Origin of the sequence: Bacillus cereus group sp. MYBK14-1 (genome assembly GCF_051916885.1) — a bacterium.
GTDB classification, from domain to species: Bacteria; Bacillota; Bacilli; order Bacillales; family Bacillaceae_G; genus Bacillus_A; species Bacillus_A cereus.
On record NZ_JBQAHM010000001.1, the window covers coordinates 920,827 to 1,151,512 of the forward strand.

Below are 230,686 nucleotides of genomic sequence, written 5' to 3' on the forward strand. Positions count from 1 at the left end.
ATTCTTTCTATCATTCAATAGAAAGAATAGCGTATTTTTTATTTTAAGGAACTATCATTTTTTTATTAAAGCCTTCATTGTAAACCTCTTTATTTACAATACATTTACACTATCTTAACATTACTTACATTATTTATATGATATATTTATATAGAAGCTACTTAAGAAATTTCATATACATTTTATCTTTATGATCTCTAATCTAATCAATAAAAAGATCATGTTATATTTTTATAACAGGGGTGAATTACGATGACTGAAACTTTAAAAACACTTATAATGCTTGATGCTACTTACGTTGTTATTGCAATTATGACAGTACTAGTATTTGTATACTTGGAATTAAAATCTCAGTAATATATGCTGACGTAATCGACAGATTCAGCATTTAAATATAGTTAGAAGAAAGAAAGGAGAAAATTATTTCTCCTTTCTTTTGTATTTCTACAATTTCTTATTTTAATAAATCCAATGTATGTAAAAGTAATCCCTTGTCTCCTACTTTCCCGTGACCAGGTACTACCGAATTTATATTTCCATATCGCTTCAGCACATTCTCAATCGATGTAGACCATTCATTTACATACGCATCCGCAACATTTCCTAAATCTTTAGCTTCCGCAGATTTTACTAAACAGCCTCCAGCTAAAATTTGATATTGTGGCAACCAAACAACAATATTATCTTCTGTATGTCCTTTCCCTGGATAGAACGTTTCTACTTTTGTATTGCCAAACTTCAAACTCGTAATTGTTTGTAAATCTCCAAGCGGCTCTTCATATCCACTGTTCTTTGCTAGTTGTGCGGTTAATGCTGTACTATGCGCTTTAATGCCTCTTTCTTTCAACGCTGTTATTCCGCCAATTCGATCAGCGTGCGCATGTGTAATAATGACATCTGTTACGCGCTTCTGAAATTTCTTTTCTACCATTTCTATTAGTTCCTTCGTTAATTTGTTATCCCAAGAAGAATCAACAAGTACTAGCCCTTTAGAAGTATTAAGAACTAGACCGTTCGAAGGAACTGCTTCTCCATTAAAATAACCTAACTCCGTATGAACCCATACATTCTTGTTTAACTGAGATATTGAAATGGTTCCCGTCTCATTTTTGATTACTATTTGCTCTACCTTTTGTGATGCTTGTACAGAAGAAATCGTGCTAACAAATTGAATTGTTCCTAGTAAACCTACACATAATCCTACTTTTAACAACGTATTCTTTTTCATGTTATCAACCCTTTCTTTCAAGCTAAATAGTTATTACCTATATTAGACAATTTATCTCAAATGTTTGTTCCATCTTCATTTGCATACTTTTATGTAATTAACAAAAAAGCGTACAAAATTTTGTACGCTTTAAAACTTAATCTTTCATTCCATAATTCTCAAACTCTTCCTCATTCCCATAAAATACATTCAAATCAATATACTTTTCTTTTCCATTATAACCGCTTAATCTCCCGCGGTTCGTGTATTGCCAAAACGTCCATTTTCTCTCATCAGATAAACTCGGTTTTGTAAGAACACTACGAATCCATATATTACATTTTGGATACGCATCCTTTATATATAAATCATACGCCTCTTGCGTTGCATACAATATTACTTTCTTATCGTAATGTTTTTCTAGCATTTCAATCATGACCGCCAACTCTTTCGTAACATCTTCACGCTTAGGCGGATTATCTTTTTTGTTAGCGTAAAACTCAACATCAATCACGGGTGGCAGTGCTTGTTTATATTTTGGAACAGTTCGTATAAATTGCTCTGCTTGTGTTTCACCCTTACTATCGAAACTAAAAAAATGATACGCTCCGATGCGCATATCTGTCTTATTCGCATTCCTCCAATTTTTCGAAAAGTACTCATCCACAAACGAACTTCCTTCAGTCGCCTTTATAAACGCAAACTTCATATTTTGCTTTTCCAACTCTCTCCAATCTATATCCCCTTGATACGATGCGACATCTACACCTTTTATTTCATACTTATCAGCACTTATTTGATTCGGAATGAATATGCCTTGAAAAACTAAGTAAACGACAACACTTATTACACTAATTAAAGTAAAGATTCCTCCTATAAAAAGCTTCTTTTTCATTCATATCACCCATCTTTACAAATTAAAATTCTACTTACCATTCACGCTTTTTATTAATTTTCATTTTTTCTTTAAACGCCTTCTCTAAATCAATATTTAATTTATTTGCTAAATCACATACATTCCAAATTACATCAAACATTTCTAAACCGATTTCTCTTTTCGCATCTTGTATTGTATCACGCTTTAATATGACTTCCGCTAATTCACCTAATTCCGCCATCGTATATATCGTACGCTCTTCAATTGTTGTATCTTGAAATCCTTTTTCTTTACTGAAATTTGATACATACCTATGAAACTCCACAATATTCATACTTAATCTCCCCTCATTACCAATACTTCATTTTTCTATTACACTTAAAACCAAATTTATATTTTGTTAAATTATAACATTCGGACTATAATTTATTTATAGCCCATTAACGGAGGTGTTTGCAATGACTCTCTTCGCTTCACCAACATTATTTATAGTAGCAATCATTTCATTTGCACTAGCTTATTTCATCGGAGTAAAGCAGTACACTTGGCTCTTATCAGGATTCAACGAACGCCGCGTGCCTGATAAAGTGAAACTATCAAAAATAGTAGGTCTTTATAATTTAATTGCTGGTGTCATTGCGACAATCGGTAGTGTCTTCACTACTCCTAATGTCACAATCGTTATTCCTATCATTATAATTGGACACTTTATTATCGCCGCTTATGTAAATACACGCATGGTGCAGTGAAAAAAGATCACCCAAATGGATGATCTTTTTTATAATTTATTAACATATTGCTTCGCTTCTAGTAAGGAAAAACCAAAAGCTTCTCTTACTCTCTTAACTGCTGTAACTTTTTTGCCTTCTTCTACAAGCTGGCGTAGTTCTTTATTAATTTCAGGTTCTCTTTCTACAATTCCCATTTCTTTCGTAATTAATTGTAATCTATCTTCAATTCTCTTTAAATGCGCATCATTTTTCTTTTCAATTGTAGTTAATTTTTCAGCGATATAAATGAAACCAAAGGCTACTATCAGTATAACCATCCAGAATTCCATGAATGTTCCCCCCTTACTAACTTTCATTTGCTTTAATTCCACTAACTTATGTAAATTTTACCACAATACACATTTAATGTATAATATCACTATATCAAACTGTTAATAAAACCTATTATTTTAGGGGGACACTTTATGAAAAGATTTTTAAATACGTTACTTCAATTTGTAGTTCTTTCAATCGTGCTACATTTGTTATTTGATATAGTTGGTTGGCTTGTTTTCAATGCACCAATTAAAAACAAACAAATCATCATTTCTTTAATAACAATCTCATGGGTTATGTACATGTACCGAGACAATTTTTTTCAAAAGTTCACTTCAAACTAACTAAAAAAGAAAACACTTCATTGGTGAATGACGAAGTGTTTTCTTTTTTTTACTACTGTATAATAAAAATACTATTCTGTCTTTAAAGAAAGGAGTCACCATGAACTTAAAAAGTAGCAATATATACGAGAAAATGAACCAATATTCCGTTGCAGGTTTAAGCCTCGCTGTTATATGTAATGGCAAACTAGATGAAGCGACTGCCTTTGGAACACTTGAAGCTGGAACAACTAGAGCTGTTACTACAAATTCTCTCTTTAATTCTTGTTCTATCAGCAAATTCATCACTACAATGCTCGTACTAATGTTATCAGATCAAGAAATCTTGCATTTAGACGAAGACGTAAATGATAAACTCACATCTTGGAACATTCCTACTAATCTATTTACTTCACAAAAAAGCATCACTTTGAGAAACTTATTAAGCCATCAATCTGGACTCATTGATCCACCTAATAGTTTTGAACATTATACACCTGCAAAAGGCTTACCTAATATGTCTGAGCTCCTTTCCGGTAAAACACTATATTGCCCCGTACCTATAGAGGTAACTTATAAACCAGAAAGTGAATTTCACTACTCAGACGCAAACTTTTGTATAATCGAACTACTACTAGAAGATATTACAGGAAGATCATTTAGTCAGTTATTAGAAGAACACATCTTCCAGCCATTACAAATGAAAAATAGTACACTTTTTTCTCCAAAAGACATAGATAAAACCGATGTTTTTGCTTGCGGACATAATAAAGATAGAACTGTAACAAATGAGAAGTATCCATTTTATCCATTCGCAGCTGCTTCAGGTATTTGGACAACACCAACTGACTTATCAGCTTTAGTTATTGAAATCATTCATTCCTTACAAGGAAAGGGCAAACTAAAACTTTCTCAAAAATTAGTAATAGACATGATTTCTCCTCAAGGTTGCTCAAAATGGACTGGATTAGGTGTTTTTCTAGATGATTCTAATGAAGAATTACAGATTTATTCACTCGGATGGGGCGTTGGATTTCAATGTATGATGGTTTGTTATCCATACTGCGGGAATGGTGCTGTTATTATGACCAATTCCGATTTAGGTGTTCATCAAATGGAAGGGATCATTGGTGAGGTTGTAAAAACGTTATCCTTATAATGAAAATAAAGAAGCTGTTCCTTCCAGCTTCTTTATCTATATAACATTTTTCGCAACAATTTTTATATGTTCTGGTGCGATAATCTCCGTTATACTTTCTTGGAAATCTTCCCGCAACATTTCTTCCAAATGTTCTAACTGCACTTCAACATGAGTGCATTCTAAATTATGTATATTTAACAGTGCATAATGATCTTTTTTCTTAATTACTAAATATTGATTTTCCTCTGTCACAAGTACAGAACCTAATCGGACTCCTAGTAAGCGTTGATCATCAAACTTCATAATTACTTCTCCTTCCCTCATATAAACAAAATTACAATGAAAATAATTACATTTATGGAAAAACACACTTATTTAGACTATATCATAATTTACTAAAATAGAAATATCTTTTTCTGTTTTAATAAAAATCCCTATTTTTTCATATATTTCGATACAAAAAACTTTCTCAACATTAAATTTGAATTTTCAGTTTTTAATTCTATGAAATTCTATTATAATAAAGTTAATAAATGTTTGACCTCTCCTAATTCATGTACATATGGATGATCAGTAGTTATTGCTACTGATCTATTTTTTTGATTTCAGAAAGTACATACTCTGCATCCTTTCCTACACCACAAATAAGTGCGGAACCCCTTTGAGATTGCCATGGTAAACCGATATAATACAATCCTTTTACTGGACTGATTCCCTTTATATGATTAGGAAATCCTTTCTCATTCACTGCCTGTTCAATTTCAATCCAATTATAATTTTGAACAAAACCAGTTGACCATATAATGCTTTCTGCACTATAAGTATCACCATTCTGAAACATAATGTTATTTCCTGATGCACTTACTACTTTTTCTTGCAGTTTGATTGCTCCATTACGAATAAGTTTCTTACCTTCAAAACCGAAAATAGGGTCCTTTCTCTTCTGAAACCATCTTCCCCTTTTTGTATTTATTTCAGCGTACAATAAACCCACTTTTTCTAGCAGATTAAAAATACTTTTTCCCAAAAGTTGTAACGGTAAAAACGTTAAAGGATGACTAATAGACACCGTAACTTCATGAGTCTTTGCCAGTTCTACTGCAATTTGCATTCCTGAATTCCCACCACCTACTACTAGTACTTTTCCCTTAGGAATTTGTGATGGTGATTTATATTGTGATGAATGTATTTGAAAAATATGTGATGATAGATTTGCTGAAACTGAGGGAATAAACGGTTGCTGAAAAGCACCTGATGCGATAATAACTTTTTTCGTTTGTAAAATTTCTGTAGGAGTATGTAATTCAAATATTTCTTTTTCTTTCTTTATTTTTAGAACTTCCGTTTGTAATTGTACCGGTAATTGAAAATGTCTTGCATATTCTTCTAAATAAGTTGCAATTTCATCTTTATATGGAAATTCATTTTTTTCACCTATTAACGCCATACCCGGCAAGCTACTGTAAGACCTTGGGGTAAAAAGCTGCAAAGAATCATATCGATTTCTCCATGAATCACCAACTCGTTTTCCTGCCTCAAGTAATAAAAAATTATGCCCTTCTTGCTTCAAGTAATATCCCATTGTTAATCCAGCTTGACCCGCCCCAATAATAATTAGATCTTTCATTCTAATCCCTCCTCTTCTTAAACGTATGAATACTTGTTCATATATTCATGCGTTTCCATAATCATAACATTTTCTTTTTATATGATTCAATATCTACTCAAAATAAAAAAGAGCAGTTCACTGCTCTATGAACTACTCTTCATTCCATTTCTACAATTTTTCCTCGTATAGTGTAATTCTATTTGAAAACGGATCAATTACGGTTAATTCAATTGTACCCCAAGGTGTTTTTTCTATATTCGGCTTCGAATAAGCATATTCTTTACTTAATACTACAGAATGATAATCCTTTACATCATCTATTTTGATCCGAATCGCACCACCTGGTGAGGCATCACCATGATGTTCTGATAAATGTATCACAGCATCCTGTAACGAAATTTGCAAATATAATGGCATATTTTCCTCATACCGATGTTCCCAATCCAGTTCAAATCCTAAAAAACCTAAGTAAAATAGTTTTGCTTTTTCAATATCAAAAATTCTAAATATAGGTGTTATCATTTATACTCTCCTCCTATTTATAAACATCTGCTGCCAATTCTCTCAAAACTTCCACGTTTACTACTTCAAAACAACCATCATTCTTCTTTATTATCTCTTTATCACAAAAAACATTTAATGTGCGCAACAAATGCCGATAGCTCGTTCCTAACAATTCCGCTGTTTCCGTTAAATTCCCACTAAATACAATTCTATTTCCGTGCTGTACTGCCCGTTCTCCTGCTGCTAACATGTAACTCGCAAGTCTATTTTCAAGAGGATATAGTAAATTAATTGTACTATTTTTTGAAAGCCGATTTAACTTATGCGCTAACGATCCGCAAATACATCGTAAAAATTTCGCATCATTAAATAGTTGATTTCTCACTTTCCCTAAAGGCAAACCAACACAATATGAATCTGCCATCACTTGTACGTTTGAAGTTGTCTTTTGAGAATGAATTAACTCCACATCTCCTAACAGCTGCAAGCTATCATAAAAGCATAATAATACAGATTTCCCGTTACTTAATGTATTAAACGCTTTCGCTTTTCCTTCAACGAAGAAAAATAAATAATCTATCTCTTCATTTTCTCTACAAATAAACTCATTCTTTTTAAAAAATATAAGTTTCATATATGGCTTCATATCATGACTAAAAAATGAATCAATATTATTTTTCTTCATATACTCTGCTAATTTAATAGAATTACATACTTTCTTCATAGTTCCCCACCTTTACAACTCATCCCCATTGTAATCAAAATTTTCTTCTTCCACTATGACATATGTCATAACAATACACAATTTCAGCATGATACAGTCATTACAAATATGAAATACAAAGGGGATATTACATTGTATAACTTTCTTTCTGTCTTTATTGGTGTGCTCATCGCCGTTATGCTTCCATTGAATGGAATTTTATCTGAGTTAATTGGCAAGTACACAGCAAGCGTGGTCATTCACCTTGTCGGTTTAATTGCAGTTATCTTCATTTTAATCATAAACAAAAATAAAATTCGTTTCGATAAAAGTATTCCACTTTTTTTATATAGCGCTGGAGCGATTGGAGTATTCACTGTTCTTTTTAACAATATAAGTTTCTCCGTCCTTGGTGCTTCTATTACGATCGCATTAAGTTTACTCGGTCAATCTATTGCTTCCATCGTTATTGATCATTTCGGCTTATTAGGAATGAAAGTTGCAAAGTTTGAAAAGAAAAAACTAATTGGATTATGTTTCATCTCTTCTGGAATTATAATCATGACAATTTATTAATGGGGGCAAGAAAATGTTATATATTACGATCGCTATTTTAGCTGGTGTTTCTATCGTTGTTGCTAGAATTATTAACGCGAATTTAGCAAAGGAAATTGGAAACTGGGAAGGCACGTTTTTCAATTATATTACTGGATTATTTTTCTCTATGTTATTTTTAATTTTCAGTTCAGATTCATTGTATATCCCTATTCATAAGTTGCAATCTATTCCTATCGCCGTATACTTAGGCGGATTAGTAGGAGTTATCGTTATTTCATTATCCAACTATATTACTCCTAAAATATCAGCCTTTTATTTAACATTACTCATCTTTATCGGACAATTATTTGCGGGGACTATTATTGATTTCTTCCTGACAAATGAACTCTCAATTGGTAAAGTTATCGGTGGCATTTTCGTATTAATTGGGCTCACTTACAATTTACTCATAGATCGCCCGATAAAAACTGTGAAGCATAACCAAGTTCAACTATAATACTTTACGCTTACCTATCATATATTAATAGAAAAGCTCTTCACACGAAGTAATAGAGAGGAGAAAATCCTATTAAAAAAATTATTTTATTGCTAGGTAGCGTATTAATTATTTCTGGAATTGCATGGTTTATAAACTCGGGAAAATCTATTCAAGATCTCTATACTGCAAATAAGCCGAAAAAGAAAGCTACTATTATTTCAAGCTCGCGAGATCCAAATGAGCCCCCTGTTTTTTTAGGTAAACAGGAAATAAAAGATATACATGTCGAATCAATTAAAACAAAACAGGATATCTTTCTCACAAAAACAGATGAATTAAAAACGTTTATTAACAGTATGAATACCGCAAAAAAAGGTAAATTAACATTAGATGAAGAAGGATCAGACTTAATAGATTGTGATATGTGGATTACTTTCGAGGATGGAACTTATAAAAAATATTTCATATGGGTAGTTGATCATCACAGCAGCGAAGTGATGATTGCTCAGCAAGATACTCCTGATGATGTAAACCTTACGTACTATCAGTTAAACGAAGATAGTTCAAAAAAAGTTTATAATTTATTTAAAAAAATTATTTAAACGAAAAAGTCATGAGCACGCGAACTCATGACTTTTTGCACTATATATACTCAGGGAACACTCTACAACCCTTTTCCTGCTCTATATCATGACCAAAGAAAACAATTGGTTTCTCTTTCGCCACAACTCCTTTTAAACGTTTAATTGAAGATAAAGCTAATTCTGGATCAAATCCTGCGAACGGCACTTCATCTTCAAAATTCTCTTTCGTGTACGATGCATCAATTGTTAATAAAACTGAACCGGATTGCTCCGTCTCAATGAATAACGACTGATGGCCTGGAGAATGACCTGGCGTATACAATAATTGAACACCTGGTACCACTTCATAATCCCCTTCAATAATTTTGTAGTTCAAATGCGGTAATATACATTCTTTCATATATTCTTCTCTATGAAGTGCTGCCTCATATTCCGTTCGCTGCACAATAATCGGTGTATTTGTAAAAGCACCGTTTCCTCCTGCATGATCAAAATGTAAGTGAGAACTAATAATATATAAAAGGTCGTCCGGCTCATACCCTACACGCTTTAATATATTCACGATTCTATCTTCTTCAGTCATTTTCGGTAAAATCTGTCCTTCAACAAATGTACCGTTAAAAAGCCCTTCATTATTAACTGCACTTTCTGGCATACCTGTATCTACTAAAATAGGCCCCTCTTCTGTCTCCAAAAGATAACACCATACAGGTAAGTTCAATAAATTCCCCGGCGCGAGTGTACCATTAACAGAAGAATGATCTAACATACAACGACCTGCTGGGATGAAATAAAGCTTCTTTACTGTCATTATGTATCCACCTTTACATTTAGTTTGGGATAAAGTAATACAATAAAAAATTCTTCTTTTTAGAAATAAACTCCTTCTAGACTATCAGTACAGCTTACATAAAAATGAAACATTAACACCGATTAACGCTGAAAACTTAAAGAAAGCACATGCACTACTTGAAAGCGGGCACACCATTGGGAAAATCGTATTAGAGAGATTTTAATCATGATAGTGACAGATAATATGTGAAACTATATTAACGATTTTTCGAATATATCTATCATAACGTACAATATATCAACGATTTTTCAAATATATCTATCATAAATCAAATTATATCAACGATTCGTCAAGCTATATCGACTTATCGACAAATAGCAACAATAAGAAAAGGCTGTTCCAGATGAACAGCCTTTTCTTTATTTACTTGAAATCTCTTTATTATTTTGAACGTCTAACGGAGCTCGCTTTCCTATTCCGAAAGCATAGAAACTAATTGTAACGATAGCTAAGAAAATAATACCTACAACTAATGAAATACGAGTATCATCGTTAAACCACATTCCGATTAATACCATAATTAAAAAGGCAATCGTTAAATAGTTTGTTACAGGAGCAAATGGCATTTTGAATGGATGATCTTTCATCTCTGCTCCCTTTTCTTTTCTAAAATTAATTTGACTAATTAAAATGACAAACCATGGTACCATACCAGGAAGTACACTCGCACTATATACATATACGAATAAGTTTTTCGGTGCGATGTAACTTAAAACAACACCAACCGCCAGACCGATAATTACGCCAACTGTACCAAATAAAGGTACACCATTTCCAGAAAGTTTCGTAAAATATTTCGGTGCTTGTCCATTTACACCTAACGTATAAAGCATACGACCAGCACTATAAATACCACTATTACAACCAGACATTGCTGCTGTAATAACAACAAAGTTAATAAGTCCAGCTGCTGCCGTAATACCAACCTTCGCAAAAGTTGCTACGAACGGGCTACCAATTGTACTTAATTGATCCCACGGATACACAGTTACAATAACGAAAATAGCACCGATGTAGAAAATTAAAATACGCCAAATTGTACTTTGAATCGCTCTTGTAAGTGTCTTCTTTGGATCCTTCGCTTCACCAGCAGTAATACCGATTAATTCCACACCTTGGTATGCACCAACTACAAGTGATAATGCAAAGAAGAATCCTGAGAAACCACCTGTAAAGAAACCGCCATTTGACCAAAGATTAGATATGCCAATCGCTTCTCCGCCGTTACCAATTCCAAAGAAAATAAGGCCAAATCCTGCAATAATCATTAATAGAATCGTAACGATTTTAATCATTGCAAACCAAAATTCAAATTCACCAAATGACTTAACAGAAATTAAATTAGCTGCACCAAGAATAACCATTGCAATTATACCTGGTATCCAAGCTGGTAAATCTGGGAACCAATATTGCATATACGCTCCAACCGCGATAATTTCTGACATCCCAACGATAACCCACTGGAACCAGTTACTCCACGCTGTCATATAACCAGCTAGTGGATGAATATACTTATGACCGAATGTCGCAAATGAGCCTGTACTTGGCTCCATATACAACATTTCTCCCATGGCACGCATGATGAAGAAGATGAAAATACCTGCAATTGCATAAGCAAGCATTACTGACGGACCTGTCCATTTAATTGTACTGGCTGACCCCATAAACAAACCAACACCAATCGTTCCGCCTAAAGCAATCATTTGAATATGACGTGCTTCTAAACCTCTTTTCAATTCTTTGTTTGCCACTTCACTTCCCCCTCTTAGATGATTCATAGCCGCATTTTAACACAAGATGCTTTCCCCTAATTCCTTTCGGCCCTGAAAATGATGAAGCAAACGTCATTTTACACTAGCTTTAAAGCTATCCTAAAATCGTTTTGCGCTCCTAATAAAATTCTCAAAACCTTTCATCTTCCAATATTCTATAAATATTAAAATTACTTACCTTATATTAATTCATTAATCTGAAAAATTCAATTATTTTTTCAATAAATTATTATACATAAGTCTGATTAATTTTTAACTAAATTAACAATAAAATACATCTATTCAATATGATTCCGGCATGTATATTATTACAATATAAATAACCGAGGAGAGTATTTCTTCCTCGGTTTCATATGTCAAATACTTCAACCTTTATAGTTAATAACGTAATTCCCCACACATTCGATTTATATACCAATGAGAAATTTAATATATTAATAAACTACTAACTTCTTTACCCCAGCCAAAATATAAAAGAGTCTCATTAAAAAATGAGACTCTTTTACAATTTCATATTTAAATCGATTTCGAAGTTTGCTTACCAAAGATAAATACCCTAGTAAACACTACCATTATAACTACAATAACCAGAAAATAAAGTGGCATCACTAGTAACGAGCCTGTATGCAGCTGACTCATTCCCAAAATTGTCATCGTTACAATTACATAGTACCCTAAACTAAACAATGCACCTGCTGTACCAATGACATCTTGAAAATCTACTAACGCTAAACTTAAACAGTTAGGTAACGCTACTCCAATCCCTAATAACAATATAAACATTGCTATTAAAAATACAACCATATATATTACATTCGGATTTAATCCAATAAACGTAATAACAGATAAAAGGATAGCTCCCCCTGTCATTACGAGACAACCGATATATATAATTTTCTCTGGTTTATAAGTAGCAAGTAAACGTTTTGAAATTTTCGCTCCAACAATAGAAGCAGATGCAACAACAATTCCTAGAAATCCATACATACTAGGCGATAATTGAAAATATTCAATAAAGATAAACGGCGCTTCTGCATAATAGCTAAATAAAACACCATTTGCTCCTCCAATTAACAGCCCATATGTTACCACTTTCGGATTTGTAATTAACCTCTTCGAGACTGAAAACACATTTATTTTATTCGTTACTGAGTCCGTCTTTGTTTCAGGAAGAGAAAAAAACGTATACAGAAAAATACCGATACTCATAACTACTAAACTTAAAAATACTATTTTAAATCCAAACATTTGATCAAGAAAGCCACCAATTAACGGTCCTATCGCTGGTGTAAAAGCAATGACTGCCGAGATTTGAGCAAACATAACATGCCTCTTATGCCCTTCTACACTTTCACGAAGAATCGTTTGCGTCACAACTGATCCTGCACTTGCTCCAAACGCTTGAATAAAACGACTTACCAATAAAACTTCAATGGAATTTGCAATATAGCATAAGAAACTCCCAGCGCCATATACGACAATTCCAAGTAACATCGCCCGGCGACGACCAATTATATCTGATAACCACCCAATAAAAAATACACCTAACGCAAAACCAGCAAAATACACACTAAGTGTTAACTGCACCTCATTATTACTTACATGTAACGCCTTTGAAATATCAGGTAACGACGGTGTGTAAATCGTTTCACTAATTTGCGGAAATGCGACAAGAACAATCATTAACAAAAGTGATGGTACTGAGACTTTTTTCATTTTTCATACCCTCCTATAACTTTGAAAATCTCAGAAATAAAAAGACTTTCCTTAGCTACGGAACAGGAGGGGCCATTATAGAAATCCGTTCATAAAACAACAAAGAAAACACCTCAATTACGTATGTTAATACTTATAGGAGGGTAATATTAACATCGATTTTTAAATATACTTTTTCAATTATATTACATACTACGTTTCTTTTACTAGTGCTCGGCCTTGGAGGATTGTTAAAAAGATAACTTGATGCAGTCGCCTTTTTATGGAATAATTAGAAATAGTTTGAATTCGTAAGTTTAATTATTAAACGATAGACTAGCATATTTTAATGTCACAAGCTTACAAACTGGAGGCCTTTCGTAATGATTGAAATTTTAAGGACAGTAGTAAACTTTCTAATTTCTCTATTCTCAGGAGAATTACCATTTGTATATTATGTATGGATTATTACCCTATTCCTAATTCAAATAACCCAATCTACTCTAAACTATAAACTCTTTAACAAGAAAGGCAATTTCAGCACTTATATATCGGAAGGATTACTTGCTTTTATTATTTTATTGTTTGGAGGAATATTAGTATCTAAGTTACTTGCTTACATAATAGACGATCCTACTATTAGTATGACGAATTTAACACATTATTTTGTTTCTCTTATCATATTAACTATATTTGTCGTAATAACCTGTGTTAAAGACTTTATAGAGATATCTATAAAGAATAAAAATATATCTCTTTTGAGCTTTTTAGTAATTTCCTTCATAACAAGTATACTTTCATTCAAGTTTTTATCACCTTTAATTGAAGGTTCTTTTTCTCTTTCTAAATCTTTTATCACCACTTTAATCATTCTAGTAACTGTATCCATTCCTCTATTAATTTCCTTAGAGGATAAGTATGCAGATGAAAAGGAAACGGAAAATTTATAGCTTCTCATTTACATAAAAGAAAGAGGGAGCTCCCCTCTTTCTTTTAAATCATTCCTTTTAATATTAATCCTAAAACTGACATTATTATCGCACTAATAATAATTCGCAAAATCCAAGTTGTGTTTGTACTTATTTTTTCTAATTGCTTATTGATTGTTGCTATATCTTTCTCATTAATAGTAGTACGCGTTTCTAAAGCACGAATGTCTCTCATAATTTCTTTTTGCTCCGCCTTGAGACTGTCAATTTTAGCGTAAACATCTTCCATATATTCACACCCTCTGTTCATCTTAATAGAAAAATCTATATATATTATGAGACAACCCTCTTACCTGTGAATACATTGCGTACATCCGCGTACCAAATTATTTGTACAATCTAATTGAATTATTCATATGTTTCCTATCTTCTATATAAATCAGCGTTAAGATAAATTAAAAAAGGAATCCCTTGTTTATTTAACAACAAACAAGGTGCAATCCAACATTCGGGAGCACCTACGATAATTTCTATTGTTTTCATATTTACAACTCCATATAATCAGTATGATTTTCTGAAGAAGCCACTTTTTGAACTGCTTAAAGTATACTAATATGAATACGAAATAGCTGTATTGATAAACTCTCTAGAACAATAAATATACTGGCTGAAACCGATCTATATCCAATATTTTTTCCAGTAACATGAATGGTTATTTCTGATAAATACGTTTGTATATCATTGTTTTCAAAAATTTCATCCTCAACCTTTACAATATCTGCTTCACAATCTACTTCTTTAAAAGTTTTCAATAATTTTGTTTCCAATAAACTACAATCAAAATTCTCATCTTTTATTACGGCAAATTTAACCTTCATATCGATTTCCCCATTTTTAACAAACTAAAATCATTAAATCAATATAAATATATATTATTCTATTAAATAATTCAAAATATACGCTTCTCATATACATTATTTCCTTTCACTCATACTTTTATCATTGAGTTTTTATTCACAAATTCGTAACACATATATATGAGTTATTATGCTAAAATTAGTTTATTCACAAGAAGAAGTTATTCTTAATAAATCAATCATTTTTAATACCCTGTTTAAAGCCTTGCCCCCCTGCAAGGCTTTTTCCTATTTAACTAGAGTAGTAGTTTTCGTTATGCATCTCTCCCCTTTGTTCCTTACCCTACAAATAATACTGAATGTTTATTTTACTTTTTCAACATCCTTACTCGCTCTGTTCGAGAGCTCTTTACCAAATATTCAATCTAATGATAAAATTGACCAAATTAATATTTTCGTCCATAACTGTATCAAAAAGTACACTAAAGAAAAAATAGCACTCTCACGATTAAGTAAACGCGAGCTTTTTTCTTCTATCTACTTACTATTTAAGGTTAATAGTTTAGTAACAAGATTTAAAAATTCGACTTAAATTCATTAATGAATGGAGAGGTTTATATGAAATTAAAAGACAAAGTAGCAATCATAACTGGTGGTGCAAGTGGAATTGGCGAATCTACTGTTCGTCTTTTTATCGAAGAAGGTGCAAAAGTAGTTATTGCTGACTTTTCTGAACGTGGAAAAGAACTATCAGATGAATTGAATGCACATGGATATAATACGTTATTTATTAAAACCGATGTAACAAAAGAGGCAGATATTAAACAGCTAATTCATGAGACAGTAAGTACATACGGTAAATTAGATATTATGTATGCCAATGCCGGCGTTGCTGATGATGCACCGGCAAACGAATTATCCTATGAAAAGTGGAAAAGAACTATTGATATTAATTTGTCTGGGGTATTCCTTTCTGATAAATATTCGATTGAACAATTTCTTAAACAAGGTACAGGTGGTGTCATCGTTAACGCTGGTTCGATTCATAGTTTTGTTTCATTACCTACACCAACAGCATACTCCTCTGCAAAAGGTGGTGTGAAACTATTAACTCAAAATTTATGTACTGCCTACGCTAAATATGGAATACGTATTAACGCGGTGTGCCCTGGTTATATTGACACCCCTTTACTAGGTAGTGTTAATCCTCAACAGAAAGAATATTTAGCTTCACTTCATCCACAAGGCAGACTTGGAACACCAGAAGAAGTCGCTAAAGCTGTCTTATTTTTAGCAAGTGATGATGCTAGTTTTGTTAACGGCACAACACTTCTTGTTGATGGAGGCTACACTGCACGTTAATTTAAAAATTTTGAAGCACCCTAAAAAATATATAGTCTTCAACAAGAAAAAGCGCCATCACAAGTGACGGCGCTTTTTCTATGTAAGAGCAACTAGAAGATATCCTTCTAGCCTACTCCCATTTATAAGTCCAAAACTGTTCAAGTTGCAGCCATTTTAATGTTGCTGCATCTTTGTTTTTTATTTTTGCATGCGTGTCTTCAAGCATTGCTTCTGTTTGTGAACGGTGCGCACCTAATGCAGTTAATTTATGATCAAATACTTCACTAATGTTATTTACAACATCCGGTTCTCCTAATACTGCTTCACGATTTTTCGTAATCGCAACAGCATGAATAACTGGGCGCTCTTCTTTTGGCATACGTGATACAGCGCGAACGACAGCGCGGCCAAATGCATTATGATCTGGATGTACACCGTGCTCTGGATAAAATGTAATAATTCGAGATGGATTTACTTCTTGAATGATTGCTTGAATTTTGTCAGCAACGAAATCAACATCTTCAAATTCTAACGTTTTATCATGGAAGCCAAGCATTCTTAAATCTTTAATACCCATCGCTTCACAAGCATCTTTCAATTCTTTCTTACGGATATGTGGAATCGTTTCACGGTTAGCGAATACGTTCTTACCCATGTTACGTCCCATTTGTCCTAGAGTACCACATGCATATGTTACAGGTACTCCTTGATCTGTTAATAAGCGAATTGTCCCTCCCGCAGCATATGCTTCATCATCTGGATGCGGAAATACAACAAGTACATGTCTCTCCATAAGTTTCCCTCCTTCTTACTTAAATGGTGTTAAGCTTAACTCAAGTGCAACTGCTAGACGACCTAAATTATCATGTCCAGCTAATAATAAACGCTCTTGATCGTCTACTTCCCAGTGCGTAATACCTTCAGCATATACCCAACCGTGATCCATTTTCAGACCAACTCGGTATGGATTTGTTCCAGTTATCTTCCCGCGTTCAAAACGGATAATCGCATTTCGAATGAAAGCACCAACTGTCATCATCTTTTCATTTATGTGTGATGCATACGCTCCGTTTGTCGTTTCTAAATGAATATATACATCTTTATTTACAAAACGTTCAATTTCATTTTGAATAAGAGAACTATCTTTTACTATTTCCATCGGAATTCACCTCTTTAAACCATTTTACGCAAAAATAATGTAAATTGCTATCTCTATATTAGAGGACAACGCTCACTTTTCCTAATAATTTGCACTGTGTTTTTTATATTTTTTATATGATATGTAAAAAATACATTTTTTCCTTCACTTTGTTAAATAGTTTTCTTTCTTTTTTGAATTTGCTACAATATATTTTATCCCGTATTATTGCAGCGAGATACATTTCGACAATTGAATACATAATTTAAAGAAGGTGACATGATTGGAACAGTCAGCACATGAAGTAGCAAATTGGCAATATTATTTTGCAATTGCCGTATTTTTAATCACGTACGGATTTATTATTTCTGAGAAATTGAATCGTGCTGTAATCGCACTATTCGGTGCTGCTATTATGATTATTTTTGGAGTTGTAGATTTACATACTGCTTTCACATCACATATTCAATGGGAAACGATTACCCTTTTAATTGGGATGATGATTCTCGTACATATTACGAGTCAATCAGGCGTCTTTGAATTTGTGGCCATTAAAGCGGCAAAAGGAGCTGGCGGAAAACCGATTCGCATTTTATTATTACTATCCCTATTAACTGCTGTCGGATCAGCATTTTTGGACAATGTAACGACTGTTTTATTAATCGTTCCTGTTACATTATCCATTACACGTATTTTAAAAGTAAATCCTGTGCCTTATTTGATTTCAGAAGTGCTGTTTTCAAATATAGGCGGAACAGCAACATTAATCGGTGATCCACCTAATATTATGATTGGATCAGCAAACAAGCATTTAGACTTTAACGCCTTTTTACTTAACTTAGCTCCAATCGTAATTATTATTTCTATTGTGACACTTGGCATTATTTACTTCATGTACCGTAACAAACTAAAAACAACACCTGAACAAATCGAAAAACTAATGGCATTAAATGAAAAAGATTATATTAAGGATCAAAGCCTCCTTTTAAAATCTATTTCGATTTTAGGACTAACTATTTTAGGCTTCGTACTTCATTCGATTATTCATGTAGACGCTGCCGTTATAGCGATGACAGGCGCTACACTTCTTATGTTAATCGGCGTGAAAGAACATGATATTGAAGATGTATTTGCCCACGTTGAATGGGTAACCATTTTCTTCTTCGCCGGACTATTCGTTCTCGTTGGCGGGTTAATTGATATCGGACTTATCTCTTCACTTGCAAAAGAAGTAATCGACGTAACAAACGGTGACATCGGATTTGCAGCTATACTTATTTTATGGGTATCTGGCATCGCATCTGCAACAATCGACAACATCCCATTTGTCGCAACGATGATCCCTCTTATTCAAGACTTAGCTACAGGACTCGGACTATCTGTCGATTCTCCGCAAATCGAAGTACTATGGTGGGCGTTATCTCTTGGAGCTTGCTTAGGAGGAAACGGAACGCTAATCGGAGCATCTGCAAACGTAGTCGTTGCTGGTATTGCAAAACGTGAAGGACATGGCTTCTCTTATATGGACTTCTTAAAAATCGGTTTACCATTAACTATTGTTGCACTCTTGTTATCACATGCTTATATATATTTACGTTATTTAATGTAAAAGTTGTATTGCATGAAATTATATCGTCAAATACAAAAGGTTTGCAGCATCCGTGCTGCAAACCTTTTTTCATCACCAAAATATACCGATAATTGCTAAACCGCCTAAAATCATACCACCAATTTGTCCGACAATTGTTGGTGATAATTGAACACCTTTTCTCACTTCAACAACTGGTCTTTCGTGCCTTAGTTGCTGCACTTCACTTTGAAGTTGGTGCACACTTCCGTGTAACTCTTTAATAAGTTCTTTTAATTCGGCGACCTCTTCATTTACTGGTTTTGCCTTTTCTAAATTCATTTTGCATGACTCCTTATAAATTCAATCAACACACTGTGAATTTTCGCCAATTACCATTATATCTCCTGCATACTACATATATAATTTCGAATGTATTTTCTAACCTTGCCGCTCTATCCATTCATCCCGCAATATCCCCATAATCATACGGTCAAAACACTTCCCATCTCTTTGAACCGCTTCTCTCATACAGCCTTCCATTTCAAAACCCATCTTTTTATACAATGCAATGGCAGGTTTATTATACGAAATAACATCGAGACCGATGCGGTGTAAATTCAATTCATAGAAAGCATACTTTAGAATAAGATGTATTGCTTCTTTCCCATATCCTTTTCCTCTATCATTCGCATCTCCTATACCAATGGCTAATAAACCTGTTCTGTTATTCCACTCTATACCATGAATCGCCACAAAACCAATTAAGCGATCTTCTTGAACTGCCCTTACCATGAAAGAAACACTATTCGATCTTCGTCCTTTTAATAACCCATCACTTGCTATTTCATTTAAAGATTGCGGGAATGCTACATCTGTATCAACATTTCTTAAATACTCACTATCTTCTTGCCACATAGCCATTACTTCAGCATCTGTTTCTCTCATAGCTGATAATTTAATCGTTTTATTTCGAAAAAGATTCATTGTCATTTCAAACTCCCCCTTTTTTAATAACGGGGATACTTATTTTAGCCTATTTATCCCCTTGTTCCATAAACTGCTTTATAAACGGGATACTTACAATAAGCGCTGACATTGGCACATCTCCTCTACGTTAAATTAAATTCATTGTATAATTTTTCATTTATTCTAACAATAAAAAAAGACCCTCTAAATTTAGAGGATCTTCCTAACGACGAATCGATATTATTTCGTAAACATTTTCTCCGCTTCATCCATTGCCATTTTGTTTCCTAAAGCAGAATAGTCAAGCCATGGTTGGTCATTGATAATGTATACGTGCTTGCCTTTAACTGCTTTTAAGTCTTTCCAGATTGGTGTTTCTTGAAGTTGTTTAAATGCAGCTTTTGCTTTATCGTCTCTGTTTACAACAACGAAAATAGCATCTGCATCAAAGTCAGGTAATACTTCTTGTGAAATGACTTCGAAAGGACGGTTTCCATCGATTTTCTCTACACCATTTGCAGGTTGTAACCCTAGGTCTTGGAATAAAATTGGTCCCATCGGTCTTTTCGTACTAAATACACGCAATTCTTTTGCAGTAACGCGAATTGCCATTACTTTTTCGTTATTACCTAGCTCTTTATCTATTAAACCTTTTACTCGTTTTGATTGCTCTTCGTAATCTTGAATATATTTATCTGCTTCTTTCTCACGGTTTACAAGTTTACCAACTTGTTTTAAATGCTCTCTCCACGTACCTTCATCTAAATTGAAAGAATGTGTTTTTGCAATTTTTTCGTATTTCGCTACATCTTTACCAGCATATTTTTCATCAACATAAATGTCAGTTGGCTTTAATTGAAGTAACGCTTCCATATTCGGATCTGTTACAACACCAAGCTTCTTCGTATCTTTCAACTTCTCTTTAGCGTGCGGTAAGAAATCTTTTAAATCTCCACCAATAACAGAACCTACTGGTGTAATTCCTAATGCAAGTAAATCATTTGTTAAATGAATAGACATTGAAGCAATTTTTGGATTATTACTTTTTTCCGTTTTTTTCGTTGCCTCTTCATTAGCTTTCGTTTGACCACATGCTGCTAATACTAAAATACACATCACGCTAAATAAAATAGTAAGTTTCTTTTTCATATGTTCTCCTCTTTGAAGTATTTATTTTGTTTTTGTAAGTAAATAAAGAAAATACGGTGCTCCTAAAGCTGCCACTACTACACCAGCTGGAATAGAATTTGGCTCAAATATAGAACGACCTATCGTATCTGCTAGCACTAAAATAATCATTCCGATAATGCCAGCTAAAGGAAGAAAGTGTTGATATGTAGTACCTACTAACTTCCTTGCGATATGCGGAGCAACTAAACCGATAAAACCAATTCCTCCTGCCATCGATACACTTGTGCAAGATAATCCAACCGCTGTAGCTAAAAGTAATAACCGTTCTTTTTGAACAGAAACACCAAGTCCTGCTGCTACACTATCACCTAGTGACAATGCATTTAACGTTTTAGATTTTAGCCACGCATAAGGGGTTAGTATGAAAATCCAAGGTAATAATGAAAGGACATGAATCCAATCCCTTCCCCACACGTTACCAACTAGCCATCTAGAAGCGAATGTATACGTCTCATCATTTAACTTGAGAGAGAAAAATAGCGAAATTGCACTAAAGCCAGCTGAAACTGCAATACCGACGAGAATAAGTCTAATGGGAAGTAAACCTTTTGACCGATCACTCGCAAGTAAAATAATAAGAAATGCAGCTAATACTCCTCCGCCAAATGTAAATAACGGTATTAAAATGGATGCACTCTCATTAATAGAATGAAAGAGAGTAACAAATACGATAAGACCGAAAGATGCACCTGAATGCAACCCTAAAATACCAGGATCTGCAAGTGCATTACGTGATAACCCTTGCAAAATCGCACCGGAAATACCAAGACCGATACCGGCTAACATCGTGATTATTATTCTTGGCATACGATAATCATATAGCACGGTTGCACTCTCAAAATTACCATAACCCAAAAGTGTTTCAATTACTCTAAGTGGCGCTATACTCAGTGTCCCTGTATTTAAACTAATTAAAATTACAGCGATACTTATACATCCGAAGATTGTAGTTACAGTAATAGCTCTCTTTTTATCCGTGTTAAAAAGATCTTTCACTTATAACTCCCTCCCAACTTTACGTGCTATATAGAGGAAGAACGGAACTCCAACAAGAGCTACCATAATCCCTATCGCAAGTTCCTTAGGAGGATTTACTGTTCTTGCCCCTAAATCAGCTACAACTAATAACATAGCTCCTAATAATGCTGACATAGGAATAATGAGTCTATAATTCACACCAACTAATTTTCTAGCAATGTGCGGGATAACTAGTCCCACAAATCCAATAGAACCAACAGCTGAAACAGAAACACCTGCCAGAATAACTACTATAATCATCCCTAGTATTCTCGTTCGGTTCGTTTTCACTCCTAAATTTGTAGCAACATCATCCCCCATTGATATGAGTAAAATAGATTTCCCTAGCATTGTCGCGAAAATAATCGTTATAAGAATAATAGGAACTAAAAATTTCAAGTGTTCCCACTTAACCCCTGCAACACCACCAGCATACCAAAACGCTAAATCTTGGCTTAAATCATAATAAATCGCAACACCTGAACTTAATGAATGTAAAAGCGCTGCCATAACCGCTCCAGCAATCGTTAACCTCATTGGTGTTAACCCGCCTGATGTTGCTGATCCAATAACAAAAATAAGTACTGTGCTTAAGACTGCTCCAATAAAGGAAACAATCATTAAATAGGAATACGGCATATGCGGAAAAAAAGCAAAACTAAGTGCCACTACAAACATCGCACCTGCATTTATTCCGAGTACACCTGCATCAGCTAAAGGATTTCGTGTTATACCTTGCATAACAGCACCAGCAACCGCAAAAGCTGCCCCTACAACTGCTGCACCAATTACTCTCGGGAGCCTTAATTCATAAATAATTTGGTGCTGCGTTAATTTCGGATTGTAATTCAAAATCGCTGCCCACACCGTTTGTAAATGAATATCTTTTGCACCAAATGAAATGGCTAAAAATATAGATCCAATTAAACATAAAATTGTTAAGCTCATGAAACATATGAACTTAATATGTATCCAGCGGTTATTACCAGCATGTACAGTAGACTTATGTAACATGTTTCATTTCATCCTTTATATTCAGTTGTTTTTTATAATTATTTCTTATTTATAATTATTATTGATAATAATTATCATTTTCATTTAGATATTATATCCCCACTTTTTTTAAATAGCAAACTATTTTTTCACTTCGCTAAATATTAAAATACTCATTACAATTCCCTTCTAAAACTTACAAATACATGCAAAATAGACTACTGGATTATTTTTTAAATTGTAGTATACTTATTAATTATTTTGATTTTTCTAATAAAAATCCCGAAGGTGACACAATGTTCTATATAAAACAACTACTACACTTCACTTACGAGCAAGCATTATCTTGCTTATTCCCAGTCATTATTTTCTTAACACTAGCCCTTTCAAAAATCGTTTCTATTCCAGGGTTATATCGCTATGATTTCATACTCATCGCATGTCTTCTTATGCAGTGGATTATGTACAAGACTGGACTTGAGACGAAAGACGAATTAAAAGTAATTACTGTCTTTCACCTCATCGGCCTTTTACTAGAAATATATAAAGTTCATTTCGGTTCATGGAGTTATCCTGAAGAGGCGTATTCAAAGATTTTTGGAGTTCCGCTTTACAGCGGCTTTATGTACGCAAGTGTCGCAAGTTACATATGCCAAGCGTGGAGAAGGTTGCATTTACAAATGCATTATTGGCCGAAAGCTATTTTTACCGTGCCATTAGGAGCAATGATTTACTTCAATTTTTTCACGCATCATTTTCTATACGATTTTAGATGGTTCTTAACTTTACTTCTATTCATCGTTTTCTTTCGGACATTTGTGGAATTTTCATTACGAGGCGTTACATATAAAATACCACTCGTTCTCTCCTTTTTCCTTATCGGTTTCTTCATTTGGATTGCAGAGAACATCGCAACATTTTTCGGAGCATGGCAATATCCAAATCAACGGGAAGCATGGAATCTCGTTCACTTAAGCAAAATTAGTTCATGGTTTTTACTCGTTGTTATTAGCATTATGATTGTCACGCAGCTCAAACATTTGAAGGAATCAAAAAGATAATGCTGATTATGTAAAAACAGTTAGCCCATCACTCATTAGAGAGTGATGAGCTAACTGTTTTTAGTAATATTTTTTAAACCGTCCTTATCAAGGGAGTTATAATTTACAAGAGTATAAGCAATTACACATTATGAACTGCTACTAGCAGAAGATGTTGCTACAGATGAAGCGGCAATCGTTGCCATCATAGCTGCCTGTTGTGCTTGTATGAGGACTTCTATCATTGTTTGTAAACCTGTGTTAGTAGCTTTACTTTCCTCACCTTTCTGACTTACGAACAGTTGAATAGCAATAAGAATAGTTGTATCTGTATGCCAACGGAACAATTTATCCCCCTGCAATTTTTCAATAAATGCTCGAATAGAATGAATCTCTTTTTCTCCGTCCTCGAGTAACGCTAGTAGCCCGATAGCTGGGTAATGCATCTGTTTTACTTTTACCTTTTCTTGCTTTAACAAATTCCATATATTTGTACATTTTGCAACTAATAGTTCTTCCCTGACATCCTTCTTTAGTGAAAGAATATGACTCAAAAATTGAAGATCATTCCCTTTACGCAAACCAGCTGTCGCTAGTTTCTGATAAAGACGTTCCACTCGGTCCATAAGTGTTTCTACATGCTCTGATTGTCCTGCTAATAAAACTGCGAGCGGATAATCATTTGTACTTGTAAGAAAGAGGTGATCCTTTTTCATGCGTTTATATACTTGCATCGAACGCTGAATGTGCGCGCCATGCTGTTCATTTTCTTCTGTTAAAAGCACAGCTGCTGCGAGATAAGTAAATATACTCCGGCTAAAGCCACCAATGACCAATTGTTCATATAAATCTAAAAACTTCCGAAAAGCTTCCTTGTAATCTGTAAAGTGAATATCTAATGTTGCGGCCACTACAAAACGATGATAAGACTTTAAGTATGAAAACATCCCTACCTGATTCTTAATATAACTACTAATTTCTAAAAAACGTCCGAGATCAAACAATTTATCACTACCTGCATACATAGCAGCAATCATCATTCCTGTTCGAGAATCACTCGTTTTCCATTTTAGTTCTCCCTTTAACTGTACATATGTATGTTTATATTGCTCCAACTTTTGCTCTAATGTAATCATAGTATTCACCCCTATTTCTAGTTCTTCTCTATTATTATACGTATATTCCATATTTAGGAATACTATAATTAATAATCACAACATAAAAAATTATAAAATTCTCTAATCCTTCAAGAAGTTATACAAAAAAGGTAGATAATAATTTATCTACCTTTTTTGTATATATTATTTAACATTACAACTGTATTGCTTGTTATATGCAATTAAGACTAAAGAGCTTTAATAATACGTTCCATCGCCTTCATTTGCCCAATATGATCAGCTTCATGATAAAGCATCATACCGTAAAGCTCCCCTACTGTTTCCAATCCTAGGAATGGCTCTGGCAGTTTATTTTCAAATGCTTCTGCTGGAATTTCGTTAATACGTTTTGCTTGTTCTTTTAATTGAGCCGTTAACACTTCTAACGATGGTCCTTCTGTCGTCCATTTAGATGGTCTTGATCCATATCCAAACATACCTGGATATTCAGTTGGCAATTGTTTAAATTCTCTTCCGAACATGAAAGTCTCTGCTGCTGTTAACACGTGACCGATATGCCAACGAATTGTATTGTTAAAACCCTCTGGCTGCGTATCCACAGTTTTATCATCTAACGTTTCCATAAATTTAAGTAACGCCCCGCGCGTTATTTCAAATTGTTTTAAACCCACTAGTCTATTCATTTTATCGTTCCCCTTCTTGATGTACAATTTATTATGAACTAAGAATGTTCAACTTATTAAAGTTTCACCTTGTTTAATCTATCAGAAACAAATAAGAAATACATCTAATATGCTTATTAAAAATAATAAAAAGGTTCACTCCTCGTAAATATAGAATTACTTACTATGTTAATAAAAGAGGAGTGTACTTGCATGTTACATATTTTAAAACAACAATATAATCTTATTAGCTCTACAAGAGAAACTCTATTTTCGTTTTTGGAAGAAATCCCAGTAGAAAAATTACATAGCACAGTTCCTAATTTCGGAAGCGGTAGCATTATAAAGACTCATATTCATGTAGCCGATTGCTATCGATACTGGCTTGGATCATTCGCATTCAAGCAAAAAAGAGCAGATTTTTCATTTGCTAGCGATTACGAAATTGAGCATGCAGATGTGGAAAAAGTTCGCGCTAGATTTAAGTTAGTAGATGAGACTGTACAACGTTTTTTAGATGAATACAATGACCGTTGGCTCGAAAATATAGCAAATGAAGTGAAATGGCAAAAAGAACCTTGGAGCACAACTCCGCTATGGCTTTTAACTCATACGGAGACGCATGAATTTCACCATAAAGGACAAATTGTATCTATGGCTCGTCACCTTGGATATACTCCTCCTGATACAGACCTTAGTTAATACATTCGTGTTCATTTAAAAGCGGAATGAGCAGCAAGAATAATAGTATGATCAAAAAACTCGTTGATACATTTTGTTGTGTATAAAACATTTATTATTTGTTTTAGGTATACCATGCCATTATAAAATTCATGTAACATCGAATTAAGATTCATATTTTTTATGTAACTCATTGAAGAAAGTTAAGTATTTATACATTCAATTACTAACTAAAGGAGAAAATTATAATGAGATTAGAGAGCGAGAGAATTTATTTAAGGCCTCTTTGTCAGCTAGATGCTCCTATTATATTACAAAGTACAATGGATGATGAAATAAGATATATGACTGGAACTAAGTCCACTTTTTCATTGGAGCAAATTACGAAACATATAGATCATATAAATAATGATTCAAGTCGCTATGATTTCGCTATTTGTTTACAAAGTACTGACAAGATGATTGGAGAGTTGTCGATTTTAGATATCGATGAGGAGAACAAAAGAGCAGGATTCAGAATATCAATGCTTTCAATAGCATTAACAGGACAAGGCTATGGAACGGAAGCTATTAAAATAGTTTTAAGATTTGTTTTTGAACAACTATCATTAAATCGTTTACAGTTAGAAGTATTTAGCCATAATTTACGCGGAATTAAAGCTTATGAAAAAGTTGGTTTTGTAAAAGAAGGAACCTTACGTCAATCTTTATTTTATAACGATACATACTCAGATGAAATTATTATGGCCATACTTAAAAGCGATTATATAGAGAGACCTTTGTAAATGGATGCAGTTAATCTATTAAACAAATTTAAAGAACCTTACCACAATAAAATGCAGTAAGGCTCTTTCATTTTCATATCAAATAACAGCTCTTAAAACATGTATAATCGTATTAATACCAAATAGTCTCCGCATAATTATATGCATCACTATTCGGAATTGCATGTTTCCCTTGTGCTTGTGCCTTTCTTGGATCTAAATCATATACCATTGGTGTATAGCATGATGTTTGCCCTTTATTTACAACACCATTTCCTCCAGCACTTCCGCAAGTGTATGCCTTTCCATCTGTTTTTCTAACAATCCTTGCATCAGCTTCATTATTATAAACTGCCAGGCGAGTTACAGTAACTTTTGCCCACGCTGTTTTACACGTCGTGCTAAATTTTAATTCTACATAAGAATTTGAATCAATCCACTTCTTTTCTTTCGTTACTGCGGATTGATCACAGCTGTTATAGTAAGGACTTTTCCCATCATATGAATGATCTTCTGCGTATACTTTATCGCTATTAGTCGTGCTAAACATACTAGTTACAATGAGTAAAGATAGCAATAAACATGCACTCGTCTTTTTTAAAAGTTTCATATCATTTCACTCCTTTCTTAATAACGTGCTGTTTTTCCGTAACCGTTATTAAACGTAACTGCTTCAGCATCTGCTGTGTATCCGAAATCAGCAGTTAAATCAAATACCATTCCTGTATAAGTGCTCGTTTGACCTGTTTTTATTGTGCCGTTCCCCTGATTAGAAGTAACTGATTTTTGGAATACACCATTTTTGTATTTATTCACAACAGCGTACGCGTACACTCCTCCCGAAACAGCTGGTGCTGGTTGATCTAAAACAAACTTAGCCCATGCTGCATGACATTTATTACTGTAACGTAAATACACTGTCCCTACTTTTTTACTACCTTCATATACAGCTGTAGATTTTGCATTAAATCCATCTGCATCACACGTCGTACTTCCCCCGTATACTTTCGTTGTTGCTGGATTCTTCCCGTCATAATAACTACTTAAATCAGTAGCTGCAAATGTACTTCCTTGGAAACTAAATAATACCCCTACACTCGCTGCACTTAACACACATACTTTCATTAGCTTTTTAAACATTGTAAATCTCCTCCCTCAAAATAAGTACGTTTATCTATCCCCTATGTACGCCCCTCCTTTCATGCTGCCTAGAGGCATCTTACAGAAACGAATAAAAGTTGTAAATTCCCTTACGATTATTGGAATATACAAAGAAATTTACTTATCCTTTTAAGAAAAAAAGTTGAGAAATACACATTTGAAGAAATCCTTTATTTCAAACATAAAAGAACTGATACTTGTTACATGCAAGCATCAGTTCTTTATAAAAAATTGCCATTTTTTCTTTTTATAAAATAAATATTTCTCCACTTAATCCGTTGTAAAGAACTCCCTCGTTACATCAATAAATTGCTGCAGTGGCACTGTCATCCATTTGTCTTTATGCCAAGCGATTTGCGTATAAATCGGAGAGATTGTATTTTCTAAATGTAACTCTTTTATCGTCCCCTCTCGTATATCTTTTTCTACTACTATTGCTGGTAAAACGGCTATGCCTAAATCTGCAATAACACATTGTTTAATTGCTTCAACACTAACAAACTCAATTTTATTTGCTGGATATACATCTTCCCAGCGAAATAGCTCTTCAAATAAAGTCCGATACGAGCAGCCTAATTCTGTTAGTAACAGTGTTTCACTCTCTAAATCTTTTATAGAAGCAGTAGTCTGTTCAAGTAAACGATGTGTAGGAGCAGCTACTACTTTTAATTCTTCTTTCATAAGCGGTTCCACATGTAAAACATCTTCTGTTTTACACTCATCCAAAATAAATGCAAGATCTACTTTTCCCTCCATCAATTGTTCCTTCGCATCTTTATTGGAATGTGCTGGTTTAAATATAAGTTTTATTTTTGGGAATTGTATTTTAAACCTCTTTAATATAGAAGGCAGTCTGTATGTACATTGACTTTCTTGTGCACCAATTATTAACGTACCTGCTATTTCTTCATCATCTTTCACAGCCATTTTCGCTTCGTTACTGAGTGCAATCATCTTGTCGGCATATAGTTGAAACTTCCTACCTGCTTCAGTTAAGAAAAGACGTTTTCCTAATCTTTCAAATAAAGGTGTACCAAGCTCAGCTTCTAACGTTTTAATTTGCGCTGTCACGCTCGATTGAGCAAAGTTTAATTTCTTCGCAGTTTGTGTAAAGTTCAAAGTATGTGCCGCTACTTTAAATGTAATTAACTGTTTTATTTCCATTTATCATCCCTCTTTTCAATCGATATTTCCGATTGATTCCATCGAAATAATCCTCTTTGTCTATTGATAGTTGTATTGTATGATAAAGAACATCTATAAACAATATAAATGGAGGTATTCCATATGAAAGCACTTTGTTTCGAAACATTCGGAGACGCTAATGTTCTACACTATAAAGAAATACACGATCCAATCATAAGTCCAAATGAAATTCTTGTCCGCACGAAAGCAATCGGATTAAACTTCGCTGATATTTATAGACGCCGCGGCGATTATCATCTTGCTGGCAATCCGCCTTATGTATTAGGTTATGAAGGAGCTGGAATTGTTGAAAAAGTAGGAGCTGACGTTACTACTATCAACCTAGGAGACCGTATTGCATTTGCGGACGTCCCATTTGCAAATGCAGAACTAGTTGCCGTTCCATCTGAAAAAGTAATCCCACTACCAGATTCTATTTCTTTTGAAACAGCCGCTTCTGTCTTATTACAAGGATTAACTGCACATTATTTAACGCACGATAGCTATCAACTAAAACAAGGTGATATAGCTTTAGTACACGCTGCAGCTGGTGGCGTCGGTCAACTTCTTATTCAAATGATTAAACTACAGGGCGGAACAGTAATTGGTCTTACATCATCAAAAGAAAAAGCAAAGATAGCTACATTAGCTGGTGCCGATCACGTATTTTTATATACCGAAGCATGGCATATGAAAGTACTTGAAATGACTAATGGAACTGGAGTAAATGTTGTGTATGAATCAGTAGGTTCTACATTAGGGGAAAGTTTTAACGCTACTAAAATTGGCGGTACTGTCGTATTTTACGGAATGGCTGGTGGTAATCCTGCGCCAGTTGATCCGCGTATGCTTATGGATACTTCAAAAACTTTAACTGGTGGAGACCTTTGGAACGTGCTTACTACTTTTGAAGAACGTAAAAAACGATCTACTCAATTATTCGATTGGATCGCAACTGGAAAATTAAACATTTCAAATCCTACTACATTCTCTTTACAAGACGGTGCTCTTGCTCATGAATTATTAGAGAGCCGTAAAAGCACAGGGAAGATTTTATTAATCCCATAATTCACAAAATGAAAAGGAAGCTAGATTTCTCTACCTTCCTTTTCTTATTTCTATTTGAGATTTAATTATATTTCCACACTTTCTTTCCCTTTTGCAACATAACTCATATCTCCAACAGACTCGACTGTGTATGTTCCATCTTGATATACAATTTTCGTCACACTAGCATTTTCCACTCCAAGTTTTGTTTTGCTACTGTCTAACATTTCTATTAAGGTAGTAATCAAAAGCCCATGAACGACAACTAAAACGTTACCGCCACCATTTCCAGCAGCTTCTTCACTAATTTTATCTATCTCTGTTTTTATACGAGTAGAAAATAAGTCCCAATCTTCCGCCTGTTTTGTAGGATCTGCTACGCTAATAAGATTAATCACTTCTTGAATAGAAAACTTCATAAGTTCTTCTGGTGATGCAACGCCTGCAGCTTTTCCAACCACATCCCACATATTCTCAAGTTTTTCACCTTCAAAAATACCGAAATTTAATTCTCGCAAATTTTTTCTTTGCTCAAGTTTTAATTTTGATTGCTCACTATATTTTAATACTAAATTAGCAGTTTCAATTGCGCGGCCGCTATCACTACTATATGCATTCATAAAATGAATATCTTTTAATCCTGTCCCTAAATTTGTGGCAACTTCAACACCTTTTTCTACTAATGGAGAATCAGCCCAACCTTGCGCGCGATGATTCGTATTTAATATTGTTTTACCGTGTCTTGTAACATATAACGTAACTGCATTCTCATTGCTATCTGTTTCTCGCTTATTCATTTCATTCTCTCCCTTTACGTTTCTATATCAATTTTACCACCTCAATTATTCATTGAGCAAAATATACGTCAGTAGATCCGCTTAATAAAAAAAGCTATCTTTCTGTATATCCATACAAAAAGATAGCATCTTTTATGATTACATTTCTTAACCGTTACTCCTACTCAGCAAAAGCACTCGAATATTGTACAATTCCTTTTACACCTCGAAGAGCATTTTCTGTTAATTCCATTATCATAAATACCTCTTCAGGCACTTCAAACGGTGCTTTTATATTCCACTCACTTGCTTTCTTAAAACCAAATTTCGGATAGTACTCTGGATGTCCCAATACTACAACTGATCCGTATCCAAGTTCTTTCGCTTTTTCTAATGCAGCTACAATCAGTTTTCCACCAATTCCTTTTTTCTGATGACCCCTAGCAACTGAAACTGGTGCAAGCGCTAATGATTCTACAGAAGTTCCATCTTGTTCTATTGTAATTTTCGATAACATAATGTGACCAACTATATCTTCATCTACCGCAACAATTGATAACTCTGGAACAAACGCGTCACATTCTCTAATACGTTTTACAAGTTCATGTTCTGTTTTATCACTAAATTCTTCCTTTAAAAATGCTTCTTTTACGACTTCTTCTGTTTTTCTATAATCATTTTTTTGTTCTTGTCTAATCGTTACCATTTTAACTTATCCTCTATTCTTTCTTATTTCTTTTTGAATTTTACGCAGTGCTTTTTTCGATCCGCGCTCAATATCGTGTTGCATTTTTCTTTCTTTATAATCAACAAATAGTGTATTTAAATCGTATCCTTCTGGATATAACTCCTTCGCTGCTACTTCTAAAGTAATACGTTTTACATTTACTTCAACGAATTCACCGTTATAATATACAACAACGTTATAAAAATTATCTTTTTCCTTATAGATGATACCAAAATCATCATGATCCAATAAATTAACACGATCGCCGATTTTGTACTCATAATGAGATTCTCTTTTTTCTTGTACGAATTTCGGTTTTCTAATTTTACTTTCATTCACTTTTTCTAAAGCGTACTCTTTATTTCCCATGTACTCTTTCGCCCTTTTCAGTACATGTTCTTTTACGTTCATTTTATTCGCAATCCAAAGTGCATTACTTTCTCCTGATTTTCCGATAACTAATTTATAAAGCGGCTCTAACGTTTCACTATTAAACTGCATCGCTGCATTCATAAAGTCATCATGCATTTCTGAGAATCGTTTAATTTCTCCGTAATGCGTACTCGCAACGGTAATACATCCCGCAAAGTACAACTCTTCTAAAATAGAAATTGCAAGTGCTGCACCTTCATTTGGCTCTGTACCGCTCCCTATTTCATCAAATAAAAGTAACGTATTATTATTTGACATCCTCATAATCTCAGAAAGATTTTTCATATGAGATGAAAATGTACTTAGTGCGTTTTCGATACTTTGATTATCACCAATATCTACAAATACATTTTCAAAAATAGCGATTTCTGTCCCTTTATCTCCTGCAATATGAAGACCTGACATTGTAGCTAATGTTAACAATCCAATCGTTTTTAACACAATTGTCTTTCCGCCCGCATTCGGCCCTGTAATAATTAAACTACGATACTCTTGACCAATTTTAAAATTCAAGGGTACAACTTGCCCTGTTAAAAGCGGATGCTTACAATTCACTAAATGAATGTAGCCATGATCATTTAACTTCGGTTCTATTCCATCAATCGATTTACTAAACTTCGCTTTCGCAAATACCATATCATACTGACTAATTAGCTCCATGTTAATCTTTATACTATAAATATTTTCTAATACCATCCCTGATAAAGTCGCTAAAATTTGATATTCTTCAACCGCTTCTTCTGCTTTCAAACCTGCTAGTTCTGCATTCAATTTCGTAACCGTATGCGGTTCTATAAATACAGTAGAACCTTTTGCCGAGGCTTCAATAATACTTCCGGCAACTTGGTTTTTATAGGAAGATTTAATTGGAATCGTATAACGGTCATCCTTTTTACTAATAAAGAATTCCTGAATGAATTTCTTATTTGCACTACTATTTAAAAACTTCGTTAAACGTTCTTTTATTTTCCCATCTACAGAATCGATATTATTTCGAATTCGTTTTAACTCTTTACTTGCAGCTGCATCAATACTATTTCCTTTAATTGAAAAGTTAATTTCCTCTTCAATACTTTTATATTCAGTCATTGAATTTGCATAAGAAGCTAATACTGGTGCAAAAAATTCTTTATCTAACATAAACTTTTTAATCTTTCTACATCCACGTAAAAAGTCTGAAACACTCACTAATTCTTCTGGATCTAAAATCATACCTTTTTCTAATTTTTGAATTGTACTAGCAATATTAGAAATGCCGAAGAAAGGAACATGCCCTTCTGCATCTAATATAGCTCGTGCTTCTGTCGTTTCATTCAGCCGATTTCTCACTACTTTTATACTCGTACTCGGCTCTAATTTGTTTAATAATTCCTTACCTAATCCACTTACACAATAAGATTTCACTATATCCTTTAATTCGTTATATTGTAACTTTTCAAAAGTCATCGTATTCATTTTGTTTCTCCTCACTATGATTGATTTTTATCATAAATGAAGATACCTACTCATTAGATTCCAATGAGTCATATATAAAATTCCATAATTATACAATAAAAACATATACAAAAAAGCTGCGGGGATACCGCAGCTTTTACATTTACAAGGCATGTGTAATAACGTATGAGGAAATAAGCCATAAAAAATAGATGGCAGTCCCTTATTACACGCTTTATAAAGTATTGTAGGTATCTTCATAGGTTTTGAAATAAATGCATGACAAAATTAGGGGTATGATGTACATAAAAATCCCCTGGTCTTATCCGATTTATTTCATTAAATTTTTCCTATTTAATACCTACCGCACTCACAAAAAGCACCTCTCATTAATTTATATTATAGTCATTGAAATCTAATTTATTGAAATCATCATACTATATGTTACGTGAGAAGTAAAGGTGTCATACTTTAGTAGTACGTAACTATAAATTTCAATATTGCTTAAATTAGGTCTATATTCGCTGAAGAGAAATTATAAGAAGCGCCTCCGCTATTGCGAATGTCATTTACTTCCCCAAATACATTTAATAATTATGACAAGCAATGATAGGAGGTTTACTATATGAATGAAGAGTATAGTATTTTACACGGACCTGCTCTGGAACCAAATTTAATCGGTCCCACACTACCATCAATTCCACCATTTACATTCCCCACCGGACCTACTGGAATCACAGGACCTACCGGCGCGACAGGTTTTACCGGAATTGGAATAACTGGTCCTACCGGAATCGGAATAACTGGTCCTACTGGCGCAACCGGTTTAGGGATTCTTCCCATATTTGGAACAATAACTTCTGAAGTAGGAATCGGTTTTTCAGCAGTAGTTAATACAAATATTAATTTTACCATTCCAGGACCTGCTAGTGGAACTACCCTAAATCCATTAAATAATTCTATTACAATTGATACCACTGGCGTGTACTCTGTATCCTTTTCAATTGTATTTGTAATACAAGCTATATCGTCTAGTATATTAAATCTTACAATAAACGATTCCATTCAATTCGCAATTGAAACGCGAGTTGGTGGTGCTTCTGGGGTGAGAGCTACATCCGCCAGAACTGATTTACTACCTTTAAATCAAGGGGATGTTCTTCGAGTACGAATAAGAGAAGCCACGGGTGACATTATATATTCCAATGCCTCTCTTGTTGTTATAAAGGTCGACTAGCTCTTTTATTACAATAAAGATTTATGAAAAATAAAGTGAAACTTTAATAAGCCCTCACCAATCGGGCTTCCCACAAATAGCGGGATAAATATGCACAATATAAAAAGAAGAGGAAAACTTATATTTCAGTCTACCTCTTCTTTTTCATCACCAAATTATTGTTGAACATATATGGAAACTGATCCTCCACTTACTTGGAACTGCCCCCAACCATCCTTATTAATTGTTACAGTATTTGTTTGATTACCCGTAATATCGTACCATACTTCCCCTGCGTTATTCTTTCCAACATCCATCCACTTCGCCCCTCCTGGTCCATCAGAGATTAATGTTGCTAAACCAGAATTAGCATGTACACTATCACCTTCTCTTGTCCAGCCAATCACATCCGGATGATCAAAATAATCACGCTGCGTACCATATGCAAAGTTTTTTCGTGCCGTCAAAATCGGATCAATTTTGTCCTTTAACGCTGGAATTTCATAGTTACTATTTCCTTTTGTACCATAGTAATCACCATAGAAAACAGAAGGATACCCCTCTGCACGCGTTAAAATAAATGCATATGCCAGCGGTTTGAACCAAGGGCTCACTACAGATTCCAATGACTGACCAGGCTGTGAATCATGATTTTCAACTAGAGTAACCGCAAGTGTAGGATGATTCGCAACTACCGTTCCTTTTAAAATATTTCTCATATCATAATTTCCATTTCCTGTTGAAGCATAATGAAAATTATAATGAAGTGGTGCATCGAACACAGATTGATTATAATTAACCTTCGCTAAATAATTATTTAAAGTCTGGATATCATTTTGCCAATATTCAGCTACTGTAAACATTTCTTTCCCTGTTTGCTGTCTAACATGATTTACCCAATCGCGCAAATATTCATGATCAATATGTTTAACAGCATCTAAACGAAAACCATCTAAATTTAATTCATTCGCATACCACGTTCCCCATTTTTTCATTTCATTCGCAACATCTGGATGATCAAAATCAAGATCCGCATACATCAAATAATCATAATTCCCATTCTCGCTAGACACTTCCCAGTCCCATGCTTTACCTATGCCCCTAAATTTATAAATTCGGTTTAATTTCCTTCCTTCATCCCAATCCGTTCCGTCAAAATGATACCATTTCCATTTGAAATTAGAATAAGAATCTCCACGTCCTGGAAAGTTAAATCCCGTCCACGCACTAATTTCATAATCACCTGATACTTCAACATTTCGATTGCTCGGGTCTACCTCAACTGCTGTTACAGTTTCTGTATAATCAGCCCCACCTTTATGATTCATAACTACATCACCGTATACATCGATGTTTTTCTTATGTAAAGCGTCAATTGCAGATTTCAATTGTGCTTTCGTCCCATATTTCGTCCGCACTGTGCCCTTTTGATTGAATTCCCCCAGATCATATAAATCATATGCTCCATATCCTACGTCATTTTGCGTAGTTCCTTTATATGCAGGTGGTATCCAAACAGATGTAATTCCTTTTTCCGCTAAATTTTCAACATCAGTACGCAAACGATTCCAATGATTCCCATCATTCGGAGCATACCACTCAAAATACTGCATTAACGTTCCATTGTTAACTGTGTCTGCATATGCCTTACTCCCCTCATATATACTAGGTAAAAACATAACAACTGACAATCCGACTATTGTTATTCTTTTAAACATCTGTACACCATCCCCTTCCAAGAAAGCGTTTGCATAGTTTATCAGAATTATTATAATATTCGTCCCACCGTTAGTAAAGTAGCAATCTCTCACTCTCCCATATTATTTTTAATCTAATTTCAAATATTCAACGTAGTTTTAATTTCACATCCTATTCAAGGTTGTTTACAATTTACCTATAAAAGCATAACGGAGGGATTTCGATGACAGACTTTCAAAAACAATTTTTCGCACGATTACATATAGAAGAAAAAGACACAGTTTCATTTGAAGATTTATCTAACATTATGTACGCAATGGCACAAACTGTTCCTTTTGAAAACTTAAATATTCTCGAAAAGAATTTTAAAGAAATATCAAAAGAAAATTTGAAAGAGAAAATTTTAGTAAATAACCGTGGCGGTCTTTGTTATGAACTCAATCCTACTATGTATTACTTCCTGAAAGATTCTGGATTCGATGTTCATCTCGTTTCAGGAACAGTTTATAACGCTGCAAACTCCATATGGGCTGTTGATTCTGGCCATATCGCAACCGTTTTAACACATCATAATGAACTTTATTTAATTGAAGTAGGATTCGGATCATACTTACCTCTTGCCCCTGTCCCTTTCTCAGGTGAAGTCATTCACTCTGCTACAGGAGATTATCGTATTCGTAAAGAAATGACCGAAAAGGGAAACTACATTTTAGAGATGCGGAAAAACAATGAGTTCTTGGATCAATCTGCTGCTGATGATTGGACGTTAGGCTATGCATTTTATATAGAAGAAGTGGATGAAGAAAAAGCAAATACAGCACAAAAAATTATCGTTGAACATGAAGGATCACCCTTTAATAAAGTACCTCTTATTGTAAAACTAACTGAAGATGGGCATGCCTCTTTAACGAAAGATAGCCTTACAGTAGCGAAAAATGGTAAAAAAACGAAAGAAACCGTTACAGACATGCAATATACAAACCTTTTACATTCAAAATTCGGAATTACACTATAAGTATGTAAGCCTTGTTATTTTAGCAAGGCTTTTCAATTTTCAGCAGGGATTTTTTGCAATTTGTTGTATTTCATAGTTATATAGAAATATAACTACATGTTTAGAAAGGAAATGATTATGACAGAACTTAAAGATCGATTACAAGTAGCTGATATAGAAAAATGGGATTTAACAGACATTTACCATACAATTGAAGATTGGGAAAGTGATTTTCATAAAATTGAAGTATTAACGAAGGAATTACACGAGTTTAATGGCAATATTCACGATGGCAATAGTTTATTAGCTTATTTAACGAAGAGTGAAGAAATTTCTAGCATAATATCTTTAATGTTCGCTTATGCACGATTACAATCTGACCTTGATACACGCGATACTGACGCGCAATCTCTTGTCGATAAAGTATCACAATTACACGTAAAAGTAAGTGCGGCGAAATCTTTCTTTTCCCCCTTCTTACTTAGCATAGACGAAAGCACATTACATTCTTACATAGAAGAAACAGAAGGCTTACAATATTATAAAGAAGACTTGTTTGAATTATACCGTTATAAAAAACACGTATTGAATAAGGATCAAGAAGAAATTTTATCACAGATGGGTGAAGCTCTTTCTTCTCCACAGCACACATTTGGTATGTTAAACAATGCAGATATATTATTTGGTGAAGTGACGAATGACGATGGAGAAAAAGTGAACTTAACACGCGGAATGTATGCAAAATTAATAGAAGATACGAATCGTGAAAAGCGTAAAGAAGCTTATAAAGCATATTACAAACCATATGTTCAGTTAAAGAATTCCATCGCATCTACTTTATCCGCTGCTATTAAAAATAATGTTACTGTTTCGAAGCTAAGAAACTATCCATCAGCGCTAGAGAAATCATTATTTGGCGATATGGTTCCGAAAGAAGTATATGAAAACCTAATTGATACAACGAAAAAAAACATTCAAACATTACATACATACAATGAAATTCGAAAAGAAAAATTAAACGTAGATGAACTAAGACAATACGACTTAGGCGTCGATTTAGTAGAAGGTGCAAAACAAGACATCCCATATAGTGAAGCATTTGACATTATGATTGCATCACTAGCTCCTTTAGGAGAAGAATATATTGAGACATTAAAAAGTTTTAAAGATAAACGATATATAGACGTAAGAGAAACACCAGGAAAACGTTCTGGTGCTTATAACTTTGGTGTATATGGTGTTCACCCTTTCATTCTTTTAAATCATCACGATGATTTAAACAGCCTGTTCACTCTTACTCATGAATGCGGACACGGTATGCATACGCACTATTCACATGGATACCAACCAAGAATTTCTGCACATTATTCTATCTTTGTCGCAGAAGTCGCTTCAACAGTAAATGAAGTGTTATTAATTCACTATTTATTAAAAGAAGCAAAAGAAACGAACGTACGTAACCATTTAGTTAACCATTTTATTGAGAAATTTAAAGGTACTTTCTTTACACAAATTATGTTTGCAGAATTTGAAAAAATCACACATGAAATGGCTGAACAAGGTAAACCATTAAATGCACAAGTATTCAGTGAAATTTATGAAAAGCTATTTAAAGAATATAACGGTGATTCACTTGTATTTGATGAAGAAGTAAAATACGGATGGGCTAGAATCCCTCATTTCTATCGCCCGTTTTACGTATACAAATATGCAACTGGATTCGCATCTGCCATTCAAATCGCTGATAAACTATTAAGCGGTGATCCGAATGCTCAGAAAAATTATATTGAATTCCTTAAAGGTGGAAGTTCAGACTACCCATTAAACTTATTGAAAAAAGCTGGCGTCGATTTAACAACGCCAGAACCGATTGAAAGTGCATTGAAACAATTCACTCAACTTGTTGAGGAGTTTTCAACATTATAAAAAGCATGCAGAGTATATGCTCTGCATGCTTTTTATTTGAATTACTCTATTCTATATGCTGCTGCGTCACACAATGAATCATACCACCGTATGCATACAATTCGTTAACATATATACCGACAATTCTTCTCCCTGGAAATTGACCTTCAATGATTTGAAGCCCTAATTTATCATGTTCATCACCGTATATAGGTACCAATACAACTTCATTACCAATATAAAAATTCAAATATGAACCCTTACAGTCTGCTTCTTTTACCACTTTTCTTGTTACTGGTACTGGAATGAGCTGAAATGGCTTTCCATCTATATTTTTCGCTTGTCGCAATTCTTGATAATGCTTTTCGTACGCCTCCAAACGGTATGGCTCTCCTTCACCGAAAGGATCATATTCATACAGTATCGTATTTTCATTTACAAACCGTGCCGCGCCATCAATATGATAATCCGTATCTTCATCATAATTATCTTCTCCGCGTATACCAGTTATCCATATAAAATTCGTTACTCCTAAATATTTCGTTAATTCCATTTCAATTTCTTTCTGACTTAGTGTGGGATTTCGATTTTCATTTATAATAGACGTTTTCGCCGCCATTAAGGTCGCGTTTCCGTTTATCTCAATTCCCCCGCCCTCTAGACAGACACTAGATTCAACTTTTGGAATGCGATACATTTCACTTATTTTATTCGGAATATTAGCGTCTTTTTCGTACGGATATTTATTTCCCCAACCATTAAATATCCAGTGCGTTAGGCAGCGATTCCCTTCCTTATCCGTTACAAAGATTGGTCCGTTATCTCTTATCCAAATATCATCAGTTTCTTGAATTAAGAAATCAATTTTATCCATATTTACATTAGCTTCCATTAACTTCGATTGGACATGTATTTTCTCTTCTTCATCACATACAACAATATGGACATTTTCTCCATAGTGAAGCTCCTTTGCCATCGATATCCAAATATCATCTAACTTAGCTCTATAACCTTCACCTCTATGTGCTTTATCATGTGGCCATTGGAGCCATGTACCTTCATGTTTCTCCCATTCCGCAGGCATATAAAACAAACTATTTTCTATATTTCTCATACGTGTTCACCCCTTATATGAATGTACGTACAGTCTATACTTTGACATCGTGTTAAGGTCAACAGGAATATCTTCATTTACTTGTAGCAACTTTATAAGGTGACTCTTTATTTCGCCTTTTTATTATGATAAATTGCTTTCGTACGTAGAATAAGGATTGACATAATGTTAATGTCAATCCTTATTCTCATTCTATTTTCGTAACTAAAAAACAAATTTGTGTCACATACTCTTCTGCTAAACAATCACATTCAGGTCCCTTTATATAAACCTCATATGGCGAATTAACTATTACATACCCATTTTTTTCAACCCATTCTTCTAACGCTATATAAGCGTAACCTATATAGTCGTAACTTCCATAATGCATAGTAGTAACGATTTGATGTGGACTTAGTTTTTTCATTTCATATTCTTGTACTACATCTTCATCATTCCCCTGCATAACCGGGATTCTTAATTCAATATCACTGTTACTTGGAATATATTCTTCATCATAAAAGACTGCAGATGGCGAACCGACTATTTGAAAGTTATTTTTTTGTACCTCTTCATATAAGTCATAAAAATAATCATCTATATCATCTATATCTATTTTTACTCTTTGAGTAATTATCGTTACTTCGTTCCTCATTCCCATTAATATATCGTAACTTCTATGGCGAGCAATATTTAGACTACTATTCACCATTACCATTTCATTCATTTCTGAAATAACCTGTAAATTTTGCTTCACTTCATGAGACAACTCGATAATTTGTGATTGTATATGTTGAACAAACGAATCTTGATCCGATGACTGCAAAACAATTTTAATTTTTGGAAGAGGAAATTTATACTCCCTTAACTTTTTTATTTTCAATGCTACTTCCAGCTGCTCTTGTTCATAATACCTATACCCATTAACCGGATTCACATATGCCGGTTTTAATATCTCCTCTTTGTCATAATGTCTTAACATCCGCGTACTCATTTTACAAATCCGAGAAAACTCAGCGATGGTATACATATCAATACTCCTTGAATATATTTTCTTTTCATTACTTATTTATTAAAACCAATCAAAAATCTTCTTCATTGAAAAATCTTCATTCTGATTTTTCAATCTTCTCATTTTCGAAGGTAACAAATGGCTTGGACAATACCACGTTAAACAATTCATTGCACCTCCCATTGTTGATATTTCTCCTACATGAATTTGAATAACTTGCTTCTCCGTATACTGTTGAATATATCGTAAAACTTCCTCATCTTTGGCTAGTCCAAACTTAGGAACATAAAGAGCATCACATGATTCTAACATATTTATATACAACCCTTTTGCTGATGCTATCTCTTGATCATATTGTCCTTTCTCTGTATATGATGAAGGAACAACTATAAATTCAGCTTCTGGCATTTGTTCTTGAATAATCTCTTGAACACTATATCTAAATTCATGATCTCCTAAAAAATCACTAATAAACATTGTATGTTCATCAATAAATTTAACCATTCCGTCTGCGTGTGCTAGTACATCCCCTTCTTCAGCAGGAATAATAATAACTCGACTCACATCTAAATCCCATTCTAACTGCTCAATAATTTCCTCTTCTGTCCAATCATCGTTATCATCAAATATACGTTCTGTTAATATTACGGTATCTTTTTTATTCCAAATAAGATTACCACCATCTAATATTAATGGGGATTTCACATATTCAAAGTCATTCTTTTTCAACCATTTATTAAACTGTTGATCTAAATATCGCCCTTGATCATCTGGCAAATAATTTGGTCGATATTTAAATTTAACTAGATGATTTGTGACAACCGGTGCAACATCTCTTAGCCAAATATCATCATACTCAAAACAGCTCGTATGAAAGTCTTGTTCTTCAACAGATAAAGATATAAGTTGATCCGCAATTGATTTCTTTTCATTTAAACATTCATTAAAGTAAATCAAGTCTTCATAAAATGGTTGATAATATTCATTCGATTCGTCTGGTATTGCAGTAAAAATAATCCCATTATGTTTTTGTTCCATATTATTTACCTCGCTTTTTAATAGTAGTTACATAACTGATTTCACAAAGCCAACTATTCCTCAATTCATTTCTCTTTTCATTACAACTCATGAACCGCGTATATTTCATGAATGGATTATAGTATGGAGAAATATTATATATTTATATAAAAAATATAAAGCTGACGTTAAGCCTTAAATTGACTCTTGACAAGTTTTTTAAATAACCTATTTTAAAACAACAATAAATGATTAAATGATTTTTGTATCAAGATTCAAACCCATTACTTCTAATAGATCGTTTTGATTATATAAATTCACTAAATGCGCTTCTACTCCTATACAAATTCCTTCTAGCGGAAGATCATTTGGATCCTGACCAAAGGGATCTTCAATTTCAACCCCTATTGCTTCAATACCTATGAATGCAAAACTTATAAACGTAGTCGCAAGTACTGTAAACCATCCGAGACTATCAACAAGACCAATCGGTAAAGTCGCACAAAATATAATCAATAAAATTTTTATATGAGCAAAATATGCAAAAGGAATAGGTGTTGTTTTGATACGATCACATCCACCCACAGATGTAAGTAACGTATTCAAATCTATTTCCATACTAATTATCGCATTTGGATGAATTTGCCCCGTTTTCAAACCTTTTGATAGTATAGTTTTCAACATAAAAACTATACTAATCGGTAAATGATTGGACTCAACCAAAAGTGCTTTTTCCTTCTCAGAACAGACAGCGAGCAATGATTTCACTTCAGATAAATCTTTTTCCTCTCTCAAGTGTCCTTTCGCTAACTTTGGAAATGCAATTAATAGATGTAAAAATTTTATTTTTTCCTGCTCCATACTCTTCCCTTTAGAATCCCAATGACACAAAAAACTAATTGCTAAATTTCTAGTACAAGCACCAATCGCGCCAAACAGCTTTCTACCTTCCCAGTACCGATCATAGGCAGTATTCGTACGAAACACTAATAGTAATCCTAAAGCTCCTCCGACGATTACCCAAGGAGTCTGATTTATATTTATTTCTGTATAGTAATAATTAATCACAGCTACTATCGTTGAAATACACGTATATAATACGATTTGTGGGAAAATATCTCTTATAATTGTCCCTTTTAATGTAAATATTTGATGTAAACTATTTTGATTATTGTAATGAACCATATTTACAAAAACCTCTTTCTCTATTAACCTTTTATTCTTTTAAATCATGAAAGTATACAATTAAATAATAGAATCATAAACCCTATCATTATGAGGCTGGTTAAGATTATTTCTTTCAATACCGTTACTCCTTTTTTGCAAAAAGATAAAATATCTTATTTAATTCAACAACAAATGTTTACTATTCTAAATCCCGACGCATCATTTTAGAATTCGCAATGAACAATGCACTAATTAATACAAAGATTGCACAGGCATATAACAATAAATCTAACGGACTATCGTGATCTATAATGATGAGACGCACAATAGCTGTTATACCTATATATATAAAATATCGTAATGGAAAATGAAAATTCATTTGAAAATACTTTATAATCATTACGATGAATTCAAAGTACAAAAAGAATACGACGATACTATCAATTAAATGATAACTAGATTCATTACCATCCAATTTCAGTTCTTGTATAAACTGAATGACTTCTTTCATAAGAAACACACTTAGAACAACCCCTAAGCAAATTAAAGCTACATTTAAAATGTACTGTAAAACGATAGGGAAATACGAAAACACTATTTTAAAATTCTTTAACACAAACATTTTTCTCCTTTACCATATAAAACGAAAAGCGAATATACACTACAATTCATTCATCATTATATTTAAATTTATTTTTATAAATAATAAGGAATGACAAAATAGGTAATAAGATTCCACCTATTTTGTCTATATAGCAGCACAACGAAATTACAATTAATTACTTCAATGCAATTGGTTGTTGTTGTGTCACACAATGTATCATACCGCCGTTTTTATACAACTCCCTCACATCAATACCGACTACTTTACGATCTGGGTATAACTTCTGAATCGTATCGTTTGCGATTTTATCATTCGGATCATTATAATTAGGCACTAATACAACTGTATTCCCAATATAATAATTGATATACGATCCCTTATAATCGAGAGTTTTTCCATTCTCTAAAGCAACCTTTTCTTTACTAAGCGGCAAGTATTCATACTTATATTTCTGTCCTGAAGCATTTTTGGCATCTAACAATGTATCCATATCTTTATTAGATAAACCCCATTCAGCTAGGTCATCTTCTTTCATCGTTACAATGGTAGATTTATTATGGAATTTAGCAAATCCATCAATATGAAAGTCCGTAATATCTAAATTAGGTACTCCGTCTAACCAAATAAAGTTTGATACCCCAAGGTCACTTATATATTTTTCAATTTCCTTTTCTGATAAATCAGGATTTCTATTTTTATTCGTTACCGCACTTCGAGTTAATAAAGCAGTCCCATTGCTGTCTAATTCAATTGCGCCGCCTTCAAGGACAAATTTCCCCCAATCAATTCTTTCAATTCCTGATTGTTTACTAACATTCTTACGTATTTGAGCATCATTTTTATAAGGTGTCTTCTTCCCCCAACCATTAAATGCTGGATCTAATATTTTGAGATTTTTGTTGCTGTCATAAACAAAAATTGGTCCACTATCCCTTGCCCATACATCATCAGTAGGCGCGATAAAGAAATCAATCTTCTCCATATTTAACCCTTCATCTGTTAAAAGCTTATTGATTCTCTCCTTTTCTTCCTGGTCATATGCAACAATGTGAACTTTCTCACCCTCAGTTAAAGCACTTGCCATCTTAACCCAAATAGGTTCAACTTCCTGCTTATACTCTTCACCATATGTGTATTCATGTGGCCATTGCAGCCATGTACCTTCATGTTTATCTTTTTCATCTGGCATCGTATATTTCCCAGCATTTTTCTGTACCTCTACTTTTTCTCCTTCTTTCCCTTTAACATTTTCATTGTTACCCTCAAAAGAGCATCCACTAATAATCGTTGTAGATAATGTAGCTATTAAACAAAACTTTATTGCTTTTTTCATTTTTCCAACCTCCTGTTCTTGTCTCCAATACTGTAAAGCTTCACATAGTGTGAAGCTCAAGCTTTTTTATCAATGTAAAAATTACCAATTGTTCTTTGCATTACTTATCATTTAACTACCTATTTAGATTTATTCAAATGCCAATCACCTTTTTTATCTATTTATCCCGCCATTTGTGGGCAGTAAGACCCCCACCTCAAAATTCAGCGAAAGCAAAGAAGTTAGGTGGGGCCCTGCTGATTAAAGTTTCACTTTATTCAGTAAGTAAAACTTTACAAAATAAAAAAATCGGTATTGATAATTACATATCAATACCGATTTTTTTATAATTACTTTCCTTCTATTAAATCATTCGCCATTTTCCTAAATTCTTGATTAAATGCGTCATTCATACCATTTTGGACGTTAGAAAATAATATGACAAACGTTCGTTTATCCCAGTTAAAATTATTAAAAGTGTTCCAGCCAGCTAATACACCGTGGTTATGATAATAATCTGGGTAAATATAGAAACTAAATCCATATTTTCTTGCAGGTGATGCAGAAAACATATCTGATACACTTTGTTTAGAAAGTAGTTTACCATCCATAATAGCTTCATCTAATTTTTTCATATCTTCAACAGTCGTATACATTTCACCACAACCATACAGCCAGTTCATTTTTAAGCGCGGCGTGGCTATTAACTTATTATCTTTTTTCGTATACCCTTCTGCTAAGAAAATATCTTCTGGAAGTGTTGCGCCCATTCCAGATTCATTCATTTCAACGGGAGTCAAAATATTTTCTTTCACATATTCAGCAAGTGGTTTATTCGATATTTTTTCTACAATATATGCAAGCACCATATAATTATAATCTGTATATTTCCATCCTGTCCCTGCTGGAAATTGTAACGTTTGTGCCCCAATCCACGTTACTAATTTTAACCGTGATGCTGCGTCAACACTACCTTGTCCCTGTTCTGGTAATCCAGACGTATGTGTTAACAAGTTTCGTAACGTAATATTTTTATCTGCTGGAAACGATGGGATATATTTATTTACATTGTCTTCAATGTTCAACTTCCCTTTTTCTTTTAGTTGCATAATAGATATTGCAACAACTGTTTTCGTAATAGACCCAATGCGATATTTCGTTCTTGGCGTTGTTAATACTTGATCTTTCACATTCGCATAACCGTAGCCTTTTCGTAAAATGACATGATCTTTACTTGCTACAAGAACACTCCCATTAAATCCTTTATCTTTTAAGTACTGATCTAGTTTTCCAGCTGCAATTTCATAACGCTTTTTCTCATTCGCATCAACTTCCTGCTTAACATCTTTTTGCTTACTATTTACATTAGAAAATGCCTTTGTATCATATTTTTTTCCTTTATTTGCATGTATTAGTGTAACAACACTTCCACAAAAAACAGCAAAAATAAAGAAAACGATTAACCATTTCTTTAACATACTAGGAACCCTCTTTTATCTAGTTTCACTTAACGTACATCCATTCTATTTTATATCTTTTAATTATCAAGTATATTATAATATTATTTAATATTCACTCTGTTAAAACTAGATTCCTTTTTCTCATTTTCAATTTTGACTACTCTCTATTGTATTTCTTTCTTGCAAAATTTCCAACATACAATCGGATGCATTAAACTATAATTTCAAATTCTTTTGTAACATTTGTTACATACTAAAAAGAATGGAGATGTAATATGAAAAATACCGATAAACGCAATCGTTTAGATGATAAAATGTTTCATTATCGGATAATAAAAAACAACATGGTATTAATTGAATATTACGGAAAACAGATTATGGTATTAAAAGGAAATGATGCTGAAAAATTTTTAAATAAAATAAATCATGCAAATAACGATAAAGAAAAACAGCTAATTATGGCTAAAATTACAGGTAATTTCAAAAGAGGTAATGAACGAAATTGAAAACGAATCTCATTTACATTTTGATTATACAACAAATAAAAAAGAAATGTCGCTCATTCAACATTTCTTTAGACTTTCTTCATAAAAAATTTACATTGCTAACATTCCTTCATTTTCTATACTTCCTATATAAGCTAACCGCTGAAATAGTTAGTAATACAACTATGCATAACCACGCGTACGTATATCCCTTCTTATCTACAATATAACCAAATAAAGCAGGCGCAACAATAATAGCAATTTGATTTAATGTAAGTGCAAAACTCACTGTCATCCCTACCGATTCTTCACTTGCTGATTCCGCAACTTCAGTTATAAAAAGACTAAACCATCCAATTGAAAAGAACCCTAACAATGCACTTACGCCATACAATACATTCGTTATTGTATGTATGCTCATTACTAATATTAGAATGAAGAAAATAGAAATACAAACAGTTATAAATAAGGGGGTACGCCTATTCCCCTTATAAAATAAATCACTAGTAGCTGCTAATATAACCCTACCAACCATTCCAGAAAAGAACATAACGGAAAATACTTTTCCAGCTAAAATTGGCGTGATTGATTGTTCCAATACTAAAAATTTTATAAAGTGTGCAACTAACACCATTTGCAATGAAATCATACAAATGCCAGTTATATAAATTGCATACAACTCTTTTTTACACATCACTTCTTTTAACTGCATCCAAAAAGAAAGTTTACTACGTTCTTGTTTAACTTTCTCTTGAATATATGGTTCCTTATAAAATATAAAAAATAAAAACCCTCCAATTATACAAATGCATGCAATGCTATTTACCGCATAGGCCATATTATATTTTATTGTAAGAAACGGGATCAATACTCCCGCTAATGTACCACCAATCGGTATACCGGCTTGTCTAATCCCCATCGCTAACCCGCGATTTTCTTTTGAGAACCACTTCATTATCACCTTACTTCCTCCTGGCTGCGAAACACTATAAAACGTTCCTACTAATAAAAGTACAAAGAGTAACCCATTAAATCCATTGACCATATTAGTCAGTAAAAACGAACCTCCTAGTAAAAATGAACTTATCGAAATTAACAACTTTTCATTGTATTGATCAAGTAGCCGCCCGACAAAAAGCATACAAAATAGCGGTCCTATATTTACAACACTTACTAACAATCCAATCTCCGTATTCGTAAGTGCATATTCTTCTTTCCAAAATAAAGCAAACGCTCCAACACCATACGTTATAAGTGTCGCTGTTGTTTGAGCAACCGTCGCAAAAATTAACATAACCCACTTATAAGTACTATTCACCCTTTCTTCCATTAACACAATAATCCCTCCATCCCCTTCCATTGTATGAAAGTTCTGATATCATATAAAATAAAGATTTATCATGTAATTCATCAAAAAAAATGATACCTTTTCTGGAGGGATGATACTTGGATATAAAAGATTTAACTGTATTTTACGAAGTTGCGAAAGAAAAAAACATATCTCACGCAGCTAAAAATTTAAACTATGTACAGTCTGGCGTAACAATGCGTATGAAACAACTAGAAAACGAATTAGGTGTGCCTTTATTTTACCGAAACGGAAAAGGTGTAACTTTAACTTCTAACGGTGAGATTTTATTAACATACGCCAAACAAATTATCTACTTAATGGATCAATCTGTTAAAGCAGTTCAAAGTAATGGGATCGAACCAAGAGGCACTTTAAAAATTGGATGTACAGAATCTACAACCGCTGTAAGACTTCCATCTATATTAACGGCCTATTATGAGAAATACTCAAAAGTCGAATTGATTTTAGAATCAAATACGACGGAACAATTGATTAGGCTTGTACTAGAACGAAAACTGGACGGAGCGTTTATAGCTGGCTCTACTCAGCATGCTGAACTTCATACAAATATATTTCGTGAAGAAGAATTAGTTCTCATTAGCAAAAACCCTTTATCTTCCTTTAAAGACATAGGAGACATGAATTTACTTGCATTTAGTCATGGGTGCTATTATAGAAATTTATTACAAGATTGGCTTCAAGAAGAAGGAATTTCACCTAAGCGAGTATTAGAGTTTGGAACAATTGAAGCGATTCTCGCATGTGTAAAATCAGGTATGGGCATAGCAATTATGATGAAGTCTATTTTAAGTGGTCATAAACATGACATATCATTCAATCCTTTACCAAATAGCTTCAAAAAAGTTCCTACTACTTTTATTACTAGAAAAGATATATATCACTCTGCTGCATTACAAAAATTTATGGAGATGACTCACAATGCGTGAAAAGAAAATACGTGGTATGAACCGAAAAACAAACACTATGATAAAGCGAATTGAGGAACATACAAAAACGTTCCCTTCTACTTTCTATAACAATGAATATTGGAATATGCTATTGCCAGTTTCGCAAGCTTTTATTGACTCTCGTAAAACACCTAGAAAAGTAAAACGGTTATGTATTCAAACCTTATTAAATCAAGCAAATCATTTAATAAATATGAAACCGAGCGATACACATACATATCGAGTTGTTGTTTTGATTTCTATAAATAATTTGTGGGATTCGCAAATCATTATATTTAAAAATGAGGACTACTTTCATAATTTCTTTAATAGAGATAGTGAATTTCAAAAATGGATTCTTCTTTCAAATGAAATTGATTTTTGGGAGACATGGGAAATGTCAGTTTGTCATTCCTTCAAAACGCTTCACTTTCAAGAAATTATTTATGATGCAGATGAATGCTATGAAAAAGAGATTACGTTTATCGGGGAGTTAGATTAAAAAGGGTATACCTAAAACACTGGTATACCCTTTTTCACTTATTTTCCCTTCAATACACTATGTAATCGATCCGGATAATTTGTAAACATTCCTGTAGCACCCCATTTGATTAACAGTCTCATATCTGGTTTCTCATTAATTGTATAAGGGTGAATTAACAGTCCATTTTTCCTAGCCATTTTCATATAGGACTCATCAATAATTAGTTCCCCGTTATCATTACGTAAGTTTGGTCCAATACCAGCTGCATACTTTTTAATTTCTTGAAAATCATCATTTGTTACACTTTTCGGTTCCTGTGTAATGCCAGACCATTCAACAATTTCATTGTTTTCATTTGGATAATACCAAAGCAATTGAACTAATGGAATATTTTCATTCATACTATGAATCTTTTTCAAACTATCTTTACTAAATGATTGAATCATAACACGGCTAGAAGACATGTTTTGACCTACTAAATTATATTTTTGTAACAACGCCAACAATTTCTCTTCCATTCCTGGATACACATCTGGTGATTTTGTTTCAATATAATACTTCATACTTCTTCCATACTTTTGGAAGATTTCTTCAAGAGTTGGAACCTTTTGCCCAACATACTCTTGCTTAGCCTTTTCTGGATACGCTTTATTAAACCATGATCCAGCATCTAAACTCTTTATTTCACTTAACGTTTTATCGCGTACTTCGCCTGTTCCATTTGTAGTGCGATCAACTGCTGTATCATGCATTGCAATTAATTGGCCATCCTTTGTTAATTGAATGTCTAACTCTAAATAATCCGCTTTCATTTTTTTCACTAAATCATAAGAAGCAAAAGTATGCTCAGGTGCATGTCCACTTGCTCCGCGATGTGCAATATTTAAAAACTTATTCGTATTCCATTCATGCTTTCCTTCTGCTTTCGCATGAACAGCTCCCCCAGCAAAGATGCTCCCCGTCATAAAGAAAATAACTAAAACGCTAATAATCTTTCTCATCCTTCTAACCCTTCCTACGTTGCAAATTTCAACAAGCTAATGAGATTTACACGAAATAGAAGACACACTTTCAATATTTTTATAAACCTATATTAAAATTCCAATCTTACAAATATACTTTCTCTATATTATTAATATAGAAAACTAGTATTATCCTATTTAATTCCTATAGCCCTCCTTTTCACATGTAACTCCCTATTTTGTACGGTTCATTCAATAAAAAAAGCCATAAATTATTTAGGCTACACTCCTGTGTCCCTAAATAAATTTATGGCTTTTCTCAAATATCTCCGGCCTCTATTAACTTGTCGAATTTAATCATATCAAACCTATTGAAATTTGTGAATATTTTTTTCAGTAGAGTGAAGCACATAAAACAATATTTCTGTAGTTACTTAAAAATCACATAATAAATTTCTCATTACCTCTTCCAATACTATATCTGGATTTACTACCGTTTTTTCCGAACGCCATCCGATAAAGCCATCTGGTCTAATTAATACAGCACCTCCATTCTCTATACCATATAATTTGCTAAAAATATCTTCTGGAACAACAAAGTCTCCACTTAAGCCAACACGATACCCTTTTATATTTATTCCTAATTTAGCTGAAACAGCATGTGCTGCCTCAGCCCAAGAACTATTTTCTACTCCTGTAAGTAATACAAAACTGTTACCGAATAAGTCTAATGTAGAAACTTTCTTCCCTTCATACGTTCCCCATAAATGTGGCGCGCGCGTTCCAGGTCTTCCGTTCAACTCTATGCTATCCATTCTATGCGGAGTGACTGAATCATCTATAATTGCCTCTGAACAATACTGATATCCAACTGTAACAGCTAAACCATCCATATTATTCAAACTGCCTTCCTCTCTATTCGCAGCACGAAACAGTAAACTACTTGCATAAGCTGTCGTTAATTTTGCAACAGAGTGTCTCTCTTCATGATATGTTTCTAACAATTTTGGTTTTGCCTTCCCTTTTATAACAGCCGCTAATTTCCAAGCTAAGTTATGCGCATCTTGTATTCCTGTATTTGAACCAAATCCGCCTGTTGGCGGCATAATATGTGCTGAATCTCCAACTAGAAAGACTCGATTTCCTTGAAATTTCATTGCTGTACTTTCGGCCGCTTCCCACGGTAAAACACTTAATATTTCTGACTCAACATTTGTACTTCCAATTGCTATTTCAATAATTTGTTTACAACGTTCCATCGTGAAATCCTCTGGTCCCTCTCCTTTTAATGGATCGTAGGCTACATGGTAAATCCATTTTTTTACGTTATCTACTGGGATCAGTGCACCAAGAACCTCTGGATGAAGTACCATAGAAAAACCGAATGCGTCTCCTTGTATAAACTCACTTAAGTCTGCTTCAAAATAAATATTCATATAATAGCCACCAATGGTTCCACGCCCCTCAGTTTTAATCCCTAACTGCTCACGTATTTTACTTTTCGCTCCATCTGCTGCAATTACATAGTCACAATGTATGACACTTTCTTTTTCTGTTTCACGATTTCGAATCTTTGCTTTTACCCCGTTTTCATTTTGTTCAAATGAAACTAATTCATGATAAAAAGATAGTTGCCCGCCTAATGTTTTCGCTTCTTGTAACATCATCTCTTCTAAAATAATTTGATAACATGCAGTTTGTTTTGATGGACTAATCTTTTCTATTTTTTGAAGTAACTCTTCATCGTTTCTGTATTGCGTCGCTCTCATTTGTTCCAATTCTTCTTTATTCGCCTCAGCTATTGTATGAACCGCTATTCTTCCTCGGCAGTTCTCTAATGCTTTACCTGCCAATTTAATTCTTTTTTCCAAGCCTAATTCTCGAAATAACTCCATTGTACGTAAAGTAAGACCGCCTGCTTTCGGATGAATGGCAGTAGACGGATGCCTTTCAATAAGTAAGTACTCAATGTTATGTTTTGCAAGAAATAACGCAGACGCTAACCCAGATAATCCCCCTCCAACAATTAAAACTGGTACATAATTCGATTTCATATATTTCCCCTCCAAATCATTGTTCTGAGCTCAGTGACATAAATATAATCAAAAAAAACATTAAAATATAGACTTATATTTCATTTTGAATTATCATGTAGATAGATTACGCCCCAAAATTCCTTTTACCTTTTCATACATCTATAATCCACCTGAATTGTGTCTGTATGAAAGTGTAAAACAAAAGAACGTACTTTACGTTGAACCATGTTCTATCGTAAAATTCAAAAATAATACAAACATTATAAGCGGTCGTAACCTTATGGATTATACAAGGTTACGACCGCTTATTTTATTGTTACATCATTTTTTGTTTTTAAAACCTCATCTATTGTGTTATGTAGTCCTTCCAATCCCTTTTCTATCTCCCTATAATTTTCAACAATAAAAAATTCATTCGTCTCGATTTTCTTTCTCAATATTGCACCTCATACAACAATCATGTAGCATTACCGTATCGAAGTAATGGTTCATCATCTTAAACCTTTCGACTAATTACCTGGAGGCAAAGTGATTGAAATGAATAAACAAGAACAATTAAATATTATAAAGAAAGATTTTATTGATTCTCAAAAAGTATTATTGGCAATTGGTGATGAAACGCGTCAAGCTATTTTATTAGTGCTAATGGAAACGGAATGTCAAACAGGATTACGTGTAGGAGAAATCACGAAGCAAACACACCTTTCCCGTCCAGCAGTATCACATCACCTTAAGATTTTACGAGAAGCTGGCATTATTTTAATGAGAAAAGAAGGTACAAAGAATTTTTATTATATTGATATACGTACAAAATTAGGTTTATTAAAAAATCTTGTATTAGATATTGAGAAGCTATTGCAAAACTTTTATTAAAACTTGGAGGTATAAGAAATGAAAGCAATGATAATTGATAGATATGGAAAAGTCCCAATGCGTATGGCAGAGGTACCTACTCCTGAAATTAATGAGTATGAAGTGCTCGCAGAAATTCATGCAGCTAGTATTAACCCAATTGATTTTAAAATACGCGACGGAAAAGTAAAAATGTTACTGAAATATGAAATGCCTCTAATCCTTGGGAATGACTTTTCCGGTGTCATCACGAAGGTTGGATCAAAAGTGACTCGTTTTAAAGTCGGTGATGAAATATATGCTCGTCCAAGAAAAAATAAGATTGGTACTTTCGCGGAGTATATAGCCATTCATGAAGATGATATTGCTTTAAAACCAAAAAATCTAAGTTTTGAGGAAGCGGCTTCGATTCCACTCGTTGGCTTAACTTCCTATCAAGCTTTACATGACATCATGCAATTACAAAAAGGACAAAAGATTTTAATTCACGCTGGATCCGGTGGTGTTGGTACTTTCGCTATTCAGCTAGCAAAAATAATGGGTGCTACTGTTACAACGACTGCTAGTGAAGCTGGTGCAAATTTAGTAACGTCTCTTGGCGCAGATGAAATTATTAATTACAAAACAGAAAAATTTGAAGATATACTAAAAAATTATGATGCGGTATTTGATACAATCGGCGGTGCAACACTTGAAAAATCATTCAATATTATAAAAAGCGGAGGAAACATTGTTTCCGTTTCAGGTATGCCGAATGCTCGCTTCGGTAAAGAATTTGGTTCAGGATTCTTTAAAACTCTCTTATTTTCATTAGCCAGTAAAAAACTTACTGCACTTGAAAAAAAGCATAATGCTCAATATTCATTTTTATTTATGAAGCCAAGCGGGGATCAATTACGTACTATTGCAAACTATATTGAAGCCGGAAAAATTAAACCGGTAATCGATCGAGTTTTCCCTTTTGAAGATGCGCAAAAAGCAATGGAATATTCAGAGTCTGGAAGAGCAAAAGGAAAAATAATTGTAAAAATTAAATAATAATAAAACCTCCATTTTCTTAAAATGGAGGTTTTAAATTTGCTGTTAAATAGACATAGTGCAATGAAGTCCTTACAATAGATTGCAAGGGGAAATATTATATTATACTTTTAGTTAACTTTACAAAGAATACATACGTACAAATACATAACTTAAAATACAAAAAGGAGGAGATACAATGACTAAAAATAATGAAACAGGTTGGAATTTAGATAATAGTTATACGACTTTACCACAATCATTTTATACAGAAATCCCCCCTACTCCCGTAAGCTCACCGGAGTTAGTTAAACTAAACCATTCATTAGCGATATCTCTTGGCTTGACCCCTGAAGAACTGAAAAAGGAAGCTGAAATTGCTATTTTCGCTGGTAATGCACTCCCAGAAGGAGCTCATCCATTAGCTCAAGCATATGCTGGCCATCAATTCGGACATTTTAATATGTTAGGCGACGGTCGTGCTCTTTTAATTGGCGAACAAATTACTCCTTCAGGTGAGCGTTTCGATATTCAACTGAAAGGTTCTGGCCCTACTCCCTATTCACGCCGAGGAGATGGCCGTGCTGCACTCGGTCCGATGCTACGTGAATATATTATTAGCGAAGCAATGTATGCACTCGATATTCCAACTACCCGCAGTTTAGCAGTTGTCACAACCGGTGAACCAACCTATCGTGAAACAAAGTTACCTGGAGCAATTTTAACTAGAGTAGCTAGTAGCCATATTCGCGTCGGTACATTTCAATATGCTGCAGCTCGTGGTTCAATAGAGGACCTGAAATCACTAGCTGACTATACGATAAAAAGGCATTACCCAGAAATTGAATCTCATGAAAACCAATATACTGCATTACTACAAGAAGTCATTAAAAGACAAGCCAGTCTTATCGCAAAATGGCAACTTGTTGGATTTATTCACGGCGTAATGAACACTGACAATATAACGATCAGTGGCGAAACAATTGATTACGGTCCTTGTGCATTTATGGACAATTACGACCAAGGAACTGTATTTAGCTCTATTGACACACAAGGTCGTTATGCATATGGAAATCAACCATATATGGCCGCATGGGATCTCGCACGACTAGCTGAATCTTTAATACCAATTCTGCACGAAGATGAAGAAGAAGCATTAAAAATCGCTCAAGACGAAATTTCGAAATTTAGCGTACAGTATGAAAAACAGTGGTTCCTTGGAATGAAAAAGAAATTAGGACTATTTAGCAACGAAGAACAAGATCACTCACTTATTGAGCAACTTTTAAAAATGATGGAGAAATATAAAGCGGATTACACAAATACATTCCGTTCATTAACTCTTGATGCTATCGAAAATACAGCTCTATTTGAAAGTCCTGAATTTAAAGAATGGTACAAACTGTGGCAATCTCGATTAGACAGACAAGAACAATCGAAAGAAAACGCCTACGAGATGATGAAAAATAATAACCCATCAATCATCCCGAGGAACCACCGTGTAGAAGAAGCATTAGAAGCAGCTGTTACAAATGACGACTATAGCGTAATGGAGAAACTTCTTGAAGCTTTATCAAACCCTTATGCGTATTCTACAGATCAAGAAGAATACTGCATTCCACCTGCACCGACGAATCGCCCTTATCGTACTTTTTGTGGCACTTGATTAAAAATTTGTTTTTATTTTAACCCAAAAATTTATTAAGTTAACTATTAATCACAAACTTAAAAGTTGCTTTCAATATTGAAAGCAACACATTTAGTATCCAACCTTAAACAAGTCACAAATTATAATTTGTGACTTGTTTAATTACCCACGTTCAATAGAAGATTTGTTTTGCAGGCATCGTTGTATCTTCAGAGACAGCATATGGATTTTCATTAGGTTTTATAATTATAAACGTTCCACCATATCCACTTTGAGCTAATTTATTACAAAGACCTTCTACCATAAAACCCCATAACTCCAGCTGCTATTCCCATTATAGATAATCCAAGTTTTTTCTTTATTTCAATGCTTCTTTTTCAAATATTCTCTTTTTTATTTCATAACTCATAAAAAAATACTTTTCTGCTTTTTCTATATTACCTACTTTATGAAACTCTAATGCCAGACTTTCAGTATATTCGTGAATATACTCCGATAAATTCTTTCTTTCAAAGTAAGAAAAACCTTCGAGAATAATTTTTTCTATTTTTTCTACCTCTAAATGCTGACAAAATCCCTTTAGAATTAAAAAGTGATATCTATATTCATCATTTTTTAATTCCTCACAAACCTTCAATCCACTTTCAATTAATTCCTTCGCTTTTTCTATTTCACCTAATTTATAATATTCTCTTGCCTCTAAAAAGATTGCCTTATAATGAGTAGGCATTTTTTTAGAAACCTCAGATAAGTGTCTAATTGCTAAAACTGAAAGATTTTGACTCGCATACAATAAACCTAAATTATGTCTGATTCTTAATACTAACATTTCAGCATCATTTTTTTGTAAAATGTTTATTGCTGACGCAATATATTCCTCACCTTTATCATGCTGCTTTAATTCCGAAAAAGATAATCCTAATATATTTTCGCACAGCGCTATGTTCACTTCATACCCTGCTTGTTTAACAAAGATATCTCTTGCTTTTGAAGCGTATTCAATAGCTGAATATGCGTAATGCAAGTGGTATTTTAATATAGCAACTCTATAATTAAACTCTGCATATTCAATTTCATCTGAAATATGCTCTAATAACCCTTCAGCTTTTTCAAAATAGTTGCTAGCTTCACTATAATTAGTAAGAATTGTATAATGAATGGCTTTGAATAAATAATAATAATAATTAGAATATTCATCATTTGGTTTAGGCAATGCATCTATTTTATCAAAAGCTTTTTTCAAATTACCTAAACCATCTATTAACACTTTATATCGAAATTCTAACAGATAATAGTGAAATAAAACCTTTACATCTGATTCGATAATATAAAGCTTTTTATCGATCTCCCCTTTTAATTTTTTTGCTTCACTTATACGTTGAGCTCTAATATCTCGATACCAATCATTCAGCATCTTAGTAATTAATTCATTGCCAGTGATTTGTATATTCATCAAATCCACTCTCCTTCTTTTAACTATCATAAAAATAACATAATTCGATTATTTATATCTATCTATATATATATTTCTCAACAATTGAACGAAATTCATTCACTGAATTTCGTTCAATATTTTAATAAATCCGCTGTAAATATGAATACTTTTTCTTATAACCTCTGAATATGAGTATCCTTAAAATCCGTCTCATATTTCAATCCATATCCAAACATTCGATCCATTCCAATATGTGCTGTCCATATTAAGCCAATCATTATAACGGTATCTATCTTAAAATAGACACCTATTAGAACAATTAATATGGATATGATATATGTGTGACATACATTATATATTTTCGCACCAACGTGATTATTAATCCCATATGCTAACATTGATAGATCCGGCGCTAAAAGGAATACAAAAAATATAATCCAACTAAACTCATATATCGAATACATATAAATCGTGGCTAAAAATACAACCATTCCTTCAAAATGTACAATGCGTTTTTGCATTATTTATCATTCCTATTTTTCTATATTTATTGATACATTTTCATCGCTGAAAGTGTTCTTTGCATTTTTTGACCAGATGGTTGCTAATATTGGCCCTGCAATGTTATGCCATACTGCCGCTAATACACTTGGGAGTGCAGCAACCGGTCCAAAATGCAAAATACTTTCCAGCTACATTACTTATCGCTTCTAGTACTTTCATCCACTCAGCCCCTATCTTTTAATTGAAACACCTTATTCGGATTCAAAATATTTTGCGGATCAAGAGCTTTCTTTATTTTCTCCATTACAAATAATGCTGCCCCATGCTCTTCTTCTTGATACTTTCGTTTTCCGATTCCAACGCCATGTTCTCCTGTACACGTTCCTCCTCGTTTAAGAGCATACTGAACGATACTTTCATTTATTTCGTCTGCCTTCTTCACTTCCTCTTTATCATTTGTATCAATCATTAAAAGTACATGGAAATTCCCATCCCCAACATGACCGAGAATACCGCCAATAAGCCCTACTTTATCTAATACCTCTTTCGCATGTTGAATCGCTCCAGCTAATTCCGAAATTGGCACACATACGTCTGTACTCATTAGCTTTTTACCAGGATAACTATGCACGTAAGAGTACGCTAAGTTATGTCTTGCATCCCACAGTTTATTTCTCGCTGCTGTTTCCATCTCAAACGCAATTTCTATACATTTATGATCAAGAACGATTTCTTTCGTAAATTCAATATCTTGCTTTAACCCTGCTTCATTGCCGTGAAACTCTAAAAACAGTGTCGGTTCTTCTCTGTAACTTGTTTCATTGTAATGATTTACTTGTTTCATAGATAATTCATCAACGAGTTCAATTCTCGCGATTGGAATACCTGCCTGTAATATGTTAATTACAGCTTCTACTGCATCATTTATAGTTGGAAACGATGCCCTCGCAGCCATAACATGTTCTGGTATACCGTATACTTTTAAAGTTAACTCCGTGAAACATCCAAGTGTTCCTTCTGAGCCTACGAAAATACCATTTAAATGATAACCTGATGATGACTTTGCCGCTAAATTCCCGGTATGTATTACTACTCCATCAGCAAGAACGACTTCTAAATCTCGGACTTGATCACGCATTACCCCATACTTTACCGCTGTCGTTCCGCTCGCATTTGTAGCAGCCATTCCTCCTAACGTTGCATCAGCTCCTGGGTCTACACTAAAAAATAATCCATACTTTTTCAATTCTTTATTAAGTTGAGAGCGCGTCACCCCTGGCTGTACTCTCACAAGAAAATCCTTTTCTCTTATTTCAAGTATTTTGTTCATAAGAGAAAAGTCCATTGTAATTCCTTTTTCGTAAGGAATTACATGTCCCTCTAAACTGGACCCTACTCCAAATGGAACGACAGCTGTTCCGTGCTGACTCGCTATTTTCATTATCGCGCTAACTTCTTCGGTCGTTTTTGGAAAAACAACTACATCAGGTAAACTACTAACATGGTAAGATTCATCTTTACTATGTAACTCTCGTACTGTCATATTTATTACTACTCGATCTTCAGGAAGTATGCCTTTTAATTCATTTACTACATGTTCAATTGTTATTTCCATAATCAACTCTCCTTTTTAAATTTAAAACAAGTATACCATCTTTATACAAAATAATTAGAAAAATGAGTTTTTTAAACCTAAACATACAAAAAAGAACCTGCAGCACACGCTACAAGTTCTTTTTCACTACATTTTAAACGATTTCTTTACTAACAACATAAACCAAATTAAAGTAACTGCCATCAACGAATGAGAAAACCCTACAATATAAGTTAACCCTTTAAAGTCAGCTCCATTTAACTGAAGAAGCCCTCTCGCTGCTAGCGAACCTAACATTAATGTTAATGCAATGTTATGTAAAACAAACCACTTATTAAACCCTTTCACTTCATGAAACGCGAATACTTTTGCTAATCCTAAAGCAATTAAAAAGAAGAAAAAGCCAAGTACAAGTGTATGTGTATGCAAAAGATTTAACAAAGTAGATCCTAAAATCCCTTTATACTTACCATACTCCCTAGCGAAAATCCCTGATAATAAACCGATAATCAAATACGTAAACGATGCATTATATAATTTCTTCATTATGTACCTCCTTGAGTAGAATGTGTAGTGTGTCATATTTAGTAATAATGATAGTTATATAGTAAAAACTCCTAGTCACCTAGGAGTCATTGTATAAGTATCTCACTCTTTACAATCAATCCTAATTATAAAATATCTCTCTATACAAAACAAACGAACTTTATGTGAACAAACACCCCCATTAAAATATGTTGCACTTTTGTTTTACACAATCCATACTAATTGTTATAACTTTTTAAAGGTGGTGTAATAATTGATAGTTCTTGAAACCGAACGTCTAAATCTTCGTTGGTTTGATATAAAAGACGCTTCTTTTATTCTTGAGTTAGTAAACGATCCTGCATGGATTCAGTTTATCGGTGACAAAGGGGTTAGAAACTTAGAAGATGCAAAAAATTATATTGTAAACGGTCCCATCGATATGTATAACAAACTCGGATTTGGCCTTTACTTAGTAGAACGAAAAGAAGATCTCACTCCACTTGGTATGTGTGGCCTTATTAAAAGAGATTCATTAGAAGACGTTGATATCGGATTTGCCTTTTTAGAAACATTCCGTTCAAAAGGATATGGCTACGAGTCAGCTTCTGCGATAATCGAATACGGTGTACAAAAGCTCGGCATGAAACGAATTGTAGCAATTACTTCTATAGATAACATTGCCTCAGGAAAGCTTTTAGAAAAAGTAGGATTACGATTTGAGAAAATCATTTCAGATTCAGGAGAAGATTTAAAATTATTTGGGTATAACGCATAGTAAAGAAGGTCGCCTTGAATGGCGACCTTTTTTACTACTTTACTGATCTCGTAATAATACTTTTAGTTACATTATAGTTTTGCAGTAATTCTTGTGATTACCACTATTCCTTTCATATCACATTTTTGGAAATTAATAGAAATAAAACTTTCACTTCTAAATAAATTATATTAATATATTAAACAAAGGAAGTGAAAATAAATGGGACAACCGCTATTTTTATTAGTTCTTCAATTCATTGCATTTATATTAATTATTTGTATCGTATATGGAATCTTGTACAATACCGTATTGAAATTAAATATGCCCAAATGGACTGCACATATAGTAGCTACGGTATTTTCACTTGGTATCGCCTATCAAGCTTTTATAAATTTCATTTGAATAACCTTTTTAGCAATTACTTCTATTGTTGATGCAGTAAAGCTTTTAGAAGAGCAGGATTGCAATTTGAGAAGATTATTTCAAAATCAGGAAACGTAGCCATTTTTTATAAAGTCTGTCCTGCGCAAAATAGTGAAGACGTTATTTTCGCTGAAAATGTGTTTGCATAACAAGAAATGAATTTAATTGATCCTGCAAAAATTTTATTTTAAATCAAAGATATGTAAGAAAATAAGCACATCCTGTTAAAAAACAGATGTGCTTATTTTTTAATTTCTATGCATTTTTACGTTTCAAGAAAATAACTCCACCAACAATTAACAGTAATGCGCCTGTAACCATAGAGATCCAACTTGTAAGATTAGTACCTGTTTGCGGTAACCATCCAATTTTAGATTGAATTTCTTGCTTAGGTTGTGGTTGTTCTTTTACTTGCTCGTTAGGCTGCTCTGGTGTTGGAGTATTTTTATCTGAATTTTGCTGTTCTGGTTTAGGTTGTTCCGGCTTTACCTCTTTAAATTTCACTGTTTGTCCCTTATCTTCAATTTCAGCGTGAATAGCTACTAATATATTATCTTGATACAGTTCTTCAAACACGACTACTTCTTTACCTTGTAATGCAGAAGCATTAAATGTGAAATCTAGTGTGATAGAACCATTCTTCTCTTTAGCAGTAAACTTTGATTCTACTGTTACTTCTTTACCATCAACTAATAATGGCTTGTTTGTTGCTTTATCCATTAGTTTACCTTTTACAACATACTCTTTGCCCGCGATTAAGTCTTTGTATTCCACTTTATCTTGGATTGTTACAGATTTAGAAATATCTAACTCTTTAGAACCATCAGCTTTGTTTGTTGCTGTCGTTTTTACTGATGGCTTAACGAACTTAACTGTTTGACCTTTATCATTGATATCAGCATGTGTCGTAACAACTTTTCCGTCTTTCAATAACTCTTCGAATACTACTACTTCTTTTTCTTCTAAACCAGTTGCATCAAAAGTGAAATCTAGTGTAATAGAACCATTTGCTTCTTTTGGTGTAAACTTCGTTTCAGCAGTTACTTCTTTACCATTTACAACTAATGGTTTATTAGTCTCTTTATTCATTAATTTACCTTTTAAAGTATACTCTTTGCCTACTTGTAGGTCTTTGTATTCCACTTTATCTTGGATTGTTACAGACTTAGACGTGTGCATTTCTTTTGTACCATCTGTTTTATCAGTAGCTTTTGTTTCTATTGAAGGAATCTTTTCATCTTTGACAATGTGTTTAATGATTTGACCATTCTCTTTAATTTCAAAAGAGAACGTTTCTTCATTTAATACATAACCTTTTGGTGCAACAGTTTCTTTATATGTGTATTTTCCAAATGGTAACTTTTCAAATTTAGCGATTCCTTTATCGTCTGTTTTTCCTTTTACTACTTCTTTTCCTGCTTCGTTATAAATCGTAAATTCTGCATTTGGAAGCTTGTTATTTCCATCAGCTACATCTACCTTTGTAATTTCTAGATCACCTTTGATAAGATGATTAACTGCCAATAACTCAATAATCTTCCCATGTTCCTTTATTTCGAACATAATTGGTTCTTTAACAAGAACGTAACCATGTGGAGAAGCCTTTTCTACAAATGAATATTTACCATACGCTAAATCTTTGACGTTAATCTCGCCATTTTTATCTGTCTTATATTCCCCAACTACTTTTCCACTTTCATCTTTCAATTCAAATACTGCACCTTCTAATTTTTTGCTAATATCTTCATTATCTACTTTTAGTAATTTTACACTACCTTTCACTTCGGTATTTTCCACTGTAAAAGTAAGTGTTTTATTGTGCTCTTTAATTTCAAAAGGATACTTTGTTTTATTTCCAATATATCCATTAGGTGTTTTTGTCTCTAAGAAATAATATTTACCATACGTAAGACCTTCAACGTTTGCAATTCCATTTTCTTTTGTTACTACTTTTTTCACTTCTTTTCCATCTTCAGTGAAGACTGTGAATTCAACATTTGGTAAAATCTTTCCTGAATCACTAAGCTTTTTAATTTCGATGCTACCTTTTACTTTGTTATTTACTATTTGGACAGCTCCTGTTTCTCCTGTCTTAACTTCAATAGTTTGTGGTTTATCATCTGAAACATAGCCTGTTGGTGCTTTAATTTCTTTTAATGTGTAAGTACCAATTGGTAAGTTGTTTAATTCTGCCATACCATCAGCACCAGTCGTGATTTTTCCGACTGATTCATTATTTACATTAAAGACCTCAAATACTGCACCAGCTAAAACTTCTCCATTTTCTCCAACCTTTTTAATTTTTAAAGAACCAGCTGCTTCCCAATTTACTGCAAGATCACTACTAAGCTTTTCTTCATTTCTCTCTAATAGTACTGTAGCATTCTGAACAGTATCCGTACCACGGTAAGCAATTGCTTGAACTTTAGTTAAATTAGCAGCTACACTTAAATTAAATTCACCCGTTTTTGTATTCTTAGGAATTTGGATACGAAATTTTTCTCCAACTGAAAGCTGATCTTTCACTTCTCCATTTTCACTAACAATTCTAACTCCATTAGGTGCATTTTTCGCTACTACCTTATAAGAACCACTCTTAGCATTTGTTTGTACTGAATATAGATTTGTTTCGAAGAATTCACCCTTTAATTCTGCTTTTTGCTTTTCAGCAGGAATCACATTCATAAAAACATCTTGAGTCTCTTCACTATTATTAGCATTACTAATAATAGCCTTAGCTGCTTTTTCAACATTTTTATTCTCATGTTTTAATTCATTTACATCGAGTTGACCTAATGCATTCCAAACCGCAAGTTGCGTTGCATAATGCGCTTCATTTTTATTAGCTACTCCCAGCTGTTCAGCACTTTTTTGCGGGAAACCATTTAATAAGACTCTATATACTACATTATCTGTTTTCCCCATTTCAGGAAGATCTTCACCATTTGGTGATTTTAATCCAAGGGTTAAGCAATAAGCAATTTGACCACTTGAATTTTTAATCATTTCAGTGCGAATGTACTTACCTAGACTATTACTATAACTCCAGTCCATTGAATATTTCTCATGCGTCATAACCTCTGCACTAGCCCTAGGTAAAAATACATTAAGGAATAATGCCAGTACTGATAATAATGTAAAAACTCTTATAATGACTCTCTTACCCAATTTTGTAACCTCCCTAGAATAAATTAATCCGAGTATATATCGCAATATCTAAAACATTCACGATCGACCCATTTATCATTATAAAACAATAAATTACAAATATTAAATAATTTTAATAAAATAGTCAAAAAATTTACACATTTTATTATTTATCAAGTTTTTTAACGAATTTACTATATACAAATTCTAAAACACGCCTACAATTTAAAAGACAAATATGTATGTTAAATATATAAATAGCAATTCCTTTACTCCAGTTATTAAGCTTTTCCCTATTAAAAATATCCTCTTCATTTTCTTGTTAACCTGAGTAACTTATACACCTCTTCTAATCTATTACACTCCTCCATTTAAATATAAAGGTGACTTCTCGTTCAAAGAATAAAGTGAAACTTTAATCCTCCCGATTCCCATCTAACTTCTTTGCTTTCATTGAATTTTTGGGCGGGAGTCTTACTGCCCCAAAATAGCGGGATACATTATGCAATATTGCATTTGATAATCTTTTTCAATGTAACTATAATGATTACAGGATTACTATTAATCCAATATTCTACATGGAGGTTTTATTATGTTTAAAAAAATTATTGTATCTTCTATGGCGCTTACTATGTTCGGTGGAGCTGCAACTATGCTAGAGGCACCTACTGCTCAAGCAGCTTCTTATAACTCAACGTCATCCTCTTACTTTGATGTCACTCCTGAAGAGGCCGTGGCTTTCTATCAATCTCAAGACTATAAAAAATTAAAAGTATTTTTGGATGACTTTGAAGCAAGAAACCCTTATACTCCAGGTGGAGGCTACGCTCAAGGGAGTGTACGTATGCAAAAATTCAACGATGCTCTTAGAGATGCAAAATTAACAAATGTCTACCAAGAATTTATTAGAATCTCATACTACAATCATTATCCAGAACCAAAATAATAACAACGGATTAAATGTTTATTATTTCTATAACTTAGCCTAATTTTAAATGTATAACCTAAAAATAATTACTAAAACCACTCATATAAGGGTGGTTTTTCTATTTCCCCATATAATTTAGCGGAATGTTACATCATCTTTATTTTAATATGTTTTATAGTAGACATTCTCTAGTTGACACAATCTAGTAGGTTAGCAATGGGAATATCAAAATATATTTATAATTATTTTCTGTTTAATAGCAAAAAACGAACACCCTCTCACAATTAGATAAGGTGCTCGTTTTCATTTTTATCGGTAATTCTCAATTCACTTTAGCTTCTTTCCAATAAGTAAAGATTAAATTAACTTAAAAACAAAGCGTTTTACATTTAATTCATAGATCTTACTGAAACTTGGAATTGCCCCTTAGAACCATCATCATTTGAAACGTAAATTTTATATGTTCCATTCGGCAATGGAGATAAAGCATTCCGTACATTTGTAACATTAATTTGTTGTTCTCCAGGTTTTATATAACCACCAACAATTAGCTCTGTATTTGGACCTTTTACACTATATCCCATTGTATTTTGACCATTATTTTTCATAGAAAAGCTTAAGTCAGTACTCCCATCATATACGAAAGAAGTTACAGCCTCGCCACTATAATCCATTGTTTGGGTTAATAATAAGTCTGCAGAAACATGTTCAACTACATGAATTGGATCATTCGTTTTGTGTACTTCTTCAGCATAAGTATTATTCCCTAACACACCAAGTGTTAATGCTGAAACTACTCCACAACTAAGCACTAGTTTATTTAACTTCATTTTAAGTTCCCCCTTGATGTTTGTATTCTATTACCATCATACATCCTTTTTTAAGTGCGTTTTTATGTAATAATTCATATCTATAAACCTATATATTTTAACTTTCCGCCTTAATAGTTATTGAGAAAGCCACATAGATAAAGCTACAATATTACACTTCATAAAAAACTTATAAATTTTAAAATCTTTTTCTAACAAAGTTTTATACGAGGAAGTACCAAAATACTCAAATAAATAGCATTTCTATTTCAGATAAAATGTACTAATAAAATTTTTCTAAAATTTCACTTTGTAATTTGATATATTCCATGTTAATATAACGAAGGCTACAAAACAAGAGTCACCACACATATCATTTTCACAGAATATTCATACTTAAAGAACCTTATTTTATCAGTAACTCAATCCCAATTTTACCTATACAAAAGTTAGTTTATAATTTCATATGCACATGAATTTAAATAGATTTTTTATCTATTATTTTTTCTATTTTCCTTATCGATTTTAATACGAGTAATATAACAGCACTTTTCAAGTACCCTTCCTTTTTAAATAAAAAGTCTACTAATACTAAACATCTTTGTCCAACTCATACATAATTCTACTTACAAACTATCGGAGATGCAAAACTATGGGAATTTCTACTCTTTTATTAAATACCTTTATTATAATAATTTGTATCCTTAGCTATCACGTACTCTGGCTAGAGTTTAAAGAAAAAATAACATGTAATAATATGTTATTTTCTATCCTTTCCTCCATTGCTATTATTTTTTGTATGACTTTTCCTTTTCATTTACATGTGGGATTTATTTATGATTTACGTTTTATTCCTATTATATTAGTTTTTCTATATGGAAATACAAAAAACATTGTTTTTATAGGAATTTTATATCTTTCTTACCGGTTTTACTTAGGAGGAAATGGCGTTCTTCCATCATTTATTATCTTCACTATTATTTTGGGTATAACAATGCTCTTTCGTTACTTATTACCTATGTATTTTAAAGAAAAAAAGATATTATTAAGCTTACTTCTTATTTTAGTATGTACAGCTTCACTTTCTATTTGCGGTATTGTAACTCAAATAAATACAGGAGGTAAAATAGACTCTACTCTCATAGAATTTTTATTAAATTATATAGTCATTAATATTTTCACAGTATTATTATCAGTTTATTTTATAGAGGAAATGATTGAGAAATATAAAATGAAAGAAAAACTGCAACGGGCTGAAAAATTTTATATAGCTAGCGAACTAGCAGCGTCAATTGCACACGAAATCCACAACCCACTAACCACGGTACATGGATTCACTCAATTATTAAATGAAAAACATGCCTCTAAGCTATCTCAGGAGCAATACTTAGAAATCATGTTAATTGAAATGCAGCAAATACAATCTACTATTAATAACTATTTATCTTTAACCAAACCACAGAACACCCTAAAAGAGAAAATAGATATTAATCACATTTTAAATCAGGTGAAAGATACTATTTCACCACTCGCTCTGTCATACAAAGTTGAAATCAAACAAAATAGTACAGATTCCTTTTATATAAATGGGGACCCCGAAAAATTCAAACTCTGTCTAAACAACATCATCCAAAACGGAATTGAGGCTATGAAAAATGGTGGATTATTACAAATAAATATACAAAAAGTAAAAGAAAATATCATAATTGATATTATTGATTCAGGAATTGGGATGTCATCTCAACAAATAAAACGAATTGCTTTGCCATTCTATTCAACAACAGAAAAAGGAACTGGGCTTGGTACTATGATTGCTTATAGTATTATTAGAGAATTAAACGGAGATATAGAGATAGAGAGTGAATTAGGTAAAGGGACACGTTTTTCTATTAGTATCCCTTGCTAACGTGATAACAATTTTCTATTTAGTTAATTACATAAAAGGATCAGAGTATATCTATTGTTACAGATATATTCTGATCCTTTAGTTTAATTCAATTAAAAACACTTAATATTTATAACTTTTCTTACATCGTGATGAAATACTAGTTCATCGATTTTATCTCATTTACTGATTAGATTTGTTTAATGTAAATATAATATCTCGCGATACTTAATTTGTTATTATCATTAGGGACATTTCCTGCAGTTGTTTTTTCATTAAAGTACAGACCTTGTGCCATTCATTGAAAAAGACAACTCCCTTTTTACTACTTCACTTCCACCGTATAATTACCTGTTCCACCACCATACTGATACACATGTAAATAATACTTCCCTGGATACGTGTAGTAACTACCTACTAGTTTATTCCCTTGTTGCTGAGCATACGTAACATAATTATTTAAATCTGCTTCAGAATAAAGTACCCAGTTCATTCCGATATTATTTTCATTCGTTACGTTAATTTGAAGGTTTTTAGCATTCTCCACATTAATTTCAAAGAAGTCACTTGTATCGCCATTTCCTAAACTAGCACGTAAAACTTGATTTAACTGCAGTTTGTTTGCTGTTTGGAATGAGTTATTCGGTTCTTTTTCTACACTGTTATCTTCTTTCTTTTGAACAGTTACAGTCGCTGTAGCAGTATTAGTTGCTCCTTTATCGTCTGTTACTGTTAATTTAGCCGTATACGCTCCTTCTTTTGTATATACGTGAGTTGGATTTTGCTCATTACTTACTGCTCCATCACCAAACTCCCATTTATATGAAATAATTTTCCCATCTTCATCTTTTGATCCGTTGCTTGTAAATGAAATTGCTTCATTTACATTTCCACTATACGGACCGTTTATAACCGCAACTGGTGCTTTATTCTCTGCCCCTTCTTCCGTATCAATACCATGGAACACAACATCATATTCAAATTGTCCTGATGCATTCACGCGATAATTTACGAAGTATGCTGTTACTGTTTTATAGCCTGTCCATTCCTTTACACTTAAATGTTTTAACGTATCATTAACGTTTTGTGTAATTGTTTTCCAATCTTCATATTCTCCTTTTGCTGCAGTTCCTGTATATGTTCCTTGTAGTGTGAATGTATTAAAGAACTGTGATTTATTTTTCTTCACTGATACATTTTTCAATTTTGCTTCCGCTGTTATTTCTGCTGCAATATCTGAAACTGGCTTCGATGCATGATTCGCTAAATAATCGTCTGATACTAATGGCACATTATACTTCTCACGATTATCAACTAGCATTTGCATATAGTCTTGATATTCTTTATTTAAATTCGCATCTTTACTTAATGTAGAGCGATATGCATCATATGCTGTTACATCATTTTTCCTAATAAGATCATGTATTTTATCGAACATATCATATCTCTTATTGTACATATACGATTGTAAAGCAAAGGAATAATTATAGAAATCCCACGTTCCATACTTTGCATTTAACGTTCGCTCTGCCGTATAACGCTCTGCTGGATTTGAAGATAATCCTCCTATAATACTCTTTCTCGGTACAACATTATCCGTTCTCGTTGCCCCTGCAAAAAATTCAGCATTCCCTTCTTCAAACCAAGATAATCTTTCATTTTCATATATTTTCCCTTGTCCCCATAACCCTGGTACTTCATATCTACCTTGTAAATAATGCGTGAACTCGTGTCTGAATAATTCTTCTAAACTATAAATACTTTCTTCTGGCGTACGCTCATAAGTAAAGAACGTACCTGTTCCTTCTATATAAAGACCACCGTTATTCGTTTCATAACCGTACAATTGACGATTAAATTGATATTCTGCTGGGCTATTATAAATAACCATCGTTAGTACATCATCAGGATTTCCTTTTTCTAAAGGTTGATCACTTTCAACCGTACGATGGAATTGTGCCTTCACTTCTTTTGCCGCCCAATATAAACGTTTTACTTTTTCTTCTGTCACTTTATCTCCAGCTTTTAAAACAATTGCCCCATCATCAAACGTATACGTTTTTGGCAAATATTTTTTCTTTCCATCTTCTCTTATTTGATCTAAATTCACCACTTTACCATTTGCATCTTTTCCGCCATAATTCGTTGCGATTTGCTCAGCAGCTACGAAATATTGCTCCCCTAAATACGGATAAATTTTCATCGCATCTGTTACAACTTGTAACCCTTTCGTTCCTGTACTATGGAATGTACCGAGTCTACCTGTATAATAAATGCCATTATTAATAAGCCAACCGTTTTTTGCTGTAATCGTTCCCATTAATGCAAAACAACTTAGTTCATTAATATAACTATCTATTTTCTGATACCATACTGTATCTTTCGGTGCTTTCCTCGTATCGTACAAATACGATTGAATGTCGTAATCAACACCTTGCATAATATCGTAAATAGCATTTCCAGCTGAAAGATTATCTACTAATGTAGAAAAATTATCATTATATTGTTTAAAAATCTTTGCAGCTGATGTTATCGTTTCCACATCACTCGAAGCGTTTCCTATTAACTTTCCGTATGATGATACCACTCTATTTTGCTCTAATGTACCCAGCTTGAAATTTGAATTGTTAGCTATCGCTTTTAATGCAGGTAAGCATTTATCATGATAACTCCGTTCATTTAATTTACTAAGTTCCGAATTATAAAATCCTAAATAAAATCCTGAACGCAATACCTCCACTAATGTCTCAATCCCTTTTGAATCATCCTTCGTATAGGCTTGTCCTTGCTGCTTCAATTTATCAATAATCGCCTGCATCCTACTATCATTTTGATAGAATGCTAGACTGTCTGTATTAAACTGAAATAGCCCCGTAATTTGCTCCCAATCAATTGTTACAAGTAAATCTACTAACTGCTGATTGCTTAATTGATTTAATTCAGCAATTGTATAAGTTTTCGCTACAGCTAATTGCTTACTTTCTTTTTTCACCTCAGGTGGTCTTTGTGATAAATCGGCAAATTGTAGCCTTTTCTCAAAAGACTTGCTTTCGAGCACTTTCGATGAATGAGCTAATTCTTGTACTGGTAGTTGTACACCGACTGGCTCCATTTTGAGCACATTTCGATAAGAAACTTGCTCTCCCTTAGTATCTTCTGCCAAACTGACCCCTTGAAAACTCCCTAACATTAAACTAGCAAAACTTACCCCTACTAACATTTTCTTTGAATAGCTTTTCATGCTCTCCCCTACCTTACATTTTTAGTGTCCCGCTCCATTATTTTACTATTTTTACTTTTTGTCCTGTATTGAGAAAAAATAAGGTAACGTTCACACATATATTCATTTCATGTAAAATTAACGCTTGACTTTCCGTGCATTTTAGATCAAAAAAAGATAGATAATAGCAAAATTTCTGCTACATCTATCCTCGTTTTCAACACTATGATTTTAACTTTATAAACGTAACTTCCGGTAATGTTTGCATATGCTGAATAAACTCATTCTTTTCTTCTGACGATATATTTTTCAGCTGCATTCCTACCTTATAAACAGTTTCTGTACCTTGCTGTGAAGCTTCCACCTCATATGAGAGTATTGGGATGCCTTTCACTTGTAGTGTTTCTAATATTTGTTGTATCGCTTCATGTTTATTTACAAACATTTGCACTGTTATATTTTGTGGAAATAGAAATTGCACCTTAAAAATACGACTTACAATTTCTAAACCAATTAAAACGAGAATCGTCGCTCCAATGCCTACTACATACATTCCCGCTCCAATTGCTAATCCTATACCGGCAGTAGCCCATAAACCAGCCGCGGTCGTTAATCCTTTCACCGCCTGCTTTTGAATAATAATTGTGCCTGCACCTAAAAAACCAACTCCACTAACGACTTGTGCTGCAATCCGACTTGGGTCTAGAGACGTATGCTCTTCATACACAATATCTGAAAAGGCATATTTCGAAACAACCATTATTAACGCACTTCCTACCGCTACGAGGAAATGAGTCTTTAATCCAGCTTCTTTCGATCGAATTTCTCTTTCAATACCAATCATTGCTCCTAACAAGCCAGCAACACCGATTCGTATAATAAAATCAAAATCTACACTCACGGGCACTTCCCCCTTTCATTCATTATAGATAGATAAAACAAAAATTATCACAAACATCCATTTATCACCATGAAAGAATACCACTAAAATACACTTAATACTCCGACTATTTTATGTTAATATTTAAAATATTAACATAAAATAAATAACTCCTGATTTTAAACCTTCACTAATTTTCTAAAAAACCAAAGGTGGATTGCATGAAATTAGGTTGAGAAATTTTAGAAAACGCTTTCATTTTGTTTCATAATTTTTTATAAAAAATACATAAATAAAGGAGCTTACTAACAATGAACGTCTCGTTACTTACACCTACTACTGATTTACAAGAAGAATACTTAGATTTCTATAACGAATGGAAAGATAGCGGTGAAACAATGATCCCGTGGGTTATCTCAAAAAATCCTGCCAACTTCCCAGCTATGGTTCAAGAACTTCTCGATGCGCATAACGGAATAAATATCCCTGAAACTTGGGTACCAGACTCTACATATTGGCTTGTTACAGATGAAAATAAAATTGTGGGAGCTGTTAATATACGTCATAGTTTAACCGAACATTTATTTAACGCTGGCGGTCATATTGGTTATGGCATTCGCCCTTCTGAAAGAAGAAAAGGTTATGCTACGAAGTTACTAGCATTATCATTAGAAAAAACGAAGGAATTAGACATCACGAAAGTACTTGTCGTTTGCGACGCAGTGAATACCGCTTCTGAAAAAACGATTTTACATAACGGCGGGCTTCGTGATGATGATTTCACTGAGGAAGATGGGAATGTAGTAAGAAGATATTGGATTGAGCTATGAATGATCACAAATAAGCGAGAAAGTGATTATACACTTTCTCGCTTATTTTACACTGCTTCTATTTCAAACTGCACTGTAATACCACTTGGATCTACCACCACAAACCCATTTGTAGTTTCATTTATTTCATGTTGTTTTTCTATTAATCTTTCTTTCACTTCATCTAACGCTTCTTTATACGGTAGTACAATCGTATACACCTTTAGCCCAGTTGCATGTACTGGTGGGTGTGGATTGTTTACTCCGTTCCACGTATTTGCACCAATATGGTGATGATATCCCCCTGCTGAAATAAATAAGCAATCCTCTTCACGCTGTTGTACTTCAAAACCTACTGTTTCCACATAAAATTCATGTGATTTCTCTACATCAGCTATTCGTAAATGTACGTGCCCAACGACAGTATTAGCAGGCAAACCATCAAACTCATAATCAACGAATGTTGCCAATTCTTTTAAATCAAGTGGTGTACTTCCTCCTGGCCCTTCTCCCCATCAATCGCGCGGACGGTCTGCATAAATTTCAATACCATTCCCCTCTAAATCTTGCAAATAAAAAGCTTCGCTATATGTATGATCACTTGCACTATTAAACCTTGAAATTGGTAAAATTTCATTTGAATATGTATAACGCCCTTCTTGCTCAGCCGGGCTGTCAATTACATTCTTATTACGAAGAACCCCAAATAGCGCAGAAGCAAAAGCTTCACGAGTCGGAACTAAAAAGGCTACATGATATATACCAGTCGTACGCGGTTCTTGCAGTACCCCGTCCTCTAACTTTTCAAGAACAAGTAACGCATTCTTTCCACCTTTTCCAGATAAATATGCTTTATTCCCCTCTTGCTTAATTACCTCTAATCCTACAACATTCTCATAAAAAGCAATTTGACGCTCTAAATCTTTCACTTTAAATTCAACATGACCAATACGTGTTTTCGGATGAATTTTTACCATGAATAACTTCATCTCCTTATCCCTATATTTTCCCATTACATATAACCGTTACTATGAAGGATACAACTAAAATCATCCTATGTAAATAAGAAAAGTCAGAATTTACATACATTTTTATTTTCATAATAAAAAGCCACCTTTTCTAACTTTTAGAAAAGGTGGCTTTTTAACTCTTATCTCATTTTATGTACTTCAGCAACTAGCTTTCCACCCTGAATGCCCATATAAAGCTTCACAGGTGCATCATTCGTATTTTCAAATACTAAATCTAAGTATGGATATGCAATTGTAGCATCTCTTCCTTGTGGAACATAACCTACCGTTTTAGAATGTGTAGTTCTCTCCACCATTTTCAGACCAGCTTGATCTGCTGCATTGTATAAAGTTGAAGATGTTTGACAAACACCACCGCCATATCCATCTACTAATTTACCATCAACTATTTCTTTCCCTAATTGATATCCTTTATCTGGTGTTGTATCACCGATTAATGAATTAAAAGAGAAACGGTCTCCTTTTGCTAACACAACTCCATTTATGCTCGCTGCTGACAAACGAATATTCTCAATACGGCCACCTGTTGAACCACCTAAGTTCGTTTCATATCTACCAATTACCGTACCATTTCCTTGCGCATCACTTAATGTTGCGACTGGTTTTTTCTCCACGATCGGCAACTGATACGTAGCATCCCACATACCAACATTTAACAATTTATCTACTAATTCTTTTTCCATTAATTCATAAGAAGGTTTTCCTTCTTGCCAACTTCCATCAGGTGCTATACGTGAAGGAACCATTTTTTTGTCGACGCTTTTTCCAACCTCACCAACAACCTTTGTTACAGACTTTTTAAATTTCGCTTCATCTTCAAAATAGCCTAAACTAGATAAATCTAATTTTTTCACTTCAGTACCAGTTCGACCATCAACTAAACTAATAGTATCCTGCACTTCTGCTTTAGCCTCTACAGTATGCCCACCAATATCACTTACCAATGCAACATCACTTACTTTTGCACCACAGCCACTCATTATAGCTACACATAACACCCCAACCAATATACCCTTTACTTTACGGAACAATATACTCTCTCCCTTTCCCCAACATCACTATTATGTATTTATTTCATTTTCATGTATGTTTTGTTACAATCATTTTACAATATGTTTATAAAATGTTACAAGTTATTTTTCACTCTATATAAATTACTCTTTTCTTTTATAAATGTCTATACATATTTACATAAAAGTTTGAGTTTGATAGAATTGTAACTTTTATGTAAACTCTCTCTTTTATCCAGTATATACCATTAAGCAAAAGAAATACAAATCAAAAACCCTCAAGCTATTTTTTATAAAGTGAAACTGTAATCAGTGGGGGTTTTACGGGCATCCCGACCTTCTTTGTTTCTGCTGAATTTTGACATGGGGGTCTTATTGCCCAGCAAATAGCGGGATAAAGAGAAATCCCGTCAACATAAATAGGTATTTGCCGTGCCACCACTCCGCTTTTGCACATACATTATGGTGAATTCAACCTATTTTAAAGAAATGGAGGATGTTATTATGTATCCCTACAATCCATATGATCCATATAATCAATATGCGTACCAACAACCACAGTATGACTTACAAACACAATATCAATCTTATATAGATCAAGCAGAGCACACGAATCCATATGACCAAAATAGACAATTCCAACTTCCAATCTCTTTTCCTGGCACTGGAAATCGTCAATTAGAAAGACGCGTAAATGAGCTTGAACAAAGAGTTCGTCAACTAGAAAATACAGTTGAGCGCCATACACGTAGACTAAACCGCTTAAACCAACGTTTACGCACAGTAGAAAACAGACTAAACATTCCATTCGCAGCATTAGAAGACGGATTTTAATCGAGAAAATAAAGATTATATAAAGGAAGGGGCTTCCCCTTCCTTATATAAATTGACGAAAGTTTTTTCCATCTCTATACTGATAAGAGTTAATGAAATGAAGCAAGGTGATAAATATGGATTTTGAAATAAATTATCTTTCCTTTTATGTTGTACAAGTAGAAGGAAAAGGTGAAGCAGTTGATAAACGCTACAAACATTTTCAAACTTTAGACGCTGAAGAATATGAAGATAGTTCCTTAAAAGAATTTTTGAATGGTGAGTTATTAAAAATATCGAAGCGAAAAGTAGAACGTCATGCAAAAACAGAACAAGCCCCAACAAAAATTGGTCGCTTTATTGTAGAAGAAGGGCACGAACTTGATTCAAACCCTCATTACAACCTTTTTAATCGTATTCGCTTTGCAGAAACAAAAGAAAACTTTAAAGATATGAGCGAACCTCTCGTTTATACATATCTTGACACAAGCGCTGTACGTGGTGGTGTATTTTTAATTGCTCAGGCAAAACTACGCAAATACTTTGATGATCCATTCGTATTCGTAATGAAATGCGACTTTGAACCAAAGGTTGCTTCTATTTCTGATGAATCAACACTGATTCGTAACGTTGAAATGGCCATCACAACAAAGAATATGAAATCTATCCAATATCCGTACATGCCTGAAGAAGGTATGGTTGAAGTAGGCGAACTAAAAATACACCAAGCATCACATGCCCGCTACTTTGAAGACTTCTTAAAATTCGTCGAATACGAACGCTCTATGCCTGAAATTATGAAAACACAAGTAATGGACATGGTATACGACCAAATTGAAGATGTATTTGAAGAAGGTACGGAAGAACGCGAACAATTCGACCAAGCGATGGAAGTATGGGCTGCCAGTCCGAAACGCGAAATTATGGAACAATTTTCAACCGAAGAAGTAATGGAAGCAACCGCTCAAATCGTCGAGCATGCTCCTGAAGTCGAATTAAAACTAAAAGCAGATCATATCTCTGTGAAGGCCCTGCTTGCTGATTTCGGGGATCAAATACATATTGCGAAGGTAAATGATCGATATGTACTTATGATTGAAGCAGACACACTTACATTTGAAAAAGGCTTCTCTCCTATTGAGTTTCTGAAGCCAGATGAGCTGCAAGATGTGATTGAGCGGATTGAGAATAAGCAGCAGTATTCGTTTGATCCGAGCGGTATTGAATAAAGTGAAACTTTAATCAGTGGGGTTTTGTTCATCCCCACTAATTATTAACCCTCACCAATCGGGCTTTTACGGGATAAATACTTCCATATAACTGTTGTTACTGGGCGCTTATAATAAGCGCTCTTTTGTTTATATTAAAAACCGATTCTACTAAGAATCGATTTTTCTGCTTTATAATAAAACATGTTTATTTTCAAATTTTTTTGATGCAAGATGACATTTGTTGCAGAATCAAATACATCCCTTCCTTGTTATACAAGCTTATTTCCATTAGAAATATCTACTTCAATATTTCTATTTGACCAAGTCCTTCTATAAGTTGTTAAGATGCAAATTTCACTTTACTACCTCAAATTTATTGTACTCGTAAAAAGATAATTGAAAACGATATTCCGGATGTTCTCTCACCCAATCGTAGGCTCCTTCTAAAATTTCCATTTTGTTTTGCAAGTCATTAAGTTCACTACATTCGTCCCTTTTCTGTTTGCACAGAGGGCAGAATCCATTCACTATTTCCGCACTCGTCGCCCTAATAGTTTTACTTTCTAAATCAACTACTAGACGAAGAATAACAGAATGCTCTTCTTTTGTAGTCACCTTCATTTCAGCAATCCGATCCTCATTCCAAAAGACACCGTTTAATTCCATCTTTACTGTGACATCTTTAATATCCAAGTCTACCACTATCACACCTCCCTTGTACAAAGCTCAATCTTACTCTTCTATTTTAAACTTTAATACACCACAACTTAAAGAGATATTAAGTTTTTTCCAATTCTTCTTTACTATGAAAGAAAGTGTAGTTAATGCTAATTGTGTGGTAAATATTATCCCAAAAACTAAAACAGTTAAAATGTTAAAGATTGTTTCCATTAAACTACACTCTTTTCTTTATATATATATATATTATTAATACGGTTTAAAGCTCTTATTACGTCTTAACACTCCCAAAGCAATTATAATGCACAATCACAACAACAAGTTGATGCCTATTTAATATCAATACGCTGTTATTACATGTATGTAGTTAGAGGTGGAGGAGAAATTCATTTAACCTCTGTATTCTCCTCCATCTCAGCCAAATACCTAATCTGCCGTTCCGCTTTTCTCACTGCTGTACGAAAATGTTTTTTCAGGAGTTCTACTGTATTTTCACTTATATAATATCTTTCCGTTATACTTTCCCACGTGTCACTACTTTCAAATGTACTCCATTCAAAAGGGCGTTCTGTATTTTTCTTTAGTTCTTTAAATACCCATTTTCGCATCTTTTTTTTCGCTTTTTCTGTTAGTTTTCCGTTTTTTACAAGTTCAAGTTCACCATGTCTTTTGTATCGCTTATTAATATCTCTCTCGCTATATACTTTAAGAAGTATATTTGCTGTATTTTCAGCATCTGCTAAAGCACGGTGCTGTTTTCCTTCCCACGTTAAAGCGAGCTGTTCTACCGCAAAGTGTAAACTTGGCGTATGTTCAAACAATTCCTCATATGCTTGGAAAACAAATTTTTGCAAATCAATTCTATTTTCTTTTTCTATACTTGGGCATTCAACACCATATAATGTACAATCATGAGATAGAAAGCGATAATCTTCTTTTCCCCATGAAACAAATATAGAACCTTCGCCGATGAACTGAATAAATTTCTCTATAATTTGAGGGAATTTTTCTACACCCATTAAATCTTTTTTCGTAATACCGGTTAATTTTGTTGTATGACGAGTTAATCGTGCACTTGGTTTTACTAACTCCGAAAATTCTTCAATTATCTTCATTGTACCTATTTCTATTTTTACAGCTCCGATATCAACTATTTCTGATGGATCTTCTGATTTATACGGTCTGAAATTCCTTTCAATATCAAACACAATGAAATGTGTAGCGTTTTTCAATTTATTTACCTCTTTCTAAATTCCTTTTCACACAAACACTTTATTTTCAGTATTTATTTATTCATGTACTTTATACAAAAATACTCCGAATAAATAAATGAAAATTCAGTCTTGTTATGATATGTAAGTAGGAGGACATCTATAAAAATGCAAAAAAAAGAAGGGCGAGCCCTTCTTTTTTCAAAAATTACTTCTTGTTTACGTTAGTAGCTTGAGGTCCACGGTTACCTTGTTCTACTTCGAAAGTAACTTCTTGACCTTCTTCTAAAGTTTTGAAGCCTTCGCCTTGGATAGCTGAGAAATGAACGAATACGTCTTCTCCGCCTTCAACTTCGATGAAACCGAAACCTTTTTCTGAGTTAAACCATTTTACTTTACCGTTTTGCATGAAAAAAATCCTCCTACAATGTACCTATATGTACATATTCATTTTCAACCACCTTACAATAATAAGCCAGATATTAAAAAACTGCAACCCCTGAGGAGATTTAACATTGCTATCCTCCTCGGAAGTTACAGCTCATTTAAATCTCTATATTATTAAAAGTAAAATGGTTTAAATATACTATATCATATCAATATAATAAAAGTAAAGTTTTTTTCTTAAATTATTTTTTGTTCCCACTGCATTGCTTTTAATTCACCTGATCCGGCTACTACATAACCATCTTTTTGATTAACAATGCGCCATCCGTGCCCTTTAACTGAATCACATACTGTAACAATACCTTCTTCAAGAAGCACACGGCACACACTACTAATCCCCGCCTTATTTTGCGTTGAAGTTGTATATAAAACATGTTGATCTACACTTAAGTCTAAATAACTACTTGCTTTCTGCTCACTTTGACATGTATGCCAATATATTTTTTCACTTGCAATACTTTCATCTATTTTACAATAAGAAATATTTCCGCTAACTCCCTTGCACGATCCACTTGCCGCTACTAAATAAGAATTGTGTAAAGTCAACGCGGAGATCATTTGATTCATCGCAATTTTAATCCTCTTTAATTTACGTGTCTTCAAATCAAAGAGCCAAACACCACCATATTTAGCATGTATTTTCGTACCAATAAATAAGTAATGTTTATATAAAAATAATGATCGAATAGACGGTGCCGCACTGCCATACTCAAGAAACGGATGAATAGTTTCCCATGTCAAACCGAAATTATTAGAAAGATACAGCGTTTTTTCTCCATGAGCAACAACAGTTCCTTGTACATTGCTACATACATTCCAACTCGTTGCTTTTGTTGGAAAACGCTGAATTGTCCAGTTCTCTCCACCATTCATACTGCGAATAAAAATCCCTTCGTCACCTACACCATAAACTACATTATCTTCGCTATGTAAATCCCTAATTCGTTTTTGAAAACCATTTAAAATTCGTTTCCATTCTCCGTCTTGTTCAACAAATAAGCCATTATATGTAGTAGCTAACAACAGTTTTCCATCTCTTAACTTTGTAATAGCAGTTGCACTTAACATTGTCTCCACGTTGACACTCCCATTCTTAGAACTTCTCAGCAAATGCAATTGCAAAATTACTGCATTTTTCAACATCCTCTTCATCTTCTGGAGCTAATTCAATTTTCAGCCCTTCTTGTACAAGCTCTGCACCGCGTTCCACAAGACGTTCTTCAAATATCGTTACCGCTTCACAAAACAGTTCATACGCCGTATCACCCGATCCGAATACCGCTACCTTTTTCCCAGCTAAATCTATATTTTCTAAGTCATCATGAAAATCTTCCGCTTCAAATGGTAATTCACCATCGCCCCACGTATAAGATCCTAAAATGATTCCATCATAAGCTAATAATTCTTCAGCGTCCATGCCTTCCATTTCTTGCAATACTACTTCATGATCAAAAGCATCTAAACTAACTTTAATTAAATCAGCAATACTCTCTGTATTTCCTGACATACTTGCATAAGCTATTAAAATTTTTGCCACTTTGGCATCCCCCTCTAACAATAATTGATTCTCATTCTCATTATATTAATAATGAGAATCAATTTCAATTGATTTTTTCTACTTTTATTTACATTTCACATTACTTATTTCAAATAAGGTGAAACTTTAATCAGTGAGGGTATTCATCCCCCACCTAACTTCTTTGTTTCCGCTGAATTTTGAGGCGGGGGGGGCTTACTGCCCGGCAAATAGCGGGATAAAGTGAAAGTTTAATGAGTCCTCACCAATCAGGCTTTTTCAGACAACCCACAAAGAGCGGAATAAATAAAAAAGCACAGATGACTATACAATCATCTGTGCTTTTTTATTATTTTTTAAAAATACCAAAAGGGTTTCCTACTGGTAAAACAACTTTTCCGAAGTGTGTATTTAACACTGCTGCTGCTGAACCGTAGAAAGATAATAATGAAATAAGAAGTTCAGAATATGCTGCTAAATTATGCATTGCATGCGGCATAACACCTAAAGTACTTAATGAAAGACCGATAAATAAGAAATCAATAAGGACGAAAATCATAAATAATACTTTATGTGTTTCCATTGCACCAATTGTCATAAAGATTGTGAAAATCAAATATCCGATAAAGGCTACACCAAGCTGTTTTGAATCTGCAGCTTGTGCTAATTTTTCGCCAAATACTCCAAGTTGAATTAACCAAGTCATTCCAACACCTAGCCAAAATAGACCGTACGCACCGAATGCTGTTGTACCGAATGTATTGTTATGCTTTGCATCATGAATGCAAGCAAAGATTTGTGCAAATCCTCCTAAAAAGATTGCCCACGGTAATACAAGTGAAACGCCATCTGTTAAGCCTAACTTTTGAGATGATGCTACAAGTGTTACCATCGCTAATCCAAATAGACCAATTCCAGATGGATCCGCTGTTGTCATTTTCACATGATGTGTAGTAGTTTGATTGCTCATATAAACCTCCTGATTATAAACATACTCGAATACAATACTTAAATCAGAAGACTATGTCAATGGTTTTTTTTGTATGTTGTCAGACGTTATATTTTATAATGATTAAATATATTTCTGACCACTTCATAAGGTTTTATATTCACTTTTTCCAACTCGTTTATCGGTAGCCATAACGGAATATAATTTCCCCTACCTTCCAGCTGAAATTCCTCAGCTGTTCCGCTTCCGAACACTCCGCCTGTAATATAGGCAGCATAATAATATTCATTTCCTTTATATTTTACCTTTGCAATAAGGTGCTCCACTTGTATATGTACCCCTAATTCTTCGTATACCTCTCTTTTCGTTGCCTCTTCAGGCGTTTCACCTTCCTCAATCCCTCCGCCAGGAAAAACATAATATCTTTCCTCTTCTCGAATACGTTTTATAAGAGCGATTTTTCCTTCCTGTACAATGATAGCGGCTCCGCGATTTCTTATCATTTTATTACCTCAATACGAATCGCAACTGTTCCCCACTCTTTTTCTTGTTCTTTCGTATATATTTTGTATGTACTTTCTAACATTTCCTCTAAACTATCATTTTCACAATCCAATAATTTTTTATCGATTTGTTCATATATAGCTTTAAAGCTCTCGTATCGCTTTATTTCCGTTACTTTTACCGTCATCATTTCTGTTGTCTTAAGATTCGTAAATACGATTTCATCGTCTTTGTTTATTAGTTGACGTTTTTTATCGTATAGGCGTACTTCATATACTTTTTCCCCTGATTGAATTGACTGAAACGGTTTATTATATAAACCCATTTCGTATCGCATACATCCCACTCCCTTTTGTTCATTTCACCTATTAATACAGTTCACATTACTACATCTTGCATATAATATTCCATACGTATCACTTAATTGAGAAAGGAGGCTGAAGAAGCATGTTATATTTAAATCAAAAACCTGAATATAATAAATATGATATTGGTGATTATACTTATAGTAAAGTAGGGCCAACCATTTTTTCTTGGAACGATGAAACAAAATTGAAAATAGGTAAGTTTTGTTCATTAGCAGAAGAAGTCGTTTTCATACTTGGCGGTGAACATCGCGCAGACTGGATAACGACTTATCCATTTAATGCACTTTTTGATGAAGGAGCACATATTACTGGTCACCCTTCTTCAAAAGGTGATATCGTAGTTGGCAATGATGTATGGATTGGTTATCAATCCTGCATTTTATCTGGTGTTACAATTGGTAACGGTGCCATTATTGGTGCAAAAAGTGTTGTTACAAAAGACGTCCCTCCATATGCAATTGTGGCTGGTAATCCAGCAAAATTTATTCGATATCGTTTCCCGCAAGAAACAATTGACAAACTAGAGAATCTTGCATGGTGGGACTGGGACATTTCTGTTATAAAAGGAGCTATTCCATTACTACTTTCCGACAAAATCGACGAATTTTTCACCTCGCCCGAAAAAGAATCTACATGATTAATGAAGAAAGAGCATCCTTCTCTTACAGGATGCTCTTTCTTCATTTATTTTTTCTTTATTTGCAAATGATCACACGGAGAACATTGAAAAGGAATTTTCCCTAAGCAATTAAGATTCGTTTCGCAAATTTGTTCAATCGTTGGAACAAATGGAATGACAACTATGTTACTTTCTACTATTTGTGTAACAGGTGGCAATACTGTGCCTACTTGATGTTCAAAACGAATACTCGCTTGATTTATATAATTTCCTGAACCATTTGGCGCGCTCTGTACTGCTACTTGGAACGAAACTGTCCTTGCTTCACCAGGATTTAAACTTCCGATAAGAAACCCTACTGCCGGGCTTACATTCGGCACTGGCGTATTATCAACCGTTACACTTCCAGGAACAAATCGAACACTACTATCTAACATATCTTGAAAACGAATATTTTGCATTACAGTATCACCCGTATTTGTGATGACTGTCGTAAACGTAATGACATCTCCAATTGTTGCTACCTGTAAATCTGCCGTTTTTACGACTGTCGTTGAGACATTTTGAGGAATAAACGGGATAACAACTGTATTACTATCACCTTCAACTACTACTGGCGGCTCATTCGGATTTACAGTTGCAAGCCCATTCGCTGTAGCAGTATTTGTAACTAAATTATTTACTTGCCCTCCTATTATTACAACTTGGAAATTAATAATTGCTGCATCATTTGGCTGAAAATCACCTAACGGAATACCAGTATTCGGATTAGCAAATGGAAGAGGTACATCATTTACCGTTACCGTACCATTTATAAATAGCGTATTCGGATCAATGATATCTGTTAACACAATATTGGTCACAGGAACTGTACTATCATTTATAACAGCGATTCCGTAAGTGACAACATCCCCTATCATTGCTACTTCAAAGTTTGCTCCTTTTGCAACAAATAAGATTGCAGTATTTACCGTCACTATAACTGTATTGCTTGTATCCATCACTGTAACTGGCGGCTCCCCTGGTACTAAAATATATTCTGCTAACGCCCCAGCAACGTTCACTACTGTACCACCATCCGGAAAACTTGTAATCGTAGCTTCATATGTTACAAGTGCCGTCTCACCAACTGGTATATCAGGTATCGTAAATCCAATCTGCGGATTTACCCCCGGTTGCGGAACCCCATTTATCGTTACACTATTTGGAACGAAATCAGCTTCCTGAGATAGCACATCGATAAATTGAACATTCATTGCATCAGCAGTACCAGTATTTAATATACGAACAGTATACGTTACCGTTTCTCCTACACCAACAACTGAATGGTCTACTTCTTTTAGCATATCTAAGCTACCTCTATTTACCGGCGTAACCGTCGTATTACTTGAATTTGTAATTGTAGACGGAGGTTCTCCTGGAATCAATTCGAAATCACCCGTTACTCTTGCTGTATTCATAATGCTACTAGAAGGCGGAACTGCGATTACATTTACTTCAAATGTAATTAATACACTATCCCCTACTGCAAGATCAGGCAATGCAAAGCCTACAAATGGATCTAAACCTACTTGCGGAATCCCATTTATTTGTACACTTCCAGGAACGAATTCTAAACTAGGTGATGGAACATCGATAAACTGAACATTCGTTGCTGTTACCGTTCCCGTATTTGTAACTTGCACACTATACGTTAACGTATCTCCTAATCGTGTCGCTTCTTTATTTACAGATTTTATAACGCTGAATCGTCCTCTATTCACTCTAGTTATCGTCGTATTACTCGGCTCTGTTACTACAACTGGTGGTTCTCCTGGCACTAAAGTAAAGCTTCCTGTTATATTTGCAACGTTCGTAATTGTTCCTGATGACGGGATGTTTGTAACTGTCGCTTGAAACGTCACTATAACTGTTTCACCAACTGGGATATCTCCAACTCCAAATCCAGTAATCGGATTTAAGTTTGGTTGCGAGGCTCCATTTATCGTTACACTATTTGGTACAAATGACGCCCCTGCTGAAATGGTATCAACAAACTGAACAGCATTAGCTGTTACTGTTCCAGTATTTGTTATTTGAACCGTATACGTTAATATATCTCCAACGAGAGTAGCAACCCTATTTACTTGTTTAATAACATTAAATTGCCCTCTATTTACAGTTGTAAGTGTTGTATTGCTCGGCTCTGTTACTATAACTGGTGGTTCTCCTGGTACTAATACAAAACTTCCAGTTACATTTGCCGTATTGGCAATTGTTCCGTTTGATGGCGCACTAACAACGGTTACTTGGAAGATGACTTCTACACTTTCACCTGGGTTTATATCTGGAAGCGGGAATCCATTATTCGGATTGAATCCAGGTTGTAACACACCGTCTATCGTTACAGTGTTCGGCACGAATGCTATAGAGGAAGGTAATACATCACTATATTGAACATTCGTTGCTGGCACTGTTCCTGTATTTTGAACTACTGTTGTATATGTGATTGTATCGCCTACTGCAACAACCGGCTGACTCACTGATTTTAAAACATTCAAACCAGGCTTATTGATTTCTGTTAATGTCGTATTACTTGTCGTTGTTTCCGTAATAGGCGGTTCTGTTTCACTTACAGCAAATGTAGCTGTAACGTCTACAAAATTAACAATCGTTCCACCTTCTGGTATGCTTGTAACCACTTCCTGATATGTGACAAGTACAAAATCATCGACAGGTATATCTGGAACTGTAAAACCAATGAAAGGATCTAATCCTGGTGCTGGTACCCCGTTTATGCTCACACTTCCTGGTACAAATGCTACACCCGCGGAAGTAGTATCGATAAATTGAACATTCGTCGCTGGCACTGTTCCGAAATTAAAAATCAATACATCATACGTTAATATTTCTCCTACCGTCGCTACTTCTTTATCTACTAGTTTCAATGGAAAAATAAAGGCTATATTAATTGTCGTAACGACTAAATTTGTTAATATCGTTTCCGTAATCGGTGGTTCCTGCGGATTTGGTTGTGAAGTAAATGTAACATCTGCATCATTTAATATGACTTCATTATCTGGAATTTCTGTAATCGTCACTTGGAATGTGGCCTCAATACTTCCACCAGCGATTAATAATGGAGTAACTGTAAATCCTATTTCTGGATTTAAACCAAGTTGCTGCACTCCACCTATCGTTACACTATTGTCAACAAACGTCGTTCCTTCTGGTATGACATCTTGGAAGAACACATCTGTAACAGGGATAATTCCTACGTTTGAAATGAGCACAGTATACGTTAATACATCCCCAACGGCCCCAGTTGCAACATCAACTGTTTTTGTTGCAGTTACTTCACCAGGAGGAGGTAACGGTATTGTAACTACCGTTGTATTACTTGAATTCGTTGTTGTTACAGGTGGCTGTAAAGGATTTAATAAGAAAGTGGCTGTAGCAGATGCTGTATTTAATACCGCTCCACGTGTAGACGGTGCAACTACCGTAACTTGGAACGTTACTGTCAATGATGTTCCAGCTGCAATATTAGGAAGCGGGAAACCAACATTTGGGTCAAATCCAGGTTGTGGCGTTCCATTTATCGTTACACTATTTGCTACAAAAGTTGTTTCTAAAGCAATTGGATCAAGGAAAGAGACATTCGTTGCTGTTACTGTACCGTTATTTCGAATGACAACAGAATACGTGTAAGTTTCTCCAAGTGCTGCTTGTTGTACAGATGAAGATTTTTGTATATTTAACTGTGCTGTGTTTACTTGCGTCACTACAAAATTACTATTTGTAACAGTCGTTATTGGAGGGTTTGCTGGATTTATAAGAAAACTTGCAGTAACGTTCGATTGGTTTCTTATATTTCCACCGCTCGGAACACTCGTCACTGTAACTTGAAACGTAATCGTAGCCGTTTGCCCGACCGGAATATTTGGTACCGGGAAACCTAGCATAGGATCCGCGCCTTGCTGTACGACTCCATTTATCGTCACACTATTTGCTACAAAGGCAGTACCAGACGGAATTGGATCTTGAAAAACAATATTCGTTGCAGGAACAGTTCCTGTATTTTGAATAAGAATCGTATACGTTAACGTATCTCCTACACCGGCTTGTAGTGTATTTACACTCTTCATTACATTAAGTGATCCTACATTCACTCGCGTCACAACAATATTACTAATCGTTACAATTGTAATTGGTGGCTGGAGAGGACTTACTTGGAAATCAGCAGTGACATTCGCATTATTCGGAAGAACTCTATTTGGTGGTACACTCGTGATTGTCACTTGAAAAGTGACCGTCACCATTCCTCCTACTGGAATATTAGCAAGTGGAAATCCAGTTGTCGGGTTTAAACCTGGTTGAGGTGTCCCGTTTATTGTTACACTATTCGCTACAAAAGTGGTTCCAACTGGAATCGGATCAAGGAATGATACATTTGTCGCTGTCACCGTTCCACTATTTTGTATACGAACTGTATACGTTAACGTATCTCCTACACCGGCTTCAGTAGCACTTACACTTTTCATTACATTTAACCCTGAAGAATTCACGATCGTCATAACAGTATTACTTGGTACTGTTACAGTAATCGGCGGCTCTGTTGGATTTACAAGGAAATCTCCAGTTACATTCGCATTATTTACAACATTATTTCCTTGGGGAATTTCATCAATTAATACTTCAAATGTAACAATAACACTGGCGCCAGTAGGCAAATTATTTAATGGGAATCCAAGTTCTGGATCTGCCCCTTCTTGTAAAACACCATTCACAACTACACTATTTTCAATAAATAATGTCCCTTGGGGAATTGAATCTTGGAAAAATACATTCGTAGCTGGTACACTACCTGCATTTATGACTTCTATTGTATATACTAAAATATCCCCTACTGTTGCAACATCCGTATTGACTGCTTTCACAACTTCAAAGTTTCCTGATTGTACTGTCGTATTCACAACATTACTCGGTACATTGATTGTTACTGGTGGTTCATTCGGATTCACTTGAAAGCTTGCTGTTACATTTGCTTGATTTAAAATATCTTCATTTTCTGGATTCTGTACAATTACTACGTCAAATGTGACTACAACCGTTTGAGCCGCAGGAATATTCGGAAGAGAGAATCCTGTATTCGGATTTAGTCCACTTTGCTGTACTCCATTAATTGTTACAGAATTTGCAACAAATGAAACAGCGGAAGAAATAGCGTCTTGGAAAAATACATTTGTTAACGGAACGTTTCCTGTATTTTGAACGGCAATTGTGTATGTTAAAGTGTCTCCTACTGCCGCTTGCGTTGTATTCACTTCTTTTATTACATTTAAACCGCCTGTATTAACTTGTGTCACAACTGTATTCGTTTGTCTATTAATCGTTATTGGTGGCTGATTTGGAATAACGACGAAATTAGCAGTTACATTTCCGCGATTCGCAATTGTGCCTCCTGATGGCGTTGATGTCACTCGTACTTGAAAAGTCACTGTCCTACTTCCGCCGGGAGATATATTTGCTACTGTAAACCCAGTCGCTGGATTTACCCCAGGTTGTGAAACCCCATCCACAGTCACACTATTTGCTATAAATGTCGTTCCAATTGGTATTGGATCTTGAAAAATAACGTTCGTTGCAAGTACATTTCCTGTATTTTGAATTGTTACCGTGTACGTAAGAACATCGTTAACCGTTGCAAAAGCTCTATCCACTGTTTTTCTCGTTGTTATATCAGCTATATTAATTGTCGTAACTACAGTATTACTTGTCGCTTGCCCTGAAACTGGTTGTTGACCAGGCACTGGAGTAAAGGTAAATGTTGCACTTGCACGGTTTGGAATTGGATTGACAAGAGGGTTCGATGTTACTCGAACTTGAAAGCGCACTACAGTCGTTTGCGAAGCATTAATACTTCCTAGATTAATACTACTTGCTGGATTCGCTCCTGGACGCGCTACTCCATTTACCGTAACGCTATTTGCGACAAATGTTGTTCCAGCAGGGATACTATCAACAAAAATAACATTGCTCGCAGTGACATTTCCATTATTTGTGATATTAACTGTGTACGTTAATACATCATTAAGCGTTGCCGTCTGTAAATCTACAGATTTCTGCATACTTATAGTTGCTTGATTCACTGTCGTTTGTACTGTGTTTGAAGAAGACGTACTTGTAATAGGAGGACTACCAACGAAAGGACGAAATTGATATGACACCATTGCACGATTTAAAATAGGATTGGGATTCGGGAATGATATTATTCGAACTTGAAATGTAACAATTCTTTGCGTGTTATTTGGGATTGTACCTAAATTAATTCCATTAGAAGGGTTTGCATTCGGCTGTGTTACTCCCCCTACCGTAACACTACCTGCAACAAACGTCGTTCCGTTCGGAATACTATCACGTAATACAACGTTTTCTGCACTTCCTGTTCCTGTATTTGGGACCGTAATCGTATAAGTGAGGGTATCCCCTACCCCTGCGACTGTTCTATTAACTGATTTAACAGGATTAATAATTGGACCTGTTGCATCAATTTGAACACCAAAACCAGCTGCTGCGTATCCATCTCCATTTGTAACAAATCGAACCGTTGCTGATGTTTGACTGTTTACTAAAGATGAGGAGGCATCTACATTCGTAATATCCCACCCTTGTCTTCGGACGGCCAAAGCTACCCCTAACGGCTGATTCAAATCTCCAAACGTGCCGCTCGTATCTAAATTTCCACTATCATTACAAATTTGTGACTGAAAGAAATTATTCGCAGGATTTCTCGGTCCGAATAATGCAACTGTAGCATTTGCATTCGGCCCAAAGCGAAGTTGATCTCCAACAATGTTAGAATCACCTTCTTGAGCAGTTACGAGCACTCTTCCTGTAACAGCTCCTGTTGCCGGCGTAGCAAAACCTGAAATTGTAGCATCAACTGGCGGGGATGAAGCATCGATAATTTCTTGACCTGCATATACTGACAAATTTCGAAGTGGTAAACTTGCATTTTGATACACAACCTCAAGCGTCCATCCAGCTGAACGACTGATTGTCGGGTCGGCTGAAGTTCTTGCAGCTGGCACAGCACCCGTTGTATATGTGCCTGCTCCACCTGCACTAACAAGATTTGTTACATTGGCAGAGCGAGCATAATAAAACTGATTTCCTACTGAACCTTGCTGCGCGGTAGCAGGATCTGGCGTAACAGAAAACGTCCCTGCTGGCGTTGTAAATGTAATGTTATCATTTAAAAATGGTAACACATCTTCCGTATCAGTCCGGAAAGTACCAGCCCAAACTAATTCTGCATATAATACACTGCTTCCCGCTGGAAGATTTAAAATTGCACTTGAAGAATTCAATTGCCATTCATCTGTTGTCCCTGCTGGGAACCCTGGTACTTGCAATGCTGTATTTACTGTCGTAAACACAGCAAGTGTACCAAAAATATTACCTGGTGCAGGTGATGTAGGGCTAAGTCCCAGCGTATTCCCAGTAAACGTGACGGCACCAGGTACTGTTGTCGTAAACCTATTTATAAAAGGCACACAATCATCTCATTTCAATTATAGTAAAAAGTGCTCTATACTATAAAATGTAGACAAACTATACAATGTACGTTGTCCAACAAAATTCCGCACATATGAGAGGGGTTTATAAAACTATGCGCTACGTTATCATAACAGGAACTTCACAAGGTTTAGGTGAGGCAATCGCTACGCAATTATTAGAAAAAAATACAACTGTCATCTCTATTTCTAGAAGAGAAAATCAAGAGCTTACAAAACTTGCAGAGCAATATAACAGCAATTGCATTTTTCATTCCCTAGATCTTCAAGATGTACATAACTTAGAAACTAACTTTAAAGAGATCATTTCATCTATTAAAAAAGACAATGTATCCTCTATTCATTTAATTAATAATGCGGGTACAGTTGCACCTATGAAGCCAATTGAAAAAGCTGAAAGTGAACAATTCATTACGAACGTTCACATTAATTTACTTGCACCTATGATTCTTACATCTACATTTATGAAACATACGAAAGACTGGAAAGTAGATAAACGCGTTATTAACATTTCATCTGGTGCAGGAAAAAACCCTTACTTTGGCTGGGGCGCTTATTGTACAACGAAAGCTGGTGTAAATATGTTTACACAGTGCGTAGCAACTGAAGAAGTGGAAAAAGAATATCCAGTAAAAATCGTCGCTTTTGCACCTGGCGTTGTTGATACAAATATGCAATCACAAATTCGCGAAACAAATAAAGAAGATTTCATAAATTTGGACCGCTTCATTGCATTAAAAGAAGAAGGAAAACTATTATCACCTGAATATGTTGCGAAAGCTATTCGTAACTTACTAGAAACTGAGGACTTCCCTCAAGGCGAGGTTATTAGAATCGATGAATAACAAAAAGGCGTGCTAAAATAGCACGCCTTTTTGTTCTACTTCTCTAAAAATATATGCACAGACTCCGCAATTTGCTCATAACCAATTTCTTGATAAATTTTATTCGATGTCGGATTCGCTAAATCAGTATATAACGTAGTCGTCTTGTACCCTTCATCTAACATACGTTGACTAAGTGCCGCTACACACTTAGATGCGTATCCCTTTTTCCTTGCTTCTTTCGGCGTATATACAAAATTAACTGTTATATTATTTTTAGTTGGTCTCGTTTTTGCAGCTACAGAAACGAGTTTCCCATCCACTTCCAAACCAAACAGTCGATTTGTAGTTATTAATGTATATGCAGTTTGTTTTGCTTCTTCTTTCGTAGTAGGAAGCTTTACATCTTCACAAAATTGATATATCCACTGTTCTATTAATGGTAATTCATCATTATTTACCGCTCGAAAAAGTCCATTCGCATTACACTTCTTCTTTACTCTGTTCAACTCATACACACCTTGCTCCATTGCAACATTCATTTTCTTATTTTCTAATACCGCAATCTCTTCCGCTAATTTCTGTACAATTTTCTTATTACCGATCAATCCAGGAATATCCGGATATACTTTCGTTAACTCTTTTGCAAGTTCCTCAATAGCTACTCCCGAAATTTCAGAAGTTGCAACAATGATTTGTTTCTTCTCTTCTGTTTGCAGAAATACAACCGCAATGTCTTCTCCTTGTTTCGCTATCCCCATAAATATCGGTTCTTGAACCATTTGTAATACACCTAATATGAGATTGTTTTCCTGCTCATTCTTTTCTAGAAATGGTGTAACATCTTCTTTAAAATGAAAAATCTCTTCATATACATGTAATTGAATCATCGACAATCTCTTCTCTCTATTTATATTTTAATTAAGTATTGGCGATTAATTCATTAAATCCCTCTTTTACGATTCAATAATATTCAAAGCTAATGTATTCAAGGCATTTTCAGCTTGTAAAATTCTCTGTTTTTCCTTTTCAAATACATCTTCTTCTTTTCGAAAGGACTCTTTTCGATTTTTAATCATACGCTTCATTTCTTTTTTACTCGGTCCACCGTATACATTTCTTTTTTGAATAAAAGCTTCTGGCGATATAATTTCTTTCCACTCTTTTTCTAATAAATTTATTTTAAAATGTTCTTGCAAATACATATTTACATCTTTGAAGTGTAATTCATGTAGTTCTTTTTTCTGCTCCAATGACATATTTGCAATAGCACTTGCTGCATGATGAGCATGCCGAAATGGAATTTCATAATTTTTCGTTAAAACATCAGCGAAATCCGTTATCGTTATTGCATGTTTATAGGAACGACTTTTTAACGTTTCTTCTTCTACTTTCATCGTTAGGATCACTGCATTCATCATACAAAAAACACGAATCGCCTTTTCAATCCCTTTATATAAATATGGCTGCAAGTCATCTTCCGTATCGACAATATCACCAAATGGTGTATTATGAATCATTTGAAATACTGTAAATGCTTCTCCTAAAGCACTACTCGTAATTGCACGAGCGTGTTCAATTGAAACCGGATTTCGTTTTTGCGGCATAATACTACTAATTTGTACATATGGCTTTGCAACAGTAATACCGTCATATTCTTTCGTTGCTAACAACAAAAAGTCATGAATCCATCTACTCGTATTCGTCATCATTACCATAAGTAGCGAGCTAACTTCTAATAAATAATCCGCTCCGGCAACAGCATCATATGAGTTCTCAATTACAGTTGTAAATCCAAGTAGATGAGCAACTCGTTCTCGTTTAATCGGGAAACTTGTTGTAGAGAGTGCAGCCGCCCCCATTGGAGACTGATTTAAAAGCTGGTACGTTTTTTTCATTCGTTCTAAATCTCTTTGCATCGTATCATAAATTGCTAACGTATAATGACCAAATGTTGTTGGCTGTGCCGGTTGTGTATGTGTATAAGCTGGCATGATCGTTTCCTTATGATCATCAGCAAGTTGCAGTACACTTTCTTGCAATAGCAAATAATGTTCCATTAATCGTAATATATACCGCCTTAAACTCATGCGATACATCGTTACACCCATATCATTTCTACTTCTACCAATATGCATATTACTTACAAAATCGCATTTCGCTTCTTGAGAAATTAAATGTTCGATTAAAAAAAAGAGGTCTTCATGCTGCTCTGTATATACCAATTTATCTTTTGGTATTCGCTCTACTTTTCTAAGTGCGTTTAATATAACTTTAGCTTCTTCTATTTTTATTAAACTTTCTTCAGTCAGCATCGTAATATGTGCTTTATGCACTTGAAACATATCTTTCAATAAGTAATTTCGTTGAAAATCAAATACATGTTGTAATACACAATCCACATATGTTTTTCCAGGGAAATCAGCGCCTTCACTCTTTATAAACTCTTCCTTACTCTGTTTCATCACCTTTTCCCCTCTCACCTAAGTATTACTACCCATCATACCCATTGATAGAAAAAAAGTGCCTGTACATCAAAATAAACTCGGTGCTCTCTGCACCGAGTTTATTTAATAAAAGTCGCATCATACTTATCACTTTGCAACACTTGGAAATGTAAGTTTGCTAAATGTTTCCGTATTTCTGCACTATCGTCTTCATTTAAATTATTCGCCAAAAACACAATCTCCGTACAGTTTCCACGTTTATCCATAGCGTAAACTGCTTTTGTAACCGTCCATGGTGTATAACCATTCTTTTGCCCAGCATGTCTAAATGTTTTACGGTATTTCTTGGCACTCATGTCTGTTTCAACGATATTTGCCCACACTTTTTCTTCAGCTTCTGTCAAGCCACCTTTATGGTTTGCCTTTTGAAGTAATACCATATAATCATTTGCAGAAGCTGCTGGTAATCTATCTGACCAAATTTTGTCGTAACGTTCCTCTAAATAAAGCGGAATTTCCTTCTGTAATAATGGTCCCTTCTTCTTTAAGCGTTCATGAATAATCATCGCATATTCACGATATTGCTCTTGAGACATTTCTTTTAACTTTTTCTCTATTTTATATTTTGGAACATGTAATTCTTTATGCAAATATCCCGGGATATACAAAGATGAAACGATTGGAAATAGTGGTTGATGTGCAGGAAGTGATAAACTTTGTAAATTTCGATTGATGTTATCTAATCCTAACAATTCCATTAAGTATTCAGCATTTGCATTCGAACTAAACTTAACCATTCCTTTTGCCACTTCTTCTAAAGAAACCGCTCCTTCAGTTATCTTGCCCGTTTTCTCCAAATACTTTTGCCATCTATCTTGTGCACCACCATCTGTATTCGGCACATAATAGCGATTCACATCATTAATCGACACGAAACTAGAAGAATCAATTTTCCCTTCAGTAACTTGTTTCGTATATTCAAGCGCCACAATTAATTTCATCGTACTAGCAACTGGCAATACAACATTTGGGTTTACAGAATAAACAACTTTATCATTTCTCTTTACTAGAAGCGCACTATTTTTTTCATCTTTATGTTCTTCAATAAAAGATGCAATATACTGTGCATCATCATTATTTGAACTCCACACTTTTTTCACTAAAAAGTTACCCGATATTAGCAAAACAAAAATACCCACAATTACTGCGCATACTATAGTTTTTTTCAAGTAAAATTCCTCTCCTATTGTGTAACTCTTCTCTATTTATCATTTAAAAACAAAATAATGGAGATGGTCATTTACATAACCATCTCCATTATTTTAACTTGTATGCTCCTATTATGTCTACGTCATAAATTTCACAAAATCCTCAAGAAACTTTTTATAATGTAACGACCAACCAATTCGCACCCAATTTTTTAATGCTTTTGCATCAGGTTGAGGCCGAAAATCAGCAATACTCTCTCCTTTTGCAATTCCAGCTGTATCTACATCGACACGACGATATACATAATCTAAAAGGGATGGATTTGCCGCAACCATCATTGTAACGACGTCATGTACTGGACTTCCTTTTATTTTCGGATTTAACTTTCTATAAGCTTTATAATAGTACGTAAATATCGGCTCGATTAACTTATTAAAACTCGTTTTAGAGTGTTTCGTAATATATTTTACCATTTCCGGTGTAATAATTGCTTCAGATGTAACGTTAAGTGGCACTAATGTCACATTTTTGGCATTTTGCATAACTAATTGTGACGCAATGGGATCACCATGAAAATTCGCCTCTGCGACTGGTGTTACATTGCCAGGCATTAAGAAAGCACCGCCCATTATATAATATTCTTTCACATACTTCATCATCGGCTTTTCTAAAATAAATGCTGTCGCTAATGTTGTTGATCTACCAGCATCGACTATTATTAATTCTCCTTTATATTTTTCAAGAAGATCAAAAAATGTACAAAAAGGCTTTATATTTGGTGAAAAAGTTTTTGGAGGTTTAATTGGCCCTAAACCGTCTGTCCCATGAATTTCTGGATAATACGTCGTAATATCTCCGGATAAAGGAATTTTCGCACCATTAATAACAGGTATATCTTCCCGTCCTGCCATTTGCAATAAATATGCGGCATTACTTGTCGCCTTTTCTTGTGTTACATTTCCATATCCCGTTACTACACCAACAATATCAATATCAGGATGCAACAATCCATACATAATTGCTAAAGAGTCATCAATTCCTGGGTCTCCTAAAAATAACACTTTTTTCATCGACCTCAACTCCATCCCCTCAGTTGTTATTAATTTATGAATAACCGTGGATATACAGAATAAAAAAAGAACAAATTCATACGAAAAAACGCAGTCTTATAAGGACTACGTTCTTCAGCTAACCTATACTGTTTTTTTTACAGCACTCATACTTCCAATAACATAAGCGATAAACGCAAAACAAATCGGGAAGACAACTGTATGTATACCGAACGGATTTGGATAGAAAAGATGAATACACATATATGAGCCTACCCCAACTAAAATAGACGCAAGCGCTCCTGTAGCATTTCCTTTCCTCCAATATAACCCTAATACGATTGGCCAAATGAATGCTGCTTCTAATCCACCGAAAGAAAATAAATTTAGCCATATTAAAAAATCTGGTGGTTTAATCGCCGCTGCATAAACGAGTAGTCCTACAATACCAGTAATCCACAAACTTCCTTTTTTTATCGTACTGTCTGCTGCATCTTTATTTATGTAATTTACATATATATCTTTAATAATTGACGAGCTTACAAGTAATAATAAAGAGTTTACTGTAGACATAATCGCTGCCATCGGTGCAGCTAAGAAAACTCCAGCTAACCAAGGAGGTAACACTTCCATCGCAAGTAGCGGCATTACTTTATCTGGTACCGTTATACCTGGAAGTACTACTCTTGCAAATACACCAGTTAAATGCATACCGATCATAATTGTGCCAACGACAACGGTTCCAATTATTAAAGCTTGATGCATCGCTTTTGAATTTTTATAAGACATGGCACGCACGCTAATTTGCGGTAAGCCGACAACGCCAATTCCAATTAAAATCCAAAATGATGTAACATATGATTTCGTTAAACTGCCATCTGCTCCGAATGGTGTAATTAACTTTGGATTAATTTGAACAAGTTCCTGCATAATCTTTTCAATTCCACCACCAGCAATGACAGTAGCAATTAAAATGATTGTCGTTCCAACTAACATAATGATTCCTAATAATGTATCTGATAGAGCAACTGCACGAAATCCACCAATTAATACGTACACAAGTACAGAAAAAGTAAATAAAAATAGTGCTGTTGTATACGATAGACCAGTTAGTGACTCGATTAATCGTCCACCACCGACCCACTGGGCTACTGTCGCTGAAAATAAAAAGATAATAATACATAACGCAGAAAGTATAACAACTGCTTTATTATTGTATCTCCCTTTTAAATAATCGATAAGAGTAATTGCTTCCATCTTCCTAGCGATAATTGCAAACTTTTTACCGATAACCGTTAAAACGATATAGCCTGTTACAACTTGAATCGCAGATAACAGTACCCATCCAAGACCCATATTGTAAGCAATACCAGGGCCACCAATAAAGCTACTTGCACTACCGTACGTAGCAATCATTGTCATCGCTAATAATAAACCGCCTAGCTCACGCCCACCAAGAAAATATTCTTGTAAAAATTTATTATGAGCAGTTGCTTGTACACGTCTTGAAGCATATACACCAATTAAAAATACAACGATAAACGAAATTATCATTGGAATGATTACATACCAATTCATCTATTATTCCTCACTTTTTTCTTCCTCATCGAGTGAAATATCTTGAAATACAAAACGAACAACTAAACTAAGTAAAATAACCATAACGATAAATCCAACGATACAGCTATAAAAAAACCATGCGGGAAAACCTAATACATATGTATATTCATTCGGATTTTTACTACCAAGCCCATAAGCAAATCCGTACCATATTATAAAATTAATAATAGCAAGTCCAAGACCAATTAACGCTTCTCTATGGGCTATTCGAAAGCGTGGATCATCATGATAATCTTTCATTTTTACCCCTCCTCTCACGATGTATTATTGTACCATTGTTCTTCTAGTTTTTCCTACTAGAAAGCAAAAACAAGCAGGATTTTTTATAATCATATAGAAGATTCTCTTACATTACATATTTTTTACAATTGTAACACAAATGAAATTTGAATTTTCAGTATTTCTTAATTATGATTTTAATTAGAGGCTTTCCATCTAGTTTCCACATCCTTGATTTCGGAATAAGCGCCGTCTCGTACTGCGTTTACATTATATTTTCAAGGGGGTTATACAATGAGTCAACTAGCTGTAAATCTTCATGAAAAGGTAGAGAAATTTCTTCAAGGTACAAAAAAGTTATATGTGAATGGATCTTTCATTGAAAGCGCTTCCGGTAAAACATTTAAAACACCTAACCCAGCAACTGGTGAAACACTTGCCGTCGTTTCTGAAGCTGGTCGCGAAGATATTCATAAAGCTGTAGTCGCAGCTCGTATGGCTTTTGACGAAGGTCCTTGGTCTCGTATGAGCACCGCTGAGCGAAGCCGTCTCATGTACAAGTTAGCTGATTTAATGGAAGAACATAAAGAAGAGCTTGCACAGCTCGAAACATTAGATAACGGAAAGCCAATCCGTGAAACAATGGCAGCAGACATACCACTTGCAATTGAGCATATGCGCTATTACGCTGGATGGGCTACGAAAATCGTTGGTCAAACAATTCCTGTTTCCGGTGATTACTTTAACTATACACGCCATGAAGCTGTTGGTGTCGTTGGTCAAATTATCCCTTGGAACTTCCCGCTTCTTATGGCAATGTGGAAAATGGGAGCAGCGCTTGCTACAGGATGTACAATCGTTTTAAAACCTGCAGAACAAACTCCACTATCTGCTCTATACTTAGCTGAATTAATTGAAGAAGCTGGATTCCCGAAAGGTGTTATTAATATCGTACCTGGATTCGGTGAATCAGCTGGACAAGCTCTCGTTAATCATCCACTCGTTGATAAAATTGCATTTACCGGTTCTACTCCTGTCGGTAAACAAATTATGCGACAAGCATCCGAAACATTAAAACGCGTTACACTTGAATTAGGCGGTAAATCACCAAATATCATATTGCCAGATGCTGATTTATCTCGCGCGATTCCTGGTGCACTTTCTGGTGTTATGTTTAACCAAGGACAAGTATGCTCTGCTGGATCACGCTTATTTGTTCCGAAGAAAATGTATGATAATGTCATGGCTGATCTCGTCCTCTATTCTAAAAAACTAAATCAAGGTGTCGGTCTTAACCCTGAAACAACAATTGGCCCTCTCGTTTCCGAAGAACAACAAAAACGGGTAATGGGCTACATTGAAAAAGGGATTGAAGAAGGCGCTGAAGTACTTTGCGGAGGAAGTAATCCATTCGATCAAGGCTACTTCGTTTCTCCTACAGTATTCGCTGACGTAAATGATGAAATGACGATCGCAAAAGAAGAAATTTTCGGTCCAGTTATTTCTGCAATACCGTTTAACGATATTGACGAAGTAATTGAACGTGCAAATAAATCACAATTCGGCTTAGCCGCTGGTGTGTGGACAGAAAATGTTAAAACAGCACACTATGTTGCAAGTAAAGTACGTGCAGGTACAGTATGGGTAAACTGCTATAACGTCTTTGATGCAGCATCTCCATTTGGAGGATTTAAACAATCTGGTCTTGGCCGTGAAATGGGATCTTACGCATTAAATAACTATACAGAAGTAAAGAGCGTTTGGCTTAACTTAAATTAATGAGAAAGAACCTGACCTACCTGGTCAGGTTCTTTTCATTATGTATTCCTTTAAACTTGCAGTCCTCCGCTCACATTTAATACTTCACCTGTAATATAAGATGCGTATTCTGATGCTAAAAAGGCTGCTGCGTTCGCAATATCTTCTGGCGTTCCAATTCTACCAACTGGAATAGCGCCAACCATCTTTTCTTTCACTTTATCTGGTATCGTTTTGGTCATATCTGTATCCATAAACCCCGGACAAATCGCATTACAAGTAATACCGAAACTTCCAACTTCTTTCGCTGCTGTTTTCGTTAATCCTACAACTCCTGCCTTTGTAGCCGCATAATTTGCTTGACCTATGTTTCCTTCTCTACTAATTGAAGATATATTAATAATGCGTCCATACCCTTGTTGTCTCATGTAAAGAAGCGCGGGTTGCATACAATAAAAAACTCCAGTTAAATTCACTTGTAATACTTGTTCCCAAGCAGATTTCTCCATTTTATGTAACATTGCGTCTCTTGTAATTCCAGCATTATTCACCAAAATATGTAATGTACCAAATTTTTGAACCGCATATTCAATTAACGACTTTGCTTCATTTTGATTACTCACATCACATCGATATGAGCACACTTCATATCCTTCATCTGATAACTCACGTGTCGTTTTTTGTAGATTCTCTTCATTTACATCGCTAATTAATACTTTCGCCCCTAGTTTTGCATAAACCCTTGCAATCTCTTTTCCAATTCCCTGTGCAGCTCCTGTTACAACAGCTGTTTTCCCATTTAAAAACTCCATTCCTATCCCCCATTTCTATTACTTATACTGTATATTTCGGCTCCTTGCTTTCCAATTCCTCTTTGTATAAAAAAGTCTATTTGTGTCAAACTAACTTTGCAACGTCGCATAAACGCAAGGAGATTGTGTCGAATGAACAAAAAGAATTTCAAACAAAGCAAAGCAACTGATGGCATTGATGTTGAGTTCTCTCGCGAACTCGCTGACCACAATGACTTAGAAGCAAACGCACGTGCAAATGCCGCTGATGCACGTCAAAAGCGCCAATCAACCGAAAAATAAGGTACATCACAACCTTATTCTTTTCAAAAGGGACCTACTACCCAACAAAATAAACCGAGAGACATCTCTCGGTTTATTTTCTATATTTTTTTGCATAATGAGCCAAAGTAAGCAATGGATATATATGAGCATAACTATGATAACGAATATAAAACCCACCTGGTAAACCTGTTCCAGTAGGATATTTTTCATTTATATAAGAGTTGGAGAGCAAATATGAAATACCTTTTCGAATGACTGGCGTTTCTTTATCATAGTAAGAAATGAGGGCATCTAACGCCCATGCTGTTTGGGATGGTGTACTAAATGGCAAAGTAACAAATCTTTTTTCCACACTACTTTGGCAAGATTCTCCCCAGCCACCATCTTCATGCTGTATATGTTCAAGCCATAAAGCTGCTCGTTTCACTGATGGATCGCTAGATGGTATTCCTAGTGACCGTAAACCAGTCAACACTGCCCACGTACCATATATATAACAAATTCCCCATTTCCCATACCACGATCCATTTTCCTCTTGTACATTCATTAACCAATTTATCGCACTTTGTTTTTGTTTCTCGGGCAATTCATTTTGCGTATACGTTCCGAAAAATTCTAATACTCTTCCTGTAATATCTGGTGTAGAAGGATCTGTAATCATATCACTTGCATTTTCGATTGGTAAATTTGCTAATATACGGCTCGTTACCCCTTTTTCAAAAGCCCCCCAACCACCATCATTATTTTGCAATCCTTTAACCCAATTAACCGCTCGCTTCCAAGCAGTGTCTACATTTTCGTTCCCTCTACTTCGCGCCAATGCTCTTAACGCAGCAGTTGTATCATCAATATCTGGAATCGTCGTATTCACATTCGAAAAGCCCCAACCACCTGGGAAGAGATCCGGTGCATGTACACTCCAATCTACTTTCTTCGTTTGCTGTTTTCTTAGTAAATATGCTGATGCATTGTGAATCACTTTACTTGCTTTCGGAACTTGAGCTTCTTGCAAAGCATAACTGAGTAAAGCTGTATCCCATACAGTTGATGGAGAGTTTTGCAAATGGCTCCCTCTCTCCATCTTCCATATATAAGATGTGATTCCCGTTATAGCTTTTTGAATAATTGGTGATTGAATAGAATGTCCTAATGCAAGTAAAGCATAAATCATATAAAACGAGGCAGTTGCGTAGCTATATAATGTTCCATTTTCATCAATACGCTCTTTCATAAAACGTTCTACTTCCTCATATCCTTTATGATGCAAAGAAAGTGGATACGTTATAATTTTCTTCACGTCACTTACTAACGTTTGAAAAACTGGAGACCGATCCTCCCGAAACCATTCTCCGCCCCCGCCTGCAATGTGATTTAAATTTGGCAATAACTTTTTCCCTACTCGAAATCTTTTATTTAAACACAACATCATCGGAATTAAATGAATACGTGCTGAGCTACTCAGTTCAAAAATACTGAGAGGGGAATCATTCTGCAGAAACATAATTGGTGTTGGCAAATGAAAGAGAGAAGGATATTCATATTCTCCATGAATCGCTAATAAAAACTTCGTCATAAAATGAGCACGCGCTACCCCACCGCGCTCATTTATAAACATTTCCGCTCGCTTCATATTCACATCTTCTTTTGTATATTTTTCCGATGCAAGTAAGGCAGCATAAGATTGAATTGTAGCAGATAAATTACCACCCACTTCATCTTCATACAATTTCCATGTTCCTTCATTTGTTTGGAGTGATGCTAATCTTTTTACAAACGGTTCTATCTCTTTATCTTTACCTAATAATTTTAATAAAAAAATCATATGACAATCTGTTAGTGGCGCTCCTTCAAAACAAAACCGCCACGTACCATCTTGCCGTTGCATTGTTTGAAGTGCAGTTGTTCTTCTCGCTATTTCTTCATGCACTTTTTCATATAATAACAAGTTGCTCACCCACCCTTTCGAAATCCGTATAACGATATTCAAAAAGGTAGCTGAATATGTATAAAAACAAAGAAAAGCAGAACATATAAAATGTTCTGCTCATAAACAATACCCTACTCCGACAATAATCCCTAATAAAGCACCGACTACTACTTCATACGGTGTATGCCCAACAAGTTCATTTAACTTCTTATATTCTGTTTCTCTACCGTGAAAAAAGTCATTCAATATTTTTGCTTGTTTACTTACTGCAAGCCTCACTCCTGAAGCATCATACATAACAATAATGGCAAAAATTGTAGCAACCGCAAACATCGAGCTTTCCACACCTTCCACTACTCCAACTCCTGTAGCAAGCGCTGTAACTGTTGAAGCATGAGAACTTGGCATCCCACCTGAAGCAAAAAACTTTGCAAAATCAAATTCACCTGTTTTAACTAATTTGAAGACTACTTTCGTTAATTGTGCTAAAAACCATGAAATTACAGCTGCCATAAGCGGATCATTATGTAAAATTGTTTCCATGTTCTCAGCTCCTTACTGACTATAATGGAAATTCTATATAATATAAGTATAAAGAAAAATGCGTAGAAAATACTACGCATTATGATACTTTTGCTGATTTATTTTTTATAAATTTCGGTTGTTTCTGCACTAAAAACTTAGTCTTCGCTACCGAGAATACAAATAATGCAACCCATATACAGAAAAATGCAATCATATGAGTAGATGTGAAATGTTCACCAAATACGAATACACCTAAAATTAAGCTAATTGTTGGTGCAATATATTGTAAAAAACCTACCATATAAAGCGGAATAAGTTGGGCTCCTTTTGCAAAATAAAAAAGTGGTAGAGCTGTAACAATACCTGCTCCTATTAATAGTAATGTCGATAACATTGAAATAGATCCAAATGAGCCGAAACCATGGGCGCCTGTCATAACAAGGTAAATGATTGCAAGCGGTGTCACTAACATCGTTTCCATCGTAAGTCCAATTGTAGCATCATAGTTTAACAGTTTTTTCGTTAATCCGTATAATCCAAATGAAAAGGCAAGTGAAAGAGAAACCCACGGAATAGATCCGAAACGCACTGTTAAAATGATAACCCCCACTCCAGCTAAACCAACTGCAACATATTGCCAGAAGTTTAACTTTTCCTTTAAAACGACTGTACCAAGTAAAATACTAATAAGCGGATTAATATAATAGCCAAGACTCGCTTCAATAACATGATTATGATTAACGGCCCATATGTAAACAAACCAGTTTCCGCTAATCAAGACTGAAGCTATTGTTAATGACATTAATAATTTAGGTCGTTTAAAAAGATTCACAAATTCCCCAATAAACTGACGAAACCTCTTCGTAACACCTAATACGAGTAACATAAAAACAAATGCCCAAACGATGCGGTGTGCTAATATTTCATCTGCTGGAACTTCCTCAACCCATTTCCAATAAATCGGTAGGATTCCCCACATCGTGTAAGCACCAGCCGCGTATAGTATCCCTTTTTTTTGCTCTGCTGATTGACTCCCCATCTTCCTTTTTCTCCTCTTCTCATTTTTTCTCCATTATACGGTCTCACATGCTCACTTTACCAATAATCAATCTGCATTTCTTTCGACATTTCTCATACAACGAATAATAAACATACCGTTATTACAACAAGTAACGGTATGCCGAAAACAAATTTCTTTTTATGAGTTTTATGATGAAACATATACATGCCGATCCAAGCTCCAACTGCTCCTCCAGCTGCCGCCGATAAAAACAACGTACTTTCTGGCGTTCTCCACTGTTTCTTCTTTGCTTTTCGTTTATCAAGCCCCATAAGGCTAAAAGCTATAACGTTAATAATAAGAAAATAAATCCATTTCATCGCTTTCTCTCCTTATGAAAAATTCGATTAATAGTAACACGAAAAAACGACGGAAACAACTGAAGAACTCTTTTTATCCAACTAGTTTCATTCCTTTTTCTTAATTAGTTACCTTCATATTTACATAACCAACTAAAATCGCAGTTAAAGCATTTAATATAGAAAAATGTTATGAGTAGAATCTTATATTTCATTACATTCATCCACTACCATATCATCAAAAAAATTGCTCTCAATCACTTTCTCATCAAAACGAAGAACTACAATTAGCCCTACATATACAGAAACAAAATTTAGAAACCATTCCCCATTCTCATCTTTCTTAGCTAAGCATTTAAATATCTCTTAAAATTGCACCCGCTCGTCTGCAGCAACAATGGGATGTACACTAAAATATTTCAATACAAGATTCAGCTTCAGCTGTACGGATAATGATAAAATATATTTTAATAGCTTCGTATACTCTGCACTATCTTTTTGACTATACAACTTCACAAGCTTTGGATGTAAATTCGAAATCGATAATTCCTCGTCAGTCACTCTAGTTACTTCTATCGTTTCAATCATCTTTTTCATATCCATCACATTCACCCCTTCTGAAAAAATTCTAAAGCCAAAGAGTACTTAATTCAAAATGTACAACAATTGTGCGTTTCTCGTCTCTCGTTCTTCCTCACTGACTAAATCATACTTTTTTAGGAGGTGAAAAACATCATTTAATAATTTCTGTGAATGAATACCTTGCAAAAAACTCTTTAACTCTTTAAAGATCCCTTCAGGTAAAAAATTCTTTTGACTTTCAAGCTTATTCATCACATCTTCAATAGAATGATCAATGTTACATGCCATACTAAACTTCCCCCTCTATCCTCTATAAATAATATCCTCAGCTAACGATGTAAACACTTCTCCAACAAGAGAATCTTCATCATATACAGATGAACCATTATTTTCTTCACGTTTCGCAAAAGGTATTTTGGCAATTACTTCTGTTTGCAATTGTTCTGCAAGCATTTCGCCGCCACCTTTTCCGAAGAGATAATTTTTCGATCCATCTTGTTCTTCATAATAAGCCATATTTTCCACAATACCTAAAATCTCATGCTTCGTATGTTTTGCCATTACACCAACTCTTGAAGCAACGAATGAAGCTATATTGTGCGGAGTTGTAACAATTATTTCTTTCGCTTGCGGAATCATCGCTGCAACATCAATCGCAACATCTCCTGTACCTGGTGGTAAATCAAGTAATAAATAATCTAATTCTCCCCAGTGCGTATTCGCAAGGAAATTTTGAATCCATTTATTTAGCATCGGTCCGCGCCACATCACTGGGTTATTTCCTTCTGTAAAGAATCCCATCGACATGATTTTAACACCGTGACTAATGACTGGAATTGCCGTTTGATCAATCATCGTTGGTTTCTTATTCGTTTCCATCATAGCTGGAATACTAAAACCATATATATCTGCATCTAATATCCCCACTTTTTTGCCCATACGAGCTAGTGCAGTTGCAAGATTAATTGTCACCGTTGATTTTCCAACTCCGCCTTTTCCGCTCGTTACCGTAATAAAACGTACTCCTGAATCCGGGCGAAGCATGCTCGGCATACCAGTTTCTGTTCTAGTATTTCGCTTTAACTTCTCTGTTAAAGCTGCACGTTCTTCTTGTGTCATAGAACCAAATGTTACCTCCACTTTAGAGGCACCAATTGCGTGAAGCGATTCTTCAATATCTTGTTGAATTTTTGCTTTTAACGGACAACCTTGGATTGTTAGTACTACTTCAAGTTTAACCTCTGTTCCGTTCATTTGTATATTTCTAACCATATTTAATTCTACAACACTTTTGTGTAACTCTGGATCCTCTACATGTTTTAATGCATTCATTATTTGTTCTTGAGTAAGCATAGAACTCATCCCTTCTCTTATTCTAATTTATATACAACATTTTCTTGGCACTTCATCTGGTGAAAAAGCTTATTATCCCCCGCTAACGGGTGGGATTAATGCGACTATATCTCCGGCTTTTATCATCTCTTCATTCATTACAAACTCTTCATTAACAGCCACCATCACTTTATCCAGCGATTGTAAACAATAGCTGGCTTTGAGCCATTCTTTTAATTGCTGCACTGTCATTTCTTGCTTTTCTGAAATTACTAATCGATCCGATCCAACTTCCTCACGCAAATTTGCAAACAGTAAAATTGTAATCATTTTCTCATTCTTCCTTCTTTGGTTTTCCTTCTGGATAAGGTGTGTTTTCAAGTTGATCTCCAACCCACATCGTTCCATCTTCCCAAAATTCTTTTTTCCAAATTGGAACGATTCGTTTTATACGTTCAATCGCGTACTCATTCGCTTCATAAGCTACTTTACGATGCGGTGATGAAACTGCAATGACTACCGCAATATCCATTATTTCTAGCCGCCCTACACGGTGCGTAATTGCTACTTTTGCATCCAGCCATCTTTCACTAATTTCTTCACCAATTCTCATAAGTTGTTTTACTGCCATCGGTTTATATGCTTCATACTCTAAATGTAGCGTTCGTTTTCCTTTTGTTAATTCTCTCACCGTACCAATAAATGTTGTAATCGCACCTGCTTCCCTTCTTGCGACTTTATTCGTTACTTCTTCAACTAAAATCGGTTTATCTACAATCTCAAATAGCACTTGTCCCATTAAAACCACCTCTCACTTTATGAAATGTCCAAGGCCATTCACTACCTTCGTTATCTTCTAATAAAAGAACATCGACAAACATATCTTTTTTATATCCTCTTGTCCCGCCCGGCAATACGATAAACGCGTTGGATTCTGCCAATGAAGAAACTGAGCTAGATTTATCAAACCCTGATGGATAAGCGATTAATTTCCCCTCATCATATTGCAATTTTGCTCGTACAAATCTTGTAAATGGATTCGGGTTTAGAAAATCTTCTCCTAATAACGCTTTTTCTCTTTTTAAATGTACTTTTTCACTAAACATATACGTCCGAATACACGGTCTTACGAATAATTCAAACCCTACGTAACAAGCTGATGGATTCCCTGATAAACCAAATAATAACTTGCCATTTAATTGTGCTACAGTCGTAACACTTCCTGGTCGCATTGCAACTTTATTAAAAAGAACAGATGCACCTAACTTTTCGTAAATAGCTGGTAAATAATCATAATCTCCTACTGATACACCGCCCGTTGTAATTAACATATCTACTTGGCCAAGCGCTTCTTTCACAGCTGTAAAACACGTATTAAAATCATCACTAAACTTCCCAAAATATTTTACTCTTCCGCCCGCTCTTCGAATTTGAGACAATATCATGTACGTATTACTGTTTCGGATTTTCCCTGGCTGTAATGAATCATTGACATCCAGTAATTCACTCCCAGTCGCTAACAGTCCAATTACAGGCTTTCTCGCAACTGGTACTTCACTATAACCGAATGTAGCAAGAAGAGCTGAAATACCTGGATTAATGTACGATCCCTTCTTTGCAAGAACTGTTCCTTTACGAGCATCTTCACCTTGAAAAGAAATATTGTCGCCCGTTTTGAATGATCGCTTCACTTCCATATAATTGTTGCCATTCTTCTCATATTGACGAGTCAGCTCTAACATAACAACCGCATCACACCCATTCGGAATTTGTGCTCCTGTCATAATTCGAACTGCTTGAAATGGACCTACTTTCTCATGGAATAGCGATCCTGCACCAATTTCACCCACTACTTCAAATACAATTGGCGTTTCATAACTTGCTAAATTAGTATCTTCTGCTCGAATAGCAAATCCGTCATACGGCGAACGATTAAATGACGGTACATCATGGTCAGCTACTAAATTCTCTGCTAATATACGTCCATAAGCTAATTCAATTGGTAATAGCTCCTTTAAGCCCTTATCAGCAAATCCCATCACTTTACGAACAGCTTCTTCAACCGTAATTGGCACTCTTCTTTCCATTGTTGACACCCTCTCTATTAACCGAATACGCGATAATATAGTTGTTTCGCTTTCGAAATATCATTTGTACCATGAATAAAAACACGACCATCCCGAAAAAAAACGATGCGGTAATCATCGAATTGGCAAGATAGTAAATACGGATTCCGATCTACTTTTCCCAGTTTTTTTAATACTTTTTCTATATCATCAAAATTGTATTTCCTATTGTCTACTATTCTAATTTGAACTGTATTTCTTCCGCATAAAACAGCTGCTTTCGTTTGATTTTCGTATGATAAATAAGGATAAGTTCGATTCAAACCGCATGAGAGACAAGCGTCTGTTTTTATTTTCCCTAATTTTATAAAATGATTTTGATTACTCCATATATCAAACATGAAAAATGTTTTTCTAATTGCTGAGAAATCTTCTACTAAAATTTTGAGCGCTTCTGCCACTTGATATGCTGCGACGATTTGAACAGTCGGGCTAATAATCCCAGCAGTATCACACGTCACACCTGTAACAGGGATATTTTTCAGCATACAATGTAAACACGGTGTCTCTTGCGGAATAATTATATAACTCATACCATATGATCCAACGCAAGAACCATATACCCACGGAATATTATGTTTTTGTGATAAATCATTTATTACAAATCGAATATCAAAATTATCTGTTGCATCGATGATTACATCTACATTTTTTAATAGACCTTCCATATTTTCTGAAGTTGCATCCATTACGAAAGCATGTATTTGTACTTCCGAATTAATTTGTTCTAGCCGATTTTTTGCAGCAATTGCTTTCGGCATTTTCTCTCTCGCATCTTGTTCAGAGTACAATTGTTGCCTTTGTAAATTACTCCATTCAACGTAGTCACGATCGATAATCGTCAACTTGCCAACACCTGCACGTACGAAACTTTCGGCACTTGCACTTCCTAATGCGCCTGCCCCTACAATTAACACATGTTTATTTCGAATTTTTTCTTGTCCTTTACTCCCAATTGGTTTGAACAACTGTTGTCGTGAATACCGATCAGCCATTACATACCCTTCCTCTCAAGAACTCTATTTCATATTAGAATGTTGTTTCTGATAACAAGCAAAGTAAGCAAAACCAACAAACCCAGCTCCTCCAATTACATTTCCGATAAAAACAGGAACAAAATTTTTAGCCAGATCCATCCACGTTAGATGACCAGCAAAAATAACAGCGGAAATGACAAACATATTTGCTACTACTTGCTGAAATCCAATCACTACAAATGCCATAATTGGAATCCAAATTCCGATGATTTTCCCGACAAAATCACTCGTCCCGTAAGCGAGCCAAAGAGCAAGACAAACGAGCCAATTACAACCAATTGCTAAAATTAAAGTTCTCCCAAATGATTCATGTAACTTCCCTTCCGCTATCGCTACCGTTTTATTTAAATACTCTCCCTCTGTTAATCCGCCAAGATGTCCAAAGCAATACGCAACGAAAATTGCCCCAATAAAGTTCATGAGAGTAATCCAAACCCAGTTATTCAGTACACTTATCAATGTAATTTTCTTTGCATAAAGCGCCATAGACAGTGACATCATATTTCCCGTAATTAATTCTCCTCCTGCTAATACTACGAGCATGAGTCCAACAGGAAATACTGCTCCTCCTAAAACATTCACTAGACTTCCCCAGCGCTCAGGTAAATTCCCTAAAACTCGAATGTTAAGTAAAAAACCTATCGCAATAAACGCTCCTCCTAAAAAACCGAGAATAAGCATCGCTGGCAATGTCTGTCTTACTTTTTGAACACCGGCCTCAATGACAAGCTCAGCAATTTGTTCCGGCTTATGAAATGCCATTACCCATTCCTCCATTTTCTCCAAATAAAAAAGCAGCTTCAAAAAACCTCCTCAAAATAAAGGTTTTTGAATGCTGCTTAATTTCTCTGCACATCTTTTACAGAGATATCAATCATCACTTTTACTATAAAATAGAAAATCCACAACTCTTGTAAATTTTCCATTTTTCACTATGACGCTAGCTTTATATATTAACCACCGATATGTGACATTTCAATTTTAGGTATTGTTTTCTTATTTGTATGATTTAAGCGTTCATCTGAATAACGATCTTCCCTATTATTCCATATATCGCGTACTACATCTGTAATGTCCTCATCTGTATGTTCAGAACGAAGCAATTCTCTTAAATCATTTCCTTTAGAAGCAAATAAGCAAGTATATAATTTTCCTTCTGCAGAAATACGAGCTCTCGTACATGATGAGCAAAAAGAATCTGTTACTGATGAAATAATACCTATTTCCTCATCGCTTCCTATATAACGATACCTAGTAGCCACTTCACCAGAATAATTTGCTTCTATCCGTTCTAACGGCATAACTTGATGAATCGTATCTACTATTTCTTGTTTAGAGACGACCTCTTTTAAATCCCAACCATTATAATTTCCAACATCCATATACTCAATAAAACGAAGAATATGCTTATTTCCCTTAAAATATTGCGCCATCTGCAAAATGTCCTGTTCGTTTTTTCCCTTTTGAACGACCATGTTTATTTTAATTTTCATTCCAACTTCAGCTGCAGCCTGTATTCCTTCCAGAACCCTTTGCACTTTGCTCCTATTACCATTTAAATAGAAAAACCGCTCTTCTTCTAAGGAATCTAAGCTAACTGTTACACGTGATAGTCCCGCCTTATATAAATCAGGAGCAAACTTTTTAAGTAACGATCCATTGGTTGTTAAACCGATATCTTCTACACCATCAATTTTATTAAGGCACTCAATAAGCTTTGGAAGCCCTCTTCGAAGTAACGGTTCTCCGCCTGTAATCCGTAATTTTCTCACACCTAAAGAAACGAAAATACGTGTTATCCTTTCAATTTCATCAAAAGATAAAATTTTATCATTAGACAAAAACGAGTAATCAGGACCAAATATTTCTTCTGGCATACAATATCGGCAGCGAAAATTACAGCGATCAGTAACTGAAATACGTAAATCCTTTAACGGACGTTGCAACTTGTCTAATGTAACTGATTTCATCTTCATTGCCTCACTTTTATTTTATATTTAAAACACGTTCTGGATGGGTATATACATTTAAGGAGTGATTACGAATAAATCCTATTGTCGTAATACCTAAATCTTCCGCTAGTTGCAAAGCTAACTCAGTTGGAGCTGATTTTGATAGTATAATTTCACAACCGATTTTTGCAACTTTCAATAATATTTCCGAAGAAATACGACCACTAAAAACAATGATTTTATCTTTTATAGAAATATCGTTTCTTAAACAATAACCGTAAATTTTGTCTAGTGCATTATGCCTACCAATATCCATTCGGCTTAAAATAATACCATTAACATCACATAAAGCTGCATTATGAACCCCACCAGTACGATGAAACGTATCCGCAGATTGCTGCATTTCTTTCATTAACCGAAAACAATCATCGGCAGCAACCTGTACATGGACACCCTTCATTTTTTTTGCACTTAGTGCATCATTTGCAAAAACAAACCCTTGCCTACTCATACCACAACAAGACGTAATATAGCGTTTATTTTGCATTTGTTCATAATACGGATTTACTTTTGTCGTTGTTACATGCACAAATCCTTCTTTCTCCTGCACCCATACACTATCAATGTCTTCATACTTCCGAATGATTCCTTCAGACGCTAAGAAGCCTATTACCATATCTTCTATATATTCTGGAGTATTAACCATTGTAACAAACTCCTGTCCGTTCATTTTAATGGTGACAGGAAACTCTGTTACAATGCTGTCCTCTATATGTTTAAATGCTCCTTGTTCATAACGAAAGATTTCTCTTTCTACCTGTATCGGTTTCACGATCAGTATCCTTCTCTCACGTTATATTTTTATCAAAAACAAATACAGAAACTGCAATATCTTCTTCTACTTTCATATCTGAAAACAAATTCACTAATTTCGCTCCAACAAGTTCCTCCAAATGTTCACGGGAATTCGCAGCATACACTTCTTGAATCATTTTCGTTCTAGCCATATGAACCATTTCCGCACCGTCCATCGTACTTGAAATAAATTTTTCAGTAGGTGTTAAGTTTCCATAAAGAGTCGCTATAGCCATATTTTCCGCAAAAACAGTATGAATTCGTTCTGGTCCTTTTCCGAAAAGTTCCTTTCGAAGTTTTCGTATCATATCATTAAATTCATGTACTTTTTTTGACATACAATTATACCTCCCAAAAGCCTCATTTTACTCTATTATATATTTTACCAAAATGAGCCTTCCGCCCAAACTATTTCCTACAAATATTTGGGCGGAAAGGTTCACTTCATGAAGTTTATTCGTCTTTTAACCCTTTCCCCATACCTTTTAAGAAATGAAGCCCAAACCCGATAGCACGGTTAATATCTGGGTCTTTCAATACTTTCATAAGATCGAATACCCCTACTTTTTTATTACTTTCTAGATGTTCATTACCTTCTTCTAGCCCGACTAATAAACTACCTATAAGCTTTTTCGTAAGTTCTGGGTCAAGTTCAGTTAACGCACCTGCAGCGCCCATCATATTATTAATTAAATTTGTAACAGGCTCACGAGTTACTTGACCTAGAACAATTTTCGCAATTGGTTCTTTCGCTTTTAGCATTGAATTTGCAGCTTCTAGCATTCCAATGTCATTTAATTCCCCTACTATATTAAACATCTGATTTAGAGCTTCTTCATTATTAGTTAGAAGCTCTTTTAAATCATCTAACTTTTGCTGTTTTATTTCTTCCTCAGTTAATTCTTGTTTTTGAATCATTTTTATAGGTGCAGCCATAGTTTTCTCCTCCTACTTATCCGTTAAATGCACATACCCTGGACGTGCCCACTTACGATGTACCTCAATTCCAGCTTGAGGGTGACGTTTTTTATTGCGTGGGTTCGCTTTTGGCATCGGATTTTCGCCATCAACTTCTAATACTTCCATACGTACTTTTGTTTGTTTATACGCAGGTGTATTCGTACGTACATCCACAGCAGGACCTGTTAAGAAATTAATTGCCGTTTCGTTATCTGTAGAGTTCATCGGTAAATATAACTCATTCGCTTTTACACGATTTGTAACGAGTGCACGTAATTTTAATGCTCCAAAAGGAGAGACAAGACGAACTAACGAACCTGTTTTTACGCCACGTTCTTTTGCAAGGTCTGGAGAGATTTCAACGAAAACACCAGGTACTTTCGTTTGAATACCTGTTGATTTATTTGTCATATTCCCTTCATGGAAATGCTCAAGCATACGACCGTTGTTAATGTGAAGGTCAAACTCAGCTGGAAATTCAGCTGGACGTACCCAGTCAGCAATCGCAAAACGAGCCTTTTTATCTGGGAAGTTAAATCCGTCTTGGAACAGAAGTGGTGTATTCGTTCCATCAAAACTTCCCCAATGGAAACTGTTCCATCCTTCAAGCACTTCATAGTTCGCTTGCGAGAACAATGGTGATAAACTTGCCATCTCAGCAAAGATTTCACTTGGGTGGCTATAATTCCAGTTTGCACCTAGTTTATTCGCAACTTCCTGGACGATCCACCAGTCTGGTTTCGCATCTCCTAGCGTAGGAAGAACTTGATATAATCTTTGGACACGGCGCTCTGTATTTGTGAAAGTACCTTCTTTCTCAAGAGATGGCGCTGCTGGTAATACAACATCTGCATATTGAGCAGTTTTAGAAAGGAAAACATCTTGCACAACGAAGAAATCAAGGCTCGATAACACTTCATGTACATGATTTGCATTAGAATCTACAAGAGCCATATCTTCTCCGACAAGATACATTGCTTTCATTTTTCCTTCGTCAATTGCGTGAAGCATTTCGATATTATTAAGACCTGGTTCACTATCAATTTTCACTCCGTAAGCAGTTTCAAATTTCGCACGTTCCATTTCGTTAGTAACGTGCTGATATCCTGGAAGCCATCCTGGTAAAGTACCCATATCACAAGCACCTTGTACGTTATTGTGGCCTCGAAGTGGGTATGCGCCTGCTCCTGGACGACGGTAGTTCCCTGTTGCAAGAAGTAAGTTTGAAATTGCAGCGGAAGTATCAGAACCACCTGTATTTTGCGTTACCCCCATACCCCAAAGGATACATGTACCATCTGCATCACGAATCATTTCAGCCATTTGAATAAGCGTTTCTTTTGAAATGCCTGTTACTTCTTCTGCATATTCAAGTGTATATTCCTCTAGGCTTTCTTTGAAATCTTCAAAGAAGTTTACATTCTCATTAATGAATTCCTGATCATGCCAACCTTGATCAATCATATATTTCGTAACAGCCATTAACCAAACTTGATCTGTTCCTTGTTTTGGACTAATAAAGACATCTGATCGCTCTGCCATTTCGGTTTTACGAAGATCAGCTACAATTAACTTTTGTCCGTGTAATTTATGTGCACGTTTAATACGTGTAGCTAGAACAGGATGACCTTCTGTCGGATTACATCCTACAATAATAACAAGACCAGATTGCGCAATATCTTTAATCGTTCCGGCATCACCGCCCATACCAATTGTACGGAACAAACCATCCGTTGCTGGTGATTGGCAATAACGTGAGCAGTTATCAATATTATTCGTTCCAAATACTTGTCGAGCTAATTTTTGAATTACATAATTGTCTTCATTTGTAATTTTAGAGGAAGAAATAAATCCGATAGAACCTTTACCGTACTCTTCTTTAATAGCGCCTAATTTATTTGCAACTACATTCAGTGCTTCTTCCCATGTAGATTCAACAAACGTTCCATTTTTACGAATTAAAGGTTTTGTTATTCGTTCTTTAGAATTTACGAAATCCCAACCAAATTTCCCTTTTACACAAGTGGAAATTGCGTTAACTGGTGCATCTGAAGATGGCTGTACTTTAAGAATTTTACGCCCCTTCGTCCACACTTCAAACGAACAACCTACACCACAAAATGTACATACTGTTTTCGTTTTCTTCGTACGAGTATCACGCATGGCCGCTTCCACTTCTGATACCGCAAAAATACCGCTATATCCAGGCTCAACTTCTTTAATTAAATCTACCATCGGTTCAAGAATATCTGGTTTTAATCCCGTCATAAATCCAGCTTCACCGAGCATCGTTTTCTCCATTAAAGCGTTACAAGGACAAATCGTTACACATTGACCACAGCTAACGCATGAAGAATCATTAATATTTACTCCTTCATCCCAAATAACTCGTGGGCGTTCCGCTTCCCAGTCTATCGATAACGTTTCATTTACTTGTAAGTTTTGACACACCTCAACGCATTGACCGCATGCAATACATTGATTAGGATCATAGCGATAAAACGGATGCGTCATATCAACTTCACTTACATCTACTTTCGGTTCATACGGATATTTTTGATGTTCAATTTCCATTAATTCTGCTGTATTATGCAGTTTACAGTTCCCATTGTTGTTGTCACATACTGTACAGTATAATAAATGATTTTCTAGTAACCGATCCATCGCCTCTGTTTGTGCTTCTTTTGCGCGAACAGAAGCACGTTCAATGTTCATACCTTCCGTTGCTATCGTCGAACAAGAACGCATTAACTTTCCGTCAACTTCTACAATACAAGTGTCACATGTTTGAATAGGATCTACTTCTGGCACGTAACAAATTTGCGGATGTTCAATCCCGTTCTCATTAATAACACCCAATATCGTTGAACCGGGCTCCGCTGTATACTTTTTTCCGTCAATTGTAATATGAACCATGTTGTTATTCATGGTCTTTCCCCCTTTTTGAGAATAAAAAAACTCCACCACGAAAATATACGCACCACATTTCGGCACGTTATTATCATGGTGGAGTAGTTTATTAGCACATCTTGCTAAAATACCAATCCATTTATTCATAAATAAAACGATAGAGTCATAACAGGTCATATCACGATTCCATCTTTAACACTATAATTATAGCGTTAAAGTTAAAAATATACAATATAAAATTTAAACTACGCATATGTCAGCTTGTAACTATCCATAATAACCCATATAAAGTGAAACTTTAATCAGTGGGGGGTTTTCTTCATCCCCCACTGATTATCAGCCCTCACCAATCGGGATAAAACATAACAAGGAGTAAGCGAACAAATGGGGTCTTTTAATAAATGGATTCGTGGTGAAAAATCTCTTTCTACCCAAGAGCAAGCTGATTACGCATTAAATAAATCTATCTCTTCTTCCCTTTCCCTTAATTTAAAGCACTTGTCCAAACTGTTTAGCGGTATTCCAGAATTAATAACACGCACTTTTCCATTAAAAAACGGACAGGAAGCTGCACTCATATATATGGAAGGACTTGTAGACAAAACTGTTATTAACGTAAACATTCTTCGTCCTCTCTTATTTAAAGAGTGGAATGAAGACGATTTTTGGAAAGCCTCTGTTTCTATCGGAAATATTAAAAAAGTTCAACAGTGGGCAGACATTGAACAATCTCTTTTACACGGCAAAAGTATTTTATTTATAAACGGACAACTATCCGCTTTAGAGCTCGATACGCAAGCGGCACCAAAAAGGAGTATTGAAGAACCTACAACAGAGAGCTCCATAAAAAGCTCACACGAAGGATTTAATGAAGTAGCGAGCGACAGCCTTGCACTTATTCGTCGATATATTCCAAATCGCGAACTGAAAGTGAAGGAATTCACTGTTGGTGAACGAGCTACTTCAAAGGTTTTTTTGCTTTATCTAGCAGATGTTGCGAACGAAAATGTCGTAAAAGAAATGGCATCCCGTATCGAGTCAGTAAAAGTTGATGCGATTCTTACTACTGGTGAATTAGAGGGGTTTGTTGAAGATAATTCATTTACTCTCTTTCCGCAATTATCAATAACTGAACGCCCCGACACAACAGCACATCATATTCTTGATGGGCGAATTGCCGTTGTTGTAGATCGCTCACCAGGCGTATTAATAGGACCTATGACCTTTTCATCCTTTTTTCAGACGATAGATGATTACAGCTTCAGACCTATGATTCCATCTTTTATACGACTCCTTCGTTTCACTGGGCTATTTATTGCAATATTTGCTCCTGCTCTTTATATTGCTATGATTTCCTTCCATTATGAAGTGATTCCGCTCAAATTGTTGTTAACGATTGGAGAATCTCGAGCCAAAATTCCTTTTCCTCCCATATTAGAAGCTTTATTAATGGAATTAGTTCTCGAAATGCTCCGAGAAGCAGCGATTCGGCTTCCTGGACCTGTTGGGCAAACAATCGGCGTCGTAGGAGGAATTGTAATTGGACAAGCTGCCGTTCAAGCTGGGATTGTTAGTAACGTTATGGTTATCGTCGTATCAATTACTGCGGTTGCCTCCTTCATTATTCCTAACTTAGAAATGTCAGCAGGAATTCGGCTTCTTCGATTCCCAATGATGATAGCCGCCTCTTTATTTGGCGTCATTGGAATTATGGTTGGGATGGCGATCATTATTATTCATATACTTTCTATGGAATCTCTCGGTGTTCCTTATGGTAGTCCTTTTTCTCCGTTATTTGCTTCGGATTTAAAAGATACCCTTGTACGTTTCCCATGGAAAATTATGAAGAAACGGCCACTATCTCTACAATTAAAACAAGATAACCGGCAAAGAGATGTTGAGGAAAAGGAGGATAATAAGTGACAAAACGTGCAAAGAGGGAGATTAGTTTATTTCAATACATTTTAACGATTAGTGGTGTTCAAGTAGGATTCGGTGTCCTTACACTTCCGCGTGAAGTTGCACAAGGGGCAAATACAGATGGCTGGATGTCTATTATTATTGGATGTGCTCTCACTACTTTAGTCAGTTTATGTATTGTGAAAATTATGGAAAAGCATCCTGGATATACTTTACTCGATGTGCTAACTCGTTATCTTGGGAAGTGGCTAGGAAGAGTAGGAATGATTTTTTGGATTTTATATGCTGTCCTTGCAGCTATTTCCTTAATTTTTTCCCTCTTATACGTTATTCACATTTGGATTTTACCTAGAACTCCAATGTTTTTAATTATGATTTTACTATCTATTCCAATGTTAATGCTAGCATGTAAAGGCGTTCTTATTATAAGTCGCTATGCTGTTTTCACTGTATTTTTCACACTATGGATGCCTTTTCTATTGTTTATTCCGCTTAAAGATGGGCATTGGATTTATCTTCTTCCTCTTCTTAAAGAAGGCTGGATACCAGTTTTAAACACAGTAAAATCAACTATCATTGCGTTTCTCGGATTTGAGTTTGCATTTGTCCTTTATCCTTATCTCAGTAATAAATCATCTGCAAAAAAAGGAATTGTTCTTGCGAATTTGATTACGCTATTTATTTATCTTCAAGTCACCTTTGTCTCTTTTGTTTATTTTAGTCCAGATGGTATAACAAAGTTTTTATGGCCGACTCTTTCTCTTGTTACACCGTTTCACTTCTCATTTCTTGAGCGATTTGAAATTATCTTTTTGTCATTTTATCTCTTTATTATTTTTGATTCCTGTATTCCTTATATTTTCACTGCTTCAGATGGAATTAATCAATTTCTTAACAAAAAAGGCAGTTCATTACCTATTTATGTTTTATTATTCGGGTGTATTTTCATCTTATTCTTTTATATCCCTTCTTCTTATCAGATAAGTGCGTTGCGGGAATTTTGGGGAACTGCTAGTTATTTTATCGTTTTTCTATTCCCAGTCGTATTTCTCTTATACATGACACTTTATCAGCATTGGAAAAGGAGAAGAGTTTAAATGAGGCGCTTTATTCATTTCACTATACTTTACTTTCTCATAACCTTTTTAACAGGCTGTGGAGATCGACTCGACTTAGAAAAACAATCGATTTCATTAATTTACGGCTTTGACGCAAAAGCAAAAGGAAAATTAATTGTGTACCACGTGAATCCTATTTTTAATGAAGACGTAGAAAAAAAGTACGAAACACATGAAGCGAAAGTACGTACACCTCGAGAAGCAAAAGCAACGTTTAATAGCTCAAGTGGCGGTTTAGTATCTACAGAAAAGTTACAGCTCATTTTATTTAGCACAAATTTTTTAAAACAAGAAGGGGCTATGCCTTACCTTGATGTTTGGTATCGTGATCCTAAAAACACTGGAAACATGCGCATGGTTGCAGTAGACGGTCCAATTTCTTCAGTTATATATAATAACTTTAAAGATAAGCCTGCCCTTCCCGAGTATTTAACAGATTTAATTAATACGAACAAACTGTACAATCGGACCGTTTTTACGACATTCCATGAATTTCACAGGCAAACGTTTAATAAAGGTATAACACCTGCTATTTCAGAAATAAAAAAAGGTAAAAAGGATGTTATCGTTACTGGTTCCGCGCTATTAACTTCTCGCGGAATTTATAAAATGTCATTAAATCGTTATGAAAGCGCCCTTCTTCTTTTGTTACAAAAGAAAGCGAATACACCGGTTTCGCTTACATTGAAAATCCCTTCTACTTCAGTTGAAAGTAATAGTGATTTAAAAGATACCGATGGCGGCGATTTCGTAACAATAAATGTTCTTAGCATGAATCGTGATATCCATACAGATTATAGCGATAACCACTTCAAATTTCATGTTAAAATGGATTTGAAAATTGCTGTCTCTGAACTTACATTCAATATGGATATAGACAAAGATAGAAAGAAATTAACTTCTCTTATTACAAAACAACTAAACAAAGATTTGAACGATTTAATCCACAACATTCAAAAACAGCAACTTGATCCATTCGGATTTGGTGATTATGCGAGAGCGTTTCAATATAAAGAATGGAAACAAGTCGAAGATGATTGGCCGAGTGCCTTTTCAAAAGCTAATGTGAAAGTGGCACCAACTATTAAAATTTTAGAAAATGGGATTATTAAATAGAAAAAACACGCTACTTGTTCTTATATGAATAAGTAGCGTGTTTTCATTTCCATTACAAGTATTATTTCAATGGACTATACTTTATTTCTATTTCTATTTCTATTTCTAACATTACTATGTTTTTTAGCATATACAAAATATATGAAAACACCTATTATAATCCATGCCACAAAACTAATTAAAGTAAGCTTAGAAAGGTTCAAAGCTAAATATATACAACTTACTATCGAAACGATAGGTAAAAAAGGTACTAGAGGAGCACGGAATGGCCTCTTCATATTAGGATGTGTCTTTCTTAATACAATGACAGCTATAGATACAAACACAAATGCTGTTATCGTTCCCATATTCACTAAATTAGCTAATAAATTCAAATCCACTAATCCCGCTAATAAAGCTGCTAGTATACCTGTAACCCATGTATTAAAAAATGGAGTTTGTAAACGTTTATGGACACTTGAAAGTCTTTTTGGTAACAATCCATCTCGACTCATCGAGTAAGATACACGAACAAATGCAAACATAGCTACTAACAGAACTGTTGTTAGCCCTGCTATCGCTCCCACCGATAACAACCCAGCAATTCTATCTTCTCCTACAGTGCGCAACGCATATGCAACAGGATCAGCAACATTTAATTCCGTAAACGGAACCATTCCAGTTAACACGAATGAAACACCTACATATAGAACCGTACAAATGAACAAGGAAACAAGTAGCCCAATTGGCACGTTACGTTGTGGACGCTTCACTTCTTCTGCGGCTGTTGCAACTGCATCAAATCCTAAAAAAGCAAAAAATACAGTAGCAGCGCCTCCTACCACACCGTGAAAACCAAACGGTAGAAATGGTTGCCAATTCTCTGGTCTTACATATTGTGTCCCTACAACAATAAACCCTACAATAACAGCCAGTTTAATAATAACCATTATATTATTTATTCGTGCACTTTCTTTTGCACCACGGCTTAATAAAAATGTAACAACTAAAATAATAAGAACTGCTGGTAAATCAATGATTCCACCCTTCCCCATTCCTGGTGCCGAAGCAAAAATCGTAGGAATGTGAATATTAAAACCTAGTAGCAATGACTGAAAATATGCTGACCAGCCTGCTGCAACCGCAGAAGTCGCTAATAAATACTCCAGCATAACACACCAGCCAACTATAAATGCAAAAATCTCACCTAGTGTCATATATGTATATGAATATACACTTCCCGAAACTGGAACTGTAGATGCAAATTCAGCATAACAGAAAGCTACACATGCACATATAATTGCCGCTAATACAAAAGATAATACAATCGCCGGACCAGCATGTTTCGCTGCTACAATACCAGTTAATACGAAAATACCTGTACCAATAATTGCTCCAATCCCTAAAAGAGTTAGATCAATCGCTCCTAAAGTTTGATTCAATACTTTTTTCTTTTCTTCATCCATTGCTTTCTTTATGAAAAGACTCATTCTTTGAAACCTCTTTTTCAAGTTTATCTCTTACTTGTTACATTCTTTATTACTGTTCTATTTTAAAAATAAAAATATACATAGTTCACTTCCCCTATAGACTTAGTAACCCACCTCAAAAAAACAGAAAAATCAATCTCTTTATGCCGTATTGAATTTTCGAAATATTAATCGTACCAAAAAACCATTAAGAATGCTGATTGAATTTATCATACAATTAATTATATTGTCAATAATAAATCAATCAAAAACAATCGGTTGATTATGTATCAAATGTTATTTTTATACATAATTATTTTCTCAAAAACATTGTTGTTTTCCACCTTAATATTCATACACATTTTATTACATTGATTTTCATACAATTTTCATTACATACAATGCAATAAAAATTATAATAACCTCAAATGAATTATTATTTAAAAATAATAATTCATTTGAGGTTATTTTACCATTTTAATACTAACAAAAAAGTGCAGATTTTCATCTGCACTTTTTTTATTCTTCCGCTTCAGCTTCTGCACTACTATTTCCAAGATGCTCCTTCTGAGCTTCCTCTTGCAGCTCCGCTGAAATCATCCCATAATAAAGTTCCGGATATAACCCAAATATTTGATATACACTTCCTAAAAACGGCATCAGAATCCCTCTTTTCTAAAGTTGTATTGCCACTTTTAAGGATTCCCTTTTCATTCATTATACATTCGTTTTTGACGTTTCTTCTTCATCTTGAACACCTAATAAATTTTGCCATTTTTTATACGGAGCGCTATTTGGATCTACATATCCTTTCGCATGCGAGCGATCCCACAATTGTTTAATAAACATTTCTTTCTCTTTCTTTGCCACCATATCGGCACCTGTACCGTAATAGTTCTGGAAATACAACTCGATTTCATCAAGGAATAGTCTTAATAATTCATCTGATGTTTCTTCTAACGTCGGATCATACTTCGCTTCACGATCATACATTAAAATCATATCTAAAAGATTGTGGACATGTTCTTTTCTAAGCCATCTTACATCTTGGGCTCCTAATACGAACGGATGTGTATATAAATGTCCACCTTGTATCATCGCCTTTTCTTGCTCTTCTTCAAATCGTGACAAGATGTTTTCATAAATAAACGGATTATGAAGCAACGCTCTGTGTAATTTATAACTTTCGCTTGAAATATTTTTCCCCATTGACTGAATTAAAAAGCTACGTCCTACACCGTTATATTGATACACAAACTGTCCATCAACAGCAACTAAACTAATCCAGCGATACATATATGCGTATAGTAATGCACGATTACATTTATCATAATCTAATTTTGTTTGAGTCGCATTTAAATCTGGCATAAAGGCTGGTAAGTGCCAATACTTATCTAAATGCGGCGTTAAACTAGATTTTTTACTATTTAATTTGTTTACACGGCGATAATACGATTGGAAATAGTCACCTTTATCATTCATAAATCCATTTGAAATATGTCCTGATGATAATTTAGGAAAGTCTTGCAGCGATAAGCCGTAATGCGCTCGATAACAGATCACTTCAAATGGCGAAAAGGCTTCATGTACTGTATCTTTTTCTTTAAACATTTCTTGAATTAATTCCTCTTGCAACTCTTTCTTTAAAGAAGGATGTATACCCCAATATTGTAATTCCCTATGATGAGCAACTTTCGGAACGAATGGACTCGCTAAATGGAACAGGTCTTCAATTTTTTCACGAACGTATTCATCGCGATCACGTTTCTTATAATCTGCTTCTTTTCGCAACGCTTCAATAATATTCAGTTCTAATTTATCACGATAGCGTACTTGCAGTTCGTCATAACAATAGCTCAGTATATGTTCTCGGTAGAAATCCTCTACCTTTTTCGACTGAATCTCTTCTGTTTTCGCATCACGACAATATTCCCCGTACAAACTCATGTAAATTTCCGCTGATATATCTTTCGGTAGTACACCTAAATTTAAATGTTGCTGCATATCTTGCCATATCTTTTCTTGCAGCTGTTCCTCAGCTAATACATATACATTCGTCGGGTTTGTTTTCCCTTCAAATTCCTTACTGCGCTTTTGGATTTCAAACAGTAAATTTTCACGTGTTTCATGTAAATTATCAAAAAATCTTTCCCAATATTGAATCATTTTATTAACTGCTTGATATAGCGATTGATATACAAGTTCTAATAGCATTTCTTTTCGATATTCATTTAATTTGTGTACATATTGCGTTACGATGTCTTCAAATTCTCTTTTGAATAAACGTTGCTGATTATTAATCATTTTTCCGAACCAGCCTTGTTGTTGAGCAATTTCTACTCGGCGTACAGCCGTTACCGTTCCATCAATATTACCCACATTAAATTTTTTATCGTAATTTTGAATTACATTACGCTTTTGTTCATTATTTTCATGTAGTCGATTCATTTTTTCTACTAACTGCTTTCGAATTTCATATAACATAAAACGCGCTGCTACTGGGTGAACGGGATCTGTTTTCTTTAAAAACCATGTATTTAATTGATAGGACTGCCCTTCAGAACCACTTGGTGAAAAGCGGTCTGATTCAATCATGTCATATAAAAGTGTCGTTACATGTTCATGTACCCGGCTCGGAATCGCATACGCATATAAACGCACCGCATGATCCACTCTTGCCACTTCACCCTTCATCTGTTCCATCATTTTCAGTTTCGTAGCTGAAATTTTACACTCATGTTGCAGACGATTTAATTCCTCATCTTTTTGCACCGTTCGTTGTACATAACTTTCTACAGCTTCTAAAAACAGTTTTGATTTCGCAACTCCGAGCTTACCACCCTCTGCTCCTTCACGTGTTTCATTGTACATTTGTCTATAGAAAATATGAGCTTGCTCTGGACGGGTAGCAAGATGCTCCAAGTCCTCTAAATAACTTTTACCTCTCTCCGGCTTTTCACGTTGCATCCCACGTTTTACATCTTGATCGTATCTTTGCTTCTTCTCTTGAAACAGTTGATCTAAATGAAGCCACGATTCATCTAAACCTTGCACGGCCCATTTTAAAGCACAATATTTTAACACATGTTCATATGGATAAATGAGTTTTGCCGTTCCTGCCCCGCAATATCGTCCTTTTCCGCTTGATTCTGCTAATTGCTGAATTTGATTGTCTTCCTGTGCAAAATGACTTGTGGACATCGGGCTAAATAACTGTAAATAAATTGTATTTGCCATCTGTTCCATATAGTCTGATAAATTGTGTAAATGGTGTCCATGTAGGTTTTCGTAATCGTATAAGAAACAATAATTGTACGGTAAATGATGTTGTTTAATTGTATGATTCGTTCTTCCGTCTTCATCTACTTGATCAGGGCGATACTCTAATTCAATTGTTACACCGCCGCGTTTTGATAATTCTCCAGTAGACCCGAGCGTAATAGCATGTAATTCTTTTAACGATGCATAGCCATTTGCTTGCACCGTTTCAAATTCTTTCGCGCTAACCGTTCTCGTCTTTACTAAAACATCCGGCATTAAAAACGCACCGCGTATTAAAATGTTATGATGCTGCAATTTCTTCCGAAGCATTTCACGTAAATATAAAGCAATTTGCAGAAACATCCCTGAACCTGTTCCGCCTGCTAGTGATGTTACTATAATGACACGCACACCATATTCCGTTTGATCACTTGTAACCGGAAAGATTTTCTCGATTTCTTGCCAAAAAGACGTCAATTTATCTTCTTTCATCGCAGCACGTAACGCTAAACGTGAAATGACGCGTAACTGTCCTGCTCCTTCTGTTAATGGTTTATCAAGTATAGTCGGATCCATCGGAAACCACTCTGGGATCGTTGGATCTCCCGCAATATACTCCCTAGGCGTTTTACTAGAACTTGTTTGTGTCTTAAACTTTCGAATATGATCGAATTTACTTAATGTATTCACATCTGTATCAAATACGTGCATTGCTACCTTTTTCCGGCGCTCTTCAGGCAGTTTTTCATATATTTGATGCGTCACAGTACTACCGATTCCACCTAAACCAATTAATATTGTTGGAACTTGTAATGTCATGTGAACCACCTTCCTATTCTTGCTTGTTGGAAAAAAGGAAAGAGGATCAATACTCCATCCCCTTCTTATCCCTACCTACTATTCACACTCGTATTTGTAAATCTCCTTACCATATCCTCTATCAATTACTAAAAGTTCATTTGGATATAGTGTCTTATGTTCCATTCCAACCTCATCCTCTGTTATAAACATCCCATCAATAATCATTCCTACTACTTGTGACTCTTTCGCTACAAATATCGATTTCGATCCTTTCTTTGCTATAAACGTAACGGATTGCACAGTCTTTCTTTCTGCTCTATACGGAATACCAAAATAATGTTTCCACCATTTATTTTTGAGTAACTCTGGCTCAGATTGATATAACCAATCTTTCGCTACCTCTTGATCCCATTCGTAATACAATAATGCTTTCCGGTGAAATCTTGGACGGACAATCCATCCTAAAACGATTATTCCTACTATTAACAGTAATAAAGTGATAGGAATAACAAACTTAAAAATAAGCGCATACTTTTCATAAAACGGCGCATTTTGAATATGGAGTGTTATATCTTTCTTTACTTTTGGTAATTTTGAATCCTGCACTACGATGGTAGCTTCTACGGTGCCGGTATCTGTAAAATTGAATGTGTCGGAGTAATGCGGTCGAGGATAAATGTAAATTTGATTACCATGCTGTTTTATTTCATAGTTGATTGATTGTTTAGATGTGACACCAGTAGATTTTAATAGTTTTTTTACAGCCTCTTCTGTCATCGGCTTATCATCTAACTGTGGTTGTATAATAAATGGTTTACTATTCTCTAAATTTGTTACTTTTTCTTCATAATCTTTCGTGACAGTTTGAAGTGATAATTTAGGCTTTTTCGTTGTTTCGATTTTAAATTCTTTCGTCTGTCTGTAAAACCCCTTTATGTTCATATGAACTTTCCCGCGTACTAATCCTTTAGTAAGCTTCGTTTCGTAATAAAATACATTTCTTTTATCGTCCCACTTCATCGCATATTGCTTCCCGTCTATTTCTACTTCTGCCTGAAAGTAAGAAGACTGAACTGGCAACTCAGTAGGTTTTGCTTCAATAACAGCTGTCACATCTTCATACATTTCCTCAACATTTTTTCTATCCTTATCCTCTTTGTCATAAGTAGAAACAGTATAATTAAGTGCCGGTTCGACTAGTACTTGTAATCCTTCTTTCTCAATATCTCGGTCCACTTCTATCGTATACGTTCCTGGTTTAATAACTTCTTCATTTTCCGTACTGATATGAACTATATTTCCGAACAATTTCGCTTCACCTGGTGCATGTATGGAAAAAGAAGATTGTAATTGTAATGGTTTAGAAATTTGTGTGACCTGATAATCGGGCAAAGAAGGCGATTGTCGTACAAGTGTCATACGTTTTAACGGAAATGGTGTTGTAATCTCTACTTTCTTCCCTACTACTTTCGTTTTTACAATCGATTCAACGGAAGAGAACGGATCACGATTTGCAACTAATGCTGCCACTTGATTGACGCTTTTTACAATCCCATCCTCTCCACTAGATGGCATCGTAACCCCGTTGAGCTCTTTCTTCCATATTTCTTTAAACGTATTTAGTTGTGCTTTTTCTTGTTGCCCTAAATCCTCTTCCATCGTAATTAAAATTGGATGTAGCGATATCTTTTTTGCATCCATATCCTTCTTAAACTGTGCTAACTTTTGTGTAATTTGTTCTTTTCCGCCAACCTTATCTTTCTCTAAATCATTAAATGCCCCGTCAGTTAAGACAATAAGCCAAAATTCACGCTTCCCATCTATATCTGCTTCCTTTTTTATAGATTGCATCGCCGTTTCTACTGCGCTAAACGGAGTATTTAAATACGTTTTCCACGCTCCAATTCCCTCAATTTCCATTTGTCTCTTATCCTTCGCTAACGAAATGTTTAATGGATCATTCGGCTTACTCATTGGAACGTAAGAAAATTTATCTTTTTCATCTAATAGCGCAACTAAACTTTGCAAAGCATAATTGGCATATTTCCAGCGATCGTTATTTCTCATGCTGCCCGAATCATCATATACAAGTGAAACGACCCTTTCCTTTGCCTCCTCTCCTTTTGCAAAAGTCCAAAAAGGATGTAACCATATAAATAGAAACAACATGAATGTGGCACAAATTCGAATTTTCATGATGAGGCTTCGCCACCTTTGTAGACAAATTCCTATGTTTAAATTTATGAGAGGAAACAAGATATATGACTTGTATTTTAGGACAACTAACCCACCATAACTTTATTATGTAAACAGATCATACACTTGGTAATATTCCTTCTAGCATTCTCTATCCAATTATATAAGTAAAAAAGCCTGTTTAAGCTCCACGCTTAAAACAGACTTTTCCTACTTTTTATTTTAAAAACACATGACAAAAAGTTTGATTTTTAACTTAACACATCACTTCTATTGTAAATCCACCAGGTGCTTCAACGTAAAACGTATACGCATGGGCATGCTTAGGAGGCTCGACCAAAAATCCATCTTCCTTCAATCTTTGATTTATCTTATCTACTTGTTCTTCACTTTCTTGTGGAAATCCTACATGAAATGTTTTTGGATACTGAACTTCTTTTCCTTTCATTAACGTTAGTATAAATCCATCATTATCACGCATAACTGCAAAGGCATTCCCCCTTGTTCCACTACAAGTTAAGCCAAAATACTTTTCTAAAAACTCTCTTGCAGCTACTACATCTGCAACTGTTAAATTAAGATGTTTAATTCCCAATTCATCACCTTCTTTCTTAATTTTCTAACATTTTATCATACAATTAAAAAACACGCCTTTCACAGCGTGTTTCCTTGCTTTACATACACTTCAACAATCGGATTCTCTTTATGATCCGCATGCAAGCGTATATTCTCTTCACTTGTATTATAAATACTAGCTAATAACATTATCGTTAACACATTAGGTGTCTTCGCATCACTTCCGTATTTTCTCTCAAGCGCTTCCTTATATTCAAAATCTAAATCCCCCTGCACATATGTATACACTTCAAAACCATCTTCTAAATTGCAAACTACTGTATCAATAATATCTGCCCCTACTTGCTTCTTCATTTCCTCTCGCAACGCTTCAATAAATTCTTCCCACGGTACTTCGTATGTCTGAAACTGATCTGTAGATTTCATGCCTTTTCCTCCTTATATATCCTCTTCTTATATTTCCCCTTTCCTATAACAATTATGATAGATAGGGCATTCGTACAAGCCGCACTTGTCCCCCTTACATATCGTATTACTGTAATGCGGAAGGAGGAAAGAACATGCATAGACAAAAATGTTATGATACATGCCGACGTTACTTCGGAAAAGTTGTTCGGATTGAAGACCGTGATGGCCGTATACATTTAGGGAAAATAATCGATGTGACACAAAGCTCTGTATGGATTGAACCGGTGCAACAGCGCTCATCTTTTGATTCAGGATTCGGCTACTATGACGCTTATGCAAACGGTGGTTGTGACCTTTGTGGAGGCCTTAGCAGGTGTGATAGTTGTGGATTCGGATGCGGTGGTGGATTCAGCAGCTGCGGATGTGGTGGTCGTGGTTGTAGTAGTTGTGGTTGCGGTGGCTGGGGAGGCGGCGGTTGTGGCTGGGGTGTTGAACTCGGATTTGGTTTCATCTTCGGAATTACATTAGCTGCATTATTTTTCATTTAACATAGTAAAGAGTTGGCTACCTTTAGCCAACTCTTTTTCTTTATTTTTCACATATAAAAATACGATGCCCTAAAATGTGTTGGTACATAAGCCGTATATTTTCATGCTGTACCCACGCCTCATATAACTCATTCGGAATATGTGAGGATACATTCCATTCTGGCTCTTCTACATAGCCAGAGATCGTTTCTGCAATCGTGCCACCGCCAGCAATTGTAATTCTTTTAAAATTTGCTTTCTGAAATAATTGTACCCACTCATTCTCAGTTAATAATTCTTTCATACCATATAATTGGGCGATTTTTTCTTCCTCACCCTTATCAATGTGCCTATCAATAATCATTTCAATGACAACAAGCTTACCGTCCTGCTGTAATACACGATAACATTCCGAGATAACCCTTTCTTTGTCTGTAAAAGCGATGATTGATTCTCCAAGTACGAACTCAAATGAGTTATTCAAACACGGTAAATGCTCCACATTTCCTTCAATTAATTGTATATCTAACCCTTCAAACAACCATCTATCTTTTGCCTTTTGAATCATAATTTCATTCTTTTCAACCGTTGTTACTTTATAACCAAATTCCCTTGTCATATATGCCGCTGTTTTCCCCGTACCGCAACCTATCTCAAGGACATTCGCTCCATATTTAAAAGGCAGTTGTGCTAACAATTGTTTTGTTAACGTAAAGCCACCAGGATGAGCGCTTCCTATTCCGTAATAAGCTAGGAAATCGATGTATGTGTTTCGCTTCATGGGATTCTCCCTTTTTTATTTTATATATTCGAGCAAGGAAGAAAAGTGCATAGAAAAAAGGGCGTATTGTACGCCCCTCATCTTACTTATCCTCTGTAATATATGCCCATTTATAGCTGTAGTCTCCACCAACTGGATGGTGAACAATACCTTTTACTTTCTGTCTTTGAACGATAGCATCACCACGTTGATATAATGGTGCAATTACAGCATCATCAAGTAACATTTTCTCAGCTTTTAGTAAGCTATCCCAACGTTCTTTCGTTTTCGTTAATAGCTCGCCTTTACCTTTTTCTACAATTTCATCATATTTTGGATTTGAATATCCAGTTTGGTTATGAGGACCATTTGTAACGAACATATCAATGAATGTCATTGGATCTAAGTAATCAGGGCCCCAACCAGCGTAAGATAAATCATAATCTAAATCTGATTCTAATTTTAACTTTTGTTTAAACGGTTGATTTTTCAAGTTCACTGTTAACCCTGGTAAGTTTTTCTCAAGTTCTCCTTTTAAGAACTCCCCTACTTTTTTCGCATTATCGCTATCGTAGTTTAATAGCTCAATCGTTACTTGCTCTTTTCCAAGTTCTTTTTTCGCTTTTTCCCAATGCTCTTTTGCTTTTTTCACATCTGTTTTTAAAATATCTCCGTTATCTTTACGGAAGTCTTTTCCATCTGGACTCTTCGCAAATTCTTTTGGTACTAAGTAATCTGCCGGTGTAGATCCGTCATTTAAAATAACGTTCGTTAAGCCTTTTTTATCATATGCCTTTGCAATCGCTAAACGTAAATCTTTGTTTTTTAATACTGTATCTTGCCCACCACGTTTTTGGTTTAAACGTAAGAAGAACGTTGATGGTGTTTTTTGTGTATAGAAGTCTGGATTTGATTTATATTTGTCAACCATTTCAGATGTAAGTCCCGCACGATCGATTTGTCCACTTTCATATAAGTTTACACGTGTACCGCTATCTTTTACTACGTTAAAGTTGATTTCATCTAACTTAACTGTTTTATTATCCCAATATTGTGCATTTTTCTTTAATTTCCATCCTTCTTCATGTTTCCAGTCTGTTAATGTAAATGGTCCGTTGTATAACGTTGTATCTGCTTCTAAACCAAATTTTTCACCTTTTTCTTTTACGAATTTTTCATTTAACGGATAGAATGTTCCGAATGAAGTTAATTCTACAAAGTAAGGAACTGGATTTTCTAATTCTACCTCTAATGTGTAGTCATCTACAGCTTTTACACCTAACGTATCAAGTGGTGCTTTCCCATCATTAATTGCTTTTGCGTTCTTTAAATCAAACATAATGTATGCATATTCCGCTGCTGTATTTTTATCTACCGCACGTTTCCAAGCAAACACGAAATCCTTCGCTGTTACAGGGTCTCCATTTGACCATTTTGCATTTTTATTTAATGTAAATGTATACTTTTTACCATCATCACTCTTTTTATATGATTCAGCAACCCCTGGAGCTGCCTTATTATCTTTATCAAGTCGATATAAACCTTCCATTACGTTATTTAAAGCAAGAAACGATACTTGGTCTGTCGCTTTCGAAGAATCCATAGATGGAATTTCTTGGGCTTCTGTTAAATTCAATACTTGCTTAGCTGCTAATTTTCCACCTTCTTTTTCACCACTTTTCGGTGTTGTGCTTGCCTTCTCTTTATCTCCTGATCCAGAGCAAGCTGTTAATGCCATACTCATTACTAAAACTGGTGCTACGACCGCTGTCAATTTTTTCATCTTTTTTCTCTTCATTTTTTTGTACCCTCCCCAATTATATGTACGATATTAACATTTAGAAATTCTCTACTAACTTTCGTTATCAGAAAATTCTTATTAATTAATATTCTACTATTTTTTTAGATTTTGTAAAGTATTTTTGTAAATTTTCTAAATATTTATTTTTTTATTATAGTAACTTGTTGTTTTAACTACTATATGAATTATCCCCCGTCTACTATATGTAAACATCCCTCCCCTTATTCCAATCTATTACTACGTTCTATATTTTTCTTATTAGCATGAGGTCTCTTACTATCATTCATCTGTCTTACTACTTACTGACCTCTCTATTTTCCTCCGATAGAACCTTCCTAATTACCTACCCGATTCTCAATAGGCTAACGAGACTTATTCCCTTATGCATACTAAAAAGCATTTCAAAAGCAGCTCAGCCACTTTTGAAATGCTTTCACTTTATTTTTTTCCGCCATCCTCAGTTACATACGCCCACTTAAAGCTATATTCTGGACTGATGTTATGTTTCACAATTCCTTTTACATTCGGTTTCATTACGTACGATCTTCCTGTTTGATATAAAGGAACTAACCCTGCATCTTCTTCAAGGAATAACTTTTCAGCTTTCCCTAACGTTTCCCAACGTTTTTTCGCATCACTCATTAATTCATTACCTGCTTTTCCTACCATTTCATCGTATTTTGGATTTGAATAACTCATTTGGTTGTACGGGCTCTTCGATTCAAACATATCAATAAATGTCATTGGATCCGCATAGTCTGGACTCCAACCTGCATAAGAAATTTCATAATCTTGCGCAGTTTCTAATTTTAATTTTTGTTTGAACGGCTGAATTTTTGTATTAATCGTTACACCTTTTAAATTTTTCTCAATTTGATCTTTTACATAGTCAGCAATCTTTTTCGCAGTTCCATCATCATAGCTTAGCAATTCAATTGTAACTTGATCTTTTCCAAGTTCTTTTTTCGCTTCTTCCCACGCTGCTGCTCCTTTTTTCGGATTATATTTCAGACCATTTTTAAATGTATCTTGATAATCTTTACCATCTGGCCCTGTCGCAAGCCCTTTTGGAACCAATTGATCTGTTGCTTTTGATCCATTATTTAAAATTACATTTGCCAATCCTTTTTTATCAACTGATAATGCAATTGCTTCACGTAGTTTTTTGCTCTTTAAAGGCGTATCTTGTCCGTTACGTTTTTGATTTAAACGTAAGAAGAATGTACTTGATTCCGCATACTCACCATATTCTTCTTTGTTCGATTTATATTTATCTACAAACTCTCCTGATAGTAATGTAAAATCAATTGATCCTGTATCATATAAGTTTACTTTCGTTGCAACCTCTTTTACTACACTATAGTTAATTTCTTCTAATTTCACAGTCTTTTTATCCCAGTACTTATCATTTTTCTTCAGCTGCCAACCTTGTTCATGTTTCCATGAAGACATAACGAATGGACCGTTATACACAGTTGTATCTGCTTCTAAACCGTACTTATCACCTTTTTCTTTTACGAATTTTTCATTTAATGGATAGTATGATGGGAATGCTAATAAATTTAAGAAATACGGTACCGGTTTTTCTAATTCTACTTCCAGCGTGTAATCATCTACCGCCTTCGCTCCTAATACAGTTACAGGTTTTTCTCCTTTATTAATCGCTTCCGCATTTTTAATATAGTAAGCAATAAATGCATATTCTGCCGCAGTATTCTTATCAAGTAAGCGCTGCCATGCGAAAACGAAATCTTTCGCTGTTACAGGATCACCATTTGACCATTTTGCATCTTTTCGCAGTTTAAACGTATACTTTTTACCATCTTCACTTTTCGTACTAGACTCTGCCGCAGCAGGAATTGGCTTATTATCTTTATCAAGGCGATATAGGCCTTCCATCGTGTTCCCTAAAATTTGCGCACCTAATGTATCAGTAGATTTAGAAGTATCCATCGTCGGAATTTCTTGGTTTTCCGTACGATTTAATACTTGTTTCGCTGCATATTTAATATCAGATTTTTTTTCTTCCCCACTATTTGATGTAGTAGTCGTTTTCTTTTCTCCACCTGACCCAGAACATGCTGTCAATGCAACACTCATCGCTAAAACTGGTACTACAACTGCTGTTAACTTTTTCATCTTTTTTCTCTTCATTTTTGTACCCTCCCTAATTATATGTACATTACCAACCCTTGAGAGACCCCTTACTAAAGATTCATTTTTCTGAAATTTACAACTAATGTTATTCTACTCTTTTTTTCGCATTTGTAAATAGTTTAATTTTAAATATTCTGACTTTTTTATTTTAGTAGGATTTATCCCCCATCTACTATATGTACATACTATACACCTTATTCTCCTCTATTTAACCATACTAAAAATTAGTATTTTAAGCTCACAAAAAAAGCATTTCAAAGTAGCCAAGCTACTTTGAAATGCTTTTTTAACTCTATTATTTTTCAGTTACATATGCCCATTTAAAGCTAAATTCTGGACTGATATTATGTTTTACTACTCCCTTTACATTTGGTTGTAAAACATAAGAATCTCCACGTTGATATAAAGGTACAATCGCTACATCTTCTTCAAGTAATGTTTTTTCAGCTTTCCCTAACTCTTCCCAACGTTTTTTCGCATCGCTCATTAATTCCGTTCCAGCTTTTTTCACCATGCCGTCATATTTAGGGTCAGAGAAGCTCATTTGGTTATGAGAATGTCCAGTCTCAAACATATCTAAGAACGTCATTGGATCTGCATAATCCGGATTCCATCCGCCATACGAAATATCATATTGTTGTTCAGTCTCTAATTTTAGTTTTTGCTTAAATGGTTGAAGTTTAATATTAACTGTTACACCTTTTAAGTTTTTCTCAATCTGATCTTTAATATATTCGCCAACTTTTTTCGCATTACCAGTATCGTAGTTTAAGAATTCAATCGTAACTTGATCTTTTCCAAGTTCTTTTTTCGCTTCTTCCCAAGCTGCAGCAGCTTTTTTAGGATTTGGTTTCAAACCGTTTTTAAATGTTTCTTGGAAATCTTTACCGTCCGGTCCAGTTGCTAATCCTTTTGGTACTAAGAAGTCAGCTTCTTTTGATCCATCATTTAAAATTACATTTGCTAAATTCTTTTTATCAATTGATAGCGCAATTGCTTCACGTAATTTTTTGCTCTTTAATGGCGTGTCTTGTCCATCACGTTTTTGGTTCATACGAATGAAATACGTACTCACTTGTGAATATGTGCCAAATTCATCTTTCTTGCTTCTATATTTATCTACGAACTCTCCAGTTAATAAAGCAAAGTCAACTTGACCGCTATCATATAAATTGATAAGAGTTGCTGGTTCTTTAACAACACTGAAGTTAACTTCTTCAAGTTTTACAGTCTTTTTATCCCAATATTGATCATTTTTCTTTAATTGCCATCCTTGTTCATGCTTCCAATCTTTAAGAACGAACGGTCCATTATAAACTGTTGTATCAGACTCTATACCGAACTTCTCCCCTTTTTCTTTTACGAATTTTTCATTTAATGGGTAGTACGATGGGAATGCTACTAAGTTTAAGAAGTACGGTACCGCTTGCTCTAATTCAACTTCAAGCGTAAGATCATCTACCGCTTTCACTCCTAATTCAGCTACAGGTTTTTCACCTTTATTAACCACTTCTGCATTTTTAATTGGGAATGCGATAAATGCATACTCAGCAGCTGTTTTTGGATCTAATAGACGTTGCCAAGCATATACGAAATCTTTCGCCGTTACTGGATCTCCATTTGACCATTTTGCATCTTTACGTAGTTTAAATGTATATTTTTTACCATCTTCACTTTTCGTGCTAGATTCTGCTGCAGCTGGAATAGGCTTATTATCTTTATCAAGACGATATAATCCTTCCATCGTATTCCCTAGCATTTGTGAAGATACTGTATCTGTTGATTTAGAAGAATCCATCGTTGGAATCTCTTGGTTTACTGTTCGATTCAACACTTGTTTTGCCGCTAATTTTCCCTCTGACTTGCTATCTCCACTTGAGTTTGTGCTTGTCTTCTTATCTCCACCTGATGTAGAACATGCTGTTAACGCCATGCTCATTGCTAAAACCGGTGCTACAACTGCTGTTAGTTTTTTCATTTGTTTCTTTTTCATTTTGTACCCTCCCTAATTCTTAACGATAGCTATTAAAGAATTTTCTGATAATTCTGTTTTTCTCTATATATTTATCAGACGATTCTTACTAATTCTTATTCTACTAATTTTTTAATTTTTGTAAAGTATTATTATTGAAAATTTTTAAAAAATTATTTTTTTACAGTAATATTCATAAAAATTCCATATTTTGTTCAAACCTTATTTCGCATTCATACACATTCGTTGTTTTAATCACTTTCATCTCATTTACCACTTGAATACTTGTTAATTATTGCTAATAAATAATGCATATATCTAAAAACATCTTTTCTACAAAAATAAAAAAGTCAGCAAAGCTGACTTTTTACCCGACCATTTTCTCTCTTTTCATTTCCTCTACTACTCTCGTATACTTCTCATCATCAAATTCATTTTCACTTTTCGCAACAACTACAGTTGCAATACCGTTACCAATTAAATTAACGATAGCACGTGCTTCTGACATGAAACGATCTACACCAAGTAATAACGCTAAACCTTCTAATGGGATAACATTCATTGCAGATAGGGTAGATGCTAGTACAATGAATCCCCCGCCGGTTACTGCTGCTGCTCCTTTAGATGTAACTAACAAAATAGCTATTATAGTTAATTGTTGACCTAGTGAAAGATCGACGTGAAAAACTTGCGCTAAAAATATAGTTGCCATTGATAAATAAATCGTTGTTCCATCTAAGTTAAAAGAGTAACCTGTTGGAATGACTAAACCTACTACCGGCTTCGAACACCCGAAGTCTTCCATCTTTGTCATCATCCGCGGCAGTACTGATTCTGAAGATGATGTCCCGAGAACAATAAGTAATTCTTCTTTAATATACGCTAAATATTTCCACAAACTAAATTTATACAATTTACAAATAAAATTTAAAACAATAAAAACAAATAATGCCATTGTCGCATATACACAAATCATTAATTTACCAAGTGGTATGAGTGTGCTTAAACCATACTTCCCAATTGTAAATGCCATCCCACCGAATGCTCCAACTGGTGCTAATTTCATTACAATTGATAAAATGTTAAAAAATACTTTCGATAATCTTTCAAAAAAGTCAATAACCGGTTGTCCATTTTTTCCTAACATCGTTAACCCTGCTCCGAATAAAATGGAGAAGAACAGAACTTGTAAAATATCACCTTTGGCAAATGCTTCAAACATGTTAGACGGCACGATATGTAAAAAGAAATCCATCCATTTCATTTCTTGCCCACTTTGTACATATTGTGAAACATCTCCGCCTTTTAGTTTTGAGGGATCTAATCCATCTCCTGGACGTACAACATTCGCTACGATGATACCAATAATTAAAGCCGCTGTTGTAACAATTTCAAAATATAATAGTGCCTTCCCACCAACGCGGCCTACCTTTTTCATACTTCCCATACTTGCAATACCGAGCACAATTGTTAAAAAGATAATCGGTGCAATAACCATTTTAATCATATTGATGAATGTTTCACCAATTGGCTTCATTTGTTGTCCAACACTCGGCCAAATTGCCCCTACTGCAATACCACAAATAATAGCCACAATAACTTGGAATGTTAAATTCTTTACAATTCTCATTTTTGATACTCCCCTGTATTTTCATTTCTCCCATACTATTTCAATAATTGCTAATGATATATTCTATGTAATAGCCCCCCTGTTATTTAACTTAAACTATAAATTTATGTTACACTATTATCTTAAACTTGAAAATAGTATATAATATTTATAAATAAAAGACATACTATTTAACATAATAAAAAAGCAGACATTACATCTGCTTTAATTCTCCTCAATCTGTTTTTCACTTAATCCTAGATGTGTTCTAAGAGTATTACTCAAACTCTGTAGATCTTTTTTATTAGGATTATAATAATATACACGTTGCCCGTTTGGGCCATTAGTTAAGTATAAATCATCACCAGCTAATTGTATTTTTTCAACTGAACCGTTTAAACCGTATTTATAAAAAGATAAAATATCATCCATTACTAAATTTGTTTTAAAATCACCATCAACCGCCTCAACTATTTTTTCTAGCTTCGTAATCGATCCTACACTTTTTAATTTACTTAAAATCGCTTCAATAACAAGTTGTTGGCGCTGTCCTCTCATTGCATCACTATCAATATGGCGCGTTCTTGCTAGTGCAAGTGCTTCTTCCCCATTTAATTTTTGTAATCCTTTTTTCAAATGAATCGCATCAGGTTCATCTTTACTATTTTGCTCCGTAAATTCAACTGGGACATCCACTTCAATACCATCTAACCCATCAACAATTTTAGTAAAGGAACCAAAATTAAATTTCACAAAATAATCAACAGGCACCTGTAACAATTTTTCTACTGCTTCCACAGAAGCTTGCGGTCCTCCATCTTTACCATTTTTAACGAAACCACTTCCATATGCATGGGTTATTTTATCTTTTTTCTTTTCAACTGGAACATATGTATATGTATCACGCGGTATGCTCGTTAATTTCACTGTTTTATCGTCTTTATTAAAAGTCGCTAACAATAATGCATCTGTATGAAATGCACCATTATATTCCTTTTGTCGTTCTTGATTTTCATCAATTCCCATAATTAAAAGTGAAACATGATTTGCAATTGGCTTTACAGATTTCTCACGTAAATTGGATTTTTCACCTCGTGCTAAATTCAAATTAGATTTTTGTACAAGACTAGAAGTTTTCATATATACATAGGCTCCATAGCCAATTCCACCAAATAGTAATACCGCCAGTAGTAAACTTATTATCGTTTTCTTTTTATATTTTTGCTTATTTTTCTCTTCTCTTAAAGATGAATGATTACCCATTTACTCTCCTCCTGTTTCTATTCATCCAATATGTTTTTCATTTTTTCATATTTAGCACTATCCTTTTGAAACATACTTTCTTTCAATCCCTTATCTATTTGTATCCATTCAGTCGTAACTGAATATTGAATCAAGCCTTCTTGAAAACTAAGAAATTTCAACATAATCCCTGTATTTTTCTCCACAACCATTTCGAATTTCCCTCTTAAATCTTCAGAGGTGCTAACAGGCATCTCTATGTTTATAACTCCTTCAATTTTGTAACAATCTAATCCAAGATATTTCGTTTCTTTATAATTCCAATCTTTATATCGAATTAATAAATCTGCGAATTCTGATTGAATACTATATTTAGCTAGCCCTACATATTCATCATCATATCTCTTTTTCTCATCTGATTTTCTCACTAACCTTTCCGTAGGATTTAATTTTAATAGTTCATTGTTTCTTTCTTTCGGGTTCCATTTTTTCTCTTTATAGGTATACTTCTCATCATCAAATTCTTTTTTCTTCCCCTCGTTATATATAATTGTTCGTTTTTTGGCTAGTTTATCTTCTTTCGAAGAGATACCTCTTTGTTTCTCCGTATCAATCGCATACTTATATGTTGTAGCAATTCTTGATGAGCTAGAATATTCCTCAAATTGTCCTGAAATATTTTTAAAATAATCAATAGAATCTAGCATTTTTTGATGAATCTTTTCTTTATCTGGATAATGTACATTCGATTTTATTTCTTCTTCATTTTCATAATCAGAAAACGCTTTTTTCTTTACATATTCAAATACTCCACCATTTTGCGCAAAACTTTGTATAGAAAACTCAGACATAGATACCACTGAAAGTATACAAACCGCTGCACTAATTATCATCATATGAATTTTGTAACTCTTCTTTTTTACCTTAAGATTATGTAGCGTGCTATTAATCTTTTCATTTAACTCTGGAGGTACTATAACATTTTCATCTTTTATTCTCTTTTTTAATTTCTCATCAAATAATTTTTCATTATCCATCCTTTACACCCCCTATTCCATCTTTAATCGTTTTTGTAGTTGTTCCCTCGCACGTGATAATCTTGATTTCACTGTTCCTTTCGGTATTTCTAACAGCTTTGCTATACTCTCTTGATGCATGTCTTCATAGTAATAAAGCACCGTAACAGCTCTTAATTCTTCATGTAACGATTGAATCGCATTACACAAATCTATATCTTCATACTGATCACAAACACTCATATTGTAATCATTCTCTTCTGTCACAATTACATTTTTATACGCTCTAATAATATTGTTACACTCATTTATTAGTATTCGAATTAACCAAGTTTGAAAAAATTCTTCTTTTTTTAATTTTTTTATATTTTCATAGGCTTTTAAAATTGTTGTCTGTATCGCATCCTCTATATTTGTCTCATCACGTAACATCGCCTTTGCTATTCGATACATCTTCGCTTTTTCTGTATGTATAAGCGCTATAAAGGCTTCATGATCACCTTTTTTCGCTAAAGAAACATCCGTTTCTTCTTTTACAATCATTTTATATAAAGGGATTACTTTCACAATTGCTCCTCCTGTTTCATCCTCACTTCATCACTTCCAATTTAACTTTACATGTATTAGACGTATGAACCTAGAAAAAGGTTCACTTTTTTGAATATTCCTGTAATTAAAAAGATAAATATCCTTTATAAGTGTTATGTGATAAACATACTAGTTTAAATTTACAAATAAAAAAAGCCCACTTTCTCAGTGGACTTTCTACTCTATAACGGTAAATCCCTCTTCCTAAATACTACAATCGCTACGATAAAAATACAAAGCGCTACAGTAGTTAAACCTATACTTATCGGCCATATATTATATGATCCTTCAGCAATTTCTTTCGGACGAAACAGCGTAAATAATGATAGGTTTTTCATCCATTCTAACTTATCACTTAACTTCCCCACCATATCCAATACGAAAAATAAGATAGTTAAACTCGCTGAATAACTTAGTGCTTTTCTTTCGTCATTACATATACAAGAAAAGAAAAATGAATACGCACTAACGACTAAAAATATGAGCCCTCCGACTACATTTATCTTCAAAAATAATTCTTTATTTAAGTTGTTATCTTGTAAAAACCATTCTGCACCTACTAACCCAGCTACATACGTAACAGATACAATAATTAGAAGTCCCAATATGAGAACAGCAGCTTGTGTAATCGCAATTTGCACTCTAGATACAGGTGTTGCTAGCAAGTATGCCATTGCTCCTTTATCTACATGACGAGCAATTAAATGTGTCGCAACTGTTACGCAAAAAATTGTTAAAATGATAATAAACAATAGACTATAGTATTCGCCCGCTAGAAAATCCATTACGTTTTGAATCGGACTTTCCATACCAACGATTTTTTTCACACTATCAGGCATGGCAGCTATTAATTCATTTAGCCCTTTCGCTGATACCATTGACGGGAATATCCAAATTAATAACCACAGATATAAAGCTGCACCAGACGCATAACTCAAAATACTTTTTTGTGTTTCTTTCAAACTAGCTAAAAATAATTGCTTATTCATGCGTTACCCCTTCTTTCTTATCGTAATAATGCATAAATAAATGTTCTAAATCCATCGCTCTCGTTTGAAGTGCCGTTACATTATAGTTTGAAAGTGTTTGTAAAACAGTTTGATAGTTTCCTTGTACAATGATAGATGCCTCTCTACCTTTTACCGCTTCAAATTGCAAATTACACTTTGTAAGGGACTCAATCTCTTCTTGTGATGATACTGTTACATCTATCACCTGTCTTCTCATACTTTGTAAATCGTGAATATTTTCAACCGTTACGAGTCGACCATCTTTAATAATAGCTACTCTGTCACAAGTTCTCTCAATTTCAGTAAAAATATGTGATGACATTAGGATTGTTTTTCCTCTTTGCTTTTCCTCTAATATTAAATCTATAAACACTTGTTGCATAAGTGGATCAAGTCCAGATGTTGGTTCATCTAAAATTAACACCTCTGGATCGTGCATAAATGCAGCGACTATCCCTACTTTTTGCTTCATTCCTTTAGACATTTTGCGAATCGGTGTTTTCACATCAAATTGCAGACGCTCTATCAGTTCATCTCGTCTTTTCGTATCCTTTAATCCACGCATTCCCTGCATTAATTTTAAAAACTCTAATCCATTCATTCCTTCAATAAAAGAAATTTCACCTGGCAAGTAACCAACTTCCCTTTGAATTTTCGCTGCTTCATTCCAACAATCTAATCCAAAAATTGTCGCTTTACCAGCTGTCGGTTTTATAAATCCCATTAAATTACGAATCGTCGTTGATTTTCCGGCACCATTCGGTCCTAAATAACCAAATACTTCTCCCTCTTTTACATCAAATGTAATATGAAACAAACCTTTTCCATTCGAAAACTGTTTTGTGACATCTTGAACTGAAATCATAATTCCACCTCATTTTTTGAAATATTTAATGTTTGATATTTCAAAATTATTGTACTCCTCATCTTCCATATTCGCAACAACTTTTTGAAATATTTATTAGTCCATATTTCAAAATTATTGTTTTCCATTATTTTTTCTTGTATATTTTAAGTGAGGTGATTGCATTGAACGGCTTTGAAAGAGTAAAAGAAAAGAAAAAGCGTGCCATTAAAGAAGCAGCATTCGTATTATTTTCAGAACGTGGATTTAATGAAGTGAAAATAGAACATATCGCAAAAGAAGCAAACGTTTCTCAAGTTACAATTTATAATCATTTCGGAAGTAAAGATGCGTTATTTAGGGAGCTTATACAAGAATTTATCATATCTGAATTTCAATATTATAAAGAGCTTGCAGAAGAAAAATTACCTTTTCATGATATGATGCAAAAAATGATTGTAAGAAAAATGAATACTGGCGGATTATTTCAACCTGATATGTTACTACAAATGATGCAAAGGGACGAAGAACTCCGTAAGTTTATTTATAGTTATCAAAATGAAAAAATCCTACCCTGGTATTTAGAAATATTAGAACAAGCTCAGCGCAAAAACGAAATTAATCCACACCTTACTAAAGAAATGATGTTACTTTACATTCAAATGTTTACAAAATTAGGTGATGAATTTGGAGCACAACTTCTTGAAGGAGATCGGGAAAAACATATAAAAGATATCGTTACGATGTTCTTTTATGGACTGTCCGTCCCAGAAAAATAATTGTTTCTAAAAAACAAATACAATCACCAAAAAGCCCTTTGGATATTTAAATCTCAAGGGCTTTTTCATATCAAATAAATAGCTAAAACTAACTTTATCTTAAAGAAGTTAAATGCTGCTTTATAGATAACACCTTATTATAGATTAACTCTTTTAGCATAACAGGCTGAATTGAAATAATCGTTTCACCGAAATTCAGAAAATAATTTGAAATAAAATCAGATTCTTGCTTGTTAAAATAGCCTGTTATAATGTAATTTTCATTTTCCTTTTGCAACCTCATGGAAGGGTAATTCTCTTTATCAAAAATGTCTTTTCCTTTTTGATTAACAATGACGCTAAAATCAATTGCATCAGACTTTCTGTGAAAGGTAGTAAGATAACTTAATAATTCTTCAAGATTTTTTGGATGAACATTGCTTGTTTCCACAATAGAAAGAATTTTATCACATCTAATTATTTGAACATGATTTGTCTCAAAATTAAAGATTTTAGCATACCACTGGCCAAATTTAGATTCTATTCGAATAAATTGGGCAACCAATGCTTTCTCCTCACCTTTTTTTAAATATGTTAAATGATAAACTTGCTCAGCAAAAATTCCCTGTAAAATTTCTTTTAAGAACGGACTAAAATTACTATGATTTGTTACTTCAAAGGAAAGCGTTCGTTCCATAATTGAAATATTTTTACTCACATTATCAGGTAATACATGTTTAAATTTATTTTCAAGCGCAATACTTTCTACATTAAATGGTTTTGTCTTGTATCCATTTAGCGTAAGAATTGAAAAGTATAACGCATACATTTCATCCACACTAAAATAAATTGGCGATAACACACTATTTTCTATAATTTTATAACTTCCATTTCTACCTAATTCAGAATATATGGGTACACCTATTTCTTCCAATGATTGAATATCTCGCAACGCAGTACTTTTAGAAATATCATATCTAGCCATTAAATCTTTTAAATTAAAATATCTTTTATTATTTAAGAAAATAAGCATGTCATTTATTCGTTCAGTTTTTTTCATATTTCCCTCCCAAAAAGGTATCATGTATTGAAACCTTTTTAATCTATATTATAATTATCAACTAATAAAGGAGTTATATATTTATGACATTAGAGATAGCTATTTTTCTTTCAATGAACGGGCAAGCAAAGGAGGCAATTAACTTTTATACACGTAATTTAGAAGCCAAAAAATTAATGATTGTTACGTATGAAGAACTGGCGAAAAGAGATAGTTCTTTTAAAATTACAAGTGAAAATAAAGATCATATTGCTCACTCTGTTTTACAAATTGGGAATACAAAGCTAATGATAGCAGAAGATACAATGAAGCATAATGAACGTTATAACGTTGGAAATAACATGTCACTTTGCATTCAAAGCGCTAATTTAGAAGAAATACAACGGTTTTATAATAATTTAATTTCCGATAAGCATGTGAAAATAATCTCTCCGCTAGAAAAAAATATATTTAGTGAAGCATATGGTATTATTGAAGATCCTTATGGCATACAAATCCAATTAATGTATGATAAACGACTAAACTAATTAATTAATCATATTCACATATTCCTAATAAAAAAGACACGAATTTCGTGTCTTTTTATTTTATAGAAATGACTCTACCCTTTTCACTACTTTCAATCGCTAATTGAATCATTTTAATAACATCTAAACCTTCTTTTGCTGTTACAGGTAGTTCCTCACCATTTAATATACTATCTCGTACACCTTTATAATAATTGTCATAACAACCGACTTCTGTTGGAATACGCTCTAAGCTTTCTTCTGTTTCTAAAGTAGCAAAATTCTCTTCATCGTCTACTCCATAACCGTTATCACCTGGCTTCATTCCATTTTTTAATTGCTCTTCCTGCGAATCCATACCGTACTTCACGATAGAACCTTTCTCTCCATGCACTATAAAATGTGGTCCAGCTTTTTTCACATAACTGCTACTACGTAAAATGACACGTTTAACTCCGTAATGAAGTACTATGTGGAAATAATCATCCACCTCTGCACCTGGTCGTTGTTTTATTACATCTGCACTTATCGCATCTGGTTTCCCGAATATTGATAACGCTTGGTCAATTAAATGCGATCCTAAATCGTATAATATACCGGAGCCTGGTAGATTTTTTTCTCTCCATCGATCACGTACATGTGGACGGAAACGATCAAAATTCGATTCATATGCGTATACATTCCCTACTCTGTTTTCTCCTAACAATTTCTTAATTGTTAAGAAATCATTATCAAAACGACGATTATGATATACGCTTAACATTACATTATGCTGCTCTGCTAATGAAATAAGCTCTTCCCCTTCTTCAATTGAGACAACAAATGGTTTTTCTACAACAACATGCTTACCTTTTAAAATTGCTTCTTTTACATATGGAAAATGAGTTGTATTAGGTGATGTAATAACAACTAAGTCAACATCAGCTCGCTTCACCAATTCATCAATTTTACTAACAACATTAGCGTTTGGTAATGTGTCTTTTACTACCTCTTCTTTTGAGGATAATACAGCACGAATATCATATTCTTCTATTGTTTGTAATAGTGGGATATGAAATGTCGTACTAGAAAAACCAAATCCTACAATCCCTACACCTATTTTTTTCATGTTGCCCCTCCATTTGTGCCGCTTTAACGAGCAGTAAGATTCCTAACCCAAAATTCAGTGAAAGCTAAGGAATTAGGTGAGGAATCAACTGCTTGTTAAAGCCCGATTAGTTGAACTTTATGAGAACGATTTCATTCAGTTATTATAACAAGATTATTATTATTTACATAATAAATTGCCTAGAAAAAAGCATCTTGCTACTATTCATAGCAAGATGCCCTCTTTATTCTGGTCTTTTCTTCGTCCACGTTTCTACTACTTCACCAGTATCATTAACATCTAGCACAAGGCTACCATTACTATACCGGTCTTTATTTCGATACGCTTTCGGATCAATTTCTTCTACAATGTTTTTCTCTGTCTTCATGTAAACTAATTCATCGTCCCGAACGATTTCAATACCGACAATGCGGTACGGATTACGTTTTAATTCTTTGAAAATAACAAGACCTCGCTTCGCCCTCGTTGATTTCTCAATTTCTGATGCTTTTAGGCGTTTTACAGCACCGCGCTGTGTTACGAGAATAAGTTGATCTTTGTCACCATTTAACGGTTTACCAGAAGCGACATAGTCATCTTCTTTTAAATTAATTGCTTTCACTCCAGCAGCTCTTACACCGACTGGACTTACTTCCTCTTCATGGAAAATAAGTGCATATGCACCGTGTGTAGCAAGAACGATATCACTCGTTCCATCTGTCGCAAATATATCGACAACTTCATCATCTTTTTTCAAGTTTACAGCAACGAATGCTCTTGAATAACGCTGAACTTTATATTGATTTAATTCTGTTTTCTTTATCATACCATTTCTTGTTACAAATACGATAAATCGTTTTTCTTCCTCAAAGTTCGGTACAACCGTTGCCCAAATGATTGTTTCATCCCGGTCGAGTGAAACGATATTAGCAACGTGCTGACCTAAATCTTTCCAACGAATATCTGGCATTTCGTATACTGGCAGATATATATAGTTTCCTTTATTCGTAAATAAGAGGACTGTCTCTGTCGTATTCGTATCGAATCGTTCAAGTAAGATGTCACCCTCTTTCATACCGAAGTCTTTGCCGTTTGAGGCATTATGTGAGCGCCATCCAGTACGTTTCACATATCCTTCTTTCGTTACAGTAACGATGACATCTTCTTGTGGGATCATCACTTCTACATCGATTTTAATTTCCTCGATTTGATCTTCAATAATAGCGCGTCGATCATCACTATACGTTTTCTTAACTCTCTTTAAATCAGTTTTAATTACTTGAAGCAATCTTTTTTCACTTTGTAAAATTGCCTGTAGCTCAATAATTTTCTTATTAAGCTCATCTGCTTCTTCTTGTAACGCCGTAATGTCTGTATTCGTTAAGCGATATAATTGCAAGGAAACAATTGCTTCTGCCTGTGCTTCTGTAAAGCCAAATTTTGCACTTAAATTATCTTTCGCGTTACGTTTATCTTTTGAAGCTCGAATTGTCTCAATTACTTGGTCTAAAATCGATAATGCTTTCTTTAAACCTTCTACAATATGTTGACGATTTTCTGCTTTTCTTAATTCATATTGCGAACGTCTCGTAATAACCTCTTTTTGATGTCCAATATAAGCATCTAAAATTTTCGGTAATGTCATAAGTGTTGGACGACGATTATTGATCGCTACCATATTAAAGTTATATGGAATTTGCAAATCTGTATTTTTATATAAATAATTTAAAATACCTTCGGCGTTTGCTTCTTTCTTTAATTCAACAACAATTCGTAAACCAGTACGATCTGTCTCATCACGCACTTCAGCAATACCATCTAACTTTTTATCTAGACGTAATTCATCCATTTTCTTTACAAGGTTTGCCTTATTCACTTCGTAAGGAATTTCAGTGATTACAATTTGTTGTTTCCCACCACGCACTGTTTCAACTTCTGCTTTTCCGCGAATAATAATTTTACCTTTACCTGTTTCATACGCCTTTTTAATACCATCAATCCCCTGAATAATACCGCCTGTTGGGAAATCTGGTCCTTTCATAACTGTTAATAAATCATCAACAGTACTATTTGGCTTATCAATACGCATCATTGTAGCATCAATAACTTCTCCAAGATGATGCGGAGGAATTTCTGTTGCATAACCAGCGGAAATCCCTGTAGATCCGTTCACTAATAAATTCGGGAACGCTGCTGGTAATACAACTGGTTCTTCACTCGTATCATCAAAGTTTGATACGAATTCTACTGTTTCTTTATCAAGATCACGTAATAACTCAGATGCAATTGGTGATAAACGAGCTTCCGTATAACGCATTGCTGCTGCTGGATCCCCGTCAACACTACCGTTATTACCATGCATTTCAACTAAAACATTACGTACTTTCCAAGTTTGGCTTAAACGTACCATCGCCTCATATACAGAGGAATCACCATGTGGATGATAATTACCAATAACGTTACCGACTGTTTTAGCTGACTTACGGAACGCTTTATCATGTACATTACCTTCTACATACATAGAATATAAAATACGTCTTTGTACTGGCTTTAAGCCGTCACGCGCATCTGGAAGTGCACGATCTTGAATAATATATTTACTATAACGTGCAAAGCGATCACCTAACACGTCTTCAAGCGGGAGGTCATGAAACTTCTCTGCTTGCATGTTATTCCACCTCCGTCTCCATAATCATTTCATTTTCTAAAATATTTCCTTCTTCTTGCATACCAAACTGTACATTACGTTCAATCCATTTACGGCGCGGTTCTACTTTATCGCCCATTAACGTTGTAACGCGGCGCTCTGCCCTAGCTGCATCATCAATTTTCACGCGAATTAATGTACGCGTTTCAGGATTCATTGTTGTTTCCCATAATTGATCCGCATTCATTTCACCAAGTCCTTTATAACGTTGTAACATATAGCCTTTTCCAACTTTTTTAGTTACACCGTCTAATTCCTCATCTGACCAAGCGTATTCAATTACCTCACTCTTACCTTTTCCTTTACTTACTTTGTATAAAGGAGGAAGTGCGATAAATACTTTACCAGCTTCGATAAGTGGCTTCATATATCTGTAGAAGAACGTTAATAACAATACTTGAATATGAGCCCCATCCGTATCGGCATCGGTCATAATTACAACTTTATCGTAGTTAATATCTTCAACATCAAATTCATTTCCTACACCGCCGCCAATCGCATAAATGATTGTATTAATCTCTTCATTCTTAAAGATATCAGCAAGCTTTGCTTTTTCTGTATTAATTACTTTACCACGTAACGGTAATACGGCCTGGAAACGTCGGTCTCGTCCTTGTTTTGCAGAACCACCGGCAGAGTCACCCTCTACTAGGTATAGTTCATTTTTTTGCGGGTTACGTGATTGTGCAGGTGTTAATTTCCCGCTTAACGTACCTTCTGATTTTTTCTTCTTCTTACCACTACGCGCTTCTTCTCTTGCTTTACGGGCTGCTTCACGTGCTTGAGCTGCTTTAATTGCTTTTCTCACAAGAAGTGTAGCTACATCAGGATTTTCTTCTAAAAAGTATGCTAAATGCTCAGATACAATGGCATCAATTGAAGAACGCGCTTCACTTGTACCTAGTTTCCCCTTCGTTTGCCCTTCAAACTGAAGCACTTCTTCTGGTACACGTACCGAAACGATAGCCGCTACACCTTCACGAATATCTGTGCCTTCTAAGTTTTTATCTTTTTCTTTTAATAGTGCTACTTTACGAGCATACTCGTTAAACACACGCGTCATCGCTGTTTTAAATCCAGCTTCGTGTGTTCCACCATCTTTTGTACGTACGTTATTTACAAACGATAAAATGTTTTCTGAGTAGCCATCGTTAAATTGAAATGCTAGTTCTGCTTCAATTCCATTTTGTTCACCAGTGAAATATACAACTGGATGAATGGAATCTTTTTCTTCGTTTAAATAGGAAACAAAAGCTTCAATTCCCGTTTCATAATGAAATACATCCTCTAAATCATTTCGTTCATCTTTTATCGAGATTTTCATTCCTTTTAATAAGAATGCAGATTCACGTAATCTCTCACATAATGTTTCATAATTATAATTTGTTGTGCTGAAAATCGTTGTATCTGGTTTGAAATGCATCGTAGTACCAGACTCTTTCGTCTTCCCGATTTTCTCAAGCGTCGTTACAGGAACACCGCCATTTTCAAAGCGTTGTTCGTAAATATTTCCGTCACGCTTAATCGTTACGACTAACCATTCTGATAAGGCGTTTACAACCGATGCCCCAACACCGTGTAAACCACCACTCGTTTTGTAACCACCTTGACCAAACTTACCACCGGCATGAAGTACAGTTAAAATAACTTCAGGTGTAGGTTTCCCAAGTTTATGCATTCCCGTAGGCATTCCTCGCCCTTTATCTATAACGCTAATACTATTATCTTTATGTATTACGACTGAAATTTCGTCGCCAAATCCCGCTAACGCTTCGTCAACGGAGTTATCTACTATTTCATATACTAAATGATGCAATCCACGGCTGTCCGTGCTCCCGATATACATACCCGGGCGTTTTCGAACGGCTTCAAGTCCTTCTAACACTTGAATCGCATCTTCATTATATTGGAACTGATGCTTCGCCAAACTCCTTGCCCCTTTCCTAATCCAAAATCAGAACATATGTTTCTATTATAGAATAACGCCTCGACTATCGTTTTGGCAAGTTATCTTATCTCTTTTATATACCATTTTCAATAGAAAAATCCTTGTTTTCTCACAAGGATTCCTCTAGGCTACTATTTCAGAAAAATAATCGTTTGTCAACGAGAAATGGATATGTATTCCAAGATTACACATTCCAAACCTTTATTATGATCCAAATGATCAAGATCCAAAATGGGATTACAAATAACAATCCCCCAAAACAGCCTTTAAAAAATCTCATGATGAACACCTCGTTCATCGGCCCTACTTATCTATAATGAGGGCTGAATCAATCTTTCTACCTTTAAATCTATACTATTTTGTCATCGCATGTTCTACTTTAATACAACGATCCATTATTACAGTATAGTCTTTTTCTTTTAAAAGTTTATATGTATCCTCATCTTGTACTCCTAATTGTGCCCAAAAAACATCTGCATCAATCTCTACAAATTCTTTTGCAACATCCATTAAAAACTCTGAGCGACGAAATACATTTACAATGTCAACGTGTTCCTTAATATCCTTTAGTGAAGAAACTGCCTTTTCTCCGAGCACCTCATCTACTGTTGGATTAACTGGAATAATGCGGTATCCAGCATCTTGCATTGCTTTTGAAACCATATACGATGTACGTTCTGGCTTATCTGATAATCCAACAACCGCAATTGTTTTGCTTTTCTTTAACACTTCACCAATTTCCGTACGAGTTGGGTTTTCAATTGTCATAATTAATCCCTCCTATTCCTTTAGTATAGCCGATAAAGAAAGTCTCTTTCAATATGAAAGAGACTTTCTTTTATTTCGATTATTGATTCTTTGTAGCTGAATTATCTGCTAAAGTAGCCGATTTCGTCATTTTTTGACCGTTACGGTAGAATGTAACTTCTACTTTCTCGCCTACTTTTTTCTTTTCATATAAATATTTACGGAATTGAAGAGCATTCTCTACTTTTTGATTATCTAATGCTACTACAATATCATATTGCTCTAAACCAGCTTTTTCAGCTGGTGATATTGGGTAAATTTTACCTAATACAACGCCGTTTGTTACTTCTTTCGGTACTTTCAATTGATTGACTGCATAAGCTTGCACATCTTCTAGTGAAACAACACCTACTCCAAGAGCTGGACGTTTTACTACTCCATCTTTTTCAAGAGATTCAATAACTGGTTTTGCGATGTTAATTGGAATAGCAAATCCAATTCCTTCAACTTCTTGTTGTGCAATTTTACTTGAATTAATCCCAATTATTTCACCATTTTGGTTAAATAATGCACCACCACTATTACCTGGATTAATCGCTGCATCCGTTTGAATAACTTGTGCTTGCCAATCTGGTCGTTTATCCCCATCAATATCAACCGGAATTTCGCGTTCTTTACTACTGATTATACCTTCCGTTACACTTCCATCAAATCCAAGTGGATTACCGATTGCAATGGCTTTTTCACCCGCACGAAGTTTACTTGAATCACCTAAAGTGGCAACTTTATTTACATTAGATCCATCAATTTCAACAACCGCTAAGTCTAACCAAGGGTCCTTACCAACTAATTTCGCATCAACTTGCTTTCCGTCGCTCAGCTTCACAGCAAGTTTATTTGCTCCATCTACTACGTGGTTGTTTGTTACAATATATGCTTTATTTCCTGCTTTTTTATAAATAACACCTGATCCTGAACCGGCTTGTTGTTCTTGACCTGTCGGTTGCATTGCAAATGGATCAACACTTTGTTGCATATTAATAACACCTACAACAACATCTTTCGCCCCTTCAATCATACCAGGTAAATCAGTTTCATTTTTCGCTTTATTTACAACAGGAACTACAGTACCTTCTACTTTTGAATCCGAACTAAATGATGATACTGGCGCTCCATTATTTTGAGCCCATGGCATATATGGTGCTGCAAAACTAATCGAAACCGCTCCGACTACAGCTCCCACTAAACCTGTGAAGAAATAGCCTTTTTTACTACCTGATTTTCTCACTTCTCTCGTTTCACTATGCTCTTCATTTAAATTTGGTCCGTCGTAATATCCCATGTTTTATTTCCCCTCTCTGGTGAATTCGTATTTTCAGTATAGTCACGTTTTGTGTCCTTCTTGTGAACTCATCGTGAAATCCAATTAAAAAAATACACTTATCTAACATTGTAGACAAAAAAAGTATTTTTTGTACATTTTACCTTCAAAAGAGAGTATAAAATTACCATTTCCCTAGGCTAAATTACACAAATCGTTCTAGATTATTCTTCAAATTTATAACCAACTCGAATAACAGTACCGATATGCTTCGCTTTATCTCCTAGCTTATTTCGAAGTTTTTTAATATGGGTATCAACCGTTCGGTCATCACCGTAATAGTCATATCCCCATAACTGGTCTAATAAATGTTGACGTGATAACACAATTCCTTTGTTCTCCATTAAATACACAAGAAGTTCAAATTCTTTATGTGTCAATATAATTTCTTCTCCATCTACTAAAACAGTTCTAGATAGACGATTCACTTCTATTCCAGCTAAAGACATAGCATTTTCTTCCGCTACTCCTACCGCACCATCCGCACGTTTCAATAACGTCTTTGCACGAGCTACTAATACTTTCGGGCTAAATGGTTTCGTTACATACTCGTCTGCACCTAATTCGAAACCTAGCAATGTATCATCCTCATCCGAACGTGCTGTCAACATAATAATTGGTACTGCTGATTCTTTTCTAATTCTTCTACAAACAGACCATCCATCTATTTCCGGTAACATAATATCTAACATAATTAAATCAATTTCATGCTCTGCAAATAACTCTAGCGCTTTTTTTCCATCTTCTGCTTCGATTACTTCAAAGCCTTCATTACGAAAATAATCACTAACAATTTCACGTAATCTTCTTTCATCTTCAACAAGCAATACCGTTTTGTTCATATAATCTATCCCGCCTTTTTACTCTTTCAATCGAATAATACGTTGATTGGAGCTTCCGCGAAATGGAAGTGTTAAATCTTTTTCCTCAATTTCAAACCTTCCATCGACTAAAACATCCCCATAATGTAACAACTCTATCATATCATTATTTTGAGAACTCTGTATCTCTTCTAACGTATAACCTGTATACATCCATAGGTTTTTTTTCAAATCTTTCACGATTTTTGCTACCTTTTTCACTTCAGCAGCTTGAAAAAATGGATCTCCACCTGAAAATGTTACATCAGTTAATGGATTACTTGCAATCTCTTTCACAATTTCTTCTACTGTCATTTCCGTTCCGTTGCAAATATTCCACGATTTCGGATTATGGCAACCAACGCAACGATGCGGACAGCCCGCAAAAAACACGACTGTCCGCAATCCTTCTCCATCTACTACACTATCATGAATAATATTCATCACTTTCATTTATGTTTCACCCGATCTATCTCTTCACTACGTTTCGCACTATTCCACTTTGACATATCTCCTACAAGATAGCCTGTTATACGGCGAATTCTTTCTATATTAGCCTCATCTTCATTCCCGCAACTTGGACATTCATTCCCAATAACCCCGTGATAACTACAGCACTTACAACGGTCAACAGGATGATTAATTGAACCGTATCCAACGCCATGTTCTGCCATGGCTTGTACAATTTGTTTTAATGCCTTTTTGTTATGCATTGCTGCTCCGTCTAGTTCAATATAAGTAATGTGTCCTCCATTACAGAGAGCATGGAACGGGCCTTCTAAACGGATTTTATTTATCGCTTGAATGTTATAATAAACTGGAATATGGAATGAATTCGTATAGTAATTATGGTTCGTTATGCCGCCAATCACGCCAAATTCTTCTCTATCTTTTTTCACAAACTTCCCTGATAATCCTTCTGCTGGAGTTGCAATTACTGAGAAATTCAGTTGATGTTCTTCTGTCGCTTTATCCATTCTATCTCTCATAAAGGAAATAATTTCATACCCAAGTTTCCATGATTCTTCATCTTCCCCATGATGCTTTCCTGTTAAAGCTACTAAACATTCCGCAAGACCGATAAAACCAATACTTAACGTCCCTTGTTTTAAAATCGAGGCTACGGAGTCTTCAGGCTGCAACGTTTCTCCACCACGCCATACACCTTGTGAATATAAAAACTGAAAATCTCTTGCTCGCTTCGTACATTGATACGCATATCTTTCTAATAGCTGCTTAATTCCTAAATCTAAATAATAGTTTAGCGCTTCAAAAAACGCTTCTTTTGAACCACTAATTAACGCTAATTTCACTAAATTAATAGACGTAAATGATAAATTCCCTCTACCAATCGCTGTTTCTTCTCCATGTATATTAGACATAACACGGGTACGACATCCCATGTAACATACTTCACTTTCTGGTCTTCCATCATAATGCACTGCATTAAACGGAGCATCTAAAAATGAAAAGTTAGGGAATAATCGCTCTGCGGTTGTCTCTAATGCTAATTCAAATAAATCGTAGTTCGGATCACTTTCTTCAAAATTCACACCTTTTTTCATCTTGAAAATTTGAATCGGAAAAATCGGTGTCTCTCCTTTACCAAGTCCAGCTTGTGTCGCTTTTAAAAGTTGTTTAATTAACATTCTTCCTTCTTTTGATGTATCTGTTCCGTAATTAATAGAAATAAACGGTACTTGTCCTCCGCCCCTACTATGCATACTATTCGAATTATGAACGAAAGCCTCACACGCTTGATACGTATCATTTTCCGTTTCTTTCCATGCAAATTCTTCTATTTGTTCTTTCGTAAGCGGATATGATTGTAATCGTTTTTTATGTCTCTCAATTGTTTTTCGTACATAAGGTGCTAAATCAATATCAAAGAGTGCAAACGATTGACCACCATGCTGCATATTTTGATTCGCTTGAAAAATAATAGACGAAAGAGCCAATGCACTTTTAATGTCTTGCGGTTGTCTCATATGTCCATGTCCAGTATGAAAACCGTTAGCAAGCATTTGCGCTAACGGAATTTGTGAACAAGTCGTCGTTCCTGTTGCATAAAAATCTAAATCATGTGGATATAATATATTTTCATTTATCGCTTTTTTCACTTGATCTGACAATAAATTCTCAACAGCATAATATTTTGCACTCTCAGATGCGAACGTTCCCATTACGCCCATTGGAGAGCGGCCGTCTACATTTGCATTTTCTTGCATCAAATCTTGTTCATTGCCGTGGACTATTGTCTCAAACACTTTCATTAATTCTTCTTCTCCACGTGTATTATTTTGTAACATTTATAACCCTCCACCAATATGTTGTTATCTTTTGATTAAAATGTTACTACATATAGTCTTACTGTTTCTGTGAGAAATGTAACATTACTGTGAAATTTTTTTCACGAAATAATGAATTTTTCATTTACAAAAAAGAAATGTGCTCTTTACAAATGTATGGTACAATATACGGGAAAAACTCTTTTTACCCTTTATCAACACATTTGAATAAAGGAGACTGAACTTATGGTTACTACATATCTTTTATTTATCGTTGCCTACTTACTTGGCTCGATTCCATTTGCACTAGTTGTTGGAAAAATCGGCTACGGAATCGATATTCGTGAGCACGGGAGCGGTAATCTAGGCGGAACAAACACATTCCGCACATTAGGGAAAAAAGCAGGTTTTACCGTTACAATTGCTGACATTTTAAAAGGGACATTAGCAACAAGTCTACCAATGATTTTCGGATTAGATATTCATCCACTATGGTTCGGGTTAGCGGCTGTTCTTGGACATGTCTATCCAATCTTCGCGAAATTCCGCGGTGGTAAAGCAGTTGCAACTTCTGCTGGGGTGCTATTATGCTATTCACCAGTTGTTTTTGCAATATTGGCTGTTGTATTTTTCACCCTTTTATTTACAACAAGATACGTATCACTTTCTTCTATGGTAACAGCAGTTGTTGCTGTTATTGCATCCATTGTTAGCGGGGATAAAATCTTCATTATTGCGATGTGTTTATTAGCAGGTATGGTTATTTATAAACACCGTGCAAATATCGGACGAATTATAAATAAAACTGAACCAAAAGCAAACTTTTCAAAAAAGCAAAAATAAGATCGTAACCCACATAACGCAAAAAGAAAACGTGAAGCATATTAATAGCGTCTTTTTGCGTTATTTTTTATACTAAAGAAAAAGCAACATAATTTGGAGGAACTATACATGAATCTTTCCGTAACAAAAGAAGCAGCACAATGGTATAAAAATGAATTAAACTTACAATCAAATGAAACACTACGCTTTTTCGTACAATACGGTGGTTGCAGTACTGTGCAAAAAGGACTTTCTTTAGGTATTCGTAAAGATGACCCTGCACATCCTGCTGTTCAAATTCAAGAAGAAGGTATTAACTTCTTTATTGAAGGCGATGATGAATGGTTCTTCGATGGACATAATTTATCTGTTACACTTAACGAAGGTGACGACTTCCCACAATTTAATTATGAAAAATAAAAAAACGTGGCTTCTGCCACGCTTTTTTATTTTTTCTTAATTTCCTCATATTTCGCATACCACTCAGGATATAACTTTTTAAATGATACAGGGCGGAACCCTTCTTTTTTCGCACAAATATTCGTCGTACTTGCAGTAATACAAAGTTCACCATCACCATTATATATTTCATATCCATATACAACGCGAAGTGGGCTCACAGTATCTACCCATGTTTTTACGATTGCTTTTTCTCCGTAACGCATCGCTTTACGGTATGAAATTTGTAAATCTAACACAGGAGAAATAATTCCTTCTTTCTCCATTTCAACATATGAAAAACCTAAATCTTGTATAAGTTTCGTGCGACCTAACTCAAGCCACACTAAGTAGTTTGAATGGTAAACAACACCCATTTGATCTGTTTCCGCATAACGGATTTCAACTTCATGTTCTGCTACAAACATATGTATATTCGCCTTCTTTCACTTCTGCTACCTTGCATACATTTAATCATAATACAGTAACATCAAAAATAAAATAAAAACAGTGAATCTTTTACTGAAAGGAGCCAGCATATGATTCAAATTGTAACTGTTCGTAGTGGTGATAGCGTATATAGCTTGGCATCAAAATATGGATCAACACCTGACGAAATAGTAAAAGACAATGGATTAAATCCAGCTGAAACGCTCGTGGTTGGTCAGGCACTTATCGTTAATACGAAAGGGAATAATTATTATGTACAGCCTGGTGACAGCCTATATCGAATTTCTCAAACATATAATGTCCCCCTCGCTAGTTTAGCTAAAGTTAATAATTTATCTTTAAAATCTATTCTCCATGTCGGACAACAATTATACGTACCAAAAGGTACAAAACGAGCTGTAGAATCCATCGCTTATTTACAACCTTCCACTATACCGATTAAAGAGAGTTTAGTTAATGCTACACGTGCCATCAATCCATTTTTAACATACTTAGCTTATTTTAGTTTTGAGGCAAAAAGAGATGGCACATTAAAAGAACCTACTGAAACAGCTAAAATCGCTAATATTGCAACGCAGGGTAAAACAATCCCTATGCTCGTTATTACAAATATTGAAAATGGTAATTTCAGTGCCGATCTAACATCAGTTTTTTTACGCGACGCAACGATTCAAAACAAATTTATTACAAACATTTTGCAAACAGCTGAGAAATATGGCATGCGAGACATTCATTTCGATTTCGAGAGTGTAGCACCTGAAGACCGCGAAGCGTATAATCGTTTTTTACGAAATGTAAAAACACGCTTACCTAGCGGGTACACATTGAGCACAACTCTCGTACCGAAAACAAGTTCAAATCAAAAGGGAAAATTTTTCGAAGCTCACGATTATAAAGCGCAAGGGCAAATTGTTGATTTCGTCGTCATTATGACATATGACTGGGGATGGCAGGGCGGGCCACCGATGGCAATTTCTCCTATCGGTCCGGTGAAAGAAGTACTTCAATATGCAAAATCTCAAATGCCTCCCCAAAAAATTATGATGGGGCAAAATTTATACGGGTTTGATTGGAAGCTTCCATTTAAACAAGGAAACCCACCCGCAAAAGCAATTAGCTCTGTCGCAGCTGTTGCACTAGCTCGTAAATATAATGTCCCTATTCGTTATGATTTCACAGCCCAAGCTCCTCATTTTAATTATTTTGATGAAAACGGCGTGCAACACGAAGTTTGGTTTGAAGATTCACGGTCTGTTCAAAGTAAATTCAATTTAATGAAAGAACAAGGTATAGGTGGTATTAGTTACTGGAAAATCGGTTTACCATTCCCACAAAATTGGCGTTTACTCGTTGAAAATTTTACGATTACGAAAAAGGGCTGACAAAAGTCAGCCCTTTTTGTACATTTTGTTAAGATTCATCTTTGATTTCACTTTTTAATGAGTCAATACTTTCTAAACGTCTTTGATTTTTTGCTTCAATAGCAGCACGATCTTTTTCATTAGAAAGTTCCGCTGTTTCTTTTGCTTCATTAAAGTTATCAACTGTATTTTGCACCATTTCTTGTAACTTTTCAGCGTTGTCACTTCGATTATCTGGATTTGGCATGTACTTCCCTCCTAATATTGTATATACACACCATCTTAAATTACCTATCTTTCCTCAAATTTATACATAAAAAAGGAGAATGTAATATTCTCCTTTTCTTTAACCATTATCAACAATCGGTTGTTTACCTGTTTGATCTTGCATTTGCTTTCCTTTATTTCCACCAGCTTTTTTCGATTGTGTTCCAATATGATTTGGTGCAAAGTCTTTTGAATTTTTTTTCGGATTACCCATTACTATCGCCTCCTTAACACTAGTATCGTACTAGTGTTAAGAATTATTCAGCTTGCTTAAAAAGTTTCATTTCATAACGTTTTTCAATGCGCTCTTCAATGCGATCAATTGCATCACGATCGCTTAATAATTGTTGTTTATTTTCATTTACAAGTTCTTCAAACGATTTACGGCGACTTCTTCTCATGTTGTTCACCCTCTCTCCTTCGCTTTCTTATTACATAGTATGAGCAAACAAAAAACTCTTTAATCAGATTTGCAAGAAAATTTTATGTTTTAGTACTCCTAAAAAAACTCCGTGTACAATATATTGCACACGGAGTTTTTTATACCATAATATTTAAATACTCTTTCAACTTTTCATCTGCATTCATTTCATTTTCTTTATAATCATGAAGCGCCTGTAATACAAAATCATACTGCTCTAAAATATAACTTTCTAATTTCATAACATCCTCTAAGCTATTAAGCATAATTCTCGTATTACCAACTTCACTTTTTAACGCCGGTTCACATTTTAAACTTGTACATATTTCTTTCACATCTTCTTCTAATATCTCTGTTAATACATATTTCTTTCGTCCTTTTACCTTTAATCTCATAACTGGATAAAAAGCTTTTATATCTAAATAACTTCCTACGTTCATACAACGTAGCCATTCTACATTACGTTTATTACATGCAAGTATTTCTTTCACCGCTTCATATACCGCAGTTTCATCAAGCATAGCCTTATTTACTTTTCGTTTCCCTTCTTCTTCAATAGCTGCACACTTTTGATAAACAGCAGCACACGTAATGCAATCGTCAAATGCATTATGAGAGCTTAAACGAATTCCAAGCATTCGTTTTAACGTTTCAAGTTTATGATTAGGCGCATGCTTCATGTATTTCTTCGCTAAAAATACAGTATCAATTACTTTATTTTTAGGTTCAGGCAACCCAAGCATATTTACATTACTTTTCAAAAAGCGCATATCAAAAGAAGCATTATGAGCCACAATAACATTTGTATGTAAAAATGCTAAAAATAAAGGTAACACTTCTTCAATCGTCGGTGCATCTGAAACGCGATAATTGGTAATACCTGTTAAACTCGTTATTCGGTCCGGAATTGGCCGCTCTGGATTCACGTATGAAACAAATTGATCTACCAGTTCATGATTACGATATTTCACCGCTGCAACTTGAATAATTTTATCATTATAAGGGTTAAATCCTGTTGTTTCAAAATCAATTACAACATAATCTAACGGTAAGGATACATTCCCCACTCCATACACTCCTTTATCTCTAAACGTTTATATTTCTTACATCATATCATGAAGTTATTACTACTTGAAAAAGAAAAGGCAGAAATGGGAACTCTCCACCTCTACCTTTTCACCATTATTTTAATTTAGCAACCCTTTTCTCCATCTCTTTTTGCGTCATCGGCCCAATAAACTTATCTTGAATGACACCTTTTGTATCTATAAAATACGAAGTTGGAATCGTAATTACTTTATACGCTGTTGTCACATCAATGTTCTTGTCCAATAAAACAGGAAAAGTAATTCCTTTTTCTTTAATAAAATTGCTTACCTTTTCTTCCCCCCCACCTTTTTCTGAAGGCGTATAATTGATTGCTAAAATTTCTACGTTTTCTTTATGTTCTTTATAGAAAGCCTCCATATCAGGCATTTCTTGCTGACATGGTCCACACCACGTAGCCCAAAAGTTTAAAATTACTTTCTTTCCTTTTAAATCCGATAACTTTACATTTGTCCCATCTAACTTAGTTAATTCAAAGTCTGGTGCGCTCTTCCCTATCTCAATACCATTCCTTGCGATAATCTCTTTCATCACAGCTTCACTTTTTTCTTGCTTCACTTTTACCGCCTGCTCTTTATTACCAAACTGTTCATAAGCTGCATATCCCGCTAAACAAAGTAACACTACAATAATCGTAAGCTTCCGCCACATTTTATATCACCCTAACGTATTATCTTCTTTTAACACATTCATCAAAATACTATATATCTTATTTTAGCTTATACAGACAAGCTTGGAAATATTCACATTCTAAATAATCAGAATTTTTATAACTGTGATGAAATATTTACCTTTCCATCATATAATTAGAAATAAATAGAATATTTTACAATGAAAGGAGCTCTCATGAATTTATTTGAAAAAATACTTCTATATATTCTTAGTTTTATATTTTCCCCAATCGGAATTATCACATGGATTATCTCACTATTTAGTAAAGACCCTGAAAAAAAACAAGTTGGACGTATTTGTCTCTATATCGCATTAATCTCATTTATCCTTTGGGCAGGCCTCGGCATTATTACTTTTTTCACGATGACTACCATTACTACTATAGAATAGTTATAGAAAGGATGATTATTTTGGGAGAACACCCTATCACCAAAGAGCTACGCTATATACGAATATGCTTAGTTATTTTAGTAATCGTTCTTTTATTTTTCAACAGTGAAAAAGTCGTTGAAATTTCTACAAATCATGATTCCATAGAAAATGTTCCCACCAGTAATATGACACAAATTGCGGAAAATACATTCGCTATTCAAGAATATAATCCATTACTAAGTAGCGAACATACAATTAAGATTTTCAAATATAATCCATATACAAATCAACTTACTCTCGTCAAAGAAGTTAATTCTAGTGATCCGAATTCTTATACTTATCAACTTAATGAGAACGAATAAAGTGAAACTTTAATCAGCCCTCACCAATCGGGCTGCCCGGCAAATAGCTGAATAAAGATAAGGGCATTACATATCTCTTATCTTTTTGTTTGCAACTCTTTGTACAATGAGTTGCAATTTAATAATTCTCTAGGATTCCCACATTCCACAATAGTCCCATTCTTTATGACAACAACACAATCTGCTATCATCGCTCTCTCTACATCATGTGTTGCCACAATTCTCGTTACATCTCTTCCTATCCCTTCAATCATATTCCAAACCAGTTCTTGATTGCCTGGATCTAACCCAGCCGTCGGTTCATCTAAAATAATAAGAGTTGGATTTGATACAATCGCTCGCAATAATGCGAGACGTTTTCTTTCGCCTCCTGAAAGCTCTTCACCGCTTTTATGTAGCACAGTTTGACTCCCTTCAGGTAACCCTCTAATAATCGGCGTTACATTTATAAGTTCACTATTTTTTTCTAACTGATTTTCTAAACACTCTTCCCCGAAATACAAATTCTCTGTTATCGTCGTTCGGAAAAAACGTGGTTCTTGCCAAACTGTAGTCATACGAGCTTCATTACCATAATAAGCAATGCTACCGTTAGATGGTTTATACAAGCCCGTTATTAACTTTAAAAGCGTTGTTTTTCCTGCACCGCTTTCTCCCACAATAATAACGAGTTCACCAGGACGAATTTGCAAATCAATATTATGAATTCTGCATTTCTCTTCGTCATTCTCCTGAAATGAAACATTTGTTATCCTGATACCCATCGCTCTTTCTACATTGTTATCTGCTGCTCGTTTATTTAAAAAGCAAAAAGTTCTATTTGCCGAAGCGACTGCAACTTGTGTCATTATTAATAAATCGCCTACATAACGGACAGGGAAAAAGAGCATCTCAATTGTCGCTAACACTGCAATGAGTGAACCAACTTCTATTTCTCCCCTCATTATTTTTTGTGCACCTATAATGAGAACAAGGATATATGCTCCTGTTTCAATCACCGTTCCAACTACTCCAATACAATGTTGCATCATCGTCTTCTTTACTTCCGATTTATACGATTGTGCCGTTACTCTTTTAAATAAGCGAATTGCCCATTTTTCTTTTTGTAAACTCCGCAAATCTTGTATTCCCTTTACAAACTGTGACACCATCTCTACAACACTTGAGTGATTTTTTTGAGCAACGCTTGCGATATTTCTTACCTTTTCCCCAAACAACATCGGAACCGTTGCACTTAAAAATAAAAACGGAGTTATCCACAATATGAACTGTATATCTATATGTTGTAGTGCTATGAACGCACCTATAAATTGCGCAATGGCATGTATATATTCTATTAATATAGAGCCATATAACCTGACCCAGTTCGGAATATCAGACACGACCAAAGTTTCTAACTCTCCTTGCTTAATCTTCTCACTCTCTTCAAACGGTAATGAGAAATAGTGACGCAATAATTCTATACGTTTCGTTTGTAATATACGTTGACTCGCTTTTGAACTTATATAATCAAATAAAAGATTGTTCGCCCACATTAAAAAGCGACTACCCGCAAACAAAGCTATATATAAATACGCACCTTTTAGCTCTCTTTGAATAAGATTGTCTACAATTAATCCCATGAAAATTGGGCGTGATAAATTTAAAATGGCAGCAATTATCCCACTACATACAGCTGCTATTACTAATATTTTTTCTTTCTGTAACGGTAACAAAATTCTTTTATATTCTTTCATGACGTTTCCTCCATTTTTTCACAGTAAAAAGAAAGGGATGAAACCAAATGGTTTCATCCCTTTCCATAAAATAAGGAAGCTAACAGTTGTTAGCTTCCTTCTCGTTCATTTCAATTATTTAGTTTGACACTTTTGACTCTTCAATTTTCTCACGAAGAACCATTTGCAGAATACCACCGTGACGGTAGTAATCAATTTCAACTTCACTATCGAAACGAGCTACTACTTCAAATTGTTTTTCGTTGCCATCTAAATCAGTTGCAACTACTTTTACAAGATCACGTGGTCTAACTGATTTGTCGATTTGAATTTCAAATGACTCGTTACCAACAAGACCTAACGTTTCAGCACTTTCGCCATCTTTAAATTGAAGTGGTAATACACCCATTAACACTAAGTTACTGCGGTGAATACGTTCGAAGCTTTCTGCGATTACTGCTTTAATACCTAATAAGTTAGTACCTTTCGCAGCCCAGTCACGAGAACTTCCCATACCATAATCTTTACCAGCAACAACTAGAAGACCTGTGCCATCTTCTTTATATTTCATAGCAGCATCATAGATTGATGTTACTTCACCAGTCGGCCAGTATGTTGTATATCCGCCTTCTGTTCCTGGTGCAATTTGGTTTTTAATACGGATGTTCGCGAATGTACCACGCATCATAACTTCATGGTTACCACGACGAGAACCGTAAGAGTTAAAGTCAACTGGTTGTACGCCGTTTTCTAATAAGTAGCGTCCAGCTGGTGTGTGCTTACCGATTGAACCTGCTGGTGAAATGTGGTCTGTCGTTACAGAGTCACCAAATTTACCAACTACGCGTAAGCCTGATAACGTTTCAACTTCACCTGGCTCTTTAGATAAACCTTCAAAGAATGGTGGGTTTTGAATGTATGTTGAATCATTATCCCAAGTATATAAAGCTTCGTTTGAAGTTTGGATTTCATTCCAACGCTCATTGCTATTAAATACTTGTGCATATTCTTTCTTGAACAGCTCAGATGTAACAACGCTTTGAACTACATCTTCAATTTCTTTAGCTGATGGCCAAATATCGTTGAAGTAAACAGCATTACCATTTGCATCTTTACCGATTTCATCATTTTTCAGGTCAATATCAACAGTACCTGCAAGTGCATATGCCACAACAAGTGGTGGTGATGCTAAGTAGTTCGCTTTTACAAGTGGATGAATACGACCTTCAAAGTTACGGTTACCAGATAAAACAGATGTTACTAATAAGTCGTTTGCTGCGATTGCTTCTTCTAATTCTGGCGCTAATGGACCAGAGTTACCGATACAAGTCGTACAGCCGTAACCAACTGTTTGGAAACCTAATTGGTCTAAATATGTTGTTAAACCTGATTTATCTAAGTACTCAGTAACAACTTTAGATCCTGGTGCTAATGATGTTTTTACGTACTCAGGTACTACAAGTCCTTTTTCAATTGCTTTCTTCGCAACTAGACCTGCTCCAATTAATACGTATGGGTTTGATGTATTTGTACAGCTTGTAATTGCTGCGATTGCAATTGCACCTGTTTTCATCGTTACTTCTTTATCTTCTAATGTAACCTTCACTTCTTTATCGAACTCTTGCTCATTAAATCCAAGTCCTTGTGTTCCAACTGGTGCTACAACAGCTTTGTGGAACGCATCTTTCATATCTGAAAGTGGAATTAAATCTTGTGGGCGTTTCGGTCCAGAAAGGTTAGATTCAATTGTATTTAAATCAATTTCAACAAGATCAGTGTAAATTGGATCTTTGCTGTCTGCTGTATAGAATAAGCCGTTCGCTTTACAGTATTCTTCAACAACGCGAATTTGTTCTTCATCTCTACCTGTTAAACGTAAGTATTCTAATGAAATATCATCGATTGGGAAGAATCCACAAGTTGCGCCATATTCTGGTGCCATGTTTGAAATTGTTGCACGGTCAGCTAAAGGCATGCTCTTTAGTCCATTACCGAAGAACTCAACGAATTTACCAACTACACCTTTTTGACGTAATACTTGTGTTACTTTTAATGCAACGTCAGTTGCTGTAGTACCACTTGGAAGTGTACCAGTTAATTTTACACCGATTACTTCAGGTACTGGGAAGTATGAAGGCTGTCCAAGCATTCCTGCTTCTGCTTCAATACCACCAACGCCCCAACCAAGAACGCCGATACCGTTAATCATTGTTGTATGTGAGTCTGTTCCAACTAATGAATCTGGGTATGCAACTAAGTCACCTTCAGCATTTTTCACCGCGTGAACAACTGGTGCTAAATATTCAAGGTTTACTTGGTGTACAATACCTGTAGCTGGTGGAACTGCGCGGTAGTTATCAAATGATTTTTGTGCCCAGCTTAAAAATTTATAACGTTCTTCATTACGTTTAAACTCTAAGTCCATGTTGAATGCAAGCGCGTCTGCCGTACCCGCTCTATCAACCTGTACAGAGTGATCGATTACAAGGTCTACAGTAATTTCCGGATTAATTTTATCAGGATCCCCACCCATGTCTGCCATTGCTTTACGAAGCGAAGCCAAATCAACAACAGCTGGAACACCAGTGAAATCTTGTAAAATTACACGAGATGGTTTAAATGGAACATCGATATCTTGCACATCTTTCGTTCCCCATTTCGCTAAATTTGTAACATGCTCTTCTGTGATTACACGTCCGTCTACTTGACGAAGTACTGATTCAAGTAAAACTTTCACGGAATATGGTAATTGAGATACGTTGCCAACCCCTGCGTTTTCAAGCGCTTTCAAATCATAATAATGATACGTTTTTCCATCTACTTCAAAAGTTGCGCGTGATTGAAATGGATTATGTTTGACCATTATGTTTCCCCCCTGTTAAACGTGACTAAGTTGTCTGAATATAAAATGTAGACAAACTTTTCAATACCTTACGATAATATCTTATTACAACTTTCTAAATAAGTAAATAATAAGAAACTTATAGATTATCATAAGTTTTCTTTATGTTTCTAAATTTGAATAGTGTTCATGTTCCTTATGAATACTATTACCATAAAGTAAAGTGCTCTATTAGCGCTTTCTTTACAGTTCATACATACTATGAACTGCTCATCATGCAACTTACAAAAAAAGTTATAGAGGTGAAATAAAATGGGTAAAAGAAAAGCAAATCATACTATTTCAGGAATGAATGCGGCATCTGCACAAGGACAAGGTGCTGGTTATAACGAAGAGTTTGCAAATGAAAACTTAACTGCTGCAGAACGACAAAATAATAAGAAACGCAAAAAGAACCAGTAACGAAAAATCCCAAAAGGAGCATTCACCTTTTGGGATTTTTTCTAATGTTTATAACGTAACAATTCCGAAACCGTTACAAATCGATAGCCCTGCTTTTTCAGTTCAGGTAAAATTTTTGCTAGCGCTGCTACTGTTTGACTACGATTATTTCCCCCATCATGTAACAATACAATATCACCACTTTTTGCATTTTTCACTACATGATTTACAATGGATTCAACCCCTGGATTTGCCCAATCACGTGGATCTTGATGCCACGACCATAGAACAGTTTGATAACCAGCTTCTTTCGCTGTTTTAAATACAGCATCGTTAATATATCCACCCGGTGGACGGAATAGCAAAGGTTCTTTCACCCATTTTTCGAAAAATTTCTTTCCATCTAAAATATCATTTTCTAATTTTTCATCTGATGAATTACTCGCATACAAATGATTCATCGTATGATTTCCAATTTCATGTCCCTCTTTTAACACTTGTTTCACTAAATATGGATTACGCTGAACCCGAAATCCAATCATAAAAAATGTCGCTTCTGCTTTATATTGACGTAATAAATTTAAAATTTGTGGTGTATAAGTTGGATCCGGTCCATCATCAAATGTAATAGCAATAATCTTTTCATTATTAGGTACTTCCCATGTTACATAGCCAGTTGGTTCTAGCTCTTTTCTGAGCAACATTTTCGCTTCCACTTTTTCAACTTGAAATATATGTACTGCGCATAATAAAGAAAAAACGAGTAGAAAAATTTTCTGTTTTAGCATAATATTCGTTAAAGTAATGAGGTTGTCGAATACACAACAACCTCATTTACTTTTCTAATTGATCTACATGCTGCATAATATTTTGAAGGTTATTTTCGTATTGCTCAAGTTGTGGGCGTTGTGTTTCTGAAGCTACTTCTAGTGCATTTTGAATTTGTTCATACGCTTCCTGAACCTCTTGGCGTAATTCTTTTAAATCATGACCGTAGTTTGGATCATTTTTTACAATGTTGTTAAATGCATTTTCTGCTTGTGTAACACCTTGCTGAGCTGCTTGGAACGCTTGTTGTTTATCTTTATGATATGGCATTATATAATCCCCTTTCCATAATAGTTAGTCCCATTTATCTTTACCTTTTTTTCTAAAAACATTCTCGTATAAATTTGCAAACTTCTCTCATTCTAAAGAGGAAGAGGAGGTGTCACATACAATGGGAAAAAACAATCGTGAAGCGAAAGAAAAAAAAGGACAACCTGAACCATTAAGCGGATCTCATAAAGTAAAAAACCGTAACCATTCACGCCAAAAACATCATGCGCATCATGATATGTAAAACAAAAAGTGCACACTAGCTATCTTTTCCACATACAATGTTTATATTTTTCCATTTATTCTTCACCCCTACTTCATTCATGCATAACATAGTATGAATTGAGATTTTACGGAGGGTGTCTTACATGGGCAAGAAAAAGAAGGATTGTCTTTTTCATGTTGATGGTTTCGAAGAATGGATGGATCAATTTTGTTCTGACTCTTGTAGTAACTTTAGTTTCCCAAATCAAATTCATATTGACCTTTGCGAAACGGAACAAGAATACATTTTGGAAACAGATGTACCAAATGTAACTGAACAAAATGTAGTCATTAAAAAGATGAAGACAGGCCTAACCATTTGCATACTTCATAATAATATTTCTTTACAGCGGATCATTCCTTTACCCGATAATATTATTTATAAGAAGATGCTAGCCTGCTTAGAAAATGGATATTTAGCCATTCATATTTCCAAAAATGAAGTTGCTGATAAGCATGAAAAGAAAGTTCTTTTTTTAAATTAAGAGTTAATATAATACACACTAAGCCCCAGTTGGTTACTGGGGCTTATGTTATTTCGCATGCATTTCTATATTAGAATTTCTATCATATCTTTTTTTCGATAAACCTTTTGTAACTAAAAGCACAGGAAATGCCACAGTTGAAAATATAGCTAGTGCTGAAAATATTGCAAACCCATTTTGGTACCCGTAGTAATCGAGAAGTACTCCTCCAAACCACGGACCTATTACTGCTCCAATTCCCGAGAAACCCATCGCACCGAAGTATGTTCCTTTTAGATGCGCAACAGCAATATCATCAATAAATATATCCGTCATTGAAAACATTAAGACTTCTCCAATTGTAAAAATAATTGTACAGACGGCAGCACCTAGCATAGATTCTACTACTCCAAATCCAAACAATCCTCCGCTCACAAATAAAGTTCCAACCATAATGGATGCTAATGGTGTGTATTTTTTGCACATTTGAATAACAGGGTATTGGATAATCACTACAACAATTGCATTTAAAGCGAGCATATATGAGAATAGCTTCACTCCATCCTCAAATATATGTGCATTTGCAAAATATTGAGATACTGTCGTCGTTAAATGTGAAAAACCGCAATTACTCAAAATAATACCGACTAAAGCAACTAAAAATACTATATCTTTTCGCAATATACGCATTGCATTTAACATTGTAACAGGTTTTTCTGTACTCACTTTCTTTTTTTCCATTGGATACTTCTTAAATTGGAACGCTAATATAGCTGTATATAGAATATATACCCCAGCTGCTACTAAAAAAGGAATTGTTGATTTTGCACTTCCAATCTGTAATCCAACAATTGGTCCAATAGCAACTCCAACATTTATTGCACCGTATCGTAAGTTATAGACGAGTAACAGATACTCAGGCTTTGTTAAATCTGATAATAATGCTCTTGATGTTGGCTCAAAAAACGACCTACATAATCCATTTAAAGCGTTTAATAAAAAGAAACTTAAAACATGATCCGCAAGTGAAAAACCTATAAACACAAAAATCCAAACGATCATGGACCAGAGCATAATCGTTTTCCGGCCAAATCGATCTGATAAATTCCCTCCGATAAAACTAGCAAAAACACCAACAAGTGCACTCGTTCCGATAATAGCACCAGTCATTCCAGCTGATACACCTTTAACAGTCGTTAAATAAATCGCTAAAAAAGGGATACTCATTGAAGTTGCAAACCTAGCAAACAATGTCCCTAAAATAATACTCATTCCAAGCGGATGAATATGCTGTAGCTTCCCCTTCATCGTTAAACCTACTCTCTCTATTTTCACAAAAAAAGAAAGCAAAGGATCTGCTTTCTTTTCCTTTTTCTATACTTGAGCTGTTGATACCCGAGTTGTTCTCGTTATGTCCATATCAATTCCATATGTGAACTGTAATTCTTTACACACATCTTTAATTAAGATTGCGACATTATACTTTTCATTAAATTGTAAAACTATGTTTTCTACTTCTTCATATGTATACTTATATTCCCCTGTAATGACACTTTTTAGATCAAAGCATTCGTTAATACAAAGTTGTACAAGTAGCTGGTCATATTTCTCTATTACATCTTCTTTCTTCCAAAGTAACTCTTTTACATATAACCGATCAAACTTCACACTTTCTCGATTACAATCCGTTAAAATCCGGGTCATTTCATTTAATTCTCGATATAATTCAGAAATATTTCTGCTTAAACTAAGCAGTTTATCTACGCCGTTTTCATATAACATATTCATTCCACCCCCGCATTTTCTTTTTCTTATTATAGCAAGAAAATTCTAAAAATAGTTTCTTTCTTCTGAAATATTAGGAAACTAATTTCAATTGCTTTACAATGAAACTAGTTAATGCGAGAGGAGAAAGAAAATTGGAGCACAAATTATATTACACTGACGCTTATAAGCAAGACTTTACTACTAAAATTATAAAGCAAGATTATGATAAAGACGGTAACTTATACGTTGTTTTGAATGAAACAGCATTTTATCCGACAGGTGGCGGACAACCATATGATACTGGTACATTAAATGATATCAATGTAATCAATGTAGAAGAGATAAACGGAGAAATTCGTCATTACATTGCAGAACAATTACATACAGAAGACATAGAAGGTAAAATCAATTGGGAGCGCCGTTTTGATCATATGCAGCAACATGCGGCTCAGCACATTTTATCTGCTGCCTTTTGGGACCATTTTAACATGCCTACAATTGGATTCCATCTTGGTAAAGAAACAGTAACAATTGATTTAGAAACAGAAAATCTTCATGCAGAAACGGTTGAAAAAGCAATACAAATTGCAAACAAAATTGTTTTTGAAAACCATCCAATCCGCATCCAGTGGATGAACTTAGAAGAAGCGAAAAGGTTGCCCCTTCGTAAAGAACCGACTATGACAGAAAATATACGCGTTGTTATGATCGAAAACTTTGACTACAACGGCTGTGGTGGAACGCATCCGAAACGAACTGGTGAAGTTGGTCCTATTCAAGTACTAGGATGGGAGCGCAATAAAGGTGGTATACGCTTAACGTTTATCGCTGGCTGGCGCACACTTAAATTAATAGGGCAGCAACAACAAATTATGAAGAATGTTTCCAAACAATTAAGCAGTAGCGAAACTGATATTCCAACAAAAGTGGCGCAACTGCTTACTTCTCAAAAAGAAAACGAAAAAGCAATACAAACAATGAATGAAAAATTATTATTTGCAGAGGCAAATGAACTACTTCAACACCCTACGGAAATACATGCCGGCATACTTATTTCTAAAGTATTTACAAATCGTTCTATGCAAGAAATTGCAAAGCTTTCCGCTATTATTACAGAACAACAAGAGCAAGCAATTACGTATTTCGTCATCGAAAATGATGACAAACTACAATGTATTCTCGCTTGCGGAAAATCAGTATCACTCGATATGAATGCTCTTTTAAAAGACGCTCTTCCTACAATCGAAGGAAAAGGTGGCGGAAATAAGAAGAGTGCTCGCGGTGGCGGGAAAGCAATTATGAGCGGAGATGAATTTTTAAATCAGCTTGTTTCTTCTTTACAGTCAGCAGTTTAAAACATGTTATGAAGGATAGCGAACGGCTATCCTTCCCCTATATTTACAGACCTATATTTTGTTTCAAACCTTGATAACTCCCTGCATTTACAAAACCTTCACTTATAAGATTGATAAAAGTTTCCGAAAAACCATAATGACCTAAATCTTTAATCGGCACCATTTGCACATCATGAATTGGATTATGATCAAACTCGTTAGAAGGTAGCATAATTTCACCTTCAATCCTTTTAAGCAAAAATGTTATATGTAATAAAGACGGGCGAGCATCTGGTTTATCACAAACATAGAGTAGCTTCTGAATGTTAACTTCTAACCCTGTCTCTTCTCTCATTTCTCGAATCATTGCTTCCTCTAACGTTTCGCCATTCTCTGCTCTTCCTCCAGGTAAAGACCAATTTCGATTAGCCACTTTTTGCTTTACTAGCAATACCTTTTCATCTTCAATTAAAATTCCTGTAACACGAACTTGCATTACATTTTCCATATGCAATCTCCTCTTCCCATTATATTTACAAATTAACCCTTCCATAAAAAGAACATATGTTTTATAATTGAAGAAAATTATGGAAGAAAGTAGTTGTTACATTCATGCGTCCACCTTTAACAAAGTCTATATCAATTGAAGATTTCCAAAACTATTATTGGCTAAAAGCAGAACTCCAAACATTTTGTCGTGAGAATGGGTTGCCAGCTAGTGGCTCTAAGATCGAAATAACCGATTGTATCTCACATTATTTAACTACTGGTAAAATATTAAAAAACAGCTCTGTTCAAAAGGTGAGTAAAGCTTCCCTATCCTATAAAGACCTTTCTCTTCAAACGATTATTACTAACAATCACCGCTGTAGCGAAGATGTTCGTGCTTTTTTCAAAGAAAAAATCGGAACAAACTTCAGCTTTACAGTAGCTCTTCAAAAATTTTTCAAAGAGAATGTTGGAAAAACATATGAAGACGCGATAGCTTTTTGGCATGAAGAAAACGAACGAAAAAAGACCCTACATACAAAACAACTATCGGTGCACAATTTGAATACAATCGCTTTACTCGTGACTTTTTCGAAGATCCAAATAATAAAGGGAAAGCAAAAGCTGATGCGATTGCTGCTTGGAACGAAATGAAAGCGAAGCCTGGTAGTAATGTTTATGTTCCTCAAAAAGTAGAAAACTAGTTACCTCGCTAGTCTTCTATTTTCTCAAATAATAGCGCCATCCCTATCCCGCCTCCAATTCCTAATGTAGCAATTCCATATTTCATAGACTCTCTTTGAGCCTGATAAAACAAACGTGTTACAAGCATAGCACCAGATGCACCGTACGGATGACCGAGCGCAATTGCTCCACCATTTACATTTACTTTTTCGTACGGAATTTGTAACTCTTTTGCGCAAGCAACAACTTTTGAGGCGAATGCTTCATTTATTTCAAAATAATCGATGTCCTCTACTTTTACATTCATTTCGTTTAATAATTTGTTCACCGCAAATATCGGACCAGTCCCTGGAAGCTTGGGATCCACTCCCACTACAGCACTACGAACGAAACGAAGGACAGGTTTATAACCTAACTTTCGAGCTTGTCCCTCTTCCATTACAAGAACAGCACATGCCCCATCATTTACACCACATGAATTACCTGCCGTCACTGTTCCATTTTGTAAAAATGCGGGCTTTGTTCTTTTAATGATTCGTTCATAATTCATTTCTGGCTTTATAGATTCATCTAATAATCCATTAAAAGAAAATATTTCATCATGTATATATCCTTTTTCTAACGCTTGCAGTGTCCGCTTATAACTAAGACAAGCATACTCGTCTTGCATTTCTCTCGTTATATTATAACGCTCCGCAACATATTCAGCCGCTACTCCCATGTCAGGATCACCAATTGTTTCAGGTGAAAATCGTGCTCTTTTTTGAAAAGGTGACGTACTTGTACTCTCTACTCCCCCGGCGATATAACACTTACCTGCCCCGCCTTGAATGAGATGACACGCAGTTCGAATTGCTTCTAAACCAGCACCACATTGCCGATCAATCGTTACACCAGGAATATGATAGCCAAGTCCCGCCTCTAAAGCAGATAGTCTCGCAACATTCCCTCCTGGCCCAACAACATTACCTAATATGACATCATCTATTTCCCTCTCAATCCCTTTACTTAAAAACGTAAGAAGCGGCGTTGTTAATTGCTGAACTTCATACTCTTTTAACATCCCATTCTTCTTACCAATAGGTGTTCTTTTCGCCTCTACAATGACTGCTCTATTCATATATTTTCTCCCGGTTTTCAATCATACTTTTTGCTTCCATACGAGCGATTTTCCCACTATTTGTATAAGGTATTCCATCTACAAAATGCCATTCTTTCGGTATTTTAAAAGAGGATAATCTCTGTAAGCAAAAACTCTTTAATTGTTGTTTCGTAGCACTTCCTTTTACGATCGCGACGGGCTTTTCACCCCAGTAACTATCTTTCACACCAATTACAACTATTTCATCAACAGCTGGGTGTTCATGTAATACACTTTCTATTTCTTCTGGATAAATATTGATTCCTCCAAATAAAATCATATTCTTCTCTCTACCAACAATATATATAAAGCCTTCTTCATCTTCATAGCCTACATCTCGCACTGTCATCCAACCTTCTGCATTCAACTCCCGTGTTAAAACCCCATCTATTATGTATCCCATAAAAAACTGATCACTTTTCACATAAACAGTTCCTATTTCACCTTTTTGTACTTCTTCGCCTGCTTCATTACATATTCGAACTTGCACATTATGACAAGGTTTTCCTACTGAATTTGGCCTTCTTTCGCTTTCTGCATCGACTAGTGCTGTTACAAAACTTAACTCTGATGCACCATAAAATTCATATCTTTTCGCATAAGGAAATATATTCTTTATTTTTTCTTTCGCTTCAGCTTCCCATTTCGCTCCTGATGAAATAATTTTCATTTTATTTTCTATTAATCTATTTTCTTTATATAAAGATTCAAGCATTGTCGGAACTGTATACATAACCGATATATTTTCAGTTTCTAACTTATCTAATACTTGATTCGGAATGAACTTTCTCATAATGTGCACTGTGTGTCCTACATATAATGCACTTATTGCCCCGTATAAGAAAAGAGAATGAACGAGCGTCCCAGCTATTAAAATTGAATCCTCCCTTTTCATATGAAAGTCATGTACATTACAATCAAAACTATGAACCCACGATTGCTGTGCACGTAAAAATGCTTTTGCTGTTCCTGTTGATCCTGATGTAAATCCCATATAAAAAGGAGCATGTTGTACACTTTCTACAGTGGAATATGTAGGAAGATATTTCTCTATCATTCTTTTCCACTCATCAATTTCAATTACTCTTCCTTCTTCATCCAATAGATCATTCACCTTATATCGTTCTGTCACAATCATATCCGGATTACTAATTTCAATTCTTTCTCTGAGCTCATCTTGTTTCCACTTTATATCTAACGGAACACAAACCCACCCGGCCATAGCGGCACCAGAAAATAGTTGTAAAAACTCTATACGATCTTCTAATAGGATTGCTATCGTTTTATTCTTCGATTTTTTTTCATTTAACCAGCTTGCTACTTTACAAACTGATTCAAACCACTCTTTATATGTTAAAACTCTATCATTTTCCTTTATCGCTATTTTATTTGGTTGTAAAGAGGCATGCTTTTTATATTCTTTTGTAATCCCCATATGAGACGTCCTTTCTTTACAATAATAATAAAAAGAAACACGCAATTAACGTGTTTCTTCCCTTTATCATCCCGCATTTGTATATTTTCCATTCTTTAAAGCGGGCGTAATAATATGTTTCAATGAACGATGTAATTTTGTTACGAGAACTGCCGCAATAATTGCTTTTATACAATCCCCTGGTAAAAACACAGCACTCACTTTCATTGTCTCCCATACAGAAACATCCATTAAGAACGCTTGTACAGTAATACCAAATACATAAACTACGAAAATACCACCAATTATATTAATACATAATACTTTTATAATAGAAACTTCACGTAAACGCTCAATTAAATAACCAATAACAAACGCCCCAATGATGTAACCAAGTAAATATCCTGCACTTGGTCCAACAAATACACCAAGGCCACCGCGTCCACCAGCAAGCAATGGTGCTCCAACTCCTACAATAAGTAAGAAAATAAGCTGACTTAACGCACCTAGACGTGATCCTAACAACCCACCCGCAAGCATAACACCGAGTGATTGCAATGTAATTGGAACTGGTGTAATAGAAAGAGCAATCGGAGGTATTAACCCTAACACTCCCATAATAGAACTAAATAAAGCGACAAAAACTAAGTTTTTTGTATTCATATTTGCTTCTCCTATTTGTAAACTTAAAATTTATTTTAGGTAACATATTACAAAAATTATATTATCTTTCCACTCCTCTTTTGTCAACCATTAATGTATTAGAGTTTACAAATAGAAGTTCACTTATTTCTCTCTATGCAAATGCTCCAGTTCTTTCCGAAGCGCCTGTTTTAAAAACTTCCCAACAGATGTTTTCGGTATTTCTTCCATAAAGACAATATCGTCTGGCAACCACCACTTCGCAAACTGTGGTTTTAAAAACTCATATATTTCTTCTTTTGTAACCGTACTATTCTTCTTTTGAACAACGCAGGCAATTGGTCGCTCTTGCCACTGAGGGTGAGGAACTGCAACGACAGCCGCTTCAAATATAGCATCATGTGCCATTAAAGCATTTTCAAGATCGACCGAAGAAATCCATTCTCCCCCGCTTTTAATAACATCCTTCGTACGGTCAACAATTTTCACGCAACCTTCCTCATCCACTGTGACAACATCACCAGTATATAACCATCCATCGCGAAAACCTTCGACAGTACGATCATCGTTATAATAGCTTTCAGCGATCCAAGGTGCTCGTAAACATAGTTCTCCCATCTCCGTACCGTCCCACTTCACTTCACCATTTGTACCGACTACTTTCATCTCTACACCAGGGACAAGATACCCTTGTTTGGAGCGAATTTCTAGTTGCTCTTCATACGATAATTCCGTTTCATAACTTTTTAAACGTGCAAGTGTTACGAGTGGACTCGTTTCAGTCATACCATATGCATGTATGAACGGAACATTATGTTTCTGTTCAAATGCTTTAATAACACTTTTCGGCGCCGCTGCACCTCCGCATAGTATTCTCGTCATACTAGATAAATCGTAACTATTATTTTCTAACTCTTGTAATACACCGAGCCAAATTGTCGGCACACCGGCAGCTAACGTCACTTTTTCAGATTGGATCATTTCTAATAAAATTTTCGGCGTAAACATCGGTCCTGGAAGAACTTGTTTTGATCCAAACCAAGTAGCAGCGAAAGGAAGTCCCCAAGCATTCACATGGAACATCGGTACAATTGCCATCGCCGCGTCACTTTCCGATAAAGCAGCTGTATCCGCTAAACCGAGTGCCATGCAATGCAGTACAGTACTACGATGCGTATATACAACACCTTTCGGATTTCCTGTAGTCGCTGACGTATAACACATACCAGCTGGTGTATTTTCATCAATATCTTTTACAAATTGGAAATTGGGATCGCCTTCTTCTAATAGCTTTTCATAATGATATACAGGCTTCAGCGTAGTGTTTGGGAGTTCATCTTTATCAGTCATAATAATGTAAGCTTGTACAGTTGATAATTGTGATTGAATATTTTCAACAAGCGGTACGAGATCTTCATCTATAAGTAGAATTCGGTCTTCTGCGTGCTGAATAATGTATGAAATATGTTGAGGAGATAAACGAATATTAATTGTGTGTAAAACGGAAGCAATACCAGGAATAGCAAAATACGCCTCCACATGTCGATGATGATTCCACGCTAACGTTCCTACACGTTCGCCTTCCTTAATCCCAAGCTTTTTTAACGCACTAGAAAGTCTTCTCGTCCTTTCTCCTAGCTGCTTATACGTTAATGTCGTAATGGTATCATGTGTGCGAGAAACAATTTCTTTCTTTGAAAATAACTTTTCTGCTCTTTCCATCATAGAACTAATTGTTAGCGGTACATTCATCATCATATTGGTTATATCCCCCTTTAAAACGTTTTCATTTTTTCGTTTATTATAACAGACTTCCGCAAATGATTACGACATTTTTCTGTATTTTCTGAATTATTTCTTTGGAAATAATTCAGAAAATACCAAGTGAAAACATATTAAAATTCTTTCTTACAATATATAAATACCGAAATAACAAAAGAAAAGATATATATGATAACACCAAATATTGTATATAGCATTGAAACGTATACAGATGAATTTAAATTTGATATTGGAAATTGTTCTATTAGATAACCAATAACACTTTGTAATCCAAAATAAGTAACAAGCCCCCCGCATGCGCCTCCAATTGTAATAGCATCAGATTTTTCTGCTCCAAAAACATAGAGAAGTGGATAGGCTATTGCTCCGGCATTAAGAATGATGAACGTCCCTAAAGAAACACTCTTAAATATATCATCATCAATTGGTATATCTGATACTAAACCATGTACATAAAATATGCCATACGATAATAAAGTACCAATAATTACAACTAAAAAATAGAAAAGGTAGTGACTTTGTACAATGTTATTTCTAGTAACCGGTAAAGTAAGTACATATTTTTCATAACCCGACTTACTCTCATACTTAATAACTTCAAGTGCAGGAATCGCAGCAAATAAGATAATGAATGTAGCAATTAAACGGTACATTGAAGCATTACCAAAATAAAAAACAAATCCCGATCCTAATATCGCCATTCCCATGAACATAAAGAAAGTTCGATACACTAGATAGTAGTTTGTCAATAATAAACCTTTCATTTATTTTTCACTCCTTGTTAATAAAACACTTATTTCTTCTAGTGAAATGGTTCTATGAGCAATCCCATTTGGTAGTTTATGCACATCTGATACAAGTACATTGAAATAAGAACCATTATTCCTTTTCACCACAACTATATCTTTGTTGATTAAAGTTAGTTGTTCCTCATCAACATCTACAATGGCATAATTGTCCAAAACTTTATCCTTTTCTTCATTCAATAAAATTTCTCCATCTTTTATCACAATAAGGTGACTAGCTATTTTTTCTACATCACTCATAATATGTGAAGAAAGTAATATACCACCGTTACTTTTATTCACAAAACTTTTTAATTCCTCTAATACCTCCTCCCTAGATGAAGGATCAAGACCTCCCGTCGCTTCATCTAGGATTAACAATTTGGCATTATGCGACAATGCAACAGCTATAGATAGTTTCATCGACATTCCACGGGAAAACCTACCTACTTTTTGATTAGTAGGTAAAGAGAAAGAATGAACTAATCGGTAAAAATTTTCTCTGTCCCAAGATTCAAACATCTTTTCAAAAACCTTATTTAGTTGTTTTATTGTAAGATGAGCCGGGAGATTCATAGCATCAAATACGAATCCAATCTTCTCCTTATTCTTGGCATCTTTATTTATATTTTCTTCACCAAATATTTTCACTGTACCACTATCTTTAGAAATTAATTCTAGTACTGTTTTAAATGTTGTTGATTTACCTGCCCCATTGTCACCAATGAATCCCACTATTGACCCTGATGGCACATTGAATGTAACATCTTTTAAAACAATTTTGTTTCCAAATGATTTACTTAAATTTTTAATTTCTAGAATGTTTGACATCATTTCACTCCTATCTTAACTTTTCATAAAAGTATGTTTGCTCCTATTAAAAATTATCCACTTTTTCTCTCACTTTCTTTTTTAGTTTGAAAATAATACGATTGCTATATTCTTTATTTTCTACTAAAATTCGATACATCTCCCACACTCCTATAACACGAACAAAAAGATAAACTCCAATAGCAATAAGTACAACACAGTACGGATAATACTGCACTAATTCTCCTGAAGTGATATGCTTTTCCTCAAACAAAAACGGTATTGCGCCTGCGGCAATAAAACAAAATCCAACAATCATCACTGCGGCATACTTCTTCTTAATAATCGCATATCTTTTTGTCAATTCTTTTAGAAAGTTTTGATCAAATAGTAGTTCTTCTTTTTTCAATACATTGTATCGACTCTCTTCTATCGTTGCAGGCACCATCATTGCTCCAATTCCAAGAACAGCAATGATAATGACAAGGAATGTCGACATTGTTGCATTTTCTTTAAATAGTAAATACGGTATTGTAGATAAAATGAGCAAGCTAAACCCTAACGCTATATATTTTGAAATCTTTTGCCCATACACTATATACCCTTCTGCCATTTCCTGACTTACGTAATAGCCATCCACATTTTCATTACTTTGCTCTGCAGTTTCTTTTAATAAATAGTCGAGTGATACTTCAAATACATTTCCAATCATTATTAACTTTTCAGTTTCAGGAAAACCTTGACCGTTTTCCCATTTACTAACCGCTTGCCTTGTTGTGTTTAATTTTTCAGCTAATGCTTCTTGAGAAAGGCCCTTTTCCTTTCTTAATTTAAAAAGCTTTTCACCAAATCCCATATGTGTGTCCCCCTTTGTTTTCTTACCTAAATTGTATGTAAACATTGCCCTTATCTCTATCTTCCTGCAGTTGCACTTTGTCAACTTACGGTTGCGATTGTGTTATATAGCGGTTTTTCATACGATTTAGCTAGTTTTCTTCTACGATTATGACATTAATCAAACATTTCATTCCAATAACAAATTATAACAATTAAAGGTAATTATTGTTACAAAAAATAAAAACTCCCTTATTCATTTAAAGGAGTTTTCGATATGAAATATTCCAAGAAGGGCTAATTTTCTTTCTCATATTAATTCACAATTTCTTCTATATATTTTTGTATGTTGTGCAACGATTAATAAGCATCCCACACAGTATATGTTGTCATCTCTTTATATAAGGCATATTCATATATATGTAAAATATTACTCCTATTAGCTTCTTTAATAAAAACACTTTTCAATAATCATAACGGCTTCTGCTTAAACTTTTCATAATGTCGTACTTTTAATAGAAGGATATTCCCGCAATCTGTACAAATATAAGCATCCACCGGTGAAGATGTGAACATCGTTTCCTTTTTCCGTATTTGTGCATATCCGACAAACTCACCTTCTCCTATGTTTTGAGAACCACAATTAGAGCATGTCTGCACGGTTTTTTGTTTCATGAGAGCACCACCTTTAATCTGTTTCCACTCCCTTCGACAGCTCACTTCCATTTCCCTTCCAAAAAACCTCTTATTCTCTCACATTTCAACAGGAATCTCAAAACAAAAATCGTATATGTACTATGAAATATATTTATTAACGGAGGAATTTTATGACTACTGTTATGACACTCGATATAGCAACAGAAATTGAAAATGCAGAAATTGATATGCTCTCTTCTAGATTAGAGAGACTACAAACAATAAGCGGAAACCCAATGCAAGTGCAAATGAAAAAATTCGGTAGCGCCACTGCCTTTTCATCAAAAATAATTGCTGGTCCAGCTTTTAATACGGTAAAAGGTATTACAAATGCAGATGCGATTGATGCAATCATTTCTTATTATGAATCACTACAAATCCCTTGTCGTTTTGAAATTACCCCAGCACAAGGTACAACTGAATTATTTCAATACTTATCTCAAAAAGGGTTTTATCAATCTAGCTTCCATACTGCTTTGTATAGTATACCGAGAGAGGGTTCATCACTTCTTCCTTCTAATATTACAATACGAAAACTAAAAGAAAATGAGTTTGATATTTTTGCAGACATTTATGTACGTGGATTTAATATGCCATCCTTTACAAAAGATAGCGTGCGCCAAAATAATGAAATTCTTTACAATGAACCAGGGTGGCATTTTTTCATAGCTGAAGTTCAAAATATCCCTGCTGGTATTGGTGTCCTGTATATAAATAAGGGTGTCGCATCATTAGCTGCTTCTGCTACTTTGCCAGAATTTCAGCGTAAAGGCTGTCATACTGCATTAATTCAAAAACGAATTAAGAAAGCTATTGAATCCAATTGTACTTTAATAGTTGGACAAGCAAGGTTCGGTAGCGGCAGTCAAAATAACATGGAACGTGCTCACATGAAAATCGCTTATACAAAATCAATATGGACCGCAAAAGACATATTATAATTTACTTTATTTCTCCTTCCGTTACATTTTTAAACATTTTATGACAATTCCTTTTCTACCCTATTAATCATTTGAATATTCAAACTAGATTTGTTACGCTATTACTAGATACATCATTCAACTTGCAATATGAAAAGAGAATTCTAATCAAACTACAAGGAGGAGAAATGTATGACTAAACATGATCATGGTTTAAAAGAAAAAGTAGAAGGTGCCATTGATAAGGTAAAAGGTGAAGTAAAAGAAGTTGTTGGGAAAGTAACTGACAATAAGAAATTACAAGCTGAAGGAAAATGGGATAAGGTGAAAGGCACTGCTAAAGATACAGTTGGTAATGTGAAAGAAAAAGTACATGAATATAAGGAACATAAGAAAGAAAAATAAAAAAGAGCCCATCGGCTCTTTTTTTATTTCCCTTCATTTTTCTCTAACACGTATAAATCTTCTTCCATATTCGTTAATTTCTCACTTACAAGCTTTCTTGCATCTCCAATTGCTTGATTGTATGCAAATGGTCCAACTAATTTAATCATTTCTTCTATTAAACGCTCTGCTTGGAAACGCCCAATTTCATCTAGATCTTCTTCCATGAAAAATTGCTGAATTTGCGCTACAAGCTCTTCTTTTTTATCATTTGGTATTTTTATATTCATCATCGTTGTTACTCCTCTATATTTAAGATAATATCTTCCTTAACTCTACCATAGAAAAACGATTACCAGGACAGCTTTTTGTAACTCCTTCTAACTCCCTATGACCTAGTATATTTTCTTTCTTTATAGCAAATTGCTTCATAAACATTTTGCATAAAGAATATAATGCATTCACTTGCGGGGGAGTGGGATCGTATTTATCGAAATTTCCCGTCATACATATTCCAATTGTATGACGGTTATGGTCTTTCGCGTGCGCTCCAATATGTAAACCTCGCCCTTCCACTACAGTTCCATCCTTTTCGATAAAATAGTTGTAACCAATTCCGCTCCACCCCCTTACAGTTTGATGAAATTCATGCGTTTTATACACGTCCCATCCATCTTCAGCTGTATGGTGAATAATCAGTTTGTTTACTTTTTCTAAAGGAACTAATTCATCTTGAAATGTTAGATTGACACGTTTAATTTCCATTTGAACTGCCTCCTCTTAAAAATCAATCATAATAATCGTTTTATCATCTGGCCTTATTCTCTTTTCCGCTTCTAGCTCTTCAATAATTGCTATATATTCGTTTATACTATTCTTTCTTATATATGCAACAGTTTGTTCTAATGACCAATCTGGGTGAAATAACCCGTCTGAACAAATAAAAATCCCACTCACTTCATCTGTATGTAATTCACCATGTTGTAAATAATGTATCGCTTCTTTCATTCCATTTGCAACTGAATAACCATTTGGCATATTTGCAAGATAACGATTGTATTTTAACTGTTCTCGAACATCTTGAAAAACATATTCTTCTGGTACAGATAACCCTTTTTTACGATCTTCTTCCCTCTTCTTTTTTGCTCTTTTACTAATTCCTTCAACTGTGTCTTTCGTTAATACTTGCATCGTTCCATTTTGAAAAGTTGCGACAATCATACAGTCCCCAAGCTGCGCATATTCAATTTTCTCACCAACTATTTGGACTGCCGCGATACATGTGCACCACAAATGCTCTTTTTTTCTCGTGTCTACTTCATATTCTAACATTTTGCTTTGCAATACTTCATTTGCTTTGGCAACTGCAAATTGTAAACTATGATTCTCTCGTAATGCAGTAAAATAACTTGCAAATAAATGCGAAGCGATGTATGCTCCATTATGTCCCTTTTCATCACGAAACGGGACAAGTGGTGTTGCACCGTCACATACACCATAAATCTTTTTTTCTTTATTACAAAAATAAGAATCCTCACATTCTTGCTTCAACGGGCTTTTCTGTTGATATGTTTTTATCTTCACAACTGTATCCCCTTTCAAATGATAAAATACTCAAATTCTTTTGATTAATCTAATTTACCTAAATAAACTGTTTTTACCCAAAACTTTCAATATCATATATAATCTTGAAATAATATGAATTTTTCAGTGAAGGACGGGAAAGAAATGGTCAGATTCCTTGGTGTTATTATCGGTTCTATTATTATTGCGGTTGCCTTTAATCTTTTCCTTATCCCCCACAAAATTTTAAGTAGTGGAATTGGCGGAATTGCTATTATTTTAGGGATTGTAACCCCTGTAAACACAGGCATTATTAACTTTGTATTAAACTTACCTATCCTTATTTTAGGGTACATAGGTCTTGGAAAAAAAGTAATTTTTAACACAGTTGTCTCTGTAGTTGTATTATCTGTTGCATTATACTACGTTCCAGTAAAAGTCGTAGCAACAGATCCATTGTTATCTTCTATCTTCGGAGGTGTAATCGCCGGAGCTGGTATTGGTCTTGTTTTTAACTGTAATGGATCCACTGGTGGATTTGATATTATCGGTATGCTTTTATCCCGCAAGCGAGACATTAAACTTGGCGGATTCCTTATTATTTTAAATGCAGTCGTTGTAATAATCGCAGGATTCTTCTTCACCTGGGATGTTGCACTTACAAGCTTACTTTCAATTTATGTAACTGGTAAAGTAATTGATGCTGTTCATACAAAACATCGTAAAGTTACACTTATGATTGTAACAAATGAAGCAGAAAAAATGAAAAAACAACTTCTTTCAACTGTTGTACGTGGAATAACGTTACTTGATGGCGAAGGTGCTTATTCAAGCGAGAAAAAGCGTGTACTTATGACCGTCGTTTCTCGTGAAGAATTAGCAAGTATGAAACTAACAATTTCTGAAATCGACCCGAATGCATTCGTTAATATTACAGAAACTGTAGAAGTGTTAGGACTTTTCAGAAGAAGTTAAAGACTAGGTGGGAATCCACCTAGTCTTTATTTTGCATAAATTCAATTCGGTTTCCAAATGGATCTGACACGTAAAATCGAATTACATCTGGCCTTGCATAATCATCAATCACTTTAACACCTTGCTCTATAAGTGTTTGCTTAAATTCATTAATTTCATTCACATAAAAAGCTGGATGAGCCTTTTTAGCTGGTGTAAAGTTCCGCTCGACACCAATATGGATTTCTTGATTTCCGCATTTAAACCAACATCCACCTCGTTTTTTCAACTCTTCTGGCTTTGGAATTTCTTCCATACCAATCGTATTCCCATAAAAATCACGCGCCTCTTCTTCACACCCTACAGGTGCAGCTACTTGCACGTGATCAATCCCTTGAATATAATTTTTCATTTTCTCTCCCCCTCCTCTACCCTAATGTTATACGGAAAACAACCGTCTGTAACTTACAAAAGGTTTATAAAACAATATAAGCTCCCCTTATTACCATCCTGCATTCACCTTGCAAAAAATAAAAAAAACAAAATTTATTCTATAACTTCCATTTTTTATAGAAATACACATTACATCTATATTATAGTTATGAATAGACAAATCTTTTTAGATGCTATTTGTACGGAGGAACTATTATGAGTCGTAAAAAATATTCACCAACTCAAAAAAAACGTCATCCGAACATTTCTAGACGTTTGCGAAACCATATACAAGATCGTTCATTAACAGAAATGTACGCATCTCTGTTCGAACACAATCCTGATAGTATTATTTCATTAAATTTAGAAGGAGTTATTCTACATATAAATCCTTCTGCCGAAAGAATATTAGGTTACACTTCTTTAGAATTAGAACAGAAAAATATTACCTCTATTTTAGAAGCCCATATTTCTGAGCAAGTATTACAAAATATAAAGAATACTGAAGCGGATAATCAACAAGAGTATATCTTATCTATTTATCATAAAAATGGATTCTTATTAGATGTTGTGACAAAACTAGTTCCTATTTTTGTTCAAAATCGTCTTACTGGCGTATATGCTATTATGAAGCCGCTTGAAAAATCAGAAAGAATTGAGAATATACTAAAAGAAAGTGAGAAGAGATTGCGTACATTAGTAAACTCCATGCCTGCGTTTGTTATTTTTAAAGATCATGAAGGGCGCTGGCTTGAGGCAAATGACTACGCACTTTCTTGCTTCAATTTCCATCATGTACCTTACCACGGGAAAAAAGATAGCGAACTCATTCAATATAATGAAGCATACCGAGAAGCTTTTTTACATTGTGAAGAAATTGATGAACTAGCATGGCAACAAAGACAAATTCTTCATGGCGAGGAATTTATTATACATAGAGATGATTTCGATCTAATCTTAAGTATATCAAAAGTTCCGCTTTATCATCCTGACGGTTCTCGCAAAGGTCTTATCGTGATGGGGAGAGATGTTACTGAGCTAAAAGAAACTGAAAAGTTATTACGAAAATCTGAGAAGCTCGCAGTAGTCGGACAACTGACAGCTGGAATTGCCCATGAAATTCGAAATCCACTCACTTCTCTAAAAGGTTTTCTAACGTTGCTCCTCCCTGAAATAAATGAGGAGCAAAAATGGTATATCGATGTTATGTTAAGTGAGATTTCACAAATGGAATCCATCACGAGTCAATTTATGGCGATGTCTAAGCCACAAGTATTATCTATCCAAACTTGTAACATACAAACTTTAATTGAAGAGGTAGTTACATTTATTTTACCGACTGCAATTATGCATAGCGTTCATATCATCATGGATCATTTTGATTACGTATATGATATTCAATGTGACGGTAACCAATTAAAACAAGTTTTTATAAACATATTAAAAAATGCGATAGAAGCGATGCCAAATGGCGGAAATATTTTCATCCAAACAAAACCATTAGAGGATAATTTCATCTTAATACGAATTATCGATGAAGGTTGTGGCATTCCAGAAGATCGTATCTCCCGTCTAGGCGAACCTTTTTATAGTTTAAAAGAAAAAGGCACAGGACTAGGATTAATGATGTGTTACAAAATAATTGAAGAACATCATGGTAAATTACACATTTCAAGCGAATTAAATAAAGGTACGATTGTTGATATTGAGCTACCACTTTCTTCATCTCATCTTGCAATCCAGTCTTAAATAAAAAAGAAGCATCTGCTAATCGTTAGCAGATGCTTCTTTTTTTAAAATGCTTTGTCATACCACTCTTTTGCTTTTTCTACTTCACCCATCGTTAATTGATGCCCTCGATTTTCCCAATGCATTGTTACATTCGCATTTGCATTTTCTAATAGTACCTTCAATTCCTCTGACTCTGCTGATGAACAAATTGGGTCATTTGTCCCAGCAGCAATAAACACAGATTTCCCTGCTAAATTTGCTAATTGCATTCCTCTTCTAGGTACCATTGGGTGATGAAGCACAGCACCTTTCAATGCATTTTCGTAATGGAATAATAAGCTTGCTGCGATATTTGCCCCATTCGAATAACCGATAGCTACAATGTTATTTCTATCGAATTTATATTCTTTAGCCGCTTCATCTAAAAATTCATTTAATTCCTTCGTACGGAAAATTAAATCCTCTTCATCAAAAATGCCCTCTGCTAATCGGCGGAAAAAACGCGGCATCCCATTCTCTAACACATTTCCCCTAACGCTTAATACCGACGCTTCCGAATCAACTATTTCTGCAAGTGGTAGTAAATCTAATTCATTACCACCTGTGCCATGAAGTAATAACAGCACTGGTTTTGACGTATCTTTTCCTTTTTGAAAAACATGTTTCATCATAATCCTTTTCCCCCTTCAATCACTTTAATCTAAATTTCTCACTTCAAATGGTAAAAGCGTTTGTTCAATCTGTTTTCTATGTTGTTCATATTGTTCCGGTAACTTTAATTCCTCCCCCATCGTCTCTAACGATTCATCATGAGCGAAACCAGGAGGATCTGTTGCAATTTCAAATAAGATTTCACCATGTTCTCTAAAATAAATCGCGTTAAAATAATTTCGATCTTGTACAGGAGTTACGTGATATCCAAAACGCGACACATACTCTTTCCAGTCTAGCTGATCAGCATCATCACTCGCTCTCCAGGCTATATGATGAACTGTACCAACGCCCATTTGGCCACGACCGATTGTTGATAATTTCAAATCAATAATATTTCCAATGTCAGCAGAAGAACGGAATCGAACAAATTCGCCCTCTTCTCCAATTTTTTCAAGACCCATAATATGTTCTAACAATTCAGCTGTTTTTTGAGGCTGTGCAGATAAAAGAACAGCACCTCCAAACCCTTTAATTGCTACTTCTGGTGTAACTTCTCCAAAACTCCAATTGTTTAATTCGCCTGCTTCTCTTTCAACTAATTCTATATGCAAACCATGCGGATCATCAAATTCTAAATACTGCTCTCCAAAACGAGTCATTTTTGTATACGAAACATCGAATTTTTCTAATCTATTTTCCCAAAACTCCATTGTACCTTTTGGTACAACGTAAGACGTAATTCCTACTTGACCGTCCCCAATAATACCTTGACGAGCACCTGCCCATGGGAAAAACGTAATAATTGTTCCAGGCTTTCCTCCTTCATTTCCAAAATAAAGATGGTACGTACCTGGATCATCAAAATTCACTGTTTGTTTCACTAAACGTAACCCTAATACACCAGCATAAAAGTCTACATTTTCTTGTGGATGCCCTACAATCGCTGTAATGTGATGGATTCCCATTGTTTTCTTTTCCATTTCTTCCACTCCTTTTTTATTTCATTATAAAAATTCTTTTACATTTAAATTCATTATTCATTTTGTCCATGCTGCAAAGTAAAATCCGTTATAATAATTTTATCTCGAATTTGAGATATTAATTACAAAAATACCTATTGGTGTCTAACCTATCAAATTATCTTGAACTCAAGATAATTTACAAAAAATATTCGTTCGATTTATAACCATAATATTTCTTCATTATGCATGTTATTTATCTCGAACTCGAGATTTATTATAAGTTACTTATTTTTTATTGTCAATAAGTCCTTACTTTCATTTTACATGTAAAAAGAGTAAACGCTATTCATCGTTTACTCTTTTTGCAAATCATTTCTTTTCTTCTTCCAGTACTGCTTCCATCTCATTAAATTCACGATGAACTGCCTTAACGGGTTCTTTCGTTAATAAACTTACAACGATAACAGTTAATAAACTACAGAAGAATCCAGGTACCATTTCATACATAGTCGCTTTTAAACTTGGAATTTGTACCCAAGTGATAACAACTAATGCACCGACAATCATCCCAGCAAGAACGCCCCATTTGTTCGTTCTCTTCCAATATAAACTTAATAAAATTGCTGGTCCAAATGCTGATCCAAATCCTGCCCAAGCATATCCAACAAGCGTTAAAATTGTATCACTCGGATGATACGCTAAAACAACTGCAATCATCGCTACAACTAATACTGACAGCCTACCGATAAATACAAGTTCTTTATCACTTGCATTACGACGGAAAAATGTTTTATAGAAATCTTCCGTTACTGCACTTGAAATAACAAGTAATTGTGAGGAAATACTACTCATAATCGAAGCCAAAATAGCTGATAATAAAAATCCTGTAATATACGGATGGAATAAAATATTTGAGAATGTTACAAAGACCATTTCTGGGTCTTGTAGTGTCGCATTATTTTTAGCATAATAGGCGATACCAATTAGACCAGTAAGCATTGCACCTATAATTGAAATCGTCATCCAACCGATACCGATTCTACGAGAAGTTTTTAAATCTTTAATAGAGGTAATTGCCATAAAGCGGACAATAATATGTGGTTGACCAAAATATCCAAGGCCCCATGCTAAAAATGAAATAATACCAAGTATTGTGGTCCCTTTAAACATATCTAAATGCGATGCATCGACTTGCTTAATCGTATTAAATGTTTCTGTTACACCACCGACATCCGTAAAAGCAACAATTGGCACTAGTACAAGCGCAATAAACATAATACAACCTTGCACAAAGTCCGTCCAACTTACGGCTAGAAAGCCACCAAATAGTGTATACGCAACAACGACACCTACTGTTACAAATAAACCAATTTTATAATCAAGGTTAAAAGAATTTTCAAACAAACGTCCACCTGAAACTAAACCAGCCGACGCATAAAATGTGAAAAATACTAAAATGACGATAGCGGAGACAAAACGAAGTATTTTCGTACGATCTTTAAACCGATTCTCTAAAAAGTCTGGAATCGTAATTGAATCATTTGCCACTTCTGTATACGTTCGTAAACGCGGGGCAATGATTAAATAGTTTGCATACGCACCTATTAATAAACCTATCGCAATCCATACACTTGATAATCCTGTTGCATACATCGCACCAGGTAATCCCATTAGCATCCAGCCACTCATGTCAGAAGCACCAGCTGATAAAGCTGTAACTGCTGGACCAAGTCCCCTTCCACCTAACATATAATCTGATAAATCGGATGTCTTCTTATAAGACCAATATCCGATATACAACATACCTGCCATATAAATAGCAAGCGAAACCATAATTTCAATCTTCACCAAATCTCTCCCTTAGTCCATAAGCCATTCAAAATTTCGAAAAATGACTTTTTCTATTTTCTTGTTTTCGCTTATGGTTCCCTACCTTAACAAACATTTTTTGTTCTTTCAAGTGAACGAGCACTTTTCATTACATGTGAAAACCTTTATAAACGCCTTTATCCCAGTGGATTACCCTGTTTTCAAAAGGAATTAAAATAAAAATATTCAGATAATTAAACACCTTATTTTTTAATAAAAATAAGCCATACAAATGTATGACTTTTAATCTATTAAACATAGCTTACTATTTACTAGTAGGAAACAATTCTGAGAGAGGAACTACCCGCCCCATCTCGTCTTTAAATACAATATGCTCTCTCTTTAAATGACGCGGGCTCTTCACTCCCACCGCTGCCGCTAATGAAAATAAACTATATCTCATACTAATAATATAATTCATGACTCGCCACTTCTTCTCATACGGATCTAACGCTTTTTGATAATGCGGATTCGTCGTGGCTACACCAGATGGACATTGGCCAGAATTACATTGAAGGGCCATAATACAGCCGCTTGCCATCATAAATCCGCGGGCTGAACTTACAGCATCCGCCCCAATCGCTAAAGCAATCGCTACTTTATCTGGTGTGATTAATTTACCCGATGCAAATACTTTAAACTTGTTACGAACACCATAATGGTTTGCTGTATCAATAAATGTAAGTAATGCTGGAATAAGCGGCAGTCCCATACAATCTGCCATCGATTTATACGTTGCCCCTGACCCGCCTTCTGAACCGTCTATTGTAATAAAATCTGGATAAATGTTTAGTTCTTTCATTGTTTTTATTAAATCTTCCAAAGGCTTCTGCTGACCAATTACAATTTTCATTCCAACTGGTTTACCGCCGCTTTCTTGCAACTGTTGAATAAAATAAAGTGTATCCGCTGCATTCTTTAAAAATGAAAATCGATTCGGTGAATTAATCGTCTCTCCCTTTCGGACGTTGCGAACAAACGCAATTTTCTCATTTACTTTTTGCCCCTCTAAATGACCACCACGTATTTTAGCACCTTGCCCAAATTTCAATTCGAATGCTCTAATATTACTTTCTTTCACTTTCTCCATGAATTTTCCCATTGAAAAATTACCGTCTTCATCACGGTATCCAAATAACCCTGGACCAATTTGCGCAACGATATTCGCTCCTGTATGTAAATGTTCTGGAATAACGCCACCTTCACCCGTATTAATCCACGATCCGCCTGCCATTTTTGCTCCAAGACCACTCGCTAAAATATAATTTTCTCCAATCGCACCATAAGAAGTCGCAGATGCACCAAACATGCCATGTAGCTTCCACGGATATTTACGGTTCTCACCGACTATAATTGCATCATCTTCTTCGTACAGCCAAAGATTCGTTGTATCCGCTGTCAATTTTTCTCTTCTTGAAAATAACCCTTCTTTATGAATCACGTACTTTTTACCTTCTCGCTCTTGCGTGAGATTCACACTTAATTCCTCCGTTAATATCGGAAATAATGTATTAGCAATATAATATCCAGAAGCTTCAAAATCTCGTTTTGATCCAAAACCAAGTATTTCAGAGCGATATTTTGCTAAAAACATAACACTTTGAAAATCATAACGTGAGAAAGGCTTTCCATCCGTATCATGATCAAACCAATATTGTCGAAATTCAGGCCCTATCTTTTCCAGTAAGTAGCGCATTCTTCCTAAGTACGGATGTAATTTTAAAATAGAATGATGTGTTCGTTTTTTTATAAAAAATGTAATGATAAAAAAGACGATTAAAAGCAACATTAAAAATAGTAATATACTAATAATAACGAGTAGCGTTTCACTCATCCCGCTTCCCCCTATGAAATTCCATAATAAAAGGAGAACACTAGATGTGTTCTCCTTTTATCTTTATTCATACTAACGTAGCAAGATGCTCTTTCGCGTCATATTCAACTAAACTTTCAGCGTGTTTAATTCGATGAACAAAGTCTGGATTAGCAATTAACGGTCTTCCGAATGCCGCTACATCAATCGTTCCTTCTTGCAACGCTTCTTCGGCCTCTTTCGGATTTAAATTACCAACCCCAACAATCGTACCATCCCAATATTTTCTTACTAGTTGATGAAAATTCTTTCCGTCAGCAATCTCTTGGGTATAATTCATCGTTGAAGGATGGATCATCGTTAACCCAACCTCTTTAAACATATTTATGAACGTTTCAATTGCAAACTCAGGGTTTTCCCACATATAAGTAGGATTATCACCTTTGAAAGCAGAGAAACGAAGAAGTGTTTTATTAGCTCCAACAGCTTCTATTACAGCCGCCGTTACTTCTTTCATAAACGTTAACCTTTGTTTTAAATCACCGCCATATTTATCTGTTCGCTTATTCGCAAACTCATACGTAAATTGATCGATTAAATATCCGTGTGCACCGTGAATTTCTACTCCATCAAATCCAGCTTCGATTGCATTTTTCGCAGCTTGTGCGTATTGACCGATCACTTCTTGTATTTCTTCTAACGTCATTGCTTCTGGCGTATCAAACGGTTTACGAAAGCGTGGAACATTTCCCTCTGCAGCGATAGCCGACGGTGCTTGTGGCATTTGACCACCAATTATTTCATGATGACTCATACGCCCAACATGCCATATTTGAGCAATAATCGTCCCGCCTTCTTTATGTACTGCCTCTGTAACAGGTTTCCAAGAATCGATTTGTTCTTGTGTATAAATACCTGGTACTCCTGGGTTTCCTTTTGCTCTCGGACTAATGACAATTCCTTCTGTAATAATTAGTCCAATTCCATCTGCAGCACGTTTTCTGTAGTACTCCACTACATCCGCACCAACTACTCCAGTCTCATTATCTGCAAAGCATCTTGTCATCGGTGCCATCGCTATACGATTACGAAGAGACCAAGCTCCAACTTGAATTGGATCAAACAACTTTGTTTCTTCAACGTTTCCAAAAAATCCCCCAGCATTTACATTTGTTCCTTCATAAATACTCGCTGCTTTATTACTTGAACTTGTCATTTTTCTTCCCCCTAAAAAATCTTACTATAATCGCATCATACTTACTTTTAGATAGTAACGTCAATTTTTACGACTTTACAATAAAAAATTCGAATATCCAAAAAATAAAATGCTTTAAATAATATTAAAAAGGTTTCCTTAGGAGGAAACCTTTTTTGTTGACCATATATGGCTGTCAATTCGTTTATCTCTTTAATAAAAAAACACCTTATCAATAGAAGTGAAAATGGTTCAGTATTCTTCTAAAAATAATAACTTATATACCTAAAACAATGAAAGCCCTACCTCTCTTTCATCCTTACGGCTCCTCGTCCGTGCCAGTGTGAATCAGGATTGCAAAAATCAAGTAACTATTTTATCGAAGTATTCAATTAAACTTCGAACATTCATAAATGAAATTAAAAAATAAAAATGGATTTGATTGTAGTAATAACAATAGAGGTAATGCTCTAAAAGTGGTTTGAAAGAGTTGAATGTCTTTGAAATGATAAATTTTCTATAATTATGTTCCCAAAAAATTCAAGATCTTTTTTGGGATATAATACATTATTTGTAATGAACCTTAACAAAAGCTTTTTATCTGATTTTCTGTGATACCTTCAATTAATCCCAGTTCACTAATCAAAAATTCATATGCGTTATCTAACATCTTCTTTTCGCTTGCATTAAGTGCTTTTTCTTTCTGTATACGCATTAAATCACGCACAACTTCAGCACCTTCTTGCATTTTACCCGTCTTTATTTTATCAGTGTTCAATTTATACCTTTGTTTCCATGTAAGTAATCTATCTGATTCCCCATGTTGAAAAATATCCATTATGTGTGCTAATGCGGTTATATCCGTAACTGGACGTATATTCGAATTCAATATTCTCCCTGCTGGAATCATTAGTTCCATATTACTAGCCGACATTTTTATAACATAATACTGTTGTTTTTCTCCTGAGATTTCCTTCTCTTCTATGGCTTTAATTATACCTGCTCCCTGCATTGGATAAACAATGTTATCGCCAATTTGAAACAAATAATCCACCTCCATATATGGTAACCTTCTCAAGCTTAACACACTTTTAGTTTTTTAGCAAAATTTTTATTTTATCATAAAATTATTTTACACGTCAACACTTCAGAAGCAAAAAATTAAATTTACACAATACACTATAAAAATCGCAATTCCATTAACGGTTCCACACACACATTCATTCTCTTTTAATACAAAAACACATCACTACATTTAAGTAGTGATGTGTTTTTGATAAGACATAAATAAAGATCTACTTTTCCGTCTATATGCTAACCTGCTTACTAACCGTTTCCCTCGCTAAAAGAAAACTCATAATCACTTGCGCTGCTACTCTACTCGTCATATCTCTGAAATCAAGAGTTGGATCAATCTCTACTATATCCATCCCTTGAACGAGCGGTTCTTTACCAAGGAATTCAATCGCATCTAGTAAAGTCGTACTATCCATTCCACCAGGCCCAATTGCTGGACAACCTGGTGCAAACGCTTGGTCTAGCACATCCATATCAAGAGAAATATAAATAGAAGTCACACCTTGATTTCTTAATAATTCAATACTTTCCGTGATAATATCTTTTATTTCTCGCTCTCGTACGTCTTTCATTGTATACACTGTTACACCATGCTCTATTGCATATTCATGGTACGCACGTGCATTAGAAAAATTACGAATTCCAATTTGAACAAGTTGTTTCCCTGTAATGACATCATTTTCTAGTAAACTACGGAATGGTGTACCATTTGACGGGCCTCCATCATCTAAATTACGTAAATCATGATGAGCATCAAATTGAATAATCCCGACCTTTCCTTTACTGTTTGCAAAACCTGTTATACTCGGAAAACTAATCGAGTGGTCACCACCAAGAACGATTGGTATCATGTTCGGGTTTACTTTCGTTACATGACCAACTGTTTTCGCAATTCGTTTATGACTTTCTTTTATATCCGTCACATGCATCGTAATATCGCCGCAATCATATAAGACACTTTCTTTCATATCGTGTTTTTCTGTAATTGCATATGTACTATATGCATCTAACATCGCACGAATTGTCTTTGGAGCAAAACTCGCTCCTGAATGACTAATAGATGGTTTAGAAAGGGGTGCTCCAATTAAGGCAGCACCGAATATTTCTACACCTTCCTCCCAATCTTTAATCATCTCACTCCATTTTGTCACTTCACGATCAATAAACTTTGCGTTTTTCTTTAAATAGTGGCCGTGCTCCACGATTGTTCACCTCTTGTATATGCAATATTACCATTCTTCCATACTGTATTCACATGACTTACGCCGTAATGATACGGTACGTAAGCATAATTGTAAGCATCCCATAAAACTAAATCTGCCTTACGACCAACTCTAATTTTCCCAGCTACATCACCACGGTTAATGGCATATGATGAGTTAACCGTTACGGCATTCCAAACTTCTTCTGGTGTCATTTTCAGTTTTAGCATCGCAATGCTCATAATAAGCTGAATATTTTCAGTTGGACAGCTACCTGGGTTAAAGTCTGTAGCTAACGCAACTGCAACACCTTCATCAATCATTTTACGACCACGAGCAAAGCTTTCTTTATTTAAATAGAAAGTTGTTCCTGGTAATAATGTTGCTACTGTATTCGAGTTTGCAAGCATTTCAATCCCTTTATCAGAAGCGCCAACTAGATGGTCTGCTGATGCTGCACCGATTTCTGCCGCTGCTTCCGCACCACCAAGAGGGTCGATTTCATCTGCATGAATTTTCACATCAAAGCCAAGCTCTTTCGCTTTTAATAAAAATTCTTTTGATTCTTCTACTGAGAACACACCTGTTTCACAGAAAATATCAACGAATTCCGCCAATTGTTTCTCTTTCATTTCTGGTAATAGGTCTAACATCCATTGTAAAAATTCTTTCGATCTACCTTTATATTCTTTCGGAACTGCATGAGCACCTAAAAATGTGGAAACTAAATCGATTGAATGCTCTTTTTGTAATTGTGCAGTTGCCTCTAATTGTTTCCATTCCGTCTCATCATCTAATCCGTAACCACTCTTCGCTTCTACAGTTGTAACGCCGAAAGATAGCATACGGTCTAAATGGAATTTCGCTTTTTGAACAAGTTCTTCTTTCGACGCCTGTTTCGTTGCATTTACAGTTGAAAGAATACCTCCGCCTTGTTCTAAAATTTCTAAGTACGGAACTCCTTGTAATTTTAGCGCAATTTCATTTTCACGAGATCCACCAAATACAAGATGGGTATGCGGATCAACAAGACCAGGAGAAACCATTTTCCCCCCGCAATCAATAACTTCTTTCGCTTGTAATCCTTTCGCTTCTTCCGCTGTTCCAACGAAAGTGATTACACCATTTTCAATTCCAACCGCACCGTTTTCGATAACAGGAAGCGTGTTCATCGCTTCTCGTCTTAACAAGCCATCTTCTTGATCCATTGTTAGTAATTGACCGATATTTATTAGTAAAGTGTCCAGCATGTTTTCTCCTCCTTATTTCATCATTGGAATGTTAACGCCTTTTTCTTTCGCAGTTTCCACAGCTAAGTCATATCCAGCATCCACGTGACGAACAACACCCATACCAGGGTCAGAAGTTAATACGCGCTCAATACGTTTTGCTGCTGCTTCTGTTCCATCTGCAACGATAACCATTCCAGCGTGAAGTGAATAACCCATACCAACGCCACCACCGTGGTGAACAGATACCCAGCTCGCACCGTTTACACTATTAATTAATGCATTTAAAATTGGCCAGTCAGCTACTGCATCACTACCGTCTTTCATCGCTTCTGTTTCACGGTTTGGAGATGCTACTGATCCGCAATCTAAATGGTCACGACCAATAACAATCGGTGCTGATAATTCACCATTTGCAACCATTTCATTAATGATGCGACCAAATTTCGCACGCTCACCGTAACCTAACCAACAAATACGTGATGGAAGTCCTTGGAACTCAACTTGTTGACGTGCCATACGAATCCAGTTACATAAATGTTCATTATCAGCGAACTCACGTAAAATTACTTCGTCTGTTTTATAAATATCTTCTGGATCACCAGAAAGTGCTACCCAGCGGAATGGCCCTTTTCCTTCACAGAATAATGGACGAATAAATGCTGGAACGAATCCTGGGAAATCGAAAGCATTTTTCAAACCTTCATCGAAAGCAACTTGGCGAATGTTATTTCCATAATCAAATGTAATTGCACCTTTTTCTTGCATCGCAAGCATCGCTTCCACATGTTTTGTCATACTTTCTTTTGATAATTGTACGTAACGTTCTGGATCTTTTTCACGAAGTTTCGCTGCTTCTTCTAATGTGTAACCTACTGGAATATAACCGTTTAATGGATCATGAGCAGATGTTTGATCTGTAACTAAATCTGGCGTAATATCACGCTTCACTAGTTCTGGTAAAATCTCTGCCGCATTTCCTAGCAAGCCAATTGAAATTGGTTCTTTCTTCTCTTTATACTCGTTCGCAACAGTTAATGCTTCTTCTAATGATTCTGTATACATGTCACAATATCTCTTTTCAATACGACGATCGATGCTACGCTTATCAACATCAATAGCAATGACAACACCGCCGTTCATCGTTACAGCAAGAGGTTGTGCACCACCCATACCACCTAAACCAGCAGTAAGTGTTAATGTACCTTTTAATGAACCGTCGAAATGTTGACGAGCTGCTTCACCAAATGTTTCATATGTTCCTTGTAGAATCCCTTGTGTTCCAATGTAAATCCAGCTACCAGCTGTCATTTGTCCGTACATCATAAGACCTTTTTTCTCTAGTTCTCGGAAGTGATCCCAGTTTGCCCATTTTGGTACTAAGTTTGAGTTCGCTAACAGAACGCGAGGTGCATCTTCATGTGATTTAAAAATGGCAACTGGTTTTCCTGATTGAACAAGTAACGTTTCATCGCTTTCTAACGTTTTTAATGAATCTACAATCGCCTGATAGCTTTCCCAGTTACGAGCTGCACGGCCAATTCCGCCATACACAACTAATTCTTCTGGTTTTTCAGCAACTTCCGGATCTAAATTGTTCATTAGCATACGAAGTGCAGCTTCTTGCACCCACCCTTTCGTTTGTAACTCTGTACCTCTTGGCGCGCGAATTGTTTGTTGTACTTTTTCCATTTCAATCTCTCCCTTTTCTCATTTTATAGTGCTGCGTTTACATCCAATCTTTCTTTTATCGAATAATTCGTTTTTAACCAATGTGCAATATTTTCAATATCCGTTGAGAAGATGCGATCATTTGTAATAGATGGTACTTGCTGACGCCCTTGATGGTAGAAGCTCTTCGTCACTGTACTCATGTTTTCAATTCCACGATATTCTGCCGCTTGCATCGCACAAATCATTTCAATTGAAAGAACACGTCTTACATTTTGAATAATTTGATGTGCATGACGTGAAGCGATTGTTCCCATACTTACGTGATCTTCTTGGTTAGCTGATGACGGGATTGAATCAACACTCGCTGGATGTGCTAACGTTTTATTTTCAGAAACTAGTGACGCTGCAGCATATTGCATAATCATTGCACCAGACTGAAGTCCTGGTTCTGGACTTAAAAATGGCGGTAAATCGTTTAACTGCGGATTTACTAAACGCTCAATACGACGCTCTGAAATGTTTGCAAGTTCCGCCATTCCTACTTTTAAGAAGTCCATCGCAAATGCAATCGGTTGACCATGGAAATTACCACCTGAAATTACTTTTTCCCCGCCATCAAAGATTAGCGGATTATCTGTTGCGGCATTCATTTCAATTTCTAATTTTTCTTTCACATAATTCAAAACTTGCCAAGAAGCACCGTGTACTTGCGGGATACAACGAAGTGAATAGGCATCCTGTACACGTAGTTCTCCTTGTTTTGTTGTTAACTTACTATCATGAAGAATGTCACGAATTCTGCTTGCTACATCCACTTGCTCTTTATAGCCACGTGCTTTATGAACATTTTCATCAAATGCATCAATAATGCCTTGTAACCCTTCAATTGTCATCGAAGCAATTAGTTCAGCTTGATACGCCGTTGCTTCTGCTTCTATATAAGAAAGAACTCCTTGTGCTGTCATCGCCTGCGTACCATTAATTAACGCAAGACCTTCTTTCGCTTCAAGTTCAATTGGCTCAAGCCCTTCTTCTGTAAGAGCAACCATTGCATGAACGCGTTTCCCTTTATAGAACACTTCACCTTCGCCTAATAATACGAGCGCAAGATGAGATAAAGGTGCTAAATCTCCACTTGCACCAAGTGAGCCTTGTTGCGGAACGACTGGATGAATTTTACGATTTACAAACTCAAGAAGCATATTTACAACAAGCGGCCTTACGCCTGATACTCCTTTAAGCATCGTGTTCGCTCGTAAAATTAACATTCCGCGCGATACTTCTTCCGGGAATGGATCACCTATCCCACATGCATGTGACTGAATTAAATTATGTTGAAGTGCCTTTACATCATCTTTTTGGATAAGCACATCACTAAACTTTCCAAATCCAGTTGTAATACCGTAAACGACTTTTCCGTCCTCTACAATTTTCTCAACTACTTCGCGGCACTCCGCTACCTTTTGCATACTAGTTGGACAAGCTGTTACACCTTCTCCTTCCAGTAATAACCTCTTCATTTCTTCAACTGTCAATGTATGTCCTGTTAACGTAATCATCATTTTTCCTCCTTAAAAAGGCAAAAGGGGACCTTATCTTTTTAAGACAGACTTCTGTCCTAAAAAAGTAAGGCCCCCTTCTAACTAATAGACTATGGGCAAATCATATGTGATTAATTCCTAAACCAATCGCCTCATGCTCTGATCCTTTTACAGGTGCACCAATCGTTCCATATAATGCAACAGCAACCCATTCGCCTTCTTTTTTCCCGTCGTATGGTGTACCGCGCACAATCGCAAAACGAAGTCCTACTGTACGAAGAACGTCTGCTAACTGAATTTGACCTCTCGTCACTCCGTACAAAGCTTCCATAATTGCATGATAAAGTGCATGTGTTTCTCTGTAAACGTCTGTTTCAATAACTTGGTTGCTTTTAGCCGCTGTTTCCATTGCTGCGACAACCTTTTGCGAATTCATCGAACCCACTTTCCCCGTACAATACTTCCAACCTTTTGGAATGGATAATACAGGACTTTCATTCTCATCCGCAAGTGCCAACAGCATGGCCATACGACCAATTCGATGTGTTCCTTGAAGAAGCATGTGACTCTCTCATTTCTTTTGAATTATTTGAATATTACTTAATTTAAGAATATATGAAAACGGTTAAATCGTCAATAGTTTAAAATCATATTCAAACATTTTTTTCATCCCCCTAATTTTGTGTACACAAATGATTTACACAAAATTTCCAGACGTGCTATAGTCTCACTAACAGATGCAAAGGGGCGAAATTTCAGTGACAAAACGAAAAGATATTCATTTTCGAATTGAAGAGAAATTACTTGAAAGGTTTGAATCAGCACTCCATTACGAAGGTTTAAAGAAAACAGATGTATTAACACATACAATCCAACAATTTTGCACAAAGGTGGAATGTGACAAAATGAATGATGTAAAACGACAATATAACGTTAGCAACCATTTACAAACACGCATCGACACACATACACATTACGAAGAAAAACACGTAGATTTAGATAAGATCGTCATTGAACATTTACACCTTCAAGGGGATGAAAACATATTAGAGGTTGGGTGCGCTAGTGGAAAATTCCTTTCCCTTTTACAAACAAATGGTCATAAAGGCCCATTAACCGGGTTTGATCAATCCGAAGCTATGCTTGCTGAAGCTGCTAAAATAAATAACTTAATAGAATGGAAACGAGGGGACGCTAGTAAACTTCCTTTCGAAACAAATTGTTATGACCTAATAATTGCAAGACATATGTTATACCATGTGAAAGATGTTGAAAAAACAATTCAAGGCTTTTATAAAGTCATTCGTTCTGGCGGAACACTTTTAGCTACAACAAATTCTAAAGTTTCATTACCTCGTATAGTTGAAATGTGTAACAACATGCTTGACGCATTTGATCTACCGAAAACATCACCAGCAGTCTCTCCATTTTGTTTAGAAAATGGTAAAGAGATAGTAGCATCTGCTTTTCCAACGGTTGAAGAAACAGTTATTCATAATGCGCTCGTTTTTCATCATGCTACCCCAATAGTAAACTATATTTCCAGCATGTTTCCATCGTTAAATATACCCGATAATATGTATCTTCAAGCCGAGATGAAAGAATGGCTAACAGAAGAAATCAACAAGGAATTATCGCTCCATAACGGTATATGGCGCGATCCAAAAACGTTAGTAATTTATCGGTGTAAAAAAGCTAGCATTTGCTAGCTTTTACACGTTTTCTCGTAAAAGTTTCTCCATTACTACATTGCCTTTACCACAATAAAAATCTGTATTATGTTCGTCTGCCACTCCAAAATAAGAGGCAATCGCTATTCCAAATGGTACAAATGCATGCCCTTGTGCTGTAATGATATTTGAGTGTTGCACAACTTCTTCATACACGAAATTTTCTACTGGAAAACAATCGAATTTTTGATAATCTATAGTCGCAGTATAAGAAATCCCTTTAAATAACCCTGCTTTTGCTAGCGCATACGGTCCAGCACAAATTGCCGCCACTAATTTTTCTTGTTCGTGAAATTGACGAATGACTGAAAAAAGAGATTTCGCATCTTTCAACTGTACTTCTTCTCCACCTGGAATAAGTACCCCCTCATACTCATCTACACGTACTTCACTTACTTCTATATGTGGTTGCACTTGCAAACCTGTTTCACTTATAATCAATTCTTTTGTTAAGCCCGCTGTAATGATTTCAAATTTATTTTTCAGCAATGCCGTCGCTACTGTTATTTCAAACTCCGCAAATGTTGGGTATACAAATAAAAGTATTTTTTTCATAGCCCTCTCTCCTTTAACCAGTCCATAAAATATACCTCTAAATCGTCAACTGTTAATCTATTTGTGTCCACATAAGTTACAGGAAATTGTTTATACCAGTCTTTTTCAGTTTCTGCTAATTTAAATTGCTCCTCAAATGTACTTCTGTTTCTTGTTCTATCATTATTTTTTCTATCATATACATTCTTTTTCGTAACATCTAAGTAAAAAATCACATCCGAACGGCATTCTCTTAATTTATATAATTCATCTTTCAATTCAGTTTCTATATCCCACTCTTCTCCTATAATCGTTGGATAAAAGAGTGTAAAAAACTCAATGTCTTCTGGTCCGCGATCAAAAATTACGACTGAATCTTTCACATTTTGAAACTCCTTTATTTTTGCTTCCATAAACATTTTTTGATTCATAATAAACCCTACTTTTGAATTCATATCTAAATTCAATTTTTTTCGCTTCTCTACAATTGGATATGGATTTTCATATATAACTCGAAACCCTCTCTTTTCTAACCTTTTTGCTAATGTTGTTTTTCCGCTAGCCATCGGCCCTTGCAGTGAAATTACGTATGTCACACCTCTCATTCCCTTACACTTTAGTACACCTATAATATACAGAATCTTGAAAACTCTCAACATTATATATATCATCTTGTTTCTTATTCTTATCTAACTTATAATGAAAAATAGAGATTATGACGGACGCATCAATAATGTAAGCTTGGAAATCCAAGCTTACATTATTTTTTGCTTTCCCTTTTCTAATAAAAAGAGTATACTAGATTAGAACGTATGTTCTTAATAATTACATACAGTAAGGAGATAGAACAATGGTATACGACACAAAAGCAATTTCTTGGAATGAATCTTTAAAACAACTTCAACGCCGCTATACAAACAAACAAGTTGACCGAAAAGAATTTGAGGATATTGAACTGATGGAATTCTTCCGCGATAACGACTACATTTCTTTACCTACACACATAAGCGGCCTATCAAAAACACGTTTTACTTCTTACTCTATTTTCACAACTGAAGATAAAGATCGTAAAATTGGCACATTAATCATTGAATATGTAGAAGATGATAATAATAATTTACATGTGGAACAACTATACTTTGTTTAAATGATAACGCTTGGTCAAAATGACCAAGCGTTCTTGCTTTCTATGAATCTCACTGTATATAATATGAATAAAAGAAAACCGCTATCATTAAGGGGGGATATGCTTGCTCGAAGGATGGTTCAGTTGGTTCATTGTATTATGGACGGTTATTTTATTAGGGCTTATGTCTATCGGTGGATACTTTATGTTCAGAAAATTTTTAAAACGTTTACCAAAAGAAGATGGCATGTCCATTTTGGATTGGGAAGAACACTACATAAATAAAACGAGACATTTATGGGCTGACGAACAAAAACAATTGTTAGAAGAGCTTGTAAGTCCTGTTCCAGAACTATTTCGCGATGTTGCAAAATCAAAGATTGCTGGAAAAATCGGGGAACTTGCATTACAAGAAAATGCCTCTCAAATTACACAAGACTTAATTATTAAAGGATATATCATTGCCACACCAAAGCGTGATCATAAATTTTTAATTAAAAAACTACAAGAAAAAAAGATTGATTATTCTAACTATCGATCTTTACTCGCAAAGTAACTTCATATTATTTTCGATAAAAAAGACAGCGCCTTTGACGCTGTCTTTTTATTTGGTACATATACAGTTTTTAAGTTAGCTTCATATCTTTTTCATTATAAAAACCATCTTCTTTTTCCATTTCCTTTTGTAATTTCGTAAAGGAACGGTACATGGCAATTCTCCATGACACAATCATCGCGAACGCCAGTAAGAAGAACATGCCACTAAGTTGTCCTAAATCAAGAGATTGGCTTAAGTATGTTTTAAATACAATCCGCACGACAAGTAATCCAATTAATATAAAAACAAAGGCTTTTGAACGCTTCAAATAAATCTCTTGTCCTCTAATTTCAAATTTAGATGTTTTAATAAGAAAAATAGAGAAAAACAAACCGACGCCAATTGCTTCTAACATTTCCGCTGGAGTTAATCGAAATTCAGGAAAAACATACATCAATGCTCCCGTGCTCATAAAAAATGGCGGAAGTATAATTTTTTTCAATGTTGCAGGTTTCTTAGCTGCTTTTAAACGAATAAACATCGCACCGACAGCCATACAAACAGCAACGATACTTGATAAAAGAACTATGTTCATATTTTCTCATCCTTTTTTGTGGCTATATGCAAAATATACTTTCATTATATGCTTTTCCGTTAGTATTTCCAACATTTTCGCAGAATAATACTAAAAACCGGTAAAACCACCAAATAAACTTGAGAAATATACGATAATTTTCGTCATCCAGTTAAAGTATAGGAAGACCCCCATAACAATCATAATATATCCTCCGACTTTCATGAAGGCCATACTATTTCTTTTAATCCAAGACATTTTCGTAATAAAGAATGACAGTACGAAAAACGGGATAGCAAATCCAAGTATGTAAGCAATCATGTAAATCATTGCTGATTCTGGGTTTGTTGCTGCTAATCCAATTACCGACACTAGAATTGGTCCGGTACATGGCGTCCACCCTGCTGCAAAGGCTAATCCAATTAGTACTGATCCAAAATAGCCACTTGGACGATTTTTAAATGTAAATTTACGGTCTTGCATTAAAAATTTCGGCTTAAACACCCCGACAATAATTAAGCCGAACACGATGATAAATATACCACCTAACTGTCTGATTAAATCTTTATAGTCAGTAAAGATTCCTCCAATAAAACTTGTACCAAATCCAATTGCAATAAATATAATTGAAAATCCAAGTAAGAAAAACGCTGTATGTATCATACTTCTTTTGCGAAGCATTGCATTTTCTTCTTTCAATTCAGAAACCGACATACCTGTTATGTACGATAAAAATGCCGGATAAAGCGGTAAGCAACATGGGGAAATAAATGATAAGAACCCGGCGCCAAACGCTAAAAAAATACTAATATCTTGCATCATTCCACTCCTCTCCCTAAATATTGTAACAAAAACACATAAAAATACTATGAACAATTCGTGAAATCACTTTTACAACGTGGCAATAAGAAAAAAGTACTTCCTCACAGTTTCTAATAAAACGTTTTCATTTCCTTCTATTATATAGAAAAAACTCAAATGGATTATGAAACTCCTTTAATTGTCATTACCATAACAAAGGTAACATAGTTTCTCAAATAATTAGCACGTTACTAGTACGTCTATATACATATTGGTTTAAAAAATATTTTTTTCAAATGCTGGCTCTATACAATGCAAAGTTGATTTTATAATACTTCTACTATTAATAATTTCAAGATTATGCATAAATATCATACTTTTATTATTATTCTATAAAATGTCATACTTTTCTTTCATTTGACCCTTTATTTCTAATTTTGTATACTTCCCTCTAGTTATATATTTTCGATACGGAACAACTTCATATAGATGGGAGGAATTTTTCATGCTTCGTTATTCTCTTTTAGTTTTATTAGGAGCGTGTAGTTATGGAATTTTAGCTATTTTTGTTAAGCTTGCATATGCAGAAGGATTTTCACTTGGAGAGGTAATTGGCAGCCAATATTTGTTCGGTTGGATTATTTTGCTTGCTATTACACTTCTATTTTCTAGACATCGCGTTCCTTTAAAGCAAGCATTACTTTTATTCGTTGCAGGAACATCTGCAAGTTTTACCGGAATTTTTTATTATGCTTCATTAAAAACTGTACCAGCTTCTATTGCAATTATTCTTTTATTCCAATTTGTTTGGGTCGGAATTATCATTGAAGCAGTCGCAACAAAAACATTACCTTCAAGAGAAAAAGTTATTTCTGTTATTTTCTTACTTGTAGGGACATTTTTATCAAGTGGTTTACTTGAACAATCAGCAGGTGCTTTCGATACGACTGGGATCATTTTAGGTTTATTATCTGCTGTTACATTCGCAACATACATTTTCGTGAGCGGAAAAGTTGCTGTTGAAGTACCTTCATTACCGCGCGGTGTTCTCTTAATGACTGGTGCTTTAACTTTAGTCATGATTGTATTCCCACCAACATTTATTTTTAATGGTGCCATTTCTCAAGGTCTTTGGAAATACGGTTTAGGATTAGGAACATTTAGTATCGTAATTCCATCTATTGCCTTTACAATCGGTATTCCAAAAATCGGTTCTGGCTTAGCAACTATTCTTGGTGCAGCGGAACTACCAGTTACAACAATTATGTCCGTATTCGTTTTAAAAGAGGCTGTACTATCTTCACAATGGTTCGGTGTATCACTTATTTTAATCGGGATTGCAATCCCGCAAATTGCATACGCAATGCGTGGACGTTATCGTAAACATCATACGCATAAAAAAGTCGCAGCATAAAGTGAAACTTTAATTAGTTGAACCAATCGGACTGCCCATTAATACGGGATAAACGAGAGAGGATTTTCATTTGAGAATCCTCTCTTTTATTGTTGTATACTTATGATAAATATTTTGCTGAAGAAAGAAGGCATACTACATGGTATCTATTTCAAATCAACTAAAAGAAAAACTTATTTCCATCCGTCGACATTTACATGAGTATCCAGAACTATCATATGAAGAGTTCGAAACAACAAAAGCAATAAAAAATTGGTTAGAAGAAAAAAACATTACTATCATTGACTCCAATTTAGAAACAGGAATTATCGCTGAAGTGTCTGGTAATAAAAACGGGCCAATTGTAGCAGTTCGTGCTGATATTGATGCCCTTCCTATTCAAGAAGAAACACATTTGTCCTATGCATCTAAAGTACGAGGGAAAATGCATGCTTGTGGACACGATTTTCATACAGCTGCCATTTTAGGTACTGCTTTCTTATTAAAAGAAAGAGAATCTTCCCTAAATGGAACGGTTCGCTTCATATTCCAACCAGCTGAAGAAAGTAGTAATGGCGCTTGCAAAGTTATTGATGCTGGACATTTACGTAATGTGCAAGCGATTTTCGGCATGCATAATAAACCTGATTTACCAGTAGGTACAATTGGCATTAAAGATGGTCCACTGATGGCTGGAGTTGATCGATTTGAAATTGAAATTCACGGAGTTGGTACACACGCGGCTGTACCAGATGCTGGCGTAGATCCTATTGTCGCATCCTCTCAAATTGTGATGGCACTGCAAACAATTGTAAGCCGAAATATAAGTTCATCTCATAATGCAGTTGTTAGTGTTACAAATATTCACGCAGGAAATACGTGGAACGTGATTCCTGAAAAAGCTACGTTAGAAGGAACGATTCGCACGTTCCAAGCTGAAACACGTGAAAAGATTCCAGCACTCATGGAGCGTATTATTAAAGGTGTATCTGATGCATTAGGTGTAAAAACGAAATTCCGTTTTTATTCAGGTCCTCCTGCTGTTCACAACGATAAAGCTCTTACAGACTTATCTACTCAAGTTGCCACAAAGATGAATCTTAATATCATCTCGCCTAGTCTATCAATGGCTGGAGAAGATTTCTCATTTTACCAACAGGAAATACCAGGTTCATTCGTCTTTATGGGAACGAGCGGTACACATGAATGGCATCATCCTGCTTTTACAATTAATGAAGAGGCACTGCCTATAAGTGCAGAATACTTTGCTTTACTAGCCGAAAGAGCACTTAAACAATTCTCATAAAAAAAAGCCGTTCAAAGTGCATCTCAGCACCCTGAACGGCTTTTCTTATTAAGTTAAATCATGTTTTAAAAACACAGTATATGAAATACATAAAAATACGAACAAATAAAGTAGCAACATACATGATGCAAACGGGAATGTTACTCCATCAATAAAACTTCCGTTCTTTGAAATACTATATAAATCTGTGTTTGCTGGCAATAAATATTTCGCCCAGTTATATCTAGTGGCTGCTAATAACGCAATATTGCCTGATAAAGCAAGGAATAGTGAAATACCAATTGCACCTCCACTAGATCTCGTTAACACAGAAATCATAAATGCAAACGATGCGTACACAACCGTTGGTAACCACGATAAAACATAATATTTACTTGCTTCTACAAAAATGTTTTGTTTTATTATATTTCCATCTTGGAAAATAAACTCACTCCATGCAGGCTGTTGGAATTTATAAATAACAAGTCCACATAAAGCGGAGAAGATCATATTAAATATAAATAATAAAGCTGCAAATATAACGATTGCTAAAAATTTTGCTGTTAAAATTTTAAAGCGACTCGCTGGTCGTATCGTTAAAAATTTATATGTTCCCCAGCTATATTCATTCGCAAAAATTGTACTTGCATACACGAGGATAAATGGGAGCAAAATTGGAAATACGATAAAACCTGTATCTCTCATGAAAGAAAGTGGAGAACTGCTTGCCGGTGCTGTATCCGTATCTAAATGCTTCATCTTAAGCTGGTATTCTTTTACAAGCTCATCCCCTGATTTTTCTGCTAAAATAGCTTCTTTTTTCATGCCAAGCTTTTTCTCAATTTCTACAGTTCGTTCTGTATAATCTACTTTCCATCCTTTTGTTTCCGGTTCAAAATACTTTACCGTAACCCATCCTAATCCGATTATTAATACTGCAATAACTGCAAATGGAATAATCGTTCGCTTCCGCTTAAATATTTTATACAGTTCGTTATATACTAAATTAAACAATATCTTTTCCCCCTGTTAATTCTAAAAATTGCTCTTCTAACGTTTTTCTTTCTTCATATACACGATACACTTGAATATTTTTCTCAAGCAATGTACGAATAACATTTGGGATTTCTTCATCTTTTACATTAATAAGTAATTCATTATCTTTTACTAAAACATCATGCCCTAATATTTCTGCTGCTTTATTCGCATCATCTACACGTATACGGATCGTCTCCATCTCTTCGCTTTGGCTATGCTGAATATTTTGCGTAGCCACATATTCCCCGTGCTGAATAATGATAACTCTGTCACACATTAATTCAACTTCTGAAAGTAAGTGACTTGATACAAGTACAGCTTTTCCTTGTTCATGTGCAATTTTTTTTATGTACATTCTCATTTCATGTATTCCACTAGGGTCTAATCCATTTGTCGGTTCATCTAGTATCAACACGTCTGGATCGTGAATAAGTGCCTGAGCGATTCCTAAACGTTGTCTCATGCCGAGTGAATACGCTTTTACTTTGCGATCAATTACTTGTCCCATCCCTAACAATTTCACTACTTCATCGATACGTTCTTCGGTCACATTACCATTCATTCGTCCGAAATATGTTAAATTTTCATAGCCGCTCAAAAAAGGATAAAATTCAGGTGTCTCAATTACCGCTCCAATTTTCGCAGCTGTTTTTTCGAATTGCTGTTTCACAGATTGACCATCAATCCATACTTCACCTTCTGTCATACGGATCATACCAACCATCATTCTCATTAAAGTCGTTTTTCCAGCACCGTTTGGTCCGAGTAAACCGACAACCTCGCCTTTTTTCACTTCAAAACTAATATTTTGTACAAGTGTCTTTGATCCGATTCGCTTCGTTAACCGATCGACTTTTACAATTGATTGTTCATTTGTCATTCTATACAACCTTTCCTTCCCATTCTTTGTCAGGTCTTTTCACTGTAACATGATTATTTTTATGTGTAAAATGGAAAAAGGCATGATTTCTCATGCCTTTTTCTTGAAATGCAACGAATTTTTATCTTGTAAACTTTGAACAAATCGAAAACATTGCACCATCGATAATAGAAGGATAACAATCATAATTATACTCACTACTACTATTGCATATATTGTAATCGGTGCACTATTTATCCCTTGTATTCCTGCTATTCTTATAAAAATAATCGTAAATAATTTTAAAAATAACATCCCATTAACTAATCCAAAAACAAACGCTGCTCCATAAATGAATAATTGCTCCTGACATAATAAACATAGTACTTCTTTTCTTTTTATATTTTCTGCTACATAAGATGTAAACTCCTCTCTCCTCACTAGCAAAAGGGAGTACATCATTTTATATGTAGTAAAAATACATATGAAAATTAGTACAATAAACAGTGTGTAAAAATACATTTGAAATACAAATGCATCCCCTACTTTCAAAATAGCTCCTTCATTAAATTGTAACGATATCATAAAAAACAAAATCATAATACTCATAGCAATCCACATAAATTGCTTCATCCTTTTGGTAGCAAATGTTCTTATATTTTTTCTCGCTAACCGACATAAAGACATAAAATTCTTCCCCTACCTTATTACATACGCATTCTATACTACTAGTGTATAAAAATATGACATTTTAAACATCGCACTACAATCGGAATTTCTTCTAAGTCTTTAGTCCTAGAAAACGAAATGATAAAAAATCACATTTAGAATATAATTGTAAAAAGGAGGAGATTGCATGCGTATAAAATTACTATCAATCTTGTTTTTATTATTACTCACAAGTTGTAGCCAAATAAAAAACAATGAAGTTGCCATTGTTGAGCCATACAAATTAACAAAAGAGCAAGCTTCTATTTTACAAATGACTCCTTTTCAAGAAGGAAATAGCATGTTTTATAACGTTACGCTTAAAAATGATAAAGATGAAATAAATGCTACAATTGATTATTATAACAATGGTAAAAAAACAAAAGAAATTGCTAATATAGCTACCTCACATTTTTCAAAAAAGAAAGTAAAGCTTTCTTTTTTACCACCACATTTCCAATTCGATAAAGATATACAAGAAAAAAGGCAGTGGTATATGAATATTGAAGGTGCTTCAACGCTTGTTCATGAAGAAGCACCACCAAGCGTAAATAGCTCCGCAACTACTACAATCCAATCTATAAAAAATTTAAAATACAATCAAAAAACAATTTTAGCTGCTGTAATCCAAACAAGTAAAGAAACTGTAAGCGTTCCTACCATTGATGAAGAAACAGGTATTGATCTACTCTTAAAAGAAAATGAACACGTTTATCTATTCAGTATCGAGCTAAAAAAAGAACAATAAAGCGGAAATGCAACTTAAGTTGCATTTCCGCTTTATTGTTTAATAAGGTGTACTTTTATGGATTTGAATTAAATCCATATTCTGTTACTACTATTGCTCATCCTCTACTTCTATTCTTTTCTTCTCTCTTGCAATTTTTAAAAACTCTAGCAGCTCTGGATTACTATTCATTTTTTTGTAAGCCACTGACATTTCTGCCACAAAATTAGAATCATATAATTCTTTATATACAACTTCTGTTTTATATAACTTATTTGCCGATACGGGTATTACTGTAATTCCAATCCCTGCCGCTACAAGCCCCATAACTGTTTGATACTCTGTTGCTTCTTGTACAATACGTGGACTAAATCCAACTTCTCTGCAAAGAGATAAAATTGTATCATACAAAGCTGGCCATACTGGTCTCGTAATAAATACAAACGGCTCATCTCGTAAATCTTCTATATGTATTTCATCTTTCTCTGCAAGTGGATGTGCCTTTGGTAAACATAAGGTACAAGATAACCTTTGAATTGGCTCTAATTCTAATAATTGTGTTGGAATTGGTGGACGTAAAAAGCCAATATCAATACGGTTATCATGAAGTGCATGAACTTGATCTGGTGTTGACAATTCATGTAATGCAACAGACACTCTCGGAAATTTCTTTCTATATTCCCTAACAATTGATGGTAAAATATCATATATCGCCGCACCTACAAAACCAATTGAAAGTGATCCTACTTCTCCCCTTTGCGCACTTTGTGCAACTTCTACTGCTTTTTCAATTTGTTCAAACGCTTTTTTTACTTCTTTTAAAAACATTTCTCCTGCTTCTGTTAGTTCAACCTTTCTTTTCGTTCTTGAAAATAATGTAACTCCCATTTCTTTTTCTAATTGCTGTATTTGTTGACTAAGTGGTGGTTGTGTCATTTGTAAACGAGCAGCTGCCCGTCCAAAGTGTAACTCTTCTGCCACAACAACAAAATATTGCAAATGCCGTAATTCCATTTTTGGACACCCTTTTCACTTTCGATTAATATGTCTAATATATTAATAACATATAATTTATATATTAGACAAATATTTTGAATGAACGTATAGTAGAAATTGTTAATTCTTTTTTACAATTTTTATGTAAAAAAAGAAAGAGGTGGTTACTGTATGAAATGGTGGAAGTTAAGCGGACAAATTTTATTACTATTTTGTTTCGCTTGGACAGGTGAATGGATTGCAAAACAGGCACACCTCCCAGTTCCAGGAAGTATAATCGGTATTTTTTTATTATTAATTTCGTTAAAATTTAACCTAGTTAAAAAAGAATGGATACAGGACGGAGCAGATTTTTTATTAAAAGAACTTATTTTATTTTTCATCCCTTCTGCAGTCGCTGTCATACGTTACAGAGATACACTAACACAATATGGAATCGATCTCATTTTAATTATTATGATTAGCACTCTTTGCGTTACCTTAGTTACAGGACTTTTAACAGAATTGCTACTAAAGCGGAAAGGATCAACGCAATGATCGGATTTCTTTGTTTACTATTAACACTATTCACATATTGGATATCAAAAAAAATGTATCAACGTTGGAATTGGAGTCTACTTTCTCCTCTTCTCGTCTGTCCCATTATTTTAATTGCTTTATTGCTCGGATTAGATACACCTTATGAAACATATGAATCTGGTGGTCACTGGTTAACTGAATTATTAAAGCCCGCAACAGTTGCTTTTGCATGGCCAATATATAAATATTTTGATTTATTAAAGAAACATGGAATGGCTATCTTACTTAATGTCATTGTCGGTTCGTTTTTATCAGTCATTACTTCAGCACTACTAGCAAATTATTTTCAAATTGATTCATCACTAGAACATAGTTTAGCGCCACATATCGTAACAACACCAATCGCAATGGCTATTTCAGAAATGATTGGTGGTATGTCACAATTAACTGCTGTATTTGTCGTTTTAACTGCCTTAACAGGAGCATTGCTCGGTCCTTCTCTCATACGCATTTGCCGCATTAAAACAGCAATCGCAAAAGGTATTATGTTAGGAACGAGCGCAAATGGAACCGGTACATCAAAAGCATTCGAAATCGGTCCTGTGGAAGGAACAATCGCAAGTTTATCCATGCTTTTAACAGCAGGCGCTAGTTTAGTTATCGTTCCGCTTTTCTTGTCTTGGATACATTAAAGAAGCAAGTATTTACATACTTGCTTCTTTATCTATATATTGGCACAGCAATTCATAATCCTCTGGAAAAGCTAAACACAATTGTTCAACTTCATGTATCCCTTTCCAAGCAATTTCATGTATTAACTCATCAGGATCTTGGATTTTCATATTACCGCCTATTTGTTTAACAAAATAATAATGGACATACACTGGAACACCGTATGTAATACCCTCTTTTTCATATATTTTATTTACCACTTCCACATTGTAACCTGTTTCTTCCCAAACTTCCCTGATACAACATTCTTCTAGTGTCTCTCCCTTTTCAAGTCCTCCACTTGGGACAGACCATCTTTTTTCTTCTCCCTCTTTGCCTTGCAGTACCATTAAAACTTCATTTCTTTCATTTACACATACCGCTGCACTACCTATCCATCTCTCCATAAACATCCCTCCCCTACTAAAATTCGCCCTCTTTTTTATTTTCCCCTTGAAAAAAGAGGAAAATAATAAAACAATGACGAAAAATTACATCAACTTCATAGACAATCCTTTTTTAGAAATTAAAACTGGAAGGATGAAAATATGATTTCTAATTATGTTGTGGAATGTGTCTTTTGTGAAGAAAATCGAAAGGCTCGCCAAGCTATTGTCACAGTTCCCGCGACTACTCAGCTACTAGCCATTGAAAAAGTGCGTGCGGAATGCAAACGTCGCTTCGGAAAAACTGTATTATTACAAACAGAAATTAAAGAAAAAATTGTTTTTGAACAAAAAGAAAGCCGACCATAAATTGGTCAGCTTTCTTATCCGATCATATTTTCACATGAAGATTAGGGGCATCCTCTTTAAGGATCGGGATTTTCCCATTATGTACGTTCCATAATGGTCATCGAACAATATATTTCTATGCAATTAACTATTGAATAGAATAGGGCAAAACTTGTTCGCATTTTTAGAAAAGGGATAGGGATATAATTCAAGTAGTACTTCGAATACTCGAACTTTACACTCATAATATTAAAACAAATCCTTTTATATGGGAAATATGAATTACCTACATAATTCATTCGTAAAATATATTAATAGTTTGCTATATTAATTTTATCCCGCTATTTGTAAGCAGTAACCCCCTACTGATTATAATTTCACTTTATTCCATCAATAGCATACATCCAGCTAAAACCGGTGTCATAATCATCGAAAACCTCAAAAGCATTCGCGGTGCATAATTTGTAAACTTCGCGCCAATATATGCCCCTAACATGGTCCCAATTAATACTTGCAATAACAATATATAATCTAAATATCCTTCCGAACTATATCCTAGACCGCCTCCAATTGCAATCGGTAATATAACAAGCATTGTTGTCCCTACAGATTTCTGAATCGTTAATCCCAATAGAACCATTAATCCAAGCTGAATAAACGGTGCAGAACCAATCCCAAATGAACCAGCCATCATTCCAGTAACTAATCCAAGGCATATACATTTCAACAAGTAGTTCATGGAAAACTCTTTATGCTTATATAAAGATGACTGTTCTTTGTTTTGGAACATAATTAATTTAATAAACATAAAAATTGCCGATAAAAATAACATCCCAGCTGTAAACCAATGAAGAAGATGTGCTGGTATAAGTGAACCAAATTTAGAACCAATATAAGAGCCAATTGCGCCAAATCCCCCAACAATCCCGCCTATAATAAGTGCTACATTACCTTCACGGTAATGACTGACAACACCTGATAATGTCGTAAACGCCATTGCAGTTAAAGATGTTGCAAGAGCAACATGAATAGGAATATGAAATACTAAAGTGAGTATCGCGATAATAAACCCAGCTCCTCCAGCTCCAACAAATCCTAATAAAATACCCATTACTAACATTGTTATAATAATTGCCACAGACTTTCCCTCCAGTAACACAATTATCCATCATATTTATCCTTACATACAAATAAAAAGCATCCTAGATGGATGCTTTTTATTTCAATGATATGTACTTAATCTTGATTAATCAAAATAACCGCTGGACCAGCTACTACTACTCCAGCTACTTCTATTTTTTCAAATTCCTTTACTGTAATAGATATAACTCCTTCTCTTTCCATCAATTCTTTACTCAGGACATCAGTCGGGATTGCTTTCACCGTCTTACCTCCTTTTCATTTATACAATATGATAAAGTGAAACTTTCATCAGTGGGGTTTTGGTCCGTACTTATTGATTATTAACCCTCACCAATCGGGCGAATAATCGCCCAATGCATCTATATATATGCATCACCTCCGCTTTCATTCCTTATTCCACTCAAAAACCTTCTCCCCCTTCCTTGACATATTGAAAAATAAAAAAGAAGCTATAACATATAGCTTCCCTCCACGTTTCTTTAATCTTTATGCACCGTATATTCCATGACTTTACCATCTCTATCAAATTGTAAAATAAGCTGTTCGCTATCTATTGGGATAAAGCCACGTTCAGTCCCAAGATAATACAAAGTGATAACTCCTTCTCCCCCACTTCTCGTTTCCGTTGGGGCTCCTAACAATTGTGTAATTTCTTCATTTGATTTCCCTATTAATTTATATTTTTGTAATAGATCATCTACCATATGTACCCGCTTATCTGCATGATTTAACCATCTATTTTGATTAAACTTTGATGTATATTCATTTACACTTAGTTGTACAGTGCACACTATTAATGGTATGAGTGCTACTATTAACCCCCCCAACATTTGCTTCTTTTCTTCATTACGATTTTTAGAAACATATAAAATAGCCCTTTGAATCATGACTAATAAAACAAATGGTATGAATACTACAAAAATGCTGCTTACACTTAAGGGTATATGGACCATATCAATGACGAATATAAATACAATGTACATTACTATATATAAACAAAAAGAGACATACAAAATGCCACGTAGCATAGCGTTCAGAAAGATCTCCCCTTTTAACTCACTATATAATTCATCCGGCTAATCATTTCTTGAATCTGTTCTAATTCTTGCACTGTATATACTACTTCCCCTGCTAATATTTCATTTCTAAAGAACGTTACAATTTGCTCCCGATCTTTTAATCTAGGTGTTTCCTCACTAGAAAGGTCTACTATTTCTTTTCCATTTTTATTATAAAAATATACAACTGGTTTTACTTTTTCTTTTATACTATTAGCCTGCATTTCTTTCAAAGCACTGTATAAAATTTGAGATAGTTTCTTCGCCCTATATACTGGATTCCCTTCATTTTTCACTTGTATAGTTGACGAATCTTTACCTACTATATATTCAAATGTCTCTTCTTTTTCAACTTCTTGTTGATACTTACCCATTTCATCAATCATAAATGAATATATACCAGCATTTTCTTTCGTTAAACCATGAATTAATTTCTCTTCCCATTCTTTCGTCTCAAGTAGATAAATACCAGTTTTGCACAAGATGAGATGATGGATTCGATTATCGTTTATTTCACTATTATTTTTAATAAAAACATTCGGCATGATTTGAATTTCAGCATCTAATATGGTGCCTTGCTCTATGAATCCTCGTTTCATATAATGTAATGTTTCGTACGTATTCATTTCAGCGCCGTTTTTAGTATATTCTCGTAGATTTGCAATTAGTTTTTGAAACATATGTATTTCGTTATTATGTTTATTTTGCATTTCACTACGTTCTTTACTATGCTGCACAGCTAATTGATTTTTCATCATACGCATATTTTCAATTTCTCTATTTGCACTTACTTGTAAATCATTGTATTTTTTCTGTTCCATATTTTTTAAATTATTTTGTTGTTCTTTATGCTCTATCACCGTAGCTGCAATTTCATTTTTATACGTTTCAATCGCTTGTTTCTTTTCAAATTCTACTTGCTGACTCTCTGATTCTAACTGTTTATTTTTATAAAACAGCACAAATACTACAGCTAATAATATTAAAACCGCACCTATTAGCACATAATTCATATTTTTACCCCTTTATTTCATTTTCGATTCTTTTTTATAAATATATCTATTATAGTATACTATGGTTTCGATATAGACTTTGTAAAAGTTGTATATTTTTAATAAAAGGCACCTCTGACGGGGCACCTTTTATTTTCACTCTATTGTACACCATACTGAATATAACTTGGATCATAGTATATCCATTGATTTGTCCCTAAGCAAAGCCATCCATCTTGCTTACTCCATACTCGATACGATTCACCATGATGTAACTGTCTTATAACATTTCCATTTAATGATGGAGCATCACGCAAATTTACATTATCACCAGTAATAGTCGCCACATAATGTTTATACTGAATATAACTCGGATCATTATATACCCACTGATTTGTCCCTAAACAAAGCCATCCATCTTGTTCTCCCCAAACTTCATATGTTTCGCCACGATTCAATTGGCGAATTACACTAGACTGCAAAGATGGTCCACTTCTCAAATTCACATTATCTCCATTAATTATAGCAACCCCGTACACTGGAGTTGCATTATTAGGCGGGGAAACATTACCTCCACCACTTGCTCCATTCCCTTTTAAAGCTTCTAATGAAACTGCAGCTGATACATCACAATTTCCTACGCCTGAAATTTGTCCAGAATCTGTGTACTGCCACGCTGTCCACGTTGTCCATCCACCAGCATCAGCAGGCGGTGTACTCGAGTATTTAGCAATCCAAAGCGGTATATCACTTAATCCGCTAATTCCGAACTCATTAATATACCAAACTCCTGTATATAACATTACATCTTTTCCAGTAGCCTGTTTCACATAATTTATGAAGCTTCTTGCCCAATTCGATATAGCGTTACCAGTTAAATTACTGTTACTCGGATCTATTGGTGATTCTAAATCCAGAACTGGCATTAAGTCTGTCTGGTTATTTTGTAATATACTCACAAAATATTTTGCCTCTGAAATTGCATCATTTTGTTCTGGGCGTGCAAAATGGTATGCACCAATTAATACATTCGCATTTCGTGCTGCTTGTACATTCTTAGTAAAAGTAGGATCAATGTAGTTTACACCTTCTGTCGCTTTTGCATACGCTGCTGGAATTCCAGATGCCTTCACTGCATTCCAATCAATATTCCCTTCCCAATGAGACACATCAATAAACGTAACATTTGAACTTGATCTGTTTTGCATATAAAATCTCCTATCATTTTTTTACTTCGTATACATACAATATGTACAAGTTTCATAAGAGGACACGACATTTATGCTATAGAAACAAAGAGTAAACATATTTTGTATACAAAATAAAAAAGACCTTGTATTACAAGGCCTTTTGCAAACTCACTTTATTTTGTAGCAAATACATATTATAATACAAACCTTGCTCACTTAATAATTCTTGATGTGTCCCTCTCTCTACTATCTCTCCATCATGCATCACAAAAATTTGATCCGCATCTTGAATTGTAGATAACCTATGCGCAATGGCTATCGTCGTTCTACCTTTTCGCATTTGTTGCAACGCTGTTTGAATAGCCTCTTCTGTTTCTGTATCGATATTAGCTGTTGCTTCATCTAATACTAATACTTTCGGATTCGTTGCTATCGTTCTAGCAAAAGCAATTAATTGTCGTTGACCGCTTGAAAATGCTGCACCTCTTTCTACTACTTCTGTTTCATACTGTTTTGGTAACTTTTCAATAAACGTATTCGCTTGCACAAATCGAGCAGCTTCTTTTACTTCTTCATCCGTAATTTCTTCATTATACATACGAATATTTTGCTTTACATTTCCAGCAAATAAAAATGCATCTTGCAATACGAGTCCTATTTTCTTTCTAATTTCTCGTTCTTCAAATTTTTCTAAATCTACACCGTCTATTACAATATTTCCTGACTTAATATTATAAAATCGCATTAACAAATTCATAATCGTACTTTTTCCGCTACCAGTATGCCCAACAAAAGCAACCGTTTGCCCTTGTTTCACGTGAAATGATACATTTTTTAAAACGTCACGCTTTCCATCATATGAAAAAGTAACATTTTTAAATTCAATATCTCCATCCACGATTTGAGGATTCTCATTGCCTTTTTGAACCGGTGCTAAATCTTTCTCGTCCATTAAATGAAATACACGTGATGACGAAACAAGTGCCTGTTGGAAGAAGGACAATTTCATCATCATCTCATTTACAGGTTGGAAGAAACGATGTATATAGTTAACAAAAGCATATAAAACTCCTACTTCAACAGGGCTCTTTAAAGCATCAATCCCAAATAAACCTAGTACTAACGCAATAGCTACAATATGTACTAAATCCGTAGCTGGTCGTAAAAGTAATGCGTCTAACTTCAAAGTACGTCGCCCTGCACTATAATGTTTATTATTCACTTCTTCAAACTCTTTTCTCATACGTTTTTCTTGTCTGAACACTTGAACAATATTCATTCCTTGTATGGACTCGTTCAACTTTGCATTTAACACGCTTAGTTGATTACGTACTTCTAAATAAAAAGCTGCACTTTTCCGGCGATATAATACCATAATCGCAAACATTATCGGAATTAATACGAGAGAAAATAGCGCTAATTTTACATCTAATAAAAACATCGCTACTAAAATACCTACTAAAAAGACTACATTTTTTACAAATGTTGATAATACACTGACATAAAAATCTTTAATCGCTTCCGTATCATTTGTTATACGCGATACAAGTGTACCAATCGGCGTACGATCAAAGAAACTTAATGACAGCTTTTGAACATGTTCATATACTTCAACTCGCATATCTTGAACAATCTTAAAAGCAATGTTCTGAAAGTACAATAGATTTAAATACGTAAATAGTACTTTTAATAAATGAGCAACTATGTAAATTACAAATAAAGTAACGAGCGCTGATCGTTCAAAATCCCGCGGTACTAGGTGTTCATCGAGGAATTGTTTAATTAAAAAAGGACCCATCATTTCCGTTACTGTCGCACCAACTAAAAAGATAAATGCTAAAGATAGTAACCCTTTATATGGCTTCATATAGGAAAGCAATCTACTTAAATCACTTCGCTTCTTCTCTACCATCATACGCCTCCTTTCTCGACTAAAGCTTCTAATTGCTGGCTTTCATACATTTCCTTATACCAGCCGTTTTCCTTCATTAATTCCTCATGTGTACCTCTTTGTACAATTCTACCTTCATCAACAACAAGAATAAGATTGGCATGCTGAATTGCACTTAATCGGTGTGCAGTAATAATCGTCGTTTTCCCTGCTCTCTCCCTCTTTAAGGCACTTAAAATCGTCTCTTCTGTTTTTGCATCTACCGCTGATAAACAATCATCCAAAATTAAAATTTCAGCATTTGTTAATAAAGCACGAGCAATAGAGATTCGCTGTTTTTGACCACCAGATAACGAAACACCTCTTTCCCCTACTACTGTTTCATATCCTTCTGGAAATTGGAGGATGTCATTATGAATACAAGCAATCTCTGCTGCTTGGGTAATTTCATTATATGTAGCATCCGCCTTTCCAAAGGCAATATTCTCGCCAATACTTGCTGAAAATAAAAAATGATCTTGCGGCACGTATGAAATGGCAGAACGGACACCATGAAGTGTTATATCTCGAATATCTCGCTCCCCAATTTTTAATTCACCATTAAAATGATCATACTCACGGATTAAACATTTTAATAAAGTCGTTTTCCCTGCGCCTGTACGTCCTACAACTCCTAGCGTTTCGCCCTTCTTCAAATCAAAGTGAATATCGTTTAAATGTAACAATTCATTTTTCTTATACGAAAATGAATCAACGGCAAACGAAACATTACCGCTCGCTATTGTATGTACAGCATTTTCGCTATTTACTACATCTGATTTTTGTGAAAGAATTTTTTCTACACGGTCATATGAAGCACGCCCACGCTCCATAATATTGAATAACCATCCAAACGCTAACATTGGCCAAACGAGGGTACCTAAATATGTCGTAAATGTAACGAGATCACCTACTGTTAATTCACCTCTTACAACTAATACCGATCCGTAACATACTGCGATTAAAAAAGAAAATCCAACGATAAGAGAGATTGTCGGATCAAATAACGAATCAATACGTGCAACTAACACATTTTTATGTACAACATCTTCTGATTTTCTTCGAAACGCCTGTAAATCTTCTTTCTCTTGTCCAAGCGAGCGAATCACTTTCATTCCACTCATACTCTCTTGCACTTTATCATTGATTTCCGAAAACGATTGCTGTGCTTTATGAAACCTTTTATGTAATAAAGTTCCATAATAATTTGTCGAAATAGCTACAATCGGCATTGGAATTAAACTTAATAATGTTAACTTCCAACTAATTGTAAAACCCATCGCTACGAGTACACATCCTCCGACAGCTAATGAGTCAACAAGCGTCAAAACACCTGCTCCAGCAGTTTGCTGGATCGCTTGAATATCATTGGTCGCATGTGCCATTAAATCACCTGTCCGATTTGACTGATAGAAAGATGGACTCATCTTTGTAAAATGTTCATACAAATTTTTTCGTAATTGGCGAGCTAATTTTAATGAAGACCCGAAAATCATAATACGCCATATGTAACGTAATATGTACATCGTAATACCTACAATTACTAATAGTACAACCCATTTTAGTAACTTATCGGTCGTCAATGTTCCATCATTAATTTCATCTACAACGATTCCAATTACTTTTGGTGCTACAAGTTCTAAAAGTGCAACGCCAAACAATAAAATAATTCCAGTTATGTACGCTCGTTTTTCTTGTTTAAAAAACCACGCTAAATTCATAAACACTTTCATTTTTTTCCTCCTCCCTTAAAATGAGCGATGTTTTCAGTTTACCAAAAATACAGAATTTTTAAAAGTTTTAAAAACTATAACTAACAAAAAGAAAGACACTCTTAGCGAGTGTCTTTTAGCGCTTATTTCATTTGTTGCTTGTTCATTGCGCTCATCATTTGATTGATTTTCTTTTGGGAAGGTTTTTGTCCCATTTGCATCATCATCATTTTTAACATTTGTTCGTTAATTGGTGGATTTTTTTGTAAGTAATTCATCATGTATTTGCGGGCAATGAAAAATCCTAACGCCACGCCTGCTACTAGTGCTACTACGCCCACTAGAATACCTAACCAAATTGGCATATATTTTCCTCCTTCATGTTGTCTACCTTACAGTGTACTAAAACCTTTTCAATAAGACAAGATACAATTCGACATTTTTTACACATATGTTCGTACTTGTTTTAGAGGATTCAGCCATCCGTACTTTGTATTTTCATAATCCATAGCTAAAAATGTTAATTCACACTTTCTTAACACCTCAAAGAACGTCGTTTCCATAGAGACATTTCCAGAGGTATTCATACGAATATAGTGCGGTTTCACCATTATTTCGCCGTACTCCGCTCCCGTATAAATTGTATGTGTATGATGTGTTCTATCATATTTACCAAGAACGCGCAAAGCTTGTTCTAATTTATGATGAATTTTCATTACTTGCAATGGCATCGTTATATACATCATTTGCTTATATAACACTTTTTTCTCCGAAAGGGACCCAGATTCTGAAAATCGAGCAAATAAATCAAAAAACAAATATTCACGACCAAAATAAGCTTTCGCAATATCCTCTTGAATTAAATACAATTCATACGTTTTCATTTTTCCACTCCCAATCTGGACAACCTTTTCTCTTCATTATATATAAGAAAATTTGCAATGATTGTCTGACTGCGGAGAGATAAAAAACTTTTTCTGTCGAAAAAACTCATTTACATAGAAAAACCTCTCCATGCCGGAGAGATTTTTCTGAAATCATTAAAGCATTTCTTTTACTTTACGAACAACGTTCTCTACAGTAAATCCATACTCTTCCATAATCTTCTCACCAGGAGCAGAAGCACCGAATGTATCGATACCTAACACATCTCCTTCAAGACCTACGTAACGGTGCCATCCGAATGTAGCACCCATTTCGATTGCGAAACGTTTTGTTACTGCTTTTGGTAATACAGATTCTTTGTACTCTGCAGTTTGAGCTTCGAAGCGATCCATAGATGGCATGCTGACAACAGCTGCGTCAACGCCGTCTACTGCTAATGCTTTTTGAGCTTCAACAGCTAGGCTTACTTCAGATCCAGTTGCAAGTAAGATTACGTCAGCCGTTTCTTTCTTGCTTGCAGAAACTACATATGCACCTTTTGCTACTTTTTCATACGTATCATCTTTTGCACCTTCTAATGTTGGAAGGTCTTGACGAGTTAATACTAAAGCAGTTGGTTTGTTTGTAGATTCTAAAGCTAGTCTCCAAGCTGCAACAGATTCGTTACCATCAGCAGGACGGATAACAGAAACGTTTGGCATTGCACGAAGCGCTGCTAATTGCTCGATTGGTTCATGTGTTGGACCATCTTCACCAACAGCGATACTGTCATGTGTGAATACATACGTTACTGGCAATTGCATTAATGCTGCAAGGCGAATTGCTGGACGTAAGTAATCAGAGAATACGAAGAACGTACCACCGTAAGTTTTTAAACCACCATGTAGTGCAATACCGTTCATTGCTGCACCCATTGCGAACTCACGTACACCGTACCAAATGTTTTTACCGCTGTAATCATCTCTTGTAAAGTCTTTTTCGTTATTCATGTATGTTTTGTTAGAACCAGCAAGGTCAGCAGATCCACCGAAGAATGATGGTACAGACTCTGCAATTGCATTAATTACAGCACCAGAAGAATTACGAGTTGCTGCTTTTGATCCTAATTCATAAGTCGGTAAGTTTTGCTCCCAACCTTCTGGAAGTTGACCGTTCATTGCTGCTTGGAATTCGTTTGCTAATTCTGGGTATGCTTGTGCATATTCACCTAGCATCGTGTTCCACTCAGCTTGCGCAGTTTCACCAACATCTTGTACTGTTTTACGGAAGTTGTCATATACTTCTTCTGCTACGTGGAAGTCTTGCTCAGCAGTCCAAGCATATGCTTCTTTCGTTAATTTTGTTTCTTCTACACCAAGTGGAGAACCATGTGAAGCTGATTTTCCTGATTTGTTTGGAGAACCGAAACCAATTGTCGTTCTTACTTCAATTAGCGTTGGGCGTTTTTCGTCAGCTTTCGCTTCTTCAATTGCTTTCGCGATTGCTTCAATATCGTTTCCATCCTCAACACGGATTACTTGCCATCCGTATGCTTTGTAACGATCTTCTACACTTTCAGAGAATGAACGATTTAAATCGCCATCTAATGAAATATCGTTTGAATCGTAAAGCACAACAAGACGACCTAATTGTAAATGAGCAGCTAATGAAGATGCTTCAGCAGAAACGCCCTCCATTAAATCTCCATCACCACAAATAGCGTATGTATAATGATCTACTACATTATACGCATCACGGTTATATTTAGCAGCTAAATGTCTTTCAGCCATTGCCATACCTACAGCAGTTGCAATACCTTGTCCAAGTGGACCAGTCGTTGCATCTACACCAGCTGTATGACCGTACTCAGGATGTCCTGGAGTTTTGCTTCCCCATTGACGGAAGTTCTTTAAGTCATCCATTGTTACATCATAACCAGATAGGTGAAGTAGGCTGTATAATAACATTGAACCATGACCTGCAGATAATACGAAACGATCACGGTTAAACCACGTTGGGTTATTTGGATTGTGTTTCATAAATTGAGTCCATAATGTATAAGCCATTGGTGCTGCACCCATTGGCATTCCTGGGTGACCAGAGTTTGCTTTTTCAATCGCATCGATGGATAATGTGCGAATCGTGTTGATAGAAAGTTGTTCGATTGAATGTGACATGCTATTCTTCCCTTCGCTTATATTAGTAAACGTTTTATACATTTATATGATAGCTTCCCACGCAAGATTATACAACATGTATCGACAAATATGTTGATATTTTTTTGATTTTTTATAAAAAAATCAATGTTTCCGGGAATGTATGGGCATTCAATATGACATACTTTTTCATTATTTTTATTTTAAAAAGAAAGGGAATTATCTGTATATTTATACAAATTTCTTCTATACTTACTTTTTTAAATAAGTTTTTAAAAACATAAAAAAGCATCTAACTTCGATGCTTTTCAAATAAGTTAAACAATCCGTTTCCGAATCGAGCTTGAAATCAAATCAATTATAATTACCATTAAAATAATACCTAATAAAATAATACCAACACGAGACCAATTCCGTGAACTCAGCGCAAAAATTAAAGGTGTACCAATCCCTCCTGCTCCGATAACTCCTAAAATCGCAGCGGATCGTACATTAATTTCAAATCTGTATAACGTATACGATAGAAAATCTGGTAACACTTGCGGTAACACCGCATACCAAAGTATTTGAAAACGATTTGCTCCTGTTGCTAGTAACGCTTCCGTCGGTCCTTTATCTATGTTTTCAATTCCTTCTGAATATAGTTTTCCTAACATTCCAATAGAATGCAATCCTAAGGCTAATACTCCTGCAAAAGAGCCTGGACCAACAGCTTTTATAAATAAAAGAGCCATAACTAATTCAGGAAACGTACGAACAAAACTAAGTACAAATTTCCCAAATCCTGAAGTTAATTTTCCACTACTCATATTCGTTGCCGCCCAAAAAGCAAACGGAACAGATAAAAATGCAGAAATAAATGTACCTAATATCGCAATTGCCAACGTATCAATTAATCCATGTAATAAATCTTCACCATCTGGCAAAGATACATACGACCAGTCTGGAGTCAATATCCCTGTCATAATTGCTTTTGTAATTTCTCCCGCCGTTTCCTTTATTCCCTCTAGCGGTACTCCTGAAAAAGCCCATATATAAACAAATGTAAGTGCTATAAAAATAAACAAGCGATACACACTCGGTTTTTTCGGTTTTGGTACGATTATCGTCGTTTTACTCATTATAATTTCTCCCGCAACAATGTACTTACATAATCAATTACCAATACAACAACAAGAGTATAGATGATAATAGATGCAGTTTGTTGATATTGTAAAAATCCAAGTGTACGATCATAATATAGTCCAATACCACCTGCTCCTACTAAACCTAGGACAGCCGCTGCCCGTACATTCACCTCAAATGTATATAGTACATAGGAAACAAAGTGTGCTTTTACTTGTGGAATGACTCCATAAACAATCCATTGCACCTTATTAGCCCCTACAGCTGTCATCGCTTCTAGTGGGCCAGGGTCAATTGATTCAATTGATTCATACAACAATTTCGCCACGAGCCCAATTGAGAAAAAAGTAAGAGCTAAAATACCCGGAAGTGGTCCTATTCCAAAAATAGCTACGAAAATTGCCGCTAATAATAAATCTGGTATCGTTCGAATAAAATTTAAAATCAATCGAGCTGGACTGTATAAAAATGTACTAGTAAACACATTACTTGCCGCAAACAGTGCAAGTGGAATAGCTAAAATCGCTCCTAAAGTCGTCCCAATAATCGCCATACGTATTGTATCTAACATTGCTGTTGTAATAACTTGAAAATAACTCCAATCTGGCGGCACCATTTCTTTTAACAAATCCATTATATTAGGAAAACCAACTACTAGCTTTGAAAATGATGCGTCGACCTGTATACTACTTGCCCACAACAGTAAAATGAATAGAATAAACGTTAACATATGTTTTAACTTACTCGGCGGCTTCGGTATCGACTTCGAATATATCGTCACATCATTCATTTAGCTGCCACCTCTAACAATTCACTTTTCTGTGCTACGTCACCATAAATTTCAGCAAACTTTTCATCCGTCGCTGCTTCTACTAAACCATCAAAAACAATTTCGCCTGCATGTAATCCAATAATACGCGTCGCATATTGCCTAGCTAAAGCAATAGAATGTAAGTTTACAATTGTTGTAATTCCAAAATCTTCATTAATTTTCTTTAAATCATCTAATACTTGCTTTGTTGTTAGCGGATCTAACGACGCAACAGGTTCATCTGCCAATATGATTTTTGCTTCTTGCGCCAATGCTCTAGCTATCGATACACGTTGTTGTTGTCCTCCTGATAATTCATCAGCACGTGCATATGCTTTTTCTAAAATATTCACTCTTTTTAACGCTTGAAATGCGAGCTCCACATCCTCTTTCGGAAACAAACCTAACGTTGTACGCAATGTCGAATGATATCCAACACGGCCAGCTAATACATTCTTCAATACTGTTGATCGCTTTACAAGGTTAAAACTTTGAAAGATCATACCAATATCCCGGCGCATACGTCGTAAATCTTTTCCTTTTGCAGCAGTAATAGACTCACATTCAATCATGATTTCGCCTTCTGTAATCTCATGAAGACGATTTACCGATTTTAGAAGTGTAGACTTTCCAGCTCCGGACAGCCCTACCATTACAACAAACTCACCTTTTTGAATTTTCAAGTTTATATTATTCAATCCTTTTGTACCATTTGGATACACTTTGGAGACATTTCGAAATTCTATCACACATCTTACCTACCTTCTATGTATTCAAAACGACAAACTAACTGAAAACATTC

The 230,686-nt window shown here is 34.9% G+C and carries 226 protein-coding genes and 6 pseudogenes; 62 read left to right on the forward strand and 170 right to left on the reverse strand.

What is annotated here, in order from left to right; all coding sequences use genetic code 11:
• Positions 1 to 454: 454 nt before the first annotated feature.
• From bla2 to ACTFR3_RS04720, 3 genes are all read right to left on the reverse strand, one after another.
• Positions 455 to 1,228, reverse strand: coding sequence for a BcII family subclass B1 metallo-beta-lactamase (gene bla2, locus ACTFR3_RS04710; protein ID WP_016124981.1), 774 nt, complete (start codon positions 1,226 to 1,228; stop codon positions 455 to 457).
• A 136-nt stretch (positions 1,229 to 1,364) separates the two neighbouring features.
• Complete coding sequence (locus ACTFR3_RS04715; RefSeq protein WP_000727665.1) at positions 1,365 to 2,102, reverse strand: glycoside hydrolase family 25 protein; 738 nt, start codon at positions 2,100 to 2,102, stop codon at positions 1,365 to 1,367.
• Between the two features lie 34 nt (positions 2,103 to 2,136).
• Entirely contained in the window at positions 2,137 to 2,418 is a 282-nt protein-coding gene (locus ACTFR3_RS04720) for a MazG nucleotide pyrophosphohydrolase domain-containing protein (protein ID WP_001028115.1), read from the reverse strand.
• A 124-nt stretch (positions 2,419 to 2,542) separates the two neighbouring features.
• On the opposite strand from ACTFR3_RS04720, the gene ACTFR3_RS04725 reads away from it, so the two are divergent.
• A complete protein-coding gene (locus ACTFR3_RS04725) occupies positions 2,543 to 2,833 on the forward strand; it encodes a DUF3784 domain-containing protein (RefSeq protein ID WP_000171772.1) in 291 nt (96 codons plus the stop codon).
• A gap of 29 nt (positions 2,834 to 2,862) precedes the next feature.
• Here the strand turns inward: ACTFR3_RS04725 and ACTFR3_RS04730 are convergent, their stop codons facing one another.
• Positions 2,863 to 3,144: a hypothetical protein gene (locus ACTFR3_RS04730; protein WP_000397720.1), complete on the reverse strand. Its 282-nt coding sequence runs from the start codon at positions 3,142 to 3,144 to the stop codon at positions 2,863 to 2,865.
• Positions 3,145 to 3,279: 135 nt separating this feature from the next.
• Here ACTFR3_RS04730 and ACTFR3_RS04735 point away from each other — a divergent pair, with 135 nt between their 5' ends.
• Both ACTFR3_RS04735 and ACTFR3_RS04740 read left to right on the forward strand, forming a co-directional pair.
• Positions 3,280 to 3,474 carry a hypothetical protein gene (locus ACTFR3_RS04735; RefSeq protein WP_000819661.1) on the forward strand — a complete coding sequence of 65 codons (195 nt, stop codon included), beginning with the start codon at positions 3,280 to 3,282 and terminating at the stop codon, positions 3,472 to 3,474.
• 100 nt (positions 3,475 to 3,574) lie between these two features.
• Complete coding sequence (locus ACTFR3_RS04740; RefSeq protein WP_065229140.1) at positions 3,575 to 4,612, forward strand: serine hydrolase domain-containing protein; 1,038 nt, start codon at positions 3,575 to 3,577, stop codon at positions 4,610 to 4,612.
• A gap of 36 nt (positions 4,613 to 4,648) precedes the next feature.
• Here the strand turns inward: ACTFR3_RS04740 and ACTFR3_RS04745 are convergent, their stop codons facing one another.
• From ACTFR3_RS04745 to yeiL, 4 genes are all read right to left on the reverse strand, one after another.
• On the reverse strand, positions 4,649 to 4,897 hold the full coding sequence (locus ACTFR3_RS04745; RefSeq protein WP_000666948.1) for a hypothetical protein: 249 nt from the start codon (positions 4,895 to 4,897) through the stop codon (positions 4,649 to 4,651).
• Positions 4,898 to 5,177: 280 nt separating this feature from the next.
• Positions 5,178 to 6,221, reverse strand: coding sequence for a flavin-containing monooxygenase (locus tag ACTFR3_RS04750; RefSeq protein WP_000653863.1), 1,044 nt, complete (start codon positions 6,219 to 6,221; stop codon positions 5,178 to 5,180).
• A 150-nt stretch (positions 6,222 to 6,371) separates the two neighbouring features.
• Positions 6,372 to 6,725: a glyoxalase superfamily protein gene (locus tag ACTFR3_RS04755; RefSeq protein ID WP_322356957.1), complete on the reverse strand. Its 354-nt coding sequence runs from the start codon at positions 6,723 to 6,725 to the stop codon at positions 6,372 to 6,374.
• Positions 6,726 to 6,738: 13 nt separating this feature from the next.
• Complete coding sequence (gene yeiL / locus ACTFR3_RS04760; RefSeq protein ID WP_000754835.1) at positions 6,739 to 7,431, reverse strand: transcriptional regulator YeiL; 693 nt, start codon at positions 7,429 to 7,431, stop codon at positions 6,739 to 6,741.
• Positions 7,432 to 7,539: 108 nt separating this feature from the next.
• Between yeiL and ACTFR3_RS04765 the strand changes: the two genes are divergently transcribed.
• From ACTFR3_RS04765 to ACTFR3_RS04775, 3 genes are all read left to right on the forward strand, one after another.
• Positions 7,540 to 7,986: a DMT family transporter gene (locus ACTFR3_RS04765; RefSeq protein WP_002039063.1), complete on the forward strand. Its 447-nt coding sequence runs from the start codon at positions 7,540 to 7,542 to the stop codon at positions 7,984 to 7,986.
• 13 nt (positions 7,987 to 7,999) lie between these two features.
• Positions 8,000 to 8,464 carry a DMT family transporter gene (locus tag ACTFR3_RS04770; RefSeq protein WP_000965811.1) on the forward strand — a complete coding sequence of 155 codons (465 nt, stop codon included), beginning with the start codon at positions 8,000 to 8,002 and terminating at the stop codon, positions 8,462 to 8,464.
• A gap of 89 nt (positions 8,465 to 8,553) precedes the next feature.
• A complete protein-coding gene (locus ACTFR3_RS04775; protein ID WP_000901701.1) occupies positions 8,554 to 9,048 on the forward strand; it encodes a hypothetical protein in 495 nt (164 codons plus the stop codon).
• 40 nt (positions 9,049 to 9,088) lie between these two features.
• On the opposite strand, the gene aiiA is transcribed toward ACTFR3_RS04775, so the two are convergent.
• From aiiA to ACTFR3_RS04790, 3 genes are all read right to left on the reverse strand, one after another.
• Complete coding sequence (gene aiiA, locus ACTFR3_RS04780; RefSeq protein ID WP_000216574.1) at positions 9,089 to 9,841, reverse strand: quorum-quenching N-acyl homoserine lactonase AiiA; 753 nt, start codon at positions 9,839 to 9,841, stop codon at positions 9,089 to 9,091.
• Positions 9,842 to 10,242: 401 nt separating this feature from the next.
• Positions 10,243 to 11,634: an amino acid permease gene (locus ACTFR3_RS04785; protein ID WP_001284404.1), complete on the reverse strand. Its 1,392-nt coding sequence runs from the start codon at positions 11,632 to 11,634 to the stop codon at positions 10,243 to 10,245.
• Positions 11,635 to 12,171: 537 nt separating this feature from the next.
• Positions 12,172 to 13,371, reverse strand: coding sequence for a multidrug effflux MFS transporter (locus ACTFR3_RS04790; protein WP_322356958.1), 1,200 nt, complete (start codon positions 13,369 to 13,371; stop codon positions 12,172 to 12,174).
• A 362-nt stretch (positions 13,372 to 13,733) separates the two neighbouring features.
• Between ACTFR3_RS04790 and ACTFR3_RS04795 the strand changes: the two genes are divergently transcribed.
• Positions 13,734 to 14,300: a DUF5823 family protein gene (locus ACTFR3_RS04795; protein ID WP_440044211.1), complete on the forward strand. Its 567-nt coding sequence runs from the start codon at positions 13,734 to 13,736 to the stop codon at positions 14,298 to 14,300.
• Positions 14,301 to 14,343: 43 nt separating this feature from the next.
• Here ACTFR3_RS04795 and ACTFR3_RS04800 read toward each other — a convergent pair whose 3' ends face one another.
• The gene (locus ACTFR3_RS04800) at positions 14,344 to 14,568 is read right to left on the reverse strand and encodes a hemolysin XhlA family protein (protein ID WP_000390461.1); all 225 of its coding nucleotides are present in this window, start codon (positions 14,566 to 14,568) and stop codon (positions 14,344 to 14,346) included.
• A gap of 310 nt (positions 14,569 to 14,878) precedes the next feature.
• Positions 14,879 to 15,157: a hypothetical protein gene (locus ACTFR3_RS04805; protein WP_000865005.1), complete on the reverse strand. Its 279-nt coding sequence runs from the start codon at positions 15,155 to 15,157 to the stop codon at positions 14,879 to 14,881.
• Between the two features lie 597 nt (positions 15,158 to 15,754).
• Here ACTFR3_RS04805 and ACTFR3_RS04810 point away from each other — a divergent pair.
• Positions 15,755 to 16,498 (forward strand): SDR family NAD(P)-dependent oxidoreductase, encoded by a 744-nt coding sequence (locus tag ACTFR3_RS04810; RefSeq protein WP_000768018.1) that lies wholly within the window; start codon positions 15,755 to 15,757, stop codon positions 16,496 to 16,498.
• Positions 16,499 to 16,610: 112 nt separating this feature from the next.
• Here the strand turns inward: ACTFR3_RS04810 and bshB2 are convergent, their stop codons facing one another.
• Together bshB2 and ACTFR3_RS04820 are read right to left on the reverse strand one after the other, a co-directional pair.
• Positions 16,611 to 17,273: a bacillithiol biosynthesis deacetylase BshB2 gene (gene bshB2 / locus ACTFR3_RS04815; RefSeq protein WP_000439485.1), complete on the reverse strand. Its 663-nt coding sequence runs from the start codon at positions 17,271 to 17,273 to the stop codon at positions 16,611 to 16,613.
• A gap of 15 nt (positions 17,274 to 17,288) precedes the next feature.
• Positions 17,289 to 17,639 (reverse strand): YojF family protein, encoded by a 351-nt coding sequence (locus ACTFR3_RS04820; protein ID WP_000407045.1) that lies wholly within the window; start codon positions 17,637 to 17,639, stop codon positions 17,289 to 17,291.
• A gap of 262 nt (positions 17,640 to 17,901) precedes the next feature.
• Here ACTFR3_RS04820 and ACTFR3_RS04825 point away from each other — a divergent pair, with 262 nt between their 5' ends.
• Positions 17,902 to 19,227 carry an ArsB/NhaD family transporter gene (locus ACTFR3_RS04825; protein ID WP_440044212.1) on the forward strand — a complete coding sequence of 442 codons (1,326 nt, stop codon included), beginning with the start codon at positions 17,902 to 17,904 and terminating at the stop codon, positions 19,225 to 19,227.
• Between the two features lie 72 nt (positions 19,228 to 19,299).
• On the opposite strand, the gene ACTFR3_RS04830 is transcribed toward ACTFR3_RS04825, so the two are convergent.
• From ACTFR3_RS04830 to ACTFR3_RS04850, 5 genes are all read right to left on the reverse strand, one after another.
• A complete protein-coding gene (locus ACTFR3_RS04830) occupies positions 19,300 to 19,527 on the reverse strand; it encodes a hypothetical protein (protein WP_001047304.1) in 228 nt (75 codons plus the stop codon).
• A 99-nt stretch (positions 19,528 to 19,626) separates the two neighbouring features.
• Positions 19,627 to 20,178: a GNAT family N-acetyltransferase gene (locus ACTFR3_RS04835; RefSeq protein ID WP_017673083.1), complete on the reverse strand. Its 552-nt coding sequence runs from the start codon at positions 20,176 to 20,178 to the stop codon at positions 19,627 to 19,629.
• A gap of 216 nt (positions 20,179 to 20,394) precedes the next feature.
• Entirely contained in the window at positions 20,395 to 21,303 is a 909-nt protein-coding gene (locus tag ACTFR3_RS04840) for an iron-hydroxamate ABC transporter substrate-binding protein (RefSeq protein ID WP_322356960.1), read from the reverse strand.
• Between the two features lie 21 nt (positions 21,304 to 21,324).
• Complete coding sequence (locus ACTFR3_RS04845) at positions 21,325 to 22,341, reverse strand: FecCD family ABC transporter permease (RefSeq protein WP_322356961.1); 1,017 nt, start codon at positions 22,339 to 22,341, stop codon at positions 21,325 to 21,327.
• A complete protein-coding gene (locus ACTFR3_RS04850) occupies positions 22,342 to 23,376 on the reverse strand; it encodes a FecCD family ABC transporter permease (RefSeq protein WP_322356962.1) in 1,035 nt (344 codons plus the stop codon). It lies immediately after the preceding gene.
• A 275-nt stretch (positions 23,377 to 23,651) separates the two neighbouring features.
• Here ACTFR3_RS04850 and ACTFR3_RS04855 point away from each other — a divergent pair, with 275 nt between their 5' ends.
• The gene (locus tag ACTFR3_RS04855) at positions 23,652 to 24,416 is read left to right on the forward strand and encodes a DUF817 domain-containing protein (RefSeq protein ID WP_063245699.1); all 765 of its coding nucleotides are present in this window, start codon (positions 23,652 to 23,654) and stop codon (positions 24,414 to 24,416) included.
• 128 nt (positions 24,417 to 24,544) lie between these two features.
• Here ACTFR3_RS04855 and ACTFR3_RS04860 read toward each other — a convergent pair whose 3' ends face one another.
• Positions 24,545 to 25,582, reverse strand: coding sequence for a DUF4003 domain-containing protein (locus ACTFR3_RS04860; RefSeq protein WP_322356965.1), 1,038 nt, complete (start codon positions 25,580 to 25,582; stop codon positions 24,545 to 24,547).
• A gap of 158 nt (positions 25,583 to 25,740) precedes the next feature.
• The gene (locus tag ACTFR3_RS04865) at positions 25,741 to 26,196 is read right to left on the reverse strand and encodes a DinB family protein (RefSeq protein ID WP_001081123.1); all 456 of its coding nucleotides are present in this window, start codon (positions 26,194 to 26,196) and stop codon (positions 25,741 to 25,743) included.
• A 192-nt stretch (positions 26,197 to 26,388) separates the two neighbouring features.
• On the opposite strand from ACTFR3_RS04865, the gene ACTFR3_RS04870 reads away from it, so the two are divergent.
• Both ACTFR3_RS04870 and ACTFR3_RS04875 read left to right on the forward strand, forming a co-directional pair.
• Entirely contained in the window at positions 26,389 to 26,877 is a 489-nt protein-coding gene (locus ACTFR3_RS04870) for a DinB family protein (RefSeq protein WP_000902404.1), read from the forward strand.
• A 227-nt stretch (positions 26,878 to 27,104) separates the two neighbouring features.
• Positions 27,105 to 27,641: a GNAT family N-acetyltransferase gene (locus ACTFR3_RS04875; protein ID WP_001235433.1), complete on the forward strand. Its 537-nt coding sequence runs from the start codon at positions 27,105 to 27,107 to the stop codon at positions 27,639 to 27,641.
• A 112-nt stretch (positions 27,642 to 27,753) separates the two neighbouring features.
• Here the strand turns inward: ACTFR3_RS04875 and ACTFR3_RS04880 are convergent, their stop codons facing one another.
• The 3 genes from ACTFR3_RS04880 to ACTFR3_RS04890 all read right to left on the reverse strand — a co-directional run bounded on the left by ACTFR3_RS04880 (position 27,754) and on the right by ACTFR3_RS04890 (position 29,945).
• Positions 27,754 to 28,230 (reverse strand): DUF2690 domain-containing protein, encoded by a 477-nt coding sequence (locus ACTFR3_RS04880; protein WP_000771156.1) that lies wholly within the window; start codon positions 28,228 to 28,230, stop codon positions 27,754 to 27,756.
• A 17-nt stretch (positions 28,231 to 28,247) separates the two neighbouring features.
• Positions 28,248 to 28,760: a YjfA family protein gene (locus ACTFR3_RS04885; RefSeq protein ID WP_000473741.1), complete on the reverse strand. Its 513-nt coding sequence runs from the start codon at positions 28,758 to 28,760 to the stop codon at positions 28,248 to 28,250.
• A gap of 291 nt (positions 28,761 to 29,051) precedes the next feature.
• Positions 29,052 to 29,945, reverse strand: a complete 894-nt coding sequence (locus tag ACTFR3_RS04890) for a LysR family transcriptional regulator (protein ID WP_000403897.1) — start codon at positions 29,943 to 29,945, stop codon at positions 29,052 to 29,054.
• A gap of 123 nt (positions 29,946 to 30,068) precedes the next feature.
• On the opposite strand from ACTFR3_RS04890, the gene ACTFR3_RS04895 reads away from it, so the two are divergent.
• On the forward strand, positions 30,069 to 31,034 hold the full coding sequence (locus ACTFR3_RS04895; RefSeq protein ID WP_000645267.1) for a quinone oxidoreductase family protein: 966 nt from the start codon (positions 30,069 to 30,071) through the stop codon (positions 31,032 to 31,034).
• A 65-nt stretch (positions 31,035 to 31,099) separates the two neighbouring features.
• On the opposite strand, the gene ACTFR3_RS04900 is transcribed toward ACTFR3_RS04895, so the two are convergent.
• The 3 genes from ACTFR3_RS04900 to ACTFR3_RS04910 form a co-directional block, all read right to left on the reverse strand.
• Entirely contained in the window at positions 31,100 to 31,810 is a 711-nt protein-coding gene (locus ACTFR3_RS04900) for a histidine phosphatase family protein (RefSeq protein ID WP_440044214.1), read from the reverse strand.
• 160 nt (positions 31,811 to 31,970) lie between these two features.
• Positions 31,971 to 32,495 (reverse strand): GNAT family N-acetyltransferase, encoded by a 525-nt coding sequence (locus tag ACTFR3_RS04905; RefSeq protein ID WP_000256469.1) that lies wholly within the window; start codon positions 32,493 to 32,495, stop codon positions 31,971 to 31,973.
• Between the two features lie 6 nt (positions 32,496 to 32,501).
• The gene (locus ACTFR3_RS04910; RefSeq protein ID WP_001095187.1) at positions 32,502 to 34,403 is read right to left on the reverse strand and encodes an endonuclease MutS2; all 1,902 of its coding nucleotides are present in this window, start codon (positions 34,401 to 34,403) and stop codon (positions 32,502 to 32,504) included.
• A 604-nt stretch (positions 34,404 to 35,007) separates the two neighbouring features.
• Here ACTFR3_RS04910 and betA point away from each other — a divergent pair.
• Positions 35,008 to 35,619 carry a collagen-like exosporium glycoprotein BetA gene (gene betA / locus ACTFR3_RS04915; protein ID WP_088054293.1) on the forward strand — a complete coding sequence of 204 codons (612 nt, stop codon included), beginning with the start codon at positions 35,008 to 35,010 and terminating at the stop codon, positions 35,617 to 35,619.
• Positions 35,620 to 35,774: 155 nt separating this feature from the next.
• Here the strand turns inward: betA and amyS are convergent, their stop codons facing one another.
• Entirely contained in the window at positions 35,775 to 37,316 is a 1,542-nt protein-coding gene (gene amyS / locus ACTFR3_RS04920) for an alpha-amylase (RefSeq protein ID WP_000476408.1), read from the reverse strand.
• A gap of 203 nt (positions 37,317 to 37,519) precedes the next feature.
• Here amyS and ACTFR3_RS04925 point away from each other — a divergent pair, with 203 nt between their 5' ends.
• Both ACTFR3_RS04925 and pepF read left to right on the forward strand, forming a co-directional pair.
• Positions 37,520 to 38,311 carry an arylamine N-acetyltransferase family protein gene (locus tag ACTFR3_RS04925; protein ID WP_000129192.1) on the forward strand — a complete coding sequence of 264 codons (792 nt, stop codon included), beginning with the start codon at positions 37,520 to 37,522 and terminating at the stop codon, positions 38,309 to 38,311.
• A gap of 117 nt (positions 38,312 to 38,428) precedes the next feature.
• Positions 38,429 to 40,216, forward strand: a complete 1,788-nt coding sequence (gene pepF, locus ACTFR3_RS04930) for an oligoendopeptidase F (RefSeq protein ID WP_000137537.1) — start codon at positions 38,429 to 38,431, stop codon at positions 40,214 to 40,216.
• A gap of 46 nt (positions 40,217 to 40,262) precedes the next feature.
• Here pepF and ACTFR3_RS04935 read toward each other — a convergent pair whose 3' ends face one another.
• The 7 genes from ACTFR3_RS04935 to ACTFR3_RS04965 form a co-directional block, all read right to left on the reverse strand.
• Entirely contained in the window at positions 40,263 to 41,309 is a 1,047-nt protein-coding gene (locus tag ACTFR3_RS04935; RefSeq protein WP_440044215.1) for an agmatine deiminase family protein, read from the reverse strand.
• A 187-nt stretch (positions 41,310 to 41,496) separates the two neighbouring features.
• Complete coding sequence (locus tag ACTFR3_RS04940) at positions 41,497 to 42,318, reverse strand: MerR family transcriptional regulator (RefSeq protein ID WP_000287980.1); 822 nt, start codon at positions 42,316 to 42,318, stop codon at positions 41,497 to 41,499.
• Between the two features lie 42 nt (positions 42,319 to 42,360).
• Positions 42,361 to 43,338, reverse strand: coding sequence for an agmatine deiminase family protein (locus tag ACTFR3_RS04945; protein WP_000435519.1), 978 nt, complete (start codon positions 43,336 to 43,338; stop codon positions 42,361 to 42,363).
• Positions 43,339 to 43,569: 231 nt separating this feature from the next.
• Complete coding sequence (locus ACTFR3_RS04950; protein WP_440044217.1) at positions 43,570 to 44,502, reverse strand: bestrophin family protein; 933 nt, start codon at positions 44,500 to 44,502, stop codon at positions 43,570 to 43,572.
• A 181-nt stretch (positions 44,503 to 44,683) separates the two neighbouring features.
• On the reverse strand, positions 44,684 to 45,100 hold the full coding sequence (gene psiE / locus ACTFR3_RS04955) for a phosphate-starvation-inducible protein PsiE (RefSeq protein WP_000916570.1): 417 nt from the start codon (positions 45,098 to 45,100) through the stop codon (positions 44,684 to 44,686).
• A 163-nt stretch (positions 45,101 to 45,263) separates the two neighbouring features.
• The gene (locus ACTFR3_RS04960) at positions 45,264 to 46,421 is read right to left on the reverse strand and encodes an agmatine deiminase family protein (RefSeq protein ID WP_016080772.1); all 1,158 of its coding nucleotides are present in this window, start codon (positions 46,419 to 46,421) and stop codon (positions 45,264 to 45,266) included.
• Between the two features lie 329 nt (positions 46,422 to 46,750).
• Positions 46,751 to 47,878, reverse strand: coding sequence for a serine hydrolase domain-containing protein (locus ACTFR3_RS04965; protein ID WP_000915203.1), 1,128 nt, complete (start codon positions 47,876 to 47,878; stop codon positions 46,751 to 46,753).
• 257 nt (positions 47,879 to 48,135) lie between these two features.
• Between ACTFR3_RS04965 and ACTFR3_RS04970 the strand changes: the two genes are divergently transcribed.
• The gene (locus tag ACTFR3_RS04970) at positions 48,136 to 48,366 is read left to right on the forward strand and encodes a hypothetical protein (protein ID WP_000798786.1); all 231 of its coding nucleotides are present in this window, start codon (positions 48,136 to 48,138) and stop codon (positions 48,364 to 48,366) included.
• 109 nt (positions 48,367 to 48,475) lie between these two features.
• Here the strand turns inward: ACTFR3_RS04970 and ACTFR3_RS04975 are convergent, their stop codons facing one another.
• Positions 48,476 to 49,705: an MFS transporter gene (locus ACTFR3_RS04975; RefSeq protein WP_002195716.1), complete on the reverse strand. Its 1,230-nt coding sequence runs from the start codon at positions 49,703 to 49,705 to the stop codon at positions 48,476 to 48,478.
• An 86-nt stretch (positions 49,706 to 49,791) separates the two neighbouring features.
• Between ACTFR3_RS04975 and ACTFR3_RS04980 the strand changes: the two genes are divergently transcribed.
• Positions 49,792 to 50,643, forward strand: coding sequence for a LysR family transcriptional regulator (locus ACTFR3_RS04980; protein ID WP_440044218.1), 852 nt, complete (start codon positions 49,792 to 49,794; stop codon positions 50,641 to 50,643).
• The gene (locus ACTFR3_RS04985) at positions 50,636 to 51,145 is read left to right on the forward strand and encodes a DUF3916 domain-containing protein (RefSeq protein WP_001208351.1); all 510 of its coding nucleotides are present in this window, start codon (positions 50,636 to 50,638) and stop codon (positions 51,143 to 51,145) included. The genes ACTFR3_RS04980 and ACTFR3_RS04985 overlap by 8 nt, the downstream gene beginning before the upstream one ends.
• Before the next feature lie 38 nt (positions 51,146 to 51,183).
• Here ACTFR3_RS04985 and ACTFR3_RS04990 read toward each other — a convergent pair whose 3' ends face one another.
• The 3 genes from ACTFR3_RS04990 to ACTFR3_RS05000 form a co-directional block, all read right to left on the reverse strand.
• Positions 51,184 to 52,128 carry a glycerophosphodiester phosphodiesterase gene (locus ACTFR3_RS04990; RefSeq protein WP_001226343.1) on the reverse strand — a complete coding sequence of 315 codons (945 nt, stop codon included), beginning with the start codon at positions 52,126 to 52,128 and terminating at the stop codon, positions 51,184 to 51,186.
• A 395-nt stretch (positions 52,129 to 52,523) separates the two neighbouring features.
• A complete protein-coding gene (locus tag ACTFR3_RS04995) occupies positions 52,524 to 54,143 on the reverse strand; it encodes an FAD-dependent oxidoreductase (RefSeq protein ID WP_098214410.1) in 1,620 nt (539 codons plus the stop codon).
• A gap of 287 nt (positions 54,144 to 54,430) precedes the next feature.
• On the reverse strand, positions 54,431 to 54,562 hold the full coding sequence (locus ACTFR3_RS05000) for a hypothetical protein (RefSeq protein ID WP_001227549.1): 132 nt from the start codon (positions 54,560 to 54,562) through the stop codon (positions 54,431 to 54,433).
• 91 nt (positions 54,563 to 54,653) lie between these two features.
• Between ACTFR3_RS05000 and ACTFR3_RS05005 the strand changes: the two genes are divergently transcribed.
• The 3 genes from ACTFR3_RS05005 to ACTFR3_RS05015 all read left to right on the forward strand — a co-directional run bounded on the left by ACTFR3_RS05005 (position 54,654) and on the right by ACTFR3_RS05015 (position 57,660).
• Positions 54,654 to 54,998, forward strand: a complete 345-nt coding sequence (locus ACTFR3_RS05005; protein ID WP_000571870.1) for an ArsR/SmtB family transcription factor — start codon at positions 54,654 to 54,656, stop codon at positions 54,996 to 54,998.
• Between the two features lie 18 nt (positions 54,999 to 55,016).
• Positions 55,017 to 56,015: an NADP-dependent oxidoreductase gene (locus ACTFR3_RS05010; RefSeq protein WP_000646442.1), complete on the forward strand. Its 999-nt coding sequence runs from the start codon at positions 55,017 to 55,019 to the stop codon at positions 56,013 to 56,015.
• Between the two features lie 178 nt (positions 56,016 to 56,193).
• Positions 56,194 to 57,660, forward strand: coding sequence for a protein adenylyltransferase SelO (locus ACTFR3_RS05015; RefSeq protein WP_000164915.1), 1,467 nt, complete (start codon positions 56,194 to 56,196; stop codon positions 57,658 to 57,660).
• A 154-nt stretch (positions 57,661 to 57,814) separates the two neighbouring features.
• On the opposite strand, the gene ACTFR3_RS05020 is transcribed toward ACTFR3_RS05015, so the two are convergent.
• The 6 genes and pseudogenes from ACTFR3_RS05020 to ACTFR3_RS05045 form a co-directional block, all read right to left on the reverse strand.
• The gene (locus ACTFR3_RS05020; RefSeq protein WP_000229167.1) at positions 57,815 to 57,946 is read right to left on the reverse strand and encodes a hypothetical protein; all 132 of its coding nucleotides are present in this window, start codon (positions 57,944 to 57,946) and stop codon (positions 57,815 to 57,817) included.
• A 54-nt stretch (positions 57,947 to 58,000) separates the two neighbouring features.
• Positions 58,001 to 59,095 carry a histidine kinase gene (locus ACTFR3_RS05025; protein ID WP_048519228.1) on the reverse strand — a complete coding sequence of 365 codons (1,095 nt, stop codon included), beginning with the start codon at positions 59,093 to 59,095 and terminating at the stop codon, positions 58,001 to 58,003.
• 155 nt (positions 59,096 to 59,250) lie between these two features.
• Positions 59,251 to 59,598 (reverse strand): DUF4260 domain-containing protein, encoded by a 348-nt coding sequence (locus ACTFR3_RS05030; RefSeq protein ID WP_001172063.1) that lies wholly within the window; start codon positions 59,596 to 59,598, stop codon positions 59,251 to 59,253.
• 12 nt (positions 59,599 to 59,610) lie between these two features.
• Positions 59,611 to 59,754, reverse strand: a pseudogene (locus ACTFR3_RS05035) (bile acid:sodium symporter family protein); the annotation flags it as partial.
• Positions 59,755 to 59,804: 50 nt separating this feature from the next.
• On the reverse strand, positions 59,805 to 61,196 hold the full coding sequence (locus ACTFR3_RS05040; protein ID WP_000406584.1) for an FAD-binding oxidoreductase: 1,392 nt from the start codon (positions 61,194 to 61,196) through the stop codon (positions 59,805 to 59,807).
• A gap of 126 nt (positions 61,197 to 61,322) precedes the next feature.
• The gene (locus ACTFR3_RS05045; RefSeq protein ID WP_000737893.1) at positions 61,323 to 61,721 is read right to left on the reverse strand and encodes a DUF2871 family protein; all 399 of its coding nucleotides are present in this window, start codon (positions 61,719 to 61,721) and stop codon (positions 61,323 to 61,325) included.
• Between the two features lie 253 nt (positions 61,722 to 61,974).
• Here ACTFR3_RS05045 and ACTFR3_RS05050 point away from each other — a divergent pair, with 253 nt between their 5' ends.
• Both ACTFR3_RS05050 and ACTFR3_RS05055 read left to right on the forward strand, forming a co-directional pair.
• The gene (locus ACTFR3_RS05050; protein ID WP_000636213.1) at positions 61,975 to 62,478 is read left to right on the forward strand and encodes a GNAT family N-acetyltransferase; all 504 of its coding nucleotides are present in this window, start codon (positions 61,975 to 61,977) and stop codon (positions 62,476 to 62,478) included.
• A 201-nt stretch (positions 62,479 to 62,679) separates the two neighbouring features.
• Positions 62,680 to 62,862 carry a hypothetical protein gene (locus ACTFR3_RS05055; protein WP_000531430.1) on the forward strand — a complete coding sequence of 61 codons (183 nt, stop codon included), beginning with the start codon at positions 62,680 to 62,682 and terminating at the stop codon, positions 62,860 to 62,862.
• Positions 62,863 to 63,138: 276 nt separating this feature from the next.
• Here ACTFR3_RS05055 and ACTFR3_RS05060 read toward each other — a convergent pair whose 3' ends face one another.
• A complete protein-coding gene (locus tag ACTFR3_RS05060) occupies positions 63,139 to 66,051 on the reverse strand; it encodes a SpaA isopeptide-forming pilin-related protein (RefSeq protein WP_440044219.1) in 2,913 nt (970 codons plus the stop codon).
• Positions 66,052 to 66,622: 571 nt separating this feature from the next.
• On the opposite strand from ACTFR3_RS05060, the gene ACTFR3_RS05065 reads away from it, so the two are divergent.
• Positions 66,623 to 66,976 (forward strand): hypothetical protein, encoded by a 354-nt coding sequence (locus tag ACTFR3_RS05065; protein WP_000473483.1) that lies wholly within the window; start codon positions 66,623 to 66,625, stop codon positions 66,974 to 66,976.
• Between the two features lie 371 nt (positions 66,977 to 67,347).
• Here ACTFR3_RS05065 and ACTFR3_RS05070 read toward each other — a convergent pair whose 3' ends face one another.
• Complete coding sequence (locus tag ACTFR3_RS05070; RefSeq protein ID WP_000773522.1) at positions 67,348 to 67,788, reverse strand: hypothetical protein; 441 nt, start codon at positions 67,786 to 67,788, stop codon at positions 67,348 to 67,350.
• A 631-nt stretch (positions 67,789 to 68,419) separates the two neighbouring features.
• On the opposite strand from ACTFR3_RS05070, the gene ACTFR3_RS05075 reads away from it, so the two are divergent.
• The gene (locus ACTFR3_RS05075) at positions 68,420 to 69,673 is read left to right on the forward strand and encodes a sensor histidine kinase (protein ID WP_000513034.1); all 1,254 of its coding nucleotides are present in this window, start codon (positions 68,420 to 68,422) and stop codon (positions 69,671 to 69,673) included.
• A 304-nt stretch (positions 69,674 to 69,977) separates the two neighbouring features.
• Here the strand turns inward: ACTFR3_RS05075 and colA are convergent, their stop codons facing one another.
• Together colA and ACTFR3_RS05085 are read right to left on the reverse strand one after the other, a co-directional pair.
• Positions 69,978 to 72,893, reverse strand: coding sequence for a collagenase ColA (gene colA / locus ACTFR3_RS05080; protein ID WP_440044220.1), 2,916 nt, complete (start codon positions 72,891 to 72,893; stop codon positions 69,978 to 69,980).
• Positions 72,894 to 73,095: 202 nt separating this feature from the next.
• Positions 73,096 to 73,773: an MgtC/SapB family protein gene (locus ACTFR3_RS05085; protein WP_000109728.1), complete on the reverse strand. Its 678-nt coding sequence runs from the start codon at positions 73,771 to 73,773 to the stop codon at positions 73,096 to 73,098.
• Between the two features lie 290 nt (positions 73,774 to 74,063).
• On the opposite strand from ACTFR3_RS05085, the gene ACTFR3_RS05090 reads away from it, so the two are divergent.
• Positions 74,064 to 74,582, forward strand: a complete 519-nt coding sequence (locus ACTFR3_RS05090; protein WP_001103118.1) for a GNAT family N-acetyltransferase — start codon at positions 74,064 to 74,066, stop codon at positions 74,580 to 74,582.
• Between the two features lie 47 nt (positions 74,583 to 74,629).
• Here ACTFR3_RS05090 and ACTFR3_RS05095 read toward each other — a convergent pair.
• Positions 74,630 to 75,538: pseudogene (locus ACTFR3_RS05095) on the reverse strand (VOC family protein).
• Between the two features lie 173 nt (positions 75,539 to 75,711).
• Entirely contained in the window at positions 75,712 to 76,623 is a 912-nt protein-coding gene (locus ACTFR3_RS05100) for a VanW family protein (RefSeq protein WP_000488973.1), read from the reverse strand.
• A gap of 483 nt (positions 76,624 to 77,106) precedes the next feature.
• Between ACTFR3_RS05100 and ACTFR3_RS05105 the strand changes: the two genes are divergently transcribed.
• Both ACTFR3_RS05105 and ACTFR3_RS05110 read left to right on the forward strand, forming a co-directional pair.
• On the forward strand, positions 77,107 to 77,436 hold the full coding sequence (locus tag ACTFR3_RS05105) for a hypothetical protein (protein WP_000283715.1): 330 nt from the start codon (positions 77,107 to 77,109) through the stop codon (positions 77,434 to 77,436).
• Positions 77,437 to 77,552: 116 nt separating this feature from the next.
• Positions 77,553 to 78,644 carry a DUF3900 domain-containing protein gene (locus tag ACTFR3_RS05110; RefSeq protein WP_000345046.1) on the forward strand — a complete coding sequence of 364 codons (1,092 nt, stop codon included), beginning with the start codon at positions 77,553 to 77,555 and terminating at the stop codon, positions 78,642 to 78,644.
• Positions 78,645 to 78,980: 336 nt separating this feature from the next.
• On the opposite strand, the gene ACTFR3_RS05115 is transcribed toward ACTFR3_RS05110, so the two are convergent.
• From ACTFR3_RS05115 to ACTFR3_RS05150, 8 genes are all read right to left on the reverse strand, one after another.
• The gene (locus tag ACTFR3_RS05115; RefSeq protein WP_440044222.1) at positions 78,981 to 79,328 is read right to left on the reverse strand and encodes a hypothetical protein; all 348 of its coding nucleotides are present in this window, start codon (positions 79,326 to 79,328) and stop codon (positions 78,981 to 78,983) included.
• Between the two features lie 362 nt (positions 79,329 to 79,690).
• Positions 79,691 to 80,536 (reverse strand): exonuclease, encoded by an 846-nt coding sequence (locus ACTFR3_RS05120; protein ID WP_000786414.1) that lies wholly within the window; start codon positions 80,534 to 80,536, stop codon positions 79,691 to 79,693.
• Positions 80,537 to 80,723: 187 nt separating this feature from the next.
• Positions 80,724 to 80,924: a cold shock-like protein CspB gene (cspB, locus tag ACTFR3_RS05125; protein WP_001179150.1), complete on the reverse strand. Its 201-nt coding sequence runs from the start codon at positions 80,922 to 80,924 to the stop codon at positions 80,724 to 80,726.
• 215 nt (positions 80,925 to 81,139) lie between these two features.
• Positions 81,140 to 82,039, reverse strand: a complete 900-nt coding sequence (locus ACTFR3_RS05130; protein WP_000449496.1) for a WD40/YVTN/BNR-like repeat-containing protein — start codon at positions 82,037 to 82,039, stop codon at positions 81,140 to 81,142.
• 16 nt (positions 82,040 to 82,055) lie between these two features.
• Positions 82,056 to 82,499: a flavodoxin gene (locus ACTFR3_RS05135; protein WP_001062752.1), complete on the reverse strand. Its 444-nt coding sequence runs from the start codon at positions 82,497 to 82,499 to the stop codon at positions 82,056 to 82,058.
• A gap of 328 nt (positions 82,500 to 82,827) precedes the next feature.
• Positions 82,828 to 83,448, reverse strand: a complete 621-nt coding sequence (locus ACTFR3_RS05140; RefSeq protein WP_440044223.1) for an acetate uptake transporter — start codon at positions 83,446 to 83,448, stop codon at positions 82,828 to 82,830.
• Positions 83,449 to 83,534: 86 nt separating this feature from the next.
• A complete protein-coding gene (locus ACTFR3_RS05145) occupies positions 83,535 to 83,930 on the reverse strand; it encodes an NUDIX hydrolase (RefSeq protein WP_000620822.1) in 396 nt (131 codons plus the stop codon).
• On the reverse strand, positions 83,927 to 84,268 hold the full coding sequence (locus ACTFR3_RS05150; RefSeq protein ID WP_001268345.1) for an ASCH domain-containing protein: 342 nt from the start codon (positions 84,266 to 84,268) through the stop codon (positions 83,927 to 83,929). The genes ACTFR3_RS05145 and ACTFR3_RS05150 overlap by 4 nt, the downstream gene beginning before the upstream one ends.
• A 110-nt stretch (positions 84,269 to 84,378) precedes the next feature.
• On the opposite strand from ACTFR3_RS05150, the gene ACTFR3_RS05155 reads away from it, so the two are divergent.
• A complete protein-coding gene (locus ACTFR3_RS05155; protein WP_000966302.1) occupies positions 84,379 to 84,936 on the forward strand; it encodes a CatB-related O-acetyltransferase in 558 nt (185 codons plus the stop codon).
• Positions 84,937 to 84,983: 47 nt separating this feature from the next.
• Here ACTFR3_RS05155 and ACTFR3_RS05160 read toward each other — a convergent pair whose 3' ends face one another.
• The gene (locus ACTFR3_RS05160) at positions 84,984 to 92,456 is read right to left on the reverse strand and encodes a DUF7507 domain-containing protein (protein ID WP_440044224.1); all 7,473 of its coding nucleotides are present in this window, start codon (positions 92,454 to 92,456) and stop codon (positions 84,984 to 84,986) included.
• A 116-nt stretch (positions 92,457 to 92,572) separates the two neighbouring features.
• Here ACTFR3_RS05160 and ACTFR3_RS05165 point away from each other — a divergent pair, with 116 nt between their 5' ends.
• On the forward strand, positions 92,573 to 93,322 hold the full coding sequence (locus ACTFR3_RS05165; RefSeq protein ID WP_001271070.1) for a (S)-benzoin forming benzil reductase: 750 nt from the start codon (positions 92,573 to 92,575) through the stop codon (positions 93,320 to 93,322).
• A 35-nt stretch (positions 93,323 to 93,357) separates the two neighbouring features.
• Here the strand turns inward: ACTFR3_RS05165 and ACTFR3_RS05170 are convergent, their stop codons facing one another.
• From ACTFR3_RS05170 to ACTFR3_RS05195, 6 genes are all read right to left on the reverse strand, one after another.
• Complete coding sequence (locus tag ACTFR3_RS05170; protein ID WP_440044225.1) at positions 93,358 to 94,191, reverse strand: GNAT family N-acetyltransferase; 834 nt, start codon at positions 94,189 to 94,191, stop codon at positions 93,358 to 93,360.
• 66 nt (positions 94,192 to 94,257) lie between these two features.
• Positions 94,258 to 95,766, reverse strand: coding sequence for an argininosuccinate lyase (gene argH, locus ACTFR3_RS05175; protein ID WP_025687003.1), 1,509 nt, complete (start codon positions 95,764 to 95,766; stop codon positions 94,258 to 94,260).
• Positions 95,767 to 95,867: 101 nt separating this feature from the next.
• Positions 95,868 to 96,977 carry a serine hydrolase gene (locus ACTFR3_RS05180; RefSeq protein ID WP_000751366.1) on the reverse strand — a complete coding sequence of 370 codons (1,110 nt, stop codon included), beginning with the start codon at positions 96,975 to 96,977 and terminating at the stop codon, positions 95,868 to 95,870.
• Between the two features lie 117 nt (positions 96,978 to 97,094).
• Positions 97,095 to 98,027, reverse strand: coding sequence for a nucleoside hydrolase (locus ACTFR3_RS05185; RefSeq protein ID WP_000756458.1), 933 nt, complete (start codon positions 98,025 to 98,027; stop codon positions 97,095 to 97,097).
• Between the two features lie 123 nt (positions 98,028 to 98,150).
• Entirely contained in the window at positions 98,151 to 99,584 is a 1,434-nt protein-coding gene (panF, locus tag ACTFR3_RS05190) for a sodium/pantothenate symporter (protein WP_001104820.1), read from the reverse strand.
• A gap of 3 nt (positions 99,585 to 99,587) precedes the next feature.
• On the reverse strand, positions 99,588 to 99,866 hold the full coding sequence (locus tag ACTFR3_RS05195; RefSeq protein WP_000656239.1) for a YhdT family protein: 279 nt from the start codon (positions 99,864 to 99,866) through the stop codon (positions 99,588 to 99,590).
• A gap of 273 nt (positions 99,867 to 100,139) precedes the next feature.
• Between ACTFR3_RS05195 and dhaS the strand changes: the two genes are divergently transcribed.
• The gene (gene dhaS, locus ACTFR3_RS05200) at positions 100,140 to 101,624 is read left to right on the forward strand and encodes an aldehyde dehydrogenase DhaS (protein WP_000080281.1); all 1,485 of its coding nucleotides are present in this window, start codon (positions 100,140 to 100,142) and stop codon (positions 101,622 to 101,624) included.
• Between the two features lie 50 nt (positions 101,625 to 101,674).
• On the opposite strand, the gene fabG is transcribed toward dhaS, so the two are convergent.
• The gene (fabG, locus tag ACTFR3_RS05205) at positions 101,675 to 102,415 is read right to left on the reverse strand and encodes a 3-oxoacyl-ACP reductase FabG (protein ID WP_000395038.1); all 741 of its coding nucleotides are present in this window, start codon (positions 102,413 to 102,415) and stop codon (positions 101,675 to 101,677) included.
• Between the two features lie 132 nt (positions 102,416 to 102,547).
• Here fabG and ACTFR3_RS05210 point away from each other — a divergent pair, with 132 nt between their 5' ends.
• Positions 102,548 to 102,697, forward strand: a complete 150-nt coding sequence (locus ACTFR3_RS05210; protein ID WP_001035815.1) for a YfhD family protein — start codon at positions 102,548 to 102,550, stop codon at positions 102,695 to 102,697.
• Between the two features lie 73 nt (positions 102,698 to 102,770).
• On the opposite strand, the gene ACTFR3_RS05215 is transcribed toward ACTFR3_RS05210, so the two are convergent.
• The 17 genes and pseudogenes from ACTFR3_RS05215 to fdhF all read right to left on the reverse strand — a co-directional run bounded on the left by ACTFR3_RS05215 (position 102,771) and on the right by fdhF (position 118,262).
• On the reverse strand, positions 102,771 to 104,624 hold the full coding sequence (locus ACTFR3_RS05215) for a terpene cyclase/mutase family protein (protein ID WP_440044226.1): 1,854 nt from the start codon (positions 104,622 to 104,624) through the stop codon (positions 102,771 to 102,773).
• Between the two features lie 99 nt (positions 104,625 to 104,723).
• Positions 104,724 to 105,149 (reverse strand): divergent PAP2 family protein, encoded by a 426-nt coding sequence (locus tag ACTFR3_RS05220; protein WP_000447820.1) that lies wholly within the window; start codon positions 105,147 to 105,149, stop codon positions 104,724 to 104,726.
• A gap of 79 nt (positions 105,150 to 105,228) precedes the next feature.
• On the reverse strand, positions 105,229 to 106,170 hold the full coding sequence (gene rarD, locus ACTFR3_RS05225) for an EamA family transporter RarD (RefSeq protein ID WP_000535539.1): 942 nt from the start codon (positions 106,168 to 106,170) through the stop codon (positions 105,229 to 105,231).
• A gap of 92 nt (positions 106,171 to 106,262) precedes the next feature.
• Positions 106,263 to 106,511, reverse strand: a complete 249-nt coding sequence (locus tag ACTFR3_RS05230) for a DUF1294 domain-containing protein (protein WP_000871349.1) — start codon at positions 106,509 to 106,511, stop codon at positions 106,263 to 106,265.
• A 183-nt stretch (positions 106,512 to 106,694) separates the two neighbouring features.
• Positions 106,695 to 107,093 (reverse strand): annotated as a pseudogene (locus ACTFR3_RS05235) (hypothetical protein).
• 42 nt (positions 107,094 to 107,135) lie between these two features.
• Complete coding sequence (locus tag ACTFR3_RS05240; RefSeq protein WP_000752375.1) at positions 107,136 to 107,360, reverse strand: hypothetical protein; 225 nt, start codon at positions 107,358 to 107,360, stop codon at positions 107,136 to 107,138.
• Between the two features lie 15 nt (positions 107,361 to 107,375).
• Positions 107,376 to 108,425: a P-loop NTPase gene (locus ACTFR3_RS05245; RefSeq protein ID WP_000957508.1), complete on the reverse strand. Its 1,050-nt coding sequence runs from the start codon at positions 108,423 to 108,425 to the stop codon at positions 107,376 to 107,378.
• Between the two features lie 72 nt (positions 108,426 to 108,497).
• Positions 108,498 to 108,734, reverse strand: a complete 237-nt coding sequence (gene moaD, locus ACTFR3_RS05250; protein ID WP_000628500.1) for a molybdopterin converting factor subunit 1 — start codon at positions 108,732 to 108,734, stop codon at positions 108,498 to 108,500.
• 4 nt (positions 108,735 to 108,738) lie between these two features.
• Positions 108,739 to 109,203: a molybdopterin synthase catalytic subunit MoaE gene (gene moaE, locus ACTFR3_RS05255; RefSeq protein ID WP_000531881.1), complete on the reverse strand. Its 465-nt coding sequence runs from the start codon at positions 109,201 to 109,203 to the stop codon at positions 108,739 to 108,741.
• Positions 109,184 to 110,491 (reverse strand): molybdopterin molybdotransferase MoeA, encoded by a 1,308-nt coding sequence (locus ACTFR3_RS05260; protein WP_440044227.1) that lies wholly within the window; start codon positions 110,489 to 110,491, stop codon positions 109,184 to 109,186. The genes moaE and ACTFR3_RS05260 overlap by 20 nt, the downstream gene beginning before the upstream one ends.
• A gap of 17 nt (positions 110,492 to 110,508) precedes the next feature.
• Complete coding sequence (locus ACTFR3_RS05265; RefSeq protein WP_440044228.1) at positions 110,509 to 111,525, reverse strand: molybdopterin-synthase adenylyltransferase MoeB; 1,017 nt, start codon at positions 111,523 to 111,525, stop codon at positions 110,509 to 110,511.
• Positions 111,526 to 111,549: 24 nt separating this feature from the next.
• Positions 111,550 to 112,329, reverse strand: coding sequence for a formate/nitrite transporter family protein (locus ACTFR3_RS05270; protein ID WP_000863998.1), 780 nt, complete (start codon positions 112,327 to 112,329; stop codon positions 111,550 to 111,552).
• Positions 112,330 to 112,520: 191 nt separating this feature from the next.
• The gene (moaA, locus tag ACTFR3_RS05275; protein ID WP_440044229.1) at positions 112,521 to 113,537 is read right to left on the reverse strand and encodes a GTP 3',8-cyclase MoaA; all 1,017 of its coding nucleotides are present in this window, start codon (positions 113,535 to 113,537) and stop codon (positions 112,521 to 112,523) included.
• Positions 113,538 to 113,553: 16 nt separating this feature from the next.
• Positions 113,554 to 114,351 carry a formate dehydrogenase accessory sulfurtransferase FdhD gene (gene fdhD / locus ACTFR3_RS05280; protein ID WP_440044230.1) on the reverse strand — a complete coding sequence of 266 codons (798 nt, stop codon included), beginning with the start codon at positions 114,349 to 114,351 and terminating at the stop codon, positions 113,554 to 113,556.
• A gap of 16 nt (positions 114,352 to 114,367) precedes the next feature.
• Positions 114,368 to 114,712 carry a DUF2294 domain-containing protein gene (locus ACTFR3_RS05285; RefSeq protein ID WP_000039582.1) on the reverse strand — a complete coding sequence of 115 codons (345 nt, stop codon included), beginning with the start codon at positions 114,710 to 114,712 and terminating at the stop codon, positions 114,368 to 114,370.
• Between the two features lie 115 nt (positions 114,713 to 114,827).
• Positions 114,828 to 115,310 carry a DUF1641 domain-containing protein gene (locus ACTFR3_RS05290; RefSeq protein ID WP_000729897.1) on the reverse strand — a complete coding sequence of 161 codons (483 nt, stop codon included), beginning with the start codon at positions 115,308 to 115,310 and terminating at the stop codon, positions 114,828 to 114,830.
• Between the two features lie 12 nt (positions 115,311 to 115,322).
• Complete coding sequence (gene fdhF, locus ACTFR3_RS05295; protein WP_098395510.1) at positions 115,323 to 118,262, reverse strand: formate dehydrogenase subunit alpha; 2,940 nt, start codon at positions 118,260 to 118,262, stop codon at positions 115,323 to 115,325.
• Between the two features lie 366 nt (positions 118,263 to 118,628).
• Here fdhF and ACTFR3_RS05300 point away from each other — a divergent pair, with 366 nt between their 5' ends.
• The 3 genes from ACTFR3_RS05300 to gerSC are packed head-to-tail and all read left to right on the forward strand — an operon-like array spanning position 118,629 to position 122,398.
• Complete coding sequence (locus tag ACTFR3_RS05300) at positions 118,629 to 120,167, forward strand: spore germination protein (protein ID WP_000534525.1); 1,539 nt, start codon at positions 118,629 to 118,631, stop codon at positions 120,165 to 120,167.
• Complete coding sequence (locus tag ACTFR3_RS05305; RefSeq protein WP_000166517.1) at positions 120,164 to 121,261, forward strand: endospore germination permease; 1,098 nt, start codon at positions 120,164 to 120,166, stop codon at positions 121,259 to 121,261. The genes ACTFR3_RS05300 and ACTFR3_RS05305 overlap by 4 nt, the downstream gene beginning before the upstream one ends.
• Positions 121,262 to 122,398 carry a spore germination protein GerSC gene (gene gerSC / locus ACTFR3_RS05310; protein ID WP_001252213.1) on the forward strand — a complete coding sequence of 379 codons (1,137 nt, stop codon included), beginning with the start codon at positions 121,262 to 121,264 and terminating at the stop codon, positions 122,396 to 122,398.
• 74 nt (positions 122,399 to 122,472) lie between these two features.
• Here gerSC and ACTFR3_RS05315 read toward each other — a convergent pair whose 3' ends face one another.
• From ACTFR3_RS05315 to ACTFR3_RS05340, 6 genes are all read right to left on the reverse strand, one after another.
• Complete coding sequence (locus ACTFR3_RS05315; RefSeq protein ID WP_000051654.1) at positions 122,473 to 123,867, reverse strand: APC family permease; 1,395 nt, start codon at positions 123,865 to 123,867, stop codon at positions 122,473 to 122,475.
• A 498-nt stretch (positions 123,868 to 124,365) separates the two neighbouring features.
• Entirely contained in the window at positions 124,366 to 124,506 is a 141-nt protein-coding gene (locus tag ACTFR3_RS05320) for a hypothetical protein (RefSeq protein WP_001116195.1), read from the reverse strand.
• 57 nt (positions 124,507 to 124,563) lie between these two features.
• The gene (locus tag ACTFR3_RS05325) at positions 124,564 to 127,926 is read right to left on the reverse strand and encodes a tubulin-like doman-containing protein (RefSeq protein ID WP_000175124.1); all 3,363 of its coding nucleotides are present in this window, start codon (positions 127,924 to 127,926) and stop codon (positions 124,564 to 124,566) included.
• Between the two features lie 78 nt (positions 127,927 to 128,004).
• The gene (locus ACTFR3_RS05330) at positions 128,005 to 130,104 is read right to left on the reverse strand and encodes a vWA domain-containing protein (protein ID WP_440044231.1); all 2,100 of its coding nucleotides are present in this window, start codon (positions 130,102 to 130,104) and stop codon (positions 128,005 to 128,007) included.
• A gap of 256 nt (positions 130,105 to 130,360) precedes the next feature.
• Entirely contained in the window at positions 130,361 to 130,699 is a 339-nt protein-coding gene (locus ACTFR3_RS05335; RefSeq protein WP_000511515.1) for a VOC family protein, read from the reverse strand.
• A gap of 59 nt (positions 130,700 to 130,758) precedes the next feature.
• Complete coding sequence (locus ACTFR3_RS05340) at positions 130,759 to 131,106, reverse strand: hypothetical protein (RefSeq protein WP_000842902.1); 348 nt, start codon at positions 131,104 to 131,106, stop codon at positions 130,759 to 130,761.
• Positions 131,107 to 131,240: 134 nt separating this feature from the next.
• On the opposite strand from ACTFR3_RS05340, the gene ACTFR3_RS05345 reads away from it, so the two are divergent.
• Entirely contained in the window at positions 131,241 to 131,636 is a 396-nt protein-coding gene (locus ACTFR3_RS05345) for a hypothetical protein (RefSeq protein WP_000555000.1), read from the forward strand.
• Positions 131,637 to 131,676: 40 nt separating this feature from the next.
• On the opposite strand, the gene ACTFR3_RS05350 is transcribed toward ACTFR3_RS05345, so the two are convergent.
• The 10 genes from ACTFR3_RS05350 to ACTFR3_RS05395 form a co-directional block, all read right to left on the reverse strand.
• Complete coding sequence (locus ACTFR3_RS05350; protein ID WP_000828249.1) at positions 131,677 to 132,396, reverse strand: class I SAM-dependent methyltransferase; 720 nt, start codon at positions 132,394 to 132,396, stop codon at positions 131,677 to 131,679.
• Positions 132,397 to 132,478: 82 nt separating this feature from the next.
• Positions 132,479 to 134,173 carry a peptide ABC transporter substrate-binding protein gene (locus ACTFR3_RS05355; protein WP_000823438.1) on the reverse strand — a complete coding sequence of 565 codons (1,695 nt, stop codon included), beginning with the start codon at positions 134,171 to 134,173 and terminating at the stop codon, positions 132,479 to 132,481.
• Positions 134,174 to 134,614: 441 nt separating this feature from the next.
• Entirely contained in the window at positions 134,615 to 136,330 is a 1,716-nt protein-coding gene (locus ACTFR3_RS05360; protein ID WP_440044232.1) for a peptide ABC transporter substrate-binding protein, read from the reverse strand.
• A gap of 298 nt (positions 136,331 to 136,628) precedes the next feature.
• On the reverse strand, positions 136,629 to 138,326 hold the full coding sequence (locus tag ACTFR3_RS05365) for a peptide ABC transporter substrate-binding protein (protein WP_000730151.1): 1,698 nt from the start codon (positions 138,324 to 138,326) through the stop codon (positions 136,629 to 136,631).
• A 346-nt stretch (positions 138,327 to 138,672) separates the two neighbouring features.
• Positions 138,673 to 139,935, reverse strand: a complete 1,263-nt coding sequence (locus tag ACTFR3_RS05370) for a dicarboxylate/amino acid:cation symporter (protein ID WP_001223629.1) — start codon at positions 139,933 to 139,935, stop codon at positions 138,673 to 138,675.
• Positions 139,936 to 140,139: 204 nt separating this feature from the next.
• Positions 140,140 to 141,177: an LCP family protein gene (locus ACTFR3_RS05375; RefSeq protein WP_440044233.1), complete on the reverse strand. Its 1,038-nt coding sequence runs from the start codon at positions 141,175 to 141,177 to the stop codon at positions 140,140 to 140,142.
• A 17-nt stretch (positions 141,178 to 141,194) separates the two neighbouring features.
• Entirely contained in the window at positions 141,195 to 142,193 is a 999-nt protein-coding gene (locus tag ACTFR3_RS05380) for an anti-sigma factor (protein ID WP_404507733.1), read from the reverse strand.
• A gap of 12 nt (positions 142,194 to 142,205) precedes the next feature.
• Entirely contained in the window at positions 142,206 to 142,739 is a 534-nt protein-coding gene (locus tag ACTFR3_RS05385) for a sigma-70 family RNA polymerase sigma factor (RefSeq protein WP_259591637.1), read from the reverse strand.
• Positions 142,740 to 142,942: 203 nt separating this feature from the next.
• Positions 142,943 to 143,749: an ABC transporter permease subunit gene (locus ACTFR3_RS05390; protein WP_001041430.1), complete on the reverse strand. Its 807-nt coding sequence runs from the start codon at positions 143,747 to 143,749 to the stop codon at positions 142,943 to 142,945.
• Entirely contained in the window at positions 143,742 to 144,635 is an 894-nt protein-coding gene (locus tag ACTFR3_RS05395) for an ABC transporter ATP-binding protein (protein WP_000626569.1), read from the reverse strand. Before ACTFR3_RS05395 ends, ACTFR3_RS05390 begins: the two co-directional genes overlap by 8 nt.
• A 155-nt stretch (positions 144,636 to 144,790) precedes the next feature.
• Here ACTFR3_RS05395 and ACTFR3_RS05400 point away from each other — a divergent pair, with 155 nt between their 5' ends.
• A complete protein-coding gene (locus tag ACTFR3_RS05400; protein WP_002041614.1) occupies positions 144,791 to 145,393 on the forward strand; it encodes a TetR/AcrR family transcriptional regulator in 603 nt (200 codons plus the stop codon).
• 94 nt (positions 145,394 to 145,487) lie between these two features.
• On the opposite strand, the gene ACTFR3_RS05405 is transcribed toward ACTFR3_RS05400, so the two are convergent.
• Positions 145,488 to 146,456 carry a helix-turn-helix transcriptional regulator gene (locus ACTFR3_RS05405; RefSeq protein WP_002041615.1) on the reverse strand — a complete coding sequence of 323 codons (969 nt, stop codon included), beginning with the start codon at positions 146,454 to 146,456 and terminating at the stop codon, positions 145,488 to 145,490.
• Positions 146,457 to 146,515: 59 nt separating this feature from the next.
• Here ACTFR3_RS05405 and ACTFR3_RS05410 point away from each other — a divergent pair, with 59 nt between their 5' ends.
• Positions 146,516 to 146,959 carry a VOC family protein gene (locus tag ACTFR3_RS05410; RefSeq protein WP_000171342.1) on the forward strand — a complete coding sequence of 148 codons (444 nt, stop codon included), beginning with the start codon at positions 146,516 to 146,518 and terminating at the stop codon, positions 146,957 to 146,959.
• Between the two features lie 55 nt (positions 146,960 to 147,014).
• Here ACTFR3_RS05410 and ACTFR3_RS05415 read toward each other — a convergent pair whose 3' ends face one another.
• From ACTFR3_RS05415 to ACTFR3_RS05450, 8 genes are all read right to left on the reverse strand, one after another.
• Positions 147,015 to 148,046, reverse strand: a complete 1,032-nt coding sequence (locus tag ACTFR3_RS05415) for an oxidoreductase (protein ID WP_440044234.1) — start codon at positions 148,044 to 148,046, stop codon at positions 147,015 to 147,017.
• Between the two features lie 223 nt (positions 148,047 to 148,269).
• Positions 148,270 to 150,693: a DNA topoisomerase IV subunit A gene (parC, locus tag ACTFR3_RS05420; protein WP_001147464.1), complete on the reverse strand. Its 2,424-nt coding sequence runs from the start codon at positions 150,691 to 150,693 to the stop codon at positions 148,270 to 148,272.
• Position 150,694: 1 nt separating this feature from the next.
• Complete coding sequence (gene parE, locus ACTFR3_RS05425; RefSeq protein WP_001062202.1) at positions 150,695 to 152,659, reverse strand: DNA topoisomerase IV subunit B; 1,965 nt, start codon at positions 152,657 to 152,659, stop codon at positions 150,695 to 150,697.
• Positions 152,660 to 153,034: 375 nt separating this feature from the next.
• Positions 153,035 to 153,448 (reverse strand): CoA-binding protein, encoded by a 414-nt coding sequence (locus ACTFR3_RS05430; RefSeq protein WP_000151390.1) that lies wholly within the window; start codon positions 153,446 to 153,448, stop codon positions 153,035 to 153,037.
• 79 nt (positions 153,449 to 153,527) lie between these two features.
• Entirely contained in the window at positions 153,528 to 154,769 is a 1,242-nt protein-coding gene (locus tag ACTFR3_RS05435; RefSeq protein WP_000542646.1) for a S1C family serine protease, read from the reverse strand.
• 203 nt (positions 154,770 to 154,972) lie between these two features.
• On the reverse strand, positions 154,973 to 155,650 hold the full coding sequence (locus ACTFR3_RS05440) for a response regulator transcription factor (RefSeq protein WP_001044679.1): 678 nt from the start codon (positions 155,648 to 155,650) through the stop codon (positions 154,973 to 154,975).
• Positions 155,651 to 155,668: 18 nt separating this feature from the next.
• Positions 155,669 to 156,121 (reverse strand): anaerobic ribonucleoside-triphosphate reductase activating protein, encoded by a 453-nt coding sequence (gene nrdG, locus ACTFR3_RS05445; protein WP_000867076.1) that lies wholly within the window; start codon positions 156,119 to 156,121, stop codon positions 155,669 to 155,671.
• Positions 156,118 to 157,977 carry an anaerobic ribonucleoside triphosphate reductase gene (locus tag ACTFR3_RS05450; protein ID WP_000940069.1) on the reverse strand — a complete coding sequence of 620 codons (1,860 nt, stop codon included), beginning with the start codon at positions 157,975 to 157,977 and terminating at the stop codon, positions 156,118 to 156,120. Before ACTFR3_RS05450 ends, nrdG begins: the two co-directional genes overlap by 4 nt.
• A 225-nt stretch (positions 157,978 to 158,202) precedes the next feature.
• Between ACTFR3_RS05450 and plsY the strand changes: the two genes are divergently transcribed.
• Positions 158,203 to 158,799 (forward strand): glycerol-3-phosphate 1-O-acyltransferase PlsY, encoded by a 597-nt coding sequence (gene plsY, locus ACTFR3_RS05455; protein ID WP_000258974.1) that lies wholly within the window; start codon positions 158,203 to 158,205, stop codon positions 158,797 to 158,799.
• Positions 158,800 to 158,907: 108 nt separating this feature from the next.
• Positions 158,908 to 159,198: a HesB/YadR/YfhF family protein gene (locus ACTFR3_RS05460; protein ID WP_001054453.1), complete on the forward strand. Its 291-nt coding sequence runs from the start codon at positions 158,908 to 158,910 to the stop codon at positions 159,196 to 159,198.
• Between the two features lie 26 nt (positions 159,199 to 159,224).
• Here ACTFR3_RS05460 and ACTFR3_RS05465 read toward each other — a convergent pair whose 3' ends face one another.
• Entirely contained in the window at positions 159,225 to 159,644 is a 420-nt protein-coding gene (locus ACTFR3_RS05465; protein WP_000495812.1) for an acyl-CoA thioesterase, read from the reverse strand.
• A gap of 111 nt (positions 159,645 to 159,755) precedes the next feature.
• Here ACTFR3_RS05465 and ACTFR3_RS05470 point away from each other — a divergent pair, with 111 nt between their 5' ends.
• Entirely contained in the window at positions 159,756 to 161,048 is a 1,293-nt protein-coding gene (locus ACTFR3_RS05470) for a glycosyl hydrolase family 18 protein (protein WP_440044235.1), read from the forward strand.
• A 28-nt stretch (positions 161,049 to 161,076) separates the two neighbouring features.
• Here ACTFR3_RS05470 and tlp read toward each other — a convergent pair whose 3' ends face one another.
• From tlp to ACTFR3_RS05495, 5 genes are all read right to left on the reverse strand, one after another.
• Positions 161,077 to 161,274, reverse strand: coding sequence for a small acid-soluble spore protein Tlp (tlp, locus tag ACTFR3_RS05475; RefSeq protein ID WP_001133511.1), 198 nt, complete (start codon positions 161,272 to 161,274; stop codon positions 161,077 to 161,079).
• A gap of 99 nt (positions 161,275 to 161,373) precedes the next feature.
• Positions 161,374 to 161,508, reverse strand: coding sequence for an acid-soluble spore protein SspN (sspN, locus tag ACTFR3_RS05480; protein ID WP_000527987.1), 135 nt, complete (start codon positions 161,506 to 161,508; stop codon positions 161,374 to 161,376).
• A 43-nt stretch (positions 161,509 to 161,551) separates the two neighbouring features.
• Positions 161,552 to 161,695 carry an FbpB family small basic protein gene (locus ACTFR3_RS05485; RefSeq protein WP_001254699.1) on the reverse strand — a complete coding sequence of 48 codons (144 nt, stop codon included), beginning with the start codon at positions 161,693 to 161,695 and terminating at the stop codon, positions 161,552 to 161,554.
• Between the two features lie 139 nt (positions 161,696 to 161,834).
• Complete coding sequence (locus ACTFR3_RS05490) at positions 161,835 to 162,782, reverse strand: 3'-5' exonuclease (RefSeq protein WP_000528755.1); 948 nt, start codon at positions 162,780 to 162,782, stop codon at positions 161,835 to 161,837.
• A gap of 115 nt (positions 162,783 to 162,897) precedes the next feature.
• A complete protein-coding gene (locus ACTFR3_RS05495) occupies positions 162,898 to 163,473 on the reverse strand; it encodes a redoxin domain-containing protein (RefSeq protein ID WP_006917475.1) in 576 nt (191 codons plus the stop codon).
• 195 nt (positions 163,474 to 163,668) lie between these two features.
• Between ACTFR3_RS05495 and ACTFR3_RS05500 the strand changes: the two genes are divergently transcribed.
• Both ACTFR3_RS05500 and ACTFR3_RS05505 read left to right on the forward strand, forming a co-directional pair.
• Entirely contained in the window at positions 163,669 to 163,884 is a 216-nt protein-coding gene (locus tag ACTFR3_RS05500) for a hypothetical protein (RefSeq protein WP_001047912.1), read from the forward strand.
• A gap of 11 nt (positions 163,885 to 163,895) precedes the next feature.
• The gene (locus tag ACTFR3_RS05505) at positions 163,896 to 164,228 is read left to right on the forward strand and encodes a YmzC family protein (RefSeq protein ID WP_080016357.1); all 333 of its coding nucleotides are present in this window, start codon (positions 163,896 to 163,898) and stop codon (positions 164,226 to 164,228) included.
• 77 nt (positions 164,229 to 164,305) lie between these two features.
• On the opposite strand, the gene ACTFR3_RS05510 is transcribed toward ACTFR3_RS05505, so the two are convergent.
• Both ACTFR3_RS05510 and acnA read right to left on the reverse strand, forming a co-directional pair.
• Entirely contained in the window at positions 164,306 to 165,964 is a 1,659-nt protein-coding gene (locus ACTFR3_RS05510) for an ABC transporter ATP-binding protein (RefSeq protein ID WP_372467990.1), read from the reverse strand.
• A 118-nt stretch (positions 165,965 to 166,082) separates the two neighbouring features.
• Complete coding sequence (gene acnA, locus ACTFR3_RS05515; RefSeq protein WP_000238564.1) at positions 166,083 to 168,806, reverse strand: aconitate hydratase AcnA; 2,724 nt, start codon at positions 168,804 to 168,806, stop codon at positions 166,083 to 166,085.
• Positions 168,807 to 169,097: 291 nt separating this feature from the next.
• Here acnA and sspO point away from each other — a divergent pair, with 291 nt between their 5' ends.
• Positions 169,098 to 169,247 carry an acid-soluble spore protein SspO gene (gene sspO / locus ACTFR3_RS05520; protein WP_000518051.1) on the forward strand — a complete coding sequence of 50 codons (150 nt, stop codon included), beginning with the start codon at positions 169,098 to 169,100 and terminating at the stop codon, positions 169,245 to 169,247.
• Between the two features lie 41 nt (positions 169,248 to 169,288).
• Here the strand turns inward: sspO and pdaB are convergent, their stop codons facing one another.
• Positions 169,289 to 170,014, reverse strand: coding sequence for a polysaccharide deacetylase family sporulation protein PdaB (pdaB, locus tag ACTFR3_RS05525; protein WP_002041622.1), 726 nt, complete (start codon positions 170,012 to 170,014; stop codon positions 169,289 to 169,291).
• 46 nt (positions 170,015 to 170,060) lie between these two features.
• Complete coding sequence (locus ACTFR3_RS05530) at positions 170,061 to 170,324, reverse strand: hypothetical protein (protein ID WP_001146294.1); 264 nt, start codon at positions 170,322 to 170,324, stop codon at positions 170,061 to 170,063.
• Between the two features lie 121 nt (positions 170,325 to 170,445).
• Between ACTFR3_RS05530 and ACTFR3_RS05535 the strand changes: the two genes are divergently transcribed.
• Together ACTFR3_RS05535 and ACTFR3_RS05540 are read left to right on the forward strand one after the other, a co-directional pair.
• Entirely contained in the window at positions 170,446 to 170,568 is a 123-nt protein-coding gene (locus tag ACTFR3_RS05535) for a small acid-soluble spore protein P (protein ID WP_000517649.1), read from the forward strand.
• 124 nt (positions 170,569 to 170,692) lie between these two features.
• Positions 170,693 to 171,073, forward strand: coding sequence for an Hsp20 family protein (locus ACTFR3_RS05540; protein ID WP_000516747.1), 381 nt, complete (start codon positions 170,693 to 170,695; stop codon positions 171,071 to 171,073).
• A 48-nt stretch (positions 171,074 to 171,121) separates the two neighbouring features.
• Here ACTFR3_RS05540 and ACTFR3_RS05545 read toward each other — a convergent pair whose 3' ends face one another.
• Positions 171,122 to 172,360 (reverse strand): MDR family MFS transporter, encoded by a 1,239-nt coding sequence (locus tag ACTFR3_RS05545; RefSeq protein ID WP_440044236.1) that lies wholly within the window; start codon positions 172,358 to 172,360, stop codon positions 171,122 to 171,124.
• Positions 172,361 to 172,426: 66 nt separating this feature from the next.
• Complete coding sequence (locus tag ACTFR3_RS05550; RefSeq protein WP_000965149.1) at positions 172,427 to 172,834, reverse strand: hypothetical protein; 408 nt, start codon at positions 172,832 to 172,834, stop codon at positions 172,427 to 172,429.
• Positions 172,835 to 172,971: 137 nt separating this feature from the next.
• On the opposite strand from ACTFR3_RS05550, the gene ACTFR3_RS05555 reads away from it, so the two are divergent.
• Positions 172,972 to 174,174, forward strand: a complete 1,203-nt coding sequence (locus tag ACTFR3_RS05555; protein ID WP_017656351.1) for a serine-tRNA(Ala) deacylase AlaX — start codon at positions 172,972 to 172,974, stop codon at positions 174,172 to 174,174.
• Between the two features lie 43 nt (positions 174,175 to 174,217).
• Here ACTFR3_RS05555 and ACTFR3_RS05560 read toward each other — a convergent pair whose 3' ends face one another.
• Positions 174,218 to 174,661 (reverse strand): NUDIX hydrolase, encoded by a 444-nt coding sequence (locus ACTFR3_RS05560; RefSeq protein WP_440044237.1) that lies wholly within the window; start codon positions 174,659 to 174,661, stop codon positions 174,218 to 174,220.
• Between the two features lie 104 nt (positions 174,662 to 174,765).
• Between ACTFR3_RS05560 and ACTFR3_RS05565 the strand changes: the two are divergent.
• A pseudogene (locus tag ACTFR3_RS05565) lies at positions 174,766 to 175,346 on the forward strand (DUF6434 domain-containing protein).
• 8 nt (positions 175,347 to 175,354) lie between these two features.
• Here the strand turns inward: ACTFR3_RS05565 and ACTFR3_RS05570 are convergent.
• The 9 genes and pseudogenes from ACTFR3_RS05570 to ACTFR3_RS05610 all read right to left on the reverse strand — a co-directional run bounded on the left by ACTFR3_RS05570 (position 175,355) and on the right by ACTFR3_RS05610 (position 183,409).
• Positions 175,355 to 176,446: an acetyl-CoA C-acyltransferase gene (locus ACTFR3_RS05570; RefSeq protein WP_001078004.1), complete on the reverse strand. Its 1,092-nt coding sequence runs from the start codon at positions 176,444 to 176,446 to the stop codon at positions 175,355 to 175,357.
• Positions 176,439 to 177,902: an acyl-CoA synthetase gene (locus ACTFR3_RS05575; protein WP_440044238.1), complete on the reverse strand. Its 1,464-nt coding sequence runs from the start codon at positions 177,900 to 177,902 to the stop codon at positions 176,439 to 176,441. Before ACTFR3_RS05575 ends, ACTFR3_RS05570 begins: the two co-directional genes overlap by 8 nt.
• A 66-nt stretch (positions 177,903 to 177,968) precedes the next feature.
• Positions 177,969 to 178,544 carry a biotin transporter BioY gene (locus ACTFR3_RS05580; RefSeq protein WP_001093334.1) on the reverse strand — a complete coding sequence of 192 codons (576 nt, stop codon included), beginning with the start codon at positions 178,542 to 178,544 and terminating at the stop codon, positions 177,969 to 177,971.
• A gap of 123 nt (positions 178,545 to 178,667) precedes the next feature.
• Positions 178,668 to 180,281: a long-chain fatty acid--CoA ligase gene (locus tag ACTFR3_RS05585; protein ID WP_000980172.1), complete on the reverse strand. Its 1,614-nt coding sequence runs from the start codon at positions 180,279 to 180,281 to the stop codon at positions 178,668 to 178,670.
• 137 nt (positions 180,282 to 180,418) lie between these two features.
• Positions 180,419 to 181,069, reverse strand: coding sequence for an ABC-2 transporter permease (locus ACTFR3_RS05590; RefSeq protein WP_000677368.1), 651 nt, complete (start codon positions 181,067 to 181,069; stop codon positions 180,419 to 180,421).
• Complete coding sequence (locus tag ACTFR3_RS05595; protein WP_440044239.1) at positions 181,070 to 181,921, reverse strand: ABC transporter ATP-binding protein; 852 nt, start codon at positions 181,919 to 181,921, stop codon at positions 181,070 to 181,072.
• Between the two features lie 46 nt (positions 181,922 to 181,967).
• Positions 181,968 to 182,756, reverse strand: a complete 789-nt coding sequence (locus tag ACTFR3_RS05600) for a helix-turn-helix domain-containing protein (protein WP_000505616.1) — start codon at positions 182,754 to 182,756, stop codon at positions 181,968 to 181,970.
• Between the two features lie 341 nt (positions 182,757 to 183,097).
• A pseudogene (locus tag ACTFR3_RS05605) lies at positions 183,098 to 183,202 on the reverse strand (GNAT family N-acetyltransferase); the annotation flags it as partial.
• 3 nt (positions 183,203 to 183,205) lie between these two features.
• Positions 183,206 to 183,409: a hypothetical protein gene (locus ACTFR3_RS05610; protein ID WP_000810948.1), complete on the reverse strand. Its 204-nt coding sequence runs from the start codon at positions 183,407 to 183,409 to the stop codon at positions 183,206 to 183,208.
• 152 nt (positions 183,410 to 183,561) lie between these two features.
• On the opposite strand from ACTFR3_RS05610, the gene ACTFR3_RS05615 reads away from it, so the two are divergent.
• The gene (locus ACTFR3_RS05615) at positions 183,562 to 184,371 is read left to right on the forward strand and encodes a GNAT family N-acetyltransferase (RefSeq protein WP_000214341.1); all 810 of its coding nucleotides are present in this window, start codon (positions 183,562 to 183,564) and stop codon (positions 184,369 to 184,371) included.
• A 171-nt stretch (positions 184,372 to 184,542) separates the two neighbouring features.
• Positions 184,543 to 184,755 carry a CsbD family protein gene (locus ACTFR3_RS05620; RefSeq protein WP_000160410.1) on the forward strand — a complete coding sequence of 71 codons (213 nt, stop codon included), beginning with the start codon at positions 184,543 to 184,545 and terminating at the stop codon, positions 184,753 to 184,755.
• Positions 184,756 to 184,778: 23 nt separating this feature from the next.
• Here the strand turns inward: ACTFR3_RS05620 and ACTFR3_RS05625 are convergent, their stop codons facing one another.
• From ACTFR3_RS05625 to ACTFR3_RS05635, 3 genes are read right to left on the reverse strand one after another with little or no spacing between them, the layout of a single operon-like run.
• Positions 184,779 to 185,027, reverse strand: a complete 249-nt coding sequence (locus ACTFR3_RS05625) for a DUF2164 domain-containing protein (RefSeq protein WP_000981066.1) — start codon at positions 185,025 to 185,027, stop codon at positions 184,779 to 184,781.
• Positions 185,028 to 185,046: 19 nt separating this feature from the next.
• On the reverse strand, positions 185,047 to 185,499 hold the full coding sequence (locus tag ACTFR3_RS05630) for a peptidoglycan recognition protein family protein (protein WP_000404002.1): 453 nt from the start codon (positions 185,497 to 185,499) through the stop codon (positions 185,047 to 185,049).
• A 15-nt stretch (positions 185,500 to 185,514) separates the two neighbouring features.
• A complete protein-coding gene (locus ACTFR3_RS05635) occupies positions 185,515 to 186,336 on the reverse strand; it encodes a protein phosphatase 2C domain-containing protein (protein ID WP_002026192.1) in 822 nt (273 codons plus the stop codon).
• 126 nt (positions 186,337 to 186,462) lie between these two features.
• Between ACTFR3_RS05635 and ACTFR3_RS05640 the strand changes: the two genes are divergently transcribed.
• The gene (locus tag ACTFR3_RS05640; RefSeq protein ID WP_000251344.1) at positions 186,463 to 187,272 is read left to right on the forward strand and encodes a YitT family protein; all 810 of its coding nucleotides are present in this window, start codon (positions 186,463 to 186,465) and stop codon (positions 187,270 to 187,272) included.
• 19 nt (positions 187,273 to 187,291) lie between these two features.
• On the opposite strand, the gene ACTFR3_RS05645 is transcribed toward ACTFR3_RS05640, so the two are convergent.
• Positions 187,292 to 187,663, reverse strand: coding sequence for a VOC family protein (locus tag ACTFR3_RS05645; RefSeq protein WP_000800772.1), 372 nt, complete (start codon positions 187,661 to 187,663; stop codon positions 187,292 to 187,294).
• Between the two features lie 236 nt (positions 187,664 to 187,899).
• Here ACTFR3_RS05645 and ACTFR3_RS05650 point away from each other — a divergent pair, with 236 nt between their 5' ends.
• Positions 187,900 to 189,432, forward strand: coding sequence for a BA3702 family sensor histidine kinase (locus ACTFR3_RS05650; protein WP_000087648.1), 1,533 nt, complete (start codon positions 187,900 to 187,902; stop codon positions 189,430 to 189,432).
• A gap of 44 nt (positions 189,433 to 189,476) precedes the next feature.
• On the opposite strand, the gene ACTFR3_RS05655 is transcribed toward ACTFR3_RS05650, so the two are convergent.
• From ACTFR3_RS05655 to hutP, 11 genes are all read right to left on the reverse strand, one after another.
• Positions 189,477 to 190,085, reverse strand: coding sequence for an alpha/beta hydrolase (locus tag ACTFR3_RS05655; RefSeq protein ID WP_000975492.1), 609 nt, complete (start codon positions 190,083 to 190,085; stop codon positions 189,477 to 189,479).
• 24 nt (positions 190,086 to 190,109) lie between these two features.
• The gene (locus ACTFR3_RS05660; RefSeq protein WP_000412739.1) at positions 190,110 to 191,048 is read right to left on the reverse strand and encodes a ring-cleaving dioxygenase; all 939 of its coding nucleotides are present in this window, start codon (positions 191,046 to 191,048) and stop codon (positions 190,110 to 190,112) included.
• A 351-nt stretch (positions 191,049 to 191,399) separates the two neighbouring features.
• A complete protein-coding gene (gene putP, locus ACTFR3_RS05665) occupies positions 191,400 to 192,878 on the reverse strand; it encodes a sodium/proline symporter PutP (protein ID WP_000687591.1) in 1,479 nt (492 codons plus the stop codon).
• Positions 192,879 to 193,164: 286 nt separating this feature from the next.
• Complete coding sequence (locus ACTFR3_RS05670) at positions 193,165 to 194,733, reverse strand: FMN-binding glutamate synthase family protein (RefSeq protein ID WP_000005169.1); 1,569 nt, start codon at positions 194,731 to 194,733, stop codon at positions 193,165 to 193,167.
• A gap of 67 nt (positions 194,734 to 194,800) precedes the next feature.
• Positions 194,801 to 195,928, reverse strand: a complete 1,128-nt coding sequence (locus ACTFR3_RS05675; protein WP_000204592.1) for an alkene reductase — start codon at positions 195,926 to 195,928, stop codon at positions 194,801 to 194,803.
• A gap of 562 nt (positions 195,929 to 196,490) precedes the next feature.
• On the reverse strand, positions 196,491 to 196,952 hold the full coding sequence (locus ACTFR3_RS05680) for a CarD family transcriptional regulator (protein WP_170317877.1): 462 nt from the start codon (positions 196,950 to 196,952) through the stop codon (positions 196,491 to 196,493).
• A 262-nt stretch (positions 196,953 to 197,214) separates the two neighbouring features.
• Positions 197,215 to 198,186 carry a formimidoylglutamase gene (hutG, locus tag ACTFR3_RS05685; protein ID WP_000399851.1) on the reverse strand — a complete coding sequence of 324 codons (972 nt, stop codon included), beginning with the start codon at positions 198,184 to 198,186 and terminating at the stop codon, positions 197,215 to 197,217.
• Positions 198,165 to 199,436: an imidazolonepropionase gene (gene hutI / locus ACTFR3_RS05690; RefSeq protein ID WP_000887531.1), complete on the reverse strand. Its 1,272-nt coding sequence runs from the start codon at positions 199,434 to 199,436 to the stop codon at positions 198,165 to 198,167. Before hutI ends, hutG begins: the two co-directional genes overlap by 22 nt.
• A gap of 12 nt (positions 199,437 to 199,448) precedes the next feature.
• The gene (gene hutU, locus ACTFR3_RS05695; RefSeq protein WP_000416944.1) at positions 199,449 to 201,107 is read right to left on the reverse strand and encodes a urocanate hydratase; all 1,659 of its coding nucleotides are present in this window, start codon (positions 201,105 to 201,107) and stop codon (positions 199,449 to 199,451) included.
• A 23-nt stretch (positions 201,108 to 201,130) separates the two neighbouring features.
• A complete protein-coding gene (gene hutH / locus ACTFR3_RS05700) occupies positions 201,131 to 202,648 on the reverse strand; it encodes a histidine ammonia-lyase (protein WP_000631874.1) in 1,518 nt (505 codons plus the stop codon).
• Between the two features lie 103 nt (positions 202,649 to 202,751).
• A complete protein-coding gene (gene hutP, locus ACTFR3_RS05705; protein ID WP_000926516.1) occupies positions 202,752 to 203,192 on the reverse strand; it encodes a hut operon transcriptional regulator HutP in 441 nt (146 codons plus the stop codon).
• 196 nt (positions 203,193 to 203,388) lie between these two features.
• On the opposite strand from hutP, the gene ACTFR3_RS05710 reads away from it, so the two are divergent.
• A complete protein-coding gene (locus tag ACTFR3_RS05710; protein ID WP_440044240.1) occupies positions 203,389 to 204,339 on the forward strand; it encodes a class I SAM-dependent methyltransferase in 951 nt (316 codons plus the stop codon).
• A 3-nt stretch (positions 204,340 to 204,342) separates the two neighbouring features.
• Here ACTFR3_RS05710 and ACTFR3_RS05715 read toward each other — a convergent pair whose 3' ends face one another.
• Positions 204,343 to 204,915, reverse strand: a complete 573-nt coding sequence (locus ACTFR3_RS05715; RefSeq protein ID WP_000722200.1) for a DJ-1/PfpI family protein — start codon at positions 204,913 to 204,915, stop codon at positions 204,343 to 204,345.
• Positions 204,912 to 205,499, reverse strand: coding sequence for an AAA family ATPase (locus tag ACTFR3_RS05720; protein ID WP_002041639.1), 588 nt, complete (start codon positions 205,497 to 205,499; stop codon positions 204,912 to 204,914). Before ACTFR3_RS05720 ends, ACTFR3_RS05715 begins: the two co-directional genes overlap by 4 nt.
• Positions 205,500 to 205,744: 245 nt before the next feature.
• Between ACTFR3_RS05720 and ACTFR3_RS05725 the strand changes: the two genes are divergently transcribed.
• Positions 205,745 to 206,041, forward strand: coding sequence for a hypothetical protein (locus tag ACTFR3_RS05725; protein WP_440044241.1), 297 nt, complete (start codon positions 205,745 to 205,747; stop codon positions 206,039 to 206,041).
• A 103-nt stretch (positions 206,042 to 206,144) separates the two neighbouring features.
• The gene (locus ACTFR3_RS05730) at positions 206,145 to 206,576 is read left to right on the forward strand and encodes a DUF2621 domain-containing protein (protein WP_000889373.1); all 432 of its coding nucleotides are present in this window, start codon (positions 206,145 to 206,147) and stop codon (positions 206,574 to 206,576) included.
• A gap of 70 nt (positions 206,577 to 206,646) precedes the next feature.
• On the opposite strand, the gene ACTFR3_RS05735 is transcribed toward ACTFR3_RS05730, so the two are convergent.
• The 3 genes and pseudogenes from ACTFR3_RS05735 to ACTFR3_RS05745 all read right to left on the reverse strand — a co-directional run bounded on the left by ACTFR3_RS05735 (position 206,647) and on the right by ACTFR3_RS05745 (position 208,116).
• Entirely contained in the window at positions 206,647 to 207,153 is a 507-nt protein-coding gene (locus ACTFR3_RS05735) for a CcdC family protein (protein ID WP_001028439.1), read from the reverse strand.
• 90 nt (positions 207,154 to 207,243) lie between these two features.
• Positions 207,244 to 207,951: a cytochrome c-type biogenesis protein CcdA gene (gene ccdA / locus ACTFR3_RS05740; protein ID WP_001152676.1), complete on the reverse strand. Its 708-nt coding sequence runs from the start codon at positions 207,949 to 207,951 to the stop codon at positions 207,244 to 207,246.
• Between the two features lie 16 nt (positions 207,952 to 207,967).
• Positions 207,968 to 208,116: pseudogene (locus tag ACTFR3_RS05745) on the reverse strand (peptidase T).
• Between the two features lie 322 nt (positions 208,117 to 208,438).
• Between ACTFR3_RS05745 and ACTFR3_RS05750 the strand changes: the two are divergent.
• Both ACTFR3_RS05750 and ACTFR3_RS05755 read left to right on the forward strand, forming a co-directional pair.
• On the forward strand, positions 208,439 to 209,347 hold the full coding sequence (locus ACTFR3_RS05750; RefSeq protein ID WP_000947043.1) for an EamA family transporter: 909 nt from the start codon (positions 208,439 to 208,441) through the stop codon (positions 209,345 to 209,347).
• 139 nt (positions 209,348 to 209,486) lie between these two features.
• Positions 209,487 to 210,632 carry a M20 peptidase aminoacylase family protein gene (locus tag ACTFR3_RS05755; RefSeq protein WP_000253675.1) on the forward strand — a complete coding sequence of 382 codons (1,146 nt, stop codon included), beginning with the start codon at positions 209,487 to 209,489 and terminating at the stop codon, positions 210,630 to 210,632.
• A gap of 48 nt (positions 210,633 to 210,680) precedes the next feature.
• Here ACTFR3_RS05755 and ACTFR3_RS05760 read toward each other — a convergent pair whose 3' ends face one another.
• The 3 genes from ACTFR3_RS05760 to ACTFR3_RS05770 form a co-directional block, all read right to left on the reverse strand.
• A complete protein-coding gene (locus ACTFR3_RS05760) occupies positions 210,681 to 211,625 on the reverse strand; it encodes an ABC transporter permease (protein WP_440044242.1) in 945 nt (314 codons plus the stop codon).
• Positions 211,618 to 212,529: an ABC transporter ATP-binding protein gene (locus ACTFR3_RS05765; RefSeq protein ID WP_000180622.1), complete on the reverse strand. Its 912-nt coding sequence runs from the start codon at positions 212,527 to 212,529 to the stop codon at positions 211,618 to 211,620. The genes ACTFR3_RS05760 and ACTFR3_RS05765 overlap by 8 nt, the downstream gene beginning before the upstream one ends.
• A gap of 90 nt (positions 212,530 to 212,619) precedes the next feature.
• A complete protein-coding gene (locus ACTFR3_RS05770) occupies positions 212,620 to 213,195 on the reverse strand; it encodes an ABC transporter permease (RefSeq protein WP_000050617.1) in 576 nt (191 codons plus the stop codon).
• A gap of 169 nt (positions 213,196 to 213,364) precedes the next feature.
• Between ACTFR3_RS05770 and ACTFR3_RS05775 the strand changes: the two genes are divergently transcribed.
• Complete coding sequence (locus tag ACTFR3_RS05775; RefSeq protein WP_025687645.1) at positions 213,365 to 213,964, forward strand: hypothetical protein; 600 nt, start codon at positions 213,365 to 213,367, stop codon at positions 213,962 to 213,964.
• Between the two features lie 90 nt (positions 213,965 to 214,054).
• Here the strand turns inward: ACTFR3_RS05775 and alsR are convergent, their stop codons facing one another.
• Positions 214,055 to 214,957, reverse strand: a complete 903-nt coding sequence (gene alsR, locus ACTFR3_RS05780; protein WP_000423235.1) for an acetoin biosynthesis transcriptional regulator AlsR — start codon at positions 214,955 to 214,957, stop codon at positions 214,055 to 214,057.
• Between the two features lie 153 nt (positions 214,958 to 215,110).
• On the opposite strand from alsR, the gene ACTFR3_RS05785 reads away from it, so the two are divergent.
• Both ACTFR3_RS05785 and ACTFR3_RS05790 read left to right on the forward strand, forming a co-directional pair.
• Positions 215,111 to 215,476, forward strand: coding sequence for a CidA/LrgA family holin-like protein (locus tag ACTFR3_RS05785; RefSeq protein ID WP_000872365.1), 366 nt, complete (start codon positions 215,111 to 215,113; stop codon positions 215,474 to 215,476).
• Positions 215,473 to 216,150, forward strand: a complete 678-nt coding sequence (locus tag ACTFR3_RS05790) for an LrgB family protein (protein ID WP_000578954.1) — start codon at positions 215,473 to 215,475, stop codon at positions 216,148 to 216,150. Before ACTFR3_RS05785 ends, ACTFR3_RS05790 begins: the two co-directional genes overlap by 4 nt.
• Before the next feature lie 12 nt (positions 216,151 to 216,162).
• Here the strand turns inward: ACTFR3_RS05790 and ACTFR3_RS05795 are convergent, their stop codons facing one another.
• A complete protein-coding gene (locus ACTFR3_RS05795) occupies positions 216,163 to 216,576 on the reverse strand; it encodes an NUDIX hydrolase (protein WP_000442982.1) in 414 nt (137 codons plus the stop codon).
• Between the two features lie 141 nt (positions 216,577 to 216,717).
• On the opposite strand from ACTFR3_RS05795, the gene ACTFR3_RS05800 reads away from it, so the two are divergent.
• Positions 216,718 to 216,924, forward strand: a complete 207-nt coding sequence (locus tag ACTFR3_RS05800; protein ID WP_000625222.1) for a DUF3903 domain-containing protein — start codon at positions 216,718 to 216,720, stop codon at positions 216,922 to 216,924.
• A 361-nt stretch (positions 216,925 to 217,285) separates the two neighbouring features.
• Here the strand turns inward: ACTFR3_RS05800 and ACTFR3_RS05805 are convergent, their stop codons facing one another.
• The 13 genes from ACTFR3_RS05805 to phnC form a co-directional block, all read right to left on the reverse strand.
• Complete coding sequence (locus tag ACTFR3_RS05805) at positions 217,286 to 218,041, reverse strand: sulfite exporter TauE/SafE family protein (protein ID WP_440044243.1); 756 nt, start codon at positions 218,039 to 218,041, stop codon at positions 217,286 to 217,288.
• A 98-nt stretch (positions 218,042 to 218,139) separates the two neighbouring features.
• Entirely contained in the window at positions 218,140 to 218,286 is a 147-nt protein-coding gene (locus tag ACTFR3_RS05810; RefSeq protein ID WP_000644411.1) for a BC1881 family protein, read from the reverse strand.
• A gap of 239 nt (positions 218,287 to 218,525) precedes the next feature.
• Positions 218,526 to 219,074: a hypothetical protein gene (locus ACTFR3_RS05815; protein WP_017656361.1), complete on the reverse strand. Its 549-nt coding sequence runs from the start codon at positions 219,072 to 219,074 to the stop codon at positions 218,526 to 218,528.
• 23 nt (positions 219,075 to 219,097) lie between these two features.
• The gene (locus ACTFR3_RS05820; RefSeq protein WP_001110279.1) at positions 219,098 to 220,117 is read right to left on the reverse strand and encodes an NERD domain-containing protein; all 1,020 of its coding nucleotides are present in this window, start codon (positions 220,115 to 220,117) and stop codon (positions 219,098 to 219,100) included.
• A 140-nt stretch (positions 220,118 to 220,257) separates the two neighbouring features.
• Positions 220,258 to 221,304 (reverse strand): GH25 family lysozyme, encoded by a 1,047-nt coding sequence (locus tag ACTFR3_RS05825; protein WP_001181393.1) that lies wholly within the window; start codon positions 221,302 to 221,304, stop codon positions 220,258 to 220,260.
• Positions 221,305 to 221,434: 130 nt separating this feature from the next.
• A complete protein-coding gene (locus ACTFR3_RS05830) occupies positions 221,435 to 223,198 on the reverse strand; it encodes an ABC transporter ATP-binding protein (protein WP_000229520.1) in 1,764 nt (587 codons plus the stop codon).
• A complete protein-coding gene (locus tag ACTFR3_RS05835; RefSeq protein WP_406903877.1) occupies positions 223,198 to 224,949 on the reverse strand; it encodes an ABC transporter ATP-binding protein in 1,752 nt (583 codons plus the stop codon). Before ACTFR3_RS05835 ends, ACTFR3_RS05830 begins: the two co-directional genes overlap by 1 nt.
• A gap of 122 nt (positions 224,950 to 225,071) precedes the next feature.
• Positions 225,072 to 225,293, reverse strand: a complete 222-nt coding sequence (locus ACTFR3_RS05840; RefSeq protein WP_001123317.1) for a YneF family protein — start codon at positions 225,291 to 225,293, stop codon at positions 225,072 to 225,074.
• A 78-nt stretch (positions 225,294 to 225,371) separates the two neighbouring features.
• The gene (gene sirA, locus ACTFR3_RS05845) at positions 225,372 to 225,812 is read right to left on the reverse strand and encodes a sporulation inhibitor of replication protein SirA (protein WP_000860636.1); all 441 of its coding nucleotides are present in this window, start codon (positions 225,810 to 225,812) and stop codon (positions 225,372 to 225,374) included.
• A gap of 156 nt (positions 225,813 to 225,968) precedes the next feature.
• The gene (tkt, locus tag ACTFR3_RS05850; protein ID WP_000019766.1) at positions 225,969 to 227,969 is read right to left on the reverse strand and encodes a transketolase; all 2,001 of its coding nucleotides are present in this window, start codon (positions 227,967 to 227,969) and stop codon (positions 225,969 to 225,971) included.
• Between the two features lie 296 nt (positions 227,970 to 228,265).
• Entirely contained in the window at positions 228,266 to 229,069 is an 804-nt protein-coding gene (gene phnE / locus ACTFR3_RS05855; RefSeq protein ID WP_440044244.1) for a phosphonate ABC transporter, permease protein PhnE, read from the reverse strand.
• Complete coding sequence (gene phnE / locus ACTFR3_RS05860) at positions 229,069 to 229,863, reverse strand: phosphonate ABC transporter, permease protein PhnE (RefSeq protein ID WP_406903875.1); 795 nt, start codon at positions 229,861 to 229,863, stop codon at positions 229,069 to 229,071. The genes phnE (ACTFR3_RS05855) and phnE (ACTFR3_RS05860) overlap by 1 nt, the downstream gene beginning before the upstream one ends.
• The gene (gene phnC, locus ACTFR3_RS05865) at positions 229,860 to 230,633 is read right to left on the reverse strand and encodes a phosphonate ABC transporter ATP-binding protein (protein WP_000569244.1); all 774 of its coding nucleotides are present in this window, start codon (positions 230,631 to 230,633) and stop codon (positions 229,860 to 229,862) included. Before phnC ends, phnE (ACTFR3_RS05860) begins: the two co-directional genes overlap by 4 nt.
• Positions 230,634 to 230,686: the final 53 nt, after the last annotated feature.

Excerpts from the sequence above, each read along its gene's own strand:
- colA (WP_440044220.1), bottom strand. The coding sequence starts at position 72,893 with ATGAAAAGCTATTCAAAGAAAATGTTAGTAGGGGTAAGTTTTGCTAGT.
- ACTFR3_RS05585 (WP_000980172.1), bottom strand. The coding sequence starts at position 180,281 with ATGATGATGAATGTACCGCTAACAATTAGTTCTATGATGGAAAGAGCA.
- ACTFR3_RS04880 (WP_000771156.1), bottom strand. The coding sequence starts at position 28,230 with ATGAAACTTTTAAAAAAGACGAGTGCATGTTTATTGCTATCTTTACTC.
- ACTFR3_RS05195 (WP_000656239.1), bottom strand. The coding sequence starts at position 99,866 with ATGAAAGATTATCATGATGATCCACGCTTTCGAATAGCCCATAGAGAA.
- ACTFR3_RS04735 (WP_000819661.1), top strand. The coding sequence starts at position 3,280 with ATGAAAAGATTTTTAAATACGTTACTTCAATTTGTAGTTCTTTCAATC.
- ACTFR3_RS05285 (WP_000039582.1), bottom strand. The coding sequence starts at position 114,712 with ATGTCAAAAAAAGTACATGAATTTAATGATATGATACGAAAACTTCGA.
- sspO (WP_000518051.1), top strand. The coding sequence starts at position 169,098 with ATGGGTAAAAGAAAAGCAAATCATACTATTTCAGGAATGAATGCGGCA.
- ACTFR3_RS04950 (WP_440044217.1), bottom strand. The coding sequence starts at position 44,502 with ATGGTTCATTACAATAATCAAAATAGTTTACATCAAATATTTACATTA.
- ACTFR3_RS05775 (WP_025687645.1), top strand. The coding sequence starts at position 213,365 with ATGCGTATAAAATTACTATCAATCTTGTTTTTATTATTACTCACAAGT.
- ACTFR3_RS05795 (WP_000442982.1), bottom strand. The coding sequence starts at position 216,576 with ATGGAGAGATGGATAGGTAGTGCAGCGGTATGTGTAAATGAAAGAAAT.
- ACTFR3_RS05840 (WP_001123317.1), bottom strand. The coding sequence starts at position 225,293 with ATGCCAATTTGGTTAGGTATTCTAGTGGGCGTAGTAGCACTAGTAGCA.
- sirA (WP_000860636.1), bottom strand. The coding sequence starts at position 225,812 with ATGAAAACGTATGAATTGTATTTAATTCAAGAGGATATTGCGAAAGCT.
- tkt (WP_000019766.1), bottom strand. The coding sequence starts at position 227,969 with ATGTCACATTCAATCGAACAACTTTCTATCAACACGATTCGCACATTA.
- sspN (WP_000527987.1), bottom strand. The coding sequence starts at position 161,508 with ATGGGTAATCCGAAAAAAAATTCAAAAGACTTTGCACCAAATCATATT.
- ACTFR3_RS04985 (WP_001208351.1), top strand. The coding sequence starts at position 50,636 with ATGCGTGAAAAGAAAATACGTGGTATGAACCGAAAAACAAACACTATG.
- ACTFR3_RS05320 (WP_001116195.1), bottom strand. The coding sequence starts at position 124,506 with ATGCCGTTTTTAGGAAGTGTATATCAAATATTTGGGTTATATCCGGAA.
- ACTFR3_RS05465 (WP_000495812.1), bottom strand. The coding sequence starts at position 159,644 with ATGTTTGTAGCAGAACATGAAGTTGAAATCCGTTATGCGGAAACAGAT.
- ACTFR3_RS05065 (WP_000473483.1), top strand. The coding sequence starts at position 66,623 with ATGTTTAAAAAAATTATTGTATCTTCTATGGCGCTTACTATGTTCGGT.
- ACTFR3_RS05405 (WP_002041615.1), bottom strand. The coding sequence starts at position 146,456 with ATGATACCTTTTTGGGAGGGAAATATGAAAAAAACTGAACGAATAAAT.
- fdhF (WP_098395510.1), bottom strand. The coding sequence starts at position 118,262 with ATGAATAACAACATGGTTCATATTACAATTGACGGAAAAAAGTATACA.
- ACTFR3_RS04850 (WP_322356962.1), bottom strand. The coding sequence starts at position 23,376 with ATGTTACATAAGTCTACTGTACATGCTGGTAATAACCGCTGGATACAT.
- ACTFR3_RS05725 (WP_440044241.1), top strand. The coding sequence starts at position 205,745 with ATGGTATACGACACAAAAGCAATTTCTTGGAATGAATCTTTAAAACAA.
- ACTFR3_RS05010 (WP_000646442.1), top strand. The coding sequence starts at position 55,017 with ATGAAAGCAATGATAATTGATAGATATGGAAAAGTCCCAATGCGTATG.
- ACTFR3_RS04990 (WP_001226343.1), bottom strand. The coding sequence starts at position 52,128 with ATGAGAAAGATTATTAGCGTTTTAGTTATTTTCTTTATGACGGGGAGC.
- ACTFR3_RS05770 (WP_000050617.1), bottom strand. The coding sequence starts at position 213,195 with ATGTCTTTATGTCGGTTAGCGAGAAAAAATATAAGAACATTTGCTACC.
- ACTFR3_RS05785 (WP_000872365.1), top strand. The coding sequence starts at position 215,111 with ATGAAATGGTGGAAGTTAAGCGGACAAATTTTATTACTATTTTGTTTC.
- moaD (WP_000628500.1), bottom strand. The coding sequence starts at position 108,734 with ATGATTACAATTTTACTGTTTGCAAATTTGCGTGAGGAAGTTGGATCG.
- ACTFR3_RS04865 (WP_001081123.1), bottom strand. The coding sequence starts at position 26,196 with ATGAATAGACTAGTGGGTTTAAAACAATTTGAAATAACGCGCGGGGCG.
- yeiL (WP_000754835.1), bottom strand. The coding sequence starts at position 7,431 with ATGAAGAAAGTATGTAATTCTATTAAATTAGCAGAGTATATGAAGAAA.
- tlp (WP_001133511.1), bottom strand. The coding sequence starts at position 161,274 with ATGCCAAATCCAGATAATCGAAGTGACAACGCTGAAAAGTTACAAGAA.
- ACTFR3_RS05590 (WP_000677368.1), bottom strand. The coding sequence starts at position 181,069 with ATGAAAGGTTTATTATTGACAAACTACTATCTAGTGTATCGAACTTTC.
- dhaS (WP_000080281.1), top strand. The coding sequence starts at position 100,140 with ATGAGTCAACTAGCTGTAAATCTTCATGAAAAGGTAGAGAAATTTCTT.
- ACTFR3_RS05415 (WP_440044234.1), bottom strand. The coding sequence starts at position 148,046 with ATGAAAAAAATAGGTGTAGGGATTGTAGGATTTGGTTTTTCTAGTACG.
- ACTFR3_RS04810 (WP_000768018.1), top strand. The coding sequence starts at position 15,755 with ATGAAATTAAAAGACAAAGTAGCAATCATAACTGGTGGTGCAAGTGGA.
- ACTFR3_RS05815 (WP_017656361.1), bottom strand. The coding sequence starts at position 219,074 with ATGCTACGTGGCATTTTGTATGTCTCTTTTTGTTTATATATAGTAATG.
- ACTFR3_RS05720 (WP_002041639.1), bottom strand. The coding sequence starts at position 205,499 with ATGAGAGGTGTGACATACGTAATTTCACTGCAAGGGCCGATGGCTAGC.
- ACTFR3_RS05765 (WP_000180622.1), bottom strand. The coding sequence starts at position 212,529 with ATGACAAATGAACAATCAATTGTAAAAGTCGATCGGTTAACGAAGCGA.
- ACTFR3_RS05150 (WP_001268345.1), bottom strand. The coding sequence starts at position 84,268 with ATGCGATACGAAATGGGTTTATATAATAAACCGTTTCAGTCAATTCAA.
- ACTFR3_RS05300 (WP_000534525.1), top strand. The coding sequence starts at position 118,629 with ATGGGGTCTTTTAATAAATGGATTCGTGGTGAAAAATCTCTTTCTACC.
- ACTFR3_RS05495 (WP_006917475.1), bottom strand. The coding sequence starts at position 163,473 with ATGTGGCGGAAGCTTACGATTATTGTAGTGTTACTTTGTTTAGCGGGA.
- ACTFR3_RS05435 (WP_000542646.1), bottom strand. The coding sequence starts at position 154,769 with ATGGGATATTACGACGGACCAAATTTAAATGAAGAGCATAGTGAAACG.
- plsY (WP_000258974.1), top strand. The coding sequence starts at position 158,203 with ATGGTTACTACATATCTTTTATTTATCGTTGCCTACTTACTTGGCTCG.
- ACTFR3_RS04745 (WP_000666948.1), bottom strand. The coding sequence starts at position 4,897 with ATGAAGTTTGATGATCAACGCTTACTAGGAGTCCGATTAGGTTCTGTA.
- betA (WP_088054293.1), top strand. The coding sequence starts at position 35,008 with ATGAATGAAGAGTATAGTATTTTACACGGACCTGCTCTGGAACCAAAT.
- ACTFR3_RS05625 (WP_000981066.1), bottom strand. The coding sequence starts at position 185,027 with ATGATGAATATAAAAATACCAAATGATAAAAAAGAAGAGCTTGTAGCG.
- ACTFR3_RS05570 (WP_001078004.1), bottom strand. The coding sequence starts at position 176,446 with ATGAATAGAGCAGTCATTGTAGAGGCGAAAAGAACACCTATTGGTAAG.
- ACTFR3_RS04715 (WP_000727665.1), bottom strand. The coding sequence starts at position 2,102 with ATGAAAAAGAAGCTTTTTATAGGAGGAATCTTTACTTTAATTAGTGTA.
- ACTFR3_RS04725 (WP_000171772.1), top strand. The coding sequence starts at position 2,543 with ATGACTCTCTTCGCTTCACCAACATTATTTATAGTAGCAATCATTTCA.
- ACTFR3_RS05045 (WP_000737893.1), bottom strand. The coding sequence starts at position 61,721 with ATGAAGAAATTATATAATGCATCGTTTACGTATTTGATTATCGGTTTA.
- ACTFR3_RS05365 (WP_000730151.1), bottom strand. The coding sequence starts at position 138,326 with ATGAAAAAGAAACAAATGAAAAAACTAACAGCAGTTGTAGCACCGGTT.
- ACTFR3_RS05015 (WP_000164915.1), top strand. The coding sequence starts at position 56,194 with ATGACTAAAAATAATGAAACAGGTTGGAATTTAGATAATAGTTATACG.
- ACTFR3_RS05575 (WP_440044238.1), bottom strand. The coding sequence starts at position 177,902 with ATGGGGATTACAAAAGAATATAAAAAGCATGCCTCTTTACAACCAAAT.
- ACTFR3_RS04965 (WP_000915203.1), bottom strand. The coding sequence starts at position 47,878 with ATGTTAAAGAAATGGTTAATCGTTTTCTTTATTTTTGCTGTTTTTTGT.
- ACTFR3_RS05595 (WP_440044239.1), bottom strand. The coding sequence starts at position 181,921 with ATGTCAAACATTCTAGAAATTAAAAATTTAAGTAAATCATTTGGAAAC.
- ACTFR3_RS05540 (WP_000516747.1), top strand. The coding sequence starts at position 170,693 with ATGGGCAAGAAAAAGAAGGATTGTCTTTTTCATGTTGATGGTTTCGAA.
- alsR (WP_000423235.1), bottom strand. The coding sequence starts at position 214,957 with ATGGAATTACGGCATTTGCAATATTTTGTTGTTGTGGCAGAAGAGTTA.
- ACTFR3_RS04765 (WP_002039063.1), top strand. The coding sequence starts at position 7,540 with ATGAAATACAAAGGGGATATTACATTGTATAACTTTCTTTCTGTCTTT.
- ACTFR3_RS05505 (WP_080016357.1), top strand. The coding sequence starts at position 163,896 with ATGATTATTTTGGGAGAACACCCTATCACCAAAGAGCTACGCTATATA.
- ACTFR3_RS05325 (WP_000175124.1), bottom strand. The coding sequence starts at position 127,926 with ATGACATTACAAGTTCCAACAATATTAATTGGTTTAGGTGGAATCGGT.
- ACTFR3_RS05240 (WP_000752375.1), bottom strand. The coding sequence starts at position 107,360 with ATGGCATGTAACATTGATCATTCTATTGAAGATGTGATGAATAAGCTT.
- ACTFR3_RS05105 (WP_000283715.1), top strand. The coding sequence starts at position 77,107 with ATGTATCCCTACAATCCATATGATCCATATAATCAATATGCGTACCAA.
- ACTFR3_RS05430 (WP_000151390.1), bottom strand. The coding sequence starts at position 153,448 with ATGACAATTGAAAACCCAACTCGTACGGAAATTGGTGAAGTGTTAAAG.
- ACTFR3_RS05110 (WP_000345046.1), top strand. The coding sequence starts at position 77,553 with ATGGATTTTGAAATAAATTATCTTTCCTTTTATGTTGTACAAGTAGAA.
- ACTFR3_RS05390 (WP_001041430.1), bottom strand. The coding sequence starts at position 143,749 with ATGAATAAGCAATTATTTTTAGCTAGTTTGAAAGAAACACAAAAAAGT.
- ACTFR3_RS05535 (WP_000517649.1), top strand. The coding sequence starts at position 170,446 with ATGGGAAAAAACAATCGTGAAGCGAAAGAAAAAAAAGGACAACCTGAA.
- ACTFR3_RS05735 (WP_001028439.1), bottom strand. The coding sequence starts at position 207,153 with ATGAACATAGTTCTTTTATCAAGTATCGTTGCTGTTTGTATGGCTGTC.
- ACTFR3_RS05560 (WP_440044237.1), bottom strand. The coding sequence starts at position 174,661 with ATGGAAAATGTAATGCAAGTTCGTGTTACAGGAATTTTAATTGAAGAT.
- ACTFR3_RS05020 (WP_000229167.1), bottom strand. The coding sequence starts at position 57,946 with ATGGTAGAAGGTCTTTGTAATAAATTAGCTCAAAGTGGATATGGTGGA.
- ACTFR3_RS05395 (WP_000626569.1), bottom strand. The coding sequence starts at position 144,635 with ATGATTTCAGTTCAAGATGTCACAAAACAGTTTTCGAATGGAAAAGGT.
- ACTFR3_RS05290 (WP_000729897.1), bottom strand. The coding sequence starts at position 115,310 with ATGGCTGCACCTATAAAAATGATTCAAAAACAAGAATTAACTGAGGAA.
- ccdA (WP_001152676.1), bottom strand. The coding sequence starts at position 207,951 with ATGCAAGATATTAGTATTTTTTTAGCGTTTGGCGCCGGGTTCTTATCA.
- cspB (WP_001179150.1), bottom strand. The coding sequence starts at position 80,924 with ATGCAAAACGGTAAAGTAAAATGGTTTAACTCAGAAAAAGGTTTCGGT.
- ACTFR3_RS04960 (WP_016080772.1), bottom strand. The coding sequence starts at position 46,421 with ATGAAAAAAGCAATAAAGTTTTGTTTAATAGCTACATTATCTACAACG.
- ACTFR3_RS05830 (WP_000229520.1), bottom strand. The coding sequence starts at position 223,198 with ATGGTAGAGAAGAAGCGAAGTGATTTAAGTAGATTGCTTTCCTATATG.
- ACTFR3_RS05170 (WP_440044225.1), bottom strand. The coding sequence starts at position 94,191 with ATGATTCAATTACATGTATATGAAGAGATTTTTCATTTTAAAGAAGAT.
- rarD (WP_000535539.1), bottom strand. The coding sequence starts at position 106,170 with ATGGGGAGTCAATCAGCAGAGCAAAAAAAAGGGATACTATACGCGGCT.
- ACTFR3_RS05670 (WP_000005169.1), bottom strand. The coding sequence starts at position 194,733 with ATGAGTGAAACGCTACTCGTTATTATTAGTATATTACTATTTTTAATG.
- ACTFR3_RS05440 (WP_001044679.1), bottom strand. The coding sequence starts at position 155,650 with ATGAACAAAACGGTATTGCTTGTTGAAGATGAAAGAAGATTACGTGAA.
- ACTFR3_RS04905 (WP_000256469.1), bottom strand. The coding sequence starts at position 32,495 with ATGGTAACGATTAGACAAGAACAAAAAAATGATTATAGAAAAACAGAA.
- ACTFR3_RS05155 (WP_000966302.1), top strand. The coding sequence starts at position 84,379 with ATGTTATATTTAAATCAAAAACCTGAATATAATAAATATGATATTGGT.
- ACTFR3_RS05140 (WP_440044223.1), bottom strand. The coding sequence starts at position 83,448 with ATGAGCAATCAAACTACTACACATCATGTGAAAATGACAACAGCGGAT.
- ACTFR3_RS05230 (WP_000871349.1), bottom strand. The coding sequence starts at position 106,511 with ATGAAATGGATTTATTTTCTTATTATTAACGTTATAGCTTTTAGCCTT.
- ACTFR3_RS04925 (WP_000129192.1), top strand. The coding sequence starts at position 37,520 with ATGACAGACTTTCAAAAACAATTTTTCGCACGATTACATATAGAAGAA.
- ACTFR3_RS05675 (WP_000204592.1), bottom strand. The coding sequence starts at position 195,928 with ATGACAAGTTCAAGTAATAAAGCAGCGAGTATTTATGAAGGAACAAAT.
- ACTFR3_RS04870 (WP_000902404.1), top strand. The coding sequence starts at position 26,389 with ATGTTACATATTTTAAAACAACAATATAATCTTATTAGCTCTACAAGA.
- ACTFR3_RS05655 (WP_000975492.1), bottom strand. The coding sequence starts at position 190,085 with ATGATGAAACATGTTTTTCAAAAAGGAAAAGATACGTCAAAACCAGTG.
- argH (WP_025687003.1), bottom strand. The coding sequence starts at position 95,766 with ATGAAACAGAGTAAGGAAGAGTTTATAAAGAGTGAAGGCGCTGATTTC.
- ACTFR3_RS05185 (WP_000756458.1), bottom strand. The coding sequence starts at position 98,027 with ATGAAAAAAGTGTTATTTTTAGGAGACCCAGGAATTGATGACTCTTTA.
- ACTFR3_RS05820 (WP_001110279.1), bottom strand. The coding sequence starts at position 220,117 with ATGAATTATGTGCTAATAGGTGCGGTTTTAATATTATTAGCTGTAGTA.
- bshB2 (WP_000439485.1), bottom strand. The coding sequence starts at position 17,273 with ATGGAGAGACATGTACTTGTTGTATTTCCGCATCCAGATGATGAAGCA.
- ACTFR3_RS05260 (WP_440044227.1), bottom strand. The coding sequence starts at position 110,491 with ATGGAAAGAAGAGTGCCAATTACGGTTGAAGAAGCTGTTCGTAAAGTG.
- ACTFR3_RS05030 (WP_001172063.1), bottom strand. The coding sequence starts at position 59,598 with ATGCAAAAACGCATTGTACATTTTGAAGGAATGGTTGTATTTTTAGCC.
- ACTFR3_RS05220 (WP_000447820.1), bottom strand. The coding sequence starts at position 105,149 with ATGGAAACAATTTTACATAATGATCCGCTTATGGCAGCTGTAATTTCA.
- ACTFR3_RS05070 (WP_000773522.1), bottom strand. The coding sequence starts at position 67,788 with ATGAAGTTAAATAAACTAGTGCTTAGTTGTGGAGTAGTTTCAGCATTA.
- ACTFR3_RS05510 (WP_372467990.1), bottom strand. The coding sequence starts at position 165,964 with ATGAAAGAATATAAAAGAATTTTGTTACCGTTACAGAAAGAAAAAATA.
- ACTFR3_RS05350 (WP_000828249.1), bottom strand. The coding sequence starts at position 132,396 with ATGAAGCGAAACACATACATCGATTTCCTAGCTTATTACGGAATAGGA.
- ACTFR3_RS05615 (WP_000214341.1), top strand. The coding sequence starts at position 183,562 with ATGACTACTGTTATGACACTCGATATAGCAACAGAAATTGAAAATGCA.
- ACTFR3_RS05330 (WP_440044231.1), bottom strand. The coding sequence starts at position 130,104 with ATGAAAATTCGAATTTGTGCCACATTCATGTTGTTTCTATTTATATGG.
- ACTFR3_RS05580 (WP_001093334.1), bottom strand. The coding sequence starts at position 178,544 with ATGAATACAAAAAACTTAGTTTTTGTCGCTTTATTTAGTTCTATTATG.
- ACTFR3_RS05835 (WP_406903877.1), bottom strand. The coding sequence starts at position 224,949 with ATGAAAGTGTTTATGAATTTAGCGTGGTTTTTTAAACAAGAAAAACGA.
- ACTFR3_RS05530 (WP_001146294.1), bottom strand. The coding sequence starts at position 170,324 with ATGCCATATCATAAAGATAAACAACAAGCGTTCCAAGCAGCTCAGCAA.
- ACTFR3_RS04750 (WP_000653863.1), bottom strand. The coding sequence starts at position 6,221 with ATGAAAGATCTAATTATTATTGGGGCGGGTCAAGCTGGATTAACAATG.
- ACTFR3_RS04945 (WP_000435519.1), bottom strand. The coding sequence starts at position 43,338 with ATGGAACAAAAACATAATGGGATTATTTTTACTGCAATACCAGACGAA.
- ACTFR3_RS04720 (WP_001028115.1), bottom strand. The coding sequence starts at position 2,418 with ATGAATATTGTGGAGTTTCATAGGTATGTATCAAATTTCAGTAAAGAA.
- ACTFR3_RS05610 (WP_000810948.1), bottom strand. The coding sequence starts at position 183,409 with ATGAAACAAAAAACCGTGCAGACATGCTCTAATTGTGGTTCTCAAAAC.
- ACTFR3_RS05600 (WP_000505616.1), bottom strand. The coding sequence starts at position 182,756 with ATGGGATTTGGTGAAAAGCTTTTTAAATTAAGAAAGGAAAAGGGCCTT.
- ACTFR3_RS05165 (WP_001271070.1), top strand. The coding sequence starts at position 92,573 with ATGCGCTACGTTATCATAACAGGAACTTCACAAGGTTTAGGTGAGGCA.
- ACTFR3_RS05025 (WP_048519228.1), bottom strand. The coding sequence starts at position 59,095 with ATGAATATACAAATCACTGGCAATGAATTAATTACTAAGATGCTGAAT.
- ACTFR3_RS05620 (WP_000160410.1), top strand. The coding sequence starts at position 184,543 with ATGACTAAACATGATCATGGTTTAAAAGAAAAAGTAGAAGGTGCCATT.
- ACTFR3_RS05550 (WP_000965149.1), bottom strand. The coding sequence starts at position 172,834 with ATGTTATATGAAAACGGCGTAGATAAACTGCTTAGTTTAAGCAGAAAT.
- fabG (WP_000395038.1), bottom strand. The coding sequence starts at position 102,415 with ATGGAGTTTTTAAATGGGAAAACAGCTGTTGTAACAGGAGCTGCACAG.
- parC (WP_001147464.1), bottom strand. The coding sequence starts at position 150,693 with ATGCAAGCAGAGAAGTTTCATGACCTCCCGCTTGAAGACGTGTTAGGT.
- phnE (WP_406903875.1), bottom strand. The coding sequence starts at position 229,863 with ATGAATGATGTGACGATATATTCGAAGTCGATACCGAAGCCGCCGAGT.
- ACTFR3_RS04860 (WP_322356965.1), bottom strand. The coding sequence starts at position 25,582 with ATGGAATATACGTATAATAATAGAGAAGAACTAGAAATAGGGGTGAAT.
- ACTFR3_RS05410 (WP_000171342.1), top strand. The coding sequence starts at position 146,516 with ATGACATTAGAGATAGCTATTTTTCTTTCAATGAACGGGCAAGCAAAG.
- ACTFR3_RS05055 (WP_000531430.1), top strand. The coding sequence starts at position 62,680 with ATGGGACAACCGCTATTTTTATTAGTTCTTCAATTCATTGCATTTATA.
- ACTFR3_RS05145 (WP_000620822.1), bottom strand. The coding sequence starts at position 83,930 with ATGATAAGAAATCGCGGAGCCGCTATCATTGTACAGGAAGGAAAAATC.
- ACTFR3_RS05460 (WP_001054453.1), top strand. The coding sequence starts at position 158,908 with ATGAATCTTTCCGTAACAAAAGAAGCAGCACAATGGTATAAAAATGAA.
- ACTFR3_RS05270 (WP_000863998.1), bottom strand. The coding sequence starts at position 112,329 with ATGGCATTTCATAAGCCGGAACAAATTGCTGAGCTTGTCATTGAGGCC.
- ACTFR3_RS05360 (WP_440044232.1), bottom strand. The coding sequence starts at position 136,330 with ATGAAGAGAAAAAAGATGAAAAAGTTAACAGCAGTTGTAGTACCAGTT.
- moaE (WP_000531881.1), bottom strand. The coding sequence starts at position 109,203 with ATGGGACAAGTGCTATTTGAGATTGTAGATAAACCGATTTTAGTTGAA.
- ACTFR3_RS05790 (WP_000578954.1), top strand. The coding sequence starts at position 215,473 with ATGATCGGATTTCTTTGTTTACTATTAACACTATTCACATATTGGATA.
- ACTFR3_RS04740 (WP_065229140.1), top strand. The coding sequence starts at position 3,575 with ATGAACTTAAAAAGTAGCAATATATACGAGAAAATGAACCAATATTCC.
- ACTFR3_RS05450 (WP_000940069.1), bottom strand. The coding sequence starts at position 157,977 with ATGTTACAAAATAATACACGTGGAGAAGAAGAATTAATGAAAGTGTTT.
- pepF (WP_000137537.1), top strand. The coding sequence starts at position 38,429 with ATGACAGAACTTAAAGATCGATTACAAGTAGCTGATATAGAAAAATGG.
- ACTFR3_RS05650 (WP_000087648.1), top strand. The coding sequence starts at position 187,900 with ATGAGTCGTAAAAAATATTCACCAACTCAAAAAAAACGTCATCCGAAC.
- ACTFR3_RS05315 (WP_000051654.1), bottom strand. The coding sequence starts at position 123,867 with ATGAGTCTTTTCATAAAGAAAGCAATGGATGAAGAAAAGAAAAAAGTA.
- bla2 (WP_016124981.1), bottom strand. The coding sequence starts at position 1,228 with ATGAAAAAGAATACGTTGTTAAAAGTAGGATTATGTGTAGGTTTACTA.
- ACTFR3_RS04840 (WP_322356960.1), bottom strand. The coding sequence starts at position 21,303 with ATGAAAAAGAAACTTACTATTTTATTTAGCGTGATGTGTATTTTAGTA.
- ACTFR3_RS05340 (WP_000842902.1), bottom strand. The coding sequence starts at position 131,106 with ATGAAATCTACAGATCAGTTTCAGACATACGAAGTACCGTGGGAAGAA.
- ACTFR3_RS04885 (WP_000473741.1), bottom strand. The coding sequence starts at position 28,760 with ATGTTTAAAAAGCTAATGAAAGTATGTGTGTTAAGTGCAGCGAGTGTA.
- ACTFR3_RS04770 (WP_000965811.1), top strand. The coding sequence starts at position 8,000 with ATGTTATATATTACGATCGCTATTTTAGCTGGTGTTTCTATCGTTGTT.
- aiiA (WP_000216574.1), bottom strand. The coding sequence starts at position 9,841 with ATGACAGTAAAGAAGCTTTATTTCATCCCAGCAGGTCGTTGTATGTTA.
- ACTFR3_RS04855 (WP_063245699.1), top strand. The coding sequence starts at position 23,652 with ATGTTCTATATAAAACAACTACTACACTTCACTTACGAGCAAGCATTA.
- ACTFR3_RS05355 (WP_000823438.1), bottom strand. The coding sequence starts at position 134,173 with ATGAAGAGAAAAAAGATGAAAAAATTGACAGCGGTCGTAGCACCAGTT.
- ACTFR3_RS04795 (WP_440044211.1), top strand. The coding sequence starts at position 13,734 with ATGATTGAAATTTTAAGGACAGTAGTAAACTTTCTAATTTCTCTATTC.
- panF (WP_001104820.1), bottom strand. The coding sequence starts at position 99,584 with ATGAATTGGTATGTAATCATTCCAATGATAATTTCGTTTATCGTTGTA.
- acnA (WP_000238564.1), bottom strand. The coding sequence starts at position 168,806 with ATGGTCAAACATAATCCATTTCAATCACGCGCAACTTTTGAAGTAGAT.
- ACTFR3_RS04910 (WP_001095187.1), bottom strand. The coding sequence starts at position 34,403 with ATGAATACGATGACTTTTGAAAAGTTACAATATAACGAATTAAAGGAT.
- ACTFR3_RS04835 (WP_017673083.1), bottom strand. The coding sequence starts at position 20,178 with ATGACAATGAATCTTTTTCGAAATAAAACGATTAAATTATCAGCTATG.
- ACTFR3_RS04895 (WP_000645267.1), top strand. The coding sequence starts at position 30,069 with ATGAAAGCACTTTGTTTCGAAACATTCGGAGACGCTAATGTTCTACAC.
- nrdG (WP_000867076.1), bottom strand. The coding sequence starts at position 156,121 with ATGAAAGTGATGAATATTATTCATGATAGTGTAGTAGATGGAGAAGGA.
- pdaB (WP_002041622.1), bottom strand. The coding sequence starts at position 170,014 with ATGCTAAAACAGAAAATTTTTCTACTCGTTTTTTCTTTATTATGCGCA.
- ACTFR3_RS05500 (WP_001047912.1), top strand. The coding sequence starts at position 163,669 with ATGAATTTATTTGAAAAAATACTTCTATATATTCTTAGTTTTATATTT.
- ACTFR3_RS04820 (WP_000407045.1), bottom strand. The coding sequence starts at position 17,639 with ATGGAAATAGTAAAAGATAGTTCTCTTATTCAAAATGAAATTGAACGT.
- ACTFR3_RS05800 (WP_000625222.1), top strand. The coding sequence starts at position 216,718 with ATGATTTCTAATTATGTTGTGGAATGTGTCTTTTGTGAAGAAAATCGA.
- ACTFR3_RS04995 (WP_098214410.1), bottom strand. The coding sequence starts at position 54,143 with ATGAAATCGAATTATGTACCAGTTTTAATTGTTGGAGGGGGATTATCT.
- ACTFR3_RS05470 (WP_440044235.1), top strand. The coding sequence starts at position 159,756 with ATGATTCAAATTGTAACTGTTCGTAGTGGTGATAGCGTATATAGCTTG.
- ACTFR3_RS04800 (WP_000390461.1), bottom strand. The coding sequence starts at position 14,568 with ATGGAAGATGTTTACGCTAAAATTGACAGTCTCAAGGCGGAGCAAAAA.
- ACTFR3_RS05630 (WP_000404002.1), bottom strand. The coding sequence starts at position 185,499 with ATGGAAATTAAACGTGTCAATCTAACATTTCAAGATGAATTAGTTCCT.
- ACTFR3_RS04830 (WP_001047304.1), bottom strand. The coding sequence starts at position 19,527 with ATGAATTTAGAAAAGGCAAAACCAGTAAATGAAGAGGTCGCCGAATTA.
- ACTFR3_RS05370 (WP_001223629.1), bottom strand. The coding sequence starts at position 139,935 with ATGAGAATTGTAAAGAATTTAACATTCCAAGTTATTGTGGCTATTATT.
- gerSC (WP_001252213.1), top strand. The coding sequence starts at position 121,262 with ATGAGGCGCTTTATTCATTTCACTATACTTTACTTTCTCATAACCTTT.
- ACTFR3_RS05090 (WP_001103118.1), top strand. The coding sequence starts at position 74,064 with ATGAACGTCTCGTTACTTACACCTACTACTGATTTACAAGAAGAATAC.
- ACTFR3_RS05715 (WP_000722200.1), bottom strand. The coding sequence starts at position 204,915 with ATGAAAAAAATACTTTTATTTGTATACCCAACATTTGCGGAGTTTGAA.
- ACTFR3_RS05750 (WP_000947043.1), top strand. The coding sequence starts at position 208,439 with ATGCTTCGTTATTCTCTTTTAGTTTTATTAGGAGCGTGTAGTTATGGA.
- ACTFR3_RS04790 (WP_322356958.1), bottom strand. The coding sequence starts at position 13,371 with ATGAAAAAAGTCTCAGTACCATCACTTTTGTTAATGATTGTTCTTGTC.
- ACTFR3_RS04970 (WP_000798786.1), top strand. The coding sequence starts at position 48,136 with ATGAAAAATACCGATAAACGCAATCGTTTAGATGATAAAATGTTTCAT.
- ACTFR3_RS05210 (WP_001035815.1), top strand. The coding sequence starts at position 102,548 with ATGAACAAAAAGAATTTCAAACAAAGCAAAGCAACTGATGGCATTGAT.
- phnE (WP_440044244.1), bottom strand. The coding sequence starts at position 229,069 with ATGAGTAAAACGACGATAATCGTACCAAAACCGAAAAAACCGAGTGTG.
- ACTFR3_RS04940 (WP_000287980.1), bottom strand. The coding sequence starts at position 42,318 with ATGTATACCATCGCTGAGTTTTCTCGGATTTGTAAAATGAGTACGCGG.
- ACTFR3_RS05375 (WP_440044233.1), bottom strand. The coding sequence starts at position 141,177 with ATGGGTAATCATTCATCTTTAAGAGAAGAGAAAAATAAGCAAAAATAT.
- ACTFR3_RS04975 (WP_002195716.1), bottom strand. The coding sequence starts at position 49,705 with ATGGAAGGGGATGGAGGGATTATTGTGTTAATGGAAGAAAGGGTGAAT.
- ACTFR3_RS05485 (WP_001254699.1), bottom strand. The coding sequence starts at position 161,695 with ATGAGAAGAAGTCGCCGTAAATCGTTTGAAGAACTTGTAAATGAAAAT.
- hutU (WP_000416944.1), bottom strand. The coding sequence starts at position 201,107 with ATGGAAAAAGTACAACAAACAATTCGCGCGCCAAGAGGTACAGAGTTA.
- ACTFR3_RS04935 (WP_440044215.1), bottom strand. The coding sequence starts at position 41,309 with ATGAGAAATATAGAAAATAGTTTGTTTTATATGCCTGCGGAATGGGAG.
- ACTFR3_RS05345 (WP_000555000.1), top strand. The coding sequence starts at position 131,241 with ATGCATAGACAAAAATGTTATGATACATGCCGACGTTACTTCGGAAAA.
- hutI (WP_000887531.1), bottom strand. The coding sequence starts at position 199,436 with ATGCTGGACACTTTACTAATAAATATCGGTCAATTACTAACAATGGAT.
- ACTFR3_RS05245 (WP_000957508.1), bottom strand. The coding sequence starts at position 108,425 with ATGCTTACTCAAGAACAAATAATGAATGCATTAAAACATGTAGAGGAT.
- ACTFR3_RS05040 (WP_000406584.1), bottom strand. The coding sequence starts at position 61,196 with ATGGAAATAACAATTGAACATGTAGTAAATGAATTAAAAGGCATACTT.
- ACTFR3_RS04755 (WP_322356957.1), bottom strand. The coding sequence starts at position 6,725 with ATGATAACACCTATATTTAGAATTTTTGATATTGAAAAAGCAAAACTA.
- ACTFR3_RS04875 (WP_001235433.1), top strand. The coding sequence starts at position 27,105 with ATGAGATTAGAGAGCGAGAGAATTTATTTAAGGCCTCTTTGTCAGCTA.
- ACTFR3_RS04890 (WP_000403897.1), bottom strand. The coding sequence starts at position 29,945 with ATGGAAATAAAACAGTTAATTACATTTAAAGTAGCGGCACATACTTTG.
- ACTFR3_RS05545 (WP_440044236.1), bottom strand. The coding sequence starts at position 172,360 with ATGAAGGGGAAGCTACAGCATATTCATCCGCTTGGAATGAGTATTATT.
- ACTFR3_RS05075 (WP_000513034.1), top strand. The coding sequence starts at position 68,420 with ATGGGAATTTCTACTCTTTTATTAAATACCTTTATTATAATAATTTGT.
- ACTFR3_RS04805 (WP_000865005.1), bottom strand. The coding sequence starts at position 15,157 with ATGAAGGTTAAATTTGCCGTAATAAAAGATGAGAATTTTGATTGTAGT.
- ACTFR3_RS04730 (WP_000397720.1), bottom strand. The coding sequence starts at position 3,144 with ATGGAATTCTGGATGGTTATACTGATAGTAGCCTTTGGTTTCATTTAT.
- ACTFR3_RS05380 (WP_404507733.1), bottom strand. The coding sequence starts at position 142,193 with ATGGATAATGAAAAATTATTTGATGAGAAATTAAAAAAGAGAATAAAA.
- moaA (WP_440044229.1), bottom strand. The coding sequence starts at position 113,537 with ATGAAATCAGTTACATTAGACAAGTTGCAACGTCCGTTAAAGGATTTA.
- ACTFR3_RS05825 (WP_001181393.1), bottom strand. The coding sequence starts at position 221,304 with ATGCAAAACAGATCAAGTTCAAATGTTACGTTTATTGATGTGTCTCAT.
- hutH (WP_000631874.1), bottom strand. The coding sequence starts at position 202,648 with ATGATTACGTTAACAGGACATACATTGACAGTTGAAGAAATGAAGAGG.
- ACTFR3_RS05755 (WP_000253675.1), top strand. The coding sequence starts at position 209,487 with ATGGTATCTATTTCAAATCAACTAAAAGAAAAACTTATTTCCATCCGT.
- ACTFR3_RS04900 (WP_440044214.1), bottom strand. The coding sequence starts at position 31,810 with ATGAATAAGCGAGAAACAGATAGCAATGAGAATGCAGTTACGTTATAT.
- ACTFR3_RS05265 (WP_440044228.1), bottom strand. The coding sequence starts at position 111,525 with ATGGCTGATCGGTATTCACGACAACAGTTGTTCAAACCAATTGGGAGT.
- ACTFR3_RS05640 (WP_000251344.1), top strand. The coding sequence starts at position 186,463 with ATGGTCAGATTCCTTGGTGTTATTATCGGTTCTATTATTATTGCGGTT.
- ACTFR3_RS05660 (WP_000412739.1), bottom strand. The coding sequence starts at position 191,048 with ATGGAAAAGAAAACAATGGGAATCCATCACATTACAGCGATTGTAGGG.
- hutP (WP_000926516.1), bottom strand. The coding sequence starts at position 203,192 with ATGCTTCTTCAAGGAACACATCGAATTGGTCGTATGGCCATGCTGTTG.
- ACTFR3_RS05645 (WP_000800772.1), bottom strand. The coding sequence starts at position 187,663 with ATGAAAAATTATATTCAAGGGATTGATCACGTGCAAGTAGCTGCACCT.
- amyS (WP_000476408.1), bottom strand. The coding sequence starts at position 37,316 with ATGTTTAAAAGAATAACAATAGTCGGATTGTCAGTTGTTATGTTTTTA.